The following is a 225,855-nucleotide window of genomic DNA, read 5'->3' as shown; positions in this document are numbered from 1 at the left end:
GCTGCCGTGGATCGGCGCACGGGCGGCGACCCAGCGGCCGAGTTCGGGACCGTCGGCATGGCCGGAATAGCCCTCGATCGCGGCGATATGGGCGGCGACCTTGACCGTCTCGCCCTGGATGCGGACCAGGGCGGCGCCATCCTGCAATAGCCGCCCCAAGGTGCCGGTCGCCTGGAAGCCGACCAGGGCGACCACCGTCCGTGGGTCCCATAGCCGTGCCTTGAGGTGGAAGCGGATGCGCCCGGCCTCGCACATGCCGCTGCCGGCCAGCACGATGTGGAACCCGTCCTGCCGCGCGATGGTCCGGCTGACCGCCGCATCCAGCACGTAGCGGACGCGGGGCGACGTCAGGGCGGCGCGCAAGGCGGTACCGTCGTCGAGCGATTTGGCGTGGCGCTGGAACACACCGCTGGCGCGGGTCGCGAGCGGGGAGTCCAGATGGATCACCGCGGGCGGCACCTGGCTTGTGTCCATCAGGGTGACCAGGTCGAGCATCACCTCCTGCGCGCGTTCCACGGCAAAGGTCGGGATCAGCAGCGCGCCGTTCTGCCGCGCCGCCCTGCGCACCAGTTCCGCCAGCGCGGCGCGGCGGGTGGTGGGCGAAACCGGGGGGCGTGCCTCGTCGCCATAGGTGGATTCGACGATGACGTGGTCGACGCCGCCCTCGGGGCCGCTCGGCCCGGGCTGCAGCATGCCGGCATCCGGCCCAATATCGCCCGAGACAAGGACACGCATCGGCGCGGCGCCGGCCTGCGCGAATTCCAACTCGATCGAGGCCGAGCCCAGCATGTGCCCGGCATTCCAATAGCGCGCCCGGACCCCGCGCAGCGGTTCGAACCAGTCGTCGTAGGGCACCGTGTCGAAGACCGTCATGCAGCGTTCGGCATCGTCGGCGGTATAGATCGGCCGCACCGGGGCGATGCCGCGACGGCGGTTGCGGCGGTTCAGCCCCTCGACCTCCATTTCCTGGATGTGCCCGGCGTCGGGCAGCAGGCAGGAACACAAGTCCACGGTCGGCCGCGTGGCATGCACGCGGCCGCCAAACCCCTGCTTGACCAGGCGGGGCAGCAAGCCGCTGTGGTCGATATGGGCATGCGTCAGCAAGACCGTGTCGATGCCGTGCGGATCGAAGGGGAAAGGTTCGTAATTCAGCGCCTTCAGCGATTTCGGACCCTGGAACATGCCGCAATCGACCAGGAACTTGCCGGCCGGCGTGTCGAACAGCAGGCACAGCCCCGTCACGGTGCGCGCGGCGCCGCAGACCTGCAGGGTGACGGCCATCGGGCTTCTCCGTCGCGGCGGTTGTTTCGCGCCGTCCTCGTTCGGTTCACGATAGCCGCGGCGTTGCGTCCACGCCACAAGATCGACCCGGGAGGTGCCGCCCATGCGCCGCAAGACCCATCGCACCGGCGGGCCGCGCGCCACGGACCCCCGGGACTGGCCCAGCTACCGACTGGCGGTGATGGACGAGGATTTCCTGCTGAGCCCGGCCATGCGCGGGGTGCGGTTGCAGATGGAATGCACCAAGGCCGATGACGCGCTGCGCGCGGCCGGCATCCGATCGACGCTCGTGGTCTTCGGCAGCGCCCGCATCACCGAGGACGGGCCGGGGCGCCAACCCGCCTGGTATGCCGAGGCCCGGCGTTTCGGCCGCATCGCGTCGGAGCGCGGCGGCGCGCTGTATCCGGTCGCCGGCGTGCGGGACAATGTCATCGCGACCGGGGGCGGCTCGGGCATCATGGAGGCCGCCTGCCGCGGCGCGCATGACGCCGGCGCCCCGGCCATCGGCTTCAACATCCGCCTGCCGCTGGAACAACTGCCGAACGCCTATACCACGCCCGAACTGACCTTCCAGTTCCACTACTTCGCCATACGCAAGCTGCACCTGGCGATGCGGGCGCGGGCGCTGATCGTCTTCCCCGGCGGCTTCGGCACGCTGGATGAACTGTTCGAACTGCTGACCCTGCGGCAGACCCGGCGCGTTGGCGCGGTGCCGATCATCCTGATGGACGAAGCCCATTGGCGCCGCATCGTCGACTGGCAGGCACTGGTGGAGACGGGGATGATCGAGCGGCAGGATCTGTCGCTGGTGCATTTCGCCGAGGATGCGGAAGCCGCCTGGCAAGTGCTGGAGACGGGTGGCGTGGTGGTGCGGGTCTAGACTCGTGATCGCTTCGCGATTCAGCGCAAGGCGTTGTTGTTCTGGCCCGAGGCCGACAGCCTGGCGACATCCCCGCGCCGGCTTGCGCGTTGCCACAGGCCTTCGCGGGCGACCTCACCCGTTTCGGGGCGGCCGAGCAGGTAGCCTTGCACCCGGTCGCAGCGCAGGTGGCGCAGCATCGTCAATTGTTCCTGCGTTTCCACCCCTTCGCCGACCACGTCCAGGCCGAGGGCGCGCGACATCGCCAGCATCGCCTCGACCAGCGCCCGCGCCTGGCGATCGCTGCTGAGCGCGCGCAAAAAACTGCGGTCGATCTTCACCGCGTCGAAGGGGAAGCCGCGCAGGTAGCTGAGGTTGGAATTGGCGGTGCCGAAATCGTCGAGCACCATCCGCACGCCGAGCGCGCGCAGCGCCTGCATCACGCCGACGACATGGTCGTTCTGTTCCAGCAGCAGCCCTTCGGTCAGTTCCAGCTCCAGCCGCGATGCGGCAAGGCCGGTGCGCAGCAGCACGTCACGCACGAAGCCCAGCAGGTCGGGGTCGCGGAACTGCGCGGGGGAAAGGTTGACGGCGACGCGGACCGGCAGCGCCCAGGCCGCGGCCTCGGCGCAGGCGGCCTCCAGCGCCCAGCGGCCCAGATCGACGATCAACCCGGTCTGTTCGGCCAGGGGGATGAATTCGCCGGGCGACACCGCACCGCGCAACGGGTGGTCCCAGCGCAGCAGCGCCTCGAAGGCGACGGGTTCGGTGGTGTTGACGTCGCAGATCGGCTGGTAGGCGAGGGTGAAGCGCCGCTTCGCCACCGCCTCGCGCAGGTCGGTCTCCAGCGCCATGCGCTGGCGTTCGCGGTCGCCGATGTCGCTGGTATAGGCACACCAGCGGTTCCGCCCGCCGGCCTTGGCCTGGTACAGCGCCGCATCGCCGTTGCGCAGCAATTGTTCGACCGTGCCGCCGTCGAGCGGATAGGCGGCGATGCCGATCGACACGCCGACCATCACCCGGTGCCCGGCGATCGTATGCGGCTGGCGCACCGCATCCAGCAGGCGCTGGGCCACCCGTGCCGCGCGCTCCATGTCGGTCCTGCCCAGCACGATCGAGAATTCGTCGCCGCCCATGCGGGCCAGCAGGTCGACGTCACGCAAGACCTCCCGCATGCAGGCGGCGACGCGTTGCAGCAGCAGGTCGCCGACCTCGTGCCCATGCGTGTCGTTGACGGCCTTGAAGCCATCCAGGTCGAGGCAGAGCACCGACAGGGTCTCACCCCCGCGTTGGGCCGTCAGCAGCGCCTTGTCCAGCCTTTGGCCGAAGCCGTTGCGGTTGGCCAGGCCGGTCAACTGGTCGTGCGATGCGGCCAGGGCCAGCATGCCCTCGGCCTCCGCCCGCGCGGTGATGTCGGTATAGGTGCGGACCATGCCGCCGCCCGGCAGCGGGACGCTGCGGATTTCCAGGGTCGTGCCATTCGGCCGCCGGCGTTCGTAGGTCACCGGATCGATGAATGTCTCGCCGCGGCCGATGGTTTCGCGCTGGGCCGGCGACAGGTTGTCGAACTCGCCGTTGGTACGCTGGAAGGCCGCGATCTCGGCGAAGCGCATGCGGCCGTCGAACATCTCCGGCGGCAGGTCCAGCAGGTGCGAGGCGCGGCGGTTCGCCACCGCGACACGCCCCTGGCCATCGACCATGAGGATGCCCTGGTTCATGTGTTCCAGCGTGGTGCGCAGGATCTGCGTGGTTTCGGTCAATCGCGTCTCGCTGGCCTCCAGCGCGGTGGATTTTTCGCGCAGGCGGGTTTCGCTCGCGCGCAAGGCGATGCTGTGCGCGACGGCGCGGCGATGCGCGCGGGTGATGGCGGTGAACTGCCGGTTCAGCACAATGGCCAGGTAGGCGGTCAGCAGGCTGGCGACGACCACCGCCGCCGCCAGCGCCATCACCTGGCGCTGCCAGCGCCATAGCACCGCGGTTTCAAGCCGGGTCGCGTTGACGAACATGCCGTAGCCGGGGACGGGCCGGACATAGACGAAGCGCTCGCCGTGGTCGTCCAGCGTTCCGGGCGACAGGTAGCCGCCGCCGCCGGCGGCACTGGTGGCGTACCAGCCCGGTGCGGTCAGCACTTCGCCGACAGTGCCGTCCGGCGGCGGCGGGAAGCGCTTCAGCACCGCGCCATCGGCCCGCGCCATCGTGACGCCGGTGCCCTCCAGGAAACCGGCGGCGGCGAACACCTCGTCAAAATAGGCCAGGTTGATGGCGGCGTTCACCACGCCCACGAAACTGCCGTCCGCCGCAGTCAGGCGCCGCGCGAGGTAGACCGTCTGGTCGCCATTGACCCGGTTGATCACGGCTTCGGAGACGAAGGCCCGGCGGTCGTCGGTGTTGAGGAAGTGGCGAAAATACATCCGGTCGCCCAGGGCCGTCCGCCGTGGCGGCCAAACGCGCGTGGCGTTGATCGACACCCCGGCGGCATCGAGGATGGTCATGGCTTCGACTTGCGGCAGGTTCGCGATGCGCCGGATCAGCGCCATATGCGCGACCTCGGTGCTGAAATCCGGCACCAGGCCTTCTTCGGCCGAGGCGACGGTCATCTCGACCTGCTCGACTACCGCCTGCAGCATCAGGTCGGCGGCCTGGAACGCCCGTGCCGCCTGTTCGGCCAGCATCACCGACAGCCGGCGCAGGTCGCCCTCGGTTTCGACGATGGCGGCCTGGCGCAGCGACCAGGCGGCGCCAAGGGCGGCGACCGAGATAAGCATGATGATGCCGAAGGCGCCGCGGCGGATCCGGCGTCGGCGCCGTCGATCGGCTTGCGCATTGGGCATGGCGAACTCCCGCCGGTCCCGCACCGGCGAAACCCCGTTAACATGAGTATGGCGGCTTGGGGGAGGCCTTGGCGAGACACCCCCCCGGGGGCATCCGGCGCCATCTGCCATTCTCGGGCGTGACTGGTGAAGAATTGGTGCCCCTGGGGGCCACTGGCGCCGCCGCCGGCATCCGGCCAAATTGGCGCCGAAGCGCCGCCTTCCGGCGCCCGAGCCAGCCGGAGATCTTCATGCGCCTTGTCACTTATTCCAGCGGTGGCGTGCCGTTGCTTGGCGCGCTCGATGCCGGGGGCGCCGTGCGCGACCTGTCCGGCGCCGGGTTGCCGCTGTCGATGCTGGGGCTGATCGCCGCCGGGGCGCCGGCGTTGGAGGCGGCCCGCGCCGCTTTCGCGACCGCCCCCGTGGTGGCGGGGGCGCGGCTGCTGGCGCCGATCCCGCGGCCGGAGAAGAACATTTTTTGCGTCGGCAAGAATTACCATGAGCACGCGAAGGAATTCGCGGGTTCGGGTTTCGATGCATCGACCAAGGATGTCGTGCCGGAATACCCGGTGGTCTTCACCAAGCCGCCGACCACCGTGATCGCGACGGGCGAGGCGATTCCGGGGCACCTGGATCCGACGCAGAGCGTGGATTACGAGGGCGAACTGGCGGTGGTGATCGGCAAGCCGGGCCGCGGCATCCTGGCGGCCGATGCGATGGCGCATGTGTTCGGCTATACCATCGTCAACGACGTGACGGCGCGCACCCTGCAGCACCGGCACCGCCAATGGGTGCTGGGCAAGGGGATCGACGGCTTCTGCCCAATGGGCCCGGCCATCGTCACGGCCGATGCCGTGCCTGATCCTCGCGCCCTGGTCATCACCACATGGGTCAATGGCGAACGCCGCCAGCATGCCCCCGTGGCCGACCTGATCTTCGACATCCGCACCCTGATCGAGGCGATCAGCGCCGGCATCACGCTGGAGCCTGGCGACATCATCGCCACCGGCACGCCGGCCGGCGTCGGCATCGGCTTTTCCCCGCCGCGCTTCCTGAAGGCCGGCGACGTGGTCAGGATCGAGGTGCCCGGGATCGGGGTGCTGGAAAACCCGGTGGCCTGACCAGCCCAACCGCCCGAACATCCGCAGCAAGACGGAGAAACGCCCATGACCATCGCCCGCCGCGGATTTTTGGCCGCCCCCGTCGTGTTTGCGCTGCCCGCCTCGGCCCAGGACGGGCGCCCGATCACCATCGTGGTGCCCTTCCCGCCGGGCGGCCAGGCGGATCTGGCGGCGCGGCCGGTGGCGGCGGCGATGGAAAAGATCCTGCGCCAGCCGGTGGTCGTGCAGAACCGTGGCGGGGCGGCCGGGGCGCTGGGCAACGCCTTTGTCGCGCGGGCGGCGCCGGATGGCGCGACGGTGCTGATGGCACTGTCGTCGCTGGCGGTGATCCCGGTCGCGGAGCGGCTGTTCGACCGCACGCCGACCTATACGGTGGACCAGTTGGCGCCGATCGCGCTGGTCAATGCCGATCCGACGATGCTGGTGGTCCCGGCCAATGCGCCCTGGCACAGCATCGCGGAATTCCGCGATGCCGCGCGGGCGGCGCCGGGGACGATCCCCTATGGCTCCTCCGGCGCCTATGGCACCCTGCATGTGGCGATGGAGATGTTCTGCACCGCCGCCGACATCCGCCTGCTGCACGTGCCGTTCCAGGGGGCGGGGCCTGCGCTGACGGCACTGCTGTCCAACAACATCCAGGCGCTGGCGACGGCGCCCGGCACCGTGACGCAGCATGTGCGCGACGGGCGGATGCGGGTGCTGGGCTGCTGGGGGCGGGAACGCGCGCCGGCCTTTCCGGAGGTGCCGACCTTCATCGAAAGCGGCTATCCGGACGTGGAATTCTATATCTGGGCCGGGATGTTCGCCCCGGTGGCGACGCCGGCGCCGGTCATGCAGCGGCTGCGCGACGCGGTGCGGGCGGCGATGGCCGATCCCGACCTGGTCCGCGCGTTCAACGCCGCCGGCGCGCCGCCGCGCTACATGGACGCGCCGGAGTTCGCGCGGTTCTTTGCCGAGGATTCGGCGCGGCTGGTCGCGGCGGTGCAGAGGATCGGCAAGGTCGAATAGGCTGCGTCGTCAGGCGTTCGGTCCGAACAAGCGCGCCGCGTTGCCGAAGGCGATGGCGTCGCGCGCGGCGCGGTCGATCCGCGCGGCGGCCACGGCCTCGGTCGCCACGCGCGTGTCAAAGATCGGGTAGTCGGTGCCGAGCATGATGCGCTCCGGCCCCAGGATCGCCACCGCCATTTCGATCGCGCGCGGGCCGAGCGAGGCGGTATCGAAGACCAGCCCGCCCAGCAGGGTCGAAGGCAATGGTGCGCCTGGGGCGCGGATGGCCGAGATATGGTCCATCCGTTCCACAAGAAACGGGAAGGCACCGCCAAGGTTGACGATCTGCACGCTGGCGCCGGGCCAGTGTTCCGAAAGCCCGGCGTGGATCAGCGTTGTCGTCGCATGGCTGATGCCATTGTGCAGGTCGATGGTGGAGGCGCGGTGCATGCCGAGGTCGTCGTAGAGGTGCGGTGCCAGCGGTTCGTCGTGTCGTTGGCCCGGATGCACCATCAGATGCGCGCCAAGCCGGCTGGCCGCATCCAGCACCGGGTGCAGGCGGCGCATCACCGCCAGGCTGCAGAAATAGTTGCTGGGGATGATGGCGCCACGCAGGCCGAGTGACGTGCAGGCGCGTTCGAGTTCCACGACCGACAGGTCGATATCGGCGAGCGGCAGCCCCGCCAGGGCCGTGAACCGGCCCGAATGCGCGGCGCAGACGGCGGCCAGTTCGTCATTCACATCGCGCACCAGCGGCAGCGCCTCGGCCGCGGGCAGCACGTCGGGGCCGAGGGCGCCGGGGAAGGTGATCACTTGGCGGTCGATGCCCTGGCTGTCCATCCAGCCCAGGCGGTCGGCCAGGGTGGTAAAGCCGCCGCGCAATTCGAAGCGGCTGGTGGGCGTGACCATGAAGCGGCGGGTGCCGTCACGCGCGACCCGCGGCACGTCGCGGCGTTCCTCAAGCCGGCGGAACAGCGCCTCGCCATAGTAATGCGAATGGGTATCGATCAAGCGGGGCTCCTGCGGCGACCTATGCCAGCCTTGGACCGGGCGGGGCATGTGGGCAAGCATTGTGCGGGGTCTGACGTGAGAACAGCGGCGACGCCGTTCTGGGCAACCTGGATGCCGGCCCCGTCAGGCAGGGTCCGAGGAATCGATCACGACCAATGCGCGCCCGGCGAGCGGCGTCGGATCGCGGTCCGGTCGCAACAGTGCCGCCATTCGCGCGTCGCCTTCGGCCAGCGCGCGTTCATGATCGATGTCCAGCACGCCATGCCGGTCCAGGAACAGGTTCATCGCCGCCGAGATGCGTATGCAGCCCTGCGAACCCGTCCGGCCCAGCAGCGGTTCCAGCCTGTCCGGGTCCGTCGCGTGGATCAGGAAGCGGATCGGCCCGGTTTCCCCATCGTCGCGCCAACCCTTGCGCGCCGGAATCCAGCCAAAATCCCAGACCCGCATGCCCTGCGCGCCCAGGCCGCGGATGCCGTCGCGGTTGAAGGTGCCGAGCGCGCGGTAGTCGCGGATGGCGGGGGTATGCAGGAAGACGCCGGTGGGGGTGATGTAATACCCGCGCCGGTCCGCCTGGCCGGTCGAGACGCGGTCGCCGCCGATCACCGCCCATGGCGCATCGGGCCGCGCCAGCAGGATGGAGGCCGCCTGCACGTCCGGATGGCGGTCCACCACGAAGATCAGTTCCGGCCGGTCGATCCCATAGCCGGAGCCGGCGACCTCGCGCATCGCGCGGGCGATGCGGTCCTGCGTGATCGGGTCGGGGAGGGGGGGCTGCGGCACGGCCTCGGCCAGGGCGGCGCGCAGGCGGTCCACCCCGGCATCATCGGCCGGCGGAAGCGGCGGGGGGGTGCGCGTGGCGCAGCCTGTCGCGCATACCGCCACGCCGAAACCCAGGACGCGGCGCCGCGGCAGCATGGGGCCGATGCTGATCGAATCGGATGCGCCGAACACCTGTGGCTCCGACGGTCGTACTGGGCATTTCTAGACCTTTGTGGACACGAAAGGAACTTGGCGGTGCGGCCCGCACCGCATGGCTGGGATCAGAATTTCACGCCGGTGTTGATCGTGAAGCCCGACAAGCCCTGGTCGCCCGTCATCACCGTGAAGCCCAGGCCGAAGGTCGAATCCCGGCCAGCCGACACGAAGGCGCCGAATTCCTGGTAGTTGCTGATGAAGACCTCGCTGCCGGTGAAGCGCGTGTCGATGGCGAAGACCGACCCCATGACCGGCATCCCGGCGATGCTCATCCCCAGGTCGCGCGACAGCACCACCCCGTTCCGAAAAATCGTGTTGGCGATGTCGTAGTTGGCGGTGTAGCGGCCGAGCGACACCGGCAGGGTGGCGACATAGTTGATGCCATTCGCGATGGTCAGGCGCAGGTCCATCGGCAGGTCGAAGCGCAGGATCGAATTGATGCCGAGGCCATACAGGCCGGTGGCCGAACCCAGGTCCACCGACCCCGCGCCGCCGAAACGCCCCGATGCCTGCAAGGACCAGACATCGAAGATCTGCCGACGGTACAGGAAGCCCAGGTTGCCGCTGTAGGAGGTGGCTCCCTGGGTATCGGTGTAGGCGAAGGGGACATCGACCTCCAGCGTGTCACGCTCGGTCACGCGCCAGGAATAATCGAGCGGCAGGGTAAAGTTCTGGCTGTTGTAGCCGGCCGAGCTGAAGGAGCCGAAGCGCGCGCCGATCCCGACGCCGCCGCGTTCGCCGAAGGAGGATTGCAGCGATCGGTTGAAATCCGACACCGACATCTGCGTCATCGCGGAATTCGGATTGCCCGCCACCGGGTCGATCGGCGTCGTGGCGACGGCGAGTTGCAGGATGCGGGTCACGTCACTGCCGCCCGCACCTTGCAGCCAGCGGACGAACTGATCCTGGCTGTCGTCGCGGGTGGTGCCGGTGAAGGTCTTGTCCACGCCGGCGCCCGGCACCTGGATCCGCAGGAAGGGGGAGTTGGCCGTATAGGTGGCGACGGCCGGCACGCCGCGCAGGTTGATGTTGGCGGTGGCGGCCGACACATCAGTGTAGTTGATGTTGATGCTTTGCAGCGAATCGGTCGTCAGCGCGTCGGCGGCCTGCTGCAAGGACGAATAGCTGCGCTGGTCGGTTGCCCCATCCACCGTCAGTTCGACTGAAAACAGATCCCTGGTAAAGCTCGCGGTGCTGCTGGCGGCCAGGATCAATGCTGCGGCGAAAATATGTTTCATGATTTTCATGTCCCGCGACAAACCTAAGAGAATGTTAGCCTCGTCACAAAAATACACAACTTAAAAAAATACAGATTCCAGGGCCGTCCGCATAAAGATCTTCATCTTGTTGTTGGCGGGACCAATGTTCACCCATGCCCAAGCGGTCAAGAGAAGCGATCGGGCCGGCGAAGCCGCGACCCTTGGTGGCACCGCGCGTCAGTTGACGGAAAAGCGGACCTCGCGCCGCCCGGCGCGGCCTTGCGAGTCGGCGATGCTCAGAACGACCCGATGCTGGCCTGCCGGTACCGACACATTCTCGGCGACCACACCCTGGGCGTCGATCCGGGCATGGGGGCGGATGCGGCCGGTGATATCGATGCCGAGGCTTCCGTAGAAGGCGCGGAACGTCGCCGGGTCGATGGTTGCATCCTGGGCCGGCACGAAGCGCAGGCGGAAGGCGATCGCCTGGCCCGGCGACAGCGTGCCATCGGGCGAATCAACCTCGATGCGCGGCCCGCCGACGACGATCGAACGGGTCAGCGCCGGCATGGGGGCCGCTGCGGAGAGGGCGACTTCTTCCGGCGAGACGAGCATGAAGGCCTTCGCCGGCCGAAGCGGCACCAGGCACGGCAGCGTGGCGGCGACAAGCATGCGGCGTGATGGGTACGACATGGGTTTGGTCCCCCTAGCGTTACGCACCATGTCACGCGCAAGCGGAGAAGGCCCTGCATCCCCCTCACCGCAGGCACGGAACACGTAAAGTATTGGGCCGCGTCCAGGCACGGCGCAATCGCTTTCGGTGCTCGACGCCAGACGCGCATGGCGACAGGATGCGGCCGATGACATTGCATTTCGACCACCTGGCCATCGGCGCCCAAACCCTGGCCGAGGGGGAGGATTGGGTGGAATCCGTGCTCGGCGTCGCCATGGGCCCCGGCGGCGTGCATCCGCGCATGGGCACGCACAACCGGCTGTTGAAGGTCGGCCCCCGCCGCTACCTGGAAGTCATCGCCGTCGATCCGGCCGCCGAGGCCCCCACCCGGCCGCGCTGGTTCGGCCTGGACACGCCGCCCGCGCGGCCGCGCATCTTGGGATGGGTTGCGCGCTGCGTGGACATCGCGGCGGTGGCGGCGCGCAGCCCCCTGCCGCTCGGCACGCCGGAAGCGATGAGCCGCGGCGCCCTGTCCTGGCAGATCACCATCGCCGCCGACGGACGCCCGCCGGCCGGTGGCGCGCTGCCGTCGCTGATCGAATGGCCGGAGGGCGTGCACCCGGCCGATGGCATGGCCGAGACCGGCGTCTCGCTGGTCGCGCTGACCATCGCGCACCCCGAACCTGTGCGGATCGAGGCCGCGCTGGCCGCCATGGATTGGCAGGCCGAAGGCGGGCTGGTGCAGGTCAGCCAGGGTGAACGCGTCGCGCTGTCGGCGAGTTTCCTGACGCCGCGCGGGCCGGTACGGCTGGGGCCGTAGGCGCCGTCAGTCCTTCAGCGCGCCGACCTTGCGGAGCAGGGCGAAATCCGCCGGTGCCGGCCCGCCGACGCTGACGACGCCGACGCCACGGTCGGCGCTGACGGCGTGCTTCATGCCGATCGGGACATGCACCGCCTGGCCCGCGCGAAACGGCAGTTCCACGCCATTGTCGTGGTCGCGGATCGTGCCCTCGCCTTCAAGGATGAAGATCGTGTCCTCGGACGCGATGTGGATATGCGGCACATTCGCCTCGCCAGGGTCCATGCGGACGTAGTTCATGTTGGCGGTATCGGCGCCGACGCCGGGCCAGATGACGAAGCGCGCATCGCGCGAGATCAGGGGCAGCATCAGGTCGGGCTTGTCGCGGTGGAACACGCGGATGGCCATGTCAGTCTCTCCGGGTCGGCGTGGATCAGAGGTGGGCGTAGAGCGCCGGATCGGGCGGGCAGGGACCGCCCAGCATCACCATGCCATCGTCGCCCGCGACGAAGCGGTAGGCGGTATTCGGCCCGACATGGACCATGGAGCCCTCGATCAGCGGCTGCGCCACGCCATCGGCGGGGTCCATGACGACACCGGTGCCGGACTTGATGTAATAGGCGGCCTCACCCGGGTGGCACTGGCTGACGGTGGCGTCGCCGGCGGCCATGTCGAAATGGTGCATGCTGCGATGGGCGGCGCCGGTGCCTGGCCAGATCAGCGCGACGGCGCGGCCTTGCCCCTCGATCAGCGGCAGGACCGGGCAGGTTTCATCCAGGGTCAGGACCCTTACCGTCTCGAAGCCCGCATCCATCGGCATCACACCCCTGTTCGCGATCGGCGCATCAGTGCCACTCGATCCAGCGTCATAATTTGAGTGTGTTTAAACTAACCGATTCTGCCTGTCACCATTTTACTGTGGCTGAACGGATGGTTGCTCCGGCTGCGCGCACGGGGGAGACTATGGGGACAGCAGCGAGATTCGTTCGGGGTACGACATGCCGGATTCGGGCGTTAAGGTGAAGGATATCGCAGGGCGGGCGAAGGGCAGGCCGCGGCGTTCGGCCCAGCTGCCGGCCCAGACGCCGGCCCCGCAGGAGGAAGCCCCCCGGCGCGGCGTCATGGGGCCGGGCAACCAGCGCGGCCCGACCGATACGCGCCTGCAGGCCGAAACCAATGAGTTGCTGATGACGATCGGGGCGCGGCTGCGGGCGCTGCGGATCGAGCGTGGCCTGACCCTGCATGCCCTGGCGGAACAGACGGGGCTGTCATCCTCCATGCTGAGCCTGCTGGAACGCGGCAAGACGGGGCCGTCGATCGGCACCTTGGTGGTCATCGGATCGGCGCTGGGGACGCAGATGAGCGACCTTCTGGGCCAGCCCATCGCGGCCCCGCCGGAGCCTGTGTCGCGCTTCGCCAGCCAGCCTGTGTATGCCACCGCCGATGGGGTGCGCCGGCGCATCCTGAAGTCGGACGCGACGCATGGCATCGAAATCGCGATGAACGAATACAGCCCCGGCACCGCCAATGCACCCCGGCCGGTGGCGCACGACGGCTATGAATTCGGCATCGCGCTGGAAGGGAATCTGGAAATCACCTTGGGTGGTCAGGTCTATACCCTGGGTGAGGGGGACCTGGTCGCCTATCGATCGACCGACCCGCATCGCATCGCCAACCCCGGAAAACGCCGGGCCCGCGCACTTTGGGTGAACCTGAAACAGGCATGAGGCTTGCGGAGCCCATCCGGCGTGTTTAGTGTCACTCAATATTCTTCACCGACCATGCGGGGCCCATCATGAAGCCGGCCGCCTTCGACTACCACGCGCCGACGACGCAGGAGCAGGCGCTGGCGCTGCTGGCGCGCTATGCGGATGACGGCCGCGTGCTGGCGGGCGGGCAGAGCTTGGTGCCGACCATGGCTTTTCGCATGGCGCGGCCGGCGGTGCTGGTGGACATCAACCGCATCGCCAGCCTGGCGCATGTGACGCCGGAGGATGGACACCTGCGCATCGGTGCGCTGGCGCGGCACGCCTGGTTCGAAGCGCCCGTGGTGGCGGGGGTGCTCGGGCGGTTGCTGGCCGATGTGGTGCACAACATCGCCCATGCGCCGATCCGCACGCGCGGGACGTTTTGCGGCAGCGTCGCGCATGCCGACCCGTCATCCGAATGGTGCGCCACGACCCTGGCCCTGGGTGGGCGGATGGTCGTGGCCGGGATGGGTGCCACGCGAGAGGTCGCGGCCGACGACTGGTTCCAGGGCGTTTTTACGACGGCGATGCAGCCGGGCGAGATGCTGACCGAGGTGCGGCTGCCCTTGCTCGGCGCCGACTGGCGCTGCGGCTTTGCCGAATTCAACCGCCGCGCCGGCGATTTCGCCATGGCCATGGCCGTCGTCGCATTGCGTGTCGATGGCGGCATGGTGCGGCAGGCGCGGATCGCGCTGGGCGGCATCGGCGGCATGCCGGTGCTGGCCGTGTCGGCCGCGGCGGCCCTGGTCGGGCGCGCGCTGGACGAGGCTGCGATCCGCGACGCCGCCGATAGGGCAGCCGCCGATTGCGACCCGCATGAGGACGTCCACGCCGCCCCCGAATACCGCCGCGACCTGGTGCGCGCGATGACGCGCCGCGCGCTGCGCCAGGCCGTCGCCGCATGAACTGGGTCGGCCGCCGCCTGGTGCGGTTCGAGGACCCGGCGCTGCTGCGGGGCGAGGGGCGCTACATCGCCGATATCGCCATCGGCGCGCGCGCGGTGCGCTTCGTCCGCAGCCCGGTCGCCGCGGGGCGCATCGTCGCACTGCGGCCGCCGCCCGATATGCCGCCCGGTGCGATCTTCGTCACGGCGGCCGACATGCCCGAGGTCGGCGTCATCAAGCCGATGCTGCACCGCTTCGATTATCGCCCGGTGGAACAGCCGGTGCTGCCGCGCGACCGCGTGCATTTCTTCGGTCAGCCCATCGCCGCCATCGTCGCCGATACGCCCGAACTGGCCGAAGACCTGGCCGAGCTGGTCGAGGTGGAGATCGAGGCCGATACCGCGGTCGTGGACCTGGACGACGCCCTGCTGCCCGGCGCGCCGCTGGTGCATGCGGTCGCCCCGGGCAATGTCATGGTCGAGGGGCTGCTGCGCAACCCGGCCTGCGATGCCGGTTTCGCCGCCGCGCATTGCGTGGTGGAGATGACGGTGCGTTCGCGCCGCCAGAATGCGACGCCGCTGGAGGGGCGCGGCGGCTGCGCGGAATACGATCGCGCCACGGGGCGCGTGCGGCTCAGCGCATCGCTCCAGATGCCGCATATGATCCGCACGGGCATCGCCGATCTGCTGGGTATGCCGGAGGCCGATTTGCAGGTCGTGGCCCCCGATGTCGGCGGCGGCTTCGGCCAGAAGATGTCGATGTTCCCGGAGTATCCGGTGCTGGTCTGGCTCGCGCGGCGCCATCGCGGCGCCTTCGCCTGGATTGAGGACCGCAACGAGAACCTGACTGCCTCCGCCCATTCCCGCGACCAGCGGCATGTGCTGCGCGGGGCGTTTGATGCGGAAGGGCATCTGCTGGCGCTGGATGCGGAAATACTGGCCAATGTCGGGGCGTTTTCCTGCTACCCGACGACCAGCGGTGTCGAGCCCTTGATGGCTTTTGCCGAGTATCCTGGCCCCTACAAGGTGCCGGCCTATGCCGCGCGGGCGCGGGGGGTGATCACCCATACCTGTCCGATCGCGCCCTATCGCGGCGTGTCGCGCCCGGTCATCACCTTTGGCATCGAACGGCTGATGGACCGCGCGGCCTTGGCGCTGGGGATGGACTCCGTCGAACTGCGCCGCCGCAACCTGGTGGATAGCTTCCCGCATCGCACCGCGACGGGGCTGATGTTGGACGAGGCGTCCTATATCGAGGCGATGGATACGGCTGTCGCGAAGCTCGATATCCCGGCGTTTCGCGCGCGCCAAAAGGCGGCACGGGCGGAGGGGCGGTTCCTGGGCCTGGGCCTGGCCGTGTTCAACGAACGCACCGGCTATGGCACGCCCGCCTTCGCCGCCCGCGGCATGGGGATCGTGCCGGGGTATGAGGTGGTGGACATCGCCATGCTGGCCACGGGCGAGGTCGAGGCGCGCATCGGCGCCTCGCCGCATGGCCAGGGGTTGCGCACGGCGCTGGCGCAGATCATCGCCGATGAACTGGGCATGGATGCGGCGCGCATCCGCATCATCCATGGCGACACCGATCGCACGCCCTATGGCTGGGGGACCTTTGCGAGCCGGTCCGCGGTGATCAGCGGCGGCGCCTGCCAGATCGCGGCGCAGCGCCTGGCGGCGCGGTTGCGGCAGGGGGCGGCGCGGCTGTTGCAGACGTCGGAAGACCGGATCGTGCTGCGCGATGGGCTGGCGGTCGGGGAGAATGACGCCTCGGTGCCGCTGGATACGCTGGCGCGGCAGGTGCACCAGCGCAGCGACCTGTTTTCCGATGTCGGTGGCTTCAACCTTGCGGAGAGCGGGTCCTACGATCCGTCCGGCACCTTTTCCAACGCCTGCCACGCGGTGATCGTGGAGGTGGATGCCGAGACCGGCCATGTCCGCATCGAACGCTACCTGGTGGTCGAGGACGCCGGGCGCATCATCAACCCGCTGATCGCCGATGGCCAAGTGCGCGGCGGCGTCGCGCAGGGCATCGGCAATGCGTTGATGGAGGAGATCATCCATGCCGAGGACGGCAATGTGCTGACCGGCACCCTGGCGGATTTCATCCCGCCTACCCTGGCCGAGATCCCCGAGATCGAGATCCACCACCTTGTCACCATCAGCGCCGCGACGATCACCGGGGCCAAGGGGCTGGGTGAGGGCGGTGCCATCGGCGCGCCGGCGGCGATCTGCAATGCGATCAGCGACGCGCTGGTGCCTTTTGGTGTGGACATCGCGGAATTCCCGGCGACGCCGGGCCGCATCCGCGCCTTGATCCGCGGCAGGATTCCAGCATGACACAGCAAGACGTCACCTTCACCGTCAATGGCACGCCGCATCGCGTGACGGTCGAACCACGCCGCACCCTGGCCGATGTGCTGCGTGACGATTGTGGGCTGACCGGCACGCATCTGGGCTGCGAACATGGCGTCTGCGGCGCCTGCACCGTCATTGTTGACGAGGTGCCGGTGCGCGCCTGCCTGATGTTCGGCGTGCAGGCCGCGGGCGGCGCGATCCGCACGGTCGAAGGGCTGGCCGCATCGGACGGCACGCTGAACGTGTTGCAGAACGCGTTCCAGGCGCATCACGGGTTGCAATGCGGGTTCTGTACGCCGGGATTCCTGATGCTGGCGACGTGGTTGCTGGAGCGCGATCGTCCTTTTGACGAGGCGGAGATGCGCCACGTCCTGTCGTCCAACCTGTGCCGCTGCACCGGCTACCAGAACATTCTCGCCGCTGTCCGCGCGGCCGCTAAGGAGCTCGGCAAATGGGCGGAATCGGTCAACGCGTAAGGCGTATCGAAGACCCGCCGCTGCTGCGCGGCGAGGGGCGTTTCGCAGCGGACCTGAACGTCCCCAACCAGTTGCACATGCGGGTGGTGCGCGCGCCCGTCGCGCATGGGGTGCTGCGGGGGATCGATACCTCGGCGGCGCTGGCGCTGCCCGGGGTGGTGGCGGTCTGGACCGGTGCCGATGTCGCATCGCTGCCGCCGATCGGCTTCCGGCAGATGAGCGTGAAGGGACTGGACCCCTACCGGCAGCCCATCCTTGCGCAGGAGCGCGTGCGCTACGTCGGCGAACCGATGGCGCTGGTTTTTGCCGAGGATCCCTACACCGCCGAGGACGCCGAGGAACTGGTCTTTGCCGAGATCGACGACCTGCCGCCGCTGCTGCGCGGCACGGAGGATCCCGGTGACTTCGACGGCACGCACGGCACCGAAGCGGCCGTGGTGTGCAAGGCCTATGGCGATCTGGACGCGGCTTTTGCCAAGGCGGCGCATCAGGTTGAACTGACCCTGGCGGTCGGCCGCCATTCCGGCGTGCCGTTGGAAACGCGCGGTGGCTTGGCGGTGATGGATGGCGGCATCCTGCGCATGTATGGCGCCTCCAAGGTGCCGCATGCGAACCGGCTGGCGATTGCCGGCATGCTGGGCATCGACCCCGCCGCGATCCATCTGCACGAGGGTGATGTCGGCGGCGGCTTCGGCATCCGCGGCGAATTGTATCCGGAGGATGTGCTGGTCTGCCTGGCCGCGATGCGGCTGGGTCGCCCGGTGAAATGGATCGAGGACCGGCGCGAACATCTGCTCGCCGCCAATCATTCGCGTGACCAGGCCCATCTCATCCGCGCGGCTGTGGATGAGAAAGGCTTTGTACTGGGTGTCCAGGATGAATTCTGGGTGGACCAGGGCGCCTATGTCCGCACCCATGCCGTCACCGTGCCGGACCTTGCCGCGGCGATGCTGCCGGGGCCGTATGTGTTTCCGGCCTATCGCGCGACGGGCCATGTGCGGCTGACGAACAAGACGCCGGCTGGCACCTATCGCGCGCCGGGGCGCTACGAGAGTTCCTTCGTGCGCGAGCGGTTGATGGACGCGGTGGCGGATCAACTCGGGTTGGATCGCATCGCGGTGAGGCGGGTGAATCTGATCCCGCCGGAGGCGATGCCCTTCGATCGCCAGATCGACGCGCTGGGCACGCCGCTCGTCTATGATTCCGGGGATTACGCGCGGCTGCTGGATCGCTCGCTGGCGCACATCGACTATCCGCGAATGGAAGCCGCGTTGCAGGCGCGCCGCGATGCGGGCGAAAGGGTCGGTTTTGGCCTCGCCTTCTTCGTCGAGAAGAGCGGCCTTGGCCCCTTCGACGATGTGCGGATCGAGTTGGACACAGAGGGCGGAGCCGAGATCATCACCGGCGTCGCATCGGTCGGGCAGGGGGTGGAAACCGTGCTCGCGCAGATTGCTTGTGAGGGCCTCGGCATCGCGCCCCAGAACATCCGCGTCGTGCATGGCCAAACCGATCGCATCGGTCGCGGCATGGGCGCCTTCGCCACGCGCGTCACGGTGATGAGCGGCGCCGCGGTCACGATCGCCTGCGGCAAGCTGTCGGAGACATTGCTGACCAGGGCCGGGGATCTGCTGCAACGACCGCCATCCGAGTTGGCGCTGCGCGACGGCCGGGTTGTCGCCGCCGATGGGTCGGGTGCTGGTGTCGCCATCGGAGATGTCGTCGCGGCCTGCCTTACGGCAGGTGACGCGCACCTGGTGGCGGAGGCAACCTTTGAATCCGGCCACATGACCTACCCCTATGGCATCCACATGGCGGTGGCTCGCGTCGATCCCGAAACCAGTGGGGTCGTGCTGGAACGTGTCATGGTCGGCTACGATATCGGCCGTTCGGTGAACCCAATGCTGGTCGAGGGCCAGATCGCCGGCGGTGCCGCGCAGGGTGTCGGCGGTGCCTTGCTGGAGGAGTTCCTCTACGCCGCCGATGGCCAGCCGCTGTCGGTGACGTTTGCGGACTACATGATGCCGACCGCCGCCGAAATGCCGGCCGTGGACATGCTGATCACCGAGGATGCGCCCAGCCGCATCGGCACCCTGGGCGTGAAAGGCGCGGGTGAGGGCGGCACCACCGCCATCGGCGCCGCCATCGCGGCGGCCGTGGATGCGGCGCTGGGCCATCGCGTGCCCATCACCGCATTGCCGATCACCCCCGCCCGCCTGCACGCCCTTCGACGGGCGCACGGCGACTGAACATCACGCGGCGGGATGGGGCGGCCGCGGCAGGCCCAGATGATCGCGCAGCGTGGTGCCCGTATAGTCCTGCCGGAACAGCCCGCGCTTTTGCAGGATCGGCACGACCTGGTCGACAAAGTCGTCGAAGGCGCCGGGGAACCAGGGCGGCATGATGTTGAAGCCGTCGGCAGCGCCGGCGCGGAACCATTCCTCCAGCCCATCCGCCACCTGTTCCGGCGTGCCGCAGAGCAGGCGATGCCCCATCGCCCCCGCGGCGATGTTGCGCAATTGCCGCAGGGTCAGGTTTTCCCGTTTTGCCAGGGCTGTCAGCGTCGCCGCATGGCCGCGCATGATCGTGGATTCCGGCAGTTCCGGGACAGGCGCGTCGAGGTCGAAGCCGGACAGGTCGTGGCCCAGCCGTTCGGACAGGATGCGGAGTGCGGCGACAGGGTCGAGGAACTCGCCGAGTTGCAACAGGCGTTCACGCGCCTCGGCCTCGGTGCTGCCGATGATCGGGCTGACGCCTGGCATGATTTTCACATGGTCGGGCGAACGGCCAAAGCCGATGGCGCGTGCCTTGATGTCATCGGAGAAGGCCTTTGCCGCCGCCATGTCCTGCTGCACGGCGAAGACGATCTCGGCGACCGAAGCCGCGAGATCCCGCCCCACGTCTGACGCACCGGCCTGGATCAGCACCGGATAGCCCTGCGGCGGCCTCGACAGGTTCAGCGGTCCCTTGACCGAGAAGTATTTGCCCTTGTGGTTCAATGTGTGCAGTCGGGACGTGTCGGCATACTGCCCGGTCGCGCGATCCATCACGATCGCGCCGTCTTCCCAACTGTCCCAAAGCCCCTTTAGCACCTTCACGAATTCATCGGCGATGGCGTAGCGTTCGTCGTGCGGCGGGTGGCTGGTCGTGCCGAAATTCGCCGCGGCTTCGGCGAAGGCGCCGGTCACCACGTTCCAGCCGGCACGCCCGCCGCTGATGTGGTCGAGTGAACCGAACAGCCGCGCGAGATTGTAGGGCTCGGTGTAGGTGGTCGAGGCTGTGGCCGCGAGGCCCACATGCGTCGTGCACATCGCCAGCGCCGTCAGCAGGGTGATCGGTTCCAGCCGCACCAGCACCGATGGATGCATGCCCGCGGCGGTGTTCAGCGCATCGGCGAAGAAGACCAGGTCGAACTTCCCGCGTTCGGCGGTGCGCGCGATGTGTTGCAGCAGCGGCAGGTTCTCCGCCCCCGCCTGGGCGCCCGGCATGCGCCAACCGGCGACATGATGCCCGGAGCCGAGGATGAAAACGCCAAGATGCATGTGGCGAGGCTGGAGCGGCATGGGGGCGGTTTCCTCCGTCTTATCGGACCCGATAATTTGAGTATGAGCAAAAATCCTTTCCGCAGGAAGAGGGATTCGCTAAGACCGTGCCGTCGCCCTTGGCGCCAAAATTTGACCCACACTAAAACACAACGAGGCCATCATGACGCTTGAAGCCGGGCTGACCCATCGTATCGACGTGCCGGTCACCGAAGACCTGACCGCTGACCGCTTCGGCAACGCCGGATTCCCGGTCCTGGCGACGCCGGCCCTGGTGGGGTTGATGGAGCGCTGCTGCATCGCCGCCATCGCGCCGCTGCTGGAAGCGGGCCGCGGCTCGGTCGGCACGCATATCGCGCTGGATCACCTGGCTGCGACCCCGGTCGGCATGACCGTGGCCATCACCTGCACGCTGACGGTCGTGGACCGCCGTAGCCTGGAATTCACGCTGGAGGCTTCGGACGGTGCCGATGTGATCGGCCGCGCGACGCATCGCCGCGCGGTGATCGAAACCGCAAAATTCCTCGACCGCGTCGCCGCCAAGCGCGTGGTCGGCTGAGCCCTACGGCTTCGGCAGGATCACCGCGTCCAGCGCCATGCAGCCGCGCCCGAGCGGCAGCACCTTGATCGGGTTCACGTCGATCTCGGCGATGCGGGCCGCATTGGCGATGGCGAAGTCACTGAGCGCGTAAAGGCTCGCGGCGAGCGCCGGCACATCGGCCGGCGGTGCGCCGCGGGCGCCCGCGAGAAGGACGGACGCGATCCGCGTCTCGGCGATCATCGCCTCGGCCTCACCCGCGCGCAGGGGCAGCGGGCGCAGCACCACGTCGCGGAAAATCTCGACCAGCGTGCCACCGAGTCCGAAGGCCATGATCGGCCCGAATTCGGGATCGTTGCTTATGCCGGCCAGGACCTCCACGCCGTCCGACACCATCGGTTGCACCAGGATGCCGGCGATGTCTGGCGCGGGCGCGATGGCGCCAAGGCGGTCCTGCAACCGGCCCCAGGCCGCGGTGACGGCGGCATCATCCGTCAGGCGCAGTTCCAGCAGCGAGAGTTCCGACTTGTGGGCGATGGCATCGGCCACAACCTTCAGCACCACTGGGAAGCCGAGGCTGCGTGCGGCCGCCAGCGCGTCCGGCAGGGTCTGCGCCAGGTGTTCGGGCACCGTCGCGACGCCGGCTTTCGCCAGCATCCGCTTGGCGTCGTATTCGTGGATGGTGGCGCGGCCGGTGTCGATCGCGGCGGGGCGCAGGCCCGGGCCCGCCCGTAGCGGGGCGCGCGGCTGTCCCCAATCGGCCAGGCGCGAAATCGCGCGCAGGCCCTGCAGCACGCCGCTCAACATCGCGACGCCACCGGGGCGCAACACGGCTTCCTGGTCCGTGCGGAACACGCCGGCGCGGGTGCTGAGGTAGTAGAAGGGCTTTTGCGATCCGGCGGCCGCAGCCTTCACCATCTCGGCATAGGGTAGGTCCTCGGCGGGATCATCCAGCGGATGCCCGTCCATGCCATCGCCGCAGAAGGCGACGGCATCGCAATGCGCGGATGCACCGAGCACCTGCATGGAATGCGGATAGTTCACATCCGGCTTGCCATTGCCCCAGGCGTCCAGCGGATTGCCCTCACCCGGCACGCCGCCGATCACGGGGTCGATGGCGGCGCGATCCGCGGGCGCCATCGGGTCCAGCACGATGGGCGTCTGTTCGGCCAGGTCGAGGATCAACTCGGTCTGCCCGCCCGACCCGGTGACGATGGCCAGGCGCCGGCCGCGCGGCATGTGGCGGCCCTGGCAGGCGGCCAGGACTTCGGCCAGTTCGGCGGGGTCATCGACCTCGATCGCGCGATGCGCGCGCAGCACGGCGCTGAAGGCGCCCGCTTCGCCGGCAAGGCCGCCGGTATGGGTGGTGATGGCGTGCTGCGCGCGGGCGGTCTTGCCGACTTTCAGCACCACGACGGGCTTGCCCGCATCGGCCGCGCGGTCGAGTGCGGCGACGAAGCGTTCCGGCCGCCGCACGGATTCGGTGAACAGGGCGATGACCTTGGTCGCCGCATCGTCGATCAGCGCATCCATGAAGTCTTCCGTCGTCAGCACCATCTCATTGCCGGTGGAGATGACGTGGCTGAAGCCGTAGCGGCGGCAATCCGCGACCAGGCCGATGCAGATGGACCCGCTCTGCGAGATCAACCCGACGTTGCCGGTCACTTTCTCCGGATCGAAGACCTCGTGCAGATAGACCGAACTGCGGGAGGCGGGGCTGAGCACGCCCATGCAATTGGGGCCGCAGAGCGCGATGCCGGCCTCCTTCGCAAGGCCAGTGATCTTGTCGGCAAGCTGGCGCCCGGCCTCGGTCTCGATCTCGGCAAAACCGGCGGAATAGATCACGGCGGATTTCACGCCGCGTTCGGCGGCCTCGCGGAAAGCCGCGGGCAGCCGGTCATTGCCCATGCAGAAGGCCACGACATCCGGCACGCCCGGCAGCGCCGACAGGCTGGGATAGCAGGCGTGGCCAAGCACGGTCGCGCTGCGCGGATGCACCGGCCAGATATCGCCGGCAAAACCGAGGCGATCGAGGGAGGTGAGGATCGCGCGCCCCGGCGACGGGCGTTCGGAAGCCCCGACCACCGCGATGGACCGCGGGGCAAGCAGCGCGTTCAGCATGATGTCGTCCCGGTCAGGCGGTTTTGAAGTGGTTGGCGCGCCAGGTCAGGGCGGCCTTCAGTCCTTCGGACTCGGCGATGCGGTTGAACTCGGCGCCCACCGCCGTCTCCTTGGCGTAGAGCGTCGAGATGACGTCCTGCCCCGCCTGGATCGCGTTGCGGAAGCCGGCGATCTCGATCCCGCGCTTGAGGGCGAGCTTGGTGCGCGTCAGCGCCTCGGGCGCGATCATCGCCAGGCGGCTGGCGTAGGCGAGGGTTTCGGCCTGCAGATCCTCGGTCTTCACCACGCGATTGACCATGCCGAAATTCAGCGCCGTCTGCGCATCGACGGTGTCGCCGAAATAGATGAATTCGCGGGCCCGCTTGAAGCCGACCATCCAGGGCATGACGAAGGCGGGGCCGCTGTTGGAGAAGCGGATCTCCGGCTCGCCGAACTTGGCGTTCTCCGCCGCGATGATCAGGTCGCAGAACATCGCCATCTGGCAGCCGCCGCCGAGCACATGGCCCTGTACGGAGCCGATGACCGGCTTGGTCACCTCGAAGGGCATCATCTCGGATTTCACGCTTTCCGAAAGCTGCTGCGACCACAGCCAGGCGTCGGTGCCGCCGGAATCGTCGTCCTCATTGTCCAGGTCGTGGCCGGCGCAGAAACTGCGGCCTTCGCCACGCAGGACGATGACGCTGGTGTCCGGATCGGCATCGGCGTGGAGGAAGGTCTGGACGATCATCGCCTTCATGCGGTCGCTGATCGCGTTCAATTTGGTCGGGCGATTGAGGACGACGAAGCCGACGCGCCCCTCGCGCTGGTAGAGGACGGCGTCGCTGGCGGGTTCGGTCATGCGCTGTGCGCTCCCTGCTGATTGCGGCTTCGGCGGTGGCGCGATGCTTAGCGCGAATGCCCCGGATGGCAACAGAGATTTTGAGCCAGTATGAAAACCGGCGCCGCAAATTTATGCAATTCCAAGGCGGGTCTGCGGAAAAATCTGGAATGCCTCGGAATTAATCTTGAACATCACTCAAACTGGCTTCTATCATCCTGGACAGATGAGGCGGGACCCGCGGCGATGGCCGGGTTCGTCGTGCCGATGGCTTCAACGGAGGGCTTGAGCATGCTGACACGACGCGGCGTTGCCGGAATGGTGGCCGGTTTGGGCGTGGGGCGCATCGTGCCGGCCCAGGCCCAGGCCAATGGCTATCCCGACCGTCCGGTGCGGATGCTGATCGGCTTTCCGCCCGGAGGCACGGTGGACACCATCGGGCGGCTGCTCGCCCCGGCCATGTCGTCGAAGCTCGGCCAACCGGTGGTGATCGAGAACCGCGGCGGTGCCGCTGGCGTGTTGGCGATCGAGGCGGTGGCCCGTGGCCGGCCGGATGGCTACACCATCGTGCTGGCTTCCGCCGGCGCGCTCGCGGTGATCCCGCACATGCAATCGAGCATGCCCTACGATCCGTTCAAGGACCTGGCCCCGGTGTCGCGGGTTGTCTCGACGCCGCAGCTTCTTGTGGTCGGCAAGCATGTCCCGGCGAATACCGTGCAGGAGCTTGTCGCCATGGCGAAGGCGACGCCGGGCCGGCTGACCTTCGGTTCGACCGGCAGCGGCAGCACGCTTCACCTGGCGGGCGAGTTGTTCAAGATGCGCGCCGGCATCGACATCCTGCATGTGCCCTATCGCGGCGGCGCGCCGGCCGTGACGGCGCTGCTGGCGGGTGAGATCGACATGCTTTTGGTCGATATCCCGGTGGTGATGCCGCATGTGCAGACCGGGTCGTTCAAGGCGCTGGGCCTGGCCGCGGACCAGCGCATTTCCGTCCTGCCCGACGTGCCCACGATCACCGAGGCCGGCGTGCCCGGTGTGGTGGCCGAGGGCTGGTACGCGATCTATGCGCCGCCAGGCACGCCCGCGCCAATCATCGCCACGCTGCAACGCGCGACGGCCGAGGCCCTGGTCATGCCGGAAACGCAGCGCGCGCTGGTCGCCCTGGGCGGCGTCGTCGCGGCCAGCACGCCGGATGAACTGACCGCGCATCTGCGCGCCGAATTCACCAAATGGGGTGAGGTCGTGCGCGTTTCCGGCGCCCGCATGAACTGATCCGCGACACCAGGGAGGCATGCTCATGTTGAAGGATTCATCTCGGCGACAGTTTCTCGCCAGCGGTGCGACGCTCAGTCTTGGCCTGGCCGTGCCGGCCGCGGCGCAGGGCGGCGGCATCGTGTCCACCGTCTTCGGTGGCGTCTGGGAACGCGAATACCGCCGCACGGTGGTCGAGCCGTTCGAGCGTGAGACGGGGATCCGGTTGCAGTTGAAACTGGGCTCCTCCGCCGAATGGCTGACCAGTTCGATGGTGACCCGGCGCAATCCGGAAATCGACCTGATGATGCTGCCCTATCCGGACAATATCCGTGCGGTGATGGAAGACCTGGCGATGCCGCTGACGGCCGCCGATATCCCGAACCTGGCGGAGGTCGAGCCGGTCTGGACCAGCCAGTTCCGCAACCATGGTGTCGGGCTCGACTACGTTTCCTATGGCATCGCCTATCGCCGCGACCTGGTGCCGAAGCCCATCACATCCTGGCGCGACCTGTGGGATCCAGCCCTGCGCGGCAAGGTGTCGCTGCCGCAGATCGGCGGCTGGGGATCCTGGGAGTTGATCGTGATGGCCGCGCGGCTGAACGGCGGCAGCGAGGATAATCTGGCGCCGGGCTTTGCGGCGCTGCGTGAGTTGCGGCCGAACCTGCGGCAGTTCTTCCGCAGCGGCGTGGATGTGACGAATATGCTGAGTTCCGGCGAAGCCTGGGTGGTCGGCATGACCACGCATATCCCGCCCTATGCGCTGATCGATGCCGGGCAGCCGGTGACCTATGTGGTGCCGAGCGAGGGTGGCATGGTCGGCCTCGCCTCCTACCACATCGCGAAGAACTCGCGGAACGCGGCGCTGTGCAAGCGCTTCGTCAATTTCGCCCTGTCGAAGCCGGTGCAGGAGAATCTCTGCAACGCGCTGGTCGCGGGGCCGGTCAACAAGAACGCCGTGGTGACCGCGGCGGTGCGCGAACGCGTGCCGCCGACCGATCGCTTGCAGGTGTTCGACTGGTTTAAGATCGTGCCGCAGATGTCGGCACTGACCGATCGGTGGAACCGTGAGGTCGCGTTCTGACCATGACCGCGCCGGACAGTATCTTCGACGATCCGGCGCGATCCTGCCTTGTCGCCATGGCGCCGCCCGATGCGGCGCGCGAGGCGGGGGTGTTTCGGGTGGTCGTGGCCTGCGCCGAGGAGGCTGGTGGCCCCGTTGGCCTCGACTGGACGGCGCGCACCGTTGCACCCGATGAGGTCGCGATCCGTGGCGATGCCGCCGGGGCCTATCTATGCGCGCGCATCGACTTGCTGTTGCGGAGCAATGGGATCACGGCGGTCGTGCTGGCGCCCGATCTGCCGCCCGCGCTGCGCGGGAATCTGGCGGCGCGTTGCCGCATGCTCGGCTATGCCGTGGCGACGCCGGAGCGGCTGGATGCCGTGCTGTCCGCCTGGACCTCGGCGGGTGCCGGGCCGCGTGGCTGGCATGCCGAGGCCAAGGCCGCCGCCCTGCTGCCCGACCTAGAGTCGCGGATCGCACCCGGGCGCGCGGCGCTGCTGCTGATCGACGTGCAGAACGACTTTTGCCTGCGCGAGGGCCTGGTCGGCCGCAATGGCGACCAGATCACCTTGCTGGACCAGACCGTGCCGCGTCTGCGTGCCTTGCTGGCCAGCGCGCGGGCGGCGGGTGTGCTGGTCGTGCATGTGCGCGCCGAATACGGCCAGGTGTTTCGCAATGCCGGATCGCCCTATCGCTTTCCTGTGGCTGGGCGCCGCGAACCGGCGGTCTGGACCGCCTCGGCCGGCGAGGCCGGCGACGGCCCGGGGTTCGGCGCGGATGAGGTGGAGGTCTGCCGCAAGGACAGTTGGGGCGGCGAATTCGTCGCGGGCATGGAACCCGCACCGGGTGAACCGGTGATCGTAAAGCATCGCTACAGCGCGTTTCGCGACACGGGGTTGGACGTGCTGCTGCGCGCCAATGGCATCCGCACCCTGGTCGTCGGTGGCGTCACCACGAATTGCTGCGTCGAATCGACCGTGCGCGAAGCCGCCATGCGCGACTTCTACGTCGTGGTCGCCGAGGATTGCGTGGCGGTGAAGGACAAGATCGCCGATCTGCATGCGGCCTCGCTGGAGGCACAGGGGCTGTATTTCGCCCTGCTGCGGCCGCTGGGGGAGCTGCGTACCGCCTGGGGCCTGCCGCCGTGCTGAAGCGTCCATCGGCCATATTGCTGCTGCCGGGCTGCATCACCGTCGCCGCACTGCTGCTGCTGCCGGTGCTGTATCTGTTCGGACTCAGCCTCAACCCGCCGGTGACGGGTGAGGTCGAACTCAGCACGACGCTGACGGCGCGGAATTATCTGCGGCTGCTCGATTGGTTCTACCTGCGGGTGCTGTTCAAGACGATCTGGATCTCGGCGCTGACCACGGTGATCGCGGGGGTGCTGGGCGTCGCGCTGTCACTGTCGCTGTGGCGCACCTCGGCACGCTGGCGCAGTCTGCTGCTGGTGGTCGTCATCGCGCCGCTGCTGGTCAGCATCGTGGCGCGCACCTTTGGCTGGATGCTGCTGCTGGGCGACAATGGCGTGATCAACAGCCTGCTGGCCAGCTTCGGGCTGGTGGACGGGCCGCTGCGGATGATGTTCACGCAAGGGGCGGTGGTCGTGGGCCTCGTGCATGTCTTCCTGCCCTTCATGGTGCTCTGCGTCATGGCGGCCTTCGACCGGATCGACCCCGCGGTGCCGGAGGCCGCGGAGACGCTGGGTGCCGGCCCCTTCACCGTCTTCTGGGATGTCATCCTGCCGCAGTTGAACCCCGGCATCGCCGCGGGGGTCAGCATCGTCTTCAGCCTGGCGATGTCCTCCTACGTCACGCCCGCGCTGATGGGTGGGCCGAATGCGGGGGTGATGACGACGCTGATCTACCAGCAGCTTGTCGTCACCTATGACTGGCATTTTGCCGCGGCGCTTGTGGCGGTGCTCCTGGCGACCACGCTGCTGTTGCTGGCGGGATTTCTCTACACCAATGCGCGCCGCACGCGGGCCTGGATGGTGCGGCAATGATCAGACGGCTCGCCTGGCGATGCGCCATTCTTTCGATCTACATTTTCCTGCTGGCGCCGCTGGTCTGCGTCGTCATCGTGTCCTTCAATGCGGAGGCCGTGCAGACCTTCCCGCCCAAGAGTTGGTCGTTCCGCTGGTATGCCCACGCGCTGACGGTCGATAGCTTTCGATCGGGGACATGGCTCAGCCTTTTGCTCGCGGTCAGTGCGGCGCTGGTCGCGACGCCGATCGGGGTGGCTGCCGCCTTTGGCCTGCATCGCAGCAACTGGCGCGGCAAGGCGGCGTTGGAATCGCTGTTCCTGGCGCCCTTGATCGTGCCGGGGATCGTGATCGGGATTTCGTTGCTGATCGCGCTCGCGGCGATGGATGTGCGCGACGCGCCGGTGCGGTTGCTGATGGCGCATGTCATCGCGATCCTGCCGTATAGTATCCGGACGGTGCTGGCCTCACTGTCGCGGCTTGACCCGCTGCTGGAGGAAGCCGCCGAAACCCTCGGCGCATCGGGTTTTTCCGCCTTTTGGTATGTGATCCTGCCGCTGATCCGGCCGGGGATCGTCGCCGGCCTCGTGTTTGGGCTGATCCTGTCCTTCGACGATGTCTCGGTGTCGCTGTTCCTGGTCGATGCGCGGACGACGACCTTGCCGATCGCGATCATGTCCTACCTCGAATACAGCTTCGATCCGTCGGTCGCGGCCATTTCCTCCATGCTCATCGCCGCCACGCTCGGGATCGCGGTCCTGCTGGAACGCGGCTTTGGGCTGAAGCGTCTTCTCGCGGGCTGATACCATGGCGCATGTGCAACTTGAGAATATCAGCAAGCGCTACGGCAGCGCGGTGGCGGTCGAGGCGGTGTCGGCCGAGATCAAGCCCGGGCAGTTCCTGACGCTGCTCGGACCCTCCGGCTGCGGCAAGACCACGACCCTTCGGATGGTGGCGGGGCTGGTGCGCCCGACCGGGGGCACCGTGCGCATCGATGGCCGCGATGTCACCGACCTTGGCGCCGCGCAGCGCGGCATCGGCATGGTGTTCCAAAGCCTGGCGCTGTTCCCGCATATGACGGTCGCGCAGAACGTCGCCTTCGGGTTGCGCATGCGCAAGGTCGCCCCGGCCGAGATTGCCGAACGTGTGCGCCGCGCGCTGGATGTCGTGCGGCTGGGCAATTTCTCGGAACGCTATCCCGCGCAACTCTCGGGCGGGCAGCAACAGCGCGTGGCGCTGGCGCGGGCGCTGGTGATCGAACCCAGTATCCTGATCCTGGACGAACCTTTTGGCGCGCTGGACCGCAAGCTGCGCGAGGCGATGCAGGCCGAATTGCGCCAGATCACCCGCGACCTCGGCATCACCGCGCTCTTCGTGACCCATGACCAGGAGGAGGCGCTGATGCTGAGCGACCTAGTGGTGGTGATGAACCTCGGCCGCGTCGAACAGATGGGCACGCCGCAGGATCTGTTCCGCCACCCGCGCACGCGATTCGTCGCCGACTTCATGGGTGTCACGAATTTTTTCGCGGGGCGTGTCAGCGGCGGCCAGCTTGAACTGGCCGGAACCATGCTGCCCTTGCCGGCGGATTTCGCCGCGACCGATGCCGCGGTCGAGGTCGCGATCCGGCCGGAGCGGATCACGCTGTCGCCGGCGGGCGATGGGCTGCCGGGCACGGTGCGGCAGGCGATCTACCACGGCACCAGCTCGACCTATGTCGTCGAACTCGCGGGCGGCCAGAGCCTCGTCGGGCGCGAGTTGAACGAAGGGGCGGAGGGCCGCTCCGCGCTGCGTTTCGCGCCCGGCGATGTCGTGCGCGCGCATTGGGCGCCGGATGCGATGCATCTGCTGCGCGCCTGACCTGAGGAATTCCGCGCGGGGTCATCCCGGCCGCCTGCGCGCGAACAAGGAAAATGCCATGAAAATCACCGATCTCACGCATCTGATGAATGTGCATACGCCCGGTTGGGTCGGCTATGCCGGCAACCAGATGTATTACGCGCAGAACCTGCAGACCAAGATGATCGTCGCCCAGCGCATCGACAGCGCGCTGCATGTCGGCACGCATATCGACGGCGCGATGCATGGCACCGATGGCATGGGGGACATGGCCTCCTACGCGATGGATTTCTTGGTCGGCCCCGGCGCCGTGGTGGACGTGTCGGCGCATATGGATGACTGGGGGGTGATCACGCCGGCGATGCTGGAAGCCGCCCCGGTGGATATCCACGAAGGCGATATCCTGATCATCCACACCGGCTGGCACCGCTATTGGGAAGGCCAGCCGCAGCAGGACCTGGTGCGCTACTTCTGCATGCATCCGGGCGGTGGCGTCGAACTGCTGGAATGGATGCTGAAGAAGAAGATCAAGTGGTTCGGCATCGATTGCGGTTCGGGCGACCATTCCATGAACACCAGCATCCGCAACATGCGCCCGGACCTGGCCAAGCGGTTCGAGGAAAAGGTCGGCAAGACCTGCGAGGAATTCTTCGGCACCTACGAATACGTGCACAACAAATCCGGCCGCACGGTGCGGGAAAACATCTTCCCCTTCCATAGCTGGGCGTTCCAGGAAGGCCTGATCCACGCCGAGAACGTCGGCGGCGACATCGAGTTGATGCTGAACAAGCGCTGCCTGATCGGCGCCTTCCCCTGGCGTTACGAGGGGCTGGAAGCCTGCCCTTGCCGCATCCTCTGCATCGAGAATGCGGGCGAAAGCGTCGAGGCCGTGGGCGATGTCGCCAACGCGATCTTCAACCGCCGCGCGGGTTGATGGGGTCGCGCAAGGTCGTGGAGGTTGCGCCGTGGAGGGGGCTGTTCGCCCCCTCCACACCACCCCCAACCAGGGGCCGCCGCCCCTGGACCGGCGCGATGTACTGGCAAGATCAAGGGAGGGGCATCACGGGCGCTCCCTTGATCGAGGGAGCACGATGCCCCTCCCTTGATCTTGCCAAATCCCGTGGGTTTCCAAGGGGCCACGGCCCCTTGGTGGGGAGAGTTTGAGAGGGGCAAAGCCCCTCTCAAGGCGCCACTCCCCCGGTCTTCAGCAGCCGGCTAAACCGGCGCCACGTTCGACACCGCCGCCGCACGCTCGATCGCGCGTGCGGCGCGGAAGCACAGGTCGTCACGATACAGTGCCGCCGCCACCTGCACGGCGCGCGGCATCCCCTCCTCGTCCAGCCCGACCGGCACGCTGATCGCGGGCTGGCGGGTCAGGTTGAAGGCGAAGGTCCAGGGCGCCCAGTCGCGCCATAGTGCCTCCCACGGGCGGATCGTCGGTTGGTCGGCGCCGATGGCCGCCGTGGGGGTGGCGGCGGTCAGGATCAAATCGTAGCGCTGGTGGAAGCGCGCCATGGCGTGGGCGGCGTCGATGCGCATCAATTCGGCGCCCAGGAAATCGGTGGCGGGCATGTCGGCCTGACGGCGGGCGACCTCCTCGATGCCGGCGTCGAGCAGGGGGCGTTTTTCTTCGGGGGTCGAGGCGACCAGCCGGGCCAGGGCCACGCCCCAGACGCGGCCAAAAATGGCGCGCGTGTCGGGCAGGGCGGGGTCGGCCTCCTCGACGATGGCGCCTTGGGCTTCCAGCATGCGTGCGGCGGCGATCAGGGCGGCATCGCCTTCGGCATCCAGCGGTGCGTCAAAACCGTGGCGGCGGACGAGCGCCACGCGCAGCCCGGTCACGCCATCCTCGATGTCATCCCGCCAGTCGCGCTTGTCATCCGGCAGCGCATAGGGATCGCGCGCGTCGAAACGCGCCATGGCCGACATCATCAAGGCGGCGTCGCGCACCGTGCGGGTCATCGGCCCGGCGCAGGCGACGCCGGAAAACGCGCCATGCGGCCATTGCGGGATGCGGCCGAAACTGGGTTTTACTCCCACCAGCCCGCACCAGGCGGCGGGGATGCGGATCGACCCGCCGGCGTCGGTGCCGACGTGGAGCGGGCCGAAACTCGCCGCCCCGGCGGCCCCCGCGCCGCTGCTGGACCCGCCGGGGGTGCGGTCGCGGTTCCAGGGGTTGCGGGTGATGCCGTGCAGCGGGCAGTCGCCGGGCGTCTTCCAGCCGAATTCGGTGGTGGTGGTCTTTCCGATGATGACGGCGCCTTCGGCCTTCAGGCCGGTGACCAGCGGGGCGTCCTCGGTCGCCGGGGTCGCGTCGGTGGTGCGGCTGCCGCGGCGGGTGGGGAAGCCCTGGATGTTCACCAGGTCCTTCACCGTGGTCGGCACTCCATCCAGCAGCCCCATGGGGCGGCCGGAGGCCCAGCGCTGCGCGCTGTCGCCGGCGGCGACATGGGCGCGCGGGTTCAGGCAGGCAAAGGCGTTCACCCAGGGGTTCAGCCGGGCGACGCGTTCGGTCACCGCCTGCAGGGCTTCGACCGGCGACAGGGCACGGCGGGCGTAGAGCGCCAGGAGCGCCTCGGCGGTCATCAGGGCGGGGTCGGTGTCGGACATGCGGGGCGCCTGGCGGTGTGGCGCCAGGATCGCCCGCCGGGTGGCAGGGGGGGAAGGCCCCCCGCCCAATGAATCCTACTCGTCTTGCGGCGGCAGCGACCGCAGGTAGGCGACGATGGCCGCCATGTCGGCCGGGTCCATCCGCGCCCAGACCGGCCCGCGAAAGGCCATTGGCGGCTGCAGGGGCCGCCCGTCGGCCGATACGCCGGTGGTGATGGCGGCCACGATCTGCGCGTCGGTCCAGCGGCCGATGCCCATGTCGGGATGGGGGCTGATGTTGCGCGCCCGGACCACGCCCCAGGGGCCTTCCAACGCAAGCCCCGTTGCGCCGCGCCGGTCGGGGTCGGCGCCGCCGGTGGCCCGCTGGCCGGAATGGCAGTCCATGCAATGCGCGAGGTTCACCGCCAGGTAGCGCCCACGCGCGACGGGGTCGTTCGTGGGCGGTTCCGGCACGGTGGTGACCGGCGGCCCCATGGCGGCCAGGGGGAAGCTGTAGCGGCTGCGGTCGGTTGGCGTGTTGCGCACGGGCGGCACGGTGCGCAGCCAGGCGATCAGTGCCGCGAGATCCCGGTCGGATATGCGGCGATACGATTCCACCGGCATCGGCGGGCCGATCAGCGATCCATCGGGCCGGTGCCCGTCGCGGATCGCGGCGGCGATCTGGGCATCGGTCCAGGCGCCGATGCCGGTGTCGCGGTCCTGCGTGATATTGGGGGCGACGGCGCGGAACACGCCTTCGTCAAACACCCGGCCGCCGGCCATGCCCATGCCGGGGATCGGCTGCATGGTCGGGGTGACGCTGTCGTGGCAGGCGCCGCAGGCGCCCACGACCTCACCGATGTAGCGGCCGCGGGCGAGCAGCGCCGCGTCGGGCTGGGCCAGGGCGGGGGATGTGGCCAGCGCCAGCAGGGCGGCCAGGGCAATGCGGTGACGCTGCGGTCGGGTCATGATCATTCCTCCTCCGACCCGAGGCTAACAGCGCCGCCGTGGCGCTGTCAGCGAAACATTTCCGTGTCAGCCCTGGCCGATGGCGGCGCTCCAGGGGCTCATCGCGTCGCTGATCCCGCGCCGGACCCCGCCGTTTGAGACGATTGCGTTGGGGCAGGCGAAATTCACCGGCAGGACGGCGTGCTCCACGACCTCGCAAGGCCCGGCCAGGGCCAGCGCGCCGAGGATGTCGGCGCCCAGGCGGCGGTCGGCGGTCACACCCTCCGGCCCCGAGACATCGATGCGGGGATGCGCCCCGGCAACCTCCGGCGCCATGCGGAAGTCGATCAGGAAGGCGAGCAGTTGATACACGCTGGCCAGGATCCGGCGCCCGCCCGAGGCCCCCCCCGCCACCACCAGACCACCGCTGGCGTCCGAAAAAATCGCCGGGCACATGTTGCACAGCGGCCGGGCGCCGGGCGCAAAATGGTTCGGGCTGCCGGGGGCCGGGTCGAACCACATCACGCCGTTGTTCATCAGCACGCCCGTCGTCGGCAGCACCACGCGGCTGCCCATCGACGACAACAGGGTGGTGGTCATCGACACCGACAGGCCGTCGCGGTCGGTGACGGTCAGGTGGGTGGTGCAGGTTTCCGAGGTCTCCTTGGCGGCACCCAGGCCCGACAGGCGCTCGGCATAGGCATCCCGCATCGCCAGCGACATCGCGACATACCAGGCCGCATCGGGGCCGGTGGCGGGCACGCGGGCCATGCCCTCGATCACCGCGGCCATGGTCGGCGCCGCGGTCAGCCCGCCCGCCAGCCACAGGGTGCCCAAGCCGCGCCAGTCCACCCCGAGCGCCGGGCGCAGCGCCGCCTGGCAGCCGGCCAGGTCGGCGGCGGTCAGGATGCCGCCCAGGGCGGTCACGTCCTTGACCAGGTCGGTGGCCAGCCCGCCCTCGTAGAAATCGCGCCAGCCCGCGTCGCGCAGGCGTTCCAAGGTCGTCACCAGGTTGCCCTGGCGGAAGAAGCCCGGCGTGCCCTGGTAGGGGGCGACCGGCGGCAGCCCGCCCGGCAGATAGATGCGGGCGGATTCCTCGTAGAGCTTCAGGGTCGAGGCCGCATTGGCGACCTTCAGCGTGGTGAACCAATCCTGCGGCAGACCGCGCCGGGCCAGGGCCACGGCCGGGCCGAACACCTGCGCGCGGGTCAGCTTGCCATAGGTCTCATGCAGCAAGCCGTAGCCGGCGACCGAGGAGGGGATCACGAAGGACAGCGGGCCATGGATATTGGCGTCGCCCACCACCTCCGGCCAGGCGAAGAGGTCGCGCTTGATCTTGCCGGTCAGCGGGAACAGCGACGGATCCAGGCCGGCCGGCGCCACCGGGCCAAAATCCAGCGTCTCGGCCCGCCCATCCGGGTGGCGGATGACGGCGAAGCCGATGCCGCCCAGGCCGGAGTTCCAGGGTTCGACCGAAGCCAGCGCCAGCGCCGCCGCAACCGCCGCATCGGCCGCGTTGCCGCCGGCATCCAGCACCGCTATCCCGGCCCGCGCGGCATCATGGTTCTGGCAGACGACGACCCCGCCGCTGGTCTCGGCGCCCGGTTTTGTCACGGCCCAGTGCTGCGTGGTCCAGGGCGGCGGGACATACGCGGTCAGGTCGGTCATCGGCTGGCTCCAGAATGTGGCGATAACCTGCCGCCGGGATTGGGCGCCCGCAACCCGACGCGCGGCCCGCGCGTTCATGGTCGGACGATGTCAGGGAGTGGAGGTATGCGCGCAGCACGCTGGGGGGTCGGGATTGTCGCGGCCCTGCTGGTGGCGGTGCTGGTATTCCGCTGGGACTGGCTGATCCCGATGGTCGAGGCCCGGGCCAGCGCCGAGATCGGCCGGCCGGTCTCGATCGGGCATCTGGGCGTGCGCTTCGGCCGCGACACCGACATCCTGCTGACCGATGTGCGCATCGCCAACCCGCCGGGCTTCCCCGCCGATCCGCCCTTTGCCGTCTTGCCCCAGGTCGTGACGCGGCTGAACGGTTGGGCGTTGTTGGCCGGGCGGTTCGAGGTCGCCTCGGTCGCGCTGGACCGCCCGGTGCTGACCCTGCTGGAAACCGCCGATGGCATCGGCAATACCGATTTCCCCGCGCTGATGGTCGATGCGGCGGCCGTGGTCACCGGCCCGCGGATCGGCCGGGTCACCGTGACGGCGGGCCAGGTGCGGGCGATCCTGCCAAGCGTCGCGACCGACCTGACCGTGACAGTGGCGACCGAGCGCACCGATGCCCCGGTCGTCATCGCCTCCGCGACCGGGACCTACGCCGGCCAACCGATCACCGCGGCCATGACGGGCGGCGAGTTGACGGGACTGTTCGGGGAATCACGGGCCTGGCCGCTGCGCATGTCCATCGCCAATGGCCCGACCCGCATCACCCTGCGCGGCACCCTGCGCGATCCGCTGGACATGCGCGGCGCCGATCTGTGGCTGGTGATGGCCGGGCCGAGCATGGCGCTGCTGGCGCCGCTGACAGGCGTGCCGATCCCGCAGACCCCGGCCTATGCCGTGGCGGGGCGGCTGGATTTCGCCGATGGGCGCTATCGTTTCTTCGACCTGGCCGGGCGCGTCGGCAGCACCGACATCAATGGCGAGGTGGTCTATGCCCCGCGCGCCGCGCGCCCCGCCGCCGAGCTGCCGCTGGCCCCGGTGCGCCGGGCGGTGGCGCCGAGCGGGCAAAGCGTGAAGGCGGATGACGCGCCGGTGGTGCCGGGGGAAGGCAAGAGCGACATCGTGGTATCGGTGATCGGCGGCGCCACCAAGGACCCCGAGGCCGGGGCCGCTGCGCCATCCACAACCCCGGCCGCGCCCGCCACCGAAGCCGCCGCCGCGCCATCCCCGGCCCCCGTCCCGAACACCACCGAAGCCAATCCGCCCGGCGCCCAGGTGCAGATCGATCCGCCCCGCGGCACGCCACGGCCCGACCCGACGCCACGCGGCATCGCGGCCCCCCAGCCGCCCCCCGCCGGAACCATCGCTGCCGGAACCACGGCCGCCGAGACCGTCGCCGCCGCCGTGGCCGTCCCGCCGCCAACCCGTCGCCGGGCGGAGGTCACCGCCAACCTGACCTCCCGCCGCGTCGACCTGAAGGACCTGGCCGGCTTCATCGGCGAGGAACCGACCCCCGGCGCCACCAACGCGCGCCCGGGCCGCACCCTGCCCTCCGCGCCGATCAACATCCCGCGCATCCGGTCGGCCAATATCCACCTGACCTACCACGGCGAAAGGATCGAGGGCCGGGACATGCCGCTCGACGACCTGCGGGTGGCGATGGAGCTGGTCGATGGCGTCATCACCCTGCATCCCCTGCGCTTCGGCATGGGTGAGGGGCAGATCACGACCGAGGCCGTGCTGACCCCGCGCGAGGACGGCAGCCTGGCCGCGGAGGCGACCGTCGGCTTCCAGCGGCTGGACGTCGCGCGGCTTCTGGGTGCGACAGGCATCGCCGATGGGGCGGGCAAGCTGGGCGGGCGGGCGCGGATCGCCGGCGCGGGGCGTTCGATCGCCGAGATCGCCGGTCGCGGCGATGGCGAGATGACCTTCACCATGGTCGGCGGCAACCTGTCGTCGCTGATGGTCGATCTGTCGGGCCTGCGCTTCGGCAGCGCGATCCTGTCGGCGCTCGGCCTGCCGGCGCGGACGGATATCCAGTGCTTCATCGCCGATTTCGGGCTGCGGCAGGGGGTGATGACGACGCGGACCATGCTGCTCGACACCACCGATGCGCTGATCACCGGCACCGGCACGATCGACCTGGCGCGGGAGGCGCTGGACCTGCGGCTGCGCACCGATGGGAAGCGGTTTTCCGTGGGCTCGCTGCAAACCACGATGCTGGTCGGCGGGACCTTCGAGGCCCCGTCGATCCAGCCGGAGGTCCTGGAACTGGGCATCCGCGGCGGGATTGCGGTGGCACTGGGGTTTGTCGCCCTGCCGCTGGCGCTGTTGCCGACGATCCAGTTCGGCGTCGGTGACGACCGGCGCTGCGCTGGCTTGGTGGCGCAGCAGCCCGCGCGGTAGGGCACCCCGGGATGACCCGGAAATGGCCTGGCGGCGGGGGAAGCGCCCCCCGCCGTCCGTCTGCGGCTCAGCCCGCCCCGGCCGCTTTGAAATCGGCCGCGATGTCCTTCGCCTTCGCGAAGGACTGCATCGCCTGGTTGGTCGGAATGGCCAAGGTGGTCGAAAGTGCCCTCACACCCGGCCCCGCGCCCACCGCCGCGAGGACGGCGAGCATGGCACGTTCGTCCGGCGCCTCCACCGTCACGTGGAAGTCGCTGTCGCCAAACGTCATGTAGTAGGACACGAGGCGTCCGCCGACGCTTTCCAAGAGCTTTGCCACTGGGGCTGCCCGATCCTCGGGCTTGGCCACCATCCCCTTCATGGCGGCGTGCGAATAATTGCCCTGGATGATGAAGAACGGCATGGCTTGGTTCTCCCTGGCCGCCGGGCGCCCGGGATTGGCCTCCGGTCGGCCAGGGATTTTAGCGCGGCACGGGCACGCGAGTCCCGCCTGGACCATTTCCCTTTCGCAAGGACGGACATCCCATGGCCTGGCATGCCGGCCCGCGCATTTTCCCAAGCATCCTGACCATGCGCTACGCCCGCTTCGCCAGGGTCATCATCACCAACGGGATCAGCACCGGCGTTGGCGCCGCGGCCAGGCGCCGGGCCATGGCGTCGTCCATCGCATCGAAGAAGACCGCCCGGCGCGGGTCCGCCGCCCCGCCATTCAACGCCCCGGCCAGGGTCGGGAAGACCGAGGCGCGGCAGAAGGCCGCCCAGCCCCGGCCGAACGCCTCGGCATCGCCATCCGCCTGGAACGTGGCCCAGAGCGTATCCTCGCCGGCGAAGGGCACCAGTTGTTCGACCACCAGCCCGACGAAGGAGCCCTCGGCCTTGAAGGGCGCCATGATGTCGTCGGGGCTGCGGCCGACCGTCGGGATCGCCATGCGATGGGCTTCATCGGCGGTCACAAGCCCCCCCGCGACCAGGCCGTCCAGCGCCGCCTGCATCGCGCGCATCACCGGTTCGTAGCCAAAGCGCCCGAGGTCATCGAGCGCCATGGTCACCACCACCAGCCGCCCGCCGGGGCGCAATTCGCGGCCCCGATGCGTCAGGAACACGCGCCAATCCGCCGCCGCCTGGGCCGCATAGGCGGTGCGCGCCGCCAGGTCCCGGCTGAAGGCGACCTGCAACTGGTCGGGGATCGGCGCCGGGGTGCGGCTGAGCCATTGCACGGCCCAGGAACTCCAGCCCAGGGCCAGGCTGTCGGCGGGCAGCACCTGCTGGTAGAAGGACCGGCCGATGGCGGCGCAGAACACATCGGGGTCGTCGCGCATGTAGCTGGCGGGGTCGGTCGCCAGCAGCCGGAACAGCGTGGAAAAATCATTGTCCGGCAGGTCGGTGTGGATGACCGCGATGTCGCGCGTGGCACCGGCCCGTTCCCGCAGCACGGCAATCGCCTCCCGCATCGGCGTCAGCGAGTTGCCGCCCTGGGAGCAACCGAAATCGGCGAGGGTGATGGGGCCGTGCGGCAGGGGCACGAGGGTAGCGGCCGTGCGGAACAGGGCCACGGCCGGTGCCAGCCCGTGACCCTGGACCTGGGAACGGGTGTTGTAGGCGCCGTGCCCCTCCATCGGGGCCGGGGTTGCCGGCGTATCGGGCGCGTCCATGCGGCTGCGGCCTTGCTATGCACCGCCAAGTCTGCCCCGGGGGCGGCGTAACGGTCTAGCGCGCTATGGTTGCGCGGATCGCCGCCATTCTTGTGCGTGCCGCGGCCAGGTTGCGGGCCTTGATGTGGCCGAAGCCCTTGATGCCAGCGGCGGCTTCGGCCCAATCGCAGATCGCCGCATGGGTGGTGGGGGTCAGCAGCGGCAACAGCGCCTCGATCCCCGCGCGGTATTCGGCGGCAAGGGCTGCTTCGGTGCGGCGTTCCTCGGTGCGGCCGAAGGGGTCGAGCACCGTGCCGCGCAGGATCTTGCCGTGCCGCAGCAGCGCCATGGCTTTCAGCATCCACGGCCCGAAGCGGCGCTTTTCCGGCAAGCCGGTGTCGGGGTTCTTATGCGCCAGCAGCGGCGGGGCGAGGTTCAATTCGATCCGCGTCGTGCCAGTGAAGGTCTGGGCCAGCGACGCGCGCCAGGCGGGGTCGCTGTGCAGGCGCGCGACCTCGTATTCATCCTTGTAGGCGGTCAGGCGGTAGAGCTGGCGGGCGACGGCCCAGGTCAGCCGGGTCTGCTCGCCTTCGGCCGCACGCACGCGGGCGACGAAGGTTTGGTAGTCGCGCGCGGTGCGGTCATTGCCCCAGCCGCGCAGGTCGTCGGCGCAGCGGGCGATGAAGGCATCCAGGGTTTCCGCCGGCGCCGCTGCGCGCGGTGCCTCCAGCGCCACCGTGCGGCCGAGTTCGAAGGCGGCGATGTTGCGCCCGACCTGCGCCCCGTTCAGTTCCAGCGCGCGCAGGATGGCGGCCTCGGACAGCGGCACCAGCCCGCGTTGCCAGGCGATGCCCAGCAGCATGACGTTGAGGAAAATCCCATCGCCCAGTTCCGCCAGCACGCGGCGATGCGCCGCCAGCGCCAGCACGTCGCGGCATACCGCGCGCAGGCTGTCCAGCATGCCCTCGGCATCGTAGCGGGTGGAGGTATCGGCGACGAAGGCGGCGGTCGGTGCCACTTCCTGGTCCACCACCGCCGCGGTGCGGCCGGGGGCCAGCAACGGGCGCGCGGTGCGGCCATGGGCCACGACCATGTCCGACGCCAGCAGCAGGTCGGCCTGGCCCGCCGCGATGCGCGGCCCGGCGATCGCCTCCGCCGTCACGCCCGGGGCGCCGATCCGGACCATGCCAAACACGCCGCCGCCCTTCTGGGCGAGGCCGGTCTGGTCCATCGTCCGTACCGCGCGGCCGTCCAGATGGGCGGCCATCGCCAGGATCGCCGACAGCGCCGTGACACCCTGGCCGCCGATGCCGGTGATCAGGATGTTCCAGGGCTCGGCATGTTGCGGCAGCACGGGGGCGGGCAGCGGGCCGCCCGGTTCGCGCGGCGCGGGCATGGCGGGGGTCGCGCCCTGCAAGGTCACGAAGGACGGGCAGAACCCTTTGACGCAGGACATGTCCTGGTTGCAGCCGGATTGGTCGATGACGCGCTTGCGGCCCCAGGGGGTTTCGACGGGCTCCACCGCCAGGCAATTGCTGACGGCCGAGCAATCGCCGCAGTCTTCGCAGACGCGCGGGTTGATCGCGACGCGGCGGTCGGCGGCGGCGGCCGTGCCGCGCTTGCGGTGGCGGCGGCGTTCGGTCGCACATTCCTGGTCGTAGATCAGCGCGGTCACGCCCGGGATCGCGGCCAGTTCCTTCTGCACCGCGTCCAGCCGGTCGCGGTGGTGGAAGGCGATGGCATCCGGCATCAGCGGATCGCCCTGGTGGCGGGTCGGGTCGTCGGCGACGACGGCGATGTGCTCGATACCCTCGGCGCGCAGGATGGCGGCGATGCGGGGGACGCTGGCGTCGCTGTCGGGCGCCTGGCCGCCAGTCATGGCGACGGCGCTATTGACCAGGACCTTGTAGGTAATATGCGCCTTGGCCGCGATCGCGGCGCGGATGGCGAGCGAACCGGAATGCACAAACGTGCCGTCGCCAAGGTTCGTCACTGCATGTTCGACGCCGGTGAAGGGCGCGATGCCGAGCCAGGCGACCCCCTCGCCGCCCATCTGGCTGAACAGCACCTGGTCGCGCGGCATCTTGGTCACCAGCCAATGGCAGCCGATGCCGGCCAGGCCCGCGCTGTCCTTGGGTTTGACGGTCGAGGTATTGTGCGGGCAGCCGGGGCAGTAATGCGGGTCGCGCACATGCAGCGGCGGCGCGGCCAGGGCGGTCAGGGCATCCAGGGCCGCGATTTTTTCGCGCAGCACGGGATGGCCGGGCAGCAGGCGCCCGAGGGCGCGCAGGATGGCGGGTGGGTCGAGTTCCCCGCAGTCGGACAGCAGGGCTGCGCCATCGGCATCGGTCTTGCCGATCAGGCGCGGGCGTTTTTCCGCGTCGTAGAGGGCGTCCCGCAACTGCGGTTCCAGGAAGGCACGGCGGTCCTCAATGACCAGCACCGTGTCGAGCCCATCGGCAAAGGCGCGGGCGGCGTCGCGGTCGAGCGGCCAGGCCATGCCGACTTTCCAGATGCGGAAGGCGGTGTCGTCCAGCCCGGCATCCTGCATCGCCTGCCGCAGGGCCAGATAGGCCTTGCCGCGCACCGCGATGCCGATGGTCGCGTCCGCTGGGTTGGCGACGATCCGATTGAACCCGTTGGCGGCGCAAAAAGCGATGGCGGCGGGGAGTTTCCAGCGCCGGATACGCGCTTCCTGCGCCACGGCAGGATCGGGGGCGCGGATGTGCAGGCCATCGGGCGGCAGGGCCAGGGGCGGCACATGGGTGACATAGGCGTTCGGGTCGACCACCACGGTCACCGCCGCATCCATCGTGTCGGCGACGCATTTCATGCCGACCCAAAGCCCGGTCGCGCGCGACATCGCGATGGCCTTGACGCCGTATTCCAGCACCTCGGCCACATCGGCCGGGTCCAGCACCGGCATTTCGGCATCCATGAAGGTCAGTTCGCAGCCCGAGGTCACGGTCGAGGATTTTGCTTGCGGGTCATCGCCCGCCAGCGCCAGCACACCGCCGAAGGGGGAGGTGCCGGCGGAATTGGCGTGGCGGAAGACGTCGCCGGTGCGGTCCACGCCCGGACCCTTGCCATACCAGATGCCAAAGACGCCCTGGAATTTTGGTTTTTCGAACAGCCCGACCTGTTGCGTGCCCCAGACGGCGGTGGCGGCCAGGTCTTCGTTCAGCCCGGTATGGAAGACGATATCGGCCGCATCCAGCCGCTTCTGCTGGCCTTGCAGGGCGCGGTCGTAGCCGCCCAAGGGGCTGCCGCGATAGCCGCTGATATAGCCGGCGGTGGCCAGCCCCGCGGCGGCATCCAGCGCGCGCACCAGAAGCGGCACCCGGACCAGCGCCTGGATGCCGGTCAGCAGCACCGGCGCGGCACCATCGCCCCAGCGGTCGTCGAGCGACACGGAAGGGCGGGCAAGGGGGGAAGCGTGCGATCCGTCCATGAACAGCATGTTGGTCCGATCCTGGGAAAAATCCACGTCGATTTCTGTTGTGCACTGCCGAAGAAACAGAAGATGTTTTCGGGATGGACGCCATCGACCGACGAATCCTCCGCGCCCTGGCCCGCCACGGCCGCCTGTCCAACGCCGACCTGGCGGAGGAGGTAGGGCTTTCCGCCTCACCCTGCTGGACCCGGGTGAAGCGTCTGGAGGAGCAGGGCGTCATCAAGGGCTATGCCGCCATCCTGGACCAGGCGGCGCTGGGCTTCCCCGACACGCTGTTCATCGAGGTGATGCTGGAGCGCCACGACGAAACGCTGCTGGCCCGTTTCGAGGAGGCGGTGCGCGCCATCCCCGAAATCCTGGAATGCCATCTGGTCAGTGGCGAATACGACTACATGATCAAGGCCGCGGTCGGCGGCACGGCGGGGGCGGAGGCGCTGCTGCGCGAGAGAATCTACCGCCTGCCTGGCATCCGGCACACGCGGACGTCCTTTACCCTGCGCTGCCTGAAACAGGTGATGTCGCCGCTGCCCTGACCCCTGGGGGCGCTACAGCCAGTCGAAGGGGCCTGGCGGTGGAGTGTCGAACAGGTGCTGGGCCTCCGGGCCGGGCAGGGGGCCTTCGGGGGTGGGCGGCTGGGGCGGTGGCGGCGGTGGTTGGGGGGCCGCATTGGCCGCCAACCATTCCAGGTGCGCCACCACCAGGCTGACCAGGGCCAGTTCCTCGTCGGGTGCGATGGCGGTCGGCGGTGCGGTCGCGCCAACCGGGGCAAAGGCGCGCGCGAAGGCGGCGGCGATGGCCTCGGCATCCGGCGCCACATGGTCCGGCGGCGATGCCACGGGCAGCAGGGTCACCGCCTCCTCCGGGTGCGGCGCCGCCTGCTCCATGGGTGCGGCCTGCGGTTGGGTCTGCACGAAGCCATGTTCGGAACTGCCCGGCGCGGTGGGCGAGGGCACAGGGGGGGGCGGAGGAGGTGGTGGAGGTGGAGGAGGCGGTGGCGGCACCGGAGGAGGTGGCAGAGGTGGGGGAGGCGGCGGCGGCGCCGGAGGAGGCGGCAGAGGTGGGGGAGGCGGCGGCGGCGCCGGAGGAGGTGGCAGGGGTGGGGGAGGCGGAGGCGGAGGTGGCGGGGGCGGTGGTACCGGCGGCGGGGCGGGCACGTCGTCGTCGTCCAGCACATTCAGGATGGTGAAAGGCAGCGAGACCGCACGGCTGTTGCGGCCGTCCGAGACCTCGATCAGCACCTCACGCGTGGTCCCGCCCTCACGCAGCAAATCGACCCCGGGGTTCAGGCTCAGGGTGCGGCCTTCGATCGAAAACCAGGCCGAATCCGGCCAGGCGACGCTGTAGTACAGTTCGCCTGCGGTATCGGGGTCATCCGCGCGCAGGTCGCCGATCACGCCGCCGATGTCGTTCTCCAGCACGAAGCCGCCGGATGTGAAGCGCAAATTATCGGGCGCGGTGTCGTCCACGCCGCGCAGGATCACCGTGAATTCCGTATCGGCGGCGTGCCAGACCCCGCCGATCTGGGCCGAGATGCCGAAGATGAAGCTCGGGTCGGCAATATCGGCGAAGGCTTCGCGGTCGAAGACCATGGCGGGGGTGATGGTGACCGTTCGCCCATCGGCCCCGAGCACGGCCTGGAACCGGTTCGCCGCAGGACCGGTCAGCAGCACGGCCGTCGCGATCGCACCCAGGACAACGCTGCCCGCCCAGTCACCAGGGCGGTTGTTCTCCAGGATCTCGGTGGGCGGGCGGCCCGTGACGCTCAGTGTGACAGGCATGGCGCAGGTGTGCGCCCCGCGGCGTTGCGGAAGACTGAACGCGTCCGAAGCCCGCTTTGCCCATCCGGGTTGCCCATCTGGCTTGCTCGGGGCGGGCTATGCCGTATTACGGCTTGGGATGATCGGATGCGGTGGGGCCTGCCCCGGCGGCATCCAGCGAACAAGCGGAGAGTGGATCGTGGCGAATAAGGTCAGTTTCGGCGATATCGAGGTCGATCAGGGTCTTGCGCGCTTCATGGCCGAGGAAGCCCTGCCGGGCACCGGCGTCGCGCCCGACGCCTTCTGGGCCGGTTTTGCCGCCGTCCTGGCCGAACTGGCCCCCGCCAATGCGGCATTGCTGGCCGAACGCGACGCCTTGCAGGGCAAGATCGACGCCTGGCACCGCGCCCATCCCGCCCGGCCCGTCGATGCGGCGGCCTATACCGCGTTCCTGCGCGAGATTGGCTACCTGCTGCCGGAAGGCCCGGATTTCTCGATCACCACCACCGGCGTGGATGCGGAAATCGCGCAGACCGCGGGGCCGCAGCTCGTCGTGCCGCTGTCGAACGCGCGCTACGCGCTGAACGCGGCAAATGCGCGCTGGGGCAGCCTGTATGATGCGCTCTATGGCACTGATGCGATCGCCGATGATGGCGGTGCGGCGAAGGGTGCCGGCTACAACCCGGTGCGCGGCGCACGCGTCGTGGCGCGGGCGCGCAAGGCCTTGGATGACGCGGCGCCGCTGGCCGTCGGCAGCCACACCGATGCGGTGGGTTATGCGCTGGTCGATGGTGCGTTGCAGGTCACGCTGGCCAATGGCAGCACCGTGGCGTTGGCCGACCCCGCGCAATGCGTGGGCTTCGCGGGGGATGCGGCCTCGCCGACCTCGATCCTGCTGCGGCGGAATGGCTTGCACCTGGACCTGCGCTTCGACCGCAAGAGCCCGATCGGCGCGACCGACCCGGCCGGCGTGTCGGACCTGTGGCTGGAATCCGCGCTGACCGTGATCCAGGACTGCGAGGACAGCGTCGCGGTCGTCGATGCCGCCGACAAGGTCGATCTGTATCGCAACTGGCTCGGCCTGATGCAGGGCACGCTGAGCGCCGATTTCAGCAAGGGCGGCCGCGTGATGACGCGCCGGCTGGAAGCCGATCGCACATGGCAGGCAGTGGGTGGTGGCGAGATGACCCTCGCCGGCCGCGCCGTCATGCTGGTGCGCAACGTCGGGCACCACATGATGACCGATGCCGTGACCTGGAAGGGCGCGGAGATCCCCGAAACCATCCTCGACGCCCTGTGCACCGCCGCCATGGCGCTGCATGACATCAAGGGCCCGCGGCTGAATTCCCGCGCCGGCAACATGTATGTCGTGAAGCCGAAGATGCACGGCCCGGCCGAGGTCGCCTGGGCCAATACCCTGTTCTCCCGCGTCGAGGCCGTGCTGGGCATGGCGCCCAACACGATGAAAATGGGCATCATGGACGAGGAACGCCGCACCACCGTGAACCTCAAGGAATGCATTCGCGCCGCGAAGGATCGGGTGGTCTTCATCAACACCGGCTTCCTGGACCGGACGGGGGATGAGATCCACACCTCGATGGAAGCCGGCGCCGTGCTGCGCAAGGGCGACATGAAGGGCGCGGCCTGGATCAAGGCCTATGAGGAGTGGAACGTCGATATCGGCCTGCTCTGCGGCTTGCGTGGCCGGGCGCAGATCGGCAAGGGCATGTGGGCCGCGCCGGATGCGATGGCCGCGATGCTGGACCAGAAGATCGGCCACCCCCGTGCCGGCGCGAACACCGCCTGGGTGCCGAGCCCGACCGCCGCGACCCTGCATGCGCTGCATTACCATCAGGTCGATGTCGCCGCGCGCCAGGCGGAAATCGCCGCCGGCGGGCGTCGCGGCACGCTGGCCGATCTGCTGACCGTGCCGCTGGCCGTCGCCACCAACTGGCCGGCCGATGCGGTGCGCGAAGAACTGGATAACAACGCCCAGGGCATTTTGGGCTACGTCGTGCGCTGGGTGGACCAGGGCGTAGGCTGTTCCAAGGTGCCGGACATCCATGATGTCGGGCTCATGGAAGACCGCGCGACCCTGCGCATCAGCGCTCAGCACATCGCCAACTGGCTGCGCCATGGCATCGTCACCCCGGCCCAGGTGGATGAAACCTTGCGTCGGATGGCGGCGGTGGTGGACCGGCAGAACGCCGATGACGCGGCCTATACGCCGATGGCACCGGGGTTCGATGGCGTGGCGTTCAAGGCGGCGCGCGACCTGATCTTCTCGGGGGCGGCGCAGCCGAACGGCTACACCGAATTCGTCCTGACCGCCGCGCGGCGGCAAGCCAAGGCGGCGTAGCCATGGCCGGCCTGTTCAGGGACGAATTCCACGACGAATTCGGCACCTGGCCACTGGCCTATATCCCCTACGGCGGTGCTGACTTCGGTGAGGTGAAAGCCGTCGCCGATGCCGTCGGCGACGGAGACGACGGCGCCTTCCACGACGCCTGGGTTGCCGCCGCCGACAGGTTGGTCGCCGAAGCCGATGCCACGCGCGCCAAGGGCCATCTGGCCAGCGCGCGGGAGTTCTATCTCCGGGCCAGCGTGTTCTACGGCGCCTCCCTGCACCCGATCTACGGCGCCCCGGTGGACCCGCGCCTGGTCGCTGCCTTTCGCAAGCAGGTGGCGGCCCTGGATGCCGGCCTGGCGCTTGGGCCGGAGCCGGTGCGGCCGATCACGATCCCCTTTGGCGACCTGGCCATGCCGGCCTACTTCATCCCGGCCGAGGGTTTTGCCGGTCAGGTGCGGCCGTTGATCATCAACACCAACGGCTATGACGGCACCATCACCGACATGTATTTTGCGTCCGCCATCGCGGCATCGAAGCGGGGCTATCACAGCCTGCTGTTCGATGGGCCTGGCCAGGGTGCGATGCTCTACGAGCAGGGCATTCCCTTTCGCGCCGATTGGGAGACGGTGATCCGCGCGGTGGTGGATTTCGCCGTCACCGAACCGATGGTCGATCCCGCGAGGATCGCCCTTAGCGGCTGGAGCCTCGGCGGCTACCTCGCCCCCCGTGGTGCCTCGGGCGAACCGCGCATCGCGGCGCTTGTCGCTGATCCCGGGTCATGGGGCATCGCGGAGGGGTTTCGCCAGATGCTTGTGACCAAGTTTGGCGTCCCCGCCGAAGCGGTCAGGGACATGGGCCAGTTGGATGGCGCGATCCTGGCAAAGCTCGACGCCTTTATCCGCGGCAACCGATCCCTCACCTGGAAGGTGATCCAGCGCGGCTTCTGGACCCATGGCGTGGACAATCTGCGCGACTACCTTGCCTCGACCGAGTTGTTCACGATGAACGGCCACATCGAGCGCATCACATGCCCGACCCTGGTGACCCAGGCCGAGAACGACGGCCTGGCCGCGGGCGCGGGTTCCTTCCTCGATGCATTGCGCTGTCCGAAGACGCTGCTGCGCTTCAGCGCGAGCGAAGGCGCCGGCGCGCATTGCGAGATGATGAACCGGTCGCTGCTGAACAGGCGGGTGCTGGACTGGCTGGACGAGACCTTCGCTTAAAGGGCAGCCTTCTCCACCGCCCGCATCACCCGCAGAAAATTCCCCGACCACAGCAGCCCGATTTCCCGCGCGGAAAAACCCCGTGTGGCGAGGCCGGCGGTGACGGCCGCCGTCTGGCTCGCATCCTTCCAGCCGATGAAGCCGCCGCCGCCATCGAAATCCGACGACAGGCCGGTGTGGTCGATGCCGATGCGCCGGACGCTGTGTTCGACGTGGTCCAGGTAGTCGACCATCGATGCCTCGGCCCCCGCGCGCAGGAAGGCGCCGACGGCGGTGATCTGGCAGAGTCCGCCGACGGCGCGCAGCGCATCCAACTGTTCGTCGTCGAGGTTGCGCGGATGATCCACCAGCGCACGGCAGGCCGTGTGGGTCGCGACGACCGGCGTGCGGCTGAGCTTCGCCGCCTGCAGCATCGCCGGCTTGCTGGCGTGGGAGACATCGACCAGCAGGCCCACGCGGTTCATCTCGACGATCGCGGCGCGGCCGAAATCGGACAGGCCGCCATGTTCCTCCGGCCCGTCGCCCAGGGTTGGGCGGGGACGGGCGGCATCGGCCAGGTCGTTGTGCCCGTCATGGGTCAGGGTCATGTAGATCGCCCCGGCGTCGCGGAAGGCGGCCAGGGCCGCCAACTCGCCGCCCATGGCGTGGCCGTTCTCGACACCGGCCAGGATGGCCAGGGCGCCGGCGGCATGGGCCGCTTCCATCTCATCGGCGGTGCGGCAGAAGCGGCGGGCGGGGCCGACGGGGTTTTGTGCATCGGCGGCGATGCGGGCCAGCATGCCATCGGCGCGGGCACGGGCCGCGGCGCGGGATTCGGCGTCGCGCTTGCCTTGCGCGACATAGGCGATCAGCACGACCGCCCCCATGCCGCCACGCGTCATTTTCGGGAAATCCACCTGGCGGGTGGTGTCGCCGGCGGGGTCCGGCGTGGTCGGCCAGGGGAAGTCGACGTGGGTATCGAGGACGAGGGTCATGCCGCCACCGCCGCCAGGACGCGGGCCGTCGCATCCGGATGCAGCCAGCGCGCGACCACGACGATGCCCTGGTCCGGATCGACCCAGATGATGTTGCCGCCCGCCCCGGCCGCGTTGTAGCCGCGACGCGACGCACCCGGGAAACGCCCGTTCGCGTTCAACCACCACAGCAGACCGTAGTCCGGGTTCAGGGGGATGGGGGTGGTGGAGGCAGCGACCCAGCCCTCCGGCAGGACCCGCCGCCCGTTCCAGACGCCATCGGCCAGCATCAGCAGCCCGATGCGGGCCTGGTCCTCGGCATGCATCCGCACGCCGCCGCCCCAATGGCCGCCGCCCGGCACGCTGTGCAGGCGGGTGCCGGCGATGGTGACCCAGGATGTGTTATAGCCATCCCAGACCCAGTCGCTGCTGCCGCCGATGGGGGCCATGATCCGTTCGGCAAAAACCTCCGGCAACGGGCGGCCGAAGCGGTGCAGCAACGCCAGCGACAGCGCGTTCACCCGCACGTCATTGTATTCCCAATGCGTGCCGGGGGTGGCGAGCACGCGGTCGCGGCCCTTGCCCTTGCCTTCACGCGACAGGTCGCGGCCGCGGTCGATGGTCTCGCTCTTGCCGAACAGGCTGCCTTCCCATTCGCTGGTCTGGCTCAGCAGCATCCGCCAGGTGACCTGGCCATTGTGCGGCCCGGCGAAGGCGGGGTCGGCCACGGTCGCGGCCACGGGCTGGTCCAGGTCGGCGATCAGCCCGTCGCCGACCGCGATCCCGGCCAGCAGCGACAAATAGGATTTGGCGACCGAGAAGGTCATGTCCACCTGGCGCGTATCACCCCAGGCCGCGACCACCTGGCCGTCGCGCAGGACCAGCCCGTTCGGTGCGCCGCGCGCGGCGACGGGGCCGATGATGGCGTTGTCGGGCGCTGGTTCGAAATACCCCGCCTCCAGATGCGCCCGCAGGTCGCGCGGGAAGAAGGTTTCATGCGCCTCGGCCAGCGCCACGGCGGCGGGGAAATCGGCGGCGGTGCGGGGGAGGGGGCCGGGAGCGGGGAAGGTCAGGGTCATGTCTCTGGCGTAACCGGCCGGTGGCGGCGATGCAATCGGGGGGGCTTGCTGGCAACTTGCCGCCGGGTCCCCATATGTCGCGCCAACGCAATGGGGATGATGCCATGTCGGAACTGCAAGTCGCGACTTTGGGCGGCGGGTGCTTCTGGTGCCTCGACGCCGTCTACCTGAAAATGAAAGGCATCGCCGAAAGCCGCTGCGGCTATGCCGGCGGGCACGTGGACAACCCGAGCTATGAAGCCGTCTGCGGCAAGCAGACCGGCCATGCCGAGGTGGTCCAACTGCGCTTCGACCCGGCGGTGGTGTCCTATGCCGATATCCTGAAGGTGTTCTTCACCATCCATGACCCGACCACGCAGGACCGCCAGGGCAATGACGTCGGGCCGCAATACCGCAGCGTGATCTACTTCCACGACGCGGCCCAGGAAGCCGAAGCGCGCGCCGCGATGACCGAGGCCGAGCGTCTGTGGGGCCGCCCTGTGGTGACGCAACTTCTGCCGGTGGAAAAGTTCTGGGAGGCCGAGCCTGAGCACCAGGATTATTTCACCCACAACCCCTGGTCGGGCTACTGCATGGCGGTGGTCGCGCCCAAGGTCGCCAAGGCCCGCAAGGGCTACGCCCATCTGATGGCCGCATAGGAGGAAGCCCACATGTCCCTTTTCGGCGCCAAGAAGCCCGACCCCCAGACCTACCCGGTCACGCATTCCGACGCGGAATGGCGCGACAAGCTGCCGCCGGAGGCCTTCCGCGTGCTGCGCGGCCATGGCACCGAACGCCCCGGCAGCAGCCCGTTCAATGCGGAAAAGCGCCCCGGCGCCTTCCACTGCGCCGGCTGCGGCAAGCCGCTGTTCACCGCCGACACGAAGTTCGAAAGCGGCACCGGCTGGCCGTCCTTCTTCGACCCCATCCCCGGGGCGGTCGCCACCACCACCGACCGGTCGCTGTTCATGACGCGGACGGAGGTGCATTGCGCCGATTGCGGCGGGCACCTGGGGCATGTCTTTCCGGACGGGCCGCCGCCGACCGGGCAGCGCTATTGCCTGAATGGCGCCGCCTTGACCTTCACGCCGGAAGCGTCGGACACCTGACGCGATCCTCCTGAATCGGGGGCTGGGAGCCAGGCGCGCATGCAGACGTCCTTCACCGATGCGCAGTTGCGCGATCCCGACACGCGGGACAGCAACACCATCCTGCGGACCTGCGTGCATTGCGGCATGTGCACCGCGACCTGCCCCACCTTCCTGCTGCTGGGCGATGAGCTGGATTCACCGCGCGGCCGCATCTACCTGATCAAGGACATGCTGGAACGCGGCGAACCCGCGACCGAGGAGGTGGTCAAGCACGTCGACCGCTGCCTGTCCTGCCTGTCCTGCATGACGACCTGCCCATCGGGCGTGAACTACATGCACCTGGTCGATCACGCCCGGCGCTATATCGAGGAAAGCTACGTCCGGCCCTGGCCGGAACGGATGCTGCGCCGGACGCTGGGCTTCCTGCTGCCGCATCCGGGGCGGTTCCGCCTGGCGCTGTTCGGGGCCAGGGTCGCACGGCCCTTTGGCCGCTTCGTGCCAGGTGCCTCGATGACGGCGCAGCGTCTGCGGGCGATGCTGGCGCTGGCGCCAGCAAAAACCCCGGCACGATCGGCCATCGAACGCCCCGGCGTGCATCCCGCCATCGGCACCCGCCGCGCCCGCGTCGCACTTCTCGCCGGCTGCGCGCAGCAGGTGCTGGCGCCCAGCATCAACGAGGCGACGATCCGGCTGCTGACGCGGATGGGGGCGGAGGTGGTCGTCCCCCAGGGCGCCGGCTGCTGTGGCGCGCTGACCCACCACATGGGCCAGCACGACGCGGCCATGGCCGCCGCACGCGCCAATATCGAAACCTGGACCGCCGAGATCGAAGGCGAGGGGCTCGATGCGATCGTGGTCAATGCCTCCGGCTGCGGCACCACGGTCAAGGACTACGGCTTCATGTTCCGCGAGGAAGCGGAGCCGTGGAAATCACGCGCGGCGCGGGTCTCGGCGCTGGCGCGCGATATCTCGGAAGTGCTGACGGGCTTCGGCTACGCGCCCACGCGCCAGAAACCCGATCTGACGGTCGCCTATCATTCCGCCTGCTCCCTGCAGCACGGCCAGAAGATCACTGCCGAGCCGAAGAAGCTGCTGGTCACCGCCGGCTTCCGCGTGAAGGAACCGGCGGAGGGCCATATCTGCTGCGGCAGCGCCGGCACCTATAATCTGATGCAGCCGGAGATCGCCGGGCAATTGCAGGCCCGCAAGCGCGCGAACCTGGAACGCACAGGGGCCGATCTGGTGGCGGCGGGCAATATCGGCTGCCTGACGCAGATCGGCGGCGGCGCCCTGCCGACCGTGCATACGGTGGAATTGCTGGACTGGATGGCGGGCGGGCCGGAACCCGCCGCCATCGCCGGCCTGCCGCGCGGCTGATCAGTTCGTCGCGCGCTGCGCCGCCTGCTTGGCGGCCTCGGCGGCGTGTTCCATGCCCTGCACGGCCGTTTGCGACATCCGCCGCGCGCCCGACAGGATGCGCGCGATGCCGCCCTGCGATGGCAACAACTGCGCCGCCGGCGTCTCGCGGACGCGCAGCACAAGGTCGCGCTGGTCGTCGCGGGCATTGCCGGCCGGCACCGCATCGGGGTTGCCGGTGAAGATCGCGACCGGGGTGCAGGCCGTGGTGGCGTTGCGTGCCCGACCGCCGATGCCCAGGAAGCCGCCCTCGGTCAGGGCGAATTCCTGCACCTGGTAGACGGCCTCGCCATCGACGCGGCTGCGCATGATCTCGCGGCTGACGACCGGCACGATGCGCAAGTTCTGTTCCACCAGCAGGCGGATATTGGCATTGGTCGGGTCGGCGAATTGCACGAAGAAGCCGACCGCGCCATCGGTGCTGGCAGCGACGGCGCGGATCACCTCGGTCGCGTCGGCGACGTGGCGGATATTGCCATCCGGCACGCGGCCCAGGCCCTCATTGTCATTCTCCCGCAGGAAGGCGAAGGAGGCGGCCGAGCCGGACCCCAATGGCGGCAGGATGAAATGGATGCGTCGGGCAAAACCCTGCACGTCACCGTAGTTCTGCAGGCGTTCGTTCTTGGTGACCATCCACAGCCCTTCGCAGGCGATGTCGCGGCGGATGACCGTCAGGCGCTGGAAATCGGCCGTGCGGCGGGCGGCCTCGCGAGCATAGACGTCCAGTTGGGCGAAGCCGATGGCGCTCGGGGTGGCCATCACGCGCTCGATATTCTCCAGCGTGCCGCGGGATGTGGTGCAGGTGTAGTTGTTGAAATAGGCGCGCGACAGGGCCGGCGGCAGCGGCGGGCAGAACACGCTGTGGTAGGCGCCCTGGGCGCCACCGGTGTTGATCGACTTCGGCCCGGCGGTGTCCTGCGCGAAGGCTGCGGCCGGCAGTGCGGCAAGCAGCGTCGCTGCGCGCAGAATCGACCGGAGGGGCTTCGACACATGGCGGCTTGAGGTCATCGGCGTGGGGTTCCTTGCTTCTTGCGCGAAGATGCCCCCGGGCCGCTGTGCAACCGGTTAACCAGGCCGCAGCGCGCCGGGACGGAGACTGGCCGGGACCGGCCGGGGGGGTCAACGCCTGGTATCATCTGCGCCGATCAACCCCGCGTGTTGTGCCGCCGGAACGGGTCTTGGCTCTTGCCACCGGCGGGACGAGTGCCGAAAACCGGCCGGCGACAACGCTGTGCTGTTCGCCCGTGGCCATCAGGCCCTAGTGTGCCGCGGCACCGGAGCGGGATCAGGATGGCGGCAGCAGGCGACCGCGGGGTGACGAACCTTGGGATGACGTCCGGCGCAGGCAATCGGCCAGGCCGGCCGGGCTGGCCGTTCCGGCGCATTGTCGCGTGCCTCGTTTTCGTGGCGGTGCTGCCGCTCTGGGCGCTGGCCGCCGTGACCGCCTGGATCGCGGCGGAGCGCGATATCGCAGCCCTGGTCGATGCGGCCGGCGATGCGGCACGGCGCGGCGCGCTGGCGGTGGATGGCGCGCTGATGGACCAGCGTGCGGCGCTGCTCTCCCTGGCCGGCCGCGAAAGCCGGCCCGCGGCGCTGGTGGCGTTCGGGCCCGCGGCGATGCCGCAGCCGGCGCCGAACGTTGGCGCGCGGCTGGTCGTCGCCGATGCGACGGGGCGGATCCTGGCCGCCAGCGCCCCGCCCCGGGGGGCGGATGCGCCCGCCGCCAATTCGGTTCCCGCCAATGCCCAGGCACCCGATGCCACGGCCCCCGATACCACGGCCCCCGATACCGCGGCCCATGATGACTTGGCGTCGCTGCCGCCGACCGCGCAGGCGGCGCTGATCGCCGCCGCCCTGTCCGGCACCACCCAGGTCAGCGGCGTGTTCCGCCGCGCGTCGGGGGGGTCTGCGGAAACGCTGGTGGCGGTGCCGACCTCGGCGCCGGGGCGGCTGGCGCTCGGCGCCATCGCCGACGGCATTGGCTTCTGGTCGACGGTGCTGCGCGCGGCGCGGCCGCCCGAGGGCTGGAGCGCCAGCATCGTCGACCGCGAGGGTGTCGTCCTGGCACGCATTCCGGACCCGTCCGGATCGTTCGGCGAACGTGTGCGCGCCGGCATGCAGGACTCGCTGTTCGGCCCAACATCGGGCAGCCGCGGCAAGGCCGCGCTGCTGAACCAGCGGGGCGAACCGGTGCATGCCGCCTGGCAGCGGCTGGAATCCGCCCCCTGGGTGGTGGTCGTGGCGCTGCCCGTGGCCCTGGTCGATGATGCCTTTCGCGCGGCCTTGCTGCCGGTCGGCTTCGGCGGTGCCGTGCTTGTGCTGCTGGCGGTGATCGGCGGCAGCCAGGTCGCCGACATGCTGATTGGCCGCCCGCTGCGCCGCCTGTCCCAGGATGCGGCGGGGCTGGGCCAGGCGACCGGCGGGGCGGTGGCGACCGGCCGGGCGCGGGGGCCGCGTGTCGCCGAACTCGCCGCGGCCCAGGCCGCGATGCGCGCCGCCGCGGACCGCTTCATGGTGCGGGAGGAGGAGGTGCGCAGCCTCGCCACCCGGCTTGGCGTCGTGCTGGAAAGCACCACCGATTCCGTCCTCGGCATCGATGCCGATTTCCGCATCGGCTGGCTGAACGGGCGCGCCGCCGCGATGCTGGGTGAGGCTGACCGCAGCATCCTCGGGCAGAACCTGTTCGACAAATTTCCCGGTTGCGACACCGGCATCTTCGGGCTGACCTATCGCGCCGCGCAGGAACTGCAGGCGCCGCAGCACGTGACCGCCTGGCACGACGCGCTGGGGCTTTGGCTGTCCGCCGATGCCTACCCGAGCGGCGATGGCGGGCTGACCATCTTCTGCCGCGACGCCGGCGCGCAACGCGCGATCGAACAGGCGCTGCGCGAAAGCGAGGCGCGGCTGCGCGCCGTGCTGGACCACATCCCGCTCGGCGTGATGCTGGCCGAGGCACCCTCCGGCCGCATCGTCTTCGGCAACAAGCGGCTGGAGGAGGTGCTGGGCCAGTCCGTCGAATCCCTGGGCGAACTGACGCCCGACACGGTCTGGGACACCTTCCAGCCCGACGGCCGGCGGCTGGCGCCGACCGAAACGCCGCTCGGCCAGACCCTGGCCAGCGGCGCCGCCGCATCGCGCGAAATGCTGTACCGGCGGCGCGATGGCACCACGACCTGGCTACGCGCCTCGGCCGCCCCGATCCGCGATGCGCAGGGGCGCATGTCGGGTGCGGTGATGGCGGTCACCGATGTCGCGATCGAACGCCGCGCGGCGGAAGCCTTGCGCGAAAGCGAATTGCGCTTCCGCACCCTGGCCGAGGCGGTGCCGCAGATCGTCTGGTCGGCGCGGCCGGATGGCAGCGTCGACTACGTGAACCCGCGCTTCACCGAATTCACCGGCCGCCCGGCGCATGAGGCCAGCCTGCCCGGCAGCCCCGTGCTGCACCCGGAGGACCAGCCGGCGGTCCGCACCGCCTGGATCAGCGCGCTCGCCGCCGGGCGGTCCTTCGCCGCTGAATATCGCTTGCGCGGATCGGATGGCTCCTGGCGCTGGTTCTCCGCCCGCGCCCTGCCGGCGCGGGGGCCGGAGGGCGCGGTACGGCGCTGGATCGGCGCCGCGACCGATGTGACCGACCTGATCGCGGCGCGCGAGGCCTTGCAGATCCAGGTCCTGGCCGAAGCCAATGCGCGGGCCGAGGCGGTCGCCCATGCCAATGCCTTCGCCGTGTCGGAAGAACGCTTCCGCCGCTTCGGCAGCGCCAGCCCCGACGTGCTGTGGATCACCGAGGCCGCCGGCGCCCGGGTCGAATACGTCAGCCCCGCCTTCGAGCGCATATGGGGCGCGGCCTGCGCCGACCTGGTGGCCGATCCCGGCCTATGGACCCGGCTGATCCACTCGGAGGACCGGGACCGCGTGATCGAGGCGCATGGCGCGGAGGTCGCCGCGGGCAGCAGCGAGTTGGAATACCGCGTGCTGCGGGTCGATGGCCAGGAACGCTGGATCCGCGACCGCACCTTCCCGATCGCCGATGCCTTCGGCACGCCCTACGCGCGGGGTGGCATCGCGCGCGACGTGACCGAGGCCAAGGCGGCCGAGGCGCGCCAGCGCCTGTTGATCGGCGAATTGAACCACCGGGTGAAGAACACGCTGGCGACGGTGCATTCGCTGTCGTTGCAGACCGCCCGCGGCCATCTGATGGCCGACAACATCGCCGACCCGCCACTTGGCGCGGCCGCGGGCGCCAGCACGCCGATGGTGCGCTTCGTGATCGACCTGCAGGCACGGATCCTGGCGCTGTCGCGGGCGCATGACCTGCTGACCGCGACCACCTGGCAGGGGGCAACCTTGCGCGAGACGGTGCGCTCGGCGCTCGGCCCCTGGCTGCCGGGGCGCGCGAATGAGACGCCGCGTGTCGCCTTCGCCGGGCCGGGGGCCTGGCTGGCCCCGAAGCAGGCGCTGGGGCTGGCGCTCGGGCTGCACGAACTGGCGACCAATGCCGCCAAGCACGGCGGGCTTTCGGTGGCCGAGGGGCGCGTGTCGGTGCAATGGACCCGGACCGAAGGCGGTGCCATCCGGCTGCGGTGGCGGGAGACGGGCGGGCCGGCGGTGCAACCGCCGACGCGGCGCGGCTTCGGCACGCGCTTGCTGGAACGGGGGCTGGCGGGCGAATTGGGTGAGGGCGCTTCCGTCAAGCTGGACTACGCACCGGCCGGTGTTGTCGCCACCATCATCTTCCATCCGCCATCCGATGCCGCGCCGGCGGATGGGCTGTCGCGCGATGGCCCGCTGTCTGAAGCAGGCGATCTGGCGGAGGCGCTGCATGTGGCGGATGATGACGAATCGGCCGGGGAGTCCGGGCCAGACGACGGACAGCCAGGGCACCGGCCGGCGGATGACAGACAGGTGCCTCCGCCAAGCTTCTCGCCCGAAAAAGGACTGACCCCGTGATGCCTTACCCCGGTTGCACGAACTCGCCCTCCTCCCTTCGCGGGCGCCGCGTGCTGGTGGTGGAGGATGAGGCGCTGGTCGCCATGCTGGTCGAGGATGCGCTGATCGACGCCGGGGCCGAGGTGATCGGCCCGGTCCGCAGCGTGAACGAGGCACTGGCGTCGCTGGTGCGCGACCGGCCGGATGCGGCGGTGCTCGACCTCAACCTGGATGGGGTGTCGAGCAGCCCGGTCGCCGATGCGCTGGCGGCGGCGGGCGTGCCCTTCGTGGTCGCGACCGGCTATGGCGTCGACGGGATGCCGCCGGGCCATGCCGGGGTGCCGGTGCTGGCCAAGCCCTATGATCCCTCGGCGCTGACCGCGGCGCTGATGGGGCTGTGGCCGAAGGGGTGAGGCCTATAGCGCCTCGGCCGCTTCCTTCACCTGGGCCGCATGCGCCTCCGGCTTCACCTTGCGCCAGATCGCCTTGATCCGCCCGTCCGCGCCCACGAGGAAGGATGAGCGTTCCATCCCCATGTAGGTCCTGCCGTACATGCTCTTCTCGACCCAGGTGCCATAGGCCGTCGCGACGGCTTGGTCCGCGTCCGACGCGAGCGGGAAGGTCAGTTTGTATTTGGCCGCGAATTTTTCGATGGGCGGCATCGCGTCGGGCGACACGCCGATGACCGTCAGCCCGATCTTGCCAAGGGCGGGCAGCGCTTCCTGGATGCCGCAGGCCTGCTTGGTGCAGCCGGGCGTATCCGCCTTCGGATAGAAATACAGCAGGAAGGGTTTGCCGCGCAGCCCCGCCAGGCTGACCGTGCCGCTGGTCGCCGTCATGGAAAAATCCGGCGCCGTGTCGCCAACCGCAAGTGCCGTCATTTTGCTGTGCCCCCCAAAAGCTTGCCCGGTGTTTCGGGCAAGGGGCCGATGTGGCGCAGGAAGGCCGCGCGCACCGTGTCGGCCGCCAATGCCATTTGCTGGCGCAACCCCGCCTGGTCAACCGGTGGGCTTGTGCAGAACGGCGCCGCGGCATGGATCAGCGCCGCGGCCGTCGGGCCAGGCAGGTCGCTATCGCGCCCGCCGCGCCCGACCGACAGGCGCAGCACGCTCAGGATGGTGCGCCACAGCGCCTCGGCGGCGATCAGCGCCGGGGCCTCGGGCAGCACGCCGGCCTTGCCGAGTGCCGCCAGCGCCTCCCGCGTCGTGGTCCGCAGCACCTGGGGCATCGCCTTGGCATGGACCAGTTGCAGGGCCTGGGCGATGAACTCGACCTCGATCAACCCGCCGGGCGTGCCCTTGACGTCCCAGAGGCTCCCGGGCGGCAATTCGCGCAGCAGCCGCGCGCGCATCGACGCCGCATCGCCCAGCACCACCGCGGCCGGCACCGGGCGCAGCAGGCTGGCGCGCAGCGCCTCGGTCACGCGGCGGCGATGCGCGGCGGGGCCGGCGACCACGCGGGCGCGGGTCATCGCCATGCGTTCCCAGGTCCAGGCATTGTCGGCGTGATAGGCCTGGAAGGCGGCCAGCCGCACCGCGACCGGGCCCTTGCTGCCCGAAGGCCGCAGCCGCATGTCCACCTCATACAGCCGCCCCTCGGCCCCCGGCGCGGTCAGGGCCGAGACCAGCGACTGCGCCAGGCGTGAGAAATACGTCGCCGCCGGCAATGATCGCGGCCCGCCGGTCGATGCCTCCGCCGCCGCGTCATGATCGTAGATCAGGACGAGGTCGAGGTCGGAGGCCGGCAGCATCTCCCGCCCGCCCAGCTTGCCCAGCGCCACCACCGTCATGGCGCCGCCCTTCACCTTGCCATACCGGGTCGCGAAATCGGCGGCGATCGCGGGCAGCAGGGCGGTGACGGCGGTATCGGCCAACTCGCTGCGGGCCAGGCCGGCGGCATCGGCGGACAACACGCCCTCCAGCGCCGCGGCGTCGATTTCGGCGCGGCGCTGCACCGCCAGGCGGCGGGTCAGGTCCAGCGCTTCCTCCAGGTGGCGGGCGTCGCGCACCAGGGCGGGCAGGCAGGCGATGGCGCTGGGGCCGTTCGGCTGGCCGGTGGCGCCCGCCTCGGCCTCGGTCGAACTGCCGTAGAGCAATCCTTCCAGCACCGCGGGGTGGGACGCCAAATGGTCGGCCAGGGCCGGGGCGGCGGCCAGCAGGAAGGCCAGGCGGTCCAGCAGCGGCAGGTTCTGCGCCAGCAGCGACAGCGCCTGCACCCCGGCCGGCAGCCGGTTCAGCACGGCATCGAAGCGCGCCAGCGCCGCATCCGGGCCGGATTGGTTGGCGAAGGCGGTCAGCAGCGCCGGCAGCAGCCCGGCCAGCAATTCCCGCGCCCGGTCGCTGCGGGTCGCGCGCGGGCGGCCATGCAGCCAGGACCGCACCAGCCCCGCGACCGATCGCGGATCGGCGAAGCCCATCTCGGCCAGGGCCTCAAGCGTCGCGGCATGTTCGTCGGGGCCGGTGAAGACCAGGGTCTGGGCGATCGTCTGCGTGACCTGCGGTCGGTCCCCCGCGGTGGGATCGGCGGTCAGCGCTGGCAGATGTTCGAACAGCCCGGCATAATGTTTCTCGACGCGTCGCAGATGGCCGGTGAGCGTCGCGGCAAAGGCGGCGGTGCCTGCGTGTTCGGCATCCGCCGGGCCCGTGTCGGAAAAACCCATAAAGGAGGCCACGTTGGCGAGTGCGACCGGATCCTCGGGCAGGCGATGCGTTTGCCGGTCCGCGATCATCTGAAGCCGATGTTCGAGCGTGCGCAGGAACACATAGGCATCGGCAAGGTCGGCGGCCGCGCGGCGGCCGATGCGCCCGGCCGCCGCCAGGACCGACAGCGCGCCGAGCGTCGTGGGGTCGCGCAGGCCCGGGTCGCGCCCGCCCCAGATCAGTTGCAGCGCCTGAGCGGTGAATTCGATTTCCCGGATGCCGCCACGGCCGAGCTTGATGTCATGCCCCGCGACCGCGACCTCACGCCCCGCGCCGCGCGCCGATTTGCTGGTGTGGATCTGCCGCTTGATGGTGCCGATATCGGCGATCATCGCGAAATCCAGGTAGCGCCGCCAAACAAAGGGCCGGATCTCGCGCAGGAAACCATCGCCCGCGGCGCGGTCGCCGGCCACCGGGCGCGCCTTGATCATGGCCGCGCGTTCCCAGTTCTGCCCCATGCTCTCGTAGTAGGAAATCGCCGCCGACAGCCCGACGGCCAGCGGCGTCGCCCCCGGGTCCGGCCGCAGCCGCAGGTCGGTGCGGAAGACGTAGCCGCCCTCGGTGCGTTCCTCCATCAGCCGCACCAGGTCGCGCGCGATTCGCACGAAGATCGCCTGGGCCTGGTCCGGGTCGTTCGCGGCGGTGCCGTCGAACAGCAGGATCAGGTCGATGTCGGAGGAATAGTTCAGCTCCCGCGCGCCCAGCTTGCCCATGCCCAGCACGATCAGCCCGTCGCCCCGGCCATCGCGCTTGGGGCGCTTCAATTCCCCGCGCGCATGCGCCGCGTGCAGCAGGTGGCGGGTGGCGCAGCCCAGGGTCGCCTCGGCCAGGTCCGACAAGGCCCCGGTGATGCGGTCCAGCGGCCAGAGCCCGGCGATGTCCGCCGCCGCGATCACCAGCGCGCCTTGCCGCTTGGCCTGGCGCAGCAGCCCGCCGATCGCGGCCGTGGCGCTGTCGGGCGCCGCCCGGGCCAGGGGGGACAGCAGGGTGGCGAAGGCCGCATCGGGGCCACGCACCAGCATGGTGGCCAGGATCGCGTGTTCGCGAAGGGCCAGGTCGGTCAGGTACGGGCTGTGCCCGCCGATCGCGGCCAGCAGGTCGGCACCCCGCGGTGCGGCTTCGGGCTGGCAGGCGCCGAAGGCATCGACCAGGCGCTGGCCCGCTTCGGCATCGAAGGGGCGTGGCAGGGTCGCGGCATCGCGCGGCACGGCGCGTTGCGTGGGCAGCGGGGCGGGCAGGCTGGGTTCGGACGGGCTCATTCGCACGCAGGCAAGCCGTGACCGGGGGTGCCGGTCAAGCGCCGCCTCCGCCGGGCGGCTCCGGCCGACGGGTCGCGGCGGTGATTGGGCGCGGGGTGGGGCGCGGCTGCTGGCGGGTCACGGTGTCGCTGGCCACGGTCTGTGGCGCCGCGATACGGCTGGCGATGGCCTCGGCGATCCTGCTGGGGCTGGCGATTGGCGGGCTGGCCTGGCGGCTGAACGATGGCCCGCTGGAACTGCCCTGGGTGACCGAGGGGCTGCGTGAGGCACTGGATGGCCGCACCGGCACCTTGCGGGTGGAATTGGCGGGGGTCAGCCTGGCCTGGGCCGGGTTCCGCGACGGGCACCTGTCGCCGCTGGCCCTGCGCGCGACCGGGCTGAGCCTTGGCAACGCCGAAGGGCAGGTGATCGCGCAGGTGCCGGCCGCCGATATCGCCGTGTCGCTGCCCTGGCTGCTGCGGGGCCAGGTCGCGGTCAGCGCGCTGGACCTTGAAGGCCCGGTGCTGATGCTGCGCGGGGATGATGTGGGGGTCTTGGAAGGCGGCTCCGCCGCGGGGGTGTCGCCATCCGGCGGTGCCCCGGCGCCGACCACGCCGGCCGACGTATGGCGCCTGCTGTCGGCGGTGCTCGACCCCAAGACGCCGACGCCGCTCGACGCCCTGCAACGCCTGCGCATGACCGGCGGGCGGGTGGAGCTGCGCGATGCGGCGGGTGCGACGCTCGCCCAGGCCGGCGCCATCGCCCTGACCGCCAGGCGCGGCCCGGCCGGCGGCCTGGCACTCGAAGGCAGCGCGACCTTCGGCATCGGCGCGGCACGGACGGTGGCGAAGCTGGCGGCGACCGCCGCCGGGCAACCGTTGCGCGCGACGGGATGGGTCGACCTGGCGGAGGTCTCGCCCGCCTTCATGGAGGCCGCCGCCGCCGCCGGCTGGCTGCCCCCCCCGCGCGTGCTGGACGCCACCATCGCGCTGCGCCTGACCATGCAGGCGACCGAGGCGACGGGCATCGCCTATGGCATCGCCACCAGCATCGGCCGGGGCCGGGTCGTGGCCGGGGTGGATGCGGAGGGCATGCCGCAAAGCCTGATGCTGGCCAGTGCCAGCGCGCGGATCGACGGCACCATCGATGCCGCCGGCCAGGCGCAGGCGATCGTGCTGACCACCGCCGCCGTCCGGCTGGGCGCGATCCCGCGCGAAGGGGGTGGTGCGGAGGTGCGGGCGCCGACCCTGACCGCCAGCGGGCGCGTCTGGCGCGAGGGCGGCGGCTGGAACGGCAGCCTGGACCTGGGGCTGGACCGGCTGAACATGGGCGACCTGTCCGCCTATTGGCCACCGGGCGTGGTCGAGGGCGCCCGCTGGTGGGTGGTGGAAAACGTGGTGGCCGGCACGGCGACCGGCGGACGCTGGCACATCGAGGGCGCCTGGGCGGAAGGGGCGGCCAGCCCGGGCGTGACGGCGGTGAATGGCACGCTGCCCTTCAGCGATGCCAGGATCCATTGGCTGCGGCCGATCCCCCCGGCGGAGGCCGCCAGCGGTACCATCACCTTCGGCCTGCGCGAGATCGTGGTGCAGGCGCGCGCGCGGCAGGCGGGCACGGCGCTGGACGTGCGCGACGTGACCGTGCGCCTGACCGACCTCGGCGGCGTCGAGGAGCGCGCGGCGATCGAGGCCCGTGTCCTGGGTCCGGTCGCCGATGTGGTCACCTTGATCAAGCACCCACGGCTTGGGCTGTTCACCCGCCAGCCGCTGGACCTGAAATCACCGGGTGGCACCGCGGATGCACGGCTGACGGTCGGCTTCCCCTTGCTGGGCGACCTGCCGATGGAACGGCTGGACATTCGCGCCACGGCCCGGCTGACCCAGGCCAGGCTGGCCGATGTGCTATTCGGCCAGGGCTTCGACCGCGGCACCTTCGACCTGGTGGTGGACCCGGCCAGCCTGCGGCTCACCGGCACCGCGACCTTTGCCGAGATGCCGGTGCGGGCGCAGGTGGAGATGGATTTCCGCGCCGGCCCCGCGTCGCAGATCGTGGCGCGGGAAAGGGTCGAGGTGCGGCCCGATGCGCGCCAGGTCGGCGTGACCGGGATGGACGTGACGGATTTCGCCTCTGGCCCCATCGCGCTGGTGGTGCAGACCGAACGGCGCCGGGATGGCGGCGGCCGGGTCGCGGTGCGCGGCGACCTGCGCGACGCGGTGCTGTTCGTGGAGCCGATCGGCTGGATCAAGCCCGCCGGCGATGCCGCGGCGTTGGAAGCCAACCTGATCCTGACGGCGAATGCCCTGAGCGCGGTCGAGGGGCTGCGCGTGTCGGGGCCCGGGATATCGGTGCGCGGCCGAGCGGTGTTCGGCCGCGCATCGCGGCTGGACCGGCTTGAGATCACCGAGGCGCAATTGGGCGCGAACCGCCTGTCGGGTGAGATGCGGCCGCCGTCAGGTGTAGGCCAGCCCTGGCGGCTGACCGTGGCGGGCAGCGTGCTGGACGCGGCGCCGATGCTGCACAGCCCGCCGGCGGGGGCGGCCCCCGTGGCGGTGCCGCCGCCCTCGGCCGGCACGCGACCGCCTGTCGTGCTGGACCTGCGGTTGGACCAGGTGGCGCTGAGCCGGGGGCGGCGGCTGACCGGCTTGGCGGGCAGCCTGTCCTTCGACGGCAGCGGTGCGGTGACGCGGGCGCGGCTGACCGGGGGCGTGCCGCCGGCCCAGGGGTCAGGCGCACCGGGCGGCTTCACCGTGGCTGTGACGCCAGAGGGGCGCAGCCGCCAGGTCGCCCTGACCTCGGAAAACGCGGGCGAATTGCTGCATGCGCTGGATGTGATGGACTACCTGGAGGGCGGGCGGCTGACGGTCAACGGCAACTGGCCGCTGGGTGAGGGCGCTGGGCCCTTCGTCGGTTCCGCCGACATGAATGATTTCGCCGTGCGCGGTGCGCCGGGCCTGGGGAAGTTGTTGCAGGCGATGACCTTGTTCGGGCTGTTCGATGCCCTGCGCGGCGCCGGGCTGCATTTCGACCGGATGGTCGCGCCCTTCAGCTACGATGGCACGTCGCTGGTGCTGACCGATGCGCGGGCGTTTTCCTCCTCGCTGGGGGTGACGGCGCGGGGGCGGGTGGATCGGCGGCGGCGGACGATCGACGCGCAGGGCACGGTCGTGCCGGCCTATATGATCAATTCGCTGCTGGGGAACATTCCGCTGCTGGGCCGGCTGTTCAGCCCGGAGACGGGCGGCGGCTTGTTCGCGGCGACTTGGCGGATGACCGGCCCGATGGACGATCCGCAGGTCAGCGTGAACCCGCTGGCGGCGCTGACACCGGGCTTTCTGCGCGGGATTTTTGGCGGCGGCGATGCCGCGGCGCCGGCGCCGCCGCCGGTCCGCTGACGGGGCGCGTTAACCGGGGCGAAACTGCCGTGGGGCCATGGCTGCGCCAGCCGCAGAAGGAACGCCCGCATGCCGCATACGCCGGGCGGGCAGATCCGGCGCCGGGCGTTCGTGCTGGGCGCGGCGGCTGGGGCCGGCGCCTGGACTCATGACGAATGGGCGCTGTTCAAGACCCGCTTCCTGGCCCCCGACGGCCGCGTGGTCGATACCGGCAATGGCGGCATCTCGCATTCCGAGGGCCAGGGCTGGGCGTTGCTGGCCGCCATGCGCAGCGACGATCGCGACGCCTTCGACCGTATCCTGCGCTGGACCCGGACGGAGCTGCGCCGGCCGGGCGACCACCTGACAGCCTGGAAATTCCGCCCCGGCCTGGGGGTCGAGGACACCAACAATGCCTCGGACGGCGACATCTTCATCGGCGCCAGCCTGATCGAGGCCGGGCGGCGCTGGGGCGATCCGCGCCTGACCGCCCAGGGCATCGACATCGCCCGCGACATCCTGCGGCTGCTGGTGCGCCGCACAGGGGCCCTGACCGTGCTGCTGCCCGGCGCGCGGGGGTTCGAGCGTGAGGGCTTTGTGGTCCTCAACCCCTCCTACTACGCCTTTCCCGGGTTGCGGGTGCTGGCGGGGGCGCTGCCGGATCCGCGCTGGATCCCGCTGGTCGCCGATGGGCTGGCGCTGCTGCGGGCGGCGCGGTTTGGTCGCTGGGGCTTGCCGCCCGATTGGCTGGCGGTGTCGCGCCGGGATGGCGGGCTGTCCTTGCCGCACGCCTGGCCGCCGCGGTTTTCCTATGATGCCGTCAGGGTGCCGCTGTACCTGGCGTGGGCCGGGCTGGGCGATGAACCGGCGTGTAGGGCGGCCGCCGCCTTCTGGTCCGACCCGCGGCATCGCGAATTGCCGGCCTGGACGGACCTCGTGACCGATGCGGTGTCGCCCTATGCCGCGACGGCGGGGATCGCGGCGGTGGCGGGGTTGGTCACGCGGGGGGAGGTACCGCCGGGTAGCATCGTCGCGGCCGCGGACGACTACTACGGCGCCGCCCTGGGCTTGTTGACGCGCATGGCCTGGCGCGACCGCACGCGCTGATCGGGCCTAGGTCGCGCGCAGTCGCGGCGGCGCGGTCGATCCGCGCACCACCAATTCCGCCGCCAGCCGCAAGTTCGGCCCTGGCGGCAGTCCCGCCAATTGGCGCAGCATCAGCGCCGCGGCTTCCTGCCCCATCGCCGCGTGCTGGATGCGCACGGTGGTCAGCGGCGGCGCGACGCGGTCCATCAGCGGCATGTCGTTGAAGCCGGTGATCGAGATATCGCCCGGCACCGTCAGCCCCGCTTCCTCCAACGCGTCATAGGCGCCCATGGCCAGCAGGTCGTTGGCGGTGGCGACGGCGGTGCAGGGGCCGGTGCGCAGGATCTCCTGCATGGCGGTTTTGCCGGCGGCGCGGGAATAGGCCTCGGCCTGCACGATGGGGCCGATCGCCTCGGCCAGCCCCGCGGCCTTGATGCCGGCGCGGAAGCCGCGCAGGCGGTCGGTCGCGGTCGCCGTGCCGGGCGGGCCGCCCAAATGGCCGATCCGGTGATGCCCCAGCCCCGCCAGATGGGCGACGGCGGCGCGCAACCCCTCGGCATCATCGGACACGACCGACGGCACATCGCCTTTTTCGCCGGGCGGCAGGCGGCGGTTCACCAGCACGACCGGCATGTGGCGCGACCGGCACAGGGCCACGGCCGTGCTGCCGCGCGCGGCCGAGGCCAGGATGACGCCATCCGCCCCCTGCGCCGCCAGGCGTTCGACGACCAGGGCCTCCCGCTCGCTGTCGCCGGCGGTATTGGCCAGCAGGGTGACGTAGCCCGCGGCGGACAGGCTGCGCTCGATGGCCTCCACGATCGGCGGGAAGACCGGGTTGGTCAGGTCGGGGACGATGACGCCCACGGTGCGGCTCTTGCCCGATCGCAGCCCGGCCGCGAGGGCGGAGGGATGGTAGCCCAGCCGCGCCGCGGCCTCGGCCACCCGCGTCGCCACGGCCTCGCTGATGCGGTGCCGGGCGGCGGGGTCCAGCGCGCGTGACACGGTGGAGGCATGCACCCCGGCGGCGCGTGCGACATCGGCGATGGTCGGCCGGGGCGGGGCCGGGTCGGTCTGGTCCATGGCGGCAGCCTATCACGAGCGGGCCTGGGCAACAGGTTGTGCAATCGGTTGCATTTTTCCTTGACGGCCGGGAAACGCCCCCCTATCCGACGCATCAAGCAAGGCGGAGGGACAGCATGACCAGTCAGACGGACGCAGGCACCCCCTTTCGCGCCGCCCGCTTCGGCGCCTTCGGTGGCCCCGATGTGCTGGACGTGGTGGCCATGCCCGGCATCGATCCGGGTATTGGGGGCGCGCTGGTGCGGGTGCATGCCGCCAGCATCAACCCATCCGATGTGAAGAACGTCGCCGGGCGCATGCGCCAGACGGTGCCGCCGCGCACCCCGGGCCGCGATTTCGCCGGCGTGGTCGTGGCCGGGCCGGAGGATTGGGTCGGCGCCGAGGTCTGGGGCACCGGCGGCGACATCGGTTTTTTGCGCGATGGCTCGCATGCCGAATACGTCGTGCTGCCGCCCGGTGCCCTGGCCCGCAAGCCGGAAAACCTGTCCTTCGCCGAGGCCGGGGCCGTCGGCGTGAACTACGTCACCGCCTGGATCGGGCTGGTCGAATACGCGGCACAAAAGCCTGGTGAGACGGTGGTGGTGCTGGGGGCCACGGGCGGCGTCGGCGGCGCGGTCTGCGCCATCGCGCGGCATCGCGGCGCGCGCGTCATCGCCTGTGTCCGCGGTGCGGTCGCGGAGGATGCGGTGTGCCGCCAGGTCGGCGCCGAATTGCTGGACATCACCGGTATCGACCTGGCCGCCACCCTGCGGGAGATGGCCGGCGGGCGCGGCGTCGATGTCGTCTATGATGGCGTCGGCACGCCCGCGCTGTTCGAACCGGCGATCGAGGCCCTCGCTTTCGGCGGCCGCGTCGTTTGTATCGCCGGCACGCCCGGCGAAAAGGTGCGGATCGAGTTGATCCCCTTCTACCGCAAGGAGGCCCGGCTGATCGGGGTGGACAGCCTCAAGCGCGGGGTCGCCGCCTGCGCGCCGATCCTGGATGCGCTGGCCGAGGGGTTTGCGTCCGGCGCCTATCCGCCCCCTGTCATCGCCCAGGCCTGGCCGCTGGCTGATGTCGCCCATGCCTATGCCGCCGTCGCCGCGGGCACCCGCGGGCGCGTGATCCTGACCCTCGCGTAAGGGAGACCAAGAAATGCCCAAGGACGCCCCCACACCGGCCGAGGTGATGCTGACCGACCAGGTCGTCGCCCGCATCAGCCCCGACGCCGATCCGCGCGTGCAAAAAATCATGATGGCGCTGATCCGCCACGTGCATGGCTTCGTGAAGGATGTCGAACTCACCCCCGCCGAATGGGACAAGGGGATCGCCTTCATCACCGATCTTGGCGCCTGGTGCAGCGAGAAACGGCAGGAGGTGATCCTGCTGTCCGACATCCTGGGCGTGTCGATGTTGGTCGATGCCATCGCCCATCGCCACCACAATCCGGAGGTGACGGAAAGCACGGTGCTCGGCCCCTTCCACCGCCTGGGCGCGCCGCATGTGCCGAATGGCGCCGATATCTCCGGCGGCATCCTGGGCGAGCCGCTGGATGTGCGCGTGAAGGTGACAGACCCCGCGGGTGCGCCGATCGCGGGCGTGCAGATCGATGTCTGGCACACCAGCCCCGACGGCCTCTACGACAGCCAGTTCGGTGACGAGCACGCGCTGCGCGGCGTGTTCCTGACCGATGCCGATGGCATCGTGCATTTCACCAGCATCATGCCAAGCGCCTATCCGGTGCCGCATGACGGGCCGGTCGGCCAGGTGCTGGCGGGCATGGGGCGCGGGCCGATGCGCCCGGCGCATGTGCATTTCTGGCTGCGCAAGAATGGCTACCGACCGCTGGTCACGCAGGTCTTCGCGGCCGGGGACAAGTATCTCGACGATGACGCGGTGTTTGGGGTCAAGACGAGCCTGGTGCATGATTACAAGGCCGAAGCGGCAGCGGCCGGCCAGGCAGGGCACAAGCTGACCTGGACCTTTGTGCTGCCGCAGGATGGGGTGTGAAACGATGAAGAAGAAGACGATCATAAGCTGTGCCGTTACCGGCAACCTGACCCAGCCGAGCCAGACGCCCTATCTGCCGATCACGCCGGCGCAGATCGCCCAGGCCTGTGTCGAGGCCGCTGACGCCGGTGCCGCCATCGTGCATATCCATGTGCGCGATCCGGAGACCGGCGTGCCGTCGATGCGCGTCGATTTGTATGAGGATGTGGTGAACCGCATCCGCGCAAGCGGCCGCGACGTGATGATCAACCTGACCACCGGCCCCGGCGGGCGCTTCGTGCCGTCGCGCGACAATCCGCGCGTGGCCGATCCGTCGTCGGGCCTGCTGCCGCCGGAAAAGCGCATCGAGCACATCACCGCGCTGCGGCCCGATATCGCGACGCTCGACCTGAACACCATGTGGTCGGGCAGCGCCGTCGTGATCAACGCGCCATGGTCGGTGAAGATCATGGCCGATGCGATCTATGCCGCCGGCGCCATTCCGGAACTGGAGGTTTTTGACAGCGGCGACATCCAGCTCGCGCATGCGCTGATCGCCGATGGCACCCTGGCCGCACCCTGCCTGTTCCAGATCGTGATGGGCGTGCGCTACGGGTTTTCGTGGGATCCGAAGACGCTGGCCTATGCGGCATCGATGCTGCCGCCGGGCAGCCCTTGGGCCGCCTTTGCCATCGGGCGCATGGAATTCCCGATCCTGGCGCAGGCCTGGCTGCTGGGCGGCCATGTGCGCGTCGGGCTTGAGGACAATATCTACATGGACAAGGGCGTGCTCGCGACCAGCAATGCGCAATTGGTGGAACGCGGCGTGCGCATCCTGCGCGAACTCGGGTCCGAGCCGATGAGCGCGGCTGAGGCGCGCGCGGAACTCGGCATCCTCGGGCGTCGCGCATGACGCGCGGGCTGCTGCTGGTCACCGGCGGCGGTCGCGGCATCGGCGCCGCCGTCGCGCGCGCGGCGGCGGCGGATGGCTGGCAGGTCGTGGTGAACTACGCCCGCGATGCGACCAGCGCGGACGCGGTCGCGGCGGAAATCGGCGGCGTCGCCGTGCAGGGCGATGCGACGACGCCCGATGGCATCGAGGCGCTGTTCACCGCCGTCGATGCCATCGGCCCGATCAAGGGGCTGGTGAACAATGCCGGCGGCAGCGCCGATTTCGCCATCGCCGAGATGACGCTGGCGCAATACGACAGCCTGATGAACGCGAACCTGCGTTCCACCGCCTTCTGCTCGGCGGCAGCGGTGCGGCGCATGGCGGCATCGGGCGGCGGTTCCATCGTCAATATCGGCAGCCGCGCGGCGCAGACCGGCGGGCAGCCGCTGCGGGTGATGTATGCCGCGGCCAAGGGCGCCGTGGATGGCTTCACCAAGGGCCTGGCCAATGAAGTCGGCAAGCAGGGCATCCGCGTGAATTGCGTGCGCCCCGGCGTGATCCGCACCGCGACGCATGAGGCCAAGGCCGGGCCTGAACGCCTGCGCAGCATGACCGCCGCCGCCGCGCTCGGGCGGCCTGGCGAGCCGGAGGAAGTCGCCCAACTCGTGACCTTCCTGCTGAGCGAACGCGCTTCGTACATGACGGGCGCGCTGGTCGATATCGGCGGAGGCCGCTGACACAAGAACGCGTAAGGGAGGAACCATAAAAATGATCCGCATACTGCGACGCACGGCGATGATGCTGGCGCTGGCAACGCCGGCGCTTGCCCAGACCTACCCCAGCCAGCCGGTCACGCTGATCATTCCCTTCGCGCCGGGCGGGCCGACCGATGCGCTGTCGCGCATCATGGTCGAACCCTTCTCCCGCGAACTCGGCGGGAATGTGGTGATCGAGAATGTCGGCGGCGCCGGCGGCACCATCGGCGCCAACCGCGTCGCGACGGCGCGGCCGGATGGCTATACGCTGATGCTGCACAACATCGGCATGGCGACCGCGCCGACGCTGTATCGCCGCATGCCCTATGACACGTTGACGGCGTTCGAGACGATTGGCCTCGTTTCCCCCGTGCCGATGACCTGGATCGGGCGGCCGGATTTTCCGGCCAATGGCTTTGCCGGGATGCTGGCCTATATCCGCGAACGCGGCGACCGGGTGAATGTCGCGCATGCCGGCTTGGGCAGCGCGTCGCAGCTATGCGCGACCCTGTTGCAGGCGCAGATGCGCCAGGCGGTGACCACCGTCGCCTTCCGCGGCACCGGCCCGGTCTTCGCCGAGGTCATGGCCGGCCGGATCGACCTGGTTTGCGACCAGACGACCAGCACGACGCCCTACATCACCTCGGGCCGCGTGAAGGCCTTTGCCATCACCGCCGATGCGCGCCTGCCGTCGCTGCCGGACCTGCCGACCGCGAACGAACAGGGCACGCCGTTCGAGGTGACGGTCTGGCACGGCATGTATGCGCCCCGCGGCACCCCGCGCGTGGTGGTGGACCGCATCAACGCCGCCCTGCGCGCCACCCTGCGCGACCCGCGGCTGATCGCACGCATGGCTGAACTCGGCACGGCGCCGGAGCCGGAGGCGCGCGTCACCCCCGAAGCGCACCGGGCCTTCCTTGAGGCGGAAATCGCCCGCTGGCGGCCGATCCTGACCGCGGCGGGTGAATACGCCGATTGATTCGCGGAATGGTTGTGGTGGGGGATGGGCCTTCCACCGCAGTCGATGCTAGGTTCGGTCATCGTCATAGGGACCGAAAAATGCGATCCGGGCTGGTATTGAGTGGGCTGCTTACGGGTATTCTTGGCACGAGCGGTGTTTCTGCGCAGTCGATCGTGCCGAATAGCGCCGTATACATCGGCGCGGGCGGCAGTTTGACATCGACCAGCTTCGGCGACCAAGACGTCTATGCTGTCGGGACGTCGGATGTTTACCAGCACGGCGCCCTGGTTTCCCGCGGGACCGCCGCCGGGCCGGCGACGGTGCCGATGGGCCGCCAGACCGATTTCGCGCCGTCGGTGCAGGCCGGCTATTTCCGGCACTTCAACGACAGCCGCTGGATCTGGGGCGGCAAGGCCTCCTACAGCAACCTCGCTTCGTCCGACACGGTGACCGATGCGCGGCTGCCGCAGGCGGGGTCCTTCACCTACACGGCCAGCGGCATCACGGTGCCCTTCACCGGCAATGCCATCGTTCAGTCCTACGAAACGACGATCAACCAGCAGATCGCCGCCATCCCGTTCATCGGGCGTTCCTATGACCGGGGGTTCTTCTATCTCGGCGCCGGGCCGACCCTGTCGGAGACGCGTACCAACCTGAACGGGCTGGTCGGCTTCGCCGACATCAATGGCCAACGGAGCGACGTATCCGGCGCGCCGCAGAATTTCTCCACCACGGGCTGGACCTATGGCGCGGCGGCGGTGGTCGGGGCGACGTATTTCATAACGCCGTCGTGGTTCGTCGATTTCAACTACATCTTCTCGGCGACGAACATGGCGAAGGGCAATTATTCGAGCACCTTCACCAATCCCAATGGGGTCAATGGCTCGCTGACCTCCGGCACACTGGTCGGCAATTCATCCGGCAGTTTGACGACCCAGGGCGTCCAACTGACCATCAACCTGGCCTTCTGAACGAGGCCTGATGTATCGCCGCCATCGCCGGACCAAACCCGGCGATGGCGGCGCATCGAGGCGACGCGATGACGGCCGGGCGCCCCGCCCTATGCCTTTCGCGGCGCGCTACGGACGGGCGACGGCGACGACACCCTGCGCCCCGCTCTGGCGTTCCGCGCCCCGCTGCGGCATGACACGCGCCGGGATGAAGCAGGGGAACGCAGCGCTTGCCGGGTGACGACACGAACTTGACGCTGACCGCCCTGCTGGAGGCGTCCGCCGCCCGCGCACCCGATGCGCTGGCGCTGGTCGCCGCCGATGGCGGTGGCCGCGTGACCTGGTCCGGCTTCGTCGCCGCCGCCCGCCGCCTGGCGATGGGCTTCGCCCGCCAGGGCATCGGCCCCGGCGATCGCGTCGCCCTGTGGTGCCCGAACCGGCCCGAACACCTGATCGCGCAATTCGCCCTGGCCCGCCTGGGCGCCGCGACCATCCACATCAACACCCGCTTCGTCGCCGCCGATGTCGCGGGGCTGCTGGATCGCGCTCGCCCTTCCGCCGTGGTCGCCGCCTTCGGCTTCCCCGGCATGAACACGACCGAAATCCTGGCCGAAATCCTGCCCGATACCCGCGCCCCCCTGCGCTTCATCCTGGGGCTGGATGCCGGCGGCATCGCCGAGATCGCCGGCGTGCCGGTGCTGCCCTGGGCGGAACTGGATGCCAGCCCCGAACGCCATGCGGATGATTCGGCGCCGGACGCGCTGTGCCTGACCTTCACGACATCCGGCACCACGGCCGGGCCGAAGCTGGTCGCCCATACCCAGGCCGCCATCGCCACCCATGCGCGCGACGTGGCGGCCCGCACCGGCACGGGTGAAGCCGATGCGGCCGTGCTGGCCATCGTCCCGCTCTGCGGCACCTTTGGCCTGTCGCTGGCCATGGCCGGGATCGCGGGGGGCGCCCGCATCGTGACCATGGCGCGCTTCGACGCTGCCGCCGCCGACACGCTGATCCGCGAGCAAAAAATCACCCATATGGTCGGTGGCGACGACCTGTTGCTGCGCCTGGCGGAGGCCGCCGGGGGGCGCCCGCACGCACCCTTCCTCTTCACCGGCTTCGCCAGCTTCCATCCCGGCGCCGACCGCGTCGTGGACATCTGCGGCGCGCTGAACATGGCGCCGCGTGGAGTCTACGGCAGCAGCGAATGCCAGGCGCTCTTCGCCCTGCAGGACCCGGCCGACCCGATCCGCTGCCGCATCGGTGGCGGCACCCCGGCCAGCGGCGCCGCCGGCATCCGCGCCCGCGACATCGAAACCGGCCTGGTCGCGGAGGCCGGGGAGCTGGAGTTTTCCGGCCCGTCGCTGTTCATGGGCTACCTCGGCGACCCCGCCGCCACCGCGCGGGCGCGCACCGCCGATGGCTGGTTCCGCTCGGGCGATTTCGGCCGAATGCATCCCGGCGCGGGCTTCGACTACGAAACCCGGCTGGGCGATGCGCTGCGGCTGGGCGGCTTCCTGGTCGCGCCGGAGGAGATCGAGGCCTTCCTCAAGCAGCAGCCAGGCGTGGCCGAGGCCCAGGTCGTCGGCGCCCGCGGCGGCAGCATCGCGGTGGCCTTCGTATCGGGCGACGCGCCGGACCCGGTGGTCCTGGCGGCGGCCTGCACCGAACACCTCGCCCGCTTCAAGCAGCCGTCCCGGATCATCCCGATCGATGCCTTCCCCGTCACCGACGGGCCGAACGGCCAAAAGATCCAGCGCGGCAAGCTGCGGGAGATGGCGGAAGCCGCCCTGGCGGCCGAGATGGCGCAGGCGTAATCCGCGCCCCGCTGCCCAGCCGCCGTGCCGGCCCTTAGTTTCACCTGATGCCCCAGGCCAGCACCCCCCGCGCGCTTGCCCTGATCGTGGCCAGCGCGCTGTTCATGCAGAACCTCGACAGCAGCGTGGTCGCGACCGCGCTGCCGGCGATGGCGCGGGATCTGGGTGAGCCGGTCGCCAATCTGTCCGTCGCCATCACCGCCTATCTGGTGGCGCTGACGGTCTTCGTGCCGGTATCGGGCTGGGTCGCCGACCGCTTCGGCGCCAAGCGCGTGTTCATGGCGGCGATCCTGGTGTTCACCATCGCCTCCGGGCTGTGCGCGGCGGCCGATGGGCTGGCCTGGCTGGTTTCGGCGCGGGTGCTGCAAGGGGTCGGCGGGGCGATGATGGTGCCGGTCGGGCGCCTGCTGCTGCTGAAAAGCGTGACCAAGGCGCAGATGCTGGCGGCGATGACCTGGCTGACCATGCCGGGGCTGCTCGGCCCCGTGTCCGGCCCGCCGATCGGGGGGCTGCTGACCGACCTCTATGGCTGGCGCAGCGTCTTCCTGATCAATCTGCCGATCGGGGTGCTGGGGCTGGTGCTGGTCGCGACCATGATCCCCGCGACCCCGCCCGATGAGGCGACGGCCGCCCCCGACCTGAAGGGGTTGTGGCTTGTGGGCGGCGCGCTGGCGCTCGGCATGACGGGGCTGGAGACGGTGGGGCGCACGGTGCTTGAGCCGCTGCTCGCCTGGGGCGCGCTGTTTGCCGGGCTGGGCCTGGGCTGGCTGGCGCTGCGGCATTGCCGGCGGGTGGCGCGGCCGGCGCTGGATTTGAGCCTGATGACGATCCCGACCTTCCATGCCGCCGCCGTGGCCGGCAGCCTGTTCCGTATCGGGGCGGGGGTGGCGCCCTTCCTGGTGCCGCTGCTGCTGCAAACGGTCTTTGGCTGGAGCGCCACGCAGTCGGGGCTGGTCACCTTCGCGACCGCGGTCGGGGCTTTCGCGATGAAGCCGATGGCGCAGCCGCTGCTGCGGCGCTTCGGCTTCCGCGCGACGATGCTGGCCAATACAGGGCTTGCGGCGGCGGGCAGCGCCGCCGGCGCGCTCTTCGCGCCGGGCTGGCCCTGGTGGGCGATGTTCGTGGTGTTGGCGCTGGGCGGGCTGGCGCGCAGCCTGCAATTCACCGCGATGAACACGCTGGCCTTCGCCGATGTGCCAGGGGCGCGGCTATCGGCGGCGACCAGCCTCTATGGCACCTTGCAGCAGATCACCCCGGCGCTGGGCGTGGTGATGGCATCGGCCGTCCTGGCCGGCTCGGCCGCGCTGGGCGGCCGCGCGGCGCCCGACGGGGCGGATTTCTTCTGGGCCTTTGCCGGCGCCGGGCTGTTGGTCCTGGCCTCGGCACCGCTGTTCGCCAAGCTGGCGCCGGATGCGGGGGCGGATGTGTCCGGCCACGGGGGCAGGGGCGGAAAGACCTGACGCCTGGAACGGGCGGGCCTTCTTCAACCCAACCATTCCCTGCCGTCTCGCCTCCGCGCTGGGCGGCGGGGGCCTGCAGGTTTTGGCGACCCGGGATGGCTGGTTGCCCGATAGCCTTGCCGATACTCTCCAGCGAACCTCGTCTCGCGGAGAACGCCCCATGGACCAGATCGCGACCCCCCCGGTGTCTGCCGGCACGCAGGACGCGCGGCTCGCGTCCCTGGCCGACGTCGCCGTCCATGTCGGGCTGAACCTGCAGCCCGGCCAGGAACTGGTGATGACCGCATCGATCGAGGCCTTGCCGCTGGCGCGCCTCATCACCGATGCCGCCTATCGGGCCGGCGCCAGCCTTGTCACGACACTCTTCGCTGACGATCAACAGGCGCTGTCGCGCTTCCGCTACGCCCGGCCGGACAGTTTCGACCACGCCACCGGATGGCTGTTCGACGGGATGGCCGAGGCATTCCGTCGTGGCGCGGCCCGCCTCGCCATCGTGGGCGATGATCCGAACCTCCTTGCCGGACAGGATGCGGGGCAGGTGGCCAGGGCCAACCGCGCCCGGGCCAAGGCCTATCGGCCCGCGCTCGATCTCATCACCGCCTCGGCGATCAACTGGAGCCTGGTGCCCTATGCCTCGCCCGCCTGGGCACGGGCCATGTTCCCCAACCTGCCGGAGGCCCAGGCCGTGGACCGGCTATGGGACGCCATTTTCGCCGCGACCCGGGTGGACACCGTCGATCCGGTCGCCGCCTGGGCCGCGCATAACGCCGTCCTGATGACCCGCCGGCGGATGCTGACCGGGCGGAACTACGCGGCACTGCGGTTCCGTGGGCCTGGTACGGACCTGACCGTCGGGCTGGCGGACGGGCATGCCTGGATGGGCGGGCAATCCACCGCGCGCAACGGCGTGACCGGCAACCCGAACATCCCGACGGAGGAGGTGTTCACGACGCCGCACGCGGCGCGCACGACCGGGCACGTCGCGGCGACCAAGCCGCTTGCCTACCAGGGTACGCTCATCCGGGACATCCGGGTGCGCTTCGAGGGCGGTGTCATCGTCGAGGCTTCGGCCAGCACCGGACAGGAAGTGCTTGAGCGTCTGATCGGCACCGACGAAGGGGCGCGCCGGCTGGGCGAGGTCGCGCTGGTGCCCGCCTCCTCACCAATCTCGCACAGCGGGTTGCTGTTCCTGAACACGCTGTTCGACGAGAATGCGGCGAGCCATATCGCACTCGGCCAAGCCTACAAGAAATGCTTCGTGGACGGCGATACGCTGGATGAGGACGCCTTCGTGTCCCGCGGCGGCAACAGCAGCCTCATCCACGTGGATTGGATGATCGGCTCGGCCGAGGTCGATGTGGACGGCCTCGACGCCCAGGGCATGGCCGAGCCGCTCATGCGCGCCGGCGAATGGGTGTCCTGAGCGGGCCTGCCGTGGTGTGTGTCGAGGCCAATCCAGGAGGATGCGTGACCAGATGAAACCTATCGCGTTGCAGGATCTGACGGCGCAGGCCTTCGCACCTTATGGCGAGGTTCTTGTCGCGCCGCGGGAGGCGGGAAAATCCTACTTCGACGGCAGGCTGGCCAATCTGCGCGCCGGCGTGCCGCCGAGCCTGTTCCTGACCCACAAGCTGCCGTTGCAGGGCAATACCCTGCGGGTCGTGACCATGGAGCGCCATCGCTATTCGTCGCAATCCTTCATGCCGATCGGACCGGCGCATTGGCTGGCGCTGGTCGCGCCGCATGCGGCATCTGGCGGGCCGGACATGTCACGCGCGGAAGCCTTCCTCGCACGGCCGGGGCAGGGTGTGACCTTCGCGGCGGATTGCTGGCATCATCCCATGACGGTGATGCAGGCGCCGGCGCAATTCATCGTCTTCATGTGGCGCGACGGCACGGCGGATGACGAGGAATTCGTGCCGGTGGAACCCTTCGATCTGGACATCCGCTGGTAGGCGACCAGGCTCAGGCGGGCGGCCCGCCGGAGACGCTCAGCACCTCGCCACTGAGATAATCCGGCGCGCCGAGCGCGAAGTACATGATCGCGTTGGCGATCTCGTCCGGCTCGGCCAGCCGGCCCATCGGGATGCGTTCCGCACGCTTTTGGGCCGCCGGCGTGCCCGGCGGAAACACGCGTGTCGCGACGCCGCCCGGCGCGACGGTGTTCACCGTGATGCCTTCGCGCGCGACTTCCCGCGCCAGGGACTTGCCGAAGGCGATGACCCCGCCTTTCGCCGCCGCGTAGGTGGCCAGTCCGGGGCTGCCGACCAGCCCGGCGACGGACGCGACCAGCACGATGCGCCCCTTGCCCGCGCGCTTGAACAGCGGCAGCACGGCATGCGCAGCGTTGAACACGCCAAAAAGGTTGAGTTCCACGATGCGGCGCCAATCGGCCGGCTGGCTCGCGCTGAAGTCGGCAAACGTCTGGCTCAACTCCCCCGCCTGGACGAGGCTGGTGACACCGCCCGCATTGACGATGAGCACCTCGACCTCACCCAGCGCTTCGACCGCCTTGGCCACGGCATCGACAACCTGGGCCTGGTTCGTGATGTCGGTGGGCAGGGCGACGATGGGCAGGGTCGGATGCGCGCTGCGCAGTTCCTCCGCCAGCGCCACAAGGCCGGGTGCGTCGATGTCGAGCAGCGCGATCGGCGATCCGGCGGCGACGGCGCGGAAGGCGGCCGCACGCCCGATCCCGTGCACGCAGCCGATCAGGATGATGGTCCTTGCGCGCATCAGGTCAGGTCCTTGATCGTAGGTATGTGGACGCAGCCTATACGAAGTACTGTCATGCACCACCCGGGGCGCGCGACCCGCCACGGATTTCACCGGCAATCACCAAGGCCCGATCCATGCTGCATCTTGGTATCTACATCCAGGTCCCGGGCAGCCACGCCGCCGGCTGGCGCCATCCCGAAGCCGCGACCCAGGCGCAGGATTTCGACCTGATCCGCCGCATCGCCCTGACCGCCGAGCGCGGCAAGTTCGATTTCGTCTTCTTCGCCGACAGCTACGGCGCCCGGCCGGAGGGCCATCCCTCCATGGTGGCGCGGCTGGAACCGCTGACGCTGCTCGGTGCGCTGGCCGCCACCACCAGCCTGGTCGGCATCGGTGCGACCGCCTCGACCACCTATTGCCAGCCGTTTCACCTGGCGCGCGCGTTCGCCTCGCTCGATCACCTCAGTGGCGGGCGTGCGGCCTGGAATGTGGTGACGGGATCGGTGCCCGGCGATGCCGCGAACTTCGGCACGCGGGCGCATCCGGCGCATGACGACCGCTATGCGATGGCGGAAGAATTCGTCGATGTGGTCAAGGGGCTTTGGGACGGCTGGGATGATGACGCGCTGATCATGGACAAGGCCGCGGGGCGCTTCGTCGATCCCGCCAGGCTGCATCCGTTGCACCACCGCGGGACGCATTTCGCGGTCGAAGGTCCGCTGAACATCAGCCGCTCGCCCCAGGGTCGGCCGGTGATCATCCAGGCCGGATCGTCCGGGGTCGGCCAGGCGCTGGCCGCGCGCACGGCGGATGTGGTCTTCACCTCGCAACTGCTGCTTGACGGCGCGCGCGACTTCCACGCCGGGTTCAAGGCGCGGGTGGCGGGGTTTGGCCGCGATCCCGCCAGCGTGGCGCTGATGCCGGGGCTGGTTCCCTTCATCGGCCGCACGCGGCAGGAAGCGCAGGACAGCCTGGCCCGGTTGACGGAGGAGATCCCGCCCGCGACCGCCTTCGCCGCGCTGAAGCATCGGTTGGGACACGACGTATCCGACTACCCGCTGGATGGCCCGGTGCCGGCATTGCCGCCGTCGGACACGCTGCAATATCACGCGACCCTGCTGACGGATTATGCGCGGCGCCAGAACATGACGCTGCGCGACCTCTACAAGATGGTTGCCAGCGGCATGGGGCAGTTGATGCTCTGCGGCACACCCACCGACATCGCCGACCGCATCGAGGAATGGTACCGTGCCGGCGCAGCCGATGGCTTCATGGTGATGCCGCCCTGGTATCCCGGCCCGTTCGAACTGTTTGTCGAGCACGTCGTGCCCGATCTGCAACGTCGCGGCATTTTCCGCCGGGAGTATACGGGCAGCACCCTGCGGGATCATCTGGGAATCCCGCGCCCCGCGCCGCAGCGCTAGCCGCTGGTCAGCGCACCCAGCAGCGCCAGGACCGCCTGCAACGCCACCAGCATCGCCTGGCGCGCCAGCAGCTGCCGCGCACCCCCGATGCGCAACGCCAGCGGCCGCCCCGCCTTGACCGCCGGCATCAAGCCCAGGCTGGTGAGCGCCGTATCAAGCCCGGCCAGATCGCGCGGCGCCGCCCCCTGCGCGAGCGCGGCAAAGAGTGCCGCGTCGAAGCCGACGCGGATCGCGACATAGGTCTGGCAGAGACCGGCCAGCATCATCCCCGCCAGCAGCAGCGTGACGGCGCCCCCCAGCGCCGGCACCAGCACCAGCCCCGCCACGGCGACCACGGTGAAGCCGCGCGACAATGCGTCGAGCCGGCGGCCCTGCGCGAGCAAATGCGCCGTGGCACCAAGCAGGTCGCGCTCGGCCTCGGTCATTGCCGCGCGGCCTCGGCGATCGCGGCAAGGGCCGGCGCGTCCAGGACGATATGCGGGCGCACGGCGCGGATCTGCGCCGCCGCATCGGCGGCATCCCGGGCGCGGCCGGTGGCCAGCAGCCAGGTGGCGGCCCCCGCGGCGCTGCGCGAATAGCCGAGCGCGCAATTGACCAGAACATTGCCCGCGACACGCCCTTGCTCGATGGCGGCGGCAGCCTGGCGCAGCAGCGCGGGGTCCGGCGTGGCGAGGTCGAGCATGGGAATGCTCACATAGCTCCGGCTGCCCAGGCGTCCGGGCAGTTCGGCGCTGAGGTCGATGACGGTACCAAAATCAGCGGCGGTGGCGGCGCTGGGGTAGCGGCCGAGCGCGACGTCGGCGGTGACTGGCGCGGTCAGCCGGCCATCCCCCTTCCAGAAGCGCGTGTTGATGGCGGCGCCGATCAGATAGGGGCCGAAAAGCCATCGCACGGCCGGGCGCAGCCGCCCCCGGGCATCCTTCTGAAACGCGCTGGCCCCGAGCGCCGCATAGGTCAGCGCCACCAGGAACAGCGACCCCGCCGGCCAGAACAGCCACAAGGCCGCACCTTGCAGCCACAGCGCCAGGGCGACCAGCAGCACCGCGCCCGCCGCGTAGCGCCACGCGAGGCGACGGCGGCGCGGGTCCCGCGTGAGGCGCGCACCGGCAAACGGGCTCGGCGCGTCATCGGGGAAAAGCCACAGGGTCAGCAAGCCCAGCCAGGCGCCGGTCGGGATGTCGATGAAATGGTGCTGCCAGGTCGTCAGAACGGAAACACCGATCAGCGCGAACCAGGCGTGCAGAAGCACCAGCCAAGGCCCGCGCGCATGGGCAGCAAAACGCACCCACAGGATCACCAGTAGCGCGATATGCAGCGATGGCGCTTGGTTGAACGGCTTGTCGAACTCACCCAGCAAGGTGAAGAGCATGCCTGGGACGCCATCGAGCACCGGACGTTCAAAGGTGAAGCGCAGCGGTGCCGCGATGAAGCAGGCGACGGCGAGGATCTGCGCGGTCAGCAGGCGCTTGGCATGAGTGTCGAGTTCAGCGCGCGTCGCGCAGAGGAACAGCGAGATGCCATAGAGCAGGTCGATCGACCAATAGGGGATGATCGTCCAGGGCAGCAGCGGGATCGCGCTTTCCCAGGAGAAGACGATGGCGGGCACATCCGCGCGCTGGCTCGCGAGGAAGGTCGCCAGGCCATAGCTGGCGAAGAAGAATGGGCCGAGCAGGAGGAGCCAAAGCGCCGCCCGGCCCCAGGGACGGCGCTGCCCGGTCACAGCCGTTCCGCGCGGCTGACGGTGAAGATGCCCTCGGCATCGATGCGCTGCTCGATCTTGCGGAAGCCCGCTTCGGCGACGAGTTCATCCATCTCCGCCTGCACGCGGCGGCGCATCACCCAGGCCTGGCCCTGGCGATGGCTGGTCAGCGCGCGGGCGATCAGTTCCAACTGCGGATGCCAGGGTTGGCCCGTATAGACCAACGCCCCGCCACGCGGGATCGCGGCGGCCATGCCGGCCAGCGAGCGGCGGATCATCGCATTGTCGGGGAAAAGCTCATACAGGCCGGAGACGATGCCGAGCGTCGGCGCCGGCGTGACGGCGGCGATGCTGTCGCCATCGAAGGCGTCGGCGTGGACGAAGCGGGCGATGTCGGACAGGTTTTTCTCCGCGATCATCCGTGTGCCGGCGGCGACGTTGATGTCGCTGTAGTCGCGCAGCAGGATGGACTCCGGGCGCTGCGCGGCGCCTTGCAGCGCCTCCAGCACGTAGCGGCCGTGGCCGGCGGCGATGTCCATGACGCGGATTGGCATGCCCTGGTCGGCCAGGCGCTGCATCGCGGCGCGGACCAGTTCCTCGACATGCAGTTTTCGTTGGCGGATGCCGGTCCAGCCGGGGGAGTCCAGGTAGTTCCGATCCATGAACCGACCGACCGGGCCGAGGCCGCGCGCGTCATTGCGATAGACGTAGTCGAGGGTGGAGCCGGAATCGAAGCCGGTGGCATGGCCGAGGGCGATCCCCTCCGACAGCGCGCCGCCAAGGCGGAGCGAGCCACGCGTGACCGACCAATACAGGCCGCGCGGCGACAGGGCAGGCAGTGGGGATGCGAGCGCATCGGCCTCATCCCGCGTAAAGCCCATTTGATCCGCCGCAAGCAGTGACGGGCGGTTGAGCGGCTCGGCAAAGCGTTCGAGCAGGAAGCGGCGGGCATGGGCCAGGGCGATCGCGCGGTCGCGTTCGCCCAGCGTGTCGTGAAAAAAGCCCGGCAGGATGTGACGCTCCTTCACCGGCGTGCCCAGGCGCTCGAAAAACCGATGCTGCGGCGCATGATGCACCACCCAATCGGCGCCCGAGATCAGCATCTGCGTCGGCACGGTGATCGCGCGCGCATCGGCGACAACGCGATCCGCTGCGGCGTAGAGGTCGAGCAGGATATTCACCGCGATCGGCCGGCTGATCAGCGGGTCCGCGCGGTAGGATGCGATGCGCTCCGGGTCATGCGTCAGGTATTGCGGCTTGACGTAGGAATTGACGAAGAACAACCCGCGCAGCCGGTGCATCAACTTCAGGCCTGGCCGCGCGAAGGGCACGTAGAGCTTCACCTTGAACGCCGGCGATGCCAGGATCATGGCGCGGATACGCGGCGCGTAGTCATGCGCCCAGGTCGCGACCAGCACGGCGCCGACGCTCTGCGCGATGACGGCCATATCTTCTTCCGCAAAGCCATGGGCGCTGGCGACATGGTCCACGAAACTCTGCACGTCGCGCACCGAATGGGCGAGGCTCGGGCTATATCCGCGCTGCCCCGGCGACCGGCCATGGCCGCGTGCATCCCAGGCGAAGAACGCGAAATCCGGCAGGTCCAGTTCGGCTGGCAGATGCGCCATCCGTCCGCCATGCTCATGCCCGCGATGGAACAGCAGGATGGCGCCGCGTGGCGTCGGCGATGTGGCGGGCCAGTAGCGGTAGGTCAGGTCCACGCCGTCATGGGTGGTGAAGCTGTGGTCCTCGACGGGGCGCATGGGGCTTCCTTCGGCGAGTGGCCGGATGGGTGTGAGATCCGCGAGGCCGGCGGCGACGCGGTTGATGGTCGTGGCGATGAGCAGCAGCACCAGCAGGGGCATGAGCCAGAAGGCGAAACCGGGCAGGGCGCCGACGATCCCGACCCACAAGCCGAGCGCACCGAAGACGAAGGCCCGATCGCTCTTGCCCAGCGGGCCGTCATAGCGACGGTTCGGCCCGAGCACGCCGGCGAATTCCGACACGATCGACAGCACGACCACGGCACCCACCCAACCCGGGGTGAATGGCGCCACGAGCGCGAAGGGCGCGTAGAGCGCCGCGTCGGAGACGACATCGGCCAGTTCGTTCAGATACCCGCCGAGATTCGATTTCTGCCCATGCTCACGCGCCAGCATGCCATCCACGGCATTGAGCGCCATGCGCAGGAAGAGCCAGACCGGCAGCAGCAGGAACAATGCAGACGGCCCGCCCTGCGCCGCCAACCACCAGCCGAGCAACAGCGACCCCAGCGCCGCGGCCAGCGTCACCTGGTTGGCCGTGATGCCGGCGTTCGCCATGCCCTGCACCATCGGGCGCAGCAGCGCCTGGAAGCGCGGCTTCAGCGTGTAGAGGCTCATGGCATCTCGCCTCCCAATGCGCGCACGGCCGCTTCGCATTGCGCGGCGACCTCGGTCCAACCGGCGCGGTCCTGTGTCGTGGCGGCGAAGTGCAATGGCGTGCCAATTCGCAAACTCAGCTTACCAGGACGCGGGAACCGGCGATGTGCCGGCCAGGCGGCGAAGGCGCCATCGATATGGCATGGCACCACCGGCACGGGGCTGCCCGCCACGAAGGCACCAAGCCCGGGCTGGAACGCCGCCATACGGCCGTCGCGGCTGCGGGTGCCCTCGGGGAACAGGATGTAGACAAGTTCATCCTCGACCAGGCGGGACCGCAGCGTCTCCAACTCCTTCGCGCGCGTCTTCTTGCGCCAGACCGGCAGCGCGTTCAGCGCATAGGCAGCGAAGAGCGAGGTGGCGCCGGAGGTGAAGAAGGTATCGCCCGCCGCCAGCGCATGGGCGCGGCGCGCGGCGGCCCCGCGCAATGCGGCGCCAAGCGACAGCGCATCCAGGTGGCTGCTGTGATTGGCGACCAGGACGAAGGGCGGCGCGGGCAGGTTCTCCCGCCCCGTCACCTCCAGGCGATGCAGCAGCCGCAGATGTGTGCGGACCAGCCCGCGCCAGGCGGCATGCAGCACGACGCTGCCGAGCCCGGCTTCGCGACCATGGCTGCGCAGCCTGTCCTGCGTCTTCAGCCCCAGGTCGCGCGCCGGCTTGAGTTCCCAGGTCATGGGCCGCCGGTGAACAGGCGGGTGGGCTGGTCGATGCCCCAGCCAAGTTTATAGCCAATCAGGTGGAAGGTCGCGGGCGCCACCAGCAGCAGGCTGTTGAACCGGTCCAGCACTCCGCCATGGCCGGGGATGATGTTGCCCATGTCCTTGATCGCGAGATCGCGCTTGATCGACGACAGCATCAGGTCGCCGAACTGCCCGCCGATGCTGACCAGCGCACCGAGAAGCAGCAGCAAGGGCAGGCTGTCCATCTCGGTCCCCGCGAAAATCAGGTGACCGATCGAGGCGACCACCGCCGTGGTGCAGACCAGCGCGCCAAGCGCCCCCGCCACGGTCTTGTTCGGGCTTGTCGCCGGCAGCAGTTTCCGCCGGCCGAACAATTTGCCGCAGGTGAAGGCGGCGACATCGTTCAACCCGACCGCCAGGACCAGCAGCAGCAGCAACGGCCGGTAGCCAGGCTCATTCGCCATGTAGCCGAGATGTGCGAGGCCAGCGCCGAACAGCATATAGGCGAAGATCGCCAGCGCCGTGCGCTGGACGTAGCCGACGGGCCGGTCGATCGGGATCGACGCCACGCAGATCACCGCCACGGTCAGCGGCCAGAGCGCGACGAAGAAGTGATACCAATGGTCCAGGGACGCGAAGTTCGCCACCAGGATCCCGATCGCCACCACGGCTGTCAGCACATGGTCGCGAAACAGCCCGGTGGCGCGATCATATTCGCGCAGGCAGGCCAGGCCGAGCAAAGTCACCGCGGCGATCGTCCATTCCCGGCCAAGCAGGATTGGTACGATGATCAATGGCAGCAGCACCGCCCAGGATCCCAGGCGTAGCCACAACTCCCGCCGCAGCGCCGGCTGCACGCGGCCCGTCACCGAGAGCGCGCCGATCACCGCGGCCGCGAGCAACACGACGCCGATCGTGGCGAGCACGATCCCCAGCGTGACAGGATGCGCGAAGGCTTGCGACCACAGGCTCATCGCCGCGCGGATCCCCGGCGGCGTGGCAAGGACGGATGGGTCATGATCTTGGCTCTACCCCTTTTGCGACGACGGCGGCACGCCACCCCGCGTTGCATTCATCCGTCAGTCAGAGGCGTCAGGATGTCATGGGATGCAGACCCTGACACGCAATAATTTCATTGCCGCCACGACATCATTGCTTCGGACGGACAGCGCGAGGGATGGTCGATCAGCCGGCGACGACGACCTCCTTGGCGCGGCACAACCTGTTTCCACAGCACGCTTTGAGGGTGATCGACAGAGCTATGGCCGCGCGAGAAATCCGGCGATCGCCACGCCATGGCAGCACCGCCAGACGGCCGTGGCGATCGGGACGATCACGCAGGTTTGTCTCACGCGCCCTCTATCCGCCGGGACAGGTCGGCGGCGCGCGCGCGAAGTTCCTCGCCAAGTGTGGCGTGCCCGATCCGGCGCAACTGTTCGCCCACCCCGACCAGCGCCAGCGCGTGCGACATGCGGCCGCGCTGCATGACCGGTGCTGCGATGATCGTCACACCTGCGATGTAGCGGCCGTCGTCGACCGCAAAGCCGGCACCCCGCGTCACCTCGACATCGGCGCGCCATTCCGCCAGCGTCGGCGGATTGTCCCAGCGCAGCCCCCGGAAGCGCTTCTCCACCTCGCCCGCCGGATGTCCGCCAAAGGCCGCGATGCAGCGCCCGCTCGCGCTGATCAGCGCCGGGTAGCGGCTGCCGACGTCGGTCTGCAGGCCCAGGGCGTGGTTCGGGCGCGAAATCGCCACGACGACGATGTGGTCCAGGCTCGCGGCTTCGACGCCAATGGCGGTGATCCCGTGCCGGCCCGACATGTCGTCGAGCAGCGGCTGGACCAGGTTGCTGAACGGGTCGTGCCGCAGCATCCCGCGCGCCAGCGCGACGATGCCGCTGGACAGCCCGTAGCGCTTTGTCGCCGGGTCGAACATGACCAGTTCCTCCGCGGCCAGGGCGCGCAGGATGTGAAGGCACGTGCTCGGCACCAGGCCGAGCGCGCGTGCGATCGCATGGACGCCCTGCGGCGCACCGCTGCGCGACAGCAAGCGCAGGATCGCGGCCGCACGCGCCACTGCCGGCACCTGGCGGATCACTGCGTCGCGTGGGGGTGTGTCGTTTTGCTTCATGTTGTCTATATACAACAAATGAATCCCATTGACAACACCTCATTGCCCTGCCGATAAACAGTCCAACGAGGCAGCGACCCCGGGGAGGCGTTCAATGGCAAGGCTCACCGACAGCACGGACTACGGCTTCGCGCAGGCGAATTTCTCGTCCGAAGCCCTGTGGGATTTCTTCGACGGCGATCGCGCGTCGCTGAACATCGCCCATGAATGCATCGACCGGCACGCCACGGATGACCACCGCGTCGCGGTGCGCGTCGCCCATGCCGATGGTCGCGATGAGGTCATCACCTTCCGCGAGATCGCCCGCCTGTCGTCGCAATTCGCGCATTGGCTGGAGGCGCGTGGCGTCGGCCCCGGCGACCGCGTCGCCATCATGCTGGACCCCTCGCTCGCCTTCTACGCGGCGATGTTCGGCGCGATGAAACGCGGCGCCATCGCCGTGCCTCTGTTCACCCTGTTCGGGCCCGATGGCGTGCGGCTTCGCGTCGCCGACTGCACGCCACGCGTGCTGCTGACGAACAAGGAGAAGGCGGCGACGGCCGAGGGTATCCCGGGAGTCGAGGTCGTGGTTGCCGACGAGGCCTGGTCCGCGAAACTCGCCGCCTTGCCGACGACCTGGCAGGTCGCCACGCGCGGCGATGACATGGCGCTGTTCCAGTATACCTCCGGCACGACACGGGAACTGCCGGCGGCGGTGAAGCACACCCACCGGGCCATCGTGGTGCTGATGATGGCCGCGCTCTACGGCACCGGAATTCGGCCTGGCGACGAGTTCTTCTGCCCCTCGTCACCCGCCTGGGGGCATGGGCTGGCGCATGGCACGCTCGCGCCGCTGGCACTTGGCGTCACCACCGGCACATATGCCGGGAAGTTCGATCCGGTGCGGCTGATGCGCGCCTTGCAGGACTACCGAATCACCAATCTTTCCGCTGCGGCCACGCATTACCGGATGATGCGCACCAGCGGGCGGGCGCCGGAATTCCGCTTCGCGATCCAGAAACTCTCCTATACAGGCGAGCCGATCGACGGCGAAACCTTGCGCTTCATCGACGGAACCTTCGCCGTCCCCGCCTGCAGCATGTATGGTACGACCGAGGTCGGCGTGGCCCTGGTGAACTACCCGGGCGCCACGGATTTCCCCGTAAAACCCGGCTCGCTCGGCAAGCCGGTTCCTGGCCTGCGGGTGGAGGTGCAGGCGCCCGACGGTCGCCCTTGCGCCGTCGGCGAAATCGGCGAAATCAAGATCTGGCGCCGCGGCGAATGGGTCGCGACCAAGGATCTCGGCCGCATCGACGAGGACTCATATCTCTACCACGCGGGCCGCGCGGATGACGTCATCATCTCCGCCGGCTGGACGATGAGTGCGGTCGAGATCGAAGACGTCCTGCTCAAGCACCCCGATGTGCGGGAGGCGGCCGCGATCGGCGTGCCGGACCCCGTCCGCGGCCAGGTCGTCAAGGCGTTCATCGTCAGCCTTCGCCCAGGCGACGAGATGTTTACGCGTGAGTTGCAGGATTTCACGCGCGAACGGCTGAGCCAGCACGAGTATCCGCGCCAGGTCGCCTTCGTCGCCGAACTACCGAAGACGCCGGCCGGTAAGATCAACCGCAAGGTGCTGCGCGATACCGAAGCCGCACGCTCGCCAGCCGCCGCATAACCGATCACAGCCAAGGAGAGGGACACATGTCTGCCACCGCGATCGCCGAGCCGGGGACCCGGCTCTTCCCCAAGATCACCGACCAGGCCCTGGATGATCTCCGTGCCCGTATCGGCAAGCGTATCGAGAACACCGTCGAGCCCTGGTGCCACGAAGCCACGCGCGACAACATCCGCCACTACGCCCATGGGATCGGCGACGACAATCCCCTGTGGTGCGACCCGGATTACGCGGCGCGCAGCGCACTCGGTGGCATCGTCGCCCTGCCCAGCTTCCTGTTCAGCACCAGCCGCATCATCTCAGGCTATGTCGGCGGGCTGCCGGGCGTGCACGCGATGTGGTCGGGCGCCGACTGGCGCTGGCATCGCTGGATCCAGCGGAACGAGGCCATCACGACGGAGGCTTGGCTCTCCGACCTCGTCGAGCACAACACGGGTTTCGCCGGCCGTGCGATCCGGCAAGTCTACCACGTCAATTTCTACGGGGCGAACGGCGACCTCGTCGCCGATGCGGAAAGCTGGTGCTTCCGCACCGACCGCGACGCGGCGCGCGAACAGGGCACCAAGTACACCGACCTCAAGGACAAGCCGGTGCGCCGCTACACCGATGCGGAGCTTGAACGCATCTGGAGCCTCTATGAGGCGGAACAGCCGCGCGGCGCGACACCCCGCTACTACGAGGATGTCGTGGTCGGCGAAAAGCTGCCCACCATGCCCAAGGGCCCGATGACCGTCACCGGCTTCGTCGCCTATGCGCAGGGTTGGGGCGGGCTCTACATCCGCGCGAACCGCCTCGCCTGGAAGCAGGTCAAGGCGCATCCCGGACTTGGCATCCGCAATCGCTTCAACATCCCCGACTGCCCCGAGCGCGTGCATTGGGAACCGGAAATGGCCTTGATGGTCGGCGCACCCGGTGCCTACGACTACGGTCCAGAACGCTGTTCCTGGCTGACACACCAGCTGACCGACTGGATGGGCGACCATGGCCATCTGGTGCGGGCCACGAGCAAGCTGCGCCGGCACAATCCGGAAGGCGACCTGCTCTTCATCAATGCCAAGGTGACCGGCAAGCGCGTCGAAAACGGACGCTACCTGGTGGACATCGAGCAGGAAGCGCGCAACCAGGACGACGAACTTTCTGTGCTCGGTGGCGGAACAATCGCGCTGCCGTCGCGCCAGGGCTAACAACAAAAAAACAATAACAAGGGAGGGAACGTCGCATGAAACGCAGGCACATCATGGCGCTGCCGGCGGCATTGGCCGCGGCGGCGCTGGCAAGGCCAGCCGTGGCACAGTCCTGGCCCGCAAGGCCAGTGCGTCTCGTCGTTCCCTATCCGGCGGGGCAGGGGACCGACATCTTCGGTCGGTACTTCGCCGAATTTTACCAGCGCCGGCTCGGCCAGCCCTTCGTGGTGGAAAACCGTGCCGGCGCCGGTGGCAACATCGGCTCCGCCCTCGTCGCCCGGGCGGAGCCGGATGGCTACACGCTGCTTTGGGGAACCAACGCGACCCATGCGGCCAACGAGTTCATGTTCACCTCGCTCGGCTTCGATCCGGCGGCGGATTTTGCACCGATCGCCGCGATCCTCAGCCTCGGCATGGTTCTCTACACGGCGCAGGAATCGCCCGTCCGCACGCTGGCCGATCTGATCGCGGCCGCAAAGGCGCGGCCGGGCCAGATTTCGATCGGCGTGCCGAGCACCACCGCGCGCGTGGCGACCGAAATCCTGCGACGCGCGGCCGGCATCGAGATCCAACAAGTCCCCTACACCGGTAGTGCACAGGCGCTGACCGGCGGGCTGCGCGGTGACGTCCTGGCCGTGGTCGACACCATCGCGAGCTCGCTCGGCACGATCCGCGGCGACCGCATCCGGCCGCTCGGCGTGACCTTGCCGAAGCGATCGGAATCGCTACCGCAGGTGCCGAACTTCATCGAACAGGGCGTCGATGTCGACGTCACCGCCTGGAACGCCTTCTACGCGCCAAAGGGCACGCCGGCGGAGATCGTGCGGGTGCTGAACCAGGCATCCAACGCAGGGCTGGCAGACCCGACGCTGCGTGCGAACCTCGTCAGGGGAGGCGCCGAGCCGCTGGGCGGCACGCCGGAGGAACTCGCCACGCTGATGCGGACCGACCGCCTCAAATGGAAGCCGGTGATCGAAGCCCTCGGCCTGACCGCGAGCTAGCCGAGGATGACCGACGACGCCAAGCCGGCCTGGGGCGGCCCACTCGCCGGGTTGCGCGTCATCGACCTCACGCGCGTGCTGGCCGGGCCGCTGGCCGCGCAGTTCCTCGGCGATCTCGGGGCCGAGATCCTGAAGATCGAACCGCCCGGCACTGGCGACGAGACGCGCGGCTTCGCCCCCTTCGTCGGCGGCGAGAGCCACTACTTCGTCGGCCTCAATCGCGGCAAGCAAAGCCTCGTGCTCGACCTGCGCCAAGCGGAAGGCGCTGACATCCTGCGCCAACTCGTCGCCACGGCGGATGTGTTGATCGAGAACTTCCGCCCCGGCGTCATGGATCGCCTGGGCCTCGGCGCCGAGGCGCTGATGGCCGCCAATCCGCGGCTGATCTACTGCGCGATCAGCGGATTCGGCCAAACGGGGCCGCTGCGCGACAAGCCGTCCTTCGACATCGTGACACAGGCGCTGACAGGCGTGCTCAGCGTGAATGGGGAGCAAGGCCGCCAGCCGGTCAGGATGGGCCTGCCCATCGGCGATATGTCGGGCGGCATCTTTGGCGCAATCTCCATCCTCTCCGCCCTGCACGAACGCACGGTGACCGGGCGGGGCCGGCTGATCGACGTCAGCCTTTTCGACGGCACAATGTCGTTGCTGGGCTATTTCGCCCAACTCGCCTTCCTGAATGGCCGTGACCCCGAGCCGATGGGCTCCGCGCACCCAAGCGTTGTGCCCTACGGCAGTTTCCCCGCCCGCGACGGCGCGATCATCATCGCCTGCCTGGCGGACCGCTTCTGGCCGAAACTCTGCAACGCGCTGGGTTGCCCGGATCTTGGCCAGGACCCTGGCCTCGCGACCATGGCCGCCCGGCGCGACCGCCGTGGTGAGATCGAACCGCGCATCGCCGCCATCACCGCCACCCGCACCGTTGGCGAATGGCAGTGCCTGCTTGAGGAACACGACGTTCCGCACGCACCGGTCCTCGGCGCCACCGCGGCCTTGTCACAGCCGCATGCGGTCGCGCGCGACATGGTCGTGTCCGTCGAACATCCGGCAGCGGGCACGCTGCGCATGCTGGGGCGGCCGATCAAGTTCCCTGGCGAACAGCAGGCGCCGTTGGAGCCCCCCCCGATGCTCGGCCAACACACGGCGGAGGTGCTTCGCCGCGACCTCGGCTTCTCCGACGAACGGATCGAAGACTTGCGCCGCCTCGGCGTCATCGGAAGGACACCGCCATGCCAGTGATCGAATCCGCGGTGGACCTGCGTTCACCCGAAAGCCGCGCCAATGCCGAGACGATGCGCGCGCTGGTACAGGACCTGCGCGCGACAGCGGAACGGGTGCGCCTGGGCGGTGGCGAGGTTGCGCGCGAACGCCACCTGTCACGCGGCAAGCTGCTGCCGCGTGATCGCATCCGCGCGCTGATCGATCCGGTCTCGCCCTTCCTCGAAATCGGCCAACTTGCAGCCCATGGCATGTATGGCGGGGAAGTCCCCTCGGCCGGCATCATCGCTGGCATCGGCCGCGTCGCCGGGCGCGAGTGCATGATCCTGGCCAATGACGCCACAGTGAAGGGCGGCACCTACTTCCCCATGACGGTCCAGAAACATCTGCGTGCGCAGGAGATCGCGCAGCAGAACGCATTGCCTTGCATCTACCTCGTCGATTCCGGTGGCGCCAACCTGCCGCAACAGGATGAGGTGTTTCCGGGTCGCGACCATTTCGGCCGAATCTTCTTCAACCAGGCCAACATGTCCGCCCAGGGCATTCCGCAGATCGCGGTGGTGATGGGCTCCTGCACCGCCGGTGGTGCCTATGTGCCGGCGATGTCCGATGAATCGATCATCGTGCGTAACCAGGGCACGATTTTCCTCGCCGGCCCGCCGCTGGTGAAGGCCGCGACGGGCGAAATCGTCTCCGCCGAGGACCTGGGCGGCGCCGATTTGCACAGCCGGACCTCCGGCGTGACCGACCACTACGCGGAGAACGACGCCCATGCCCTCGGCATCGCGCGCCAGGTCGTGGTTAGCCTGAACCGGGTAAAGCGCCCGCCCGTCGCGCTGCGCGAACCGGTTCCGCCGCGCTTCGATGCGGAGGACCTCTACGCGGTGGTGCAGGCCGACCTGCGCACGCCCTATGACGTGCGCGAGGTGATCGCCCGCATCGTCGACGGCAGCGAGTTCGACGAATTCAAGCGACTCTACGGACCGACGCTGGTCTGCGGCTTCGCGCATATCTGGGGCTATCCCGTCGGCATCGTCGCCAACAACGGAATCCTGTTTTCGGAAAGCGCGCAGAAGGGCGCGCATTTCATCGAACTCTGCGCGCAGCGCGGTATCCCGCTCGTGTTTCTCCAGAACATCACCGGCTTCATGGTGGGCCGGAAATACGAAGCCGGCGGCATCGCCAAGGACGGCGCGAAACTGGTCACCGCCGTTGCCACCGCCGCGGTGCCGAAGTTCACCGTCATCATCGGCGGCAGTTTTGGCGCCGGCAACTACGGCATGTGCGGCCGCGCCTATTCGCCACGCTTCCTGTGGATGTGGCCCAATGCACGCATAGGCGTGATGGGCGGCGAACAGGCGGCCTCGGTGCTTGCCACCATCCGGCGCGACGGTATCGAGGCACGCGGCGGCACCTGGCCGGCCGCGGAGGAAGAAGCTTTCAAGGCGCCGATCCGCGAACAATATGAGGTCCAGGGCCATCCCTACTATTCCAGCGCCAGGCTATGGGACGATGGCGTCATCGACCCCGCCGACACGAGGCGGGTGCTGGCGCTTGGCCTGTCGGCCGCGCTCAACGCGCCGGTGCCGGAGACGCGCTTCGGTCTGTTCCGGATGTGATGGGCAGCATGTTCCGCAAGATCCTCATCGCCAATCGCGGCGAAATCGCTTGCCGCGTGATCGCCACCGCCCGACGCCTCGGCATCGCCACCGTCGCGGTCTATTCCGACGCCGATGCCGGCGCGCGACACACGCGCCTGGCCGATGAGGCCTGGCCGATCGGCCCGGCCCCGGCCCGGCAAAGCTACCTGTCGATCGCGATGATCATCGCCACCGCCCAGCGCGCGGGTGCGGAGGCGATCCACCCCGGCTACGGCTTCCTGTCGGAGAACGCCGAGTTCGCCGAAGCCTGCGCCGCGGCCGGCCTCGTCTTCATCGGCCCGCCCGCCGCGGCCATCCGCGCCATGGGATCGAAGGCCGAGTCCAAGGCCCTGATGCAGCGCTCCAACGTGCCGCTGGTGCCGGGCTATCACGGCGCGGCACAGGACCTTCCCACCCTGGCCGAAGCCGCCGCGCGCGTCGGCTATCCCGTGCTGATCAAGGCCAGCGCCGGCGGCGGCGGCAAGGGCATGCGCGTCGTGGAACGCGCCGACGACCTCGATGAAGCCATCCAGGGCGCCAAGCGTGAAGCCCTTGCCTCCTTCGGCGACGATCGCGTCCTCATCGAAAAATATCTCACCCGCCCGCGCCACATCGAGATCCAGGTGTTTGCCGATACGCAAGGCAACACGGTCTCTCTGTTCGAACGTGACTGCTCGATCCAACGCCGGCACCAGAAAGTCCTCGAAGAAGCGCCGGCCCCCGGCATGGACCCCGCCCGCCGCCTGGCGATGGGTGAGGCCGCCGTCGCCGCCGCACGCGCCGTCGGCTACGTCGGCGCCGGCACGGTGGAATTCATCGCCGAAGGCGACGCCTTCTACTTCATGGAAATGAACACCCGCCTCCAGGTCGAGCATCCCGTCACCGAGATGATCACCGGCCAGGACCTGGTGGAATGGCAATTCCGCGTCGCCGCCGGCGAGCCGCTGCCGCTACGGCAAGACCAGCTCACCATCCGTGGCCATGCCATCGAGGCCCGTGTCTATGCGGAAGACCCCGCACGCGATTTCATGCCCTCCACCGGCCGTCTCGCGCATCTGCGCCAGCCGCGTGACATCCCCGGCCATGTCCGCGTGGACACCGGCGTGCGCGAGGGCGATGCCATCACGCCGCACTACGACCCGATGATCGCCAAATTGATCGTTTGGGGTGAGGACCGCACCGCCGCCGTCCGCCGCCTCGTCGCGGCCCTGTCGGACTACGAGGTGGTCGGGGTCACCACCAACCTCGACCTGCTGCGCGCCATCGCCGCCCACACCGCCTTCGCGTCCGCCGCTCTCGACACCGGCTTCATCGCGCGCCACGGCGCCGACCTGCTGCCGGCCACGGCCCAGGTCGAGGATGCCGCGATCTGGGCGGCCGCCGCGCTGACCGCCGTGCGCGACCAGGACACGGCGATCCAGGCCGCCGCCCGTGCGACCGGCGATCCGTGGTCGCCCTGGGCTGCGGTGGACGCCTGGCGGATGAATGGTGACGGCTACCAGGATCTGCGTTTTCGTCGTGGCGACGAAGCGCCCGTCACCCTGCGCACGCATCCCCTGGCGGATGGCAGTTTCCGCCTCGACCTCCCCGGCGGCCCGGTTCAGGCGAGCCTGATCGAGGACGCGACCGGCTTATTGCTTCTGCTCGACGGTGTCTCACGACGGATCAGCGTCGCGCGACGCGGGGCGGCGCTGACGATCATCCTCGCCGGCCGGAACCACGCGCTGACGCAGGAAGACCCTCTCGCCCCACCGCGCACGGAAACAGCCGGCGGCGACCGCGTGATCGCGCCCATTCCCGCCCGCCTGACGCGCGTGATGGTGACACCGGGCGATGTCGTTCTGAAGCACGCGCCGCTGCTGATGCTGGAGGCGATGAAGATGGAACTCACCCTGCGCGCGCCGATGGACGGCACCATCGCGCAGGTCCGGCACGCGGTGGGCGACATGGTCGAGGAAGGCACGGAACTCGTCACCTTCGCGACCGCGCCGTAGATCAGGCGGGCAGGCCCAGGCGCCCCAGCCCCGGAAGCTTCAGCGCGGGCCGCCGGACATCGACCCCGGCAACGGCGCCCAGGATACTCAACTCGATGCCCTCCACCCAGCCGACCGTCAGCCCGGCGTAGCCACCAAGCGTCAGTCGCAGCCCGGTGCCCGATGCGGTGCGGCGCAGCCAATGGCCATCATAGGGAAAATCCTTGCCGATCGCGGTGGGCGGCAAGGTCACATCGACCTCCGGCGCGGCATCGAGCACGGCGGCGACGAAGGTGTTCGAGTTCGGCCCCGGCCAGGCCCGGTAGTCGCCGGGGTTGCGCCAGGGATAGGCATCGATCGCCGCCCGCATGCGCGGGATCATCGCCGTCGCCGCATCCCCATCCGCCGCGAAGACGACCTCCGGCGCGCGCCCGAACCAGCGGCCATCGGGCACGAAGCCATTGACGCGGATCGGGTCGCCCCAGGCGGTGTAGTCGTAGCGCGTATAGGCGCCGGCACCCTCCGGCTTCACGACGATCCAGCTATGGACAGCGAAAACCCCGCGCCAGCGCACGGTCGGGGCGGCAAAGACCCGCACCACGGCGGCGGGATGCTCGGCCGCCGGCGGAAGGTGGCCGATGCTCGAACGATCGGAACTCCACCATCCCGCGCCGACGCCCGTGTACTGGTGCAGGCCAGCGGAGACGCTGAGCGGGAAGAGATAGAGGAGCGCCAGGAGCGACAGCGCGGGCTTTGGGGGCATCATGGACGGGTCGCATCTGAGGACTGCCGCCGCCGCGTGCAACCCCGGCCTGATCGGAACGCCCGCTAAACCGCGATGCGTGAGCATTCGCTCACGCATCGCGGTTTAGCTTGTTGTTTTGTCGCGTGATTCAGCCCTGCGGCGCATTCGCACCTACGGCCATCAGGCTCTAATCAGCCAGGGCCACGCAGGCGAAGCCAACCCGGGCCTCCGTCGGCACCCCGAACAGCGCCGTATGCCGCGCCGGCAGCCCGCTGGGAAAATGCTTCACATACTCGGCGTTGCAGGCGGCATAATCGGCGCGGTCGCTGATCAGCATGGTGACCTGCACCACCCGCTCCAATCCGCTGCCCGCCTCGGCCAGCAGGCCGGCGATGAAGGCGATGGCGTTGCGCACCTCCTCGGCCGGGGTGGCGCCGCGATGGATGCCGCGGGCGGGGTCATGCGGGGCGGAATGACCCGAGATCCAAACCATGCCGCCAGCCTTTACCGCCCGGCTGAAGGGGCGCGCGTCGCCCGCTTCCGGCTGCCCAAAGAAGTCCATATCGCCCCCCGCGCGTGAATGCCTGCTTACGCAGCATCACCCCGTTGTCCGGTCCTCACCAGCGGCGCCACGCCGAGGCGACCCCGACGGCGCAAGCAATTCGATCCTTGCGCCGTCGGGGGCGAGAAGCCCCCCTTTACGCCGGGTCGCCAGTGTCCGGGATCAACCCCGCGGCTTCGATCCCGGCGATGCAGCAGACTTCGTCCTGCGCCGAGATGTCACCCGACACGCCGACGGCGCCGAGCAGGTTGTGCGCGGCATCGCGCACCAGCACGCCGCCTGGCACAGGCACGGCGCGGCCGCCGCACAGGTCGGACAGCGCGTTCAGGAAGGCGGGCGCGGCCGTCGCGCGGCGGGCGAATTCGCGCCCGCCAAAGCCCATGGCCAGGGCACCAAACGCCTTGCCGTCGGCGATCGCGGGCCGCATCAGGCTGGCGCCGTCTTCACGCTTGGCGGATTTCAGGTGGCCGCCGGCGTCGAGCACGGTAACGGCCAGCGGCATCAGCCCGACCTCACGGCCCTTGGCCAGGGCGGCGTTGGCGATGATTTCGGCCTGCGCCAGGGTCAGGCCATTGATCGCGGCGGGGTGGGCGGGTTGCGGCATGCTTGCTCTCCGGGCGGCGTTGTGACCGGCGCGATACGGGGCGGCGCGCGGCTTGTCCATCGTAGCGCCCAGGGGCCCGGGCACAAAAAAACGCCCGACCGCAGGTGCGGTCGGGCGCATTGGGTGTCGCGGTCAGTTCGTGCCGCGGCCGGAGGGCAGGCCGGTCGCCGGCGGACCGCTGGCGGGGGCCGCCTGTTCCAGTGCACGGCCGACGGCGGTGCCGGGCGGGTTGGCGCGGGTGCCATCCGACTGGGCCGGATAGGCGCCCGACTGGTTGGTGCCCGCGGCGCGGTCGATGGCACGGCCAGCCGCGGTGCCTGGGGGATTGGACGTCGACGGCGCCACGGTCGCCGCCGCACCATCCAGCGCACGGCCAACGGCGGTCCCGGGCGGGTTGCCCGGCATGCCATCGGATTGCAGCGGATAGGCGCCGGACTGGTTGGTGCCGGCGGCGCGGTCGATGGCGCGGCCGACCGCGGTGCCGGGCGGATTGGCCGCCTGGGCCGTGACTGCCCCGCGATCCAGGGCGCGGCCGACGGCGGTGCCGCTCGGGTTGCCGGGCATGCCATCGCTCTGCAGCGGATAGGCGCCGGAGAGGTTGGTGCCGGCGGCACGGTCGATGGCGCGCACCGCGGGGTTGTTCGCGGGGGCCGGGTCGGCGGCCTGGGCGGCGCCGGCAAGGGCGACGACGGCGGCAGTGGCCAGAAGCATGGAACGGAGCATGAAGCGCCTCCTCTAGGTGATCGGTTTTGCGGGCCGCGACGGCTGCGGCTTGTGGGAGGAACGTGGCGCGCATGGGTTGGTTGCACGCGGATGATCACGGACGCGTCATTCCGGGCGCCACCCCCAGGCGCGCGTCGCCGCATGACGTGCCAGCATGGGCGCATGACCAAGCTGCCCCGGGGCCGCCGCCCCGCCGCCCCATCCGAAGCCCCGGCGCGCCCCGATCGGCGCCGTCCGGCCGGCCCCCCCGCCGCCGGCCCGGTGCCCGATGCCGCGCGGCTGCGCGATGCGGCGCTGCTGCACCTGTCCCGCTATGCCGCGACCGAGGCCGGGCTGCGCCGCGTGCTGGAGCGCCGCGTCGCGACCTGGGCCCGGCGGGCCGAGGCCGAAGGCCAGCCGCCCGAACGCATCGCCGCCGCCGTCGCCACCGGCCGGGTCGCCGCGACCGAGATCGCCCGGCGCATGACCGCGGCGGGGGCCGTGGACGACACCGCCTTCGCCGCCACGCGGGCGCTGCGGTTGCAACGCGCGGGAAAATCCCGCCGCGCGATCGCCGCCCATCTGGCAGCCAAGGGGGTCGCCGCCGACACCGCCGCGGCGGCCTTGCCCGAATCGGACGTGGCCGACCTGCTGGCGGCGCTGGCCACCCTGCGCCGCCGCCGCGCCGGACCCTTTGCCGCAACGCCGCCCGATACGGCGGCGCGGTTGAAGGCGATGGGCGCCCTGGCGCGTGCCGGATTTGCCCGCGATGTGGTGGAACAGGCGCTGGACACCCCGCCCGAGGAGGCGGAGGCGATGCTGCTGGCCTCTCGCCGCGGCTGACGCGGGCTACGCCCCGGCGCGACCTGGCGGGCGGGCGATGTCGCGCAGGCAGGCGGCTTCGGTGCGGCGTTCGGTGCCGCTGGCCCGGGCCGCGGCATAGGCGACCCGCAGGCCACCGGGCTCCGGATACAAGACCAGGTCCAGGTGGCAGCTTGTGGTGTGGTAGAGCCAGACCTGCGCCTCGCCCTCGGCGCGCAACAGGCGCGGTTCGCCGAGCCAACGCCGCAGCGTATCCGGCGCGGCGCCGACAAAGGCCGCTGTGTCGGATGGCGCGGTGCCGCGTTGCACGGCGCCGGGCTGGGCCGCGGCCTGGCGGGCCGACGCCGGTTGCGGGATGCCGCGGGCCGAGGCCAGCGACGTGCCCGGCCGGCCAAGCGCGGTCATGCTGGCCTGTTGGTCGGCCATGACCTGGGCCAGCACGTCATGCGCCATGTCGGGCGTCGGCGTGCAGCCGGCCAGGGCCGCCGCGACGACCATCATCCCGGCCAGCCGTAGGGGCTGGCCGGGCCGGTCAGTTCCCTGACAGTTCAATCCGCAGATCAATCCTGGGACAGGTCGGCCGCGACCGGGCGGGGGGCAGCGGGTGCCGCCGGCGTGCCTGGCGTGGAGGGCAGCGGCGGGGCGCCGTCCCCCAGCATCTCCATCCGGCCGGACAATTGGCCACCGTCCTCGACCTGCAACCGCCCGCAGCGGGCGACGCCGATGATGCGGCCGGTGGCGCGGATGACCAGCGCGCCGCGCGCGGTCAGGGTGCCGTCGAACACGCCCGCGATCTCGGCATCCTGCACCTGGACTTCACCCTTGAAGGTGCCGGTGGCGCTGATCGAGAGTTCGGCGGCCTGCAGCATCTGGCTTTCCATCGTGCCTTCGATGACCAGGCGTTCGGCGTCGGCGACCGTGCCGGCCAGGCTGATGCCCTTGCCGATCACCAGGGTGCGGCGTTCGGCGCCGACCGGAAGGCCGGCCGGGCGTGGCATCTGGCCGGGTGCGGGGGCGGCACCCTGGCCCGGCAGACCCGGCCGCTGCGGCATCAGCCCGGGTGAGGGGGCGGACGGCGTGGCGGGCTTGGGCATCAGGCTCATGGAAGTGTCCTTGCTGGCGGCACCGCTGGGGGTGCCGGTTGGGTGAAGCGCGCCCGGTCGGGCGCTGGGGAAAGGCGTGGCGCCGGCGGAAGGTTGCGTCGGCTGCGGCGGCGCGGCGGGTCGGGCCGGCGCCGTGGGAGACAATGCCCCGGCGGGGGCGCCGGGGGGAAGGGCAGAGATCGCCTTGGGGTCGGGGGCTGGCCCGTCCTGCGGCAAGGCCTGCTGCCTCAGGCGGCTGAAAATCGACATTCTTGTTGCCCCTGCCCCACCAGATCCATGTTGCGATCAAGGCTGGCCCGCGCGGGCGGGGCCAGCAAGGGTCGATGGGCTATCACGCCGCATCGGCCGTGCACAACCGCCCGCTGCCCCGACTCGGCCCCGCCGCGCCCCGCCAGGCCACCTTGCGGCACAGGCCGGGGCGGCCTAATCGCCGGGAAACATTAGCAGGACAGCCCGATGCCCCCCACGCTCGACATTCTTGGCATCGGCAATGCCATCCTCGACGTGCTGGCACGGGCGGATGATGCCTTCCTGGCCGCGCGGGGCCTGGACAAGGGCGCGATGCGCCTGGTCGGGACGGAGGAGGCCGAGGCGCTTTACGCCGCCATGGGCCCCGGCATCGAAAGCAGTGGCGGCTCGGTCGCCAATACCTGCGCCGCCGCCGCCGCGCTGGGCGCCAGGGTCGGCTACCTGGGCAAGGTCGCCAACGACCTGCCGGGCCAGGTGTTCGGGCACGACATGCGGGCCGCCGGCGTCGCCTTCGACACGCCGCCTCTGGTGGGCGGGGCGCCGACCGCGCGCTGCCTGATCCTGGTCACGCCGGATGCGCAGCGCACGATGAACACCTGCCTGGGCGCCTGCGTCGCCTTTGGCGAGGATGATGTGGACGAAGCCGCGGTCGCCAGCGCCGCCGTCACCTACCTGGAAGGCTATCTGTTCGACCCGCCGGCCGCCCAGGCCGCCTTCCGCCGCGCCCTGCGCATCGCCAAGGCCAATGGCCGCCAGGTGGCGCTCAGCCTGTCCGACCCCTTCTGCGTCGGCCGCCACCGCGACGCCTTCCGCGCCCTGCTGCGCGACGGCGTGGACATCCTGTTCGCCAATGAGGCCGAGATCATCAGCCTGTATGAAGCGCCCGATTTCGCCACGGCGGCCAAGGCCGTGCGCGCCGAGGTGCCGATCGCGGCCCTGACCCGCAGCGCCGCCGGCAGCGTGATCGCGGCGGGGGAAGAAACCTTGCTGGTCGCCGCCGCCCCGACCCAGGTCGTGGACACGACCGGCGCCGGCGATGCGTATGCCGCCGGCTTCCTGGCGGCGCATGCGCGCGGCCTGCCGCTGGCCAAGTGCGGCCGCTGGGCGGCGCTTTGCGCGGCCGAGGCGATTTCCCACGTCGGCGCCCGGCCGCAGACGGACCTGAAGGTCCTGGTCGGGGCGTGAGGCGCCGGCTACTCGCAGCCGGGCTGGCGCTGGCTGCCGGCCCGGCGCTGGCGCAACCACGACCACGCGGCGACCGCCGCCCGGACCCGGCCACGGTGGCCGAGGTGCGAGGCCTGGTCGCCCAGGCCGATGCGCTGCTGGCGGGGGCCGACGCACGGCGCCAGGTGGCGCGGGCATCGGAGCTGCTGGAACAGGCGGAAACCCGGATCCTGACCCGCTCCACCCTGGCCGCGACCGCCGATCAACCTGTGGAGCAAGGCGCCGCCGCCGATATCGCGGCGGCACGGCATGCTCTGATACGCGGCGACATCCCGGCCGCCCGGCGGGCGATCGCGGTGGCGCAAGGGCGATCGCCGGGTGCGCGGCAGCGCCGGAGCTAGGCCCGCCCGCGCCGCCACGCCGGCACTCGCCTGGGGGTGCGACGCGCCAGAACCCCTCCGCGCCCCGACACCGCCATACTGCCTGAGGCGGGCTGATGGCGGACAATTCGCGTGCATACGGCGAAGCGGCCCCCGGCGGCGCCGGCAGGGCAGCGTATCGCCCGGCTACGCGTCCGTCGTGGCGATGACGGAGCCGTCGCGCACCGCCGCCTTCAGCGCCGCGTGGTCGCGCCCCGCCTGATCGGCATAGGCGATGGCGAAATCGCCCATCTCCTCGTCGAACTGGCCGCCGGTGCCGAGATAGCCCGCGATACCGGCCACCTCCGCGCTGCGGGCATGGGCGCGGGCCAGCGACCAGCCGCATAACCTGCCGTAGGTCGCCATGACCTCCGCGTCGAATGTCTCGACCAGCGGCTTGATCTTCGCGTCGCGCAGTTGGCGCAGGTAGAATTGGCGCCCGTTCGGCGCCGTCACCCAGCCGAGGAACAGGTCCGAGGCCGGCTGCATCAGCCGCTGGCCCATCACCACGCGCTGGCCGTGGTGCCCGTAGGCGCCGGCGCCGGCGAAGGGCTCGAGCACCGAGGCCACGGCCTCCTTCACCTGCAGGAACAGCGGGTCGTTGGCGGCGGACATCAACAGCACGATCCAGCAGCGTCGCCCGACGCTGCCGACGCCGACGACCTTTATCGCCGCATCCACCACCCGGTAGCGATCGAGCAGGACGCGCCGGTCATCGGACAGCGTTGCCCGGTATTCCGCGAAGACCTGGTTGAGCGTCTCGTCGAACTCGGGCGTGCGGGCGGCATCGGGATGGAAGATCAGGGGCGGCGCATCGCGTATGGTGGTCCGTCCGCCGACCACGCCGGCAAGGCGCGGGAAATCGAATTCGGAGCCGTTGCCCGACATCGCCTTCGCGACCCTTGCGCGCAGCCTCGCCGCAACGGTGGACGAAACTGCCGCCGCGGCGTCCTCGGCGGTGATTCGGGCATACCAGACATCGAGCGGCTGCATGCGGGCGAAGGCGTGCAGGCGCTTGCGATAGCTGCGCGCCGCCGCGACGGCCGCATCCCGGCCATCCTTGCCCGCATGCCCGTTCGCGCGCGACGCCAGCACCATCGAGGCGACGAGCCGCTTCACATCCCATTCCCATGGTGCGGGCAGCGTCTCGTCAAAATCGTTGATGTCGAACAGCACGTGGCGCTCGGGCGAGGCGAAGCCGCCGAAATTCATCAGGTGGCAATCGCCACAGGCCTGCACATGAATACCGGTATTCGGCGTCTTCGCGAGGTCGCTGGCCATCACGGCCGCCGAGCCGCGATAGAAGGCGAAGGGCGATTGCAGCATGCGTCCGTAGCGGATCGGCACCAGCTCCGGCATGCGGTCGGCGTCGGATTCCTGCAGCAGGGCGATCGGGTCCGGCCGGTCGGCCGGGCGCTTCCAGGCCCCATGCGACGCGCGGGGGATGCTGTCCCGCAGCGCCTTTCCGGCCGCGAACAGCTCGTCGATCGAATGAGGGTGGGTTGCCGTCACCCTCGGCGGCGGCGCGCCCTCCATCGCTTTCGGGACGAGGTGGATCCTGGCAACCTTCTTCATGGCGCTCGCTCCATGACCGGGAGGTTCGCCGAGGGGCGAGGCCGCCGGACGATGGATGAAAGCGCCAACGGCGGCTCCGGTACAATGATGCAGATCAACCGCGATCCCGCCGGGCGGGGGCCGCGTCCCGTCTCAGCCGGATGTCTGTTGCGGCCGTGGCATCCCGCCGGGCAAGGGCGGGCGTAAAGCACAACCCGGTGAGGGGCCCATCGCCGCGCCAGATCGAGGCGAACGTCAGACCATGTCGGTCCTTCTATTCCACAGCACATGCACCGATGCCGCCGTCCCCAGCACCGGCACCAGCAGCCCCGCCAGCGGCACCAGCGACAGCAGCGCCAGCGACAAGCCCAGCCCCCAGACCGCCCAGCGATTCGCCGCACGCGCGTCCCGCGCCGCCGCCAGCCCCATGCGCAACTGCGCCGTGCCTTCGAACAAGCCGCGCCCCAGCACCAGCGCCGACACGGCCAGCGCCACGACGAAACCGACGCCGGGCACGAACATCAGGGGCAGCAACAGCACCTGCACGCCCAGCATCTTCAGGCCGAACCACAGCCCCCAGGCGCCCTGGGCCGCCGCGGACGCGCCCTGTGCGGGGGGAAGGCCGGGGTAATGCCGGCGCTCCACCGCCCGCGCCACCTGTTCGACGAACAGCCCCGACAGCCCGACCGCGACCGGCAGAAACAGCCACCAGGCCAGGAACAGCCCCAAAAATCCGCCAAGGCCCGAAGCCAGCCAGCCGACCCAGCCCGCGCTGCCCGCGGCGAACCAGGCCGCGACCTCGACCGACCCCCAAAACAGCGCGGCCATCGCCAGCGCCGACAGCAGCACGCCCTTGATCAGCGGGCCGCGAAAAGCAGGGTCGCCGAGTTGGGCGAGGGCGAGGATCAGGGCTTGGGGCATCGCCCAAAGGGTGGGCAGTCCTGCCCAGACCTGCAACTGCCCTCGCGCAGCGCGATACAGGGCTGCTTCATGACGGGGTGATTCGGCGTTGTTTTGCATTCCCTTTCGCGCGTCGGGGCCCTATGTGTGCGCCGCACGCGAAAAACCGTGTGCGCTGCACAACGCCCCGCGTCCTTCACGGGACGGTCCAGGGCGCCCAAACCACCGGACGCCCAGATGCCCCAGCCGAACAGCCCACGTCCCGCGCGCCACGGCGTGATGACAACACGCAATTGGCCCCATGACTCGTCTTTTCGGGACGTGTCCTTCCGGCCCGAACAGGAGAGCGCCCGATGAGCGCCAACATGAAGCTTCGCAACGTCGCGATCATCGCGCACGTCGACCATGGCAAGACCACCCTGGTTGACCAGTTGCTGAAGCAGGCCGGTGCCTTCCGCACCAACCAGGTGGTCGCCGAACGCGCCCTGGACCGCAACGACCTGGAGCGTGAGCGCGGGATCACCATCCTGGCCAAGGCGACCGCGGTCGAATGGAAGGGCATCAAGATCAACATCGTGGACACGCCCGGCCACGCCGACTTCGGCGGTGAGGTGGAGCGCATCCTGTCCATGGTCGACGGCGCCATCGTGCTGGTCGATGCCGCCGAGGGCGTGCTGCCGCAGACCAAGTTCGTGCTGACCAAGGCCCTGGCCCGCGGCATCCGCCCGATGGTCGTGGTCAACAAGGTCGACCGCCAGGACGCGCGCGCCGACGAAGTCCATAACGAGATGTTCGACCTCTTCGCCGCCCTGGGCGCCGACGACAACCAGCTCGATTTCCCGATGCTCTTCGCCTCGGGCCGCCAGGGCTGGGCCGACACGACGATGGACGGGCCGCGCAAGGACCTGTCGGCGATGTTTGACCTGATGGTCAGCCACGTGCCGGCGCCGGGCCTCGACCCGGACCTGCCCTTCGCGATGAATGCCGCGATCCTTGAGGCCGACCCGTTCCTGGGCCGGATCCTGACGGGCCGCATCGAACAGGGCACCGCGCGGTTGAACATGCCGGTGCGCGTGCTGCGCGCCGATGGTTCGATCGTCGAGACCGGCCGCCTGACCAAGCTGCTGACCTTCTCGGGCCTCGACCGCGTCGTGGTGGAAACCGCCGAGGCGGGTGACATCATCGCCATCGCCGGCCTGTCCGAGGCGACCATCCCGGACACCATCGCCGATCCGTCCATCGCCGCGGCGCTGCCGTCGGTGCCGGTCGATCCGCCGACCCTGGCGATGACCTTCCGCATCAACGACGGCCCCCTGGGCGGTCGCGAAGGCAAGAAGGTCACCTCGCGCCAGATCCGCGAGCGCCTGCTGAAGGAAACCGAGAGCAACGTCGCCATCAAGGTGACCATGTCCTCGGAGAACGACGCCTTTGAGGTTGCCGGTCGTGGCGAACTCCAGCTTGGCGTCTTGATCGAGCAGATGCGTCGCGAAGGCTTTGAGCTGACCATCGGCCGCCCCCGCGTGCTGATGCAGACCAATGCCGAAACCGGCGAGCGCGAGGAGCCTTATGAAGAGGCCCTGGTGGACGTGGACGAGGAGTACTCGGGCGTCGTGGTGCAAAAGCTGAGCCTGCGTAAGGGTCAGTTGCAGGACATGCGGCCGTCGGGCGGCAACAAGCAGCGCCTGACCTTCCTGATCCCGTCGCGCGGGCTGATCGGCTACCAGGGCGAGTTCCTGACCGATACACGCGGCACGGGCATCATGAACCGGCTGTTCCACGGCTACCTGCCCTTCGCCGGCCCGATCGAGGGCCGTCGCAATGGCTCGCTGATCTCCAACAGCGATGGCGAGGCGATCCAATACGCCCTGTTCTCCCTGCAGGACCGCGGCACGCTGTTCGTGGACCCGGGTGTGAAGGTCTATGTCGGTCTGATCCTGGGCGAGCACAGCCGGGACAACGACCTGGACGTGAACCCGATCAAGGAAAAGAAGCTGACCAACATCCGCGCCGCCGGCAAGGATGAGGCCCTGCTGCTGACCCCGCCGCGCCGGATGAGCCTGGAGCAGGCGATCGCCTACATCGAGGACGACGAGCTGGTGGAAGTCACCCCCTCCGCCGTCCGCCTGCGTAAGCGTTACCTTGACCCGAACGAGCGCAAGAAGCACGCGCGCCGGGCCGAGAGCAGCGAAGCGGCATAAGGTTTACGGGGGCACCGCAGGGTGCCCCCGTTTTTGTTTGGGGCCGTTTTCACTTGCGGCGATATGCACCCGCCCGCTATGCATATCGCCATGAACGTCATCCTGCCCATCCCCGCCATCCGCGAAGGCCTGCCGACCGCCGCCGCCGATGACGCCGTGGCCACCGGCCTGCTGACGGCCGCCGAACTCGATCGGCTGGCGATTCCGCGCAAAACCTTGGCCCATCGCCGCGCCCTCGGCCGGCTGACGCCGGAGCAATCCGACCGCCTGGCCCGCATCCTGCGCCTGATCGGCACCGCCGAAGACACGTTTGCCGATCCCGCCCGCGCCCATGCCTGGCTGCGGCGCCCGACCACGGCGCTGGGCGGCGAGGCGCCGCTCGACCTGCTCGACACCGATCCCGGATCACGCCAGGTCGAGGCGCTGCTGGGCCAGATCGCCCACGGCATCGCCGCCTGATCGAAGCCTGGCGCCTCTGCCGCGCCGGCTTTGCCGATCTGACCGGGGCGGGGGCGCAGGCCTGGGGCGGGCGCTGGAACAGCCCGGGGCGTCCCGTGGTCTATGCCGCCGACCACCCCGCGCTGGCGGTGCTTGAGGTGCGGGTTCACCTGGACCTGCCGCCAGACCTGATCCCGGCCGATTATGTGCTGCTGCGGCTGCAATTGCCCGACGCGGAAAGCCTGGCCACGCCGCCCGACGACCCGCGCGCCGTGGGTGACGCCTGGCTCAAGGCCAATACGTCGCCGGTGCTGAGGGTGCCCAGCGTGTTGGTGCCCCACGCCTGGAATCTTCTGGTCAACCCGCGCCACGCCGATGTCGGGGCGATCCGCGAACAAATTCCCTTCGGCTTTGACCAGCGTTTGTGGGGGTAACTGGACCCGGTGCGCGCGCGGACCTAGTTTCCGGCGAGACTGAGGAAACGTTTAAAAAATGACCCTACCGGGCACCGGATTCCTGGCGCTGTGGAATGACCACGCCGACCCGGATGGCGATTACGACCTGTGGCACGGGCGCGAACACGTGCCCGAACGCCTGGGCATCCCCGGCATCCTGGCCGTGCGGCGCTACCTGCGGACCCAGGGGTCGCTGCCGGAATGGTTCACCCTCTATCCCGTTGCTGATTTGGGGGTGCTGGCCTCCGCCCCCTATCGCGCCTTGCTGGGCAATCCGACGCCGGCTTCGGCGCGGATGCGGCCGGGTTTTGCCAATTTCCTGCGCCGGGGCTGCGACACCGTGCGGTCGTTCGGCGGCGGGCTTGGGGCTGGGCTGGCGGCGGCGATGCCGATGCTGGCGCCGGGGGCGGATTTGGCCCGGTTGGACCGGCTGGCGGATTTCGGCCCGGTGCTGTCGGCGCATCTCGGCCGCATCGATGCCGGGGTGCAATCGGTGCCCTTCACGATGGCCGAACCGGTGCTGCCGCCGAACAATGCCGTCTTGCTGGTCGAAGCCGGCTCGCCCGAGGACCTGGCCCCGCTGCTGGCCGACATCGGTGCCGAATTGTTTGCCGAGGGGTTGGTCACCGCGCCACCCGATTGGACGCTCTATCGCCTGCGTTTCGCGTTGACCGCCGGCGACGCCGCCGCTGTGCCACCCCCACCCGGAGCCACCCCATGATCCGCCGCCTGCTGCTTGGCCTGTTGGTGCTGACCCCCGCCGTCGCGAAGGCCCAGGAATGGCCGACGCGGCCGGTGTCGATCGTCGTCGCTTTTGCCCCGGGCGGGCCGGCCGATGTCATCGCGCGCATCATCGCCCAGCGCCTGACCGAACAGATGGGCAAGCCGTTTGTCGTCGAAAACCGGGTGGGCGGCGGCGGCACGGTCTCGGCCACCACGGTCGTGCGCGCGGCGCCGGATGGGCATACCGCGCTGTTGCTGACGTCGAGCCACGCGGTGAACGAAAGCCTGGCCCCCACGCGCGGCTACGACCTTTTGCGCGACCTGGCGCCCGTCGCCCAGATCGCCGAAACGCCCTACGTCCTGCTGGTGCCGCCCGGCCGTGCCACGACCTTGGCCGAACTGCTGGCGATCGGCCGCCGCGAACCGCTGAATGTCGCGACCGGCGGCCCGGGCGGGCTGACCCATCTGCTGGGTGAGATGCTGAAGCAACGCACCGGGCTCGACATGGCGATGGTCCATTACCGGGGCAACGCGCCGGCGATCAACGATCTGATGGCGGGACGGGTGGACTTCATCTTCGACAATGGCGCCGCCAGCCTGGACCAGGCGCGGGCCGGGCGGTTGCGGGCGCTGGCGGTGACGGCGCCGCAGCGCCTGGCCTCGGCCCCCGAGGTGCCGACGATGGAGGAGGCCGGTTTCACGGGCTTTGAGGTCAGCGCCTGGCTCGGCATCGGCGTGCCCGCCGCGACGCCGCCCGCGATCATCGCCCGCTTCGCAGAGCAACTGCGTCAGGTGGTGGCCGACCCCGGCGTGCGCACGCGGCTGGAGGCGGCAGGTGCACAGCCCGAATTCCGCGACACGGCCGCCTTCACCGCCGTGGTCGCCCGCGACATCCCGCGGTGGCGGGAGGTGATCGTGCAGGGCAATATCACCGCCAACTGATGCGCGACGCCGATACCATCATCATCGGCGGCGGCACCGCCGGCTGCGTCCTGGCGGCCCGCCTGTCGGAGGATCCCGGCCACCGCGTGCTGCTGCTGGAAGCCGGGCCGCCCGACAGAAATCCCTGGATCCACATCCCGGCCGGCGTGTCGAAACTGATTGCGCACCCCGTGCTGAACTGGCGCCTGCGCACGGCGCCCGAGGCCAATGGCCGCGACCTCTACTGGCCATCCGGCAAGATGCTGGGCGGATCGTCCAGCCTGAACGGCATGACCTATATCCGCGGCCAGGCCGAGGATTACGACGAATGGGCCGTCCCCGGCTGGTCCGCCGCCGATGTGTTGCCGGTCTTCGATGCGTTGGAAGCGGACCCGTTTTCTGTCGGCGAGATCACCTATCGCCACCCCATGCCGGAACTGGCGCGGCAGGCGGCGCTGGCGATCGGCATCCCGCACAACGAGGATTTCAACGGCGCGACCCAGGCCGGTGTCGGCTGGTATCGCGTTGCGATGCGCAATGGGCGGCGGATGTCGGCCGCAACGGCCTACCTCGCCCCCGCGCGCGGGCGGAAAAACCTGGAGGTTGTGACGGGCGCGCAGGTGTCGCGCATCGTCTTCGACCAGGGCCGCGCCAGCGGCGTGATGTTCGGCGACGGCCAGACCGCGACGGCGCGGAAGAACGTGGTGCTCTGCGCGGGGGCGGTCGGTTCGCCGCATCTGTTGCAAGTCTCGGGCATCGGCGACGGCGCGCATCTGCAAGGGCTCGGCGTGCCGGTCGTGGCGGATGTGCCGGAGGTCGGGCGCAACCTGCAGGAACAGGTGCGCGCCGAATTCCACATGCGCTGCCGCCACCCGACCTTCAATCAGGAAGCGCGGTTTCCGCGGCTGGTCGGGCATGTGCTGCGCTATGCGCTGGCGCGACGCGGCTTGCTGACGACCACGGGCAGCCAGGTGGCGATGTTCCTGTGTTCGGGGCCGGATGTCGCGCGGCCGGATACGCAGATCAACATCCGTCCGGCCAGCGGCGAATATCGCGGCAATGCGGGGTTCACCCTGCATGATTTCCCGGGCGCCACGGCCTTTGCCTGCAACCTGCGCCCCGCCAGCCGGGGCCATGTGCTGGCCGCCAGTGCCGATGCGCGCGTGGCCCCGCGCATCACCGCCAACCTGCTGGCCGACCCCGCCGATTTGCGCCCAGTCCTGCACGGCATCCGCGTGCTGCGCCGGCTGATCGCGACCGAACCGCTGCGATCGGAAGTGGTCGAGGAGTTGCGCCCCGGCGCCGCCATCCAGACCGATGAAGCGCTGGAAGCGCATGTGCGCGATGTCGCCCTGCCGCTGTACCACGCCGCCGGCACCTGCCGGATGGGCACCGATGCGGGATCGGTGCTGGACGCCGAATTGCGGGTGAGGGGGGTTGCGGGGCTGCGCGTTGTGGATGCCTCCGTGATGCCGCGCGTCACCTCGGGCAACACCATGGCACCGGTGCTGATGATCGCGGAAATGGCGGCCAGGATGATGCGGGCATGACGGATGGGCGGGACCGCGTGGCGGTGGGGACCACCGGCGTGCGTCTGTCGCGGCTGGGCATGGGTGGCGGCAGTCTCGCGAGTGCGGGCGATATCGCCGCCGTGCAGCAGGCTGCCTGGGATGCGGGGCTGCGGTATTTCGACACCGCCGCGCTCTATGCGGGCGGTGAGAGCGAGCGCCAACTCGGCCGCTTCCTGGCCGGTAAACCGCGCGCGGACTGTGTCGCGTCCACGAAGTTTGGCCGCGTGGCGGTCGATGGGCGCGATGTCTTCGACTATACCGCCGCCGCCACCGAACGCAGCATCGCGACCAGCCTGGAACGCCTGGGGCTGGATTATCTCGATGTGGTGTTCCTGCATGACCTGATCCCGGCGTTTTTCGGCGATGCCTACGAAGCCCGCTTTGCCGAGGCGATGGCCGGTGCCATCCCGGTGCTGCAACGCCTGCGCGCCAAGGGCACGATCCGCGCGATCGGCATCGCGCTGCGCGACCCGACGGCTGCCTTGCGCCTGCTGCGCGCCGCCCGCTTCGATGCGGTGATGCTGGCCGGGGAATGCACCTTGCTGCACCGGGGCGCGCTGGCCGAGCTGCTGCCGCATTGCGCGGCGGAACACATCGCCGTGGTGGTGGCGGCGCCTTTCGAGACGGGGTTGCTCGCGACCGGCGCCGTCCCCGGCGCGCGCTGGCAGTACAAGCCGGCCCCGCCCGACATCCTGGCCCGTGTCGCGGCGATGGAGCAGGCCTGCGCCGCGCATGGCGTCAGCCTGCCCGCCGCCGCGATCCAGTTCCCGCTGCGCCAGCCCGGCGTGGTCGGAATCGTGGCCGGGCACCAGACGGTGGACCAGGTCGCGACCAACCTGGCCCTGTTGGAAACCCCGGTGCCGGAAGCCTTGTGGGCGGCCCTGGCCGCGATCTGAGGCGGGTTGCCCGCGCAGACGGCAGCCCAGGGGCCAAAAAATGCGAAAAAAGCCGCTGGATGGTTCGACAAGCTGCGTCGCCGCCGCGATGCTGCGGTCATGGATGTTCTGGTTCTCGGCGCCGGCGTAACCGGTCTTTGCGCGGGCTATGCCCTGGCGCGCGATGGCCATGCCGTCACCATCGTGGAACGCAATCCGGAGGCCGCGCGCGAAGCCTCCTTCGCCAATGGTGGGCAGCTTTCCTACTCCTACGTCGCACCCCTGGCCGGGCCGGGCGTGATCCCAAAGATTCCCGGCTGGCTGCTGAACCCCGAAAGCCCGATGCGCTTCCGGCCGAGGCTCGACCCCGGGCAGTGGCGCTGGGGCATGAAATTCCTGGCCGCCTGCAACCCGACCATGGCCGACCTGACCACGCGGCGCCTGCTGCGATTGTCGGCTCTGTCCCGCAGGCTGGTGCATCGCCTGGTCGAGGAAGAGTCGCTCGCCTTCTCCTACGACCGATCCGGCAAACTGGTGGTGCTGTCCGACCAGGGCAGTTTCGACGGCGCCCGGGCGCTGATGGATTTCCAGGCAAAACTCGGCTGCACCCAGCAGGCGCTGGATACGGCCGAGGTGCTGCGGCTCGAACCCTCGCTGGCCCGCATCGCGCCCCGCCTGGTCGGCGGTATCTACACGCCCGATGAGGAGGCGGGCGACTGCCGCGCCTTCTGCCTCGGCCTGTCCGACATCCTGGCCGAGCGCTACGGCGTGCGCTTCCGCTGGGGCACGCATGTCAGCCAGCTGGTCGCGCAGGGCGGGCGGCTGCGGGCTGTCATGACGGCGGCCGGTGCGATGGAGGCCGATGCCTTCGTCCTGGCCGCCGGGGCCGCCGCCGGGGCCTTGTTGCGGCCGCTGGGTTTCGCGCTGCCGCTGTATCCGCTGAAGGGCTACAGCCTGACACTGCCCGTGACGAACCCCGCCGCGGCACCCCAGATCAGCGTGACCGACGCCGCGCGCAAGGTGGTCTATGCGCGCCTGGGCGACCGCATGCGGGTCGCCGGCATGGCCGATCTCGTGGGCTACGACACCACCATCCGGCCCGCGCGGCTGGACCTGCTGGTGCGGGAAGCCCGCGACGCCTTTCCGGATGCCGCCGATTGGATGCGCATCGGCCCCTGGACGGGGCTGCGCCCGGCAACACCGACCAGCGCGCCCATCCTCGGCCTGGTGCCGGGGCTGGAGAACCTGGCGCTGGACGTCGGGCAGGGGGCCTTGGGCTTCACCCTGGCCATGGCGTCGGGGCGGATCGTCGCCGATGCCTTGGCCGGGCGACAGGCAGCAATCGAAATGGATGGTTTCCAACCGTCCGACCACGGGCTTTGATGGCCCCTTCAGCCAGGCAGGAAACACGCATGCTCCAAACCCTAAGGACCGCGATGCTCGCGGCGCCGCTCCTCCTGCTGCCGGGCCTGGCCGCGGCCCAGGCGCCCGCCGCGCCGGCCGCCCCCGCCGCCCCCACGAGCGCGGTGCGCGGCGCCTCGCCGATCTTCGATGGCGTGCGCGCGCGTGACCACATCCGCTGCGGCGTGTCGCAGGGCACGCCTGGCTTTTCGGTGCCGGATAGCCAGGGCGTCTGGCGCGGTTTCGACGCCGATTACTGCCGCGCGCTGGCCGCGGCCGTGCTGGGCGATCCGAACAAGGTGCGCTTCACGCCCTATTCCGCGCAGGCGCGTTTCACCGCGCTGCAATCGGGCGAAATCGACGTGCTGTCGCGCAACACCACCTATACCTTCGTGCGCGACGTGCAGCTCGGCCTCGAATTCCCGGCAATCATCTACTACGACGGCGCGGGCTTCCTGGCGCGGCGGCAGCCGGGGCTGACCTCGGCGCGGGGCCTGGATGGCGCGACCGTCTGCGTGCAGACCGGTTCGACCAACGAACTCATCGTCGGCGACTTCGGGCGCGCCAACAACATCCGCCTCAACCCGCTGGTCATGCAGAACCTGGAGGAGATTTTCCAGGCGCTGTTCTCCGGCCGTTGCGATGCGATGAACTGGGATCGCGGCGCCCTGGCCGGCACCCTGCAACGCGCGCCGAACCCGGCCGATTTCGTCATCCTGCCGGAAGTGCTGTCCAAGGAACCCTACAGCCCCGTCGTCGCGCAAGGCGACCAGCGCTGGCTTGAGATCGTGCGCTGGGTCGCCTTCGGCCTGATCGAGGCCGAGGAACTGGGCATCACCGCCGCCAACGCCGACAGCCGCCTGACCAGCACCGACCCCGGCGTGCAGCGCCTGCTGGGCGTGTCCGGCGGGTTCGGCGCCATGCTCGGCATCGACAACCGGTGGATGCTCAACGCCATCAAGGCCGTGGGCAACTGGAACGAAGTTTTTGAGCGCAACCTGGCACCGCTGGGCATCGACCGCGGCGTGAACCGGCTGTGGAGCGCCGGTGGCGCGCTCTACGCGCCGGCGTTTCGCTGATCTGGTGAGGTGGCGCCGTGGAGGGGGCTGTTCGCCCCCTCCACACCACCCCCAACCAGGGGCCGCCGCCCCTGGACCGGCGGAGTTATTGGCGCATCGGAGAGAGGGGCATGTCGCGCGCTTGATGACGGGCGCGCCTGCGACGCCCCTCTCTCCGATGCGCCAAATCGCGTGGGTTCCAAGGGGCCACGGCCCCTTGGTGGGGATAGTTTGAAAGGGGCAACGCCCCTTTCAAAGCGCAACCTACCCGTCAGCAGAAATGCGCCCCGCGCGTTTCCACCGCCACCGCGTAGAGTGACTGGCTGGCGGTCATGAACAGGATGTTGCGTCGTGTGCCGCCGAAGCAAACGTTGGAGCAGATTTCCGGCAGTTTGATTTGCCCGATCCGATCGCCGTTCGGCGCGAAGATGTGCACCCCGTCGTAGCCATCCCCGACCCAGCCGGCCGAGGACCAGATGTTGCCGCGTTCATCGGCGCGTATGCCGTCGGCCATGCCGGCGCGGCCGTCCAGGGTCATGTCGGCGAAGGTGCGCCCGTTGCGCAGGCGTGGGCCGTCCACGTCGAAGGCCCAGATCTGCTTCTTGGCGTCGGGGTAGTGGCTCGCGCCGGTGTCGGCGATGTAGCAGGTCCGGTAATCGGGCGAGAAACACAGTCCGTTCGGCTTGAAGGGGGCGTCCGTGAGTTTCGTCACTTCGCCCGATTGCCCATCGATGCGCCAGACCGCCTCTTTCATGAAGGGGCGGGGGCTGTCGGCCGATTGCGGCACGCGTTCGCCCTCGTAGTTCATCAGCGCGCCGTAGCCCGGGTCGGTGAACCAGATGCTACCGTCCGAAGGCAGGACCACGCCATCGTTGGGCGCATTGAACGCGCCTTCCGGCGCCCGTGCGGCCAGGATCGTGATGCGGCCATCGGGTTCGTAGCGCACGACGTCGCGGTGGTAGTGGCGGAAGGCGATCTGCCGCCCTTCGCGATCAAAGGTATTGCCGTTGGAGAAGCCGGAGGGGCTGCGGAAGCGGCGGTTGACCCGCATATTCTCCTCGGTCAGGCGCAGGGCTTCGTCGTTGGGGATGTCGGAAAAGACCAGGAAGCGCCCGGTCGCATGCCAGGCGGGGCCTTCGGCCCAGGCCATGCCCGTGTGCAGCCGCCGGATCGCGGCATTGCCCAGGGCCGCGCCGAAGCGCCGCGGGTCCAGCGTGATGATGTCGGGATCGGGGTAGCGCTGCGGCGGCGCATTGGGGCCATAGGCGCGTTGCGCCAGTACCGGCGTCGCGGCCAGCGCCGCGATACCCGTCAGCACCCCGCGCCGGGCGAGGCTTTCGCCATGTGTCATTGGTTTTCTCCCAACCCCCTGTTGACCGGGGGTTGGGGCAAGCATGGCACAGGCGGTCGTTTCGCCGCCGAGTAACGCTTTCGTGAGCGGCGGGCGCCCTCAGCCGGCGGCTGGGACGTCGCGGAAATAGGCCTCGACCGTGCCTTGCAGCTTCATGGTCAGCGGCCGGCCCTGGCGGTCCATGCTGTTGCCGACGGTGACGCGCACCCAGCCTTCGCTGATGCAATACTCGTCGACGTTGGTCTTCTCGACGCCCTTGAAGCGGATGCCGATGCCGCGTTCCAGCAGGGCCGCGTCATGGAACGGGCTTTTGGGGTTGGCGGAAAGGCGGTCGGGCGGGGTGTCGGTCATATCAGGACTCTGTTCGCGGCATTGGGCTGCGGGTCATAGCCACCCTGGCCGCGCGAGTCACACCCCCCGCCCGGCCAGCAGCCCCCCAGAGACACCGCCAAACCCCATCGCCCGTCGGGCGAACCAGCGTTTCAGCGCTGGCATCCGGTCCACCGCGCCGATGCCCAGGCGCCGCGCCGCGCGGATCGGGGCCAGGTCATTGCCAAAAAGCCGTTCCAGCGCATGGGTTGCGCCCAGCATCACCAGATTGTCGCCGCGCCGGGCTGCCTGATAGCGCGCCAGCACCGACGCGCCGCCCGGGTCTTCCCCCGCGTTCACCGCCTCGATCACCGCCTCGGCCAGGGCCGCCACGTCCCGGAAGCCCAGGTTCAGCCCTTGGCCCGCGATCGGGTGGATGCCGTGCGCCGCATCGCCGACGATGGCCAGGCGGGTGTCGGTCAGGCGCTGCACATGCATCGCGGTCAGCGGATAGGACCAACGCCGCCCGACCGGCGTGACCGCCCCCAGATGCCCGCCCATCCGGCGTCTCAATTCGCGGCCGAAGCCGGCGTCGGTCAGGTCCAGCGCGGCCTTGGCGATATCGGTGCGGTCGGACCAGACATAGGCCGACAGGTTCGGATGCTCTGCCGTGCCGGTCATCGGCAATTGGGCGAAGGGGCCGTTCGGCAGGAACTGTTCCAGCGCCAAGCCGTCATGCGGGCGTTCATGGGCGAAGGCGCCGACCAGCCCCATCTGGTGATAGTCGAACCCGGCCTCCCCGATGCCGGCGCCGCGCCGCAGGGGACTGCGACGGCCCTCGGCCGCGACGACCAGCCGGGCGGTGATGCGATGGCCGTTGGTCAGGGTCACGGTGGCGCCCTCGGCATCGCGCTCCACCGTCGCTTCGGTCGGCGCGAAGACCGACAGGTTCGCCATGCCTGGCAGGCGGGCATTAAGCGCGACCCGCAGGGCCCGCGCCTCGATCATCCAGCCAAACGCTTCCTCCCCGGCATCCGCCGCGTCGAAATGCAGGCTGAGGTGCGATGGCGCCTCGCCCGGGCGCCCATCGGCCACGCGGATCGCGCGGATGGCACAGGGTTCGGCCGGCAGCCGCGCCCAGATGCCGGCGGCGTCCAGCAGGTTGCGAGAGGTCGCGGCGATGGCATAGGCGCGGCCGTCGAAGGCCGGCATTTCCATCGGCGGCAATGGCGCGGCGTCGATCACCGCGACCGTCACCCCCGCGGCGGCGAGCAGCGCGCCCAGCGTGGCGCCCACGGGCCCCGCGCCGATGATGCAGACCTCTGCCAGGGATGCGGCGTGTGAACTGTCGGTCATCTTGGCGGTCTGCTCCATCGGGGGGCGCCGGTTGCAGGGTCGGCTGCCTAATCTCTAAGCAAAAAAATCATGCCCCTTGGTCCGCCGCATCGCCGCGGCAGGCTGTCGGCGGCGGTTTGCCTCACGCTGCGGCCGAAAATGCAATCGGCCGGGCGTTCGGTCCCGCGTGGCACGGGGTTTGGTAACACAACCCCCAGACGTGCTGACTGAACAAGGGGGCGAGTTTCAAATGAAGTTGGTGATCGCGATCATCAAGCCGTTCAAATTGGACGAGGTGCGCGAGGCGCTCACCCCGCTCGGCGTGCAAGGGCTGACGGTGACGGAAGTCAAGGGTTTCGGGCGCCAGAAGGGCCAGACCGAGATCTACCGGGGGGCGGAATACCACGTCTCCTTCCTCCCCAAATTGAAGATCGAGGTCGCCGTGCCGGCCGACATGGTCGATGCGGTCGTCGAAGCGATCGCCGGCACCGCCCGCACCGGCAAGATCGGCGACGGCAAGATCTTCGTCCTCGATGTGGAACGCGCCCTGCGCATCCGCACCGGTGAGACGGACGACGCCGCGCTGTGACTGCCGATCTGACGCCACCAATCAATCCGACGAGGGGAAATAGAATGATGCGCTTTCTGGCGCGCGGCGCCTTCGCGCCGTTGCCTGTCCTGCTGTTCGCCGCCATGCCGGCGTTCGCCCAGGATGCAGCGCCCAAGGTCGACGCCGGCGATACCGCCTGGATGCTCACCTCCACCGCACTGGTCCTGATGATGACCGTGCCGGGCCTGGCGCTCTTCTACGCGGGCATGGTCCGCAAGAAGAACATCCTGGCCACCATGATGCAGTCGGTCTCGATCGCGGCGATCATCTCGATCGTCTGGATGGTCGTGGGCTACTCGCTGGCCTTTGGTGAGGGCGGTGCCTATGTCGGCGACTTCTCGCGCCTGTTCCTGAACGGCCTGGCCGAGAACTGGGACAAGCCCTTCACCCTGGGCACGGGCGACGCGGCGGTGGCGATGACCATCCCCGAGAGCGTCTTCCTGATGTTCCAGATGACCTTCGCCATCATCACCCCGGCGCTGATCGCCGGTGCTTTCGCCGACCGGATGAAGTTCTCGGCGCTGGTGGTCTTCACCATCCTGTGGTCGCTGGTCGTCTACAGCCCGATCGCGCATTGGGTCTGGCATCCGAATGGCTGGATTTTTGCCCTGGGCGCGCTCGATTTCGCGGGCGGCACGGTCGTGCACATCAACGCCGGTGTCGCCGGCCTGATCTGTGCGCTTGTCCTGGGCAAGCGCGTCGGGCTCGGCGCCGACAACATGTCGCCCTACAACTTGGCCTTCGCCGTCATCGGCGCCAGCCTGCTGTGGGTGGGCTGGTTCGGCTTCAACGCTGGTTCGGCGCTGACCGCCGGCGGCCGTGCGGGCATGGCCATGCTGGTCACGCAACTGGCCGCGGCCGCCGCGGCGCTGGCCTGGATCTTCGCCGAGTGGATCATCAAGGGTAAGCCGTCGGTGCTGGGCGCGATCTCGGGCGTCGTGGCCGGCCTGGTCGCGATCACTCCGGCCTCGGGCTTCGTGCTGCCGATCCCGGCCGTGATCATCGGCCTGGTCGCCGGTCTCGCGGGCTTCTGGGGCGCCACCGCGCTGAAGCACATGTGCGGCTACGACGACAGCCTGGACGCCTTTGGCGTGCATGGCATCTGCGGCATCGTCGGCGCCATCCTGGTCGGCTGGTTCGCCTATGGCCCGCTGTCGGCGACGACCGCGGCGCCGGACGGCATCATCGGTTCGATGGATCAGCTGATCATCCAGGTCCAGGCCTCGGCCGCGGTCTTCGCCTATACGGCGGTCGCGTCCTACATCCTGCTGAAGATCGTGGACATCCTGATCGGCCTGCGCGTGACCGAAGAAGAGGAACGCGAGGGCCTGGACGTGTCGCTGCACGGCGAACGCATGGGCTGAGCCCACCCCCCCTTCGGGGCTTGGTCCAAGCGAGGGCGCCGGGGCAACCCGGCGCCCTTTTTGCGTCTTGAAGCCGGCGGTTGAATAACCCCTGCCGCGTCAGGCACCTGTGGTGCTAGGCTGCCGTATCACCTGAAGCAGTATCACCGCCGATGCCCCGTGCCGCACTTGTCGAACGCGCCGCCGAAGCCGCCCGCCCCGGCGGCAACCGTTTTGCCTCGCCCGCCGTCAAGGCGGCGCTCGCGCGGCGCGCGGCCGAAACCGGGGGTCTGCTGGTCGGGCTGGCGGGGCTGGGGCTGCTGGTGGCGCTCGGCAGTTACAACGCGGCTGATCCGTCGCTGTCCACCGCGACGCATCAGCCGGTGCAGAACCTGGCCGGCCCGGGTGGCGCCATCGTGGCCGACCTGCTGTGGCAGACCTTTGGCTGGGCGGCGCTGGTGCTGCCCGCCAGCCTGCTGGTCTGGGCCGGCAGGCTTGCGGCCCATCGCGGCCTTGCCCCCTTCGCCGGCCGGCTGGCGGCGCTTTTGGCGGCGCTGCCGCTGGTCGCGGCGGCGCTGACCCTGGCCCCACTGCCGCCGGGGCTGGCCGGTGCCGCCGGCGCGGGCGGTGCCGTTGGCCCGCCCCTGGCCGGCTGGGTCGCCGGCCTGCCGGGAAACCTCTTCGGCCCCTATGGCGCGGCCGTGGCCCAGATCGGCCTTGTCGGCGCGGCCGTGCTGTCGGCCTGGTTCGGCATCGCCCTGCCGCGCGGGTCCATGCGGCGTGCCGGCGGCGCCGCGCGTGGCGGCGCGGGCTGGCTGGCCGCCCGGATGAAGCCGGCACCACGCGCCGCCGACGCGCAGCGCAGCCAGGATTGGGCGCCCATGCCGCCGCCGCCCCGGCCGATGCGCGTCGCCCCGTTGCAGCGCGACGACGCGCCGGAGCCCACGCCCGAACCCACGCCTGCATCGGGGCGCGAACGCCTGTCCACCGTCTCCGAAGGGCCGGGCCTCGCGGCCCGCACCACCGCCGCCGTCACCGGCCTGCTGCGCCGGCGCGAACGCCCCGCGGAACCGCGCCTGTCCACCCTGCTGCGCAATGCCGAAAGCGCCGCGGGCGAACCCGAACCCGCCGCCCCGACGCCCCCGCCGCGCGGCGAAAAGCCCCGCGTCGCCGACCGCACCCCCGCCCCGCGCAAGCGGCCGGAGGCCAACCAACCCGCGCTCGACCTGCCCGATGGCCGCTATCGCCCGCCGCCGCTCGACCTGCTGACCGTGGCGCCGCCGCGCCGCGACCAGGGGCCGTCGGAAGAAGCCCTGCAAAACAACGCCCGCATGCTGGAAAGCGTGCTGGAGGATTACGGCGTGCGCGGCCGCATCGTCGAAATCCGCCCCGGCCCGGTCGTGACGCTGTACGAGCTGGAACCGGCCCCCGGCACCAAATCCGCCCGGGTCATCGGCCTGTCCGACGACATCGCCCGCAGCATGAGCGTGCTGGCTGTGCGTATCGCCACCGTCCCGATGCGCAACGTCATCGGTATCGAAATGCCGAACGCCAAGCGCGAGACGGTCTATCTGCACGAACTTTTGAGCGCCAATGACTGGGCGCGGAACCCGGGGCGGCTGCCGCTGGCGCTGGGCAAGGACATCGGCGGGTCGCCCGTCGTGGCCGATCTTGCGAAAATGCCGCACCTGCTGATCGCCGGCACCACCGGGTCGGGCAAGTCGGTCGGGATCAACACCATGATCCTGTCGCTGCTATATCGCCTGACGCCCGACGAATGCCGCTTCATCATGATCGACCCAAAGATGCTGGAACTGTCGGTCTATGACCGCATCCCGCATCTGCTGGCGCCGGTCGTCACCGAACCGCCCAAGGCCATCGGCGCCCTGAAATGGACGGTGCGGGAGATGGAACGGCGGTATCGTTCCATGTCGCAACTCGGCGTCCGCAACATCGCCGGCTTCAACGAAAAGATCGCCGAGGCCCGCCGCACCGGCCAGGTGCCGACCCGCCGCGTGCAAACGGGCTTCGACCCCGAAACCGGCAAGCCGGTCTTCGAGGACCAGCCCCTGGCGCTGACCCTGCTGCCGATGATCGTCGTGGTCATCGACGAAATGGCCGACCTGATGATCGTCGCCGGCAAGGAGATCGAGGCCGCCGTCCAACGCCTCGCGCAGATGGCCCGCGCCGCCGGCATCCACGTGATCATGGCGACCCAGCGCCCGTCGGTGGACGTCATCACCGGCACCATCAAGGCGAACTTCCCGACGCGCATCTCCTTCAGCGTCACCAGCAAGATCGACAGCCGCACCATCCTGGGCGAGCAGGGTGCCGAACAACTCCTGGGCATGGGCGACATGCTGCACATGGCCGGCGGCGGCCGCCTGGCCCGCGTGCACGGACCCTTCGTGTCCGACGCCGAAGTCGAACGCGTGGTCGACTGGCTGCGCGAGCAAGGCGAACCCTCCTACGTCGAGGAAGTCACCGAGGCAGACGAGGACGACGACGGCTCCAACCCCGGCCTGTCCGGCATCGCCGCCGGGTCGGACGCCGAAAAATCGCTCTTCGACCAAGCCGTCGACCTGGTCACCCGCGAAGGCAAGGCCAGCACCAGCTTCGTCCAGCGCCACCTGAACATCGGCTACAACCGCGCCGCCAAGCTCATCGAACAGATGGAAAAAGAAGGCGTCGTCGGCGCCGCGAACCACGTCGGCAAGCGCGAGGTCCTGACCCGGCGCAGTGAGGATTGAACGGGGTGAGGGCGGTGCCGTGAGAGGGACTTCGTCCCCCTCACACTCCCCCTACCAGGGGCCGCCGCCCCTGGACCGGCAGGGTTTTGGCAAAGCAACGGGAGGGGCGTCATGGGCGATCCCTCGCCACGGGTGCTCCATGCCCCTCCCGTTGCTTTGCCAAAGTTCCGCGGGTTCCAAGGGCCCGCCGGCCCTTGGTAGGGGGAGGTGTGGAGGGGGCGAATAGCCCCTTCCACGGCGCACCCTCACCGCCCGAACAACCTTCGCAGCCAAGCCAACGGTCCCAGCCCGCGTCGCGTTTGCTGGTGTGTCACGTGTGGCCGGCGTGCCGGGGGTGGCAGGGCGGAGGCGATGGTGTGGCGCCCTTCGTCGCGTGCCGCGATCAGCCGTGCTTCCAGGGCCACGATCGGGGCGACCGCGTCGTTGCCGTAGCGTTCGGTCATGTCGGCCACGGTATGGGTGGCGTCGTCCCAGGCGCCGGCGCGGCGCAGCGCGTCCAGGGCGCGGACGCATTGTTCGGCATCCATCGGCGGGCCGCAGCGCCACAGCGCCACCGCATCCAGGCGCCAGGCGCGGGCCTGTTCGCCGCGCTGCATGTCATCGGCGACCCAGGCGGCCTGCAACGTGGCCTCGGCGGCGGCATGCAGGGCGCCAGTTTCCTCCAGCACATGCGCCCAGGCGAGGAATTTGCGTGCCAGCGGCGGGATTGTGTTGTCGGCCAGCAGGGCGCGGAACGGGGCGGCGGCGACCACGCCGGGCACGGCGGGATGTGCCTGGGCCAGGTCGGGCGCGGCATAGCCGCAATGCGGGCATTGCTGCAGCCAGCGCGCCATGGTGGATCGCACCGGCTCGCCCGGCCGCAGGTCCAGGTCCGGCGCCTGTTCGGGCGGTTGCGGGCGGAACGGCACATGGCGGCTCTCGCTGCCGCAGACGCCGCAGCGCAGGGTCGTGGGCGCTTTTTGTTGCGCACCGGCTTGGGATGGGGGGGGCAGTGCCATGGTTACCCCACGATAGAACCTGCGCCGCGACGTTGCACGCCCAGTTGCATGGCTGCGCGCGACTTGCGAAACAGGGGGATGCCCCGTGGCGACCTCTTCCCCGACATTGCCCCTTATGAAACCGGCCTGCTGCCCCTTTCGGGCGGCCATGTCATGTATTGGGAGCAGGTCGGCAACCCGCGCGGCCAGCCCGCCCTGTTCCTGCATGGCGGCCCCGGCGCCGGCGCGGGGGCGGTGCATCGCCGGTTTTTCGACCCGCAGCATTGGCGGATCATCATCTTCGACCAGCGCGGCGCCGGCCGGTCCCGCCCCTTGGGCGATTTGCGCGAAAACACCACGCCACACCTGGTCGCGGATATCGAGGTGCTGCGCCGCTTCCTCGGCATCGACCAATGGCTGCTGTTCGGCGGCTCCTGGGGCTCCACCCTGGCGCTGGCCTATGCCCAGGCGCATCCGGACCGCGTCGCCGGGGCCGTCCTGCGCGGCGTGTTCCTGGGGCGGGAGGCGGAGGTGGACTGGTTCCTCTACGGCCTGCGCCGCGTCTTCCCCGACGCCTGGGCGAATTTCGCCGAACATGTGCCGGAGGCTGAGCGCGGCGACCTGCTGACCGCCTACCTGACCCGGCTGATCGACCCCGAACCCTCGGTGCATTTGCCCGCGGCCCGGGCCTGGAGCGCCTATGAAGGCTCCTGCTCCACCCTTTTGCCATCGCCCGAGACGGTCGCGAGCTTCGCCCAGGACCGCACGGCGCTGGGGCTCGCGCGGATCGAGGCGCATTATTTCGCCCACCGCCTGTTCCTGGCCGAGGGCGGGCTGCTGGCGCACATGGACGGCATCGAACACATCCAGGCCGAGATCATCCAGGGCCGCTACGACATGGTCTGCCCGGCCGAGACCGCCTTCGACCTGGCCTCGGCCTGGCCACGGGCGCGGCTGACGGTGGTGCCCGACGCCGGGCATTCGGCGCTGGAACCTGGCATCCGCACCGCGCTGGTCGCCGCGGTCGAACGGTTCCGCATCCCCCGCCGGTAACCCATTCACATTTCGGCAACCCTGCCTGCCCCACCTTGCCGGGCAGACGAGGAGGCCGCCAATGCCGTCGGAAATCCGCCACATCCTGTTCCGCCCGGCCGAGGCCGCGCGCGCGACGCTGGACCATCTGCGCCGCGCCCGGCGCAACCAGCCGATGGGCGACGTGATCGATTGTTTCGTGGAACCGTCGCTACCCTGGGCCGGCGAAGCCGCGGCCCCCCGGCGCGGCGTGGCCCTGGCCGTGGTGATGGACCCCAGCCGCGACCTGCCGCGCGGCGAAGTCTCAGAATTGATGCGCCTGTCGCTGGCCGGTGAGGAACTGATGCAGGCGCTGATCGCCTATTGCCAGAACAACGGCGTCCCGCTGCCGATCGATGGCGACAAGTCGCTGCAACGTTTCGGCGACCAGATCGGCATCGTCATCACCCTGGACGACAGCGCGGTGGTGGCCCCCGTGGTCGCCGCGCGGATGGCGATGACCCACGCGGCCTGAAAAGCGGGGGCCTGAACTTCGCATCCAGCCCCGCTTGCCGCGGAGGCGCCGCGACGCAACACTACCCCCATGGATGCCCATCGCTTCGACGTCATCGTGATCGGAGCCGGCATCGCCGGCGCCACCACCGCAGCCCATCTGGCCAAGCACTTCCGTGTCGGGCTGATCGAGATGGAGGAGAGTGCCGGCTACCACACCACCGGCCGATCCGCCGCGATCTGGATGCTGAACTACGGCCCGCCCGATGTGCGGCTGATGACCGGCGGCAGCCGTGAATTTTTTGAACACCCCCCCGAAGGCTTCGCCGACGTCCCGCTGATGCAGCGCCGCGCGGTCGTCCACCTGGCCCCGCCTGGCGAGGAAGCCATGCTGGCCGAGAAGATCGCCGCCAGCGACGGCACCATCACCCCGATCCCGGTCGCCGAGGTCCTGGCCATGGCCCCCGGGCTGCGTCCCGACTACGCCGTCGCCGCCGCGATCGAACCCGAATCCTTCGACATGGATGTGGCGGCCCTGCACCAGGGCTACCTGAAACTGCTGCGCGCGCGCGGTGGCCAGATCGGGTTGCGCAGCCGCGCCGGCCAGATCTGGCAGCAGGGCGGGCTATGGCGCGTCACCACGGCGCATGGCGAAACCCTGGGTGCCGAGGTGCTGGTCAACGCCGCCGGCGCCTGGGGCGATGAACTCGCGGTGATTGCCGGCGTCCCACCGATCGGCCTGCAACCCAAGCGCCGCACCGCCATCGTGATCGATCCCGCGCCCTATGAGGTCGCGGACTGGCCGTTGCTGGGCGACGTCGCGCACACTTGGTACGCGCGCCCCGAGGCCCGCCGCAAACTGATGGTCAGCCCGGCCGATGAGATCGACAGCCCGGCCACCGACGCACAGCCGGATGAGCTGGACGTCGCCATCACCGCCGACCGCTTCTCGCAGGCTTTCAACATCGACGTGCGGCGTATCGAACATTCCTGGGCGGGGCTGCGCAGCTTCACCCCGGACCGCTCCTTTGCCCTGGGTGAGGAGGCAAGCCGCCCCGGCTTCTTCTGGGCGGTGGGGCAGGGCGGCTACGGCATCCAGACGGCACCCGCCGCCGGGCGCCTGCTGGCCGGGCTGATCCGTGGCGAGGTGCCGGCGGAGCTGCAGCGCATCGTGCCCATGGTCGACCCCATGCGGTTCCGCAAATGACCGCGCTGCCGACCCAGGATGATGTGCGCGCCGCCGCGGCGCGCCTGGCCGGCCGCGTCATCCACACGCCGATGCTGCGGCACGCGTTGCTGGACGAGATCACGGGCGGGCAGGTTTTTGTAAAACCCGAACCCTTGCAGCGCACCGGATCGTTCAAGTTCCGCGGTGCCACCAATGCGGTGCTGCAACTCGATTTTTCCACGCGGGCGCAGGGCGTCGTCACGCATTCCTCGGGCAACCACGGCCAGGGGCTGGCCTGTGCGGCGGCGGCGGCCGGTATTCCGGCGCTGATCGCGATGCCGGCCGATGCGCCGGCCATCAAGGTCGAGGCGACGCGGCGTTGGGGCGCGGAAATCCTGCCCTTCGACCGCGCCACGACCGATCGGGAGGTTTTGGCCGCCCGCCTGGCCACCGAACGCGGCATGACGCAGATCCCGCCCTTCGACCACGCCCATGTCATCGCGGGGCAGGGCACCCTGGCGCTGGAACTGCTGGCCGATGCCGGGGGCGCGCTGGATGCCATGGTGGTCTGCACCGGTGGCGGCGGGCTGATCGCGGGCTGCGCCCTGGCACTGGATGGCACGGGCTGCGACATCTGGGCCGCCGAGCCGGAAGGCTGGGACGATTACGGAGTCTCGCTGCGCGCCGGCCAGCGCATCGGCAATGATGGCCGCGGCAGCCTGCTCTGCGACGCCCTGCTGTCGCGCAAGCCTGGCGAAATCACCTTCGCCATCAACGCACACCGCCTGGCGGGCGGCGTCGCGGTGACCGAGGCCGAGGTTTTTGCCGCCATGCGCTTCGCCTTCCAGCACCTGAAGGTCGTGGTCGAACCGGGGGGCGCGGTCGCGCTGGCCGCCGTGCTGGCGGGGCATGTGCCCACGCGCGGGCGCCGCGTCGGGCTGGTGCTCAGCGGCGGCAATGTCGATCCCGCCGTCTTCGCGGCCGCATTGGCCGCCTGATGGCGTTGCGCCGCCCTGTCCTGGTCTGGGCGGTGGCGGGTGGGGTGGCGGCCGGGGCGGCGGGGATCGCCGCCGGCATGCGGGTCGTGCCGGCGATCATGGTCGGCTGGTGCCTGCTGGTCACCATCTACACGACCCTGATGCTGCGGCACCTCTGGGCCGCCGATGCCGAGACGATGCGCCGGCGCGCCAAGGTGCTGGTCGAGGGCCGCTGGACCGTCTTCACCCTGTCACTGCTGGCCGCGATCGCGGCACTCGGCGGCGTCGGGTGGGAGGCCGCCTTCGCACCGCGTCCCTTGCCCTGGTACAGCCCGGTGATGACCGCCATGACCGTCACCATGTCGTGGCTCTTCGTGCAGGTGTTGTTCGCGCATGACTACGCGCATGAATACTGGCGGGCCGAGGGCGGCATCGTGTTTCCCGGCGGCGACGGCACGCCGGAGTTTTCAGAGTTTCTGTATTTTTCCTTCACCGTCGGCATGACCGCGCAGGTCAGCGACGTGACGACCGACAGCCCCGCGATGCGCAAGCTCGTGCTGCTGCACGGGATCATCGCCTTCGCCTTCAACGTCGTGATCCTGGCGGTGTCGGTGAACATCGCCGCGGGGCTCGTGGGATAGGGCGCCATCGCCAAGCGACAGGATGGCCCGGAAATACGTCACCCAGAGCGTCATCGCACGGCCATTCCATAAGGGCGCGGCGGCGGTCAACGCCGCCGCGCCGCAATAGGGGTTCGCTCCGTCAGCCGGTACGGCCCGGCTGGCCGCGTTCGGCGCAGGCCCAGCCATGGCTGTGCACCAGCCCGTCGTCGTGGTCGGGCTGCGCGACCGGCAGCTGCGGGATCGACAGCGGGTTGGTCAGGCGGATGGGCGCGCGGCCCGGGCGGGGTGGCTCGGAGGCCCAGGTATGGGCATGCACCAGGCCGTCGTCGTGGTCGTTGTTCATGATCGTGTCTCCCTTTACTGGGCCGCTACGGGCGCGTCGTGGAACTGCTGGGCTTCGGTGCTGTGGGCCAGGGCGGTGGTGCTGCTGTGCCCACCGGCGGCGGCGGTCGCGACGGCGTCGAAGTAGCCGACGCCCACTTCCCGCTGGTGCCGGACAGCCGTGAAACCTTCGGCCTCGGCGGCGAATTCCGCCTGCTGGAGTTCGCTATAGGCCCCCATGCCGCGTTCGGCGTAGCCGCGCGCCAGCTTGAACATCGACAGGTTCAGGCTGTGGAAACCGGCCAGGGTGACGAACTGGAACTTGTAGCCCATGGCGCCGATTTCGCGCTGGAATTTGGTCGCCGCCTCGACACCCATCTTCCGCTGCCAGTTGAACGACGGGCTGCAATTGTAGGCGAGCATTTTTCCCGGGAACTGGCGGTGGATGGCCTCGGCGAAGGCGCGTGCATCGTCCAGATCAGGGTCCGACGTCTCCCACCACAGCAGGTCGGCATAGGGCGCGTAGGCCAGGCTGCGGGCGATGGCGTAGTCCTTGCCCATGCCCGAGGTGATGCGGTGGAAGCCCTCGGCCGTCCGATCGCCGGAAATGAAGGGGCGGTCGCGTTCGTCGATGTCGCTGGTCAGCAGCTGTGCCGATTCCGCATCGGTGCGGCAGAGCAGGACGGTCGAAACGCCCTCCACATCAGCCGCCAGGCGGGCGGCGTTCAGGGTGCGGATATGCTGGCTGATCGGCACCAAGACCTTGCCGCCGAGGTGGCCGCACTTCTTTTCCGAGGCCAGCTGGTCCTCGAAATGCACACCGGCTGCACCGGCCTCGATCATCGCGCGCATCAGCTCATAGGCGTTGAGCGCGCCACCAAAGCCGGCTTCGGCATCGGCGATGACGGGGGCCATGTAATGGGTGGGATCGCCCTTGCCTTCCTGCACCGCGATCTGGTCGGCGCGGCGCAGGGCCGCGTTGATCTTGGTGATGACCTTGGGCACCGAGTCCACCGGATACAGCGACTGGTCGGGGTACATCTGGCCGCCGGAATTGGCGTCGGCCGCGACCTGCCAGCCGGACAAATAGATCGCCTTCAACCCTGCCTTGACCTGCTGCAGCGCCTGCATCCCGGTCAGCGCGCCCAGCGTGTTCACGAAGGGCTCGTTCCGCAGCAACGACCACAGGCGCTCGGCGCCCATTTCGGCCAGGGTGTGGCGGATGCGGAAGGACCCGGCCAGGCGGGCGACATCGGCCGGGGAATAATCACGGCGGATGCCGTCGAAGCGACCTGGTTGCGGCGCGCTGGTGCCGCCGTCCGGAGCCATCGGGAGTTCGGTACGCATGGAAAATTCTCTCCTGGTGGTGGGGCGGGTTGTCCCGTCCTGCATGTGAAGAATTGACCTTGCTCCGCACAAAAGCACACCGTATTCGAAGGAAAGCCTCGCAATCCGGTCACGGTCTTGACTGTAAAGACCGAAAATCAGTGAAGGTTGTAAAGAATGGCGCCCCCGATGATCGGCCGAACGATCCGTCGCCTACGGAGCGAACGCGGCCAGACGCAGCAGGCCCTGGCGGTGCGCCTGGGCATTTCCGCCTCCTACCTCAACCTGATCGAACACGATCAGCGGGCGGTCACCGCCGCGCTGCTGATCAAGCTGACCGAGGCGCTGGAGGCGGATCTCGCGACCCTGTCCGGCCATCAGGAACGCCAGATGGAGGCGGGGTTGCGGGAGGTCCTGGCCGACCCGCTGCTGGGGCTGGACCAGGTGCCAGAGGAGGAGGTCCGCGCGCTCGCGGCATCGGCCCCCAATGCGGCGCGGGCGATGCTGGCCCTGTACCGCGCCTTCCGCGTGGCGCGGGAGGATGCGAGCGGCATCGCCCTGCCGACCGGCCGCCGCCTGCTGCTGCCGACGGAGGAGGTGCGCGACATCTTCCACGACCGCGCCAACCATTTTGCCACGTTGGAACTGGCCGCCGAGCGGCTGGTCGCGGAACTCGGCGTCACACCCGCCGAGATGAACCACGCGATCGCCGAACGCCTGCGCACGCGCCATGGCATCATCGTGCAGGTCGGTCCCCTGACCGCATCGCACCGGCGCTACGACGCCGAAACCCGCCGGCTACACCTGTCGGATTCCCTGCCGCGCGAAAGCCGCGGATTCCAGATGGCGTTTCACCTGATGCTGCTGGAAGCGCGGGATGCGGTGGAGGCGTTGATCGCCCAGGCCGCCCCGACCACGACCGAAGCCGCGGCCCTGCTGCGCGTCGGGCTGCTGAACTACGCGGCCGGCGCGTTGCTGCTGCCCTATGCCCCGTTCCTCGCGGCCGCGCGGGTGATGCGACATGATGTGGAGGCATTGGCCGCGCGGTTCGGCGTGTCCTTCGAACAGGCCTGCCATCGGCTATCGACCTTGCAGCGCGACGGCGCGCGGGGCGTGCCGTTCTTCTTCCTGCGGCTCGATCCGGCTGGCAATGTCGGCAAGCGGTTTTCGGCGGCGGGGTTTCCCTTCGCGCGCTACGGCGGGTCCTGCCCGCGCTGGATCGTGCATGGCGCCTTTGCCACGCCGGGGACGTTGCGGGTGCAGGTGGCGGCGCTGCCGGATGGCGCGCGTTTCCTGTGCTTCGCACGCACGGTGCAGGGCGCGCCGGCAACCTGGGGCGAACCCGCGCCAATCCACGTCGTGGCGATGGGCTGCGACATCGGGCGCGCGGCGGAAATGGTTTATGCCGATGGCATCGACCTGGCCGCCGCGACGGTCGGGATCGGCCTGTCCTGCCGGCTATGCGACCGGCCGGATTGCCGCAGCCGCGCCTTCCCGCCACTGGAACACCGCCTGGCGCTCGACCCGCTGGAGGAGAGTGCAGCGCCCTACCAATTCGCGCCGAAGCGCTAGAGTATTTTCAAGTCGGGTGGACTCATCTGACGACTCGGAAAATGGCCTAGCCCTGGGGATCCCACTCGGTCAGCGAATCCTCATCTCCATCGATGCCGATATGCCGGACGTCGCTGATGAAGCGCTCATAGTCCTTGAAGGATTTCATCGACCGCGCCTTGTTGGCCGACAACAGTTCCGACAGCAGCGCATTGACGATCGCCGAGGCACCGACAAGCGAATTGCCGAAATAGGTGCTTTTCGTGCTGACCGTGAACAGCGCATCGGCCAGTGTCGCGAGCGGCGACAGCGGGCTATCGGTGAACACCACGGTGCGCCCGCCTTGCTCCCGCACGATCTGCAAGGCGCCATGGACGATGCGCGAATAACGCGGAAAACTCATCGCGATCAGCACATCGCGACGCCCGGTGCCCGCGAGTTGATCGAGCCGCATGCCGCGGGCGGGATCGATCATGATCGGCTGTTCGACCAGATGCCGCAGATGGAAGGCCAGCATATCCGCCAGCCCAAACACGCTGCGGACGCCGAAGACATAGACGCGCCGCGCCTCGCCCAGCATGCGCACGGCGGCGCGCATCTGCGTCTGGTCGAGTTGCTCCATCGTGCTGCGCAGATTGTCCAGGTCGCGTTCCAGCGACGCCTGCGCCACGCCTTGCCCGCGTGTCGCCGGCGTCACCTCCATGCGGCCGATCTGGCTGAGATACTGGCGGACGTGTTCCTGCAAGTCGCGCCGCAAATCCGGATAGCCGGTGTAGCCGATCGCCTGGGCGAAACGCACCACGGTGGACTCGCTGACCTGCAACCGTTCCGCGACCTTCGTCGCCGTCAGCAACGCGACTTCCGCGGGGTTCGACAGCAACAGGCTGGCGACCGCGCGGCCACGATCGCCCAGCTTCTCGGCGCCGAGCGTGATCCGCCGCACCATCTCCGGCGAAAGATGCCTGATCGTGGCCCGGGCTGGCATGCCTAGTGGATCTCACCCTCTTCGCGCAGCAGGCGCAGGCTGCGGCGCAGCGCATCCAGCGTCTGATCCAATTCGCTGTCGCCATGCACCGCCGAGGCCGAGCCGCCGGGCCAGGGCGAAAAATCCACGCCATGCAGACGCATCGCCAGCCGCAGTTTCGCCGCGGTCTGGTTGCCGCGCGGCAGTTTCAGATCGGCATAGCCCAGGGTCAGCGGATCGAAACTCCGCGGATCGATCGGCAGCCCGCGTGGATTGATGAAGATGTGCAGCCCCGTCGTGTGGCCATAGGCGCCCCAGGGCACACCTTCCTCGGCCAGCACCTCGGTCACGCCCGCGCGCAGCCTGGCGCCATAGGCATGCGCCCTGGCCAGCGCATCGGTGTCGCGCAGGATTTCGAGCGTCGCGATGCCGGCGGCGGCGCTGACCGGGTTGGCGTTGTAGGTGCCCTGGTGGCCGATCTTCTCGACCCCACGCGCGGCCGCACGCTCCGGGTCCAGCAGTTCCAGCACGTCGCGCCGCCCGACCACGGCGCCGCCCGGCAACCCGCCGGCGAGGATTTTTGCCAAGGTCGTCAGGTCGGGCCGGACGCCCAGCGCCGCCTGTGCCCCGCCCAGTGCGACGCGGAAACCCGTGACCACCTCATCGAAGATCAGCAGGATGCCGCGCTTGGCGGTTTCCTCCCGCAGCAGCCGCACATATTCCGGCCGCAGCGGAACCTGCCCGTAGCTCGAACCCGTCGGTTCCAGGATGGCGGCGGCGATCTCACCCTCATGCGCATCGAGCACGGCGGCGAGGTCGATGGCATCCCCCGGATCGGCCAGCACCACCTGGCTTGCCAGGTCGGGCAGCACGCCCGGCGTCGGCCCGCCATCGAAGTGGTTGACCACGCCGAACGCCACATGATCGTGCCAGCCGTGGAAATGCCCGCGCAGGCGCAGCACCTTGGCGCGCCCGGTGGCGGCGCGCGCGAGGCGCAACGCCATCAAGGTCGCCTCCGTCCCGGAATTGGTGAAGCGCACCAATTCGGCCGAAGGGACCAGCGCCTGGATCAACTCGCCCCAGCGCAGTTCCAGATCATGGTTCGCGCCGTAATGCGTCCCGCGCGCAAGTTGCTCGCTGACCCGCGCCACCATCTCCGGATGCGCATGGCCCAGGATCAGCGCGCCATGCCCGCCCACGTAGTCGACATAGCCATGCCCATCCGCATCCCATTTCCGCGCGCCGGCGGCGTGGGTCACGCTCAGCGGATGCGGCGGCATATAGCGGCTGTCATGGGTGACGCCGGCGGGAAAGACCTCGCGCGACCGCGCATAGGCCGCGGCCGACGCGGGCGTCTGCGCGATATAGGCCGAGATGATGCGCGAATTGCTCGGCGCGATGGCGTTCATGGGGCGTTTCTTTCCCTTTTGGTCGTCTAGTGGCTGAAGCGGCGCATGCCGCCATCAACATGGATCACCTGGCCGGTGATGTAGCGCGCCAGCGGCGAACACAGGAACACCGCCAGCACCGCCAGGTCTTCCGGCTGGCCGACATACCCTGCCGGGATGTCCTTGGTGGAATCACGTTCCGCCTGCTCCGATGCCAGGATGCGCCGGTCGATCTGTTCCGAATGGATGCGCCCGGGGGGGATCGAGTTGATGGTGATCCCCTCGGACGCCAGGTGCCGCGACATCGCCTTGGCCCAGATATGCACGGCCCCGTTCGGCGCATTGGCGGGGTTGATCTCGCGCGGTTCGTCCTGGCCGGTCAGGCTGATGATGCGGCCATGGCGCTGTGCCCGCATGCCCGGGATGAAGGCATGGGCGATGCGGCGTCCGGCTTCGAAATTCAGGAACATCGCTTCGCCCCACACCTCGTCGCTGCCAAGGTCGGGTTGGGCGCGGCTGCCGCCGGCGTTGTTGATCAGGATGTCGCAGCGGCCGAAGCGGTCGTGCATCTGCTGGCGCGTGCGATCGGGCGCGCCGGGGGCCGTGATGTCCTCCACGATGATCAGCGGTTCGGCGCTGGCGGGCAGTTCGGCCGCCAGTTCCTCCAGCAGGTGGCGGCGGCGGGCGAGCAGCCCGATGCGGCAGCCCTCCGCCGCCAGGCCCTTGGCAATCGCCCGCCCCAGACCGGCCGAGGCACCGGTGACCAGGGCGACATGCCCGCTCAGTTGCAGGTCCATCGGACGATCCTCAGGCGAAGGGGTTGAATTCGGTGGGGAAGACGCCGCGCGGCTGCATCGCGGGATAGGGTTCGCGCGGCAGGAAGGCGCCGTAACCCGGTTCCACCTGGCGCTTGCCTTCGCCGACGACGACGGTGCCGCGCACCAGGGTCGTGACTGGCCAGCCGGTGAGTTCCATGCCCTCATAAGGCGTGTAGTCCACCGCGTGATGCAGGTCGGCCGCCGTCAGCGTGCGCGTCAGCGTCGGGTCCCAGACCGCGATATCGGCGTCCATCCCGACCGCGATCGAGCCCTTGCGCGGATACAGCCCAAAAAGTTTCGCGGGGTTTGTCGCGGTGATGGCGACGAATTGCTGCAGGTCGATGCGACCCTTCACGACGCCTTCGGAAAACAGGAAGGGCAGCCGGGTTTCCAGGCCAGGGACGCCGTTCGCGACCTTGGTGAAGGGCGCGTCCATGCCATAGGCCTGCTTGCCGTCGGGCCCCGCGTAGCGATAGGGCGCGTGGTCGGAGGAGACGACGCCCAGCACCCCGTCGCGGATGCCCTGCCACAGCGCCTCCTGATCGGCTGTGGTGCGCAGGGCGGGGCTGCAGATCGCCTTGGCGCCCTCGAACCCCGGGCGGTCCAGCGCATCGGCGGTCAGGCCGAGATACTGCGGGCAGGTCTCGCCAAAGATCTTCAACCCGCGGGCCTGGGCGCGGCGGATTTCCTCCACGGCTTCGGCGCAGGTGACGTGGAAGATCTGGATCGGCTGGTCCAGCAGTTCCGCCAGGGCGATGACGCGATGGACGGCCTCGCGCTCCACCAGCGCCGGCTTGCTGACGGCGTGGAAGCGCGGTGCGGTATGGCCGGCGGCTTCCAGCCGCGCGGTCATCCAACGGATGGCGTCATGGTTCTCCGCATGGACGACGACGAAGGCGCTTTCGGTGCGGGCCAGGGCCAGGACGTCCAGCACTTCGCGGTCGTTCAGCCGGCTGGCGTCATAGGTCATGAACAGCTTGAGCGAGCGATGCCCCGCCTTTATCAGCGGCGGCAATTCCCGCAGCACATCGGGCGTCGGGTCGGCGATGACGAGGTGGAAGGAATAATCGATCACCGCCTGGCGCGCGCGGCGGTGATAGTCCTCGACCCCAGGGGTCAGCGCCGTGCCCTTGAAATGCGGTGCGAAGCAGATGACCGATGTGGTGCCGCCGAAAGCCGCGGAGGTCGTGCCGCTTTCAAACGTATCGGCGCTCTTCACCGGCCCACCGGGCTTGGGCTGTTCGATGTGGCAATGGCTGTCCACGCCGCCGGGCATCACCAGGCGGTTGGTGGCGTCGATTTCGCGGGCGCCCTGCGGCAGGTCCAGCCCCAGCGCGACGATGCGGCCGTCGCGAATACCGACGTCGCAGCGCGAGGTGTCGGTGGCTGTGACGACCGTGCCGCCGCGGATGACCGTGTCGAAGCTTTGCATGTGCAACCTATCCTGAATGGGAACGAAGAACGCCGGCGGCGAGGCCGACGGCGGCATGGGCTGGTTCGACCACGGGCATGCCGAGCCGCGCTGACAGCGCCTGGCGATACGCCGCCATCCCGGCGCAGCCGGTGATGACGACCTGGGCGCCGAGGGCCTTCAGCGCCTCCCCAGCCTCGGTCAGCCGATCGAGCGTGGCGGTCGGGTCATTGGCCAGTTCGACGACGGGAATGCCGGCGGCAACGCTGCCGGCGAAACGGTCGGCGAGGCCAAGTTCGCGCACATAGCGCGCCAGGCGGGGACGCGAGCCCTCGGTGGTCGAGATCACGCCAAACCGGTCGGCCAGCGCCATCGCCGTGTAGAAGGAGGCCTCGCCCATGCCGAAGACCGGGCGGTCCGTCACCTCCCGCACCGCCATCAGCCCCGGGTCGCCGAAGCAGGCGATGACGTAGGCCGCGGTATCCGGTGCCTCCCGCAGGACCAGCGCCTGCATCGGGCCGACCACGAAGGCCTTGTGCGTATGGGATGAGATGCCGGGCGGGCCTTCGGCCAGGGTCACGCAATCCACCGCGATGCCGCCGTCGCGATGCGGCTGGACCGAGGCGCTGAGCGCATCCGTGATGTGCTGGCTGGAATTCGGGTTCACGACGAGGATGCGCTTCTGCATGACGGCTCCTGTTCCTGGGGCAGGGGGTTAGCAAACGCCCTGCCAGCGCCGCATCGACCGGATGCGCGCGGTGAAGCAGCTAATCTTGCTTCAAGACAAAGCACACGCAATTTTTTCTGCATAGCCATTGGGCCGGCAGCCTGCCGCACGCCCGGAAAACAGCCGTCCTGCTTTGGCACGTCGTTTGCTGCCGGTGATGGCGCAAAGTGGAAGGTCAGATCCTATGTCACGTGTGGTTCGTGTCGCTGCTGCTCAACTCGGCCCCATTGCGCGCGCCGAGACCAAGGCGGGCATCGTCGCACGCCTCGTCGCGCTGCTGCGGCAGGCGCATAGCTTTGGCGCGGAACTGGTCGTCTTCCCGGAAATGGCGCTGTCCACCTTCTTCCCGCGCTGGGTGTTCGACGACCCGGATGAGGCCAATGCCTTCTGCGAAAGCGCGATGCCCAACCCCGATGTGCAGCCGCTGTTCGACGAAGCGGCGCGGCTGAAGATCGGTTTCTACCTCGGCTACGCCGAGTTGACGGAGGAGGAGGGGCAGACGCGCCGCTTCAACACCACGGTCCTGGTGGACCGCGATGGCGCGATCATCGGCAAATACCGAAAGATCCACCTGCCCGGGCGCAAGACCGCCGACCCCACCGGCTGCGCCGGCAATTTCGAAAAGCGCTACTTCGAGGTCGGTAACCTCGGCTTTCCCGTCTTCCGCGCCTTTGGCGGCGTGGTCGGCATGTGCATCTGCAACGATCGCCGCTGGCCCGAGACCTATCGCGCGCTGAGCCTGCAAGGCGCCGAATTGATCATGTGCGGCTACAACACCGGATCGCAGCGCTTCGGCATGGTGGATGGCGCGCGCGTGCTCGACCCCGCGCATCTGCCGCCCTTCCACAATCACCTCGTGATGCAGGCCGGCGCCTATCAGAATTGCTGCTGGGTCATCGGTGTCGCCAAGGCGGGGTTTGAGGAAGGCGTCGAATTCATGGGCGGCACCTGCATCATCGCGCCCACCGGCGACATCGTCGCCCAGGCCGTCACCACCAGCGACGAAGTCGTGGTCGCGAACTGCGACCTTGAGGTCAGCGAGCACAACCGCCGCACCACCTTCAACTTCGAGGCGAACCGGCAGATCCAGGACTACGGCATCCTCACCGCGCAACGCGGCGTGGTGGTGAAGGTCTGATCGCCCGCCCATCCCCACATCATTCAGGAGAGCATCATGCGACGCCTTGCCCTTGCCCTGCTTCTCGCCACCGCGCCCTTGGCCGCGAGCCAGGCGCAGCAACCGCTGCGCGTCGGCGTTGACGGCACCTTCGCCCCGCATGCCTTCCCGCGCCTGGAAGGCGGCGTGCAGGGTTTCAACGTCGACATCGTGAACGACCTCGGTCGCCGGCTCGGTCGCCCCATCGCGATGGATGCGGTGGGTTTTGCCGGGCTGATCCCGGCGCTGAACTCGGGGCGCTACGACTTCCTTGGCGCGCCCACCAGCGTGACGCCGGAACGCGCCGCCAACCTGTTGTTCACCGAGGGCTATCTGGTCAGCGAATACCAGTTCGCCATCCGCCGCGGCAGCGACCCGATCACCAACCTTGAGATGCTGCGCGGCAAGTCGCTCGCCGTGAACAAGGGCTCGGCGTATGAGGGTTGGGCGCGTGCGAATGCCGAACGCTATGGCTTCACGATCCAGGCCTTCGACACCCAGCCCGATGCCGTGCAAGCCGTCATCAACGGTCGCGCCTATGCGACCCTGGCGGGCAATACCGTGGTGCGTTACGCCGCCACGCGCATTCGGCAGTTGCAGCCGGATTATGTGCTGGCCGACACGCGCGCCGAATGGGCGCTGCCCTTCCGCATCGGCAATACGGAACTGCGGAACCAGGTGGAGGAAGCGCTGGAGTGCATGAAGCTGGACGGTACGCTGGCCCGCTTCTCCGAAACCTGGTTCGGGACGACCCCCGCCGCGGATTCGATGGAACGCACGGTGCAGCCCGGCTTTGGCCAGGTTGGCAAGCAGGGCTACGAGCCGACCGAACACACGCCGCGCTGTTCGTAATGCGGGCCTAGCCCCGGATCATTGCGTTTGGCCCGGCGCGCGGGGATGGTGGCGCCATCCCTCGCCGGAGCCAGATATGCCGCGCCTGCACATCCATAGGGAACGCCACCTAGTGTCGCGCAGCGGCTGGCTGCGGGCGGCGGTGCTGGGCGCCAATGACGGCATCGTCTCGACCGCCAGCCTGATCGTCGGCGTCGCCGCCTCGGCGGCGGTGCGCGGCGATATCCTGATCGCGGGTGTCGCGGGGCTGGTCGCCGGGGCCATGTCGATGGCGGCGGGCGAATATGTCTCGGTCAGTTCGCAATCGGACACCGAAGGCGCTGATATCGCGCGCGAACGCCAGGAACTGATCGACAACATCGATTTCGAACGTGAGGAACTGGCCGATATCTACGTCAATCGCGGCGTGGACCGCGCGCTGGCCCGGCAGGTCGCCGACCAGTTGATGGCCAAGGACGCGCTGGGCGCGCATGCGCTGGATGAGTTGGGGATATCCGAACTCACCACCGCGCGGCCGATCCTGGCGGCGATGACCTCGGCCGCGAGTTTCGCCGTGGGCGCCGCGATGCCCTTGCTGATGGTCCTGGTGTCACCGGCCGCACTGCTGGTGCCGGTCGTGTCGGGCGCGTCGCTGGCCTTCCTGGCGCTGCTGGGCGCCATCGGGGCCACCGCGGGCGGGGCCGGCGTGCTGAGGCCGACCCTGCGCGTAACCTTCTGGGGCGCCTTCGCCATGGCGCTGACGGCGGCCATCGGCGCCGTCATTGGCAAGGTGGTCTAGCCGGCGCGGACCAGGCGGCCCGGACGCGCACCGGTCTCGGTGCCCTTTTCCATGACGGGCACGCCGGACACGAGTGTCATGTCGTAGCCATCGACGGTCTGCACCAAGCGCCGCCCGCCGGCGGGCAGGTCGTAGATCATCTCGGGGTGGTGCAGGCGCAGCCCCTCGAAATCGATCACGTTCACATCGGCCTTCAACCCCGGTATCAGCCGACCGCGATCGCCAAAGCCGAAGAAATCGGCGCCTTCGCTGGTCTGGCGCTTGACCAGGAATTCCAGCGGCAGCTTTTCGCCGCGGGTCCGGTCGCGACCCCAATGGGTCAGCATCGAGGTCGGCATCGAGGCATCGCAGATCACCCCGCAATGCGCCCCGCCATCGGACAGGCCGTTCACGGTATGCGGGTTCACCATCATCTCCCGCACCACCGACAGATCGCCGCCGACGTAGTTCACCACCGGGAAATACAGCATCCGCCCGCCGTCGCCGCCGGTCAGGAAGTCGTAACAGAAGGCCGCGGGGTCCTGGCCCGCCTTGGCGGCCAGGGCCGCGAGGCTGCGGTCCGCGGGCGGCTCGTAGTCCGGCGGATCGCCCAGCACGAACATCTGGTCCCAGCGCGTCGCGATCTGGCGCGACAGCGGCGGCACCAGGTGCATCAGCCGTTCGGAGGCTTCCTCGGCCAGGATCTTGGCCCGCACCTCGGGGTCGCGCAGGCGGGCGAGCTGTTCGGCCGGCGGCAGGGTCGCCAGGGCGGCAAAGCCCTCGCGCAGGGCAAAGGGGTTCAGCGACGTGGTGAGCCCCAGGATCAGCCCGACCGGCCGCCCGGCGACCTGGGCCGACAGCGGCAAGCCATCGGCGCGGGCGGCGGCGACGCCTGCCATCAGGCGCTTCCAGCGCTTGGGGTCGTAGTTGCGGTCGGTCAGCAGGAACCAGACCGGGCGGCCGGAATCCTTGGCCACCTGGCGCAGCCATTCGAATTCGGCGGCCTCATCCTCAAAATCGCTCAGCATGCCGAAGGCGCCACGGCCGACCCGGCCCATGGCGCGGCCGATGGCGAGCAGTTCCTCGTGCTCGGCATAACGGCCTGGGACGAGGTCGCCCGTCGGCGTGCGGTGCTGGTCGGTGCGCGATGTGGTGAAGCCGAAGGCGCCGGCCCGCAGCGCTTCCTCGGTCAGCTTTTCCATCATCGCGATGTCGTCGGCGGTCGCCGCTTCGCGGTTCAACCCACGGTCGCCCATGGCATAGACGCGCAAGGGGTGGTGGGCGACCTGGGCGGCGATGTCGATCGTGCGCGGCATTTCCGCCAGCGCGTCGAGGTATTGGGGGAAGCTTTCCCAATTCCACTTCAGCCCTTCGGCCAGGGTGATGCCGGGGATGTCCTCCACCCCCTCCATCAGGTCGATCAGCGCCTGGCGGTCGGGCGCGCGCACGGGGGCGAAGCCGACGCCGCAATTGCCGAACAGGATGGTGGTCGCGCCATGCCAGACGGAGGGTGCCAGCACCGGGTCCCAGGTCGCCTGGCCATCGTAATGGGTGTGCACATCGACCCAGCCGGGGGTGACGAGGCGACCCTCGGCGGGCACATCGCGCCTGGCCGGCCCGGCCTTGCCGCCGACCTGGACGATGCGGTCCCCGTCGATGGCGACATCGCCGGTGAAGCGGGCGGCGCCGGTGCCATCGATGATGGTGCCGTCGCGAATGACCATGTCGTGCATGATATGCCTGTTCCTGCTGCGCCCTAGGTGGACGATGCGGCTGTGGCGCCGCGAAAGCAACGCCGGGTGGGGTTGAACCCGGACGCGCAGGCGCGTCAATCTCCGCCCGCGATTACGGAGGTCTTCATGGCGGTGGAACGGCGCGATATTCTGTTGGGCTTGGCCGGGGCAGCCCTGGCCGCGCCCGCCGTCCAGGCGCAGCGGGCAGGCCGCACCCTGCTTCTGGCCGCACCCGGTGCGCCGGAAGGGTTTGAGGGCGATGCCCTGCGCCCCGGCACCCAGGAAACCGTGGTGCAGGTGTATGAGGGCCTGACCCGCTACGGCCGCGTGACCCGCGACGGCCGCGAATACCTGAACCCCGATGTGATCGAGGGGCATCTGGCGGAATCCTGGACCAATTCGCCGGATGGCAAGACCTGGGTGTTCAAGCTGCGCCCCGGCGTTCGCAGCGCCTTCGGCAATGAGTTGACCGGGGCCGATGTCGAATGGGGCTGGCAGAAATCGCTCGCCCAGCGCCGCACTGGCGGCTTCATCGCGACCGTCGCCAATGTGACCGGCGTCAAGGCGCTGTCGAAATATGAGGTGGAATTCACCCTGTCCGCCCCCAGCATGATCCTGCTGTCCGCGCTGACCCTCTACGTCCCCGGCATCTATGATTCGACCGAGGTGAAGCGCCACGCGACCGCCGAGGACCCCTGGGCGCTGAAGTGGATGGAAACCAACACCGCGGGTTTTGGTGCGTATCATCTGGAATCGGTGCGCGCGGGCGAACAGGCGGTCTTCATCGCCAACCCGAATTATTTTCGGGAACAGCCGTATTTCAACCGGGTGATCTATCGCGCGGTGCCATCCGCCGCGTCGCGCATCACCTTGCTGCGCAGCGGCCAGGTGCAGTGGATTCACCGGCCCATCCTGCAACAGGTCGCGGAATTGCGCGCCGACCGCCGGGTGAAGGCGCAGGACACCTTTGGGCGCACCATCGCCTCGGTGCGGATGAACCTGCGCTACCCGCCCTTTGGCGAAAAGAAGGTGCGCCAGGCCTTCAACTACGCGATCGACAAGAACGCGCTGATCCAGGGCGTGTTCTTCGGCCTGGGCGAACAGGCGCGTTCGATCATCCCGCCGATCGTCGCCGGATATGACCCGAGCTTCTTCCGCTACGAACACGATCCGGCCAAGGCTCGCGCGCTGCTGGCGGAAGCGAATTTCGATTTCGAACAGCCGATCGAGCTACTGTATTCCCAAATTTTCAATTGGGAGGAACCGCTGTCCATCCAGGTGGCGGCGCAGTTGCAGACCCTCGGCATCAAGGCCCGCGCGACCCGCATCAGCGACAGCGACATGCGCGCCCGTGGCGCCCCCGCGCGCCAGGACATGCCGTTCTTTTCCTTCGAGGACGGGCCGATCGTGCTGGACCCCGTCTACACGACCTTCCTGCTTGCCCATTCGCAGGGCGTGTCCAACCGCGCCCGCTTCGCCAACCCGCAGATGGATGCCTATATCGACGAAGCCCGGCAGAGCCTGGACGTCCCACATCGCAACGGGTTGATGCGCCAGGCGCAGGAATTGTGGATGGAGGAGGCGCCCTGGATCGCCACCGTCTATCCCCGTGTCTGGGAAGCCATGGCCGCCAATATCAGCGGCTGGTGCCCGCACCCGGACGATCATGAGCGCTGGGTGGACTTGAAGATCGTCTGATGCCGTTTGGGGGCCTGCTGCTACGGCGCGTCGCACTGGTCGTGCCGCTGCTGTTTGTCATCCTGCTTGGCACCTTCCTGCTGGTGCGCATCAGCGGGCAGGATCCGGTGGGGCTGCTGGCCGGGCCGACCGCGACGGATGCGGAAATCGCGCTGGTCCGTGCCTCGCTGGCGCTGGACCAGCCGATGTGGAGGCAGTTCGCCGTCTATATCGGGAAGGTCGCGCAGGGCGACCTCGGGGCATCCTGGCTCAGCAACCGGCCGGTGCTGGGGGAAATCCTGGACCGCGCGCCGGCGACCCTGGAACTCATGTTCTGGGGCGTGCTGATCGGCGCCGGCATCGGCATTCCGGTCGGCCTGCGCGCGGCCTTCAAGCCCGATCGCGGTTTTGACCAGACCAGCCGTTTCCTGTCGCTGCTGGGGTTTTCGGTGCCGACCTATTGGCTCGGGCTGATCATGCTCTTCGTATTCTTCTACCTGCTAGACTGGGCGCCGCCCGGGATGGGCCGGATCAGCCTGATGCTGGACCCGCCGCCGCGCGTGACCGGCAGCTATCTCATCGACGGTTTTTTGGGCCGTGATTGGGAGGTTGTCGGCTCGGCCTTCGGGCAACTCATCCTGCCGGTCTTGTGCGTGGCGATCATCTCCGCCGCCCCCATCGTCAAGCAAACCCGTGCCATCGCGCTGGAGGTCCTGGCCACCGACTACATCCGCCACGCCCGCGCCCAGGGCCTGCCGGCGCGGCAGATCCGTGCGATGGCGCTGCGCAACAGCGCGACGCCGATTGTCACCTTCATCGGCACCGAGATCACCGGCCTGGTCGGCACCACATCGCTGATCGAGTACGTCTTTGCCTGGGGCGGCTTGGGGCAGTACGGGCTGTCCGCGATCATCGCCGGCGATTTCGCCGCGGTGCAAGGCTATGTGCTGATGCTGGCGCTGTTCTCGGTGCTGGTCTTCCTGGCGGTGGATGTCTTCGTCATGGCAACGGAACCGCGCGCATGAGCGCCCTGGCCCTGCCACGCCTGATCGGCATTTCCCGGCGCAGCCCGACGCTCGCGATCGGCTTCCTGATCATCCTGGGCTTCGCCCTGATGGCGATCTTCGCGCGCTGGATCACGCCCTTCAATCCCATCCAGGCGCAGCCCTTCAACGTGCTGGCCGCGCCTGGCGGCGCGCATCCCTTTGGCACCGATGGCAACGGGATGGACGTGCTGTCGCGGGTGATCGCGGGCGCGGCCTGGGCCTTCGGCATCGCCATCCCCGCCGTGATCGTGGGCATCGCGGTGGGGGCGCCGATGGGGCTCTACACCGGCTATCGCGGCGGTTGGTTCGATGAGATCGCGATGCGCTTCTTCGATGCGCTGCGGGTGTTTCCGTCGATCATCCTGGCGCTGGCCGTGGTCGCGGCGGCGGGCCCGTCGCTGTTCAACGTGGTGCTGGTCATCGGCCTGCTGGACAGCCCGGTTTTTGCCCGTGTCGTGCGGGCCGAGGTCCTGGCCCTGCGCCATTCCGGCTTCGTCGAATCCGCCCGCGCCGCCGGCAACCCGACCTGGCGCATCCTGTTCGTGCATATCCTGCCCAACGCGATCCAGGGCGCGATGGCGCAGGCCGCGGTGCGCGCCGCCTGGGCGGTGCGGATCAGCGCGACCCTGGCGTTCCTCGGTGTCGGCATCCAACCGCCCACACCCGAATGGGGCGCGATGATCCGCCAGGGTGCCGAGTATTTGGTGACCGGCCAATGGTGGGTCGGCGTCTTCCCCGGCATCGCGCTGATCCTGATGGTGCTGGGGCTGAACATGCTGGGCGACGGCTTGCAGGATTTGCTGGACCCACGGCGCAAGGCGGCGACACGGTGAGCCTGCTGTCCGTCGAGAACCTGCACACGCATTTCATCTCTCGCGACCTCGACAATCGTATCCGGGTGTTTCGCGCGCTGAACGGGGTGTCCTTCACGCTCGATGCCGGGCATGTGCTGGGGTTGGTGGGGGAAACAGGCGCGGGGAAATCGCTGACCGCGACCTCACTGCTCGGGCTGCTGCGACCGCCGGCGAAAGTCGTGGCCGGGCGCGCGATGTTCGCCGGCCAGGATTTGTTGGCAATGGACCCCGATGCGCTGAACGCGATGCGCGGCCGCGACATCGGGCTGGTGACGCAAAGCCCCAAATCCTCGCTCGACCCCTTGAGCCGCATCGGCGACCAGTTGATCCGCATCCTGCGCGCCCATGCCAAGGTGAGTGTCGCCGAAGCCCGCGCGCGGGCGGAAAAGATGCTGGACAGCCTGGGCATCCCCGATCCCGTGGCGCGGATGCGCGCCTGGCCGCATGAACTCTCGGGCGGCATGGCGCAGCGGGTGCTGATCGCGCTCGCCTTGATGAACGCGCCGCGCCTGCTGATCGCCGATGAACCGACCACGGGGCTGGATGTCACAGTGCAGGCGCAGATCCTCGACCTGCTGCGCGACCTGGTGCGCCGCACCGGGGTCGGCGCAATGATCATCACCCACGACCTCGGCGTCGTCGCGCATTACTGCGACAGGATGGCGGTGATGTATGCCGGTGCCATCGTCGAAGCCGGCCCGGTGAGCGCGGTGTTTGCCCGGCCCACGCATCCCTATACCGCCAACCTCATCGCCGCGACGCCGGAGCGGCTGCGCCTTGGTTCCGCCCGCAGCATCGGTGGCGCGCCGCCCAACCTGCTGGCGCTGCCCGAAGGCTGCGCCTTTCGTGACCGCTGCCCGATGGCGGGCGCCGATTGCGCGACGCCGCCACCCGCCGTGGCGCTTGGCGCCGGGCATGTCGTGCACTGCCACCGCGCATGAACGCGCCGGTGCTTGAGGTCGAAAACCTCGTCAAACATTTTCCCGCGGGGCGCGCGACCGTCCACGCGGTCAATGACGTCAGTTTTTCGCTACGTGCTGGTGAAACCCTCGGCCTCGTCGGCGAAAGCGGCTCGGGCAAATCCACCATCGGCCGCTGCGTCACCCGCCTGCTGCATCCCAGCGGCGGGCGCATTCGCTTTCTCGGCCAGGACATCACCGACCTGCCCGAATCCGCCTGTCGCCCATTGCGCGAGAAAATGCAGATCGTGTTCCAGGATCCATGGAGCGCGCTGAACCCGCGCATGCGTATTGGCGACCTGATCGCCGAACCCTTGCTGCTGCACACGCGCCTGTCCCGCGCCGAGCGCCGCGACCGCGCCGTGGCGCTCGCCCATCGCGTGCGCCTGACCACGGAACTCTTGGGGCGCTTCCCCGCCGAACTCTCGGGCGGGCAGTTGCAACGCGTCTGCATCGCCCGCGCCATCGCCACCGCCCCGCGCCTGATCGTGCTGGATGAGCCGACCAGTTCGCTTGACCTGTCGGTGCGTGCCGGCATCCTGGATCTGCTGGCCGAATTGCGCGCGGAAACGGGCACGGCGATGATCTTCATCAGCCACGACCTCGGCACGGTCAAACTGATCTGCGACCGCATCCTGGTGCTGTATCTCGGCACCGTGGTCGAGGAATCGCCCGCCGCCGCCCTCTTCGCCGATCCGGTGCATCCCTATGCCCAGGCGCTGATCTCGGCGCACCTGCCGGCCGATCCGGCGGCGGTGCTGCATCGGCATGTGCTGGAGGGCGATGTGCCATCGCCCATCAACCTGCCGCCCGGCTGCGGTTTTTCGGGGCGCTGCCCGGTCGCGATCCCGCGCTGCGCGACGATCGCCCCAGGGCTGGACCCCGTCTCCCCCGACCACCGCGCCGCCTGCCTGCGCATCGCGGATGGTGGCAACCGGATCAGGTAAGTTCGGCCAGGTCCAAGGCCGCCGGGTCATCCCCCGGCCCCACATGCCGCCGCCACAGCCACAGCCGCTTCAGCACCCGGCGCTTGCCCGCCCCTTCGGCATCATCGGCATAGGCGCCGCGGCCGTGCAGATTCACCAGGTTGTTCACGAACAGGAACTCGCCCGGCTGCAGCCGGTAGGAAAAGCCCAGGTCCGGCCGCTGGATCAGGCTGTCCAGCAGGTCCAGCGCCTCGATCTGCATCGGCGTCAGCGGCGTGCCGGCCAGTGTCATCCCCGGCTCCACCATCACCCGCGCATAATGCACCCGGATCTCATCCGCCTTCCCGTCGCGCGGCACGCTTTCCAGGATCGGCTTGACGATGGTGTTCGGCCCGGCCGGCCAGGTGTGCAGATGCGGCGGCAGGAAATGAAAACCCTCTTGCAGCAGCGGCGCCAGATCCGGCCGCAGCCGCAGCGTTTCATTGTAGATGGTCGCCGCCGACACGACCCAACTGTCGCCCCCGGCCAGCGCATCCGACACGCACAGCAGCCCGATCGCACAGGGCGGGCGCGGTTCCAGGCAGCCATTGTCGGTATGCGGCCGGCTTTCGCGCGATGACGCGCCGATGCGCGTCGGGTCGATATTGGCCGACCCGGCATCGGTCACGGTGAACAACCGCCGGTCCTTCGTCAGCCCCTGGCGCACCGGGCGCCCAAGGTAATTGCCGATCCCCCAGGCGACGATGCCCACGGCCTCATCATCCAGCCCCGCCAGGTCGATGCCGCGCAATACGAAGAACCCCGGCCCTTCATCCAGCAGCAGCCGCAACCGCCCCGCCGCACGCGCCAGCGACGGCAGGCGGATATCCTCCTGCTCCACCGTCTCCAGGGTCAGCCCATTCGCCGCGCAATGCGCCAGGGCGTCGCGCAATTCGGCATTGGTGCCCTCCGGCAGATCGACCAGGTGGCGCGCGCGATGGGGCGCGATGCTGTCCCGGGTCCAGAGCCTGGGAGCATCTTCGGCGGGGGTCGTCACCGGCGGGGCGGCCGGCATGCGGCGCAGCAGGGCGGTTGGGGTCATCGGACGTGTCTCCTACGATCCCGCGCATGCAAACAGCCTGCGCCGGCACGTCAAGGGACGCGACTGGACATCCGCCCGATGCTTCCGCCACCCTCGGCCCGGGGTAAGGGAACGCAACGAAATGCCGCATGACGACGGTACGAATCTGCCAAGCGTGCGGGAGGCGGTGCTTGACCAGTTGCGCGCGGCGGGCATGACCACCTGCTTCGGCAATCCCGGTTCGACCGAACTGCCCTTCCTCGACCGCTGGCCGGATGATTTCCGTTATGTGCTGGCGTTGCAGGAAGGCTGCGCCGTCGCCATGGCGGATGGCTTCGCCCGCAGCACCGGCCGCGCCGCCGTCTGCAACCTGCATTCGGCGGTCGGCATCGGTCATGCCATGGGCAACCTGTTCACCGCCTTCCGCAACCAGGCGCCGCTGGTCATCACGGTCGGCCAGCAGGCGCGGTCGCTGCTGCCGGGCAATCCCTTCCTGGGATCGACCGAGGCCGCATCCTTCCCCAAACCCTATGTGAAATGGAGCATCGAGCCGGCGCGGGCGCAGGACGTTCCCGCCGCCATCGCCCATGCCTGGGCCATCGCGATGACCCGTCCGCGCGGCCCGACCCTGGTCTCGATCCCGATGGATGACTGGGGCGTCGCGACCCGCCCGCCCGCCTGGCGCGCCGCGCCCTCCGACACCGCGCCCGACCCCGCGGCGCTGGACGAAGCCGCGACCGCCCTGGCGGCCGCCCGCCGCCCTGTGATCGTGGCGGGGCCGGAGGTCGATGACGAAGGTGCCGGTCCCGCCCTGGTGGCCCTGGCCGAAAAACTGCGCGCCCCGGTCCTGGCCAGCCCCTTTGCCAGCCGGATCTGCTTCCCCGAGGACCATCCCCTTTTTGCCGGCTTCCTGGCCGCTGCCCCCGGCGCGGTGGCCGAGGCGCTGGCGCCCTACGATTTTGTCCTGGTGTTGGGCGCCCCGGTCTTCACCTTTCATGTCGCCGGCATCTGCGCACTGTTCGAAAGCGGCACCCCGATCTGGCAGTTCACCACCGACCCGGAGGCCGCGGCCGCCGCCCCGGCCGGACGCGCCGTGCTGGGCGCGATGCGCTTCGCCATCCCGGGCCTCGCGTCCCGCCTGCCCGAACCCACGCGGCAAAACCCCGCGCCGCCCAACGCCGTGGCGCCCCCCGTCGCCGCGACGCCCCTGCCGCCCGCCTTCCTGTTCGACGCGCTGCGCCGCGCCATGCCCCCCGGCGCGGTGCTGGTCGAGGAAGCACCCTCCCACCGCCCGGCCATCCAGCGGCATCTGCCGGTCACCGATTGGGGCGGCTTCTTCACCATGGCCTCGGGCGGCCTGGGCTATGCGCTGCCCGCCGCCGTGGGGGTGGCGATGGCGCGGCCCGGCACGCGGGTCGTCGCGCTGATCGGCGACGGGTCGATGATGTATTCCATCCAGGCGATCTGGACGGCGGTGCAGCACCGCCTGCCGGTGACGATCATCGTCGTGAACAATGGCGGCTACGGCGCGATGCGCAGTTTTGGGCGCGTGCTTGGCGTGACCGGGGCACCCGGGATCGACGTGCCGGGGCTGGATTTCGTGGCACTCGCGCGGGGCATGGGCTGCGCCGGCGAATGCGTGGCCGATGCCGCATCGCTTGAAGCAGCACTGGCCGAGGCCTTCGCCGATCCGGCGCCGCGCTTGATCGACGTTGTCGTCGACCCCGCGATTTCCGCCCTATATCGAAAGGCACCCTGACGATGCTGCGACGCACCCTGCTGGCCGTGCTGCCCGCCTTTCCGGCGCTGGCCCAATCGCCCTGGCCGTCGCGTCCGATGCGGCTGATCGTGCCCTTTCCGCCGGGCGGGCTGGCCGACCAACTGGCACGGCCGCTCGCCGCGCGGCTGACCCAGGTGCTGGGCCAGCCCATGGTGGTGGAAAACCGGCCGGGGGCGGGCGGCAACCTGGGCGCCGATGTGGTCGCCAAGGCGGCCCCCGATGGCTATTCCTGGCTGCTCGGCTCGATCGGGCCGCTGGCGGCGAACCAGTTCCTCTTCCCCGGCATGCCCTTCGACACGCGCAGCGCCTTCGCGCCCGTCTCGCTGCTGGTGAACACGCCCAAGGTGATCGTGGTGAACCGCGACCGACCCTGGCGCACGCTCGCTGACCTGCTGGCCGCCGCCCGCGCGCGACCGGGCGCCGTGCAGGCGGGGTCGGCCGGCAATGGCTCGTCGCTGCATATCGCGCTGGCGCTGCTGAACCGCGCCGCGGGGGTCGATATCCTGCACGTGCCCTATCGCGGCGCGGCGCCTGCGGTCACTGACCTTGTCGGTGGGCAGATCGACATGATGGTGGATAATCTGCCGAACATCCTAGGCCAGATCCGCGCCGGTTCGGTCCGCGCCCTGGCCGTGGCGACCGAGGCGCGCCTGCCGCAACTGCCCGATGTGCCCACCACGGCCGAAGCCGGCCTGCCGGGCCTGGTCTTCGGCACCTGGTTCGGCCTGGTCGCGCCCGCGCGCACCCCGCCCGAGATCGTCGACCGCATGTCCGCCGCGGTCGACGCCGCCCTGCGCGATCCCGAGATCGGCGGACGCTTCGCCGAACAGGGCGCGGTGATCGGCGGCGGCACGCCGGAGGCTTTTGCCGCCTTCATCACGGCCCAGACCACGATGCTGGACGGCGTGATCCGCGGCGCCGGGATTCGCGCGGAGTAGGGGGCGGCCGCCGCCGCCCCCAAACAATCACTCCGGGTTGATGCGGGTGATCTTGGTCCCGTTCAGCGCCAGCGCCGCCATCAGCCCCTGCTGGCCAAAGGTGATCGCATAGACCGGCTGGGCCAGGGTCGTGGCCGTCATATTGGCCTGCACCCCGGCATCGACCGCGACAACCGACGGGCCGGTGCCGATTTCCCAGCCATCGGCGCGCATCAGGGCCGCCAGACCTTCATCGGTCATGAAGAACATGGCCAGGCCCGCCGTCTGCGCCCCGGCCAGCAGGCCGAAGGACGCGCCGGCGATGTTGTAATGCCCGGTGGTGCGGCCGTCGCGCAGCAGCGCACCCTCGCCGAACTGGCCGCCGATGATGAAGCCGCCGCTGATGATCTTCGGGAAGACCAGCACGGCCTTGGCATTTTCGAACAACACGCGGGTGTTCTGCATGTTGCGCAGGGTCACGACGGCCGAGGCGACCTCGCGGTCGATCTCGGCGCGGCTGGCGGCCTCGGCGTCGCGGGTGTGCAGGGCGGCGATGGCCAGCGGGGCTGCGGCCAGAAGCGGGGCGAGCGAGCGACGTGTGACGGTCATGATTCTTCTCCTTGGCACCCGCGACCCGGGTGCTCGCACGGCGACAACGCGCTGGTTGCCGCCGGGTTGCAACCCCCGATCCCTAAAGCGCGACCTTCGTCGGCGTCCATGATCCAGCGCAAGATTTTTTCGCCCGGGCGCTCAGGCCCGGATGTTCAGCGCCGCGTGCAGGCTGGACACGACCTGCGGCGACAAGCGCAGGGCCTGGGCCAGGCGGCCGAGGAAGGCCCGCTCCTGCGGCGTATCCACCTCGATCGCCATCAGGGCGGCGCCATAGGCCTGCGCCGCCTGTTCGGGGGTCATGGCCATGCCGGCCAGGTCGGACAGGTCGGCGGGGGCGGCCATCTGCGCCCGCACCCAGTCGCGCGCCTCCTGGTCGGCATCGGCGGCGTCCAGCCGCTCCAGGATGCGCGCGGTCTCGCTCGCATCCACCGTGCCGTCGGCCTTCACCGCCTCGATCATCGCGCGCAGGGCCAGCATGGCATTGCCTTGCATCTCGTCCTCGGTCCTCGGCATGGCACGCGCGCTCGGGGATGCTCCCTGGGAGGCGAGGGCGGAGGCCGCCAGGCTGCCGAGCACCGCGAGCAACCCGCCGCCCATGGCACCGCGGCCGCCGCCGAGCAGCGCGCCGGCGATGGCGCCAAGGCCGCCGACCGCGATCGGGTTGTTGGCGCGCACCTCCTGCGCGGTGCCGCCAAAGGCACGCTGCGCCATGTCGGACAGCCCGCCCAATGCTCCACCTTGGCCGCCGCCCAGCCCCGCGAGCATCCCAGCCAACCCGCCGCCGCCGCCTTGCTGGCCCCCAAACGCCCCAAGCAGGCCGGCGAGGGGACTATCGGGGCTGGACCCGCCATCGCGGATCGCGGCGTCGATCCGCTGCTGGGCGGAGGGGGCAGCGCGGCTTTCCGTCAAGGCGCCGAGCAATCTGGTGGCATCGAACATTCTGGCCTCCCGCAATTATTGGGAGGATGGGCACGCCCCGTCAGGACCGCCGAGCCTCCGCGCGAGACACTACGTCCGGGTCGGGGCGTGGTTTGTTTCCGGCTGTTGACATAATCGTGAGCAACCGGAGGCGTGTCAGCCCTTCACATCCATCGCCTGGCGCAGCCCGTCGCTCAAGAGATTGAAACAGATGGATGTCACAAAAATGCAGATCCCCGGCAGCACCGCCACCCAGGGCTGCACATAGATCGCCGTCCGCAGGGTGTTCAGCATCAGCCCCCATTCCGGCTCCGGCGGGCGGGTGCCCAGCCCCAGGAAGGACAGGCCGGAGGCCAGGATCATGCAGACCGAGATCAGCGAGGTCGAATAGACGAAGATCGGCCCCAGCACATTGCCCAGCACATGCACCCGCACGATGGTAAACGCCCCGGCGCCCGAGGCCCGCGCGGCATCGACGAAATCCAGGTTGCGCACGCTGGTCGTCACCGTTTCCGACACCCGGATGATCGGCGGCACAAACACCAGGGTCAGCGCCAGGATCGCATTGCCCAGGCCCGCACCCAGCGCCCCGGAAATCGCCACGGCCAGCAACACCGACGGGAAGGCGTAGAACACATCCGTCACGCGCATGATCAGCATGTTGATCCTGCCGCCGGCAAAACCGGCGATGACGCCCAGCGTCCCCCCGATCGCAAAGGCCAGCACCACCGGCGTGATGCCCATGATCCAGGACAACCGCCCGCCAAAGATCAGCCGCGTCAGCATGTCGCGGCCGAGTTCATCCGTCCCCAGGATGTAATTCGGCGTGCCCAGCGGCCGCAGACGCCGCAGCATCCCGCCCTGGAAGGGGTCATGCGGCGCAAAGACCGGGGCGAAGACGATCACGGTCAGCATGACCAGCAGCACGCCGCCGCAGAACAGCGTCACCGGATCGCGCGACAGCCGCTTGCCGACCCCGCCCCAATAGCCGGTGGAGCGCACTACGGCAGTCTTCGCCTGGACCGCGAGTTCGGCTTCGGCAGCCGAGGGTGTCATATCGCTCATGCTCGCTTGATCCGCGGATCCAGCGCCGTCTGCACCAGGTCGACCAGCAGGTTCAGCCCGACAAAGAACATCGCCAGCACCAGGATCGTGCCCTGCAACACCGGCAGGTCACGCTGGAAGATCGCGCTGTTCAGCAACAACCCGGTGCCGGGCCAGGAGAAGACCGTCTCGACCAGGATCGACCCGCCCATCAGGTAGCCCAGTTGCAGCCCCATGACGGCCAGCGCCGTGGGCGCCGCGTTCTTCACCACGTGCAGAAAAATGTGCCAACGCGTCAGCCCCTTGCCGCGCAGGGCGGTGACGAATTCCTGGTTCATGATCTCACCCACGATGCCGCGGATGGTGCGGGTCACGATGCCCATCGGGATCACCGACAGGGTGATCGCCGGCAACACCAGGTGCTGGATGTGTTCCCAGTTCCAGACCCAGTCGGCCGAGCCACCGGGCCCCGCGCCCATCGCCGGAAGCCAGTTCAACTGCACCGAGAAGATGACGACCAGCACCATCCCCAGCCAGTAATGCGGCACGGACACACCGGCGACGGCAAAGGTCGTCGCCGCCCGGTCCAGCACCGTGCCGCGAAACGTGCCGGCCAAACCGCCCAGCACGCAGCCCAGGATGAAGCCCAGCAGGCTGGCGGCGAAGGCCAGCATCAAGGTATTGCCGATGGCGCTGTGCAGGTCCGACCAGACCGAACGCCCGGTCGCGAGCGACTTGCCCAGGTCGCCCTGCACGACCTTGCCCAGCCACAGCGCGAATTGCACCGGCAGCGGCTTGTCCAACCCGTAGTCGCGCCGGACCTGTTCCACCACATCCTGCGGCGCGTCGGGCGGCACGATCGCATTGATCGGGTCGCCCGGCGCGATCTGCACCAGCATGAAGCAGAACAGCCCCACGGCCAGCGCGATCGGCACCGCGTAAAGGATGCGGCGGATCAGGTAGAGCAGCATCAGCGGATAGACGGCAGGCGAAGATCGACGAACCAGGATTGCGGCTGCACATAGCCCTGGATCCGCGGGCTCATCGCGCGGGGCGACACGTCATGCGCGATGAAGATCATCAGGGCTTCCTCCACCCCCGCCGCCTGCAACCGCGCCAGCGCCGCGTCGCGGGCGGCGGGTTCGAAGGTGGTGCGCGCCTCGGCCACCAGCGCATCGAAACGCGGGTCGTTGAACTGGCCCCAATTGTTCGACACGGGCGATGCCATCTTGCTGTCGTAGAAGCGCACCATCGCAAAGAACGGGTCCATCGCCGCATAGGAGACGTTGATCGCATGCGCCCCGCGCGCCGAGGCGTCCTGGCAGCCGCGCCGCCAGTTGCCGAAGAGCGTGTTCCATTCCACCACGTCGAATTCGACGTTCACGCCGATCGACTTCAGGTCCTGTTGCAGGAACTCGTTCATCGACAGCGGCTGCATCTGGCCGGAGCCCGAGGTGCTGATCTGCACCCGCAGGGTCACCGGGCGATTGGGGCCATAGCCGGCCTCGGCGAGCAGGCGCCGTGCCTCGGCCTTGTCGGTGCGAATGTTGAAGCTGGGGTTGCCCCACCAGGGATGCCCCGGCGGCACCGTGCCGACCGCCGGCTGCATGAAGCCGCCGAGCAGGGTGCGCAGACCCTCACGGTCGATGCCAAGGTTGATCGCCCGGCGCACCCGCACATCCGACAGCGGCGAGGAGGGCAGGAAGCAGGGCTGCCACGGCCAGACATGCGGCTGCGCATTCTGCGTGATGACCATGTTACGCGCCCGGAGCTGCGGCACGAGGTCGGGCGCCGGCGCCTCGATCCAATCCACCTGGCCCGAGAGCAGGGCGGCGGTGCGGGCATTCGCCTCCGGGATCGGCAGCAGCACGATGCGTTCGGCGCGGGCCTTGGTGCCCCAGTAATTGTCGTTACGCGTCATTTCCGCCCGTTCCCGCGGCACAAAGCGCGTCAGGCGAAACGGACCGGTGCCTGATGGGGTGGCGGCAAAGGCGTTCCAGGCGGCCTCGGCGGTCGGGGCGGCGGCGCGCAGGCGTTCCCATTGCGTGGGGCTGGCCATGAACAGGTTGGTCAGGTTGATCGGCAGCAGGCTGTCGGGTTCGCTGGTGATCAGCGCAACGGTCAGGTCATCGACCTTCTCCGCCCGGCGCAGGGTCGGCATGCGGCTGGCGGTCAGCCCGACTTGCCGGCTGTCGTAATGCGGCGCGTCGCGGTCCAGCACCTTGCGGACGTTCCAGACCACCGCATCGGCGTTGAAGGGGCTGCCGTCATGGAAGGTGACGCCCGGGCGCAGGCGGAAGGTCCAGCGGTTGCGGTCGGTCGCATCGACGGCCCATTCGGTGGACAGGCCCGGGATCACCGTGCTGGCGCGATCGGCCGATGACAGGTCCCAGGCCGTCAGAGCGTCATACAGCGGGATGCCGGTGAAGCGGTTGCCCTCAAAACCCTGGTCGGGCTGGCCATGGGTCAGGGGGATGTCGGCGGCGGTCATGCCGATGCGGATGGTGCCCTGCGCCATGGCGCCGGTTGCCAGAAGCAGGCCGGCCAGGGGCAGGATCGCGGCGGCGGTTAGCAGGGCGCGGCGCAGGCTTGTCAGGCGCATCTGGTGTGTCTCCCGGCGGGGTGGGCGTTTCCTGGCGATGGTTTCAGCAAGGCCTGTGCCAGCGCCAGGATTTTCTGCACGGGGCTTCCGGCCGGGGCGCCGCCGGGGCAGGCTTGCCCCCATGCGACTGCTGCTGCTGAACGGGAACACCGACCCCGCGATCACCGACCTGCTGGCCCGCAAGGCCGCGGCCGCCCTGCCGCGCCTGGGGCTGGCGGGCATCACCCTGGTCCCGGTCACCGCCCGCTTCGGCGCGCGCTACATCGCGTCGGAGTCCGCGGCCGCCATCGCCGGCCACGCGGTGCTGGACGCCGTGGCCGAACACGCATCGGACGTGGACGCCATCGCCATCGCCTGTTTCGGCGACCCGGGGCTGGCGGCGGCGCGGGAAATCTTTCCCGGCCCCGTGGTCGGCATGGCCGATGCGTCGGTCGCCGCCGCCGCGGCCCTGCACCCCTGCTTCGCCCTGCTGACCGGCGGGGCGGCCTGGGTGCCGATGCTGCGGGCCTTCTGCCTCGTGCGGGGGTTTGGACCCGACCAGGCGCTGGTCCGCGGCATCGCGCCGACCGGGGACATGATCGCCCGCGACCCGGCCACCGCCGCGATCATGCTGTCGGAAACCGCGACCCAGGCGGTCGAGGATGGCGCCGGCGTGGTGGTGCTGGGCGGCGCGGGCCTGGCCGGGATCGCGCCGCTGGTGGCGCCGCATGTGGCGGCCCCGGTGCTGGACAGCCTGGATTGCCTGCTGCTGGGGGCGGCGGCGGCGAGGGGACCGATTCGGCTGGCCGGGGCAGGGACGCCGAGTGTGGGGCTGGGGCCGGCGCTGGAAGCGCTGCTGTCCGGTGGCGGGTAGCAGGCTTGCGCACCGCGCCGCCCGGCGCATCTTTAGGCCATGAAAACCTTTCTCATGATCCTGGTCGGTGTCGCCATGCTCGGCACCCTGGGCGTGCTGCTGGCCGGGCTGGTCAGCATGGCGCGCGGCGGCAATGGCGCCAGGTCCAATGCGCTGATGCGCTGGCGGGTGCTGCTGCAAGGGGCGGCCTTGCTGCTGTTCATGCTGCTGATCACCCTGATGCGGGGCTGATGGCTGCCCTTGCCGGGGCGGGGCGCCCGGTCTTATAGCAATAAGCGATTGTGCGGTTGCGAGATGGCCGCATCCGGCGCCTGCGAAGGCGCCGCAAGACCTCCCATCCGGCCAAGCCGGTCCTCTGCCAGGAAGCGCGTCGATGAAGCTCCTCGTCCCCGTCAAGCGGGTGGTCGATTACAACGTCAAGGTCCGCGTCAAGGCGGATGGCACTGGCGTCGAAACCGCCAATGTCAAAATGTCGATGAACCCCTTCGACGAAATCGCGGTCGAGGAAGCCGTGCGCCTGAAGGAAAAGGGCGTCGCCACGGAGATCATCGCCGTCTCGGTCGGCCCGGCCGCCTGTGCCGAACAGATCCGCACGGCGCTGGCCATGGGCGCCGATCGCGGCATCCTGGTCGAACACGACGGCACGGTGGAACCCCTCACGGTCGCCAAGCTGCTCAAGGCGATCATCGCCAAGGAAAGCCCCGGGCTGGTCGTAATGGGCAAGCAGGCCATTGACGACGACATGAATGCGACCGGCCAGATGCTGGCCGCGTTGATGGGCTGGCCCCAGGGCACCTTCGCCAGCAAGATCACCATCGAAGGCGAACGCATCACCGTGGTGCGCGAAGTCGATGGCGGGCTTGAGACGGTGTCGCTCTCCCTGCCGGCCATCGTCACCGCCGACCTGCGGTTGAACGAACCCCGCTACGCCTCGCTGCCGAACATCATGAAGGCGCGCAAGAAGCCGATCGAGACGCTGAAGCCGGCCGACCTCGGCGTCGACCCGGCCCCGCGCCTGACCGTGCTGAAGGTCGAGGAACCCGCCAAGCGCAAGGCGGGCCAGAAGGTCGCCTCGGTTGCCGAGCTTGTGTCGAAACTCCGCAACGAAGCGAAGGTGATCTGAGATGACGGTCCTCGTTCTCGCCGACCACGCCGAAGGCGCCATCAGCCAGCCGACCCGCAGCGCCGTCGCGGCCGCGGTGCAGTTGGGTGAAGTCCATGTGCTCGTGGCCGGCGATGCCACTGGCCCCGCCGCCGCCGCCGCCGCCCGCCTGCCGGGTGTCGCCAAGGTGCTGACCGCCGAAGCAGCGCCCTACGCGCATGCCCTGGCCGAACCGCTGGCGGCGCTGCTGGTCGCCCTGGCGCCCGGCTATACGCATCTGCTCGGCGCGTCCTCCGCCATCGGCAAGAATGTGATGCCGCGGGTCGCCGCCCTGCTGGACGTGCAGCCGATCAGCGATGTCGCCGCCGTGGTCGATGCCGATACCTTCGTCCGCCCGATCTATGCCGGCAACGCGCTGGCGACGGTGCGGTCGTCGGATACGAAGAAGGTGATGACCATCCGCGCCGCGTCCTTCGACCCGGTGGCCGCCGATGGCGGCAGCGCCCCGATCGAGGCCGCGGCCACCGCCGCCGACCCCGGCCTGTCGGTCTTCGTCGGTGCCGAGATCGCCAAGTCCGAACGCCCCGAACTGACCGCCGCGCGCATCGTCATCTCCGGCGGCCGCGCGATGGGTTCGGCCGAGAACTTCCACATCCTCGACAAGGTCGCCGACCTGCTGGGCGCCGCCGTTGGCGCCAGCCGCGCGGCCGTGGACGCGGGCTACGCGCCGAACGACCATCAGGTCGGCCAGACCGGCAAGATCGTCGCCCCGGAACTGTATATCGCCATCGGCATCTCCGGAGCGATCCAGCACCTGGCCGGCATGAAGGACAGCAAGTTCATCGTCGCCATCAACAAGGACGAGGAGGCACCGATCTTCCAGGTCGCCGACTACGGCCTCGTCGGCGACCTGTTCAAGCTGGTGCCGGAGCTTGAAACCGAACTGGGCCGCCCATGACCGTCGACATCAAGCCCGCGCCGGCGGAAACCGCCGCCGGTTCCAGCCTGCCGACCATCGCCACCATCGGCGTGATCGGCGCCGGGCAGATGGGCAGCGGCATCGCCCATGTCGCGGCCCTGGCGGGGATCGCGGTCCGGATGATCGATGTCGATCCGGCCTCGCTGGAACGCGCGCGTGGCGTGATGTCGAAGAACATGGACCGCCAGGTCAACCGCAACACCATCACCGCCGAACAGCGCGACGCGGCGCTGGCGCTGGTGACCACCGGCACCGAATACCCCGTGCTCAACGATTGCGACCTGGTGATCGAGGCCGCGACGGAAAAGGAAGCCGTCAAGCACGCCATCTTCCGCTCGGTCGCCCCGCATCTGAAGCCCTCGGCGATGCTGGCCTCCAACACCTCCTCCATTTCCATCACCCGCCTGGCGGCCGCGACCGACCGGCCGCACCGCTTCATCGGCATGCACTTCATGAACCCCGTGCCGGTGATGAAGCTGGTCGAGGTCATCCGCGGCATCGCCACCGACGAAGTCACCTTTCGCGCGATCGAGGCCCTGGCCCATAAGCTGGGCAAGACCGTCGCGACGTCCGAGGATTTCCCCGCCTTCATCGTCAACCGCGTCCTGGTGCCGATGATCAACGAGGCCTGCTACGCGTTGTATGAGGGCGTGGGCAACATCACCTCCATCGACACCGCCATGAAGCTCGGCGCCAACCACCCGATGGGGCCGCTGGAACTGGCCGATTTCATCGGGCTGGATACCTGTGCCTCGATCATGGGCGTGCTCTACGAAGGCATGGGCGACAGCAAGTATCGGCCCTGCCCGCTGCTGGTGAAGTATGTCGAAGCCGGCTGGCTCGGTCGCAAGACCGGCAAGGGCTTTTACGACTACAGCGTGACGCCGCCACAGCCGACGCGATGATCACCCACGACAGGATCAAGGTCATGACCGATGGCCCCGTGGCCACGGTGCTGATCGACCGTGCCGAAAAGCGCAACGCGCTGGACCTGCCGATGTGGCAGGCGCTCGGCTCGGCTTTCGACACCCTGGGCGATGTGAACGAGATCGGCTGCATCGTCATCCGTGGCGCCGGCAGCGCCGCCTTCTCCGCGGGCGCCGATATCGCGGCCTTCGACCGCGACCGCGGCACGCCCGACAAGCCGACCAGCTACAACGAAGACCTGCACCACACGATGCAGGCGATCCGCACCTGCACCCATCCCGTGGTCGCGGCGATCAGCGGCTGGTGCATGGGCGGCGGCGCCGGCATCGCCAGCATGTGCGATTTCCGCGTCGGCGGCGAAAGCATGAAGCTCGGCGTGCCCGCCCGCGAACGCGGCATCTGGTACGCGCATGCCGAACTGGACCCGATCCTCTCCGTCGTCGGCTATGCCATCGCCTGCGAATTGATGATCGAGGGCCGCGTCTTCACCGGCCCCGAAGCCTTCCAGAAGGGCCTCATCAGCCGCCTCGTGCCCGATGACGCCGTCTTCGACGAAGCCGACGCCCTGGCCCGGCGCATCTGCCAGGGCGCGCCTTTGTCCAACCGCTACCACAAGCGCGCCCTGCAAGCCCTGCGCGGGCCGATCCCCGTCTCGGCGGAGGAACAGGCCGCCGCCCAGGGCTTTGCCAAGACGGCCGATTTCCGCGAGGCGACCCTGGCCTTCCAGGAAAAGCGCAAGCCGGTGTTCCGCGGCGCCTGATCCGTAACCCGGCGCTAACCCGCCGGCGCCAAGTGTGCCGGCGTGGAACAGCAACAAACCAGAACGACCTTCCCGTTGGTGACGGAGCAGGTCGCGACCTTCGCCGATCGGGGCGTCCTGCTGCCGATGACCGGCCCGGCCCTGGCCGGCGTCCGCGTGCGCGCCACGGCCGGTGGGTCGCGCGAATACCTGCTGCCCAATCCCTCCGGCGGGCGGGGCCTGTATGTGCTGCCATGGGACGCCCTGGCCGGCCTGGCCGCGCCCAGCCTGTTCGACATCCTGCTGATCCGCGCGCTGGGCCCGCCGACGCCGGATCTGGTGCGGTCTCATGCGCTGGCGGTCGCGGCTGGCGGGGCGGCGGGGCCTGCGGCGGAAGCCGCCGCGCGCGCCGCCCTGGCCGCCGATGCGCGCGTGCTGGACGCATCGCGCGCCGGCCTGGTCGCCCGGCTGGTCATGGCCATGGAACCCCCTGGTTCCGGCCCGCCGCTGGCGGCCGATGTCCCGGCCGGGCGCGAACGGCGGGCCGCCTGGGCGCTCGCGGCACTCGGTGCCGCACAGGGATTGCCGGCGATGACCATCGCCGCGCGGCTGAACGACCTCGCGATCCTGGTCGCGCCGCTCGGGCTGCTGCCGCAGACCGAAGCAGCCCCGGTCGTGCAGGGCATCGCGGCCTTGCGCCACCTCGCCGCGGCTCTGCGCCGGGGCAGCACCGCGGCGCATCTGATCGAACGGGTGGAGGACGCTGCCGACCTGGCCGACCAGCAGTGGCGCGCCGTGGGCGCCGCGATCAAGGACATCGCGACCCTGCTGGGTGCCTGGCCCGAACGGGTGGCGGGGCTGGCCGACCTGGCGGCGCGGCCCGGCTGGTGCCTGGACGGCTGGCCGCGCCTGCCCGCGCTGCATGCCCTGGTGCCGGGGCTGGGCGATACCTTGCTCGACACCCTGTCGGCGCTCGCGCCCACCTGGCCGGTCGAGGCATCGGCCTGGGCCGGACGCCCGCTCGCCGCCCCCGGCCGCGCCGGCAGCGTGCCAGGCAGCCTGCGCCCGCTCGGTCCCGAACCGCAGTGGCTGGCCGAATCCACGATGGCCTGGTCGCTGCGCGCATGAACGGCCCCGCCAGGACCGTCCCGGGCGCCAGCAGCCTGCGCAGCCTGCAGGCCAGCCTGGTCTCGGCGCCGGATGAGATGCTGGGCCGCGTCCTGCCCATGCTGGACGCCTGGCCCGATCGCGACCAGGTGGACCGCATCCTGCAAGGCATCCGCCCGCGCCTGCGCCGCCTGCGCATCCCGCGCCCGATGCGCCCGGTGCGGCTGCTGTTCGAACCCTTGAACGGCGCGATCATGCAGCCCGCGGCCTGGCGGCGCGGCCTGCCGGCGATCCCGCGCAGCATCCTGATCCCCCTGGCCCATCTGGTGGAACGCGCCGCCCCCGCGCTGTGGGGTGACGTCACCGCCCAGCTCCAGGGGCGGCGGACCGTCGATGTCGCGGCAGTGGCCGATACGGGCGCCATGCTCTGGCCCGCCGCCGCCGCCGCGTTCGACGCCGCGGAGCTGCCGCCGGGCTGGTCCGACACCGGGCTAAAGCCCGAGGATGCGGCGCCCCTGCTGAAGCTCGCCGCCGCCGTGCTGCGCCAGGGCCATGCGCTGTGGCTGGCCGCCAGCGCCACCGAACCCGATGCGGCCCTGCTGCGCGCCGCATTGCTGCCGCTGCTGGCCGAGGGGCCGGGGCCCTTCACCGCGGGTCTCAACCTGCTGATCACCCGTTCGGCCATGCCCGGCACCATCGCCAGCGTGGCGGCACGGCTGGACCCGCGGGCGCATGTGCCCGCGGAACTCGCGCTCGACGTGTTCCTCGAGGGGTGCGAGATTCATCCCTTCGCCAGCGAAACCGCCGTCGGGGCCGCCGCCGCGGCGCATGGCCTGGCGCGCTTGCTGGCCGATATGGAGGACGCCCCGGCCGCCGACCGCGCCCGTCGCCGGGCGCATCTGCACCGCCTGCGCCAGCGCGCCGCCGCCGATTGCCTGGCACGCTTCGCCGCCCTGATGCAGGCGACGCTGTTGCAGCCCCTGTTGGACGGCGCCGAACCCGCCGCGCTGGAGGACGCCGCCCGTGGCCTGCGACGCCTGGCGCGCGCCGGCGCCGCGATCGGCGAGGCCGGCCCCTATGCGAAAAGCCTGGCCGCGGTCATCGCCACCATCGCACGCCGCCCGGCACGCCTGCCGCTGGTGACCGCCGCGCGCCTGACTGAGATCCTGGACAAGCCCGAGGCGGGACTGGCGCTGCTGGACGCGGGGTAGACACTGGGCGGATCGCGGGAAAAATGGGGAAGTTGTGCTTTGAAATGGGGCGAAGCCCTCTCCATGGCGCCACTCCCCATGTTTCACTCACCCGTTGCAGCCGTCGGCGGCATCACAGCGCGCGCGGCGATATCGCCGCGGCAAAACCCCTCTGGCCAATCCACGGCCGCGACGGCCGCATAGGCCGTATCCCGCGCATGACGCAGGTCGGTCCCGGTTGCGGCCAGACCGAGCACGCGCCCGCCCTCGGCGATCACGGCGCCATCCGCACGCAGGGCCGTGCCCGCGTGGAACACTTTTGCCCGCGGGATGGCGTCGGCGGCCTCCAGACCGCGGATCACCGTGCCGCGCCGGGGGGTGCCGGGGTAGCCCTCGGCCGCCATGACCACGACGACCGCGGACTCGTCGCGCCAGACGACGGGCACCTCGTGCAGACGGGTTTCGCAGGCCGCGACCAGCAACGGCAGCAGATCCGATTCCAGCCGCAGCATCAGCACCTGGCATTCCGGGTCGCCGAAGCGGACGTTGAATTCCAGCAGGCGCGGCCCCGTCGGCGTCAGCATCAGCCCGGCGAAGAGCACCCCGCGAAACGGCGCCCCGCGGGCGGCCATGTCGGCCAGGACGGGGGTGATGCAACGGGCCATCACCTCCGCCTGCATCGCGGCCGTAAAGATCGGCGGCGGGCCATAGGCACCCATGCCGCCGGTGTTCGGGCCGGTGTCGCCGTCGCCCACGCGCTTATGGTCCTGGGCCGCGCCGAAGGGCACGGCGGTCACCCCGTCGCAGAGCGCGAAGAAGGAGATTTCGGGGCCGGTCATGCATTCCTCGATGATGACCTCGGCCCCGGCCGCGCCATGGATGCGGTCGTCCATGATCTCGGCGATGGCGGCCTCGGCCTCCTCCACCGAACTCGCGACCACGACACCCTTGCCGGCGGCCAGGCCATCGGCCTTGACCACGATGGGCGCGCCGGTGGTGCGGACGTAGGCGCGGGCCAGGGCGCTGTCGGAAAACCGTGCCCAGGCCGCCGTGGGCGCGCCGGCGGCGTCGGCGACCTGTTTCATGAAGCTCTTGCTGCCCTCAAGCTGGGCGGCGGCGGCGGAGGGGCCGAAGCAGCGCAACCCGGCGGCGGCGCAGGCATCGGCCAGGCCAATGGTCAGCGGCGCCTCCGGCCCCGCCACGACCAGGTCGATCCGCTGTTCAACGGCGAAGGCGACCAGGGCCGGGATGTCGGTCGCCCCGATCGGCACGCAACGCGCCACTTCGGCGATCCCGGCATTGCCCGGCGCGCACCACAGCGCGGTCAACAGGGGGCTTTGCGCCAGTTTCCAGCACAGCGCGTGTTCCCGCCCACCGCCGCCCACGACCAGAACCCGCATGCGAAAAAATCCTCTCTTCGACGCCTCGCCATGGCCGTGCCGCAATCGCAGGGCTATAGGCTGCCGCATGACAATCTGGACATGTTCATGTTCGACCCGCTGATCGCGATGTTCGAGGGCTGGCTGCGCGCTGGCGATGCCTGGGCGCCCTTTGCCGTCTTTGCCGTCACCTTCCTGGAATCCTTCCCCGGCGTCAGCATCCTGGTGCCGGCGACGGCGATGTTGCTGGGGATCGGCGCGCTGGTCGGCAGCGGCGTGCTGGAACCCGGGCCGGTGCTGATCGCGGCCATCGGCGGCGCCATCGTGGGGGATGCCATCGGCTTCTGGCTGTGCCGGGCCTTTGGCAAGCGCCTGGTGCAAAAATGGCTGCCGCGGTCGCAACGGCGCAACTATGCCCGGGCGCTGCTGCTGTTCCGCCGCTGGGGCTGGGCGGCGATTTTCTTCGGCCGGTTCCTGGGGCCGATGCGGGCGGTGGCCCCGGCCGTGGCCGGCGTGGTCCGGATGCCGGAGGGCGTGTTCCAATCGGCCAATATCGCCTCGGCCATCGTCTGGGCGCCGGTGATGCTGCTGCCGGGCTGGACGGCCGCCGTCGGGGCGGATGCCGCGGCGAAATCGCAGAACGGCGTTTTCTGGGCGGTGCTGGTGGCGGTGTTCGTCCTGGGCAATTGGTTCCTGGTGCGGGAGATGATGCGTCGGCGCCTGGCGGCCCGCATGGCGGCGGCGGTCGGGGAAGGCTAGCTTGCCGGGGATGGACAAACCCGCCCCCAGCAACATTCCCGAATACACCGTCGGCGAGTTGTCCGGCGCCGTGAAGCGCACGATCGAGGGCGCTTTCGGCCGCGTCCGCGTGCGGGGCGAGGTGACCGAGGCCAAGGCCTATGGCCCCACCCGGTTCTATTTCTCGATGAAGGACCCGGAGGGTGGCGGCAAGATCCGCTGCGTCATGTGGTCCTGGTCGCCGGGCCGTTCGGGCATCAAGCCGGAAAATGGGACCGAGGTGATCGCCTCGGGCAAGCTGACCACCTATCCGGACCAGTCGAACTACCAATTGACCGTGGACCGGCTGGATTACGCCGGCGAGGGCGCGCTGCTGGCCGCCATCGAGAAACTGCGGGCGAAACTACTGGCCGAAGGGCTGTTCGACACCGAACGCAAGCGGCCCCTGCCTCGACTGCCCGCGGTGATCGGGGTGATCAGCAGCGAACGCGGCGCGGTGATCCAGGACATCATCACCACCATCCAGCGGCGGTTCCCCCGCAAGATTCTGCTGTGGCCGGTGCCGGTGCAGGGCGAAGGCGCCGCCGCCCGCATCGCCGCCGCGATCGAGGGCTTCAACCGGATGCGCCCCGCGCCCGATGTGATCATCGTGGCCCGTGGCGGTGGCAGCCTGGAAGACCTGATGGCCTTCAACGACGAGGCGGTGGTGCGCGCGGCCGCGGCCAGCCACATTCCGCTGATCAGCGCCGTGGGGCATGAGACGGATACGACGCTGATCGATTTCGCCTCCGACCGCCGGGCGCCGACGCCGACCGCGGCGGCCGAAATGGCGGTGCCGGCGCGGTTGGATCTGTTGGCGGCACTGCGCCAGACCGAGGCGCGGTTGCAGGCCGCCGGCACGGCGCGGGTGGAACGGGCCAGGACCCGGCTGGACCGCGCGGCGAATGCGCTGCCCGATTTGCCGGGGCGGGTGCAGGCGGCGCGCCAGCGGCTGGACGATTTGTCGGCACGCCTGGCACGGGCGCCAGCCACGGGGATTGCCAGCAAGCGCGCCGCCCTGGCCGCCATCGCGCCACGCCTGCCGCACCCGCGCGAGGGTATTTTTGCCCGTCGCGCGGCGATTGCCATGCAACAGCAGCGCCAGGGGGCGGCGATGCGCCGCTTGCTGGACCAGCGCCGGGCGCGCCTGGACCGCATCGCCAACCCGGCCCCGCGAATCGCGGGGGCGCTGCGGGAGGCGACGGCGCGGCTGCATGGGTTGGCGGCACGGCTGGCCGCGGCCTCCTACACCGCCGTGCTGGCGCGGGGGTTCGCGCTGGTGCGCGATTCCGCGGGTGCGCCCATCGCCAGCGCCGCCGCCGTGCAGCCGGGCGCGGCGCTGACCCTGGTGTTCGCCGATGGCGAGGCCGGGGTGGTCGCCGCCCAGAAACGCGCCCGGGCGAAAACGCCGCCGCCGCAGGCGAGCCTGTTGTGATGCGGCGACGCGCCGCGCTGGCCGCGCCGCTGCTGCTGCTGGCACGGCCGGCGGGGGCGCTGGACCTGCCGGCAGCACGGCTGACCCAGGGCGGGTTTGTCGTGGCGCGCGTGCCGGTGGGCAGCCGCGCGGCCCTGGACGGGCGGGCGCTGCGCGTGTCGCCGGCGGGCGATGTCGCCTTCGGCTTTGGGCGCGATGCCGCGGCCCAGGCGGTGCTGGTCGTGACCAATCCGCGCGGGCAGGCCGAAACCACCCGCCTGGCCATCGCGCGCCGGACCTGGGACGTGCAGTCGATCCAGGGCCTGCCACCCGCGCAGGTGACGCCCAATGCCGCCGACCTGGCCCGCATCGCCGCCGAGCGGGAGCAGTTGGGCGCCGCCCGCGCGGCCGATACCGGCGACACGGGCTTCACGGCCGGGATGGCCTGGCCGGCGCAGGGGCGGATCAGCGGCGTCTATGGCAGCCAGCGCATCCTGAACGGCCAGCCGCGCCAGCCGCATTTTGGGCTCGACGTCGCGGCGCCGATCGGCACGCCCGTGCTGGCGGCCATGCCGGGGCGGGTGTCGCTGGCGGGGGAGTTCATCTTCTTCGGCCGCCTGCTGGTGCTGGACCATGGGCATGGGATCAACACGCTCTATGCGCATCTGTCGGCGCAGGATGTGGCGCTGGGGGATGTGGTGGCGAAGGGGCAGCGGATCGGCGCCATCGGCATGACCGGGCGCGTGACCGGGCCGCATCTGCATTTCTCGCTGTCGTGGTTTCAGCTTTTCCTCGACCCGAGGCCACCGCTGCCGCCCGCCTGAGGCGTTTACGCGATGTTCATCTTCGTCTCGTAAACCATGACCATGTCGCACATACAGCCCCTCGTCCCGCCCGATGCAGTGCTGACCAGCGCAGCGCCCATCCCCGCCATCGCCCTGTTTTCCGATGATGCGGAGGCAGGCCGTGGCATCGCCCAGGCCGGCGCGCGTTTGCTGCGCAACGCGGCGCCCGGGGTGGTGCTTTTGGTGAATGAGGAGGGCTTGGCGCAGCGCCTCTACGACGCCGGGGCGCTGCTGGTCTTCGGTTGATCCGCGGGCACGATCCGCCCGTCCTCCATCGACACGATGCGGTCCGCGACATCCAGGATGCGCGGGTCATGCGTCACCAGCAGGATCGGCGCGCCGCGCGATTTGGCCAGGTCGCGGAGCAAATGCACGACCTCCTGCCCGCTTTGCTTGTCCAGCGCGGCTGTCGGTTCATCGGCCAGCACCAACCCGGGCTGACCCACCAGCGCGCGCGCGACGGCGACACGTTGGCGCTGCCCGCCCGATAGCTTGTCGGGCCATTTTTCGGTGTGATCGGAAAGACCCACAGCGGCCAGCATGTCGCCGGCGCGGCGCAGGCGTTCGGCTTCGGTCGTGCCAGGATCCAGTTCCAGCGCCATCGCGACATTTTGCCGCGCGGTCAAAAACCCCAACAAATTGTGCTGCTGGAAGATGAAGCCGATGCGGCTGCGAAGCGCCGTGCGCGCGGATTCCGATGCCCCCGCCAGATCCAGGCCCAGCACCGATGCCGTGCCTTGCTGCATCGCGCGCAAGGCGCCGACCAGGGTCAGCAAGGTGGTCTTGCCGCTGCCCGAAGGGCCGGTCAGCAGCACGATTTCACCAGGCTCGATCCGCAGCGACACCGACCGCAGCACCGGCCGCGCCAAATCGCCGGTGCCGTAGGCATAAGTCACATCCCGCATCACGACCGGGGCCGGCATCAGAACATATCCGCCGGATTGGCCGCCCGCAGTTTCCGCATCGCGAGCAGGCCCGCCAACCCGCACATCGTGAAAATCATGATGAACACGGCGATCCCGCGATCCATCGTCATGCCCAGCGGCAAAAACGTCGCGGCACCGATCGAATCATACATCACCGCCGAGACCACCGCCCCGGGCAGAAACCCGAACCCCGCCAGGATCAGCGCCGCCGACATCACCACGCGGGCGAGGAAGAAGTTGGAATAGCCGATGGCCTTCAATGTCGCGTACTCGCGCAGGTGGTTGGCGATGTCGCTGAACAGGATCTGGTAGACGATCACCATCCCCACGATCAGGCCCATCAGGCTGCCGAAGGCGAAGATGAAGCCGATGGGCGTCGCCGTTTCCCAATAGTTGCGTTCATGCGCGACCAGTTCGGCATGGGTCAGGACGTTCACATCGGGCGGCAGCAGCCGCCGCAGCCGCGCCTGCACGGCGGCGGGATCGGCGCCGGGGGCCAGGCGCAGCGCGACCAGATCGGTATTGGTCGGCCTGCGTTCGCTGACGATCCGGCGGAAATTCACCTCGTTGGAGACGGCATTGCCATCGGCGCCGAAGGACGGGCCGATGGTGACCATGCCGACGACATCGACATTGCGATTGCCGATCTGCACGCGCAGGGCGGAGCCCGCCGGAAGTGCGGCGACCAGATCGCCGATCGGGCCGAATTCGGGGCGCGACAGCCCGTCGAAGGCCACCGTGTCCGGCCGCTTCAGCGCATCCACCAGCGGCGCCAGCCCATCGAACTGGATCGCGCCCGATTCCGGGTCGAAGCCGATCATCTGCACCGCGCGCCGGCTGCCATCGACCGGGTTCCGGAAGGTCGCCTGGGCCAGGTAGATCGGCACCGCCTGCGCGACCTCGGGGTCGGCCAAGGTCTGGTAGGCGCGGACTCGCGGGATGGGTTCGGGGCGGAAACTGGCGGTGGTCAGCGGATGGATCAGGAAAAGCTCGGCCTTCATGTTGGCCAGCAGGGCGGTCGCGCTGTCGAACAGGGCCGCGCGAAACCCCAACTGCATGAACACCAGCACGCAGGCGAACATCACCCCGGCGATGGCCGAGGCCAGGCGCGATTTTTCCGCCCGCAACTGCCGCCAGGCCAGGCGCAGCGGCAGCCAGAGGAAACCGATCCCCGGCAGCGGGCGGCGCGGCGGCGGCGGCGCGGGCGATGCCATGCTGTCCGGCCCAGCGCGTTCGGGCGCCCAGGGCAGCAAGCCCACCGGGGGGGTACGCAAAATTTCGTTCATGGCCGGATCGCCACCTGGACCTGCATGTTGGTGCGCCGGCGCAGCGCCGCGACGCCGGCCTCGTCCAGGGCCAGCCGCACCTCGACCGTGCGCGCATCGACGGCGGCGACGGGGTCGGTGCCCGATTGGGTGGTGCGGCGGACGCTCCAGCCGATCTCGCGCACCGTCGCGCCGAAGCGGCGGGATTCGCCGGGAACGACGATCTCGGCCGCTTGCCCGATGGACAGGCGCGGCAGGTCGGTTTCGTAGACATCGGCCACCACATCCAGGTGATCCAGGTCAGCCAGGTCCAGCAAGCCGTCGGTGCTGCCGACCTGGTCGCCCGGGCGGGCGTAGATGCGCAGCACGGTGCCGGCGATGGGCGCGGTGACGCGGGCCAGGGCGGCATCGGCGCGGGCCTTGTCCAGGGCGGCGCTGGCGGCGGCCAGTTCAGCCTCGGCGACGGTCAGGTCCTCGGGGCGCGGGGCCAGCAGGCGCTGCAACTGGGCCTCGGCCTCGGCCCGTTCGGCGGCGGTGCGGTCGGCGATGAAGCGGCTGCGGTCGGCGGCGGCGACCCCGCCGGCGCCGGAGGGCACCAGGGATTGCGCGCGCACGGCGTCGCGCCGGGCACTTTCCTCGGCGGCGTGCAGCGCGTCCACGCGGGCGCGGGCGGCGATGATGTCCTCCGGCCGGCCGGCGGCGCGGATACGGTCCAGCATGGCGCGGGACTGGGCCAGGGCGGCCTCGGCCTGGGCCACCGCCGCGTCCTTCTGCGCGGCATCGGCGAAGACGGCGACCAGTTGCCCCGCCGCGACCCGGTCGCCCTCGGCCACCAGCAGCGCGTCCAGGCGGGTGACGGCCATGCCGCCGGGTTGGTTCAGCTTGCGGATGCGGGATTGCGGTTCGATCCGGCCCAGCGCCCCGACGCCGCTGGGAGCGGCCGGGGCGGCGGCGGCCGGCGGCGCCGCGGCTTCGGGTTGCGTGAAATGCCAGGCGGCGCCGCCGGCCAGGGCGACCAGCAGCACGCCCAGGGCCATCGCGCGCCGGGTCATGGCGCCACATCCTGGGCGCGGAGCAAGGCCTCTTCCTCCACGGCGAACCGGATCATCGCGTCCTCGTAGCCCAGGCGGAACCCCGCCATGTCGCCGCGGCTGCGCAGGTCGGAGACGAGGTCGCAGGCGCCACCCACCAGCAGCGACAACACCCCGACCAGGAACATCGCGGCCCCGCTCATGACGCCAGAAGCCCCGTCAGGGTTTCACGCAGGGCCGCGCGTTCGGAATCGGTGATGCTCCAGGTGCCAAAGATATGCGCCATGAACAGCCCATCGCCGGCGGCCATGATGGCCAGCCCCGGGCCCGGTGGCGTACCATCGGCCAGCAGCGCCGCCTTCTGGGCCTGGAACACGGCCCGGATGGGGTCGAGAAGCGCCGGGTCATGATGGTGTGCCGCCAGGAACACGGCGCTGGCGCGGTCGTAGCGTTCCTCGGTCAGGCAGACCGGATTGTCGTTCAGGAACCAGGCCAGGCAGGCGCGGGCGACGCGATGCGGGCCGGGCGGCTCGGCCTCGATACCCGCCTGGATTTCGAGTGAGACGAACTGCGCCAGGCGCTGCATCAGCCCGATCAGCAAGGCCTGCTTGGACGCGAAGTGATAGAGCAGCCCGCCCTTGGACACGCCGGCATCGCGGGCGGCGGCTTCCAGGGTCAGCGCGGGGACGCCGCGGGCCTGCACGATCGCCTCGGCCGCATCCAGGATTCGGGTGCGGGCGTCGAGCGATTCGGGCGCGCGCGCGGGGGGCGGATGATCCATTCCGCTTGAACTATACCGGCTGGACGGTAAGTCAACCGTCCAGCCGGTATAGTGCCATCATATCAGGCGGGAACGGCGACCCGTCCGGCCAAGGGGTCCAGCAGGCTTTCGATCGCGGCCGGTTCTTCCCATTCCAGGCTGACGGTCACCACCGTCACCCGGCTGCGATAGGCGGGGGGGATGCGGACCACATCCTTGCGCGTGGTGACCGGCACGGCGCGCAGGCTTTCCGCCTCGGCCAGCAGGTCCTTCATGTCGCCGTCGTCGAAGGGGTAGTGGTCGGCGAAGGCGGTGCGCCCGGCGATCACGGCACCCGCTTCCTGCAAGGTCGCGAAGAACTTGCGCGGATTGGCGATGCCGCAGAAGGCGAAGACCGGCGTGCCGGCCAGCAGCAACGCCTCCGGCCCCGGCGCCAGGCGGGCGCGCAGCACCGGCAGTTGCGGCGGCAGGGCGGCCAGGGCGTTGGTTTCGTCATCGCCGATCAGCACGGCGGCGTGGCAGCGCGCGGCGGCGGCGGCGGGGGATTCGCGCAAGGGGCCGGATGGGATCACCCGGCCATTGCCGAAGCCGAAGCTGCCATCGATCACCAGGAAGGACAGGTCCTTGTGCAGGGTCGGGTTCTGCAACCCATCGTCCATCACCAGCGCCTGGGCGCCGGCGGCGATGGCGGCGCGGGCGCCCTCGGCGCGGTCGGCGGCCAGGAAGGTGGGGCGTTCGCTGGCGAGCAGCAGTGCCTCATCCCCCACGTCGCGGCTGTCGTGCCGGGCTGGGTCGACGCGCATCGGCCCCTTTTCGCGGCCACCATAGCCACGGGTCAGGAAGCTGGCGGCGATGCTGCGATTGGCCAGGCGGCGGCCGATATCCAGCGCCAGGGTGGTCTTGCCGGCACCGCCGGCGGTGGCATTGCCGGCGCAGATCACCGGGATGCCGCAATTCCAACCCGGGCGCGCCATGCGCCGCGCGGTCACCTGCGCATAAAGCGCCGAGAAGGGGGAGAGCAGCAGCGGCGCCAAGCCACCACCGCCCCCGGACCAGAAATCGGGGGCCCGCATCGGTTCCTGTCTGTCCCTCTCAACTCGGTTGAAGCCGGCGAAAAACCTAACCGGGCGCGACGCTTGCGCCCGGCTCCGCGTCGGCCACCCCCGCCGCTTCGGCCGGGGGTAGCCAGGGCAGGATCACGGCGGCCAGACGATCCGGCAGTGCCTCCGACCCATCGGGTCGGCCCATCGCCGCCATCGCGGCCGCGACCATATCGCCCGCCTTGCGTGCATTGGTTAGCACGGCCGCCACCTCCGCGGCCAGCGCCGCCGCATCGGGCACCTGGATGGCCCCCCCGGCTTGCAGCAGGAGGGCCGCCGCTTCCGAAAAATTGCCCATGTGCGGGCCGAAGATGACCGGGCAGCCCAGGCGCGCGGCCTCGAGCGGGTTGTGCCCGCCGAGCGGGACCAGGCTGCCGCCGATGAACGCGGCCCCGGCCAGGCGGAACCACAGCCCGAGTTCGCCCAGGGTGTCGGCGACCCAGACGGGATCGGCCGGGCCGGGGGTGGCGCCCAGGCTGCGGCGGGGGGCAGCCCCGGCGAGGGCCGCGACCTCGGCCCCCCGATCCGGGTGGCGCGGCACCAGGATGGTCAGCACGCCCGCCGGCCGGGCGGCCAGGATCGCCGCTTCCTCTCCGGGGTGGGTGCTGGCGGCGACGAAGACGGGGCGCCCGGCCAGGATGGTCCGCAGCCGGGCCAGTTCGGCCGGATCGGCGGGCAGGGGGGCGGCCGCGGCCTTGAGGTTGCCCCAGGATTGCACCTCGGCCGCGCCGATCTGGCGCAGGCGGTCGGCATCGGCGTGGGTCTGCGCCGCGACCAGGCGGAAGGCGCCCAGCACCCGCGCCGCAAAGCCGGGCAGCCGCGCCCAGGTGGCGGTGGCCTTCTTCGATAGCCGGGCATTCACCAGCCCCAGCGGGATATTGCGCGCCGTGGCGGCGGCGATCAGGTTCGGCCACAACTCGCTTTCGACGAAGATGCCCGCGTCGGGCCGCCACGTGTCGAGGAAGCGCGCCACCCAGGCCGGCACGTCCAGCGGCACGAAGCGATGCCGGGTGCGGGCGGCCAGCGCCGGCGGCAGGCGTTCGGCCAGCAGCGCCGCCGAGGTGACGGTGCCCGTGGTCACCAGGAAATGCAGGTCGGGCGCGCGGCGGGCCAGGGCCGTCAGCAGCGGCAGCAGCGACTGGCTTTCGCCGACGCTGGCGGCATGCAGCCAGACCAGCCGCCCGGGCGGGCGGTCGGCGCCATGGCCCTGGCGTTCCGGCAGGCGGGCGGCGATTTCCTTGCCGCGCCGGACGCGGCGGGCCAGGAACAAGGGAAGCAACGGGGACGCGACCCGCGTCGCGATGCGCCAGGCCATGGCCGGCAGGGCACCGGTCACGGGCGCAGCACCCAGGCGTCGGCGGCGTCGCAGGCCGCGGTCAGCGCGGCCTCGATCACCGGCAGCATCGTGGCGGCCGCGTCGCGCGCGACCGGGATGGGCGCGCCGCAGACCACCACGCCGCGGCCAAACGGCAGCGGCAGCATCATGCGGTCCCAGGATGGCAGGATGATCCGCCGCGTGGTCGCGGCCGCACAGGGCAGCACCGGCACGCCCGACAGCGCGGCCAGTTGCGCGACCCCGCCCGCCGCGACCCGGCGCGGCCCGCGCGGGCCATCGGGGGTGATGACCACGGCATGGCCCCCGGCCAGCACGCGCAACATCTCCCGCAGCCCCGTGGTGCCGCCGCGATTGGTCGAGGCATGGACCATCACCAGCCCGAAGCGGCCGACGATGGCGCCGATGAAGCGCCCGTCGCGGGACCGGGAGACAAGCACCCGCGCCGGCCAGGACACGCCTTCCGGCAGGCGCGCCGTCGCCGCCTGCCACATGCGCGGCATCAGCGGCAGGCGTTCGTGCCAGAAGGCGGCGATGACCGGGCGCTGCTGTTCGGGAAAAGCCGCCGCATGTTCGGCGCCGACCAGCGACCAGCGCGTGGTGCGGTAGACCAGGGCCAGATACGCGCCGAGCAACCGTGCCCCGACCGCCAATACGGAAGGGTGGCGGATGATACGTTTCAGCATGGGCGATGGAATGTCACAAAGCCGCGCCTAGCACGGCCACCGCCCCGGCGGCGAGGGTGGCCCTATCGCATGGGAACCAGCGCCGCGCGGAACCTCTCGGCGCAGGCGGCCCAGGAGAAGGCCTCGGCATGAGTCCGGCACAGGCCGCGGTCGGCATCCAGCGCGCGCAGGCAGGCGGCGCGCAGATCCTCGTCCAGCGCACCGACGGGGGCATCGCCGATCACGTCCAGCGGCCCGGTGACGGGATAGGCCGCGACCGGCGTGCCGGCGGCCAGGGCCTCCAGCAGCACCAGGCCAAACGTGTCGGTGCGGCTGGGGAAGACGAAGACATCGGCATGGGCGTAGGAGGCGGCGAGCACGCCATTGTCGCGGTAGCCGGTGAAGACGGCGTTGGGGAATTGCCGTTCCAGCGCCGGGCGCTGCGGCCCGTCGCCGACGACGACCTTGGTGCCCGGCAGGTCCAGCGCCAGGAAGGCGGCGATGTTCTTTTCCACCGCGATTCGCCCGGCATAGAGGAAGATCGGCCGGGGCAGGTCGCCGTGCGGGTCCTTGCCGCCAGGCTTGAAGCGCGCCAGGTCCACGCCGCGCGACCAGGCGACCAGGTTCTTGAAGCCATGGCCCTCCAGCGTCTTGGCCAGTGAGCGGGTGGCCACGAAAACGCCCTGCCCCGCCCCGTGGAAGCGCCGCATGACCGCCCAGGACCAGGCGCGCGGAATGCCGGTGCGGGCGTGCAGGTAGTCGGGGAACATGGTGTGGAAGGATGTGGTGAAGCGCAGGCCCCGGGCGCGGCAGATCGCGCGGGCGGCCCAGCCGAGCGGCCCTTCGGTCGCGACATGCACGGCGTCGGGGGCGAAGGCGTCCATCAATTGCGCCAGCCGGCGCTTGGGCGCGATGGCCAGGCGGATTTCCGCGTAGCCCGGCATGGCGATGGAGCGGAAGCGGTCGGGGCCGATCACCTCCACCGTATCGCCGCCGGCAAGCAATTCACCGACCACGGTTTCCATGGTGCGGACCACGCCATTGACCTGCGGGCGCCAGGCGTCGGAGACGACCAGGATGCGCTGCGGCACGCCGTCAAGGCGCCGCATGGGCGGGCACCTGCCAGAAGGACAACCGGTTCTCCTGCGCCCAGTCGATCAGTTCGAAACGGCCGTCGGCGTGTTCGACCAGGGCGGTGCAGGATTCCACCCAGTCGCCGTCGTTCATATACATCAGCCCACCGACCTCCCGCATCTCGGCGTGGTGGATGTGGCCGCAGATGACGCCGTCCAGGCCCCGGCGCTTGGCTTCGTTGGCCAGCGCGCCCTCGAACCGGTCGATCGCCTTGACCGCGCCCTTCACCTGGCGCTTCAGCCATTGCGACAGCGACCAATAGGGGTAGCCCAGCCGCCGCCGCGCCAGGTTGAACCAGCGATTGGTCCAGAGCGCCCAGTCGTAAGCCCAGTCGCCCAGCAGGGCGAGGAACTTGGCGTAGCGGATCACCCCGTCGAACTGGTCGCCATGGATGACGAGGTAGCGGCGCCCGTCGGCGGCGATGTGCACCGCCTCATCCTGCAATTTCACGCCGGAAAACTCATGGCCGAGCCAGGCGCGAAACACCTCGTCATGGTTGCCGGGGATGTAGCGCACATCGGTGCCGTGGCGGGCCATGCGCAGGACGAGGCGGATGACCTCGTCATGATGCGCGTCCCAGTACCAGGATTTCTTCAGCCGCCAGCCGTCGACGATATCGCCGACGAGGTAGAGGTTCTCGCATTCCACCTGCTTCAGGAAACCAGCCAGGAAATCCGCGCGGCAGCCGCGCGTGCCGAGGTGGACGTCGGAGATGAACAGGCTGCGGTAGCGGCGCTTGGTGTCGGTCGGGTGCATGTCGCTCCGCCTGTCCCGGGTTCTGCACGGCGCCCGATTCGGGGGCGCATTGCCGTCGGCGGCGCAGTAACCCGATGTGAAGAAGTTCTGCGTGAAGCCTGTGTGAAAGCAGTCTTTTCCTTTCGTGTCACAGCGAAGTCGCCGATCCGTCATTGTCGCGTCATGCGCGCGGCGCTATCGCCCCGGCCAGATGCTGATCGTCTTCAACCCGGCCGCGGGCGCGCGCCGCCGCCGCCGGCTTGACGATGCGCTGACCGCGCTGGCGGCCAGCGGCGTCGCCGCGCGGGTGATCGAGACCACGGCCCCCGGCGATGCGCGCCGCATCGCGGCCGGGGCCGATGCGGCGGTGGTCGTGGCGGCCGGCGGCGATGGCACGATCGCCGAGGTCGCTGCCGGCATCGCGGGCACCGGCCGCACCCTGGGCATCCTGCCGCTGGGCACGGCCAATGTGCTGGCACAGGAATTGGGCATTCCGCTGCGCAACGCGGCCGGCGTCCTGGCCGCGGGGCGGCGCGTGGCGCTGTGGCCCGGCATCGCCCGCCTGGCTGACGGGCAGGAACGGCTGTTCGTGCAGATGCTGGGCGCCGGCTTCGATGCCGCCGTGGTGGCCGGGCTGGACCTGCGGCTGAAGGCGCGGATCGGGCGGGCGGCCTATGTCTGGCAATCCCTGCGCGAACTGGCGGGCTACGGCTTTCCGCCCATGACCGTGACCCTGGATGGGGTGGCGGTGGAGGTGACCAGCGCCATCGTCACCAAGGGGCGGCTCTATGCCGGGCGCTACCTGCTGGCGCCCGAGGCGCGGCCGGACCTGCCGGGGTTCTGGGTCGCGCTGTTCCACAAGGCGGGGCCGGTCGCGGCGGCGGGCTGCGGGGTGGCGCTGCCGCTGGGGCTGTTGCGGCGGATGCCAGGGGTGGAATTGCGGCGCGCCTCGGTGGTGGATTTTGCCGGGGCGGGCGTGCCGGTGCAGGCGGATGGCGATCCGGTGGGGGTTGTGCCGGTCGCGGTGCGTGATGCGGGCGCGCCGATCGCGGTACTGGTGCCGTAGGGAACGGGATTTGCTACGGGGGGTGGGCGATAGGAGTTCCCGATGACCATCACCCGCCGCGCCCTTGGCGCAAATGTCCTGGGCGCCACTGCCCTGACCATCCTCGCCGCGCCAGCCTTGCAGGCGCAGACGGCCTGGCCGCGCCGCCCGGTGCGCGTGCTGGTCGGGTTTGCCCCGGGCGGATTTTCCGACCTGGTTGCCCGCGCCCTGAGCGAACAACTGACGACCGCCCTCGGCCAGCCCTTCGTGGTCGAGAACCGGTCCGGTGCCTCCGGCACCCTGGCGACCGATTTCGTGGCCAAGGCGCCGGCCGATGGCAATATCCTGCTGTTCGGCCATTCCACGCCGAATGCGGTCGCTGCCGCACTGTTCAGCAACCTGCCCTATGACCCGCTGCGCGACATGACACCGATCGCCCAGGTGGCGGTGCATCCGCATCTGCTGGTGGTGCCGGCGGGGTCGCCCTATGCCACCACGGCGGCGCTGATTGCGGCGGCGCGGGCCGCGCCGGGGACGATCCCCTTCGCGTCATCGGGCGTCGGGTCGGTGCATCATATCGCCTGTTCCATGCTGGCGAAGAATGCGGGCGTCGAGTTCCTGCATGTGCCCTATCGCGGCAGCGCGCCGGCCATGGCCGACCTGATCGCCGGGCGCGTCGCCTTCACCATCGATGGGGTCAGCGCCGTGGCGCCGCAGATCGCCGATGGGAAATTGAAGCCCCTGGCGGCCGGCACGCTGGCGCGGATCGCCCGCTTCCCCGACCTGACGACCTTGCAGGAACAGGGTTATGGCGAGATCGACGCGATGAGCTGGGTCGGGCTGTTCGGCCCCCCCGGCCTGCCGCCGGAGATTGTCGCGGCGTCGATCCGCGGCGTGGACCAGGCGATGCAGTCGCCGGCGATGCTGCGGCTGCTGGCGGATGGCGGGTCCATCGCCGCCAACCGGCGTGGCGACGAGTTCCGCGCCTTCATCGCGCTGGAGATCGAGCGCTACAAGGCCGTCCTCGGCGACGGCAAGATCACGCTGGACTGACCCCAAAAACAAAACCGCCGGGACAGGCAGTGCCCGTCCCGGCGGCAATGGGTGCCCGGAAAACCGGTCAGCCGGCCTGTTGGATCGCCGACAGGCGCCACGCCCCGCCACCCTGGCGGACAAAGGTCCAGAGTTCGGTCGATGTCTGGCGACGGGCGGGATCGCCCTCCACCACCGCGCCATCGGCCAGCCGCGTGGTCACGTCGATCATCGAGAACTTCATCGCGACGGTCGCGTAGTCTTCATTGCCTTCCCGCCATGCTTCGGACAGGTCGCCCTGGTCCAGGCTCACGTCGCGGGTTTCATTGTGCCAGCCGCGGGCGGCCAGGTCCTTCAGGTCATTGGCGAAGTAGGTGACCATCTCCGGCGTCGCGATGCGCTTCAGGGCCGCGACGTCGCCACGGCTCCAGGCGGCGTTCATCTCGACCAGCATCTGCTGGAAGGCCGCGAAATCGGCCGGTCCGATGCTGACCGGCGTGGTCGCCGGCATGCCGCCGCCACCCATGCCGCCTTGGGGCATCGGGCGCCCGCCATCCATCGTGCGCGCCATCCCGCCCATGCCGGCGCCCATGCCCGCCATCGCGGGCTGCGGCGCGCGGCGGCGGATCATGCGGACGACCAGGTAGACCAGGCCGGCGATCAGCCCGATCTGCAACAGGAAGCCCAGCATCCCGGCCAGGCCCGCAATCCCGCCCATGAAGCCCTGGCCGGTCAGCATGCCGAACAGACCAGCGCCGAGCAGGCCGCCGGCGATGCCGCCCATCAGCCCCATGCCGAAGCCGCCGGCCCGCGCCGGGGTGGCGGCGCCCGCGGCACCCGCGCCTGCCACCGGGGCGGCCGGACGTAACGGCTGCGTCATGGTCCGGTCCATGGGGCGCGCCTGCGACGGCGCCGTGCTGGTCGTGGGCGGCGCGGAATAGGTGCGGCTGCCGCGGCTGCCGCCGGACGACCCACCGCCCGGCCTGGCGTCGGCGATCGCGGGGGCCAGCACCAGCGCGAAGGCCGCGCAGGCGGCCAGGAGGCGGGCCTGGTTGGTAAGGCGGCGGCGGGACGTCATCTGCATCTCCAAGGCGAATCTTGCTTCGAGGTAATATAGCGCACATCTGACGGATTGCGACCCCGAAATGCGGCGTTCATGACTCACCGGCCCATCAGCACCAGCAGCACGCCCGCGACCACCGTCAACGCGCCGACCACATCCGACCGCTTCGTGGTTTCCCGCAGGTAGAAGCGGCCGAAGAGCAGGGAGAAGATGATCTCGATCTGGCCGACTGCGCGGACCAGCGCGATCGGCGCCAGGGCGAAGCCGGTGAACCAGCAGGCGGATCCAAAGGCCGATAGCGTGCCGACCTTGGCGCTGATGCGCCAGGATGAAAGGACCATCACGACCTGCCCCGGTTCGCGCCACAGCAGCCAACTGCCCTGCATCACCGTCTGCATCACATTGGCGACGACCAGCACCACCAGCGCGCGCAGCACGGGGTCGGCATGGTCCAGTTCCAGGTTCGCGGCCTTGATCGCGATGGAACACAGGGCAAACCCGGTCCCCGCCGTCAGCCCGAACAGCGCCGCCGGCTGCCGGGCCGCCCGCAGCAGCCCCATGGGCGTCATGTCCCCCCCGGCGAGCGACAGGTAGAGCACCCCCGCGATACTGACCGCGACCCCCAGCCAGGACAGCACCGACAGGTATTCGCCCAGCAGGATCATGGCGAGGAAGGCGGCCTGGATCGCCTCGGTCTTGGAATAGGCCGTGCCGACCGCGAACCCGCGCGGCCCAAAAGACATGATCAGCAGGTTGGTGCCCAGGATCTGCAACAGCCCGCCGACCGCGCACATCAGCAGGAACATGCCGCCATCGATTGCCGGCAGCGACTGGCCGGTCACCAGCGTATAGGTCGTCAGCAAGGCGACCCCCACCGGCACGCCATAGAGATAGCGTGTGACGGCCGCCGCATTGACCGACAGCATGCCGCGCAGCCGCTGCTGCAAGGCGGTGCGCCAGCACTGGAACAGCGCCGCCGTCAGCGTCGCGCCCAACCAGAGAGGGATCATCCGAGCCGCGGATCCAGCCAGGGCCTTGGCATCGGCACCCAGGGGTTTTGGCCCGCCCAGGCTTCGTCGAGGCCGACGCCCACGCCCGGTTCCATCGGCAGGTGCGCGGACCCGGCGTCGAAGGCCAGGGCATGCCCGGGGGCCAGGGTGAAGAAGGCCTCCGATTCCCCGAACTGCACCTCCAGCGGCAGCAGGTTCGGGATGGTGGCGCAGAGGTGCAGCGAATGCGCGTGGCACAGCGGCCCGGTCGGGTTGTGCGGCGCGATCTCGACCCCCTGGGTCAGGGCCAGGGCGGCGATGCGGCGGATCTCCTCATGCCCACCCGCGTGCTTGATATCGGGCATCAGCACATCATGGCAGCCGGCGGCGATGATGGCGGCATAGGCCGCGAGGCCGCAGAGCGACTCCGCCCCGGCCAGCCGCATCCCCCGGTCATTGGCCATGTGGCGCAACCGGCGGGTGGCGGCGTGGTTGGCCTCGGCGACCGGGCATTCCAGCCAGAACAGGTTTTGCGGCGCGACGTCCCGAACCAGGGCGGCCGCCCCCCCGGGGCTGAAGCGCCAGTGGCAATCGACCATCAGCGCCACGTCCGGGCCGATGGCGTCGCGCACGGCGGCGATGCGGGACAGGCCCTCCGCATAGGCGGCGCGGTCGGGGTCTTCCCAGACCAGGGGATCGAAGGGGGCGAGTTTCACGCCGCCGAAGCCGGCCGCCTTTGCGCGCAGGGCGGCGGCGGCAAAGCCATCCGGCGTGCGCTGCGCGACGCCGCGGTTGATATTGGCATAGAGCGGGATTTTTTCGCGCAACCGGCCGCCCAGCAGGGCGTGGATCGGCTGGCCCATGGCCTGGCCGGCTAGGTCCCACAGCGCCTGCTCAAACGCCGAACGCACGGTATGCGCCAGCAGCCCGCCCGGCGCATGGGGCAGCAGCCGGCACAGGCGATTGCGGGCATCCACCGGTTCGCCGACGACATTGGCGGCCAGCCGGGCGGCCTCGGCCGCCATGCCGGCCTCCTGCCCGCCCAGGGTGCATTCACCCCAGCCGATGCGGCCGTCGCTGTCCTGAACGCGCAAAAAAGACCAGTTGGTTTTGGGGGTGATGTTGACGCCGACGAATGCGATGGCGGCGATGCGTGTCATTCGGCGCGAATGCCGGCGCGGTCCACGACATCCTTCCACTTCGCCACATCGGCCGCGATCCGGGCAGCAAAGGCGGCGGGGGTGGAGACGACCAGCTCGCCGCCCAGCAGCCGCACGCGGTCGATCACCTCGGGGATGGCGGCGACGCGCAGGGCGGCGTCATAGACCCGCTCCACGATCCAGCCGGGCGTGCCGGGGGGCGCCAGGAGACCGTTCCAGGCCAGGGTCTCGAAACCCGGAAAGCCGCTTTCGGCCAGGGTCGGCACCTCGGGCAATTCGGCCCAGCGGGTCAGGCTGGTGACGCCCAGCGCCAGCATGTCGCCGCGGCGGATGAAGGGCATCACATTCGTCAGGTTGGCGATGGCGATGGGCGTGTCGCCGCTGATGAGGCCCTGCGCCAGCGCTGGCGTGCCGCGATAGGGCACGTGGATGGCGTTGAAGCCGGCAGCCAGGCGGAACAATTCCATCGACAGATGCGCCGAGGAACCAACCCCGCCCGAGCCATAGGCATAGCCATCCGAACGCGACTTCAGCATGGCCACAAGCTGGGTCACGTCACTCGCGGGCAGCACGCGGCGGTTCACCACCAGCACGTTCGGCCCGGCGACCAATTGGGTGATCGGTTCGAACCCCGTCACCAGGTCATAGGGCAGGTCGCGGTAGATGGCGGCGTTGATGCCATTGGACCCGGCATTTCCGATCAGCAGGGTGTAGCCATCGGGCGGGCTGCGCCAGGCGGCCTCCACCCCGATGCGGCCGCCGGCGCCACCGCGATTGTCCACCAGCAGCGGTTGGCCGAGCAGGGGTTCGAGGTGGGTGGCGAAAAGCCGCGCCGTGGTGTCATTGCCGCTGCCGGGGGCATCGGGGGCGATCAGGCGGATCGGGCGGTTCGGCCAGTTGGTCTGCGCCAGGGCGGGGGTGGCGAGTGCCGCCCCCAAAAGCGTGCGACGCTTCATCGGCGGATTTTTCCCCAGCCCGGGTCCTCGACCGCCATGGCGGCCAGGCCACTGCGTTCCAGCATGGCCGCGGCTTCGCGTTCGGCGGCCGCGATGATCGCGTCATGGTCCAGGTGCGGCGCCTCGCCGCCCTTCAGCAGCACGCGCCCGCCGACCACCACATCCATCACGTCATGGCCGTTGGCGAAGAGGACGACGCGGGCGACGGGCATATTGGCCGGCGCCATATGCGCGCCGGTCAGGTCGACGGTGATGACATCGGCCAGCTTGCCGGCCTCCAGGCTGCCGATCTCGTGCGACAGGCCGAGGCCGTTTGCCGCATCCACCGTGACCATTTCCAGCAGCTTGCCCGGCGGCAGCAGCGTCTCGTCGGCGAAGCGCTTCTGGTGGTGGCGCATGCAGACGAACATGTGGCGGAACATGTCGCCCGAACGGTCGGGGGCCGTCGCGTCGCTGCCGATCATGACGGTGACGCCGGCCTCCATCAATTCGATGGCGGGGCAGGTGCCGCGCACGGCGGCGATGGCCGATGGGTTGTGCACGACCGAGGTGCCGGTGCGGACGAAGGTTTCGATATCGGCTTCGGTCAGGTCGGTGCAATGGCTGAACCAGACGTCGGGGCCGCAGAGGCCGAACATGGAATCCGCCATGGCGACCGATCCCTTGCGGTGGCCATCCTGGTGGAACAGCGCGCCGTGTTTTTTCCCCAGGTCGCGCAGCACGCGCCCCTGCCGTTCGATCAGCGCGACCTCGGCCGCGTCATGCACGTCTTTTCGGTAGACCGGCATCAGGGTGGCGATGCGGATGCCATCCTTGCCGTGCCATGCCTCCAGGACAGCGGCGATGGTATCGGCCTGCTGTTCGAAGGACACGGGGCGTTCCACCCCATCCACCCCGACATAGGGGCGCGGAAAGGGTGGGCGGGTCGCGCCCATCGCCACGATCGATCGTGTGCCGATCTCGGCCACCGCCTCGCAATGCGCATTGGCAAAGGCGGGGTCGTCGCTGCGCATCACGCTGTCGCCGCCACCGAGGAGGGAGACGCCGGTGGTGACGCCGAAGCGCAGGCGTTCCATCGCCGCCAGCGCCGCTTCCGCGCGCCAGAACGATGGTGGCGAGTAGAGCGTGTAGATCTGCCGGCAGGCTTCCGACCAGGCGGCGCTGTCGCCATTGCCGATGGTCTTCACCAGCCCGTGGCCGGCATGGGCGTGGCCGTCGATCAGCCCCGGCAGGATGGCCTTGCCGGTGGCATCCAGCACGGGCAGGTCGGGGTGGGCGGCTGCCACCTCGGCCGCGGTGCCGACCATGGCGATGCGGTCGCCCAGGATGGCGACCGCGCCATCGGGGATGACCCGTCGCGCCGCATCCATGGTGATGACGGTGCCGCCGGAGATGACCATGCCGTTCATGCGCGCTTCCTATGATCCGATCTCATCGAACACGCAGGCGCGCGACTTGTCACCCCGGCCAGGGCGGCAGACAGCGGCCCCCCAGGCCAGGCGGGTGATCCCGGCATCCTCGGGAAACATGCCGACGCCAACGTCGCGGCTCATTATCCCGACGTTGAAACGTTCGTTCGGATCGTTAGAGTGAAGCAGCGTGCGCTGCGCAGGAAGATTGAGACAGGCCGCATCGGGCAAGTGGGAACAGGGCAGCATCAATGATTCCAAGGGCCATTGCATTCGTATTGAGCAATCTCCCAACGATCTTGTTCGTCTCCACCTTCCTCTTGACCGCACTCACGAAAAGCCCGGCCCATTTTCCCACCCGCCTTCTGGGATGGCTGCTTCTTTCGGCCGGCATCGCGTACGCATGGGCGGGCTTTTTTCACATCGTCTTCCCGCATATCGCGGCTGCGAGCATTGGTTGGCAGGTCAGCCCGTTCCAGTTCGAAATCGGCGTGGCGGACGCGTCGATCGGTATCGTCGCGATCGTTTCCTTCTGGCGTGGCCTGGATTTCAAAGGGCCGGTTGTCGGCTACCTCAGTCTTTTTTCGATCGGCGTCGCCTACGGGCATGTCCGCGAGGCGATTTATGCGGGCAACACCGCGAAAGATAATTTCGGGTTATTGCTGGTCATCACACTGATCCATGCCGTGCTCTTGCCGATTCTATACGTGTTGGCACGCAAGAACGGGTGTCATCCGGCGGGAAACGGCAAGGATAGGTGATGGCCGTCCCCGTTCAGGGCGATCCCAGCCGCGCCGCCAGCGCCAGGACCCGCCGCGCGCGGTCCACGATCGGGTAGTCCACGAACCGGCCCTCGACCTGGATCGAGGCCAGGCCCTGCGCCTCGGCATCGGCGAAAGCCGTGGAGACTTTCTGCGACCAGGCGATCTCGGCCTCCGTCGGGGAATAGGCGGCATTGGCGACCGGGACCTGGTCGGGGTGGATGCACATGCGGCCCTGGAAGCCGAGGCCTGCCCCGCGCGCGCAGGAGGCAGCGAAGCCCTCCGCATCGCGCAACGCGGCCCAGACGGTGTCGATCGGGGCGTCGAGCCCGGCGGCGCGGCTTGCCAGGACCATTTCCGACCGCACGGGGGCGAGTTCGGCCTCATCCCGCGTCCAGGTGATGCCCAGGTCCAGCGTGTAGTCGGCGGCCCCAAACGCCATGCGCCGCATCCGCGCGACGCCGGCGGCGGCCAGGCCCCGCACGGCCGCATGGCCACGCGCGGTCTCGATGATCGGGATCAGGTCGATGCCGCCCACCGGCAGGCCGCGTTCGCGTTCCAGCGCGCCCATCATCCAGTCCACGGCGATGAGCTGGGCGGTATCCTCCAGTTTCGGCAGCACGATGCCGTCCAGCTTCGCGCCGACCACGGCGGCGATGTCGCCGTAGCAGAACGGCGTGTCGAAGGCATTGACCCGGACATAGGCGCGGGCGGTGCGCGGCAGCGCCAGGGCCTGGTTCACCGCATCGCGGGCGGCGATCTTGGCGGAGAGCGCGACCGCGTCCTCCAGATCCAGGATGGCGGCATCGGCGCCGAGGCTCAGGGCCTTTTCCGCACGGCGCGCATGGTCGCCCGGGGCGAAGAGGAAGGTGCGGCACGCGGTCACGGGCGTTCTCCGGGGTTGGCTTTGCCCCTGGATGTCACGCGTGGTGGAAGCGGGCAAACCCCTCCACCGGTTCGCGGGGGGCCTGCAGTTGGTTCGCGGGGGCGGCATGGTCCGGATGCCCCAGCGCCATGCCGCAGACGACCAGTTGCTCGGGCGGAATGCCGAGGTGTTCGCGGATGATCGCGTGATAGGATTTGAACGCCGCCTCCGGACAGGTTTCCAAGCCGCATCCGCGCGCCGCGATCATCACATTCTGCATGAACATGCCGAGGTCGAGCCACGACCCCAGCGCCAGCCCCCGGTCCAGGGTGAAGAACAGCCCGACCGGCGCGCCGAAGAGATTGTAGTTCTCCCGCCGCCAGGCCTTCGCCCCGGCGCGGTCGCCCTTCTGGATACCGAGCAGGGAATACAGCGCCCAGCCCACCTGCCGCCGCCTGTCGATGTAGGGGGAGGTCCAGTCGGCCGGGTAGTAGGTGTATTCCGCCTCCGGTTCCGGCCCCGCGTCGCAGGCGGCGGTGATCGCGGCGCAAAGCCGGTCGCGCGCCGCCCCGGCCACGACATGCACGTGCCAGGGCTGGGTATTGGTCGCGGAGGGCGCCCGCGACGCGGCGGCCAGGATGTCGCGGATCACCGCATCCGGCACCGCTTCGCCGGTATAGCCGCGGATGCTGCGGCGCCCGGCGATGGCCTGTTGGACGGCGGGGTTCACCTCAAGGCACCCGCACCAGCCACAGCCGCAGCCGGTTGTCCGGCGCGGGGGCCAGGTCGATGCCGCGCCGGGCCGCCCAGACGATCGGCTGCTGGTGCAGCGGGATGTGGCCGACCTCGCGCTTTTCGACCAGCAACGCCTCGCGGATCAATTGCCGGCGGGTCGGCTCGTCGCTTTCGGCGGCGATGCGCACGCGCAGGGCGTCGAATTCCGCATTGCTCCAACGCCCGACATTCAGCCCGCCGATGCGGTCGCCGCGCGTGTTCAGCACTTCCTGCAGGGTCGAATAGGAATCGGCCAGCGGCAGCCCGGCATGGCCCAGCATGAAGAAGGACACATCCAGGTTGTTGTTGCGCCGCGACCAGACCGCTGTCGTCTCGATCTGCGGCTGCACCCTGATGCCGACACGGCCCAGCATGCCGATCACCGCCAGGCAGATGCGTTCGTCATAGACATAGCGGTCGTTCGGGCAGGCCAGCCCGATGGAAAACCCCTGCGGATAGCCGGCCTCGGCCAGCAGCCGTCGGGAGGCCTCGGGGTCGAAGGGGAAGGTCCGCGCCTGGGCGCTGTCACTCGCCGCCGGTGCGCCGTTCAGGAAGGGCGAGGCCATCGACCCCGCGATCCAGGCATTGCCGCGCATGACGGTGCGTCGGATCGTCTCCACATCGATCGCCTGGTAGAAGGCGCGCCGCACGCGGATGTCCTGGAAGGGGTTGCGACCCTTCACGTCGGAATACAGCAACTCCTCCCGGAAGTGGTCGAAGCCCAAATAGATGGTGCGCAGTTCCGGCCCCTGCACCACGGCCAGGTTGGGCGAGGCCTCGATCCGCGGGATATCCTGGATCGGCAGTTCGACCACGGCATCCACGCTGCCGGAAATCAGGCTGGCGGTGCGGGTCGCGGCGCTGCGGATGGGCTGGAAGGTGACCTCGGTCAAATTATGGACCGGGCGGTCCCACCAGCCGGGGAAATTGGCCAGCACGGTCGGGCCATCGGCGGTGCGGGAACGGACGATGAAGGGGCCGGTGCCATTGGCTTCCCGCGCCGCCGCGTTTTCCTCACGCGCCGCGAGGTTGGAGGAGCGTTCCGCCCCCCGCGCCGCGGCCCAGCCGCTGTCCATCACATAGAAGGCGGTCAGCGCGTTCAGCAGGATGGGGAACGGGGCGTTGGTCTCGATCTCGACGGTCAGCGGCCCCGTCGCACGGATTTCCTTGACCGCGGCCATGTTGCCGCGGGCCAGGGCGCCGGGGCTGGACAGGCGGTTCCAGGAAAAGACCACGTCCTCGGCGCCGAAGGTCTCGCCATTGTGGAAGCGGACACCGGGGCGAAGCTGGAACCGCCAGACGGTCGGGGACACCAGTTCCCAGCTGGTCGCCAGCGCGGGTTCCAGTTCCAGCCGCGCGTTATGCCGCACCAGCGTCTCGTAGATGTTGCCCAGGAAGGCATTGGTAAACGTGTTGTTGCTGGCCTGCGGGTCCAGGGTCAGCACATCGCCGCCAAAGGCCCAGGTGAAGCGGCTGGCCGAAGCCTCCGGTGCGGCGATCCCGGCCGCCAGGAGCATGCCCAAAAATCTGCGCCAAGCCATCGCTGCCTCCTGTTCGCCACTGCCCGGAGGCTGCGGTCCGCCCGGCCTTGCGTCAATCGCTGCCGTTAGGTGCGGATTAAGCCCGGGCTGCGACGATGCCCATGGCACGGGCAGGATGCTTGGGGCGATGGCCAAGGGTAGAGGCAAGGGTGATGGCGTCACCATCATCATCAAGCGCGAGGAAGTGGTCGAGGGCGGCCACCATGGCGGCGCGTGGAAGGTCGCCTACGCCGATTTCGTGACCGCGATGATGGCCTTCTTCCTGCTGATGTGGCTGCTGAACGCCACCACCGAGGAACAGCGCCGCGGCATCGCCGATTACTTCGCGCCGACCAATGTCTTCGGCCAGACCCAGACCGGGTCGGGCGAGCCTTTTGGCGGCCGCACACCCCATTCATCGGGCGACATGGCCAGCGACACCGGCGCGGTGCGCGTCGAACAAGGCCCCATCCCGGTGATGCAGGATATCGAGGAAGACTACACCGACACCATCGCCCGCCAGGTGCCCCGCCGCGAAGGCCCCGAGGGCAGCGAGGACGAGAACCCCCGCACCACCGCCCATAACCCCGACGGCCATCCCGGCGATGCGGCGGAAGCGCGCAGCCTGCGCGCCCATCCGGATGCACCGCCTGGCGACCCCAGGGCCATGTCCGACGATGCGCTGCGCGCGGAATCCGAACGGCGCGAAAGGGCGGCGCTGGAACGCCTGGCCGATCAGTTGCGGGAGGCCGTGGCCTCCGACCCCGCCCTGGCCGATCTGGCGCGGCAATTGATGGTGGAACAGGTGCCGGAGGGCTTGCGCATCCAATTGCTCGACGCCGATCGCCAGCCGCTCTTCGCCAGCGGCAGCGCCGGGGCGAATGAACGCGCCCGGCTGCTGTTCCAGCGCGTGGCGCAGATCATCGGGCGGGTGCCGAATGCGGTTGCCGTCACGGGCCATACCGACAGCACGCCGTTTCGCGGCAGCGACCGCACCAACTGGGATCTTTCGGCCGACCGCGCCAATGCCGCGCGACGCCTGCTGATGGACAATGGCGTGGCGGAAGGCCGTATCCGCTCGGTCGCCGGCATGTCCGACCGTGACCCGCTGCTGCCCGCCGAACCCACCGCCGCCGCCAACCGGCGCGTCGGCATCACCTTGTTGCGGCAAGACCCCCCGCCCGGAACCATGCACCGATGACCACCATTGGCGGTTTCGTCTTCCTGCTGATCACCGTCTTCGGCGGCTACATGATCGCCGGCGGCAAGTTCGGCATCATCCTGCATTCGCTACCCTACGAGATGCTGATGATCGGCGGCGCCGCGATCGGCGCCTTCGTCATGTCCAACTCGATGCATGACGTGAAGCACACGCTGGCCGGCTTCGGCAAAATCGTGAAAGGATCGCGTTTCCACAAGAGCGACTACGTGGACCTGTTGTCGCTGCTCTATTGGTTCGTGCGCCTGGCGCAGACCAAGGGGGCGATGGCGCTGGAAGCGCATATCGAAAAGCCGGAGGAAAGCCCCGCCTTCCAGAAATTCCCGAAGATCGGCGGCGACCATCACGCCGTCACGCTGATCTGCGACTACCTGCGCATGGTCGGCATGAACGCCGACGACCCGCACCAGATCGAGGACATGATCGGGCGCGAATTGAAGAAGATCAAAGAGGAGGAGATGCATCCCTCCCACGCCATGCAGAACCTGGCGGATGCGCTGCCGGCCTTGGGCATCGTCGCGGCGGTGCTGGGCGTCATCAAGACCATGGCCGCCATCGACCAGCCGCCGGCCGTGCTGGGCGGCATGATCGGCGGCGCGCTGGTCGGCACCTTCCTGGGCGTGCTGCTGGCCTATGGGTTGATGGGGCCAATGGCGACGCGGCTGAAGGGCATCGTCGATGAGGAAGGCAAATACTACGAGGTGATCCGCGCCGTGCTGGTCGCGCACCTGCACGGCAATGCGCCCCAGGTCGCGGTGGAGACCGGGCGCAAGGTCGCCCCCACCCACAGCATGCCCAGTTTCCAGGATCTGGAATCGGTCTTGCAGGACCTGAGCATCGCTTGACGGCGCGCCCGGCACGGGGCACCCGGCTAGTATGACCCATGATGACCCGGCGCATTCGCCCTACCACGACCTCCTCGGCCTGCTGCTGATCGACTGGCAGGAGGGGTTTGCCCGCATGGCCTGCGACGTCGGGCCCAAGCACCACAACCGCAGCGGTATCGCCCATGGCGGGGTGGTGCTGTCGCTGATCGACCAGGCGGCGGCGTTTTCCGGGCTGTATTGCACCGTGCCGGGCAATGTCCGCCGGGCCGTGACGGTCGACCTGGACTGCCGCTTCACCGGGCAGATCACCGCCGGCCGCGTGACCGCCGAGGGCAGGATCGTCACCCAGGGACGCAGCCTGTTCTTCTGCCGGACCGAAGTGCTGGACCAGAACGGCAAGGTCATCGCCTTCGGCGCCAGCACGCACAAATGGCGCCGTGGCAGCGAGAACCCGGAAGGGGTGGCCCCTTAGCGGGTTACGAAAAAAATGGGGAGGTTGCGCCGTGAGAGGGACTTCGTCCCCCTCACACTCCCCCTACCAGGGGCCGCCGCCCCTGGACCGGCGCGATGTATTGGTAAAATAAAGGGAGGGCATGGCACGCCTCTGGCCAATGGCGCGACGTTGATGCCCCTCCCTTTATTTTACCAAACGCCGTGGGTTCCAAGGGGCCACGGCCCCTTGGTGGGGAGAGTTTGAGAGGGGCGACGCCCCTCTCAAGGCGCCACTCCCGAATTTCAATAACCCGCTACGCCGCCACGGCTGCTTTCGGCGACAGTGCTTCCAGCAGGGCGCCGCGCAACTGTGCCAACTTGCGTTCGTTTTCGACTTTCAGGCCGAACACGTCCTTGACGTAGAAGACGTCCACCGCCCGCACGCCATAGGTGGTGATATGGGCCGAGGCGATTTGCAGCCCCTGTTCCGTGATCGCATCCGTCACGTCGTGCAGTAGCCCGGGCCGGTCGCGGCCGTTCACCTCGATGACGGTGTGGGCGGCGGAGGCGTGGTTGTCGACGACCACGCGCGGCGGCACGGTCACGGCGCGCAGCCGGGCCGGTTCGCGCTTCACCTTCAGGATCTCATCCGCCAGGCGCAGCCGCCCGGACAGGGCCTGTTCGATCAGCACCGCCAGGCGCGCAAGTTTATGCGGTGCGTCGAAGGCGCCGCCGGCGGCGTCCTGCACCCAGAAGGTGTCCAGCGCCATGCCATTGGTCATGGTGTGGATGCGGGCATCGACGATGCTGGCACCGGCCACGGCCAGCGCGCCGGCGATGCGGCTGAACAGGCCGGGGTGGTCGCTGCACCAGACGGTGACCTCGGTCACGCCGCGCGCATCCTGCACCCGGGTGCGGACGGTCAATGGCGCGCCCTTGGCCTCGCGGATCATCGCCGCGTGGCGCGCATGGGTCGCGGGGTCGAAGGACAGCCAGTAGCCGGGGTAGCCCAGGCTCAGGAACTGCTCGACTTCCTCGGGCGGGCGGTCCGCCAGCATCGATGCCGCCGCCTGGCGGGATCGCGCCACGCGCACGTCGCGCTCCGGCACGGACAAGCCGCCGGCCAGCACCTCCGCCACGCGCCAGTACAATTCGCGCAGCAGGGTGGCTTTCCAGCCGTTCCAGACTTTTGGGCCGACGGCGCGCATATCGGCCACGGTCAGCACCAGCAGCAGGCGCAGCCGTTCGGGCGATTGCACGATCTCGGCGATGTCCATGATCGTCTTGGGGTCATCGATGTCGCGCTTGAAGGCGGTCTGGCTGATCAGCAGGTGATGCAGCACCAGCCAGGACACGGTTTCCGTTTCTTCCGGCGTCAGGCCCAGGCGAGGGCACACCTCCTGCGCGATGCCGGCACCCAGTTCGGAATGATCGCCGCCACGGCCCTTGGCGATGTCGTGCAGCAGCATCGCGACGCGCAGCGCGCGCTTGGACTGGATCTGGCCGATCAGTTCGGAGGCGACGGGCGCGGCCTCCCCCAACTCACCCCGTTCCAGCGCGTCCAGCACGGCGATCGCGTGGATCGTGTGCTCCTCCACGGTGTAGACATGGTAGGTGTCGAACTGCATCAGCCCGACGATCCGCGCCCAGTCGGGGATGAAGCGTTGCAGGAAGCCGATCGAATTCAGCACGCGCATCGACCGTGATGCGTCCTTGCCGGTCAGCAGGTCCAGGAACAGCCGGTTGGCCTCCGGATCGCCGCGCAGGCGCTGGGCATCGGGGGCGTGGCGGATCAGTGCGCGTTGGGCCAGGGGATGCAGCGCTAGGCCCCGGTCGCGCACCGCGACCAGCAGGCGCAGCATGATGGCCGGGTCGTCGCCGATGCTGCGGTCGGGCGCGAACAGCGCCTTGCCATCGGCCAGCGCGATGCCGGCCGCCGTCATCGCCGCATCGGGCGCCGGCTGCACCGCCGGCAGGCCGAGGGCCGCCCGTTCGATCGCCGGTTCCAGCAGGCGGCACAGCCTGACCACGTCGCGCGCGGTCAGGAACAGGTGCTTCATGAAGCGTTCGACGCCATCCTGCGTGCCGTGCCGCGTATAGCCCATGCGGGCGCCGACGACGGGTTGCAGGTCGAAGGTCAGGCGTTCTTCCGCGCGGCCGGTGACGTAGTGCAGGTGGAAGCGCACCGTCCACAGGAAATCCCAGGCGCGGCGGAACTGGCGCGCCTCGCGTTCGGTCAGCAGCCCGCCACCCGGCGCGTCGGGCCCCACCAGGTCCGGCATGCGCTGCGCGCCAAAGGCCCAGCGGGCGAACCAGTACATTGTCTGCAGGTCGCGCAACCCACCGCGACCTTCCTTGAGGTGCGGTTCGACCAGGTAGGGGCTGTCGCCGTAGCGCTTGTGCCGGGCCGAGCGTTCGGCGCGCTTGGCGGACAAAAACTGGCCAAAGCCCCAGGCCTTGCGGGCGCGGGCATAGGCGCCCTGGAAGCGCACGAAGATCGCGGGGTCGCCGGCCAGCATCCGCGCATCGATCAGCGCGGTCTGGATGGTGGCGTCGCTGCGCGCATCCTCCATGCATTCGGCGATGGTGCGGGTCGCGTGGCCGACCTTCAGTCCCAGGTCCCACAGCATATAGAGCATCATCTCCACCGCCCGCCGCCCGCGCGGGCCGAGGGGATGGTCCGACAGGAACAGCAGGTCCATGTCGCTGCAGGGTGCCATGACGCCGCGGCCATAGCCGCCGGTCGCGGCCAGGGTGAACGGCCGTTCCGCCGACCCCGTCCCATGCGGCGCCATCGTCAGGTGCGGTGCTTCCCGCGCCGCACTGGCCGCCTGTTCGGCCGGGGACGGGTAGGACCGGTCGGCGAAGGGGCGCTCCGGCGCATGGGGCATCGGCTGCCCGTCCGGTGCTTCTTCCTGCACCGCGGCCAGGGTCCAGGCATGGGCGCCGCGCGCGACGCCATCCATCAGCACGGCCAGCCATCGCGCGGCGTCGAGGCCGGAGAGGCGATGCGCCTCGAACTCCTCCTGCACGCGGCCCTGGATGCGCGCCAGGTGGCGGCGCAGGATGCTCAGCGCCAATTCGCGGCCGACGGGCTGGCCATCGGGCAACAGGTCCGGCACCGGGTCGCCCAGGAAGGGATGCGCGTCGAGCGGCCGGTCGAGCAGGGTCTCATAGGCGCGCTCGGCGCCGGATGGCGACCGCACCCGGGCCGGGGTCCGCTTCTGCGGCCGCGCCTCGCCTTCGGTCCGTAGTGTGTCCCCCCGCTGTGTTTCCACGGGCCGGTGGGGGTCTGGGCGGGTCGTCCGGGTCCGCGAGGCGGGGTCCTGGTCGCCCCGCTCGGGAATTTCTGCGGTCATCCGTATGAAGATATGGCATCGCCTCGCGCTGCAACAGACGTATGCGCGGGCAAAAGTGACGTGCGTCGCTGCTAATCCGCTGTTCGTGACGCCTTGAGAACGTAGAGCGCCTCCAGCGCCTCACGCGGCGCCATCGTGTCGGGGTCCATCGCGTCGAGCAAGGCGAGCAAGCCGGACGGTGGCGGCGGGGCATCGGCCGGGGCGGGCGCGAAGAGCGGAAGTTCATCGGCGAGTGGTGCAAGACCGCGCGCCCGTTCCTCCAGCGATCGCAACACCGTCTCGGCCCGCGCCAGCGTTGTGCGCGGCACGCCCGCCAACCTTGCGACGTGCAGCCCCCAGGATCGTTCGGCGGCACCCGGGGCGACGCTATGCTGGAACACAACCTGGCCGCGATGTTCGCGCACCTGCATCGCAGCGGGTGCCAGTTCCGGCAGGCGGCCGGCCAGAGTGGTGAGTTCGTGGAAATGCGTGGCGAAGATCGCGCGGGCGCGGATGCGATCGTGCAGCGCCTCCAGCACCGCCCAGGCGATGGCCAGGCCGTCCCAGGTCGCGGTGCCGCGCCCGACCTCGTCCAGCACGATGAAGGATCGCGGGCCGGCCTGGTGCAGGATGGCCGCCGTCTCGGTCATCTCGACCATGAAGGTGCTGCGCCCACCCGCCAGGTCGTCCGATGCGCCGACCCGGCTGAACAACCGGTCCGCCACACCGATGCGGGCGGCGGTGGCCGGCACGAAAAGCCCCGCCTGGGCCAGGACCAGCATCAGCGCGTTCTGCCGCAGATAGGTGGATTTGCCCGCCATGTTCGGCCCGGTCAGCAGGCAGAGGCGCCGCCCCGGCGACAGGTCGCAGTCGTTCGGGACAAAGGCGGGGCCCTTGGCGCGGGCCAGCGCGGCCTCGACCACCGGGTGGCGGCCGCCCTGGATGGCGAAATCGGCGCGCTCGGTCATGTCCGGCCGGCACCAGTCGCGGGCGGCGGCCAGTTCGGCGGCGGCGGCATGGACGTCCAGTGCCGCCAGGGTGGTCGCGACGGCGCCGATGGCATCGCCCGCCGCCAGGACCTGGGTGCGCAGGTGGCGCAGGACCAGGGCCTCGCGCCGCGCGGCCTCGGCGCCGGCTTCCGACAGGCGGCGATCCAGTGCCGCCAGCGCCGCGCAGGTGAAGCGTACGGCGCTGGCCATGGTCTGGCGATGGATGGGGGCGTAGCCCTCGGCGGTCGGCGGCGGCGTGCGCAGCAGAACTTCGCCGGCGGCGGCGGGGGTTTCGGCCAAGTAGCCGAATTGCTGGTGGTGGCGGATTTTCAGGCTGGCGACGCCCCAGGCCTGCGCCAAATCCATCTGCATCGCGGCCACGGCGCCGCGCGCGTCATCCCGCAACCGCCGCAGCGCGTCGAGTTCGCCGTCATACCCGGGGGCGATGCTGCCCGGGTCGTCCAGCCGCGCCGGCGGCGCATCGGCCAGCGCCCGGCGCAATTCGGGGCCGAGGGCCGGAAGCGCGGCCAGCGCCTCGGCGGCACCCGCCAGCAGCGCGGGCAGGGGGGCGCCGCCGGTCGGGTCCAGCCCGCCGCCGATCCCGGGCGTGGCGGCCAGGGCCTGGGCGGCGGCTTCGCTGCGGAAAAACCCGTCGCGGATCGCCGCCAGGTCGCGCGGCGAATAACGGTCCAGCGCGATACGGCCGAGGGCGCGGGCCATGTCCGGCACGCCCTTCAATGCCGCGCGCAGCCCCGCCCGCGCGGCGGGGGCCGCCAGCAGCCAGGCGACGGCATCATGCCGCGCCAGGATCGCGGCCAGATCCGTCAGGGGCGAGGCCAGTCGCGCCGCGAGTTCCCGCGCCCCGGCGGCGGTCAGGGTGCGGTCGGCCGCGGCCAGCAGGCAGTCGCGCGGGGTGCCGCTTTCGCTGCGGGTGATCTCGAGGCTCCGGCGGGTGGCGGCATCCATCGCCATGCTCCCGCGACCGCCCTGCGGGTCCGGCGGCAGCAGGCGAGGCGTGCGGCCGCCCTGGGTCGCCGTCGCATAATCGGCGGCCATCGCGGCGGCCGAGATTTCCGCGGGCGTGAAGGCGCCGAAGCCATCCAGCGTCGCGACGCCCAGCGCCGTGGCCAGGCGCTGCGCCGGGGCGGTCGGCGCCACCGCCTCCCGCGCGCCCTCGATCGCGACACCCGGCCCGGCCAGGATTTCGATGGGGTCGATGCGGGCCAGAAGCCCGGCCAACCCATCGGCCGCGACATGTTCCGTGCAAAACGCGCCGGTCGAGATATCCAGCCACGCCGCCCCATACCCGTCGTCGCCGCGCGCGACGGCCGTCAGCCAGGCGGGGCGGCTGCCGTCCAGCAGGGCTTCCTCGGTCACCGTGCCGGGGGTGATGAGGCGGGTGACCTCGCGCCGGATGGTCGGCGCGCGGCGGCGCTTGGCCTCCTCCGGCGATTCCATCTGTTCGCAGATCGCGACCCGGAAGCCGCGCCGGATCAGCCGGGCCAGATAGGCTTCGGCCGCGTGATGCGGCACGCCGGCCATGGGAATCGGACGGCCGCCATGTTCGCCGCGATGGGCGACGGCCAGGTCCAGTGCCTCGGCGACCGCATGCGCGTCGTCGAAGAACATCTCGTAGAAATCGCCCATGCGGAAGAACAGCAGGGCGTCCGGATGCGCCGCCTTGGCGGCGAACCATTGCGCCATCGCCGGCGTGGCACCTGTCGGGTCGAGCGGCTGCGGATGATCCATCACCCCCTTCTACCCGCGCCATCCCGCAACCGCGAAGCGCCCGGCTTTTCGCCGGCCGCGCCAGGGGCCATAACCGATGAAAGTCTTCTTGGGAGTGATGCCGCCATGGACAATCTGCCGCCCGCCGCCACCGACGCGCGCACCGCCCGCATCACCGATGAGGAAGCGATCGCCATGCATGCCGAGGGTCGCCCCGGCAAGCTGGAAATCCGCCTGACCAAGCCGCTGACCACCGCGCGCGACCTCAGCCTCGCCTATTCCCCCGGCGTCGCCGCACCGTGCCTGGTGATCGCGCGCGATCCCGCGACGGCCTACGACTACACGATCAAGGGCAACATGGTCGCCGTGATCTCCAACGGCACCGCGGTGCTGGGGCTCGGCAACCTCGGCGCGCTGGCGTCCAAGCCGGTGATGGAGGGCAAGGCCGCGCTGTTCAAGCGATTCGCCGATGTGGACAGCGTCGATCTCTGCGTCGACACCGAGGACGCGGATGAATTCGTGAACTGCGTCCGCTACCTCGGCCCGTCCTTCGGCGGCATCAACCTGGAGGACATCAAGGCGCCGGAGTGCTTCGTCATCGAGCAGCGGCTGCGCGAACTGATGGACATCCCCGTCTTCCACGACGACCAGCACGGCACCGCCATCGTCGCCGCCGCCGGCATGATCAATGCCTGCCACCTGACCGGGCGCGACCTGAAGACGACGCGCATCGTGATCAATGGCGCCGGGGCCGCGGCCATCGCCTGCGCCGAACTGGTCAAGGCCATGGGCATCCGCCCGGACAACGTGATCCTGTGCGACACCAAGGGCGTCGTCTATCGCGGCCGCACCGAGGGGATGAACCAGTGGAAGTCGGCGCATGCCTCCTCCACCGAGGCACGCACCTTGAGCCAGGCGCTGGAAGGGGCCGACATCTTCTTCGGCCTGTCGGTGAAGGGCGCGGTCACCGCCGACATGCTGAAGCTGATGGCCGACAAGCCGATCCTCTTCGCCATGGCCAATCCCGATCCCGAGATCACGCCGGATGACGCCAAGGCGGCACGGCCGGATTGCATCATCGCGACGGGGCGCTCGGACTATCCCAACCAGGTGAACAACGTGTTGGGCTTTCCCTTCATCTTCCGCGGTGCGCTGGACGTGCGCGCCAGCACGATCAACGACGCCATGAAGATCGCCGCCGCCGAGGCGCTGGCGACCCTGGCGCGCGAAGACGTGCCGGAGGAAGTCTCCGGCGCGGGCGCCGGGCGCTCGCTGCGCTTCGGGCCGGATTACATCATCCCCAATGCCTTCGACCCGCGGCTGATTTCCCGCGTCTCGCCGGCCGTCGCCAAGGCCGCGATCGAAAGCGGCGTCGCGCGCAAGCCGATCGCCGACCTGGCCAAATACGCCCGCGACCTGTCCGCCCGGCTGGATGCCGGCGTCGGCGCGCTGGAAAAGATCACCGAGATCGTGCGCGCCCACCCCAAGCGCGTGGTGTTTGCCGAGGGCGAGGAGGAAACCGTCATCCGCGCCGCCATCGCCTTCAGCAACGCGGGCTATGGCACGCCGGTGCTGATCGGGCGGGAGGAGAGGATCGTCGCGACGGCGAATTTGCTCGGCATCCCGCTGCCGGATGGCATGCAGATCGCCAATGCGCGGCTGTCGGAAAAGAACGCGGATTACGCCAACTGGCTCTATGCCCGGCAGCAACGCCACGGCTTCCTGCTGCGCGACTGCCATCGCCTGGTGAACCAGGACCGCAACGTCTTCGCCGCCTGCATGGTGGCCAATGGCGATGCCGATGCGGTGGTGACCGGGCTGACCCGCTCCTACGCCTCCACGCTGGAGAATGTGACCACCGCGATCGATCCGCAGAAGGACAGCGTGCTGTTCGGGCTGACGATCATGCTGGCGCGGCGGTCGGGCACGGTGCTGGTGGCGGATACCGCCATCCACGAACGCCCCGATGCCGCGACCTTGGCGGAAATGGCCGTGCAATCGGCTGGGCTGGCGCGGCGCCTGGGGCTGCCGCCACGGGTGGCGTTCCTGTCCTTCTCGACCTTCGGCGACCCCAAGGGCAGCATCCCGGGGCCGATCCGCGAGGCCGTGAAGCTGCTGGACGCACGCGGCGTGGACTTCGAATACGACGGGGAAATGGCGGCGGATGTGGCGCTGGACCCGGCGATGCGGGCGCTCTACCCGTTCTGCCGCTTGACCGGGCCGGCGAATGTGCTGGTGATGCCCGGGCTGCATGCGGCCCATATCCTGACCAAGGCCGTGCCGCGCCTGACCTCGGCCACCACCATCGGGCCGGTGCTGCTGGGGTTGGAGAAGCCCGTGCAGATCGTGCCGATGGGGGCGAGCGTGAACCAGATCCTGGATATGGCGTGCTACGCGGCCTATGGGGCGGGGCGGCGGTAGGCTGGTTGGGGTTTGGGGGCCGAGGGATCGGCCCCCGTTCAGCCGCCTGTCAGCTCGGCCGGACGGCGGCGACGGTCACCGGCGGGGCCGGCTCCAGCGCCTCGATCCAGACCTCCGGCTTTTCCGCTTCCGTCTCACCAAAGAACGTCGCGAAAGCCACCTCTGCGCTGTCGCGGCCCATGCCGATCCGCACCAGCCCGGCAGGATCCGCCAGCCGCGTCGGATCGAACAGGTACCAGGCAGGCCCATGCGGACCGTTCAGGAAAGCTTCGAAGACGGCGTGGAAATCGGGCGGCTGGAGCCGGAACGCATAGGCGCTGATGTAGCGCGCCGGAATGCCAAGCGCCCGGCACAGGGCGATGCCGAGATGCGCGAAGTCCCGACAGACGCCGGCCCGTTCTGTCACCGTATCGATGGCGGAGGTCGTTTCGTCCGACACGCCGGCCTCATACGCGACATAGTCGTAGAGCCAGTTGCAAATCGCATTGACCCGCGAATACCCCGGTGCGAGGCCACCAAAATGGCTTTGCGCAAAACGGGCAAGACGGTCGGACTGGCAGTATCGGCTGGGGTAAAGGTAAAGCAACGCCGCCATCGGCAATTCCAAGGCCGGTATTTCCGAAATACTGTTCGGATCTTCCAGTTTTGGGGCCAATTCGACGATTGCCGTATATTCAAGCAGTAGCGATCCGGTTGGTGTCACACGAAAAAAACGATTTCCGCTCTCCGGCATCGTCCAGTGTTCGATTGGCAGGCTTGGGGTGATTGTCAGGCTTTCCTGTTCAATCAATTGTTCGTCGAACGACTGGGCGTGCAGGTTGAATACGAAGGGAACCGCCTCGGTGGTGCGGTAGTTCAGGCGGCAGCCCAACTGGAATTTCACGTCGATCTCCGGGGTTCGCGCTCATGCCTGTTCTGGCGACCGCGGCGACACCTCTTGAGGAGACGCCGCGCCCGCTGCAGGGCGCTGTCGAAACGCGGATCGGCGAAGAAGGTTTCGTTGGTGAACCGGCGCGATCGTTGGAGAATGCGGGCCGGCAGCCAGACAGTCTCGATAAGATAATTAGCCTTGTAAATAAGAATAAAATCAGGTATCGTCACTCTGAAAGGAGCAGCCATGCCGCCCGCCCTCAGCCAACCCGTCCGCAAGGCCCCTTCGGCAATTTGTCCGAAACTGCGATTCCTCGCCGCAGCGGTGGCCGACAGCGCGCGGCAACCGGTCCAGGCATGCCGCCAGTCCGGATTTGTCCGAAACGCCGATTCTTCAACTCAAAGGCCGGTGACAGCGCGATGCCGCCCCCGGCCCAACCCGTCCCCGCTACTGCGCCGCCGCCGGGAAGGCGAAGTTGTCGAAGCTGCTCTCGGCGATGCGGAACCACTGGAACTGCTCCGCACGGTAGGGCTTGTAGCTCTCCCAGATCGCCTTGAACCGCGGGTTGCCCGCGGCCGTGGTCTCGTACAGCGCGTTGCTCTCGCGCCAGGCGGCCTGCAAAATGTCGCGCGGCCAGAAGCGAAGCTGCGCCCCGGCGGCGACCAGGCGGCGCAGCGCCTGCGGGTTCAGATGGTCGTAGCGCGCCGTCATCTCGGAATCCTGCTCGGCGCAGGCGATGTCGATGGCGGCCTTGTACAGGTCGGGCAGGGCCTCCCAGGCGCGGATATTCGCCATGAAGTGCAGCCGGGCCGACGGCTCCCAGAACCCCGGCGCGTAGTAGTTGCGCGCGACGCGGACAAAGCCCAGCCGCTCGTCATCATGCGGGCCGACGAATTCCACGGCATCCAAGGTGCCGCGTTCCAGGCTGGGGTAGATATCGGCCGCCGCGACCTGCGTCGGCACGGCGCCCAGGCGCTGCATGACCTGGCCGGCGAAGCCCGCGATGCGGAACTTCAGCCCCTGCAGGTCGGCCTGGCTGCGGATCTCGTTGCGGAACCAGCCGCCCATCTGCGCGCCGGTGTCACCCGCAGGGATGCCGTGGATATTGTAGTCGCGGAAGAAATTGGCGGCCAATTGGTTGCCGCCGCCATGCCGCAGCCAGGCGGTCATCTGCCGCATGGTCAGGCCGAAGGGGATCGCGGTGAAGAAGGCGAAGCCCGGCTCCTTGCCGATGTAGTAGTAGGAGGCGGTGTGCGCGGCCTCCAAGGTGCCGGCCTGCACCGCGTCCAGCGCCTGCAACCCGCCGACGATCTCGCCCGCCGGGAAGACCTGGATGCGGAACTTGTTGTCGGTCAGTTGCGCGACCCGGCGGGCGATGTTCTCGGGCGTCGAGAACAGCACATCGAGGTTGCGCGGGAAGGACGACGTCAGGCGCCACCGCACCTCCGGCATCTGGGTCTGGGCAATGGCCGGGGTGGCAAGGGCCACGGGCACGACAGCGGCCCCCAGCATGGCGCGACGGTTCATTGGTTTCCTCCGGGGAAAGACATGACTGTGACGCCAGATACGGCAAGCGGCGGGACGGGGGAAGGCTGCGCGCCATGCATCCTCATTCCGCAGGCGGCAGCATGAGCAACACCACCTTCGCCGCAGCCGCCGGCGCCATCCTGCTCGCGCACCTGGCGGCCCTCGGCTGGGGAATCTGGCGGAGCGGGCGGGTGATGCTCTGGCTCAACGCCGTCGTCGCGGCGGGCGCGATCGGCGCGCTGATCCTCCAGCACCCAGGCCTGGCCTGGGGCGGCGATACGCCCCTGCAGGCGCTGCTGGGGTTTGAGGTGGTGGTCCTCGCCCTGGCCGCCATGGCGTTGCGGGGGGTGCCGGTCGCGTGGTGGCTCAGCATGGCGGGCTTCGCCCTGCACCTCTGCGCCGCCGCCGGGATGCTGGTCTTCGCCCTGACCTTCCGCATCACGCGGCTGTTCTGACGTGGCGGACGCGCAAATAAAAAAGGGGCGCTACCGGCGAACCGGCAGCGCCCCCTGTTTCGCCGCCTCAGTAGCGGTAGGGCTCGGGCTTGAACGGGCCGCTCGGGCTGACACCGATGTATTCGGCCTGGGCCGGGCTCAGCTTGGTCAGCACGGCGCCGACCTTGGCCAGGTGCAGGGCCGCGACCTTCTCGTCCAGGTGCTTGGGCAGGGTATAGACCTTCTTCTCATAGCCACCCGGGTTGCCCCAGAGTTCGAGCTGCGCGAGCGTCTGGTTGGTGAAGGAGGCCGACATCACGAAGGACGGGTGGCCCGTCGCGTTGCCCAGGTTCACGAGGCGGCCTTCGGACAGCAGGATGATGCGACGGCCCTCGGCGAACTCGATCTCGTCGACCTGCGGCTTCACGTTGAACCACTTGTAGTTCTTCAGCGCGGCGACCTGAATCTCGCTGTCGAAGTGGCCGATGTTGCAGACGATGGCGCGGTGCTTCATCGCGCGCATGTGGTCGATGGTGATGACATCGACGTTGCCGGTGGCGGTGACGAAGATGTCGGCGCGCGGGGCGGCCATTTCCATCGTCACGACCTCATAGCCTTCCATCGCGGCCTGCAGGGCGCAGATCGGATCGGCCTCGGTCACCAGCACGCGGCAGCCGGCGTTCTTCAGGCTGGCGGCGGAACCCTTGCCCACGTCGCCGAAGCCGGCGACCACGGCGACCTTGCCCGACATCATGACGTCGGTGCCGCGGCGGATGCCGTCGACCAGCGATTCACGGCAGCCGTACAGGTTGTCGAACTTGGACTTGGTGACGCTGTCGTTGACGTTGATCGCGGGGAACAGCAGGCGGCCTTCCTTGGCCATCACCTGCAGGCGGTGGACACCGGTCGTGGTCTCCTCCGACACGCCCTTGATGTTGGCGGCCAGGCGGGCAAACCAGCCCGGCTTGGTCTTCAGGCAGTTCTTGATCAGCGCGAAGAAGGCTTCCTCTTCCTCGTTCGCCGGCTTGTCGAGGAAGGCGACATCGCCCTTCTCCGCACGCAGGCCGAAGTGAACGAGGCCGGTCAGGTCGCCGCCATCGTCCAGGATCATGTTCGGCTCACCGCCATCGGCCCATTCCATCGTGCGCTGCACGTAGGACCAGTATTCCGGCAGGGTCTCGCCCTTCACCGCAAACACCGGCACGCCGCTGGCGGCGATCGCCGCGGCCGCGTGGTCCTGGGTCGAGAAGATGTTGCACGACGACCAGCGCACATCGGCGCCGAGGGCCGTCAGCGTCTCGATCAGCACGGCGGTCTGGATGGTCATGTGCAGGCAGCCCGCGATGCGGGCGCCGGCCAGTGGCTTGGAGGCGCCGAATTCGGCGCGGGTCGCCATCAGCCCGGGCATCTCGTCCTGGGCCATCTCGATTTCCTGGCGGCCGAAGCCGGCAAGGCTGATGTCGCGGACGACGTAGTCGGTGGGCTCGGGCATGGGGATCGGCATCCGTGTGACTGTGTGGCGCGGCCCCTAGCACGGGATGTCCGGGCTGGCCAGTCGCAGTCGCAAGACATGCAGATATTGTTATGTGATCCGGCGCCGCAACTTTACGCGAGGGTCAGCAGGGTGAAGGCTTCCCGCTCCAGCAGCGCCAGCCGGGCCTCGGCATCATCGGCCGCGGCCAGGGTCAGGGCGACCAGGCCGAAGCCGACCTCCCGCCCATCGGGGCGGCTGGCGCCGCCAGGCGCATCCAGCCGCAGCGTGATCGGGCCTTGGCCCGCCGGTACCTCCAGCACCACCCGGCAGGTCGGCGCGTCCGGCAGGCGCAGGCGCTGCCAGGCGCCGGGCGCATCGTCCCGGTCGGCCGCGGCATCGACCAGGGCCTCCCCACCGGGCGGCGCGCGCAGGTCCAGCAGCAGCCGCAGCGGCCGGCCCTCGGCGCCGGCGGGATTCAGGCGCAGCAGGGCCGTACCGGGGCGCGACCAGCAGCCCCAGGTCTCCACGCCGTGCCAGCCCTCGGGGTCGCGCAGGGTCTCGGCCAGGTGCTGGCTCAACAGCGAGTCATCCGCCTCGCCACTGCCGAAATGCAGGCTGGTGCCCAGCGGCACGGCGGGGATCGCGGAGGACAGGACCCGCCCGGCATGGCCCAGGGCCAGGGCGCCGGCCAGCAGATCGGCCGCGATATCGGTCCAGCGACGCAGCGGCGCGGCGGCGGCGATGCGCGCCGCCGATTCCGCCAGCGCCGCATCATCGGTCGCGAGGCGTTCAAGCAGCGCCACCAGCGCCGCCATGTCCCCAGGGGGAAAGGTATCGGCCAGGCCACGCCCGGCCGCGCGCAGCCCCGGCAGGTCCGGCATCACCAACGGCTTGCCGAGGGCCAGCGCCTCGGTCACCGGCAGGCCCCAGCCCTCGTGGCGGGAGTGGTACAGCGCGAAGCGCGCCCGGGTCAGCAGGGCCGCGACCAGCGCGTCATCGGCATCGGGGATGACGGTGACCAGCGCGCCCAGCCGCGGGTCGGCCTGCAACATGGCCAGCGCCGCCGCGGCCCCTTCGGTGATCCGCCCGGCGCAGACCAGCCGGGGCGTCGCGGGGCCGAGGCGTTCGGCCAGGGCGGACCAGGCGGTGAAGACGAAGGCGTGGTCCTTGCGGGGTTCCAGCGATGCGACCCAGGCCACGAAGGGCCGCGGATCGTCCAGCACGGGGTGGTCCGACGCCGGCGGCGGCAGGTCGGGGGCGGCGTCGAGGGGCACGATGGCACAGGGCAGGATGGCATCCTGGCCGAGGTCCGTGGCGATGCGCGCGACATCCCGCGCCGTTTCCTCGGTCGTGACGATGACGCCATCGGCGTGCCGCGTCAGCCCGGCGAACCAGCGGGTGAATTGGGCCGACAGCCCCGGCGACGCATCGGTCGGCGACAGCATCGGCCCCATGTCGTGCACCAGCGCCACATGCCGCAGCCCGGACGGACGCCGCGCCGCGGCGATGGCGCCGAAATACCCGGGCCGGGTCCAGGCGGTGCCGAGCGTCAAAAGCACCTGCCCCCGGCCGTCATGGCTTGCGAAATCAAGGGCCGGACCGGTCAGCACGGCGGCGATCGCATCGCGCATCTGGCCAAAGGCCGGGGCATCGGCATCGGCGCCCTGGCGCATCAGCTCGTGAAGCCGGCGGAACCACAGCGCCGGCACGGCGCAGAATCCGCCCCCCTCCGCACGCGGCGCGATCAGCGCCGCATCCAGCCCCGCATCCAGCACGGCGGCCCCGATGGCCAGTTGCACGCGCTGGATGCCGGAGGGCGCCCGCCGCCCGGCGGCCCAGGCCAGCAGGTCACCAATGTCCAGCAGCACGGCGGGCGGCGTCTGCGGCGCGCCATCGGCCCGCCAGGGCAGCGCGACGCCGGCCTGCTGCAAACCCACCAATTCGCGCCAACCGTCGGATGGGCCGGACTCGAGGATCGCATCGAGCATCGCCGCCCGGGCGTAGGCGACGGCGGCCTCCGGCAGGCGGTTCAGCAGTTTCAGTGCGTGGCCGATCTGCAGGTGGATATCCGGGTCATCCGGCTCCATCGCTTCGGCCTGGCGGTAGATGGACAGCGCCGCGGCCGCGTCGCCGCTTTCCTTGACCATGTGCCCGTGCTGGACGGTGATGCCGCGATCGTCGGGGCGCAGTTCAAGATAGGCGGCAAAGGCGGTCGCGGCCTCGGCCCAGAGGCGCTGGTCGCGCAGGGCATTGCCCCGGTCGCGCAGCGCGCGGGCGGAGTCCGGGGCCGCGTTATCGCCCATCGCCTCGACGCCGCGTATCCTGTCCAGCCAACCCATACCCTGCGCCCCGCAACCTTCGCTGTGCTTATCGCCAATCCTGCCGTGCGCCGCTACATCGGGCGGGTGGCGCGCGCCGCCCCCGTTCGCCGCGCGAGGCGGTCATCATCGTGACCCGTCACGGGGCAGCCGGGGCGCTCGCACGACGCCATCTCCAGTGCCGGATCGCAAACGACGTCCGGACCTGTGGCAGCGCCACCGCGCCCCGGTGTGATGCCCCTGCCCAACATCTACGACGTCGCCTCGTCCTGGACGGGCAGATCGGGCGTTGTCGGTTGCAGGGTCACGCCCAGGCGCGAATAAAGCGCCGCGAGGCGACGCTCATAGGCCGCCGCGCTGAAGAGCGCCGCCTGGCGCCGCCCCGCCCAGGAGAGGTGCCCACGCAGTTGTTCGTCATGGTCGAGCGCCTTGATGCCCTCGGTCATGGCGCGCACGTCATAGGGGTTCACCTTCACCGCGGCATCGCCCACGATTTCGGGCAGGGAGGCGGTGTTGGACGTCAGCACGGGTGTGCCAAGACTCATCGCCTCCAGCGCCGGGAGCCCGAAGCCTTCGTAGAGCGAGGGAAACAGCACCGCCTTGGCGCCGCGGATCAGGCTGATCAGCAGGCGAAAGGGCGCGTAGTCCAGCAGGATGATCTTGCGCCGCGTGACCAGTCGGTCGCCCTGCTGCACGATGTATTTGATGTGGTCGTCGAAGAGAAGCTTCAGCTCCTCCTCGCTTTTCCAGGCTTGCTTGCCGACGATCACCAGCGGCAGGTCGGAGCCGGAGGAGAGGTAGGCCTCGATCATCCGGCCGACGTTTTTCTTCGGCTCGATGGCACCGAAGAACATGAAATAGCCCTTCCACTCCAGGCCGAACGATCCCATGACCTCGGACCGCGCCTCGGCTTCCGGCTTTTCGGCGAGTTTCCTTGGGATCTCGACGGATTGGTAGGTGTTGGTCACCTTGTCGGGATCGGCGCCGAGCAAATTGATGATGTCGCGCCGCGAGGCTTCGCTGACCGTGACGATATGATCGGCGCGCCGCACCAGCATTTGGGTCAAGCGAAGGTAGTGGCTTTTCTGATCGAGCGTGGTGTACGGCAACCGCAACGGCACCATGTCGTGCATCGTGTAGATATTCTTCGCGCCGCGCACCGCCAGCGGCAGCGGATAGGTCCAGTGCATCACCTGCGGCCTGTCGGGCATCTTCACCTGGAGCCTGCGCTTGAAAAGCTTGAAGGCGTTCGGTGCGAAGGAAAACAGATCCTGCACGTTCCATAGCGTATCGAAATGAGGCAACCGCGCCGCGAAGGCATCGGTCACGACCTTGCCCGTGGAGGGGATGTGCACGGCCAGTTCGCCCGCCGGGGCCATGATGCTGCGACGGAAGCCGCGCAGGTAGCGCTGCCATGCCGGAGATCGGCCCAGGCGCGGGTCAAAGAAGGAAACCTCGCGCAGCAGCGGGTTGCGGGAGGCGCTGGCATGCGTGCCGTAGAGCACCCCAACCTCCGCCCCCATGGCGCCGAGGCGGAAGGAGAGGTTGCGTGCATAGGTGGCGACCCCGGTTCCCTCGTCCAGGGCAAGGTTGTAGCCGTCGATGTTGATCTTTGTGCGCATCGTTCAATTTTAGACCAGCATCGCCGTTTCGCCAAAGAAGGGCGGACGGCGCGGCGGCGACACGCAAGGGGCGATCAAGCGACGCCAGCGACACGCGCTGGTCGATCCGCCGATCGGCCTGCGTCCGTCCTCGGCCGCTGGCCCGATCGGCGGTGGCGCCCCGGCCGTCGCTGCTACAGCACCGGCCAGCGATGCGCCCAGGGGTGCGCAGCCTCGAACTGCCGCGCCAGGGCGACCAGCAGCCAGTCCGCACCATGCGCCCCGACCAACTGGATGCCGATCGGCAGCCCCTCGGCCGAGGGCTCGCAAGGCACGTTCATGCCAGGCAGGCCGCCTGCGTTCACGATGCCGGTGAAGGCGCGGTGGTGGGGGATGCCGAACTTCGTCGCGTCCCATGGCAAGGTGCCGGCGCTCGGCGTCACGATCACATCCCACTGGCGGAAGGCGCGCGCGAACTGCGCCTGCACCTCGCGGAAGGCGGCCAGCCCTTCGATGTAGTCGGCCGCCGTGAGCGCCGCGCCGCGTTCGGCCATTTCCTCGTAGATCGCGCCGATCTTGCCGCGCCAGTCCTGGCCGCGCAGCACCCAGGCCAGGCCGCCGGCGGTGAAGGTCGGCCAGTTCTTTTCGAACAGGTCGATATCCACAGGCAGCGTGCCCACCTCCACCGTGTGGCCAAGCGCCGCCAGCGCACGCGCGGCTGCGGCGCAAGATGTCGCGACGGGCTCATCCACCGGCCACTGCCCGAACTGCGGCACGTAGAGGATCCGCAGCGGGCGGGGGGCCGGTTCCTCATGCGGGCCGGGGATGCCGATGGACAGGCGGTCCTCGTCCAGCGGTCCCTGGATGATCGACAGCGTCGCGGCCAGGTCGTCGACCGTGCGCGCGATGGGGCCGATCACTTCCGCGTCGTCCAGGATGATCGGCAAGCCGTTGCGCCGCGCGACGCGGCCCGTCGTCGGCTTCAGCCCGACCAGGCCGCAATGGCTGGCGGGCCGGCGGATCGAGCCGCCACCATCGGTGCCGAGCGTGACCGGCCCGAAGCCGGAGGCCACCGCCGCCGCGCCGCCGCCCGTGGAGGCACCGGGCGTCAGCGCCGTGTTCCATGGATTGCGCGTGGTGCCGAAGGATTTTGTATCCACATTGCCGCGGCCGAGCGTGAATTCCGACACGTTGGTCTTGCCGAGGATGACGGCGCCGGCCGCGCGCAGCCGCGCCACGGGCGTCTCGTCGGCGTCTGGCACGTTGTCCAGATAGAGTTCGCTGCCCCAGGCGCAGCGCAGCCCCGCGACCGGGATGTTGTCCTTCACCGACACCGGCACGCCATCCATCGGGCTGAGCGGTGCGCCGGCGGCGAAACGCGCATCGGCGGCGGCGGCGGCGGCGGTCGCACCGGCCTCGTCCAGGGTCGCGAAGGCGTTGACCTTGTCATTCGCCGCCGACACGCGGTCCAGCACGGCACGCAGCGCGGCGGATGGCGTCAGCGTGCGGGCGCGGAAGCGGGCCGCGAGTTCGGTCGCGGACAGCCGCCAGGTATCATCAGTCATGTCGTTGTTCTTTCTGTTCAGGGGACTGGCGTGAAGAAGCGCGCCAGGGTCCATTCATCGGCGCGCGGCGTATAGGCCAGGCCCCGGCGTGTTGCCCAGATATTCACCTGGTAAAGGATGGGCACCAGCGCCTGGTCCTCCATCGCGATCTCGCTGGCCCGTTCCAGCAGCGCGCGCCGCGCCGCGTCGTCCACCGTGCCGAGCGCCTGGATGATGACCGCGTCGAGCGCCGGGTTGGAATAGCGCCCGCGATTGCCGACGCCGAGGCCGCGGTCCCGGTCGATGGTCGCCAGCAGCGCGCGCAGCGGCGAGGACGCCTCACCAGTGTTGCTGCCCCAGCCGAGGAGCATGGTCGAGAAGGCGTAGGTCGGCGCGCCGCCCTGCGACAGGATCAGGTTGAACGGCATGGCTTCCGCGCGCGCGTCGATGCCGATGCGCGTCAGCATCTGGGCGACCGCCTGCAGAATCTTGTCGTCGTTCGGGAAGCGGTCGTTCGGGCCGTGGATGGTCAGGCGGAAGCCGTCCGCGTAGCCCGCCTCGCGCAGCAGGCGACGTGCCGTGTCGGGATCGAATGCCGGCGGCACCAGGCGCGGGCTGGCGCCGAAAAAGCCCTCGGCGAGCAGGCCGCCGGCGGCGATGGCCTCACCTTCCATCAGCCGATCGACGATCAGCGGGCGGTTGATCGCCAGTGACAGCGCGCGGCGCACGCGCAGGTCGCGCAGCGGGTTGGCGGGCAGGGGGCGTCCGTCGCGTGCGGTGGCGAAGGGAGTCACGTCGCGCGCCGTGTCGAAGCTCAGGAACATCACGCGGTTGGACACGGCGCGCCAGAGCTGCAGGTCCGGGCGGCGCTTCAGCGCGTCGATCTGGGTGAGGGGAACCGCCTCCACCGCATCCACGTCACCGGCGAGCAGGGCGGCGGCGCGCGCGCTATCGTTCGGTACGATGCGCAGGGTCACGCGCGCCCAGGCGGGGGCACCGCCCCAATAGGCATCGTTGCGGGTCAGCACCACGCGCTCACCGGGCGTGAAGCTTTCGAAGCGGAAGGGGCCCGTGCCGATCATCGCGGCGCCTGAGCGGAAATCGGCGGTCGTCGCCGTTTCGAAACGGCGCGGGATGATGTTCACCACCGACAGGTCGGTCGGCAGCAGCGGCTGCGGGCCGCGCGTGCGCAGGCGCAAGGTGTGCGGATCCACCACCTCCACCGCGGCTATGCCGCGGGTGAACTGGGTGAAGGGGCCGGGGCTGTTCGGCACGTTCGGGATGCGGCGCAAGGTTGCCGCGACGTCCTCGGCCTCCAGCGGCGATCCGTCGTGGAAGGTGACACCGGGGCGCAGGCGGAATTCCCATTCCGTGTCCGACAATGCGGTCCAGGATTCCGCGAGGCCGGGGGTCAGGCGTTGCCGCTCATCCTGGTGCACCAGCTTGTCGAACACATGCGCCGCGATGGCGTTGTTCGACACCAGGTTGTGGAAGTGCGGGTCCACCGATGTCGGTGTCGACGCGAGCGCCAGGTTCAACTGTTGCGCAACCGACTGGTGAATCGGCGAGAATGCGCACAGCAATGCAACGATGAACCAGGGGGCGCGCCGCGGCATTTCGGACTCCATGCGAAGATGCCCTATCCTGTTGCCAACGTCCGCTAGGCGCAAGCCGCACCCTTGTGCGTTGCAGCATTGCGCGTTTCACGTCATCTATCCCGCTTCGCACTTGGCCAGGAGTTCGCCATGACCATTGCCGCATCGCCGCGCCGCAGTCTGATCCTGTTCGGCGCCGCCGCCATCGGATCGGCGCGCGGCGCGCGGGCCCAGCCCGCGGCGCCGCGCTTTCCGTCACGTCCGATCCGGCTTGTCGTGCCTTTCGCGCCGGGCGGCATCACCGACATTTTGGCGCGCGCCGCCGCCGAGGGGCTGGCACGCGAATTGGGGCAGCCGGTGGTGGTGGACAACCGCGCCGGCGCCGGCGGGAATGTCGGTTCTGAAGCGGTCGCGAAGGCGGCGCCGGATGGCTACACGCTGCTCGCCGTCGGTCCGGCGGTGATGGGGATTTCCAAGCCGCTGTATGGGCGGCTGAACTACGATCCCGATGCGGATTTCGTGCCGGTCGGGCTGCTGGGGGCGCAGGCCAATGTGCTGATGGTCAGCCGGCGTGCCTTGCCGGAACCGACGCTGCCCGCGCTGTTGGCGGCGGCGCGGGCGCGGCCGGGTGAACTGGCCTTCGCCTCCTCCGGCAGCGGGTCGCTGACGCATCTGACGGCGGAACTCTTCGCCGCCGACGCGGGGGTGCGCATGGTGCATGTGCCGTACCGTGGTAGCCCGCCGGCGCTGTCGGACCTCGCGTCCGGCCAGGTGGTGATGCTGTTCGACGCGTTGACCACCGCGCTGCCGCTGCATCAGGGCGACCTTGCGCGCATCGTTGGCGTCGCGACGCGCGAACGCCAGGCCGATCTGCCGGATGTGCCGAGCCTGGTGGAAGCGGGCTTCCCCAGCCTGGATGTGCCGAACTGGTTCGGTGTCTTCGCCCCGGCCGCGACGCCTGGGCCGATCGTGGCCAGGCTTGCCGCCGCGCTGGCCGAGGTGACGGAAAGCGACAGCTACCGGGCCTTGATGCGGGCCCGCAGCGCGCAGCCGGTGACGCTTGGCAGCCGGTCGCTCGATGCCTTCCTGGCCGCGGAGCGGGTGCGATGGGCCGATGCGGTGCGTAGCAGCGGGGCGCAGCCGGGGTAGGGCTTCAAGCGGCCCGCGTCGCTGCCAGGAAGGCGCTGACCTTTTCGTTCAACAGCGCCGACTGGCCGGCCAGCCCCTCGGCCGCGACCGAAACCTCGCTGGCCGAATCCCCGGTGCGCGCCGCCGCGACACGCACGCCATCGATGTCGCTGGCGGCCGAACGCGCTTCCTTGGCGGTGCTGTCGACGCTGCGCGCGATCTCCTTCGTGGCGGCGCCCTGCTCCTCGACCGCGGCGGCGATCGCGGTCGCGGCGCCATCGACGCGTTGGATGATGTCGCCGATCCCGCGGATGGAGAGGACCGCGGCATCCGTGGCGCTCTGAATCGATACGACGAGTTGCCCGATCTCCTCCGTCGCCTTGGCGGTCTGTGTGGCGAGGGATTTCACTTCGCTTGCGACCACGGCAAAGCCCTTGCCGGCCTCACCGGCGCGCGCGGCCTCGATCGTCGCGTTCAAGGCCAGCAGGTTCGTCTGGCTTGCGATGCTGGAGATCATCTGCACCACATCGCCGATCCGGCGCGCCCGTTCGGCCAGGGCGACAATCGTCGCATCCGCTTCCGTGGCCTGGGTCACGGCGTCGCGCGCCACGACGGCGGCTTCGGTCACCTGGCGGGAAATCTCGCTGACGGAGGATGCGAGTTCTTCCGTCGCGGCCGCGACTGTTTCGGTGTTCGAGGTGACCTCCCCCGTCGCGCCCGCGGCGGCGGCTGTGCGGGTATTCGCATCGGCGGCGGCACCCGAAAGTTGGCTGGCGCTTTGGCTGAGCGCCACCGCTGAGTTGGAGACGGCGCGCACGACGGATCCGACGTCACGCTCGAAGTCATTGGCGAAGGCCTGCATGCTGTTGGATTTCTGTTCCATCGCAGCACCCGCGTCATTGATCGCCCGGGCCGAGACCTGGTAGGCGCCGGGAAGGCCGCGTAGCAGCACCTTGCGATGGAAGCGCCCCTCGGCTGCAGCCTTCATCGCGCCGCCCGCTTCCCGCACGAAGGCATCGGTGATGTCCAGGGCATGGTTCGCGGCGCGCTGCACGTCGCCGACCGTGCCGTGTTCCGGGGCATCGAGGACGCGGCGTTCAAGGTCGCCGAGGGCGACCGCGCGCAGGACCGATGCGGTCCGGCCCAGGCGGCGCAGCGAGGCCTGCGTCAGCAACGCCGCCGATCCGGCCAGCGCCGCGCCGCCCAGCGTGGCGGCGCTGGTGATCGTGGCATCGATCCCCGCGACGGCGGCGATGGCCGAGGCCGCGCAGAGCATTGAGGTGCCGCAGAGCAGCAGTGGGACCTTAGAGAGAGAAAGCGAATTGTTCATAGCTCAGGCCCCTTTCACGAAGCAGCGTGGAGAGTGTCTCTGTTCCAGCCTTCAGGCCCTGGTCGCGATCGGGTTTCTGCGCTTCCGCCTGGAGGAGGCGGCGGTACACCGGTTCGACGCGCTCGATTTGCAGCGGGTCGGGTTTCCGGCGATTGGAGTGGAAGCCGGCGAGCTGCCCATTCGCCCCGATGGAGGCGGTCACATGCGCGAAGACCCAATAGTGGTCGCCGTTGGTGGCCAGGTTCTTGACGTAGCCGAAGAACTCGCCCCGTGCCTGGATCGTTTCCCACATCAGGCGAAAGACGGAGCGGGGCATGTCGGGGTGGCGTATCAGCTTGTGCGGCCGACCGATCGCCTGCTGCAGCGTCAGTCGCGACACCCGTAGGAACACCTCATTCGCATAGATGATGCGGGATGACGGATCGGTCTTGGTGATGATGAGTTCTGTTTCAGAGAACGGACTTTCGCGCCCTGATGGCGCAATCGGATGGGTCGCCACTGCACTTCTCCTTCGGCAGTGCCTTTGTGCTCCATGATTTATCTACGGGTCGCTAAGAGGTGCTTGGAATTGCAAAAGAATAGTGGCGAGATTGGAAGAGATGGCGAATTGTCAATGATGTCGCCATGCTTGCGGGTGGTAAATGGCAATTGCGAAGCGATATCACTGTGTCGTATTCGTGGTTTGCGTTGAAACGAGCAATCGATTTCTGTTGTCGTGTTCGCCAGAAAGGATGCACATCCGGCGGTGCGCGGCATGACGTCGCGGCAGGACAAGGAGATCGACCGCGGCCAACAGCATCGTGGCGGAAGCGGTGGCTCGCACGTCACTGCCGAAGACCCCGGATCCGGGCTGGACACTTGCCCGCGATTCCTCGTCCGAAGGTTGACGATCTTCCGTTCGGGCGGGCCCAGATGTGGTGGAGTGTCGCGTTTTCTGGGGTGCCGGATGAGTCCAGCCGGTGGACATGTTGAACAAGAGGAGGGCAGGCCGATGAAGACCCAGGCCAGTCGTACGACCCTGCCTGTCGCGGCGCGGACCCAGCCGGCGGCGGAGTGGCAGGCCGTCACCGATCTGGGGTCCACCGAGATCCGTTCGCGGGCCTGAGCACGTGGCGAAGATGGCCCCCGGTGCCTTGCGCGCAATCTTCCCCCCAAGCGATTGGCTGCGGACCTATTCCCCGCGCTGGCTGGGCGGCGACCTGGTGGCGGGTGTCACGCTGGCGGCCTATGCCCTGCCGGTGGCACTTGCCTATGCGACGCTGGCCGGGTTGCCGCCGCAGGTTGGTGTCTATGGCTATATCCTTGGCGGGCTGGGCTATGCGCTGCTTGGCTCCTCGCGCCACCTCGCCGTTGGTCCGACATCGGCCATTTCGCTGATGGTGGCGGCGAATGTCGGCGCGATGGCCGGTGGGGATCCCGCGCGCTATGCGGAGATCGCGACGCTTGCCGGCTTCGCTGTCGCCATGCTGTGCCTGCTCGCCTGGGCGCTGCGGTTGAGCGTCCTGGTGAAGCTGATCAGTGACAGCGTCCTGGTGGGGTTCAAGGCCGGTGCCGGCATCACCATCGCGCTGACGCAACTGCCCAGCCTGTTTGGTGTGCCGGGTGGCGGGCAGAACGTCATCGAGCGGGTCGTTGTCCTGGCCGGGCAAATGGGGGGGGTCAACATCGTGACCCTGTGCCTCGGCCTTGTCGCCATTCTGCTGCTGGTGGTGGGGGGGCGGCGGTTGCCGGGCAGGCCGGTCGGGCTTGGCGTCGTCGTGCTCTCGATCCTGGCCGTCGTCGTGCTTGGCCTGGCCGGCCGTGGCGTGACCGTCACCGGCGTGATCCCGGCCGGCCTGCCTGAACTCGGCCTGCCGACGCTGCGGGTGACCGATGTCGAGGGCATCTTCCCCCTCGCGGCTGGTTGTCTTTTGCTCGCCTATATCGAGGGTGTTTCGGCGGCGCGGAGTTTTGCTGAGAAGCATGGCTACGAGCTGAACCCCCGCCAGGAATTCCTGGGCCTGGGGGCCGCGAACCTGTTCGCCGCCTTCGGCCACGGCTATCCGGTCGCGGGCGGTTTGTCGCAATCGGCGGTCAGCGAACAGGCCGGCGCGCGCACGCCGCTGGCGCTGGTCGTCGCATCGGGGGCGCTGGCGCTTTGCCTGCTGTTCCTGACGGGGCTGTTGGCGAACCTGCCGAAGGCGGCGCTGGCCGCCATCGTCCTGACCGCCGTGGCCGGGCTGATCGACCTGCGTGAGATGCAGCGGCTGTGGCGCGTGAGCCGCATCGATTTCGCGGCGACCGTTGTGGCGCTGGTGGGCGTGCTGCTGCTCGGCATCCTGCAGGGGATTCTTTTGGCGGCCCTGGCCTCCATCCTGATGATGCTGGCCCGCACGAGCCTGCCGCATGTCGCCTTCCTCGGGCGCGTGCCGGGCAGCGGCATCTTGAGCGACATGCTGCGCCACCCCGAGAACGCGACCATCCCGGGCGTGCTGGCCTTCCGGCCGGAAGGGTCCCTGGTCTATGTCAGCGCGGAGGCGGTGCAGGAGGCTGTGCTCGGCCAGCTCGCGGCACAGCCGGCGGGGGTGATCGGGCTGGTCGTCTGCGACCTGTCGGCTTCCCCGCACCTGGATATCTCGGGGGCCCGCATGCTGCGCAGGCTGCACGCCGCACTGACCGCGCAGGGGATACGGTTGGCCGTTGTCGGCGCGCATGGCGAGGTTCGCGACCTGTTGCGGCGCGATGGGGTCGCGGACCTGGTCGGCGGGGTCGAGCGCGGTGCGACGGTCGAGGGCATCCTGGCGCAGCAGGCGATCCCTGGCTGACCCTGCTACGTCAACCGGAGAACCAATTGCCGCTTCAGAACCTTGCCGGCGCTATTGCGCGGCAGATCGTCCACGACGAAGACTTGGCGCGGCCACTTCGGCCGCGGCAGGCGCGCCCGCGCGAAGGAGAGCAATTCCTCCGGGCCGACGGGGTGGTCCAGGCGGACGAAGGCGGCGATCTCCTCACCGAATTCCAGCGACGGCCAGCCGACCACGGCGCTTTCCGCGACGGCGGGATGGGCGTTCAGCGCGGCCTCGATATCGGAGGGGTGGATGTTGATACCGGCGCGGATGATCATGTCCTTCTGGCGACCGCGCAGGGTGACGAAGCCCTCGCTGTCCAATGAGGCCAGGTCGCCCGGATAGAACCAGCCGTCGCGGAAGGCCTCGGCCGAGGCTTCGGGGTCACGGTGATAGGTCGTGGCGCAGGCTGGCCCACGGTAGCGCAGCAGGCCGGTTTTGCCTTGCGGGAGCGGGATGTCGGAATCATCGACCACCTCCACCTCCACGGCAAAGACCGGGCGGCCGACGGTGTCGCCATGCGTGGCGATATCGGCCGGTGTCAGCAGCGAGACGCCGCCGCCCTCGGTGGAGGCGTAGTATTCGAAGAACCGTGGGCACAGGCGGTCGCGGATCGCGACGCGTTCCTCCGGCGACAAGGGGGCGCCGGAGGAGAACAGCAGGTTCAGCGCGCGCAGCGGTGCCAGCGCCGCATCATCCAACGCCAGCAGGCGGCGGAACTGCGTGGGTACCAGGAACAGGCTTGTGGCGTCCTGCGTCGCGACGCAGCCCACAAGGTCCTCCGGCGTGCAAGGCGGCGGATTCAGGATCAGCGTGCCGCCCGAGAACAGCACGGACATCGCGAACGTCCGCCCGCCACCGAAGTAGAGCGGCGTCGCGCAGACGAACCTGTCCCGCGCATTCAGCCCGAGGTTGATCCAATGCGTGCGGAAGCGTGCGAGGAAATGCCGATGCGCGATCAAAGGCCCCTTGGGCCGTCCCGTGGTGCCGGAGGACAGCGACAAGACGAAGGGCGCGTCCGCGTCGCTGGTGAAGTGGGCGGCTGCGGCATCGGCGTCCGAGGCTTCATCCGGCACCAGGCAGCGCAAGCCAGGCAGTGCCTGCATGTCCGGTTCCAGCAGCACAAGCGAAGCACCAAAATGGGTCGCGACGTTGCGCCGTTCTTCCTCGGTCCAGCGCGCATCCATCGGCAGGATGGCGCGCCCGGCCCGGGCCAGCGCATAGAGCGCGACCACATGCTGCGCCGTATCGCCAAGGCAAACGCCGACCGGCTGATCCGCCGGGAGGTCCAGCCCGAGCAACCAGGCGGCCATCCGCCGCACGCGTGCGGCGAAATCCGCATGCGTCAGCGTCAGGTCGCCATCGATCAGTGCCGGGTGGGATGGCCGCGCCTTCGCATGGATGTCCAGCGCATCGGCCAGGTTCACGCGGCGGCCCCGTCCAGCTTGTAGATGCGCTGCACGTTGGTGCGCAGGAATTTTTCGCGCACGGCTTCGGGCAAGCCCAGCGCGTCGATTTCCGCCATGGTGCGGCCGAAATCCAGCACGGGGAAATCCGACCCGAAAATCACCTTGTCCTGCCCGAAGCTGCGAATGTAGCGCACGAAGGAGTCCGGCCAGTATTTTGGGCTATGCGCGTCGGAGCCGATGAAGACGTTGTTGTGCTTCCAGGCCATCGCGATCATCTCGTCGGTCCAGGGGATGCCGACATGGATGCCGATGATCTTCAGTTCGGGAAAGTCGCAGGCGACGGCATCGAGGGTGATCGGACGACCGACGGAGCGCAGAGGATAGCTCGGGTCATAGACCATCGACTGGCCGACCTGGAGCTGCACCGGGACATCGAGTTCCACGCATTTCGCGTAGAACGGATACCACTTGGCATGGTCGGGCGCGAGTTCGAACCAATGCGGATAGTAATGCGCGCCGATGAAGCCGTATTCCGTGACCGCGCGCGACAATTCGCGCACGCCGCGCATCCCCTCGGTCGGGTCGAGCCCGGCGAGCCCATAGAAGCGATCCGGATGCGCCTGCACGGCATCGGCCACCAGGCGGTAGTCGACGTGGTAGCAGGCGGGGTGGCCAAGCCGGCCGACCTTGGCCGCGATCAGGAAGGCCTTTTCGATGCCGGCGGCATCCATCCGCGCGATCATGTCCTTGAGGCTCATGCCCTCGAAGATCTCGCGCTTCACACGCATCTTGCTGGTGTAGAAGCCGGTGCGATCCGGCCGACCGGCCAGCGCCTCCGGCGTCCAGATGTTCACCACCGCATCAATCGCACGTAGGCCGGTCACGACATTCCCCTCGCTATCAATCCCAGGTCCCGCGCGATGGAATCGCGCAGCACCTCATTCGCCCCTTCACCGAAGGTGTAGAGGCGCGAATCCCGCCACAGGCGTTGTATGTCGCTGTCGGCGGAATAGCCTGCGCTGGCCAGGATCTGCATGCCCGCGTCGGCGACGTCGCGCAGCGTTTCGGTCGCCACGATCTTGGCCTGCGCCGCTTCGCGGCGGCAGGGCGCGCCCTGGCTGATCAGCCCCGCGAGATGCCGCACCTGCAACCGCGACAAATCCACCCGCATCCGCATGTCAACCAGGCGGTGGGCGATGGTCTGGAACTGGCCGATCGGCTGGCCGAATTGCACGCGTTCCTTTGCGTGGGCGAGGGCGATCTGGAACGCGGCCTCGGCGGCACCCGTCACGGTCGCGGCCATCGAGGCGCGTGAAAAATGCAGTGTGGACATCAGGCGCGCGAAGCCGCGCCCTTCCTCGCCCAGCAGGGCGTCGTCGGCGACCTCGACATCCTGCAGCCCGATGTCGAAGGACGGCATGCAGTTGTTGCCGATTTTCGGCAGGGTGGTCATCGAGATGCCGGTGGCGTCGGTTGGGACGAGGAAGAGCGAGATGCCCCGATGCCCGTCCTTCTCCGCACCGGTACGGGCGGGCAGGATCAGCCAGCGCGCCTGTTGCGCATCGCTGATCCATGTCTTGCGCCCGTTGATGCGCCAGCCGCCGGCATGGCGCACGGCGCGGGTGCGGATCGCGGCGGCATCGCTGCCCGCCTGGGGTTCGGTCAGCGCCAGCGCGCAAAACGCCTCACCAGCCATCAGCAGCGGCAGCAGCGCCTGGCGCTGCGCTGTGCTGCCATAGGTCAGGATCGACATCAGCCCGAAGCCGACGACGCGGTTGAAGATGGAGGCGACCATGTAGGCGTGCTGGCCGAGCCGTTCCTGGACCAGCGCGACGGTCAGCCAATCGGCGCCGAGGCCGCCGTCTTCCTGCGGCACGGCCAGGGCGAAGAGGCCCGCCTGGCCCATCTCCGGCAATAGGTCATACGGCGGCACATGCCCCGCGTCCCGCCTGCGGATTTCCTCCGGCGGCAGGCGCCGTGCGAGGAAACGATCGACCGAGGCGAGGATCTGCGCCTGTTCGTCGGTCACAGTTTCACTCGCGCCGACGCATGCCAGGGGATCAGCATCTTCCGCAGCGCCCCGATCGAGAAATAGAAGATGAAGCCGAGGATCGACATGTGGATCAGCACGGCGAACATCTGGTCGGTTTCGAAGGCGTTCAGCCGGGCGATCAGCAGATGGCCGAGCCCGGCATTGCCGCCCAGATACTCGCCAACGACGGCCCCGATGATGGCGAGCACGATGCCGATCTCCAACCCCGTGATGATGTAGGGCAGCGCGGAGGGGAATTCGAGCCGGCGGAACACCTGCCAGCGCGTCGCGTTCAACGACACCATGACGTCGCGGTGACCCTCGTCGATCGACTTCACGCCCATCGCCGTATTGGTCAGGATCGGGAAGAAGGCGAGGACGGCGGCGACGATCACCTTCGATGTGATGCCGAAGCCAAACCACAGGACGAAGAGCGGCACGAGCGCCACCTTCGGGATCACCTGGCTGGCCACGATGAAGGGGTTCAAGGTCAGTTCCAGCCAGCGGATCCTGGCGATCAGCACGCCAAGTCCCACGCCGATGACGGTGGCATAGGCGAAGCCCGTCAGCGTCGCGTAGACCGTCATCCAGGTGTGGTGCCAGGCGCGTGGATCGCGGAGCAATTCCATCCAGGCCGACCAGACCGCGGCCGGGCCAGGCAGGATCAGCGGCGAGACGCCGGCGAAGCGGACATAGGCTTCCCAAATGACGATCAGCAGCCCGATCAGCACCGGCGTGGTGATCCAGGGCAGGGCGGATTCGCGGGTCATCAGGCGCTTGGCGAATTGCGCTGGCGGCGCCGCGGCGGGCCTGGCTTGCACGGGTTCGGGCATGGTGTCCTAGCTGATCTCGTTCAACCGCTGCCGCAACTGGCGGACGATGGCCTGGAAGTCGGGGGTCGATTGCAGGTCTGGGCCACGGGGGCGTGCGAAGGGCACGTCCACGATCATGTCGATCCGGCCGGGGCGGGGTGAGAGCAGCACGATCCGGTCCGCGAGGAACACTGCCTCCACGATCGAATGCGTGACCAGCACGATGGTCTTGCGCGTTTCCAGCCAGATGCGTTGCAGTTCGATATTCATCGCCTCCCGCGTCATCGCATCGAGCGCACCGAAGGGTTCGTCCATCAACAGGATGCCCGGGTCGTAGGACAGTGCCCGCGCGATGGCGGCGCGCTGGCGCATGCCGCCTGACAATTCGCGGGGCCAACGTTTCTCGAACCCCTGGATGCCGACGAGTTTCGTCAGCGTCCGCGCGCGCTCCATGCGTTGCGTCTTGGGGGTGCCCTTCAGTTCCAGCGGCAGCGCGATATTCTGTTCGATGGAGAGCCACGGAAACAGGTTCGCTTCCTGGAATACCATGCCCAGGTCGGAGACCGCCTTGGCCTGGCGCTGGCCGTTGCGCCACAGGCTGTGGCCGTCGATCGCGATCTCGCCCGAGGTCGGTGCGATCAGCCCGCCGATCATCCGCAGCATCGTCGTCTTGCCGCAGCCGGAGGGGCCGAGCAGCACGAGGAATTCCGCATCCGCGACGGCGAGGTCGGTCGGCGCCAGCGCGTGCACGGGTTCGTCGCGCGTGCCGTACCACTTCTCGATGCCGCGAAACGCGATGGCGGGATGCGGCGCGTCGGCCATGCTGTCTCCGGGTTGTGATGCGGCCGGATCGTCGCGCGGCGACCCGTGGCTGTCCATGGCCGGCCGCGATGCTTACGCGATCGGGAAGACCGCTTCGCCCGCGGATATGGCATCGGCCGCCTGGTTCGCCCCGATGATGCGCGCAAAGCCGAATTCCATGGCGGCGAGCGCGGCGGCATGCCGATCCGTGTCGAAATCCGCCACGGCATCGCGCACCACGAAGGTGCGAATGTCGCGCTGCGCCGCGTCGCGCACGCTGCATTCGACGCACATCGACGTGGTCACACCGCCCACCATCAGCGACCGGATGCCGCGGGCGGCCAGCACCACATCCAGCGGCGTGCCGAAGAAGGCGGAATTGCGAGGCTTGTCGATCACGAAATCGGCCGGTTCGACGCCAGCCTCGGGCGGGATCTCCACATCGGCGCTGCCGCGCGCCAGCGCCTTGATCTGCCCAAGGCGTGGGCGGATCTCGGTCGTGAGCAAGCCGCCATCGGCAAGATCGGCCCGCAGGATATGGCGCGTCCAGATCACCGGCATTCCCACGGCACGCGCCGCGCGGGCCAGGGCGTAGCACCGCCGTGCCGCCGCATCGCAGGCCGACACATCGCGTCCCTGCGCCGCCACGAAGCCGTCCGGGTGCAGGAAGCCGCGCTGCAGATCGACCAGCAGCAGCGCGGCCTCAGCACGCCGAAAGCGCATCAGGCGAGGGCGCGGGCGACGAAGTCGTTGGTATAGAGCGTGTCGGCCCGGCCCCCGGCCGTCGCGAAGCCCGCGGCTGCCATCAGGTCGTAGCCGCGCTGCCACCGTTCCGGCACGTTCCGCAGCAGGTTCTCGCGCCCCGCGGTCAGCCAGAACTGCATCTCGTTGCGCAGGATCAGCGGGGCGAGGGCGGCGTTGCGCATCTCCGCGATCTCGAAGCCGCGCAGGTTGGCCAGGGTGCGCGACAGGTCGGTATCGGCCAGCATGTCGTCGAGCGAACGTTTCACGGCGCGCAGGAAGCCCACGACCATGTCGCCGTTCTGCGCGACCGTGCGGCGGCGCGCGATGTAGCATTGCCCGGGGATCGGGGCGACATCATCGGTGTTCCAGGACACGTGCGGCGTGCCCGCGGCCTGCAACGCGATCGGGACCCCGGCCGAGACGATATAGGCGTCGATCCGGCCCTGTTCGATCAGCAGCAACCCGGCCGGCGAGTTCGGTGCGACCTGGCGCGCCACGCGGGCACGCTCCACGCCGCGCGCCTGCAGCATCACATCCAGCACGATCTCGGTGGCGCCGGCCACGGACAGGATGCCGATGGTCTTGCCCACCATCTCCTCGGGCGTGCGGATCGGCTTGTTCGGGGCGCTGATGACGTAGAAGGGCGAGCCCTGGCTGATCGTCGCGACCGCGATCAGATCGTCGCCGCCCGGGCGCGAGGAAGCGCGGATGTGGTCGCCGACGCCTGTCCGCGACAGAAGCGCGCCGCCGCCGACGATCTGCTGCACCGCCATGGCCGAACCGCGACCCTGTTCGATGGTGACGTCCAGCCCTTCGCGTTCGAAGTAGCCGCCGCCCTTGGCGTTCAAGACGTCGACGAAGGCCAGGATATTGGCGAAGGGCGTGACGAAGGTCATGGCGCGCGCCGACTGCGCCCGTGCGTCGCGCAGCGTCAAGGCCATCAGGCCCCCGCCGCCAAGGGTCAGCGCGGCACGGCGGGTCGGCGTCGGTCCTGTCATCGGGGCGTCCTTGATCGTGTCGGGCGCAGGGTGAAACTCGGTTGCCCGCGGCGTCAATGCCGCCGAGCGCGCGCCTGGGATTCGGCGCTATCCGGGCTGGCGATGGAGCGCCGCCTTTACTTTGCGGCCGGCGGAACGAACCGCGTTCCAGACGTGCATCTTTGGATCGCGTCGCTGCATGACGTATTGGACCATGTCGGGCCCGCTATGCCCGAGGCTCGCCTTGTATTGCGAACCGCCGGCCAGGAAGTCGTAGATTTTTCCGTCTGTATTCACATGACTTTGAATGCAAAGGCTGTGACTGATCAGGCCGGGTTTCAATTTCGGGTCGTCCTGATAGGCGAATCCGGATTGGTAGGAGGAGATGTATCCATCGTGAATAAAATTATAAAGATAACCCAATACGGTGTCGCCTGCCGTAATCCTCACCATCTCGATGTTGCCGGTATCAATACAATCCCGGATAATCCTGTCGTGGAATTTCTCAAAGAACGCATGGGCAAAGGCGCCGGGCTTGCCACGCGCCAGCCAGTAGCGCTGATGCAAGTCCTTCAGGCCAGCGAAATAATCGAGGGCGGACTCCAGGTCTGTCGCCTTGTCGATCGAGAGGTCGCCCTGCTTTTCATACAACCTCATCGCACGCCGAATTTGCTGCCGCGTGTTTGAACTCAGTTGGTCCAGGTAGGATTTTTCCGATCCGCGCACGGCCTGCAGATCCACCTGCCAGGACGGCGACCGGGTCGGGGCGGAAACGATCCACCGATCGGCGTCCAGCGCGACCGAGCCATCGGCGGCGCCGCGGATGCGCAGTTCGTCGATCGACATCTTGTGGTCGCCGCCGAGAAGAAAGTGGATGGCGGCGATGTCGGCGGGGCCGCGCCACGCCTGGCTGACCAGGAAGTTATTGTATTCGATCGTGATGGTGTCCTCGGACGGGTCGCCCGTCTCGTGCAGGCGTGCCGTGGTGATGGGGAAAACGCCGAGTTCGCGGCGCCGGTCGACAGTGAGCAGCGCAAGCAGGACAACCTCCGTGCCGCTTCTGCCGCAAAGCAGCCAGGGTGCGGATCGTGTCTCGGCCAGCCAGGCGCCGATCCAGCGCCAGGTCAGGAAGAACGTCGCGTCGGTGCGCGCTTCAAGGCCACGCCAAAGCGCTTCGACCTCTGCGTGATCGGAAGCCGGCTCCAGGCTGAAGCGCAAGGCTGGGGGATTCACGCCCCGACCAACACGCCGGCCGGTGCGCCTGCCTGCAAGGCCATGTCGCGCACGGCGAGCGGCGTGGTTGGTGCTCCGCCCAGGGTGCCAAAGAAAAAATCGAGCACCGCCCTGATGGACTCCAGAAACAACGTCAAATCCTTCGCGTTGTGGACGTAGGGAGTATTGCCGATTGCCAGCGAGGGGCTGTGATAACAAAGCGTGAATAGCCGATGTCCGTCATTCACCATGGATTTCAGCAGCCGAAGCATGGAGGCCTTGTCAATCCCCTCAGGCGTGAGGGAGACGCGGCTGAGAATACCGAGGCGGGACAGCGCCGAAAGCTTGAGGTTGCCCGCGCGGGACGATTTGACGCTGTCATACAGCGCGGCGGCGCGGTGACCCGTCGTCATGCCGCAGAAGCCGCGTGTCAGCGGGATTTCCAGTATCCCACCAACGCCGTTCAACCAGAACGGGCGGTCCGGCATCCCGCGAAAATCCGGGCCGCCGTCGCTGCCGAAGTCAGTGTGCGGAACCACGCTGACATCGACCAGATACCCCAATGACGACAGGATCTCGATCGTATTCGGCCCCAGGCCATAACGCCCGGCCTTGTAGATGACCGGGCTTTCCGAAAATGCGGCGGTGATCGCGCGATGCAGTGTCTCGAGCTTTGCGCGTTCCAATGATCCCGGAAGATTGCCGGCATAGGAGTTGGACCTGAGCACGGCCTCGGCGAACGGCGGATTCACCCAGGGATGCAGGTGGGTGCCGATCTGGCAGCGCCCCGCCGACACGAAGGATTTGAGAATCTCGACCGCATCCGGGTCGGTGGCGACCGGGTGGTCGATCACGTAGGTCGGTCGGAGCTGATAGGCGTCGAAGATCTCCTGCGTGCGCCACTGGGCTTGCATCGATCCGACCGAGACGCGGTCCCGGCGGAAGGGCTTTGACCAGTCGAATTCTTCTTCCGTATCGACCACGACCTGCAGGAAGGGTCTGCGTCCAGGCAGCTCGGCGAGGGGATAGGTGCCTGGGTGCAGCGCTGTCACGGCTTTACCGCCGGCATCGCCGCGGGCACCGCCCGACCTGACAAATGTCGATAAGCGCCACGCGCCGCATTATCCAGCGACTGCGGGAGGAATGTCAGGATCGCATCCACCGCCAGCCGGGGTTGGAAGGGACGATAGGACAACGACGCCAGCATATTGCGCCGCGCCCCGGGGCGATCGTCCTCTTCCATCAGGGCGCTGGCCAGCCAGGCGTGGCCTCCGGCCCGGGCGCGCCGCAGCATGGCGCCGTCAGGCGCGCCGCCGAGAGGGGCGCGTTCGATCGCCCGGTCCATCGTCCGCAGGTAGTTCTGCGCCATGATGGTGCGCAGGCGCGACAGGCGGTCCTGGCCGCCGACCTGATATTGGATCGTGGGCGCATCGAACAGCCCGACCGGCCCGGCTTCGCACGTCCGCAGGTGGAAATCATGGTCTTCCCCGGCAGGTGCGAGGCTTTCGTCGAAGCGGCCGACCTGTTCCAGGCGCCGCCGGGTCAGCATGACCGTCGAGGTGTGCACCAGATTGCCCAGGATCATCGCCTGGTGGATCCGCCCCCACCAGACCGGCACATCGGCCAGGGCGGGTGGCGCGAGCGGCGCGATGTCACGAAAGGACTCGCGGCCTTCGAACAGGGTATCGTCCGCGAAATTCCTGTAGTTGCTGTACATCTCGCGCAGGAAGCGGTTGCGTTGCTTGCCGCCATCCGGGCCGATGGCTTCCATGTCGGTCCAGATCATGCCCGCTTCGGGGCGTTGCGTCAGGCAGGCGACCTGGACCTCCAGCTTCCACGGCAGCCAGACATCGTCGGAATCGAGAAAGGCGACGAAGTCGCCTTGTGCCGCATCCAACCCACGGTTGCGTGCGACGCAAACCCCGCCGTTGGGCTGATGGATCACCTTGACGGCGCTGTTCGCGCCATAGACGGCCGACAGCATGTCGGCGGTATCATCGGTCGAGCCATCGTTCACCACCAGTATTTCATACCGTGGATACGATTGCGCGAGCACGCTATCGATCGCGCGGCGTAACAGCCGGCTTCGATTGTATGTCGGAATGATAACGGACGCTACGTCACCCACCGTTTGCCTCCAACCCCCACATGCGGGCGGGTGAAGGCCCGCGCCTGCTGGGGGAGATTTGCGCCAGCCATTCCCTGGGGGGAGGTGGCCCGCTTGCCGCCGAGTCTCTGATCATCCGCGATCGCTCGTCCACCGCTTTTTGCCACTCCTGTTATGAATTGATCTGTGTCGATTAGTTCATGCGAATACGCCGAATGGGCGGCGCCCTGGGTCGTGGTCCGGGCCATGGTCCTGGCTGGAGGGGTAACATTTCGCGCCCCACAGCCTTGCTCCGAACCGAACTGCTGCGCCAAATCGCGGCAACCGGAGGATAATCCACTGACCTACAGACGTCTCCTGCTTGGTGCGGCGCTGGCCGTGCCTGCCCTGCAAGGTGCGCGCGCCCAGGCGACCTGGCCTGAGCGCCCCGTGCGCTTCGTCGTCGCCTTCGCGCCGGGCGGCTTTGCCGACCAGATCGGCCGGATGCTGGCCGAACACCTGGGCGAAGTCTGGCGACAGACGGTCGTGGTCGAAAACCGTGGCGGCGCCGGCGGCAATGTCGCCGCCCAGGCGATCGCCCGCGCCACGCCCGATGGCTATACCGCGCTTGTCACGACCGGCGCCTTCGCGATCAACCCGACGCTGTCGCGCAACCCCGGCTACCGACCGGAGGAGTTTGCCACGGCCGCGGTGGTGGCCGGCACGCCGAACCTGTTCGTGGTGCGGGCCGACAGCCCCGCGCGCAGTTTGCGCGATCTGGTGGAGATCGGCCGGCGCCGGCCGCTGAACTACGGCACCGCAGGCGTCGGGGTCGCGGCGCATCTGTCGGCGGAACTGCTGTTCAAGCGGGCTGGCGGGGTGGATGCGCAGCACATCCCCTATACCGGCGCGGGGCCGGCCATGCTCGCCCTGCTGGCTGGCAGCATCGACATGGTGGCGACATCGCTGCCGAGCGCGGTGGGCCAGGTGCAGTCGGGCTTGGCGCGTGGCCTTGCCGTGACCAGCGCCACCCGCAACCAGACGATGCCGGATGTGCCGACGGTGGCCGAGGCGGGTTTCGAGCCGATCATCGACCTGGCCTGGGTGGCGGTGCTCTACCCCGCCGCCGTGCCGGCCGCGGTGCTGGCCCGGGTGAATGCCGATGTCGCGCGCGTCATGGCACTTCCCGCCTTCCAGCAGCGCCTGGCCGCCGCCGGCTTCGACCCGATTGGCGGGTCGGTCGAACAGGTGAATACCTATGTCGCGAACGAGGTGCGGAGCTGGCGCGACATCGTGCGCATGATCAACGTCACCATCGAATGAGGTCCGCCACATGCTGATGCAGCGCGACGGGCGGAACATCGCCTATGACCTGATCGGGGGGGCGGATAGTCCGACTGTCTGCCTCGTGCATTCGCTGGCCGCCGACAGCGGCATGTGGGCGGAACAGATCCCGGCCCTTCTGGATGCCGGTTATGCCATCCTGCGGATCGACCTGCGCGGCCATGGCGGCAGCGCCGCGACCCCTGGCCCCTACCGCATGGAGGATCTGGCGGCGGACACCGCCTTCGTGCTGGGCCGCTTGCGGCGCGGCCCCGTGCATTACGTCGGTCTGTCGCTTGGCGGGATGAGCGGGCAGGCCCTGGCGCTCGACCACCCCGGGCTGGTCCGGTCGCTGATGATCTGCGACGCGCTGCCGGCGTCCCT

198 protein-coding genes (2 of these 198 only partly in view) are annotated in these 225,855 nt (G+C 69.4%); 100 read left to right on the top strand and 98 right to left on the bottom strand.

The annotated features are described in order from the left end of the window. Positions 1 to 1,281, bottom strand: partial view of an MBL fold metallo-hydrolase RNA specificity domain-containing protein gene (locus tag ACQW02_RS19160; protein WP_431281510.1) — the 5' portion only. 324 nt of this gene lie to the left of the window's left edge; only the first 1,281 of its 1,605 coding nucleotides appear in the window; it begins with the start codon at positions 1,279 to 1,281; its stop codon lies off the left edge, out of view. Positions 1,282 to 1,384: 103 nt separating this feature from the next. Between ACQW02_RS19160 and ACQW02_RS19155 the strand changes: the two genes are divergently transcribed. Continuing rightward, positions 1,385 to 2,161 carry an LOG family protein gene (locus ACQW02_RS19155; RefSeq protein WP_431281509.1) on the top strand — a complete coding sequence of 259 codons (777 nt, stop codon included), beginning with the start codon at positions 1,385 to 1,387 and terminating at the stop codon, positions 2,159 to 2,161. Positions 2,162 to 2,181: 20 nt separating this feature from the next. On the opposite strand, the gene ACQW02_RS19150 is transcribed toward ACQW02_RS19155, so the two are convergent. Beyond that, positions 2,182 to 4,971 carry a bifunctional diguanylate cyclase/phosphodiesterase gene (locus ACQW02_RS19150; protein WP_431281508.1) on the bottom strand — a complete coding sequence of 930 codons (2,790 nt, stop codon included), beginning with the start codon at positions 4,969 to 4,971 and terminating at the stop codon, positions 2,182 to 2,184. Positions 4,972 to 5,201: 230 nt separating this feature from the next. Between ACQW02_RS19150 and ACQW02_RS19145 the strand changes: the two genes are divergently transcribed. Further along, positions 5,202 to 6,071 (top strand): fumarylacetoacetate hydrolase family protein, encoded by an 870-nt coding sequence (locus tag ACQW02_RS19145; RefSeq protein ID WP_431281507.1) that lies wholly within the window; start codon positions 5,202 to 5,204, stop codon positions 6,069 to 6,071. 45 nt (positions 6,072 to 6,116) lie between these two features. Further along, positions 6,117 to 7,079 (top strand): Bug family tripartite tricarboxylate transporter substrate binding protein, encoded by a 963-nt coding sequence (locus ACQW02_RS19140; protein WP_431281506.1) that lies wholly within the window; start codon positions 6,117 to 6,119, stop codon positions 7,077 to 7,079. A gap of 9 nt (positions 7,080 to 7,088) precedes the next feature. On the opposite strand, the gene ACQW02_RS19135 is transcribed toward ACQW02_RS19140, so the two are convergent. From ACQW02_RS19135 to ACQW02_RS19120, 4 genes are all read right to left on the bottom strand, one after another. Beyond that, positions 7,089 to 8,069: an amidohydrolase family protein gene (locus ACQW02_RS19135; RefSeq protein WP_431281505.1), complete on the bottom strand. Its 981-nt coding sequence runs from the start codon at positions 8,067 to 8,069 to the stop codon at positions 7,089 to 7,091. Positions 8,070 to 8,192: 123 nt separating this feature from the next. Next, the gene (locus ACQW02_RS19130; RefSeq protein ID WP_431281504.1) at positions 8,193 to 9,020 is read right to left on the bottom strand and encodes a hypothetical protein; all 828 of its coding nucleotides are present in this window, start codon (positions 9,018 to 9,020) and stop codon (positions 8,193 to 8,195) included. 89 nt (positions 9,021 to 9,109) lie between these two features. Next, positions 9,110 to 10,282, bottom strand: coding sequence for a hypothetical protein (locus tag ACQW02_RS19125; RefSeq protein WP_431281503.1), 1,173 nt, complete (start codon positions 10,280 to 10,282; stop codon positions 9,110 to 9,112). Between the two features lie 198 nt (positions 10,283 to 10,480). Continuing rightward, positions 10,481 to 10,936, bottom strand: coding sequence for a hypothetical protein (locus tag ACQW02_RS19120; RefSeq protein ID WP_431281502.1), 456 nt, complete (start codon positions 10,934 to 10,936; stop codon positions 10,481 to 10,483). Between the two features lie 167 nt (positions 10,937 to 11,103). On the opposite strand from ACQW02_RS19120, the gene ACQW02_RS19115 reads away from it, so the two are divergent. Beyond that, positions 11,104 to 11,736, top strand: coding sequence for a VOC family protein (locus ACQW02_RS19115; protein WP_431281501.1), 633 nt, complete (start codon positions 11,104 to 11,106; stop codon positions 11,734 to 11,736). A gap of 6 nt (positions 11,737 to 11,742) precedes the next feature. On the opposite strand, the gene ACQW02_RS19110 is transcribed toward ACQW02_RS19115, so the two are convergent. Together ACQW02_RS19110 and ACQW02_RS19105 are read right to left on the bottom strand one after the other, a co-directional pair. Further along, positions 11,743 to 12,123, bottom strand: coding sequence for a cupin domain-containing protein (locus ACQW02_RS19110; RefSeq protein ID WP_431281500.1), 381 nt, complete (start codon positions 12,121 to 12,123; stop codon positions 11,743 to 11,745). Between the two features lie 25 nt (positions 12,124 to 12,148). Next, positions 12,149 to 12,535 (bottom strand): hypothetical protein, encoded by a 387-nt coding sequence (locus tag ACQW02_RS19105; protein WP_431281499.1) that lies wholly within the window; start codon positions 12,533 to 12,535, stop codon positions 12,149 to 12,151. Between the two features lie 199 nt (positions 12,536 to 12,734). On the opposite strand from ACQW02_RS19105, the gene ACQW02_RS19100 reads away from it, so the two are divergent. From ACQW02_RS19100 to ACQW02_RS19080, 5 genes are all read left to right on the top strand, one after another. Next, on the top strand, positions 12,735 to 13,442 hold the full coding sequence (locus ACQW02_RS19100) for a helix-turn-helix domain-containing protein (protein WP_431281498.1): 708 nt from the start codon (positions 12,735 to 12,737) through the stop codon (positions 13,440 to 13,442). A 68-nt stretch (positions 13,443 to 13,510) separates the two neighbouring features. Continuing rightward, the gene (locus tag ACQW02_RS19095) at positions 13,511 to 14,368 is read left to right on the top strand and encodes an FAD binding domain-containing protein (RefSeq protein WP_431281497.1); all 858 of its coding nucleotides are present in this window, start codon (positions 13,511 to 13,513) and stop codon (positions 14,366 to 14,368) included. Further along, complete coding sequence (locus ACQW02_RS19090) at positions 14,365 to 16,683, top strand: xanthine dehydrogenase family protein molybdopterin-binding subunit (protein ID WP_431281496.1); 2,319 nt, start codon at positions 14,365 to 14,367, stop codon at positions 16,681 to 16,683. Before ACQW02_RS19095 ends, ACQW02_RS19090 begins: the two co-directional genes overlap by 4 nt. Beyond that, the gene (locus tag ACQW02_RS19085) at positions 16,680 to 17,177 is read left to right on the top strand and encodes a (2Fe-2S)-binding protein (RefSeq protein ID WP_431281495.1); all 498 of its coding nucleotides are present in this window, start codon (positions 16,680 to 16,682) and stop codon (positions 17,175 to 17,177) included. The genes ACQW02_RS19090 and ACQW02_RS19085 overlap by 4 nt, the downstream gene beginning before the upstream one ends. Beyond that, the gene (locus tag ACQW02_RS19080; protein WP_431281494.1) at positions 17,153 to 19,423 is read left to right on the top strand and encodes a xanthine dehydrogenase family protein molybdopterin-binding subunit; all 2,271 of its coding nucleotides are present in this window, start codon (positions 17,153 to 17,155) and stop codon (positions 19,421 to 19,423) included. Before ACQW02_RS19085 ends, ACQW02_RS19080 begins: the two co-directional genes overlap by 25 nt. Before the next feature lie 3 nt (positions 19,424 to 19,426). Here ACQW02_RS19080 and ACQW02_RS19075 read toward each other — a convergent pair whose 3' ends face one another. Next, positions 19,427 to 20,737, bottom strand: coding sequence for an LLM class flavin-dependent oxidoreductase (locus ACQW02_RS19075; RefSeq protein WP_431281493.1), 1,311 nt, complete (start codon positions 20,735 to 20,737; stop codon positions 19,427 to 19,429). Positions 20,738 to 20,879: 142 nt separating this feature from the next. On the opposite strand from ACQW02_RS19075, the gene ACQW02_RS19070 reads away from it, so the two are divergent. After that, the gene (locus ACQW02_RS19070) at positions 20,880 to 21,275 is read left to right on the top strand and encodes a thioesterase family protein (RefSeq protein ID WP_431281492.1); all 396 of its coding nucleotides are present in this window, start codon (positions 20,880 to 20,882) and stop codon (positions 21,273 to 21,275) included. A 3-nt stretch (positions 21,276 to 21,278) separates the two neighbouring features. Here the strand turns inward: ACQW02_RS19070 and ACQW02_RS19065 are convergent, their stop codons facing one another. Together ACQW02_RS19065 and ACQW02_RS19060 are read right to left on the bottom strand one after the other, a co-directional pair. Further along, a complete protein-coding gene (locus tag ACQW02_RS19065; protein WP_431281491.1) occupies positions 21,279 to 23,375 on the bottom strand; it encodes an acetate--CoA ligase family protein in 2,097 nt (698 codons plus the stop codon). 13 nt (positions 23,376 to 23,388) lie between these two features. Beyond that, positions 23,389 to 24,213 (bottom strand): enoyl-CoA hydratase/isomerase family protein, encoded by an 825-nt coding sequence (locus tag ACQW02_RS19060; protein WP_431281490.1) that lies wholly within the window; start codon positions 24,211 to 24,213, stop codon positions 23,389 to 23,391. 270 nt (positions 24,214 to 24,483) lie between these two features. Here ACQW02_RS19060 and ACQW02_RS19055 point away from each other — a divergent pair, with 270 nt between their 5' ends. From ACQW02_RS19055 to ACQW02_RS19025, 7 genes are read left to right on the top strand one after another with little or no spacing between them, the layout of a single operon-like run. Then, positions 24,484 to 25,464 carry a Bug family tripartite tricarboxylate transporter substrate binding protein gene (locus ACQW02_RS19055; protein WP_431281489.1) on the top strand — a complete coding sequence of 327 codons (981 nt, stop codon included), beginning with the start codon at positions 24,484 to 24,486 and terminating at the stop codon, positions 25,462 to 25,464. Positions 25,465 to 25,489: 25 nt separating this feature from the next. Next, positions 25,490 to 26,527 (top strand): ABC transporter substrate-binding protein, encoded by a 1,038-nt coding sequence (locus tag ACQW02_RS19050; protein WP_431281488.1) that lies wholly within the window; start codon positions 25,490 to 25,492, stop codon positions 26,525 to 26,527. A 2-nt stretch (positions 26,528 to 26,529) separates the two neighbouring features. Next, a complete protein-coding gene (locus ACQW02_RS19045) occupies positions 26,530 to 27,657 on the top strand; it encodes a cysteine hydrolase family protein (protein WP_431281487.1) in 1,128 nt (375 codons plus the stop codon). Beyond that, on the top strand, positions 27,651 to 28,508 hold the full coding sequence (locus tag ACQW02_RS19040) for an ABC transporter permease (protein ID WP_431281486.1): 858 nt from the start codon (positions 27,651 to 27,653) through the stop codon (positions 28,506 to 28,508). The genes ACQW02_RS19045 and ACQW02_RS19040 overlap by 7 nt, the downstream gene beginning before the upstream one ends. After that, the gene (locus tag ACQW02_RS19035; protein WP_431281485.1) at positions 28,505 to 29,290 is read left to right on the top strand and encodes an ABC transporter permease; all 786 of its coding nucleotides are present in this window, start codon (positions 28,505 to 28,507) and stop codon (positions 29,288 to 29,290) included. The genes ACQW02_RS19040 and ACQW02_RS19035 overlap by 4 nt, the downstream gene beginning before the upstream one ends. A 4-nt stretch (positions 29,291 to 29,294) precedes the next feature. Continuing rightward, entirely contained in the window at positions 29,295 to 30,347 is a 1,053-nt protein-coding gene (locus tag ACQW02_RS19030) for an ABC transporter ATP-binding protein (RefSeq protein ID WP_431281484.1), read from the top strand. A 58-nt stretch (positions 30,348 to 30,405) separates the two neighbouring features. Then, complete coding sequence (locus ACQW02_RS19025; RefSeq protein ID WP_431281483.1) at positions 30,406 to 31,260, top strand: cyclase family protein; 855 nt, start codon at positions 30,406 to 30,408, stop codon at positions 31,258 to 31,260. A gap of 281 nt (positions 31,261 to 31,541) precedes the next feature. Here the strand turns inward: ACQW02_RS19025 and ACQW02_RS19020 are convergent, their stop codons facing one another. The 3 genes from ACQW02_RS19020 to ACQW02_RS19010 all read right to left on the bottom strand — a co-directional run bounded on the left by ACQW02_RS19020 (position 31,542) and on the right by ACQW02_RS19010 (position 35,531). Continuing rightward, positions 31,542 to 32,936, bottom strand: coding sequence for an amidase (locus ACQW02_RS19020; protein ID WP_431281482.1), 1,395 nt, complete (start codon positions 32,934 to 32,936; stop codon positions 31,542 to 31,544). 75 nt (positions 32,937 to 33,011) lie between these two features. Then, the gene (locus ACQW02_RS19015; RefSeq protein ID WP_431281481.1) at positions 33,012 to 33,884 is read right to left on the bottom strand and encodes a c-type cytochrome; all 873 of its coding nucleotides are present in this window, start codon (positions 33,882 to 33,884) and stop codon (positions 33,012 to 33,014) included. 66 nt (positions 33,885 to 33,950) lie between these two features. Then, a complete protein-coding gene (locus ACQW02_RS19010) occupies positions 33,951 to 35,531 on the bottom strand; it encodes a gamma-glutamyltransferase (protein ID WP_431281480.1) in 1,581 nt (526 codons plus the stop codon). A 105-nt stretch (positions 35,532 to 35,636) separates the two neighbouring features. Between ACQW02_RS19010 and ACQW02_RS19005 the strand changes: the two genes are divergently transcribed. Next, complete coding sequence (locus ACQW02_RS19005) at positions 35,637 to 37,931, top strand: AsmA family protein (protein WP_431281479.1); 2,295 nt, start codon at positions 35,637 to 35,639, stop codon at positions 37,929 to 37,931. 67 nt (positions 37,932 to 37,998) lie between these two features. Here the strand turns inward: ACQW02_RS19005 and ACQW02_RS19000 are convergent, their stop codons facing one another. The 3 genes from ACQW02_RS19000 to ACQW02_RS18990 all read right to left on the bottom strand — a co-directional run bounded on the left by ACQW02_RS19000 (position 37,999) and on the right by ACQW02_RS18990 (position 43,022). Beyond that, positions 37,999 to 38,334, bottom strand: coding sequence for a GYD domain-containing protein (locus tag ACQW02_RS19000; protein ID WP_431281478.1), 336 nt, complete (start codon positions 38,332 to 38,334; stop codon positions 37,999 to 38,001). Positions 38,335 to 38,506: 172 nt separating this feature from the next. Then, entirely contained in the window at positions 38,507 to 39,583 is a 1,077-nt protein-coding gene (locus ACQW02_RS18995) for a hypothetical protein (RefSeq protein WP_431281477.1), read from the bottom strand. Positions 39,584 to 39,638: 55 nt separating this feature from the next. Further along, positions 39,639 to 43,022: an indolepyruvate ferredoxin oxidoreductase family protein gene (locus ACQW02_RS18990; RefSeq protein WP_431281476.1), complete on the bottom strand. Its 3,384-nt coding sequence runs from the start codon at positions 43,020 to 43,022 to the stop codon at positions 39,639 to 39,641. 74 nt (positions 43,023 to 43,096) lie between these two features. Here ACQW02_RS18990 and ACQW02_RS18985 point away from each other — a divergent pair, with 74 nt between their 5' ends. After that, positions 43,097 to 43,549, top strand: a complete 453-nt coding sequence (locus ACQW02_RS18985) for an Lrp/AsnC family transcriptional regulator (protein ID WP_431281475.1) — start codon at positions 43,097 to 43,099, stop codon at positions 43,547 to 43,549. 12 nt (positions 43,550 to 43,561) lie between these two features. Here the strand turns inward: ACQW02_RS18985 and ACQW02_RS18980 are convergent, their stop codons facing one another. After that, positions 43,562 to 44,794, bottom strand: coding sequence for a hypothetical protein (locus ACQW02_RS18980; RefSeq protein ID WP_431281474.1), 1,233 nt, complete (start codon positions 44,792 to 44,794; stop codon positions 43,562 to 43,564). Between the two features lie 235 nt (positions 44,795 to 45,029). Between ACQW02_RS18980 and ACQW02_RS18975 the strand changes: the two genes are divergently transcribed. Both ACQW02_RS18975 and ACQW02_RS18970 read left to right on the top strand, forming a co-directional pair. Then, positions 45,030 to 47,132, top strand: coding sequence for a malate synthase G (locus ACQW02_RS18975; RefSeq protein ID WP_431285930.1), 2,103 nt, complete (start codon positions 45,030 to 45,032; stop codon positions 47,130 to 47,132). Positions 47,133 to 47,134: 2 nt separating this feature from the next. Beyond that, positions 47,135 to 48,346, top strand: a complete 1,212-nt coding sequence (locus ACQW02_RS18970) for an alpha/beta hydrolase family protein (RefSeq protein ID WP_431281473.1) — start codon at positions 47,135 to 47,137, stop codon at positions 48,344 to 48,346. Here the strand turns inward: ACQW02_RS18970 and ACQW02_RS18965 are convergent. Next, positions 48,343 to 49,320, bottom strand: coding sequence for a dipeptidase (locus ACQW02_RS18965; RefSeq protein WP_431281472.1), 978 nt, complete (start codon positions 49,318 to 49,320; stop codon positions 48,343 to 48,345). The two genes, ACQW02_RS18970 and ACQW02_RS18965, sit on opposite strands and share 4 nt — an antisense overlap. Next, on the bottom strand, positions 49,317 to 50,378 hold the full coding sequence (locus tag ACQW02_RS18960) for a serine hydrolase domain-containing protein (RefSeq protein WP_431281471.1): 1,062 nt from the start codon (positions 50,376 to 50,378) through the stop codon (positions 49,317 to 49,319). Before ACQW02_RS18960 ends, ACQW02_RS18965 begins: the two co-directional genes overlap by 4 nt. Before the next feature lie 113 nt (positions 50,379 to 50,491). Here ACQW02_RS18960 and msrA point away from each other — a divergent pair, with 113 nt between their 5' ends. Genes msrA through glcF form a run of 3 tightly spaced genes read left to right on the top strand, consistent with a single transcriptional unit; the run spans position 50,492 to position 52,825 of the window. Continuing rightward, complete coding sequence (gene msrA, locus ACQW02_RS18955) at positions 50,492 to 51,016, top strand: peptide-methionine (S)-S-oxide reductase MsrA (RefSeq protein WP_431285929.1); 525 nt, start codon at positions 50,492 to 50,494, stop codon at positions 51,014 to 51,016. 12 nt (positions 51,017 to 51,028) lie between these two features. Continuing rightward, the gene (gene msrB, locus ACQW02_RS18950) at positions 51,029 to 51,466 is read left to right on the top strand and encodes a peptide-methionine (R)-S-oxide reductase MsrB (protein ID WP_431281470.1); all 438 of its coding nucleotides are present in this window, start codon (positions 51,029 to 51,031) and stop codon (positions 51,464 to 51,466) included. Between the two features lie 39 nt (positions 51,467 to 51,505). Further along, positions 51,506 to 52,825 (top strand): glycolate oxidase subunit GlcF, encoded by a 1,320-nt coding sequence (glcF, locus tag ACQW02_RS18945; protein WP_431281469.1) that lies wholly within the window; start codon positions 51,506 to 51,508, stop codon positions 52,823 to 52,825. On the opposite strand, the gene ACQW02_RS18940 is transcribed toward glcF, so the two are convergent. Continuing rightward, the gene (locus ACQW02_RS18940; protein ID WP_431281468.1) at positions 52,826 to 53,872 is read right to left on the bottom strand and encodes a hypothetical protein; all 1,047 of its coding nucleotides are present in this window, start codon (positions 53,870 to 53,872) and stop codon (positions 52,826 to 52,828) included. A gap of 321 nt (positions 53,873 to 54,193) precedes the next feature. Here ACQW02_RS18940 and ACQW02_RS18935 point away from each other — a divergent pair, with 321 nt between their 5' ends. Further along, complete coding sequence (locus ACQW02_RS18935) at positions 54,194 to 57,811, top strand: PAS domain-containing protein (protein ID WP_431281467.1); 3,618 nt, start codon at positions 54,194 to 54,196, stop codon at positions 57,809 to 57,811. Continuing rightward, on the top strand, positions 57,811 to 58,203 hold the full coding sequence (locus ACQW02_RS18930) for a response regulator (protein WP_431281466.1): 393 nt from the start codon (positions 57,811 to 57,813) through the stop codon (positions 58,201 to 58,203). The genes ACQW02_RS18935 and ACQW02_RS18930 overlap by 1 nt, the downstream gene beginning before the upstream one ends. 3 nt (positions 58,204 to 58,206) lie before the next feature. On the opposite strand, the gene bcp is transcribed toward ACQW02_RS18930, so the two are convergent. Together bcp and ACQW02_RS18920 are read right to left on the bottom strand one after the other, a co-directional pair. Beyond that, a complete protein-coding gene (bcp, locus tag ACQW02_RS18925; protein WP_431281465.1) occupies positions 58,207 to 58,671 on the bottom strand; it encodes a thioredoxin-dependent thiol peroxidase in 465 nt (154 codons plus the stop codon). Continuing rightward, positions 58,668 to 61,748 (bottom strand): bifunctional [glutamine synthetase] adenylyltransferase/[glutamine synthetase]-adenylyl-L-tyrosine phosphorylase, encoded by a 3,081-nt coding sequence (locus tag ACQW02_RS18920; protein ID WP_431281464.1) that lies wholly within the window; start codon positions 61,746 to 61,748, stop codon positions 58,668 to 58,670. The genes bcp and ACQW02_RS18920 overlap by 4 nt, the downstream gene beginning before the upstream one ends. Positions 61,749 to 61,870: 122 nt before the next feature. Here ACQW02_RS18920 and ACQW02_RS18915 point away from each other — a divergent pair, with 122 nt between their 5' ends. Beyond that, on the top strand, positions 61,871 to 65,119 hold the full coding sequence (locus ACQW02_RS18915; protein ID WP_431281463.1) for an AsmA-like C-terminal region-containing protein: 3,249 nt from the start codon (positions 61,871 to 61,873) through the stop codon (positions 65,117 to 65,119). 69 nt (positions 65,120 to 65,188) lie between these two features. After that, a complete protein-coding gene (locus ACQW02_RS18910) occupies positions 65,189 to 66,205 on the top strand; it encodes a glycosyl hydrolase family 8 (RefSeq protein ID WP_431281462.1) in 1,017 nt (338 codons plus the stop codon). 6 nt (positions 66,206 to 66,211) lie between these two features. Here ACQW02_RS18910 and ACQW02_RS18905 read toward each other — a convergent pair whose 3' ends face one another. Continuing rightward, positions 66,212 to 67,264, bottom strand: coding sequence for a LacI family DNA-binding transcriptional regulator (locus tag ACQW02_RS18905; RefSeq protein ID WP_431281461.1), 1,053 nt, complete (start codon positions 67,262 to 67,264; stop codon positions 66,212 to 66,214). 116 nt (positions 67,265 to 67,380) lie between these two features. Here ACQW02_RS18905 and ACQW02_RS18900 point away from each other — a divergent pair, with 116 nt between their 5' ends. The 10 genes from ACQW02_RS18900 to ACQW02_RS18855 all read left to right on the top strand — a co-directional run bounded on the left by ACQW02_RS18900 (position 67,381) and on the right by ACQW02_RS18855 (position 78,019). After that, a complete protein-coding gene (locus ACQW02_RS18900; RefSeq protein WP_431281460.1) occupies positions 67,381 to 68,385 on the top strand; it encodes a quinone oxidoreductase family protein in 1,005 nt (334 codons plus the stop codon). A gap of 13 nt (positions 68,386 to 68,398) precedes the next feature. After that, complete coding sequence (locus tag ACQW02_RS18895; protein WP_431281459.1) at positions 68,399 to 69,253, top strand: dioxygenase; 855 nt, start codon at positions 68,399 to 68,401, stop codon at positions 69,251 to 69,253. A gap of 4 nt (positions 69,254 to 69,257) precedes the next feature. Beyond that, entirely contained in the window at positions 69,258 to 70,145 is an 888-nt protein-coding gene (locus ACQW02_RS18890) for a 3-keto-5-aminohexanoate cleavage protein (RefSeq protein WP_431281458.1), read from the top strand. After that, complete coding sequence (locus ACQW02_RS18885; protein WP_431281457.1) at positions 70,142 to 70,861, top strand: SDR family NAD(P)-dependent oxidoreductase; 720 nt, start codon at positions 70,142 to 70,144, stop codon at positions 70,859 to 70,861. The genes ACQW02_RS18890 and ACQW02_RS18885 overlap by 4 nt, the downstream gene beginning before the upstream one ends. 31 nt (positions 70,862 to 70,892) lie before the next feature. After that, positions 70,893 to 71,858 carry a tripartite tricarboxylate transporter substrate-binding protein gene (locus ACQW02_RS18880; protein ID WP_431281456.1) on the top strand — a complete coding sequence of 322 codons (966 nt, stop codon included), beginning with the start codon at positions 70,893 to 70,895 and terminating at the stop codon, positions 71,856 to 71,858. 194 nt (positions 71,859 to 72,052) lie between these two features. Further along, positions 72,053 to 72,811 carry a hypothetical protein gene (locus ACQW02_RS18875; protein ID WP_431281455.1) on the top strand — a complete coding sequence of 253 codons (759 nt, stop codon included), beginning with the start codon at positions 72,053 to 72,055 and terminating at the stop codon, positions 72,809 to 72,811. 230 nt (positions 72,812 to 73,041) lie between these two features. After that, positions 73,042 to 74,604, top strand: coding sequence for an AMP-binding protein (locus ACQW02_RS18870; RefSeq protein ID WP_431281454.1), 1,563 nt, complete (start codon positions 73,042 to 73,044; stop codon positions 74,602 to 74,604). A gap of 47 nt (positions 74,605 to 74,651) precedes the next feature. Then, on the top strand, positions 74,652 to 76,064 hold the full coding sequence (locus tag ACQW02_RS18865) for an MFS transporter (RefSeq protein ID WP_431281453.1): 1,413 nt from the start codon (positions 74,652 to 74,654) through the stop codon (positions 76,062 to 76,064). A gap of 160 nt (positions 76,065 to 76,224) precedes the next feature. Continuing rightward, positions 76,225 to 77,487 carry an aminopeptidase gene (locus ACQW02_RS18860; RefSeq protein ID WP_431281452.1) on the top strand — a complete coding sequence of 421 codons (1,263 nt, stop codon included), beginning with the start codon at positions 76,225 to 76,227 and terminating at the stop codon, positions 77,485 to 77,487. Between the two features lie 52 nt (positions 77,488 to 77,539). After that, complete coding sequence (locus ACQW02_RS18855; protein ID WP_431281451.1) at positions 77,540 to 78,019, top strand: ureidoglycolate lyase; 480 nt, start codon at positions 77,540 to 77,542, stop codon at positions 78,017 to 78,019. A gap of 10 nt (positions 78,020 to 78,029) precedes the next feature. Here ACQW02_RS18855 and ACQW02_RS18850 read toward each other — a convergent pair whose 3' ends face one another. Continuing rightward, positions 78,030 to 78,800, bottom strand: coding sequence for an SDR family NAD(P)-dependent oxidoreductase (locus ACQW02_RS18850; RefSeq protein ID WP_431281450.1), 771 nt, complete (start codon positions 78,798 to 78,800; stop codon positions 78,030 to 78,032). Between the two features lie 116 nt (positions 78,801 to 78,916). Here ACQW02_RS18850 and ACQW02_RS18845 point away from each other — a divergent pair, with 116 nt between their 5' ends. Further along, the gene (locus tag ACQW02_RS18845) at positions 78,917 to 80,206 is read left to right on the top strand and encodes an LLM class flavin-dependent oxidoreductase (protein ID WP_431281449.1); all 1,290 of its coding nucleotides are present in this window, start codon (positions 78,917 to 78,919) and stop codon (positions 80,204 to 80,206) included. Here the strand turns inward: ACQW02_RS18845 and ACQW02_RS18840 are convergent. From ACQW02_RS18840 to ACQW02_RS18815, 6 genes are all read right to left on the bottom strand, one after another. Next, positions 80,203 to 80,631, bottom strand: a complete 429-nt coding sequence (locus tag ACQW02_RS18840) for a hypothetical protein (RefSeq protein WP_431281448.1) — start codon at positions 80,629 to 80,631, stop codon at positions 80,203 to 80,205. The two genes, ACQW02_RS18845 and ACQW02_RS18840, sit on opposite strands and share 4 nt — an antisense overlap. Further along, entirely contained in the window at positions 80,628 to 81,926 is a 1,299-nt protein-coding gene (locus tag ACQW02_RS18835) for a phosphatase PAP2/dual specificity phosphatase family protein (protein WP_431281447.1), read from the bottom strand. The genes ACQW02_RS18840 and ACQW02_RS18835 overlap by 4 nt, the downstream gene beginning before the upstream one ends. Beyond that, complete coding sequence (locus tag ACQW02_RS18830; protein ID WP_431281446.1) at positions 81,923 to 84,286, bottom strand: alpha/beta fold hydrolase; 2,364 nt, start codon at positions 84,284 to 84,286, stop codon at positions 81,923 to 81,925. The genes ACQW02_RS18835 and ACQW02_RS18830 overlap by 4 nt, the downstream gene beginning before the upstream one ends. Beyond that, positions 84,283 to 84,999 carry a lysophospholipid acyltransferase family protein gene (locus tag ACQW02_RS18825; RefSeq protein ID WP_431281445.1) on the bottom strand — a complete coding sequence of 239 codons (717 nt, stop codon included), beginning with the start codon at positions 84,997 to 84,999 and terminating at the stop codon, positions 84,283 to 84,285. The genes ACQW02_RS18830 and ACQW02_RS18825 overlap by 4 nt, the downstream gene beginning before the upstream one ends. Beyond that, a complete protein-coding gene (locus ACQW02_RS18820; RefSeq protein ID WP_431281444.1) occupies positions 84,996 to 85,979 on the bottom strand; it encodes a phosphatidate cytidylyltransferase in 984 nt (327 codons plus the stop codon). The genes ACQW02_RS18825 and ACQW02_RS18820 overlap by 4 nt, the downstream gene beginning before the upstream one ends. 374 nt (positions 85,980 to 86,353) lie before the next feature. After that, positions 86,354 to 87,136, bottom strand: a complete 783-nt coding sequence (locus ACQW02_RS18815; protein WP_431281443.1) for an IclR family transcriptional regulator — start codon at positions 87,134 to 87,136, stop codon at positions 86,354 to 86,356. A 94-nt stretch (positions 87,137 to 87,230) separates the two neighbouring features. Between ACQW02_RS18815 and ACQW02_RS18810 the strand changes: the two genes are divergently transcribed. Genes ACQW02_RS18810 through ACQW02_RS18785 form a run of 6 tightly spaced genes read left to right on the top strand, consistent with a single transcriptional unit; the run spans position 87,231 to position 95,830 of the window. Further along, positions 87,231 to 88,793, top strand: a complete 1,563-nt coding sequence (locus tag ACQW02_RS18810) for an acyl-CoA synthetase (RefSeq protein WP_431281442.1) — start codon at positions 87,231 to 87,233, stop codon at positions 88,791 to 88,793. A gap of 26 nt (positions 88,794 to 88,819) precedes the next feature. Then, positions 88,820 to 89,977, top strand: a complete 1,158-nt coding sequence (locus ACQW02_RS18805; RefSeq protein ID WP_431281441.1) for an FAS1-like dehydratase domain-containing protein — start codon at positions 88,820 to 88,822, stop codon at positions 89,975 to 89,977. Positions 89,978 to 90,012: 35 nt separating this feature from the next. Next, the gene (locus tag ACQW02_RS18800; RefSeq protein WP_431281440.1) at positions 90,013 to 90,978 is read left to right on the top strand and encodes a Bug family tripartite tricarboxylate transporter substrate binding protein; all 966 of its coding nucleotides are present in this window, start codon (positions 90,013 to 90,015) and stop codon (positions 90,976 to 90,978) included. A gap of 6 nt (positions 90,979 to 90,984) precedes the next feature. Then, a complete protein-coding gene (locus ACQW02_RS18795; RefSeq protein ID WP_431281439.1) occupies positions 90,985 to 92,217 on the top strand; it encodes a CaiB/BaiF CoA transferase family protein in 1,233 nt (410 codons plus the stop codon). Beyond that, positions 92,208 to 93,815: a carboxyl transferase domain-containing protein gene (locus tag ACQW02_RS18790; RefSeq protein ID WP_431281438.1), complete on the top strand. Its 1,608-nt coding sequence runs from the start codon at positions 92,208 to 92,210 to the stop codon at positions 93,813 to 93,815. The genes ACQW02_RS18795 and ACQW02_RS18790 overlap by 10 nt, the downstream gene beginning before the upstream one ends. 8 nt (positions 93,816 to 93,823) lie before the next feature. Further along, positions 93,824 to 95,830 carry an acetyl-CoA carboxylase biotin carboxylase subunit gene (locus ACQW02_RS18785; protein ID WP_431281437.1) on the top strand — a complete coding sequence of 669 codons (2,007 nt, stop codon included), beginning with the start codon at positions 93,824 to 93,826 and terminating at the stop codon, positions 95,828 to 95,830. Position 95,831: 1 nt separating this feature from the next. Here ACQW02_RS18785 and ACQW02_RS18780 read toward each other — a convergent pair whose 3' ends face one another. The 4 genes from ACQW02_RS18780 to ACQW02_RS18765 all read right to left on the bottom strand — a co-directional run bounded on the left by ACQW02_RS18780 (position 95,832) and on the right by ACQW02_RS18765 (position 98,443). Next, on the bottom strand, positions 95,832 to 96,575 hold the full coding sequence (locus tag ACQW02_RS18780; RefSeq protein WP_431281436.1) for a DUF3750 domain-containing protein: 744 nt from the start codon (positions 96,573 to 96,575) through the stop codon (positions 95,832 to 95,834). Between the two features lie 166 nt (positions 96,576 to 96,741). Beyond that, positions 96,742 to 97,047, bottom strand: a complete 306-nt coding sequence (locus ACQW02_RS18775) for a RidA family protein (RefSeq protein ID WP_431281435.1) — start codon at positions 97,045 to 97,047, stop codon at positions 96,742 to 96,744. 205 nt (positions 97,048 to 97,252) lie between these two features. Continuing rightward, complete coding sequence (locus ACQW02_RS18770) at positions 97,253 to 97,720, bottom strand: GlcG/HbpS family heme-binding protein (RefSeq protein ID WP_431281434.1); 468 nt, start codon at positions 97,718 to 97,720, stop codon at positions 97,253 to 97,255. Between the two features lie 132 nt (positions 97,721 to 97,852). Beyond that, positions 97,853 to 98,443, bottom strand: a complete 591-nt coding sequence (locus tag ACQW02_RS18765; RefSeq protein ID WP_431281433.1) for a hypothetical protein — start codon at positions 98,441 to 98,443, stop codon at positions 97,853 to 97,855. Positions 98,444 to 98,605: 162 nt separating this feature from the next. On the opposite strand from ACQW02_RS18765, the gene ACQW02_RS18760 reads away from it, so the two are divergent. Further along, entirely contained in the window at positions 98,606 to 99,265 is a 660-nt protein-coding gene (locus tag ACQW02_RS18760; protein WP_431281432.1) for a regulatory protein RecX, read from the top strand. 6 nt (positions 99,266 to 99,271) lie between these two features. Here the strand turns inward: ACQW02_RS18760 and ACQW02_RS18755 are convergent, their stop codons facing one another. Next, positions 99,272 to 99,745 carry a hypothetical protein gene (locus tag ACQW02_RS18755; protein ID WP_431281431.1) on the bottom strand — a complete coding sequence of 158 codons (474 nt, stop codon included), beginning with the start codon at positions 99,743 to 99,745 and terminating at the stop codon, positions 99,272 to 99,274. A 59-nt stretch (positions 99,746 to 99,804) separates the two neighbouring features. Next, on the bottom strand, positions 99,805 to 100,347 hold the full coding sequence (locus tag ACQW02_RS18750; protein ID WP_431281430.1) for a bactofilin family protein: 543 nt from the start codon (positions 100,345 to 100,347) through the stop codon (positions 99,805 to 99,807). 456 nt (positions 100,348 to 100,803) lie between these two features. Here ACQW02_RS18750 and ACQW02_RS18745 point away from each other — a divergent pair, with 456 nt between their 5' ends. Beyond that, positions 100,804 to 101,781, top strand: a complete 978-nt coding sequence (locus ACQW02_RS18745; protein WP_431281429.1) for an adenosine kinase — start codon at positions 100,804 to 100,806, stop codon at positions 101,779 to 101,781. After that, the gene (locus ACQW02_RS18740) at positions 101,778 to 102,161 is read left to right on the top strand and encodes a hypothetical protein (protein WP_431281428.1); all 384 of its coding nucleotides are present in this window, start codon (positions 101,778 to 101,780) and stop codon (positions 102,159 to 102,161) included. Before ACQW02_RS18745 ends, ACQW02_RS18740 begins: the two co-directional genes overlap by 4 nt. A gap of 165 nt (positions 102,162 to 102,326) precedes the next feature. On the opposite strand, the gene ACQW02_RS18735 is transcribed toward ACQW02_RS18740, so the two are convergent. Beyond that, positions 102,327 to 103,754, bottom strand: a complete 1,428-nt coding sequence (locus ACQW02_RS18735; protein ID WP_431281427.1) for a DUF2252 domain-containing protein — start codon at positions 103,752 to 103,754, stop codon at positions 102,327 to 102,329. Positions 103,755 to 103,988: 234 nt separating this feature from the next. Beyond that, positions 103,989 to 104,654 (bottom strand): EI24 domain-containing protein, encoded by a 666-nt coding sequence (locus ACQW02_RS18730; RefSeq protein WP_431281426.1) that lies wholly within the window; start codon positions 104,652 to 104,654, stop codon positions 103,989 to 103,991. Positions 104,655 to 104,998: 344 nt separating this feature from the next. Between ACQW02_RS18730 and typA the strand changes: the two genes are divergently transcribed. From typA to ACQW02_RS18685, 9 genes are all read left to right on the top strand, one after another. Beyond that, complete coding sequence (gene typA, locus ACQW02_RS18725; protein WP_431285928.1) at positions 104,999 to 106,831, top strand: translational GTPase TypA; 1,833 nt, start codon at positions 104,999 to 105,001, stop codon at positions 106,829 to 106,831. A gap of 90 nt (positions 106,832 to 106,921) precedes the next feature. Continuing rightward, positions 106,922 to 107,290: a type II RES/Xre toxin-antitoxin system antitoxin gene (gene parS, locus ACQW02_RS18720; protein WP_431281425.1), complete on the top strand. Its 369-nt coding sequence runs from the start codon at positions 106,922 to 106,924 to the stop codon at positions 107,288 to 107,290. Next, positions 107,236 to 107,703: an RES family NAD+ phosphorylase gene (locus ACQW02_RS18715; RefSeq protein ID WP_431285927.1), complete on the top strand. Its 468-nt coding sequence runs from the start codon at positions 107,236 to 107,238 to the stop codon at positions 107,701 to 107,703. Before parS ends, ACQW02_RS18715 begins: the two co-directional genes overlap by 55 nt. Positions 107,704 to 107,761: 58 nt before the next feature. Further along, positions 107,762 to 108,445, top strand: coding sequence for a hypothetical protein (locus tag ACQW02_RS18710; protein ID WP_431281424.1), 684 nt, complete (start codon positions 107,762 to 107,764; stop codon positions 108,443 to 108,445). Further along, positions 108,442 to 109,389 carry a Bug family tripartite tricarboxylate transporter substrate binding protein gene (locus tag ACQW02_RS18705; protein WP_431281423.1) on the top strand — a complete coding sequence of 316 codons (948 nt, stop codon included), beginning with the start codon at positions 108,442 to 108,444 and terminating at the stop codon, positions 109,387 to 109,389. The genes ACQW02_RS18710 and ACQW02_RS18705 overlap by 4 nt, the downstream gene beginning before the upstream one ends. Continuing rightward, positions 109,389 to 110,918 (top strand): GMC family oxidoreductase, encoded by a 1,530-nt coding sequence (locus ACQW02_RS18700; protein WP_431281422.1) that lies wholly within the window; start codon positions 109,389 to 109,391, stop codon positions 110,916 to 110,918. Before ACQW02_RS18705 ends, ACQW02_RS18700 begins: the two co-directional genes overlap by 1 nt. Then, a complete protein-coding gene (locus ACQW02_RS18695; protein ID WP_431281421.1) occupies positions 110,915 to 111,835 on the top strand; it encodes an aldo/keto reductase in 921 nt (306 codons plus the stop codon). Before ACQW02_RS18700 ends, ACQW02_RS18695 begins: the two co-directional genes overlap by 4 nt. Before the next feature lie 99 nt (positions 111,836 to 111,934). Beyond that, positions 111,935 to 113,197, top strand: a complete 1,263-nt coding sequence (locus ACQW02_RS18690) for a D-amino acid dehydrogenase (RefSeq protein WP_431281420.1) — start codon at positions 111,935 to 111,937, stop codon at positions 113,195 to 113,197. Between the two features lie 29 nt (positions 113,198 to 113,226). Then, a complete protein-coding gene (locus tag ACQW02_RS18685; RefSeq protein WP_431281419.1) occupies positions 113,227 to 114,294 on the top strand; it encodes an amino acid ABC transporter substrate-binding protein in 1,068 nt (355 codons plus the stop codon). Between the two features lie 250 nt (positions 114,295 to 114,544). Here the strand turns inward: ACQW02_RS18685 and ACQW02_RS18680 are convergent, their stop codons facing one another. From ACQW02_RS18680 to ACQW02_RS18670, 3 genes are all read right to left on the bottom strand, one after another. Continuing rightward, positions 114,545 to 115,624, bottom strand: coding sequence for an SMP-30/gluconolactonase/LRE family protein (locus tag ACQW02_RS18680; protein ID WP_431281418.1), 1,080 nt, complete (start codon positions 115,622 to 115,624; stop codon positions 114,545 to 114,547). Positions 115,625 to 115,723: 99 nt separating this feature from the next. Continuing rightward, complete coding sequence (locus ACQW02_RS18675; protein WP_431281417.1) at positions 115,724 to 115,975, bottom strand: DUF3297 family protein; 252 nt, start codon at positions 115,973 to 115,975, stop codon at positions 115,724 to 115,726. Between the two features lie 57 nt (positions 115,976 to 116,032). Further along, positions 116,033 to 117,289, bottom strand: coding sequence for a UbiH/UbiF/VisC/COQ6 family ubiquinone biosynthesis hydroxylase (locus tag ACQW02_RS18670; RefSeq protein WP_431281416.1), 1,257 nt, complete (start codon positions 117,287 to 117,289; stop codon positions 116,033 to 116,035). A 229-nt stretch (positions 117,290 to 117,518) separates the two neighbouring features. Here ACQW02_RS18670 and ACQW02_RS18665 point away from each other — a divergent pair, with 229 nt between their 5' ends. The 3 genes from ACQW02_RS18665 (at position 117,519) to ACQW02_RS18655 (ending at position 121,971) form a co-directional block, all read left to right on the top strand. Then, the gene (locus tag ACQW02_RS18665) at positions 117,519 to 117,857 is read left to right on the top strand and encodes a P-II family nitrogen regulator (protein ID WP_431281415.1); all 339 of its coding nucleotides are present in this window, start codon (positions 117,519 to 117,521) and stop codon (positions 117,855 to 117,857) included. Between the two features lie 47 nt (positions 117,858 to 117,904). Beyond that, complete coding sequence (locus tag ACQW02_RS18660) at positions 117,905 to 119,242, top strand: ammonium transporter (RefSeq protein ID WP_431285926.1); 1,338 nt, start codon at positions 117,905 to 117,907, stop codon at positions 119,240 to 119,242. Between the two features lie 152 nt (positions 119,243 to 119,394). Beyond that, a complete protein-coding gene (locus tag ACQW02_RS18655) occupies positions 119,395 to 121,971 on the top strand; it encodes a DNA translocase FtsK 4TM domain-containing protein (protein ID WP_431281414.1) in 2,577 nt (858 codons plus the stop codon). A gap of 245 nt (positions 121,972 to 122,216) precedes the next feature. Here ACQW02_RS18655 and ACQW02_RS18650 read toward each other — a convergent pair whose 3' ends face one another. Next, entirely contained in the window at positions 122,217 to 122,969 is a 753-nt protein-coding gene (locus ACQW02_RS18650) for a hypothetical protein (protein ID WP_431281413.1), read from the bottom strand. A 78-nt stretch (positions 122,970 to 123,047) separates the two neighbouring features. On the opposite strand from ACQW02_RS18650, the gene pip reads away from it, so the two are divergent. The 5 genes from pip to ACQW02_RS18625 all read left to right on the top strand — a co-directional run bounded on the left by pip (position 123,048) and on the right by ACQW02_RS18625 (position 127,258). Then, positions 123,048 to 124,001, top strand: a complete 954-nt coding sequence (pip, locus tag ACQW02_RS18645; RefSeq protein ID WP_431281412.1) for a prolyl aminopeptidase — start codon at positions 123,048 to 123,050, stop codon at positions 123,999 to 124,001. A 61-nt stretch (positions 124,002 to 124,062) separates the two neighbouring features. After that, positions 124,063 to 124,494: a hypothetical protein gene (locus tag ACQW02_RS18640; RefSeq protein ID WP_431281411.1), complete on the top strand. Its 432-nt coding sequence runs from the start codon at positions 124,063 to 124,065 to the stop codon at positions 124,492 to 124,494. Positions 124,495 to 124,563: 69 nt separating this feature from the next. Then, entirely contained in the window at positions 124,564 to 125,679 is a 1,116-nt protein-coding gene (locus ACQW02_RS18635) for an NAD(P)/FAD-dependent oxidoreductase (RefSeq protein WP_431281410.1), read from the top strand. Beyond that, positions 125,676 to 126,638, top strand: coding sequence for a threonine ammonia-lyase (locus tag ACQW02_RS18630; protein ID WP_431281409.1), 963 nt, complete (start codon positions 125,676 to 125,678; stop codon positions 126,636 to 126,638). Before ACQW02_RS18635 ends, ACQW02_RS18630 begins: the two co-directional genes overlap by 4 nt. After that, positions 126,638 to 127,258, top strand: coding sequence for a DUF1345 domain-containing protein (locus tag ACQW02_RS18625; protein ID WP_431281408.1), 621 nt, complete (start codon positions 126,638 to 126,640; stop codon positions 127,256 to 127,258). Before ACQW02_RS18630 ends, ACQW02_RS18625 begins: the two co-directional genes overlap by 1 nt. 121 nt (positions 127,259 to 127,379) lie before the next feature. Here ACQW02_RS18625 and ACQW02_RS18620 read toward each other — a convergent pair whose 3' ends face one another. Then, positions 127,380 to 127,583 (bottom strand): hypothetical protein, encoded by a 204-nt coding sequence (locus tag ACQW02_RS18620; RefSeq protein WP_431281407.1) that lies wholly within the window; start codon positions 127,581 to 127,583, stop codon positions 127,380 to 127,382. A 14-nt stretch (positions 127,584 to 127,597) separates the two neighbouring features. Further along, the gene (gene aceA / locus ACQW02_RS18615) at positions 127,598 to 128,908 is read right to left on the bottom strand and encodes an isocitrate lyase (protein WP_431281406.1); all 1,311 of its coding nucleotides are present in this window, start codon (positions 128,906 to 128,908) and stop codon (positions 127,598 to 127,600) included. A gap of 156 nt (positions 128,909 to 129,064) precedes the next feature. Between aceA and ACQW02_RS18610 the strand changes: the two genes are divergently transcribed. Then, positions 129,065 to 130,459, top strand: coding sequence for a helix-turn-helix domain-containing protein (locus tag ACQW02_RS18610; protein ID WP_431281405.1), 1,395 nt, complete (start codon positions 129,065 to 129,067; stop codon positions 130,457 to 130,459). Between the two features lie 46 nt (positions 130,460 to 130,505). Here the strand turns inward: ACQW02_RS18610 and ACQW02_RS18605 are convergent, their stop codons facing one another. Genes ACQW02_RS18605 through ACQW02_RS18585 form a run of 5 tightly spaced genes read right to left on the bottom strand, consistent with a single transcriptional unit; the run spans position 130,506 to position 135,707 of the window. Next, positions 130,506 to 131,423, bottom strand: a complete 918-nt coding sequence (locus tag ACQW02_RS18605) for a MurR/RpiR family transcriptional regulator (RefSeq protein ID WP_431281404.1) — start codon at positions 131,421 to 131,423, stop codon at positions 130,506 to 130,508. A 2-nt stretch (positions 131,424 to 131,425) separates the two neighbouring features. Continuing rightward, the gene (locus ACQW02_RS18600) at positions 131,426 to 132,811 is read right to left on the bottom strand and encodes an aspartate aminotransferase family protein (RefSeq protein ID WP_431281403.1); all 1,386 of its coding nucleotides are present in this window, start codon (positions 132,809 to 132,811) and stop codon (positions 131,426 to 131,428) included. A gap of 26 nt (positions 132,812 to 132,837) precedes the next feature. Continuing rightward, positions 132,838 to 133,587, bottom strand: a complete 750-nt coding sequence (locus tag ACQW02_RS18595) for an SDR family oxidoreductase (RefSeq protein ID WP_431281402.1) — start codon at positions 133,585 to 133,587, stop codon at positions 132,838 to 132,840. Between the two features lie 10 nt (positions 133,588 to 133,597). Beyond that, positions 133,598 to 135,040 carry a dihydropyrimidinase gene (hydA, locus tag ACQW02_RS18590; protein WP_431281401.1) on the bottom strand — a complete coding sequence of 481 codons (1,443 nt, stop codon included), beginning with the start codon at positions 135,038 to 135,040 and terminating at the stop codon, positions 133,598 to 133,600. Between the two features lie 7 nt (positions 135,041 to 135,047). Continuing rightward, positions 135,048 to 135,707 carry an aspartate/glutamate racemase family protein gene (locus ACQW02_RS18585; protein WP_431281400.1) on the bottom strand — a complete coding sequence of 220 codons (660 nt, stop codon included), beginning with the start codon at positions 135,705 to 135,707 and terminating at the stop codon, positions 135,048 to 135,050. Between the two features lie 223 nt (positions 135,708 to 135,930). Here ACQW02_RS18585 and ACQW02_RS18580 point away from each other — a divergent pair, with 223 nt between their 5' ends. From ACQW02_RS18580 to ACQW02_RS18570, 3 genes are all read left to right on the top strand, one after another. Further along, a complete protein-coding gene (locus ACQW02_RS18580; RefSeq protein WP_431281399.1) occupies positions 135,931 to 136,884 on the top strand; it encodes an N-carbamoyl-D-amino-acid hydrolase in 954 nt (317 codons plus the stop codon). A gap of 36 nt (positions 136,885 to 136,920) precedes the next feature. Then, a complete protein-coding gene (locus ACQW02_RS18575) occupies positions 136,921 to 137,754 on the top strand; it encodes a transporter substrate-binding domain-containing protein (protein WP_431281398.1) in 834 nt (277 codons plus the stop codon). A 76-nt stretch (positions 137,755 to 137,830) separates the two neighbouring features. After that, the gene (locus ACQW02_RS18570; RefSeq protein ID WP_431281397.1) at positions 137,831 to 138,532 is read left to right on the top strand and encodes a VIT1/CCC1 transporter family protein; all 702 of its coding nucleotides are present in this window, start codon (positions 137,831 to 137,833) and stop codon (positions 138,530 to 138,532) included. Here the strand turns inward: ACQW02_RS18570 and ACQW02_RS18565 are convergent. Then, a complete protein-coding gene (locus ACQW02_RS18565; protein WP_431281396.1) occupies positions 138,529 to 140,244 on the bottom strand; it encodes an N-acyl-D-amino-acid deacylase family protein in 1,716 nt (571 codons plus the stop codon). The two genes, ACQW02_RS18570 and ACQW02_RS18565, sit on opposite strands and share 4 nt — an antisense overlap. A gap of 126 nt (positions 140,245 to 140,370) precedes the next feature. Here ACQW02_RS18565 and ACQW02_RS18560 point away from each other — a divergent pair, with 126 nt between their 5' ends. From ACQW02_RS18560 to ACQW02_RS18540, 5 genes are read left to right on the top strand one after another with little or no spacing between them, the layout of a single operon-like run. Continuing rightward, complete coding sequence (locus tag ACQW02_RS18560; protein WP_431281395.1) at positions 140,371 to 141,942, top strand: ABC transporter substrate-binding protein; 1,572 nt, start codon at positions 140,371 to 140,373, stop codon at positions 141,940 to 141,942. Further along, positions 141,942 to 142,946 carry an ABC transporter permease gene (locus tag ACQW02_RS18555; RefSeq protein WP_431281394.1) on the top strand — a complete coding sequence of 335 codons (1,005 nt, stop codon included), beginning with the start codon at positions 141,942 to 141,944 and terminating at the stop codon, positions 142,944 to 142,946. Before ACQW02_RS18560 ends, ACQW02_RS18555 begins: the two co-directional genes overlap by 1 nt. Beyond that, the gene (locus tag ACQW02_RS18550; protein WP_431281393.1) at positions 142,943 to 143,800 is read left to right on the top strand and encodes an ABC transporter permease; all 858 of its coding nucleotides are present in this window, start codon (positions 142,943 to 142,945) and stop codon (positions 143,798 to 143,800) included. Before ACQW02_RS18555 ends, ACQW02_RS18550 begins: the two co-directional genes overlap by 4 nt. Beyond that, positions 143,797 to 144,762, top strand: coding sequence for an ABC transporter ATP-binding protein (locus tag ACQW02_RS18545; RefSeq protein WP_431281392.1), 966 nt, complete (start codon positions 143,797 to 143,799; stop codon positions 144,760 to 144,762). Before ACQW02_RS18550 ends, ACQW02_RS18545 begins: the two co-directional genes overlap by 4 nt. Next, the gene (locus ACQW02_RS18540; protein WP_431281391.1) at positions 144,759 to 145,727 is read left to right on the top strand and encodes an ABC transporter ATP-binding protein; all 969 of its coding nucleotides are present in this window, start codon (positions 144,759 to 144,761) and stop codon (positions 145,725 to 145,727) included. Before ACQW02_RS18545 ends, ACQW02_RS18540 begins: the two co-directional genes overlap by 4 nt. Here ACQW02_RS18540 and ACQW02_RS18535 read toward each other — a convergent pair. Further along, a complete protein-coding gene (locus tag ACQW02_RS18535; RefSeq protein WP_431281390.1) occupies positions 145,720 to 146,787 on the bottom strand; it encodes a TauD/TfdA family dioxygenase in 1,068 nt (355 codons plus the stop codon). The two genes, ACQW02_RS18540 and ACQW02_RS18535, sit on opposite strands and share 8 nt — an antisense overlap. A gap of 121 nt (positions 146,788 to 146,908) precedes the next feature. On the opposite strand from ACQW02_RS18535, the gene mdlC reads away from it, so the two are divergent. Together mdlC and ACQW02_RS18525 are read left to right on the top strand one after the other, a co-directional pair. Next, a complete protein-coding gene (gene mdlC / locus ACQW02_RS18530) occupies positions 146,909 to 148,525 on the top strand; it encodes a benzoylformate decarboxylase (RefSeq protein WP_431281389.1) in 1,617 nt (538 codons plus the stop codon). A 2-nt stretch (positions 148,526 to 148,527) separates the two neighbouring features. Then, entirely contained in the window at positions 148,528 to 149,484 is a 957-nt protein-coding gene (locus tag ACQW02_RS18525; protein ID WP_431281388.1) for a Bug family tripartite tricarboxylate transporter substrate binding protein, read from the top strand. Positions 149,485 to 149,511: 27 nt separating this feature from the next. Here the strand turns inward: ACQW02_RS18525 and ACQW02_RS18520 are convergent, their stop codons facing one another. The 5 genes from ACQW02_RS18520 to ACQW02_RS18500 all read right to left on the bottom strand — a co-directional run bounded on the left by ACQW02_RS18520 (position 149,512) and on the right by ACQW02_RS18500 (position 154,639). Next, positions 149,512 to 150,072, bottom strand: a complete 561-nt coding sequence (locus ACQW02_RS18520; RefSeq protein ID WP_431281387.1) for a YSC84-related protein — start codon at positions 150,070 to 150,072, stop codon at positions 149,512 to 149,514. 141 nt (positions 150,073 to 150,213) lie between these two features. Beyond that, positions 150,214 to 151,014 carry a DUF533 domain-containing protein gene (locus tag ACQW02_RS18515; protein ID WP_431281386.1) on the bottom strand — a complete coding sequence of 267 codons (801 nt, stop codon included), beginning with the start codon at positions 151,012 to 151,014 and terminating at the stop codon, positions 150,214 to 150,216. A gap of 135 nt (positions 151,015 to 151,149) precedes the next feature. Further along, positions 151,150 to 152,058: an ABC transporter permease gene (locus tag ACQW02_RS18510; RefSeq protein WP_431281385.1), complete on the bottom strand. Its 909-nt coding sequence runs from the start codon at positions 152,056 to 152,058 to the stop codon at positions 151,150 to 151,152. After that, entirely contained in the window at positions 152,055 to 153,008 is a 954-nt protein-coding gene (locus ACQW02_RS18505) for an ABC transporter permease (RefSeq protein WP_431281384.1), read from the bottom strand. Before ACQW02_RS18505 ends, ACQW02_RS18510 begins: the two co-directional genes overlap by 4 nt. After that, on the bottom strand, positions 153,008 to 154,639 hold the full coding sequence (locus tag ACQW02_RS18500; protein ID WP_431281383.1) for an ABC transporter substrate-binding protein: 1,632 nt from the start codon (positions 154,637 to 154,639) through the stop codon (positions 153,008 to 153,010). Before ACQW02_RS18500 ends, ACQW02_RS18505 begins: the two co-directional genes overlap by 1 nt. Before the next feature lie 121 nt (positions 154,640 to 154,760). Between ACQW02_RS18500 and ACQW02_RS18495 the strand changes: the two genes are divergently transcribed. From ACQW02_RS18495 to ACQW02_RS18460, 8 genes are all read left to right on the top strand, one after another. Continuing rightward, positions 154,761 to 155,492 (top strand): aspartate/glutamate racemase family protein, encoded by a 732-nt coding sequence (locus tag ACQW02_RS18495; protein ID WP_431281382.1) that lies wholly within the window; start codon positions 154,761 to 154,763, stop codon positions 155,490 to 155,492. A gap of 39 nt (positions 155,493 to 155,531) precedes the next feature. Further along, positions 155,532 to 155,723 carry a twin transmembrane helix small protein gene (locus tag ACQW02_RS18490; protein ID WP_431281381.1) on the top strand — a complete coding sequence of 64 codons (192 nt, stop codon included), beginning with the start codon at positions 155,532 to 155,534 and terminating at the stop codon, positions 155,721 to 155,723. 142 nt (positions 155,724 to 155,865) lie between these two features. Then, complete coding sequence (locus tag ACQW02_RS18485; protein WP_431281380.1) at positions 155,866 to 156,615, top strand: electron transfer flavoprotein subunit beta/FixA family protein; 750 nt, start codon at positions 155,866 to 155,868, stop codon at positions 156,613 to 156,615. 1 nt (position 156,616) lies between these two features. Next, positions 156,617 to 157,552 carry an electron transfer flavoprotein subunit alpha/FixB family protein gene (locus ACQW02_RS18480; RefSeq protein ID WP_431281379.1) on the top strand — a complete coding sequence of 312 codons (936 nt, stop codon included), beginning with the start codon at positions 156,617 to 156,619 and terminating at the stop codon, positions 157,550 to 157,552. Then, the gene (locus ACQW02_RS18475; protein WP_431281378.1) at positions 157,549 to 158,478 is read left to right on the top strand and encodes a 3-hydroxybutyryl-CoA dehydrogenase; all 930 of its coding nucleotides are present in this window, start codon (positions 157,549 to 157,551) and stop codon (positions 158,476 to 158,478) included. The genes ACQW02_RS18480 and ACQW02_RS18475 overlap by 4 nt, the downstream gene beginning before the upstream one ends. Before the next feature lie 23 nt (positions 158,479 to 158,501). Next, positions 158,502 to 159,260, top strand: a complete 759-nt coding sequence (locus ACQW02_RS18470; RefSeq protein WP_431281377.1) for an enoyl-CoA hydratase/isomerase family protein — start codon at positions 158,502 to 158,504, stop codon at positions 159,258 to 159,260. Positions 159,261 to 159,338: 78 nt separating this feature from the next. Next, positions 159,339 to 160,367, top strand: a complete 1,029-nt coding sequence (locus tag ACQW02_RS18465) for a hypothetical protein (RefSeq protein ID WP_431281376.1) — start codon at positions 159,339 to 159,341, stop codon at positions 160,365 to 160,367. Then, the gene (locus ACQW02_RS18460; RefSeq protein WP_431281375.1) at positions 160,364 to 161,557 is read left to right on the top strand and encodes a hypothetical protein; all 1,194 of its coding nucleotides are present in this window, start codon (positions 160,364 to 160,366) and stop codon (positions 161,555 to 161,557) included. Before ACQW02_RS18465 ends, ACQW02_RS18460 begins: the two co-directional genes overlap by 4 nt. 83 nt (positions 161,558 to 161,640) lie before the next feature. Here the strand turns inward: ACQW02_RS18460 and purD are convergent, their stop codons facing one another. Then, positions 161,641 to 162,936: a phosphoribosylamine--glycine ligase gene (gene purD / locus ACQW02_RS18455; protein ID WP_431281374.1), complete on the bottom strand. Its 1,296-nt coding sequence runs from the start codon at positions 162,934 to 162,936 to the stop codon at positions 161,641 to 161,643. Here purD and ACQW02_RS18450 point away from each other — a divergent pair. Genes ACQW02_RS18450 through ACQW02_RS18435 form a run of 4 tightly spaced genes read left to right on the top strand, consistent with a single transcriptional unit; the run spans position 162,898 to position 166,197 of the window. Then, positions 162,898 to 163,674 carry a DedA family protein gene (locus tag ACQW02_RS18450; RefSeq protein ID WP_431281373.1) on the top strand — a complete coding sequence of 259 codons (777 nt, stop codon included), beginning with the start codon at positions 162,898 to 162,900 and terminating at the stop codon, positions 163,672 to 163,674. The two genes, purD and ACQW02_RS18450, sit on opposite strands and share 39 nt — an antisense overlap. A 10-nt stretch (positions 163,675 to 163,684) precedes the next feature. Further along, entirely contained in the window at positions 163,685 to 165,127 is a 1,443-nt protein-coding gene (gene xseA, locus ACQW02_RS18445; RefSeq protein WP_431281372.1) for an exodeoxyribonuclease VII large subunit, read from the top strand. Next, a complete protein-coding gene (locus ACQW02_RS18440) occupies positions 165,127 to 165,930 on the top strand; it encodes a M23 family metallopeptidase (protein ID WP_431281371.1) in 804 nt (267 codons plus the stop codon). The genes xseA and ACQW02_RS18440 overlap by 1 nt, the downstream gene beginning before the upstream one ends. Before the next feature lie 42 nt (positions 165,931 to 165,972). Further along, positions 165,973 to 166,197, top strand: a complete 225-nt coding sequence (locus tag ACQW02_RS18435) for a hypothetical protein (RefSeq protein ID WP_431281370.1) — start codon at positions 165,973 to 165,975, stop codon at positions 166,195 to 166,197. Here the strand turns inward: ACQW02_RS18435 and ACQW02_RS18430 are convergent. The 10 genes from ACQW02_RS18430 to ACQW02_RS18385 form a co-directional block, all read right to left on the bottom strand. Next, entirely contained in the window at positions 166,164 to 166,874 is a 711-nt protein-coding gene (locus tag ACQW02_RS18430) for an ATP-binding cassette domain-containing protein (RefSeq protein ID WP_431281369.1), read from the bottom strand. The genes ACQW02_RS18435 and ACQW02_RS18430 overlap by 34 nt on opposite strands. Further along, positions 166,874 to 168,163 (bottom strand): ABC transporter permease DevC, encoded by a 1,290-nt coding sequence (gene devC, locus ACQW02_RS18425; RefSeq protein WP_431281368.1) that lies wholly within the window; start codon positions 168,161 to 168,163, stop codon positions 166,874 to 166,876. The genes ACQW02_RS18430 and devC overlap by 1 nt, the downstream gene beginning before the upstream one ends. Continuing rightward, complete coding sequence (locus ACQW02_RS18420; protein ID WP_431281367.1) at positions 168,160 to 169,194, bottom strand: efflux RND transporter periplasmic adaptor subunit; 1,035 nt, start codon at positions 169,192 to 169,194, stop codon at positions 168,160 to 168,162. The genes devC and ACQW02_RS18420 overlap by 4 nt, the downstream gene beginning before the upstream one ends. Next, a complete protein-coding gene (locus tag ACQW02_RS18415) occupies positions 169,191 to 169,376 on the bottom strand; it encodes a hypothetical protein (protein WP_431281366.1) in 186 nt (61 codons plus the stop codon). The genes ACQW02_RS18420 and ACQW02_RS18415 overlap by 4 nt, the downstream gene beginning before the upstream one ends. Further along, complete coding sequence (locus ACQW02_RS18410; protein WP_431281365.1) at positions 169,373 to 169,954, bottom strand: TetR/AcrR family transcriptional regulator; 582 nt, start codon at positions 169,952 to 169,954, stop codon at positions 169,373 to 169,375. Before ACQW02_RS18410 ends, ACQW02_RS18415 begins: the two co-directional genes overlap by 4 nt. 62 nt (positions 169,955 to 170,016) lie before the next feature. Continuing rightward, positions 170,017 to 171,006: a tetraacyldisaccharide 4'-kinase gene (gene lpxK / locus ACQW02_RS18405; protein ID WP_431281364.1), complete on the bottom strand. Its 990-nt coding sequence runs from the start codon at positions 171,004 to 171,006 to the stop codon at positions 170,017 to 170,019. Positions 171,007 to 171,052: 46 nt separating this feature from the next. Then, entirely contained in the window at positions 171,053 to 172,369 is a 1,317-nt protein-coding gene (locus ACQW02_RS18400; protein ID WP_431281363.1) for a 3-deoxy-D-manno-octulosonic acid transferase, read from the bottom strand. Then, positions 172,366 to 173,052, bottom strand: a complete 687-nt coding sequence (locus ACQW02_RS18395; protein WP_431281362.1) for a lysophospholipid acyltransferase family protein — start codon at positions 173,050 to 173,052, stop codon at positions 172,366 to 172,368. The genes ACQW02_RS18400 and ACQW02_RS18395 overlap by 4 nt, the downstream gene beginning before the upstream one ends. Positions 173,053 to 173,114: 62 nt before the next feature. Next, on the bottom strand, positions 173,115 to 174,140 hold the full coding sequence (locus ACQW02_RS18390) for a glycosyltransferase family 4 protein (RefSeq protein WP_431281361.1): 1,026 nt from the start codon (positions 174,138 to 174,140) through the stop codon (positions 173,115 to 173,117). Next, the gene (locus tag ACQW02_RS18385; protein ID WP_431281360.1) at positions 174,127 to 174,921 is read right to left on the bottom strand and encodes a UDP-2,3-diacylglucosamine diphosphatase; all 795 of its coding nucleotides are present in this window, start codon (positions 174,919 to 174,921) and stop codon (positions 174,127 to 174,129) included. Before ACQW02_RS18385 ends, ACQW02_RS18390 begins: the two co-directional genes overlap by 14 nt. A 124-nt stretch (positions 174,922 to 175,045) precedes the next feature. Between ACQW02_RS18385 and ACQW02_RS18380 the strand changes: the two genes are divergently transcribed. Next, positions 175,046 to 175,966: a diacylglycerol/lipid kinase family protein gene (locus ACQW02_RS18380; protein WP_431281359.1), complete on the top strand. Its 921-nt coding sequence runs from the start codon at positions 175,046 to 175,048 to the stop codon at positions 175,964 to 175,966. 42 nt (positions 175,967 to 176,008) lie between these two features. Then, positions 176,009 to 176,998, top strand: a complete 990-nt coding sequence (locus tag ACQW02_RS18375) for a Bug family tripartite tricarboxylate transporter substrate binding protein (protein ID WP_431281358.1) — start codon at positions 176,009 to 176,011, stop codon at positions 176,996 to 176,998. 67 nt (positions 176,999 to 177,065) lie between these two features. Here ACQW02_RS18375 and ACQW02_RS18370 read toward each other — a convergent pair whose 3' ends face one another. From ACQW02_RS18370 to ACQW02_RS18345, 6 genes are all read right to left on the bottom strand, one after another. Next, entirely contained in the window at positions 177,066 to 178,055 is a 990-nt protein-coding gene (locus tag ACQW02_RS18370; protein ID WP_431281357.1) for a Tim44 domain-containing protein, read from the bottom strand. A gap of 83 nt (positions 178,056 to 178,138) precedes the next feature. Next, entirely contained in the window at positions 178,139 to 179,050 is a 912-nt protein-coding gene (locus ACQW02_RS18365) for an EamA family transporter (protein WP_431281356.1), read from the bottom strand. Beyond that, positions 179,047 to 180,189, bottom strand: coding sequence for a mandelate racemase/muconate lactonizing enzyme family protein (locus tag ACQW02_RS18360; protein ID WP_431281355.1), 1,143 nt, complete (start codon positions 180,187 to 180,189; stop codon positions 179,047 to 179,049). Before ACQW02_RS18360 ends, ACQW02_RS18365 begins: the two co-directional genes overlap by 4 nt. After that, a complete protein-coding gene (locus ACQW02_RS18355) occupies positions 180,186 to 181,145 on the bottom strand; it encodes a Bug family tripartite tricarboxylate transporter substrate binding protein (RefSeq protein WP_431281354.1) in 960 nt (319 codons plus the stop codon). The genes ACQW02_RS18360 and ACQW02_RS18355 overlap by 4 nt, the downstream gene beginning before the upstream one ends. After that, positions 181,142 to 182,554, bottom strand: coding sequence for an amidohydrolase family protein (locus ACQW02_RS18350; RefSeq protein WP_431281353.1), 1,413 nt, complete (start codon positions 182,552 to 182,554; stop codon positions 181,142 to 181,144). Before ACQW02_RS18350 ends, ACQW02_RS18355 begins: the two co-directional genes overlap by 4 nt. A 9-nt stretch (positions 182,555 to 182,563) precedes the next feature. Beyond that, the gene (locus tag ACQW02_RS18345) at positions 182,564 to 182,803 is read right to left on the bottom strand and encodes a hypothetical protein (RefSeq protein WP_431281352.1); all 240 of its coding nucleotides are present in this window, start codon (positions 182,801 to 182,803) and stop codon (positions 182,564 to 182,566) included. Positions 182,804 to 182,853: 50 nt separating this feature from the next. Between ACQW02_RS18345 and ACQW02_RS18340 the strand changes: the two genes are divergently transcribed. Further along, complete coding sequence (locus tag ACQW02_RS18340; protein WP_431281351.1) at positions 182,854 to 183,315, top strand: DUF6790 family protein; 462 nt, start codon at positions 182,854 to 182,856, stop codon at positions 183,313 to 183,315. A gap of 13 nt (positions 183,316 to 183,328) precedes the next feature. Here ACQW02_RS18340 and ACQW02_RS18335 read toward each other — a convergent pair whose 3' ends face one another. From ACQW02_RS18335 to ACQW02_RS18325, 3 genes are read right to left on the bottom strand one after another with little or no spacing between them, the layout of a single operon-like run. Beyond that, positions 183,329 to 184,201, bottom strand: a complete 873-nt coding sequence (locus tag ACQW02_RS18335) for an HpcH/HpaI aldolase/citrate lyase family protein (protein WP_431281350.1) — start codon at positions 184,199 to 184,201, stop codon at positions 183,329 to 183,331. A gap of 34 nt (positions 184,202 to 184,235) precedes the next feature. Then, positions 184,236 to 184,910: a nitroreductase gene (locus ACQW02_RS18330; RefSeq protein WP_431281349.1), complete on the bottom strand. Its 675-nt coding sequence runs from the start codon at positions 184,908 to 184,910 to the stop codon at positions 184,236 to 184,238. Between the two features lies 1 nt (position 184,911). Beyond that, complete coding sequence (locus ACQW02_RS18325) at positions 184,912 to 186,495, bottom strand: ABC transporter substrate-binding protein (RefSeq protein WP_431281348.1); 1,584 nt, start codon at positions 186,493 to 186,495, stop codon at positions 184,912 to 184,914. Between the two features lie 127 nt (positions 186,496 to 186,622). On the opposite strand from ACQW02_RS18325, the gene ACQW02_RS18320 reads away from it, so the two are divergent. From ACQW02_RS18320 to ACQW02_RS18310, 3 genes are read left to right on the top strand one after another with little or no spacing between them, the layout of a single operon-like run. Beyond that, the gene (locus ACQW02_RS18320) at positions 186,623 to 187,675 is read left to right on the top strand and encodes a flagellar motor protein MotB (protein ID WP_431281347.1); all 1,053 of its coding nucleotides are present in this window, start codon (positions 186,623 to 186,625) and stop codon (positions 187,673 to 187,675) included. Further along, complete coding sequence (motA, locus tag ACQW02_RS18315) at positions 187,672 to 188,538, top strand: flagellar motor stator protein MotA (RefSeq protein WP_431281346.1); 867 nt, start codon at positions 187,672 to 187,674, stop codon at positions 188,536 to 188,538. Before ACQW02_RS18320 ends, motA begins: the two co-directional genes overlap by 4 nt. A 31-nt stretch (positions 188,539 to 188,569) precedes the next feature. Continuing rightward, entirely contained in the window at positions 188,570 to 188,992 is a 423-nt protein-coding gene (locus ACQW02_RS18310; protein WP_431281345.1) for a PaaI family thioesterase, read from the top strand. A gap of 274 nt (positions 188,993 to 189,266) precedes the next feature. Here ACQW02_RS18310 and ACQW02_RS18305 read toward each other — a convergent pair whose 3' ends face one another. Further along, positions 189,267 to 192,119, bottom strand: a complete 2,853-nt coding sequence (locus ACQW02_RS18305; protein WP_431285925.1) for a [protein-PII] uridylyltransferase — start codon at positions 192,117 to 192,119, stop codon at positions 189,267 to 189,269. A 263-nt stretch (positions 192,120 to 192,382) separates the two neighbouring features. Beyond that, positions 192,383 to 195,028 (bottom strand): DNA mismatch repair protein MutS, encoded by a 2,646-nt coding sequence (mutS, locus tag ACQW02_RS18300; RefSeq protein WP_431281344.1) that lies wholly within the window; start codon positions 195,026 to 195,028, stop codon positions 192,383 to 192,385. A 105-nt stretch (positions 195,029 to 195,133) separates the two neighbouring features. On the opposite strand from mutS, the gene ACQW02_RS18295 reads away from it, so the two are divergent. Then, entirely contained in the window at positions 195,134 to 197,428 is a 2,295-nt protein-coding gene (locus ACQW02_RS18295) for an NADP-dependent malic enzyme (RefSeq protein ID WP_431281343.1), read from the top strand. A gap of 49 nt (positions 197,429 to 197,477) precedes the next feature. Here the strand turns inward: ACQW02_RS18295 and ACQW02_RS18290 are convergent, their stop codons facing one another. Together ACQW02_RS18290 and ACQW02_RS18285 are read right to left on the bottom strand one after the other, a co-directional pair. Continuing rightward, positions 197,478 to 198,311, bottom strand: coding sequence for a transglutaminase-like domain-containing protein (locus ACQW02_RS18290; RefSeq protein ID WP_431281342.1), 834 nt, complete (start codon positions 198,309 to 198,311; stop codon positions 197,478 to 197,480). Between the two features lie 435 nt (positions 198,312 to 198,746). Then, entirely contained in the window at positions 198,747 to 199,826 is a 1,080-nt protein-coding gene (locus ACQW02_RS18285; protein WP_431281341.1) for a TRAP transporter substrate-binding protein, read from the bottom strand. 101 nt (positions 199,827 to 199,927) lie between these two features. On the opposite strand from ACQW02_RS18285, the gene ACQW02_RS18280 reads away from it, so the two are divergent. Beyond that, a complete protein-coding gene (locus tag ACQW02_RS18280; protein ID WP_431281340.1) occupies positions 199,928 to 200,281 on the top strand; it encodes a hypothetical protein in 354 nt (117 codons plus the stop codon). Between the two features lie 67 nt (positions 200,282 to 200,348). Here ACQW02_RS18280 and ahcY read toward each other — a convergent pair whose 3' ends face one another. From ahcY to ACQW02_RS18255, 5 genes are all read right to left on the bottom strand, one after another. Further along, positions 200,349 to 201,752 (bottom strand): adenosylhomocysteinase, encoded by a 1,404-nt coding sequence (gene ahcY / locus ACQW02_RS18275; protein WP_431281339.1) that lies wholly within the window; start codon positions 201,750 to 201,752, stop codon positions 200,349 to 200,351. Between the two features lie 113 nt (positions 201,753 to 201,865). After that, positions 201,866 to 204,073, bottom strand: a complete 2,208-nt coding sequence (locus tag ACQW02_RS18270; RefSeq protein WP_431281338.1) for a glycosyltransferase — start codon at positions 204,071 to 204,073, stop codon at positions 201,866 to 201,868. Positions 204,074 to 204,303: 230 nt separating this feature from the next. After that, a complete protein-coding gene (locus ACQW02_RS18265; protein ID WP_431281337.1) occupies positions 204,304 to 205,674 on the bottom strand; it encodes a glycosyltransferase family 4 protein in 1,371 nt (456 codons plus the stop codon). A 173-nt stretch (positions 205,675 to 205,847) separates the two neighbouring features. Continuing rightward, on the bottom strand, positions 205,848 to 207,218 hold the full coding sequence (locus ACQW02_RS18260; RefSeq protein ID WP_431281336.1) for an amidase: 1,371 nt from the start codon (positions 207,216 to 207,218) through the stop codon (positions 205,848 to 205,850). A 17-nt stretch (positions 207,219 to 207,235) separates the two neighbouring features. Continuing rightward, the gene (locus ACQW02_RS18255; protein WP_431281335.1) at positions 207,236 to 208,813 is read right to left on the bottom strand and encodes an ABC transporter substrate-binding protein; all 1,578 of its coding nucleotides are present in this window, start codon (positions 208,811 to 208,813) and stop codon (positions 207,236 to 207,238) included. Between the two features lie 129 nt (positions 208,814 to 208,942). Here ACQW02_RS18255 and ACQW02_RS18250 point away from each other — a divergent pair, with 129 nt between their 5' ends. Then, on the top strand, positions 208,943 to 209,941 hold the full coding sequence (locus tag ACQW02_RS18250; RefSeq protein WP_431281334.1) for a Bug family tripartite tricarboxylate transporter substrate binding protein: 999 nt from the start codon (positions 208,943 to 208,945) through the stop codon (positions 209,939 to 209,941). Between the two features lie 4 nt (positions 209,942 to 209,945). Here the strand turns inward: ACQW02_RS18250 and ACQW02_RS18245 are convergent, their stop codons facing one another. Continuing rightward, positions 209,946 to 211,250 carry a methyl-accepting chemotaxis protein gene (locus ACQW02_RS18245; protein WP_431281333.1) on the bottom strand — a complete coding sequence of 435 codons (1,305 nt, stop codon included), beginning with the start codon at positions 211,248 to 211,250 and terminating at the stop codon, positions 209,946 to 209,948. Further along, positions 211,225 to 211,749: a PAS domain-containing protein gene (locus tag ACQW02_RS18240; protein ID WP_431281332.1), complete on the bottom strand. Its 525-nt coding sequence runs from the start codon at positions 211,747 to 211,749 to the stop codon at positions 211,225 to 211,227. The genes ACQW02_RS18245 and ACQW02_RS18240 overlap by 26 nt, the downstream gene beginning before the upstream one ends. A gap of 619 nt (positions 211,750 to 212,368) precedes the next feature. Here ACQW02_RS18240 and ACQW02_RS18235 point away from each other — a divergent pair. Beyond that, positions 212,369 to 214,054 (top strand): SulP family inorganic anion transporter, encoded by a 1,686-nt coding sequence (locus tag ACQW02_RS18235; RefSeq protein ID WP_431285924.1) that lies wholly within the window; start codon positions 212,369 to 212,371, stop codon positions 214,052 to 214,054. Between the two features lie 5 nt (positions 214,055 to 214,059). On the opposite strand, the gene ACQW02_RS18230 is transcribed toward ACQW02_RS18235, so the two are convergent. The 10 genes from ACQW02_RS18230 to ACQW02_RS18185 all read right to left on the bottom strand — a co-directional run bounded on the left by ACQW02_RS18230 (position 214,060) and on the right by ACQW02_RS18185 (position 224,118). Continuing rightward, positions 214,060 to 215,502: a class I adenylate-forming enzyme family protein gene (locus tag ACQW02_RS18230; protein ID WP_431281331.1), complete on the bottom strand. Its 1,443-nt coding sequence runs from the start codon at positions 215,500 to 215,502 to the stop codon at positions 214,060 to 214,062. Continuing rightward, entirely contained in the window at positions 215,499 to 216,368 is an 870-nt protein-coding gene (locus tag ACQW02_RS18225) for an amidohydrolase family protein (RefSeq protein ID WP_431281330.1), read from the bottom strand. The genes ACQW02_RS18230 and ACQW02_RS18225 overlap by 4 nt, the downstream gene beginning before the upstream one ends. After that, positions 216,365 to 217,513, bottom strand: a complete 1,149-nt coding sequence (locus tag ACQW02_RS18220) for an acyl-CoA dehydrogenase family protein (protein ID WP_431281329.1) — start codon at positions 217,511 to 217,513, stop codon at positions 216,365 to 216,367. The genes ACQW02_RS18225 and ACQW02_RS18220 overlap by 4 nt, the downstream gene beginning before the upstream one ends. Beyond that, positions 217,510 to 218,349: an ABC transporter permease gene (locus tag ACQW02_RS18215; RefSeq protein ID WP_431281328.1), complete on the bottom strand. Its 840-nt coding sequence runs from the start codon at positions 218,347 to 218,349 to the stop codon at positions 217,510 to 217,512. The genes ACQW02_RS18220 and ACQW02_RS18215 overlap by 4 nt, the downstream gene beginning before the upstream one ends. A 6-nt stretch (positions 218,350 to 218,355) precedes the next feature. After that, positions 218,356 to 219,150, bottom strand: a complete 795-nt coding sequence (locus ACQW02_RS18210) for an ABC transporter ATP-binding protein (protein WP_431281327.1) — start codon at positions 219,148 to 219,150, stop codon at positions 218,356 to 218,358. Positions 219,151 to 219,222: 72 nt separating this feature from the next. Continuing rightward, a complete protein-coding gene (locus ACQW02_RS18205) occupies positions 219,223 to 219,852 on the bottom strand; it encodes a cysteine hydrolase family protein (protein ID WP_431281326.1) in 630 nt (209 codons plus the stop codon). Further along, complete coding sequence (locus ACQW02_RS18200; protein WP_431281325.1) at positions 219,852 to 220,871, bottom strand: ABC transporter substrate-binding protein; 1,020 nt, start codon at positions 220,869 to 220,871, stop codon at positions 219,852 to 219,854. The genes ACQW02_RS18205 and ACQW02_RS18200 overlap by 1 nt, the downstream gene beginning before the upstream one ends. An 87-nt stretch (positions 220,872 to 220,958) precedes the next feature. Then, positions 220,959 to 222,068: a GNAT family N-acetyltransferase gene (locus ACQW02_RS18195; protein ID WP_431281324.1), complete on the bottom strand. Its 1,110-nt coding sequence runs from the start codon at positions 222,066 to 222,068 to the stop codon at positions 220,959 to 220,961. 11 nt (positions 222,069 to 222,079) lie between these two features. Continuing rightward, on the bottom strand, positions 222,080 to 223,114 hold the full coding sequence (locus ACQW02_RS18190) for a polysaccharide deacetylase family protein (protein WP_431281323.1): 1,035 nt from the start codon (positions 223,112 to 223,114) through the stop codon (positions 222,080 to 222,082). Next, entirely contained in the window at positions 223,111 to 224,118 is a 1,008-nt protein-coding gene (locus ACQW02_RS18185; protein WP_431281322.1) for a glycosyltransferase, read from the bottom strand. The genes ACQW02_RS18190 and ACQW02_RS18185 overlap by 4 nt, the downstream gene beginning before the upstream one ends. A 429-nt stretch (positions 224,119 to 224,547) precedes the next feature. Here ACQW02_RS18185 and ACQW02_RS18180 point away from each other — a divergent pair, with 429 nt between their 5' ends. Then, complete coding sequence (locus tag ACQW02_RS18180; protein WP_431281321.1) at positions 224,548 to 225,471, top strand: Bug family tripartite tricarboxylate transporter substrate binding protein; 924 nt, start codon at positions 224,548 to 224,550, stop codon at positions 225,469 to 225,471. Positions 225,472 to 225,481: 10 nt separating this feature from the next. Further along, positions 225,482 to 225,855: the 5' portion of an alpha/beta fold hydrolase gene (locus ACQW02_RS18175; protein ID WP_431281320.1), read on the top strand. 424 nt of this gene lie beyond the right edge of the window; 374 of the gene's 798 nt are visible here — the first part of the coding sequence; the start codon lies at positions 225,482 to 225,484; its stop codon lies off the right edge, out of view.

Origin of the sequence: Humitalea sp. 24SJ18S-53, from assembly GCF_050632385.1 — a bacterium.
In the GTDB taxonomy this organism is placed as follows: Bacteria; Pseudomonadota; Alphaproteobacteria; order Acetobacterales; family Acetobacteraceae; genus Humitalea.
This window is presented reverse-complemented; position numbering and strand designations above follow the sequence as displayed.

What these genes read in the sequence shown, in the direction of transcription:
- ACQW02_RS18525 (WP_431281388.1), top strand. Translation starts at nt 148,528, where the DNA reads ATGCTGCGACGCACCCTGCTGGCCGTGCTGCCCGCCTTTCCGGCGCTG.
- ACQW02_RS19110 (WP_431281500.1), bottom strand. Translation starts at nt 12,123, where the DNA reads ATGGCCATCCGCGTGTTCCACCGCGACAAGCCCGACCTGATGCTGCCC.
- ACQW02_RS18660 (WP_431285926.1), top strand. Translation starts at nt 117,905, where the DNA reads ATGCGCTTTCTGGCGCGCGGCGCCTTCGCGCCGTTGCCTGTCCTGCTG.
- ACQW02_RS18845 (WP_431281449.1), top strand. Translation starts at nt 78,917, where the DNA reads ATGCTGCATCTTGGTATCTACATCCAGGTCCCGGGCAGCCACGCCGCC.
- ACQW02_RS19140 (WP_431281506.1), top strand. Translation starts at nt 6,117, where the DNA reads ATGACCATCGCCCGCCGCGGATTTTTGGCCGCCCCCGTCGTGTTTGCG.
- ACQW02_RS18640 (WP_431281411.1), top strand. Translation starts at nt 124,063, where the DNA reads ATGCCGTCGGAAATCCGCCACATCCTGTTCCGCCCGGCCGAGGCCGCG.
- ACQW02_RS19030 (WP_431281484.1), top strand. Translation starts at nt 29,295, where the DNA reads ATGGCGCATGTGCAACTTGAGAATATCAGCAAGCGCTACGGCAGCGCG.
- ACQW02_RS18600 (WP_431281403.1), bottom strand. Translation starts at nt 132,811, where the DNA reads ATGAACGCCATCGCGCCGAGCAATTCGCGCATCATCTCGGCCTATATC.
- ACQW02_RS18560 (WP_431281395.1), top strand. Translation starts at nt 140,371, where the DNA reads ATGGCGGTGGAACGGCGCGATATTCTGTTGGGCTTGGCCGGGGCAGCC.
- ACQW02_RS19060 (WP_431281490.1), bottom strand. Translation starts at nt 24,213, where the DNA reads ATGACCGAACCCGCCAGCGACGCCGTCCTCTACCAGCGCGAGGGGCGC.
- aceA (WP_431281406.1), bottom strand. Translation starts at nt 128,908, where the DNA reads ATGCGTACCGAACTCCCGATGGCTCCGGACGGCGGCACCAGCGCGCCG.
- typA (WP_431285928.1), top strand. Translation starts at nt 104,999, where the DNA reads ATGAAGCTTCGCAACGTCGCGATCATCGCGCACGTCGACCATGGCAAG.
- ACQW02_RS18385 (WP_431281360.1), bottom strand. Translation starts at nt 174,921, where the DNA reads ATGCACCCGACCGACACCAAGCGCCGCTACCGCAGCCTGTTCATCTCC.
- ACQW02_RS19075 (WP_431281493.1), bottom strand. Translation starts at nt 20,737, where the DNA reads ATGCCGCTCCAGCCTCGCCACATGCATCTTGGCGTTTTCATCCTCGGC.
- ACQW02_RS18245 (WP_431281333.1), bottom strand. Translation starts at nt 211,250, where the DNA reads ATGAACAATTCGCTTTCTCTCTCTAAGGTCCCACTGCTGCTCTGCGGC.
- ACQW02_RS19095 (WP_431281497.1), top strand. Translation starts at nt 13,511, where the DNA reads ATGAAGCCGGCCGCCTTCGACTACCACGCGCCGACGACGCAGGAGCAG.
- ACQW02_RS18700 (WP_431281422.1), top strand. Translation starts at nt 109,389, where the DNA reads ATGCGCGACGCCGATACCATCATCATCGGCGGCGGCACCGCCGGCTGC.
- ACQW02_RS18595 (WP_431281402.1), bottom strand. Translation starts at nt 133,587, where the DNA reads ATGGACCTGCAACTGAGCGGGCATGTCGCCCTGGTCACCGGTGCCTCG.
- ACQW02_RS18730 (WP_431281426.1), bottom strand. Translation starts at nt 104,654, where the DNA reads ATGCCCCAAGCCCTGATCCTCGCCCTCGCCCAACTCGGCGACCCTGCT.
- ACQW02_RS18320 (WP_431281347.1), top strand. Translation starts at nt 186,623, where the DNA reads ATGGCCAAGGGTAGAGGCAAGGGTGATGGCGTCACCATCATCATCAAG.
- ACQW02_RS18890 (WP_431281458.1), top strand. Translation starts at nt 69,258, where the DNA reads ATGAAGAAGAAGACGATCATAAGCTGTGCCGTTACCGGCAACCTGACC.
- ACQW02_RS19120 (WP_431281502.1), bottom strand. Translation starts at nt 10,936, where the DNA reads ATGTCGTACCCATCACGCCGCATGCTTGTCGCCGCCACGCTGCCGTGC.
- ACQW02_RS18980 (WP_431281474.1), bottom strand. Translation starts at nt 44,794, where the DNA reads ATGCCTGTCACACTGAGCGTCACGGGCCGCCCGCCCACCGAGATCCTG.
- ACQW02_RS18605 (WP_431281404.1), bottom strand. Translation starts at nt 131,423, where the DNA reads ATGCCAGCCCGGGCCACGATCAGGCATCTTTCGCCGGAGATGGTGCGG.
- ACQW02_RS19010 (WP_431281480.1), bottom strand. Translation starts at nt 35,531, where the DNA reads ATGACCGACCTGACCGCGTATGTCCCGCCGCCCTGGACCACGCAGCAC.
- ACQW02_RS18540 (WP_431281391.1), top strand. Translation starts at nt 144,759, where the DNA reads ATGAACGCGCCGGTGCTTGAGGTCGAAAACCTCGTCAAACATTTTCCC.
- ACQW02_RS18265 (WP_431281337.1), bottom strand. Translation starts at nt 205,674, where the DNA reads ATGCGCACAAAGATCAACATCGACGGCTACAACCTTGCCCTGGACGAG.
- ACQW02_RS18965 (WP_431281472.1), bottom strand. Translation starts at nt 49,320, where the DNA reads ATGACCCTCGTCCTCGATACCCACGTCGACTTCCCCTGGCCGACCACG.
- ACQW02_RS18285 (WP_431281341.1), bottom strand. Translation starts at nt 199,826, where the DNA reads ATGAACCGTCGCGCCATGCTGGGGGCCGCTGTCGTGCCCGTGGCCCTT.
- ACQW02_RS18325 (WP_431281348.1), bottom strand. Translation starts at nt 186,495, where the DNA reads ATGGCTTGGCGCAGATTTTTGGGCATGCTCCTGGCGGCCGGGATCGCC.
- ACQW02_RS18810 (WP_431281442.1), top strand. Translation starts at nt 87,231, where the DNA reads ATGGCAAGGCTCACCGACAGCACGGACTACGGCTTCGCGCAGGCGAAT.
- ACQW02_RS18885 (WP_431281457.1), top strand. Translation starts at nt 70,142, where the DNA reads ATGACGCGCGGGCTGCTGCTGGTCACCGGCGGCGGTCGCGGCATCGGC.
- ACQW02_RS18820 (WP_431281444.1), bottom strand. Translation starts at nt 85,979, where the DNA reads ATGAGCCTGTGGTCGCAAGCCTTCGCGCATCCTGTCACGCTGGGGATC.
- ACQW02_RS18350 (WP_431281353.1), bottom strand. Translation starts at nt 182,554, where the DNA reads ATGAACGGCATGGTCATCTCCGGCGGCACCGTCATCACCATGGATGCG.
- ACQW02_RS19005 (WP_431281479.1), top strand. Translation starts at nt 35,637, where the DNA reads ATGCGCGCAGCACGCTGGGGGGTCGGGATTGTCGCGGCCCTGCTGGTG.
- ACQW02_RS18635 (WP_431281410.1), top strand. Translation starts at nt 124,564, where the DNA reads ATGGATGCCCATCGCTTCGACGTCATCGTGATCGGAGCCGGCATCGCC.
- ACQW02_RS18770 (WP_431281434.1), bottom strand. Translation starts at nt 97,720, where the DNA reads ATGCCGCAACCCGCCCACCCCGCCGCGATCAATGGCCTGACCCTGGCG.
- ACQW02_RS19020 (WP_431281482.1), bottom strand. Translation starts at nt 32,936, where the DNA reads ATGTCCGACACCGACCCCGCCCTGATGACCGCCGAGGCGCTCCTGGCG.
- motA (WP_431281346.1), top strand. Translation starts at nt 187,672, where the DNA reads ATGACCACCATTGGCGGTTTCGTCTTCCTGCTGATCACCGTCTTCGGC.
- ACQW02_RS18825 (WP_431281445.1), bottom strand. Translation starts at nt 84,999, where the DNA reads ATGACCTGGGAACTCAAGCCGGCGCGCGACCTGGGGCTGAAGACGCAG.
- ACQW02_RS18270 (WP_431281338.1), bottom strand. Translation starts at nt 204,073, where the DNA reads ATGGGTTGGCTGGACAGGATACGCGGCGTCGAGGCGATGGGCGATAAC.
- ACQW02_RS18840 (WP_431281448.1), bottom strand. Translation starts at nt 80,631, where the DNA reads ATGACCGAGGCCGAGCGCGACCTGCTTGGTGCCACGGCGCATTTGCTC.
- ACQW02_RS18900 (WP_431281460.1), top strand. Translation starts at nt 67,381, where the DNA reads ATGACCAGTCAGACGGACGCAGGCACCCCCTTTCGCGCCGCCCGCTTC.
- ACQW02_RS18975 (WP_431285930.1), top strand. Translation starts at nt 45,030, where the DNA reads ATGGCCGAGGAAGCCCTGCCGGGCACCGGCGTCGCGCCCGACGCCTTC.
- ACQW02_RS18650 (WP_431281413.1), bottom strand. Translation starts at nt 122,969, where the DNA reads ATGGCACTGCCCCCCCCATCCCAAGCCGGTGCGCAACAAAAAGCGCCC.
- ahcY (WP_431281339.1), bottom strand. Translation starts at nt 201,752, where the DNA reads ATGCCCGAGCCCACCGACTACGTCGTCCGCGACATCAGCCTTGCCGGC.
- ACQW02_RS18490 (WP_431281381.1), top strand. Translation starts at nt 155,532, where the DNA reads ATGAAAACCTTTCTCATGATCCTGGTCGGTGTCGCCATGCTCGGCACC.
- ACQW02_RS18250 (WP_431281334.1), top strand. Translation starts at nt 208,943, where the DNA reads ATGACCATTGCCGCATCGCCGCGCCGCAGTCTGATCCTGTTCGGCGCC.
- ACQW02_RS18235 (WP_431285924.1), top strand. Translation starts at nt 212,369, where the DNA reads ATGGCCCCCGGTGCCTTGCGCGCAATCTTCCCCCCAAGCGATTGGCTG.
- ACQW02_RS18610 (WP_431281405.1), top strand. Translation starts at nt 129,065, where the DNA reads ATGGCGCCCCCGATGATCGGCCGAACGATCCGTCGCCTACGGAGCGAA.
- ACQW02_RS18695 (WP_431281421.1), top strand. Translation starts at nt 110,915, where the DNA reads ATGACGGATGGGCGGGACCGCGTGGCGGTGGGGACCACCGGCGTGCGT.
- ACQW02_RS19105 (WP_431281499.1), bottom strand. Translation starts at nt 12,535, where the DNA reads ATGCCGATGGATGCGGGCTTCGAGACGGTAAGGGTCCTGACCCTGGAT.
- ACQW02_RS18865 (WP_431281453.1), top strand. Translation starts at nt 74,652, where the DNA reads ATGCCCCAGGCCAGCACCCCCCGCGCGCTTGCCCTGATCGTGGCCAGC.
- ACQW02_RS18555 (WP_431281394.1), top strand. Translation starts at nt 141,942, where the DNA reads ATGCCGTTTGGGGGCCTGCTGCTACGGCGCGTCGCACTGGTCGTGCCG.
- ACQW02_RS18280 (WP_431281340.1), top strand. Translation starts at nt 199,928, where the DNA reads ATGAGCAACACCACCTTCGCCGCAGCCGCCGGCGCCATCCTGCTCGCG.
- ACQW02_RS18375 (WP_431281358.1), top strand. Translation starts at nt 176,009, where the DNA reads ATGACCATCACCCGCCGCGCCCTTGGCGCAAATGTCCTGGGCGCCACT.
- msrB (WP_431281470.1), top strand. Translation starts at nt 51,029, where the DNA reads ATGTCCCTTTTCGGCGCCAAGAAGCCCGACCCCCAGACCTACCCGGTC.
- ACQW02_RS19035 (WP_431281485.1), top strand. Translation starts at nt 28,505, where the DNA reads ATGATCAGACGGCTCGCCTGGCGATGCGCCATTCTTTCGATCTACATT.
- pip (WP_431281412.1), top strand. Translation starts at nt 123,048, where the DNA reads ATGCCCCGTGGCGACCTCTTCCCCGACATTGCCCCTTATGAAACCGGC.
- ACQW02_RS18200 (WP_431281325.1), bottom strand. Translation starts at nt 220,871, where the DNA reads ATGACAGGACCGACGCCGACCCGCCGTGCCGCGCTGACCCTTGGCGGC.
- ACQW02_RS18705 (WP_431281423.1), top strand. Translation starts at nt 108,442, where the DNA reads ATGATCCGCCGCCTGCTGCTTGGCCTGTTGGTGCTGACCCCCGCCGTC.
- mdlC (WP_431281389.1), top strand. Translation starts at nt 146,909, where the DNA reads ATGCCGCATGACGACGGTACGAATCTGCCAAGCGTGCGGGAGGCGGTG.
- ACQW02_RS19055 (WP_431281489.1), top strand. Translation starts at nt 24,484, where the DNA reads ATGCTGACACGACGCGGCGTTGCCGGAATGGTGGCCGGTTTGGGCGTG.
- ACQW02_RS18580 (WP_431281399.1), top strand. Translation starts at nt 135,931, where the DNA reads ATGTCACGTGTGGTTCGTGTCGCTGCTGCTCAACTCGGCCCCATTGCG.
- ACQW02_RS18815 (WP_431281443.1), bottom strand. Translation starts at nt 87,136, where the DNA reads ATGAAGCAAAACGACACACCCCCACGCGACGCAGTGATCCGCCAGGTG.
- ACQW02_RS18860 (WP_431281452.1), top strand. Translation starts at nt 76,225, where the DNA reads ATGGACCAGATCGCGACCCCCCCGGTGTCTGCCGGCACGCAGGACGCG.
- hydA (WP_431281401.1), bottom strand. Translation starts at nt 135,040, where the DNA reads ATGCAAAGCTTCGACACGGTCATCCGCGGCGGCACGGTCGTCACAGCC.
- ACQW02_RS18295 (WP_431281343.1), top strand. Translation starts at nt 195,134, where the DNA reads ATGGACAATCTGCCGCCCGCCGCCACCGACGCGCGCACCGCCCGCATC.
- ACQW02_RS18550 (WP_431281393.1), top strand. Translation starts at nt 142,943, where the DNA reads ATGAGCGCCCTGGCCCTGCCACGCCTGATCGGCATTTCCCGGCGCAGC.
- ACQW02_RS18855 (WP_431281451.1), top strand. Translation starts at nt 77,540, where the DNA reads ATGAAACCTATCGCGTTGCAGGATCTGACGGCGCAGGCCTTCGCACCT.
- ACQW02_RS18785 (WP_431281437.1), top strand. Translation starts at nt 93,824, where the DNA reads ATGTTCCGCAAGATCCTCATCGCCAATCGCGGCGAAATCGCTTGCCGC.
- ACQW02_RS18570 (WP_431281397.1), top strand. Translation starts at nt 137,831, where the DNA reads ATGCCGCGCCTGCACATCCATAGGGAACGCCACCTAGTGTCGCGCAGC.
- ACQW02_RS18685 (WP_431281419.1), top strand. Translation starts at nt 113,227, where the DNA reads ATGCTCCAAACCCTAAGGACCGCGATGCTCGCGGCGCCGCTCCTCCTG.
- ACQW02_RS19065 (WP_431281491.1), bottom strand. Translation starts at nt 23,375, where the DNA reads ATGCTGAACGCGCTGCTTGCCCCGCGGTCCATCGCGGTGGTCGGGGCT.
- ACQW02_RS18625 (WP_431281408.1), top strand. Translation starts at nt 126,638, where the DNA reads ATGGCGTTGCGCCGCCCTGTCCTGGTCTGGGCGGTGGCGGGTGGGGTG.
- ACQW02_RS19090 (WP_431281496.1), top strand. Translation starts at nt 14,365, where the DNA reads ATGAACTGGGTCGGCCGCCGCCTGGTGCGGTTCGAGGACCCGGCGCTG.
- ACQW02_RS18215 (WP_431281328.1), bottom strand. Translation starts at nt 218,349, where the DNA reads ATGCCCGAACCCGTGCAAGCCAGGCCCGCCGCGGCGCCGCCAGCGCAA.
- ACQW02_RS18675 (WP_431281417.1), bottom strand. Translation starts at nt 115,975, where the DNA reads ATGACCGACACCCCGCCCGACCGCCTTTCCGCCAACCCCAAAAGCCCG.
- ACQW02_RS18310 (WP_431281345.1), top strand. Translation starts at nt 188,570, where the DNA reads ATGACCCATGATGACCCGGCGCATTCGCCCTACCACGACCTCCTCGGC.
- ACQW02_RS18535 (WP_431281390.1), bottom strand. Translation starts at nt 146,787, where the DNA reads ATGACCCCAACCGCCCTGCTGCGCCGCATGCCGGCCGCCCCGCCGGTG.
- ACQW02_RS18565 (WP_431281396.1), bottom strand. Translation starts at nt 140,244, where the DNA reads ATGCACGACATGGTCATTCGCGACGGCACCATCATCGATGGCACCGGC.
- ACQW02_RS18260 (WP_431281336.1), bottom strand. Translation starts at nt 207,218, where the DNA reads ATGACTGATGATACCTGGCGGCTGTCCGCGACCGAACTCGCGGCCCGC.
- ACQW02_RS18440 (WP_431281371.1), top strand. Translation starts at nt 165,127, where the DNA reads ATGCGGCGACGCGCCGCGCTGGCCGCGCCGCTGCTGCTGCTGGCACGG.
- ACQW02_RS18475 (WP_431281378.1), top strand. Translation starts at nt 157,549, where the DNA reads ATGACCGTCGACATCAAGCCCGCGCCGGCGGAAACCGCCGCCGGTTCC.
- ACQW02_RS18750 (WP_431281430.1), bottom strand. Translation starts at nt 100,347, where the DNA reads ATGAGCCTGATGCCCAAGCCCGCCACGCCGTCCGCCCCCTCACCCGGG.
- ACQW02_RS18205 (WP_431281326.1), bottom strand. Translation starts at nt 219,852, where the DNA reads ATGCGCTTTCGGCGTGCTGAGGCCGCGCTGCTGCTGGTCGATCTGCAG.
- ACQW02_RS19070 (WP_431281492.1), top strand. Translation starts at nt 20,880, where the DNA reads ATGACGCTTGAAGCCGGGCTGACCCATCGTATCGACGTGCCGGTCACC.
- ACQW02_RS18655 (WP_431281414.1), top strand. Translation starts at nt 119,395, where the DNA reads ATGCCCCGTGCCGCACTTGTCGAACGCGCCGCCGAAGCCGCCCGCCCC.
- ACQW02_RS18415 (WP_431281366.1), bottom strand. Translation starts at nt 169,376, where the DNA reads ATGAGCGGGGCCGCGATGTTCCTGGTCGGGGTGTTGTCGCTGCTGGTG.
- devC (WP_431281368.1), bottom strand. Translation starts at nt 168,163, where the DNA reads ATGAACGAAATTTTGCGTACCCCCCCGGTGGGCTTGCTGCCCTGGGCG.
- ACQW02_RS18800 (WP_431281440.1), top strand. Translation starts at nt 90,013, where the DNA reads ATGAAACGCAGGCACATCATGGCGCTGCCGGCGGCATTGGCCGCGGCG.
- ACQW02_RS18765 (WP_431281433.1), bottom strand. Translation starts at nt 98,443, where the DNA reads ATGCTCCGTTCCATGCTTCTGGCCACTGCCGCCGTCGTCGCCCTTGCC.
- ACQW02_RS18920 (WP_431281464.1), bottom strand. Translation starts at nt 61,748, where the DNA reads ATGAGCCCGTCCGAACCCAGCCTGCCCGCCCCGCTGCCCACGCAACGC.
- ACQW02_RS18210 (WP_431281327.1), bottom strand. Translation starts at nt 219,150, where the DNA reads ATGGCCGACGCGCCGCATCCCGCCATCGCGTTTCGCGGCATCGAGAAG.
- ACQW02_RS18495 (WP_431281382.1), top strand. Translation starts at nt 154,761, where the DNA reads ATGCGACTGCTGCTGCTGAACGGGAACACCGACCCCGCGATCACCGAC.
- ACQW02_RS19025 (WP_431281483.1), top strand. Translation starts at nt 30,406, where the DNA reads ATGAAAATCACCGATCTCACGCATCTGATGAATGTGCATACGCCCGGT.
- ACQW02_RS18585 (WP_431281400.1), bottom strand. Translation starts at nt 135,707, where the DNA reads ATGCAGAAGCGCATCCTCGTCGTGAACCCGAATTCCAGCCAGCACATC.
- ACQW02_RS18485 (WP_431281380.1), top strand. Translation starts at nt 155,866, where the DNA reads ATGAAGCTCCTCGTCCCCGTCAAGCGGGTGGTCGATTACAACGTCAAG.
- ACQW02_RS18805 (WP_431281441.1), top strand. Translation starts at nt 88,820, where the DNA reads ATGTCTGCCACCGCGATCGCCGAGCCGGGGACCCGGCTCTTCCCCAAG.
- ACQW02_RS19145 (WP_431281507.1), top strand. Translation starts at nt 5,202, where the DNA reads ATGCGCCTTGTCACTTATTCCAGCGGTGGCGTGCCGTTGCTTGGCGCG.
- ACQW02_RS18935 (WP_431281467.1), top strand. Translation starts at nt 54,194, where the DNA reads ATGACGTCCGGCGCAGGCAATCGGCCAGGCCGGCCGGGCTGGCCGTTC.
- ACQW02_RS18710 (WP_431281424.1), top strand. Translation starts at nt 107,762, where the DNA reads ATGACCCTACCGGGCACCGGATTCCTGGCGCTGTGGAATGACCACGCC.
- ACQW02_RS18970 (WP_431281473.1), top strand. Translation starts at nt 47,135, where the DNA reads ATGGCCGGCCTGTTCAGGGACGAATTCCACGACGAATTCGGCACCTGG.
- xseA (WP_431281372.1), top strand. Translation starts at nt 163,685, where the DNA reads ATGGACAAACCCGCCCCCAGCAACATTCCCGAATACACCGTCGGCGAG.
- ACQW02_RS18460 (WP_431281375.1), top strand. Translation starts at nt 160,364, where the DNA reads ATGAACGGCCCCGCCAGGACCGTCCCGGGCGCCAGCAGCCTGCGCAGC.
- ACQW02_RS19080 (WP_431281494.1), top strand. Translation starts at nt 17,153, where the DNA reads ATGGGCGGAATCGGTCAACGCGTAAGGCGTATCGAAGACCCGCCGCTG.
- ACQW02_RS18410 (WP_431281365.1), bottom strand. Translation starts at nt 169,954, where the DNA reads ATGGATCATCCGCCCCCCGCGCGCGCGCCCGAATCGCTCGACGCCCGC.
- ACQW02_RS18985 (WP_431281475.1), top strand. Translation starts at nt 43,097, where the DNA reads ATGGACGCCATCGACCGACGAATCCTCCGCGCCCTGGCCCGCCACGGC.
- purD (WP_431281374.1), bottom strand. Translation starts at nt 162,936, where the DNA reads ATGCGGGTTCTGGTCGTGGGCGGCGGTGGGCGGGAACACGCGCTGTGC.
- ACQW02_RS18790 (WP_431281438.1), top strand. Translation starts at nt 92,208, where the DNA reads ATGCCAGTGATCGAATCCGCGGTGGACCTGCGTTCACCCGAAAGCCGC.
- ACQW02_RS18910 (WP_431281462.1), top strand. Translation starts at nt 65,189, where the DNA reads ATGCCGCATACGCCGGGCGGGCAGATCCGGCGCCGGGCGTTCGTGCTG.
- ACQW02_RS19015 (WP_431281481.1), bottom strand. Translation starts at nt 33,884, where the DNA reads ATGACCCGACCGCAGCGTCACCGCATTGCCCTGGCCGCCCTGCTGGCG.
- ACQW02_RS18430 (WP_431281369.1), bottom strand. Translation starts at nt 166,874, where the DNA reads ATGCCGGCCCCGGTCGTGATGCGGGATGTGACTTATGCCTACGGCACC.
- ACQW02_RS18665 (WP_431281415.1), top strand. Translation starts at nt 117,519, where the DNA reads ATGAAGTTGGTGATCGCGATCATCAAGCCGTTCAAATTGGACGAGGTG.
- ACQW02_RS18470 (WP_431281377.1), top strand. Translation starts at nt 158,502, where the DNA reads ATGACCGATGGCCCCGTGGCCACGGTGCTGATCGACCGTGCCGAAAAG.
- ACQW02_RS18395 (WP_431281362.1), bottom strand. Translation starts at nt 173,052, where the DNA reads ATGCTGAAACGTATCATCCGCCACCCTTCCGTATTGGCGGTCGGGGCA.
- ACQW02_RS18780 (WP_431281436.1), bottom strand. Translation starts at nt 96,575, where the DNA reads ATGATGCCCCCAAAGCCCGCGCTGTCGCTCCTGGCGCTCCTCTATCTC.
- ACQW02_RS18760 (WP_431281432.1), top strand. Translation starts at nt 98,606, where the DNA reads ATGACCAAGCTGCCCCGGGGCCGCCGCCCCGCCGCCCCATCCGAAGCC.
- ACQW02_RS18830 (WP_431281446.1), bottom strand. Translation starts at nt 84,286, where the DNA reads ATGAGCCTCTACACGCTGAAGCCGCGCTTCCAGGCGCTGCTGCGCCCG.
- ACQW02_RS18505 (WP_431281384.1), bottom strand. Translation starts at nt 153,008, where the DNA reads ATGCTGCTCTACCTGATCCGCCGCATCCTTTACGCGGTGCCGATCGCG.
- parS (WP_431281425.1), top strand. Translation starts at nt 106,922, where the DNA reads ATGAACGTCATCCTGCCCATCCCCGCCATCCGCGAAGGCCTGCCGACC.
- ACQW02_RS18755 (WP_431281431.1), bottom strand. Translation starts at nt 99,745, where the DNA reads ATGATGGTCGTCGCGGCGGCCCTGGCCGGCTGCACGCCGACGCCCGAC.
- ACQW02_RS18680 (WP_431281418.1), bottom strand. Translation starts at nt 115,624, where the DNA reads ATGACACATGGCGAAAGCCTCGCCCGGCGCGGGGTGCTGACGGGTATC.
- ACQW02_RS18515 (WP_431281386.1), bottom strand. Translation starts at nt 151,014, where the DNA reads ATGTTCGATGCCACCAGATTGCTCGGCGCCTTGACGGAAAGCCGCGCT.
- ACQW02_RS19085 (WP_431281495.1), top strand. Translation starts at nt 16,680, where the DNA reads ATGACACAGCAAGACGTCACCTTCACCGTCAATGGCACGCCGCATCGC.
- glcF (WP_431281469.1), top strand. Translation starts at nt 51,506, where the DNA reads ATGCAGACGTCCTTCACCGATGCGCAGTTGCGCGATCCCGACACGCGG.
- ACQW02_RS18735 (WP_431281427.1), bottom strand. Translation starts at nt 103,754, where the DNA reads ATGAAGAAGGTTGCCAGGATCCACCTCGTCCCGAAAGCGATGGAGGGC.
- ACQW02_RS18990 (WP_431281476.1), bottom strand. Translation starts at nt 43,022, where the DNA reads ATGCTGTTCATGGACGGATCGCACGCTTCCCCCCTTGCCCGCCCTTCC.
- ACQW02_RS18365 (WP_431281356.1), bottom strand. Translation starts at nt 179,050, where the DNA reads ATGATCCCTCTCTGGTTGGGCGCGACGCTGACGGCGGCGCTGTTCCAG.
- ACQW02_RS18745 (WP_431281429.1), top strand. Translation starts at nt 100,804, where the DNA reads ATGCCCCCCACGCTCGACATTCTTGGCATCGGCAATGCCATCCTCGAC.
- ACQW02_RS18880 (WP_431281456.1), top strand. Translation starts at nt 70,893, where the DNA reads ATGATCCGCATACTGCGACGCACGGCGATGATGCTGGCGCTGGCAACG.
- ACQW02_RS18940 (WP_431281468.1), bottom strand. Translation starts at nt 53,872, where the DNA reads ATGACCTCAAGCCGCCATGTGTCGAAGCCCCTCCGGTCGATTCTGCGC.
- ACQW02_RS18905 (WP_431281461.1), bottom strand. Translation starts at nt 67,264, where the DNA reads ATGGACCAGACCGACCCGGCCCCGCCCCGGCCGACCATCGCCGATGTC.
- ACQW02_RS18850 (WP_431281450.1), bottom strand. Translation starts at nt 78,800, where the DNA reads ATGCGCGCAAGGACCATCATCCTGATCGGCTGCGTGCACGGGATCGGG.
- ACQW02_RS18670 (WP_431281416.1), bottom strand. Translation starts at nt 117,289, where the DNA reads ATGACCGACAGTTCACACGCCGCATCCCTGGCAGAGGTCTGCATCATC.
- ACQW02_RS18795 (WP_431281439.1), top strand. Translation starts at nt 90,985, where the DNA reads ATGACCGACGACGCCAAGCCGGCCTGGGGCGGCCCACTCGCCGGGTTG.
- ACQW02_RS18630 (WP_431281409.1), top strand. Translation starts at nt 125,676, where the DNA reads ATGACCGCGCTGCCGACCCAGGATGATGTGCGCGCCGCCGCGGCGCGC.
- ACQW02_RS18355 (WP_431281354.1), bottom strand. Translation starts at nt 181,145, where the DNA reads ATGAAGCGTCGCACGCTTTTGGGGGCGGCACTCGCCACCCCCGCCCTG.
- lpxK (WP_431281364.1), bottom strand. Translation starts at nt 171,006, where the DNA reads ATGCGGGCCCCCGATTTCTGGTCCGGGGGCGGTGGTGGCTTGGCGCCG.
- ACQW02_RS18420 (WP_431281367.1), bottom strand. Translation starts at nt 169,194, where the DNA reads ATGACCCGGCGCGCGATGGCCCTGGGCGTGCTGCTGGTCGCCCTGGCC.
- ACQW02_RS18390 (WP_431281361.1), bottom strand. Translation starts at nt 174,140, where the DNA reads ATGCGGCGCCTTGACGGCGTGCCGCAGCGCATCCTGGTCGTCTCCGAC.
- ACQW02_RS18370 (WP_431281357.1), bottom strand. Translation starts at nt 178,055, where the DNA reads ATGACGTCCCGCCGCCGCCTTACCAACCAGGCCCGCCTCCTGGCCGCC.
- ACQW02_RS19125 (WP_431281503.1), bottom strand. Translation starts at nt 10,282, where the DNA reads ATGAAACATATTTTCGCCGCAGCATTGATCCTGGCCGCCAGCAGCACC.
- ACQW02_RS18895 (WP_431281459.1), top strand. Translation starts at nt 68,399, where the DNA reads ATGCCCAAGGACGCCCCCACACCGGCCGAGGTGATGCTGACCGACCAG.
- ACQW02_RS18520 (WP_431281387.1), bottom strand. Translation starts at nt 150,072, where the DNA reads ATGACCGTCACACGTCGCTCGCTCGCCCCGCTTCTGGCCGCAGCCCCG.
- ACQW02_RS18255 (WP_431281335.1), bottom strand. Translation starts at nt 208,813, where the DNA reads ATGCCGCGGCGCGCCCCCTGGTTCATCGTTGCATTGCTGTGCGCATTC.
- ACQW02_RS19050 (WP_431281488.1), top strand. Translation starts at nt 25,490, where the DNA reads ATGTTGAAGGATTCATCTCGGCGACAGTTTCTCGCCAGCGGTGCGACG.
- ACQW02_RS18345 (WP_431281352.1), bottom strand. Translation starts at nt 182,803, where the DNA reads ATGCTGCCCTGTTCCCACTTGCCCGATGCGGCCTGTCTCAATCTTCCT.
- ACQW02_RS18995 (WP_431281477.1), bottom strand. Translation starts at nt 39,583, where the DNA reads ATGGACGCGCCCGATACGCCGGCAACCCCGGCCCCGATGGAGGGGCAC.
- ACQW02_RS19000 (WP_431281478.1), bottom strand. Translation starts at nt 38,334, where the DNA reads ATGCCGTTCTTCATCATCCAGGGCAATTATTCGCACGCCGCCATGAAG.
- ACQW02_RS18775 (WP_431281435.1), bottom strand. Translation starts at nt 97,047, where the DNA reads ATGGTTTGGATCTCGGGTCATTCCGCCCCGCATGACCCCGCCCGCGGC.
- ACQW02_RS18480 (WP_431281379.1), top strand. Translation starts at nt 156,617, where the DNA reads ATGACGGTCCTCGTTCTCGCCGACCACGCCGAAGGCGCCATCAGCCAG.
- mutS (WP_431281344.1), bottom strand. Translation starts at nt 195,028, where the DNA reads ATGGATCATCCGCAGCCGCTCGACCCGACAGGTGCCACGCCGGCGATG.
- ACQW02_RS19115 (WP_431281501.1), top strand. Translation starts at nt 11,104, where the DNA reads ATGACATTGCATTTCGACCACCTGGCCATCGGCGCCCAAACCCTGGCC.
- ACQW02_RS18690 (WP_431281420.1), top strand. Translation starts at nt 111,935, where the DNA reads ATGGATGTTCTGGTTCTCGGCGCCGGCGTAACCGGTCTTTGCGCGGGC.
- ACQW02_RS19045 (WP_431281487.1), top strand. Translation starts at nt 26,530, where the DNA reads ATGACCGCGCCGGACAGTATCTTCGACGATCCGGCGCGATCCTGCCTT.
- bcp (WP_431281465.1), bottom strand. Translation starts at nt 58,671, where the DNA reads ATGACGGCACTTGCGGTTGGCGACACGGCGCCGGATTTTTCCATGACG.
- ACQW02_RS18360 (WP_431281355.1), bottom strand. Translation starts at nt 180,189, where the DNA reads ATGACACGCATCGCCGCCATCGCATTCGTCGGCGTCAACATCACCCCC.
- ACQW02_RS18960 (WP_431281471.1), bottom strand. Translation starts at nt 50,378, where the DNA reads ATGACCCTGACCTTCCCCGCTCCCGGCCCCCTCCCCCGCACCGCCGCC.
- ACQW02_RS19155 (WP_431281509.1), top strand. Translation starts at nt 1,385, where the DNA reads ATGCGCCGCAAGACCCATCGCACCGGCGGGCCGCGCGCCACGGACCCC.
- ACQW02_RS18500 (WP_431281383.1), bottom strand. Translation starts at nt 154,639, where the DNA reads ATGCGCCTGACAAGCCTGCGCCGCGCCCTGCTAACCGCCGCCGCGATC.
- ACQW02_RS18510 (WP_431281385.1), bottom strand. Translation starts at nt 152,058, where the DNA reads ATGAGCGATATGACACCCTCGGCTGCCGAAGCCGAACTCGCGGTCCAG.
- ACQW02_RS19150 (WP_431281508.1), bottom strand. Translation starts at nt 4,971, where the DNA reads ATGCCCAATGCGCAAGCCGATCGACGGCGCCGACGCCGGATCCGCCGC.
- ACQW02_RS18930 (WP_431281466.1), top strand. Translation starts at nt 57,811, where the DNA reads ATGCCTTACCCCGGTTGCACGAACTCGCCCTCCTCCCTTCGCGGGCGC.
- ACQW02_RS18620 (WP_431281407.1), bottom strand. Translation starts at nt 127,583, where the DNA reads ATGAACAACGACCACGACGACGGCCTGGTGCATGCCCATACCTGGGCC.
- ACQW02_RS18435 (WP_431281370.1), top strand. Translation starts at nt 165,973, where the DNA reads ATGTCGCACATACAGCCCCTCGTCCCGCCCGATGCAGTGCTGACCAGC.
- ACQW02_RS18575 (WP_431281398.1), top strand. Translation starts at nt 136,921, where the DNA reads ATGCGACGCCTTGCCCTTGCCCTGCTTCTCGCCACCGCGCCCTTGGCC.